This is a genomic window from Paenibacillus sp. Y412MC10 (assembly GCF_000024685.1).
Taxonomy (GTDB): Bacteria; Bacillota; Bacilli; order Paenibacillales; family Paenibacillaceae; genus Paenibacillus_AQ; species Paenibacillus_AQ lautus_A.
In genome coordinates this window covers 621,120-851,805 of the sequence record NC_013406.1, presented here as the reverse complement: position 1 = coordinate 851,805, position 230,686 = coordinate 621,120, and the positions used below count along the sequence as shown (strand labels likewise).

Annotated in this window: 211 protein-coding genes, 1 tRNA gene, 1 pseudogene and 2 riboswitches (2 of these 215 only partly in view); of the genes and pseudogenes, 78 read left to right on the top strand and 135 right to left on the bottom strand. The window is 52.4% G+C overall.

Annotated features, from left to right (window positions below):
- The 3 genes from GYMC10_RS03625 to GYMC10_RS03615 all read right to left on the bottom strand — a co-directional run.
- Positions 1–184, bottom strand: partial view of a hypothetical protein gene (locus GYMC10_RS03625; protein ID WP_009593441.1) — the 5' portion only. Its footprint begins 128 nt before the window's first position; the window shows 184 of its 312 coding nt (coding positions 1–184); it begins with the start codon at positions 182–184; its stop codon lies off the left edge, out of view.
- A gap of 223 nt (positions 185–407) precedes the next feature.
- Positions 408–1,319, bottom strand: a complete 912-nt coding sequence (locus tag GYMC10_RS03620; protein WP_012818904.1) for a TrmB family transcriptional regulator — start codon at positions 1,317–1,319, stop codon at positions 408–410.
- A 97-nt stretch (positions 1,320–1,416) separates the two neighbouring features.
- Positions 1,417–2,247 (bottom strand): zinc ribbon domain-containing protein, encoded by an 831-nt coding sequence (locus tag GYMC10_RS03615; RefSeq protein ID WP_012818903.1) that lies wholly within the window; start codon positions 2,245–2,247, stop codon positions 1,417–1,419.
- 376 nt (positions 2,248–2,623) lie between these two features.
- Here GYMC10_RS03615 and GYMC10_RS03610 point away from each other — a divergent pair, with 376 nt between their 5' ends.
- Positions 2,624–2,992: a hypothetical protein gene (locus GYMC10_RS03610; RefSeq protein ID WP_012818902.1), complete on the top strand. Its 369-nt coding sequence runs from the start codon at positions 2,624–2,626 to the stop codon at positions 2,990–2,992.
- Positions 2,993–3,163: 171 nt separating this feature from the next.
- Here GYMC10_RS03610 and GYMC10_RS03605 read toward each other — a convergent pair whose 3' ends face one another.
- The 3 genes from GYMC10_RS03605 to GYMC10_RS03595 form a co-directional block, all read right to left on the bottom strand.
- The gene (locus GYMC10_RS03605; protein WP_036664536.1) at positions 3,164–4,042 is read right to left on the bottom strand and encodes a D-alanyl-D-alanine carboxypeptidase family protein; all 879 of its coding nucleotides are present in this window, start codon (positions 4,040–4,042) and stop codon (positions 3,164–3,166) included.
- Positions 4,043–4,228: 186 nt separating this feature from the next.
- Positions 4,229–4,972: a hypothetical protein gene (locus GYMC10_RS03600; RefSeq protein WP_012818900.1), complete on the bottom strand. Its 744-nt coding sequence runs from the start codon at positions 4,970–4,972 to the stop codon at positions 4,229–4,231.
- Positions 4,973–5,051: 79 nt separating this feature from the next.
- The gene (locus tag GYMC10_RS03595) at positions 5,052–8,153 is read right to left on the bottom strand and encodes a DEAD/DEAH box helicase (protein WP_012818899.1); all 3,102 of its coding nucleotides are present in this window, start codon (positions 8,151–8,153) and stop codon (positions 5,052–5,054) included.
- 321 nt (positions 8,154–8,474) lie between these two features.
- Between GYMC10_RS03595 and GYMC10_RS03590 the strand changes: the two genes are divergently transcribed.
- A complete protein-coding gene (locus tag GYMC10_RS03590; protein ID WP_012818898.1) occupies positions 8,475–8,687 on the top strand; it encodes a PLDc N-terminal domain-containing protein in 213 nt (70 codons plus the stop codon).
- A gap of 91 nt (positions 8,688–8,778) precedes the next feature.
- On the opposite strand, the gene GYMC10_RS03585 is transcribed toward GYMC10_RS03590, so the two are convergent.
- From GYMC10_RS03585 to GYMC10_RS03575, 3 genes are all read right to left on the bottom strand, one after another.
- The gene (locus GYMC10_RS03585) at positions 8,779–10,068 is read right to left on the bottom strand and encodes an ABC transporter substrate-binding protein (RefSeq protein WP_012818897.1); all 1,290 of its coding nucleotides are present in this window, start codon (positions 10,066–10,068) and stop codon (positions 8,779–8,781) included.
- A gap of 139 nt (positions 10,069–10,207) precedes the next feature.
- On the bottom strand, positions 10,208–11,044 hold the full coding sequence (locus tag GYMC10_RS03580; protein WP_012818896.1) for a carbohydrate ABC transporter permease: 837 nt from the start codon (positions 11,042–11,044) through the stop codon (positions 10,208–10,210).
- The gene (locus tag GYMC10_RS03575; protein ID WP_009593034.1) at positions 11,044–11,925 is read right to left on the bottom strand and encodes a carbohydrate ABC transporter permease; all 882 of its coding nucleotides are present in this window, start codon (positions 11,923–11,925) and stop codon (positions 11,044–11,046) included. The genes GYMC10_RS03580 and GYMC10_RS03575 overlap by 1 nt, the downstream gene beginning before the upstream one ends.
- A 153-nt stretch (positions 11,926–12,078) precedes the next feature.
- Here GYMC10_RS03575 and GYMC10_RS03570 point away from each other — a divergent pair, with 153 nt between their 5' ends.
- The 3 genes from GYMC10_RS03570 (at position 12,079) to GYMC10_RS03560 (ending at position 16,343) form a co-directional block, all read left to right on the top strand.
- Positions 12,079–13,863, top strand: coding sequence for a histidine kinase (locus GYMC10_RS03570; protein WP_012818895.1), 1,785 nt, complete (start codon positions 12,079–12,081; stop codon positions 13,861–13,863).
- A 1-nt stretch (position 13,864) separates the two neighbouring features.
- Complete coding sequence (locus GYMC10_RS03565) at positions 13,865–15,481, top strand: response regulator (protein WP_012818894.1); 1,617 nt, start codon at positions 13,865–13,867, stop codon at positions 15,479–15,481.
- A gap of 97 nt (positions 15,482–15,578) precedes the next feature.
- Positions 15,579–16,343 (top strand): tryptophan-rich sensory protein, encoded by a 765-nt coding sequence (locus GYMC10_RS03560; RefSeq protein ID WP_012818893.1) that lies wholly within the window; start codon positions 15,579–15,581, stop codon positions 16,341–16,343.
- 106 nt (positions 16,344–16,449) lie between these two features.
- Here the strand turns inward: GYMC10_RS03560 and GYMC10_RS03555 are convergent, their stop codons facing one another.
- The 8 genes from GYMC10_RS03555 to GYMC10_RS03520 all read right to left on the bottom strand — a co-directional run bounded on the left by GYMC10_RS03555 (position 16,450) and on the right by GYMC10_RS03520 (position 22,317).
- Positions 16,450–16,830: a RidA family protein gene (locus tag GYMC10_RS03555; RefSeq protein ID WP_009593048.1), complete on the bottom strand. Its 381-nt coding sequence runs from the start codon at positions 16,828–16,830 to the stop codon at positions 16,450–16,452.
- A 68-nt stretch (positions 16,831–16,898) separates the two neighbouring features.
- Entirely contained in the window at positions 16,899–17,573 is a 675-nt protein-coding gene (locus GYMC10_RS03550; RefSeq protein WP_012818892.1) for an NAD(P)H-binding protein, read from the bottom strand.
- Between the two features lie 71 nt (positions 17,574–17,644).
- Entirely contained in the window at positions 17,645–18,931 is a 1,287-nt protein-coding gene (locus tag GYMC10_RS03545) for an MFS transporter (protein WP_012818891.1), read from the bottom strand.
- Positions 18,932–19,077: 146 nt separating this feature from the next.
- Positions 19,078–19,353: a hypothetical protein gene (locus tag GYMC10_RS03540; RefSeq protein WP_012818890.1), complete on the bottom strand. Its 276-nt coding sequence runs from the start codon at positions 19,351–19,353 to the stop codon at positions 19,078–19,080.
- Positions 19,354–19,385: 32 nt separating this feature from the next.
- The gene (locus tag GYMC10_RS03535) at positions 19,386–19,589 is read right to left on the bottom strand and encodes a CsbD family protein (protein ID WP_009593042.1); all 204 of its coding nucleotides are present in this window, start codon (positions 19,587–19,589) and stop codon (positions 19,386–19,388) included.
- 244 nt (positions 19,590–19,833) lie between these two features.
- Complete coding sequence (locus tag GYMC10_RS03530; RefSeq protein WP_012818889.1) at positions 19,834–20,049, bottom strand: twin-arginine translocase TatA/TatE family subunit; 216 nt, start codon at positions 20,047–20,049, stop codon at positions 19,834–19,836.
- A gap of 90 nt (positions 20,050–20,139) precedes the next feature.
- On the bottom strand, positions 20,140–20,691 hold the full coding sequence (locus tag GYMC10_RS03525) for a RidA family protein (RefSeq protein WP_012818888.1): 552 nt from the start codon (positions 20,689–20,691) through the stop codon (positions 20,140–20,142).
- Positions 20,692–20,712: 21 nt separating this feature from the next.
- Positions 20,713–22,317, bottom strand: a complete 1,605-nt coding sequence (locus GYMC10_RS03520; protein WP_012818887.1) for a flavin monoamine oxidase family protein — start codon at positions 22,315–22,317, stop codon at positions 20,713–20,715.
- Between the two features lie 283 nt (positions 22,318–22,600).
- On the opposite strand from GYMC10_RS03520, the gene GYMC10_RS03515 reads away from it, so the two are divergent.
- Together GYMC10_RS03515 and tatC are read left to right on the top strand one after the other, a co-directional pair.
- Positions 22,601–22,852, top strand: a complete 252-nt coding sequence (locus GYMC10_RS03515; protein WP_012818886.1) for a MerR family transcriptional regulator — start codon at positions 22,601–22,603, stop codon at positions 22,850–22,852.
- A 23-nt stretch (positions 22,853–22,875) separates the two neighbouring features.
- The gene (tatC, locus tag GYMC10_RS03510) at positions 22,876–23,646 is read left to right on the top strand and encodes a twin-arginine translocase subunit TatC (protein WP_012818885.1); all 771 of its coding nucleotides are present in this window, start codon (positions 22,876–22,878) and stop codon (positions 23,644–23,646) included.
- A 181-nt stretch (positions 23,647–23,827) separates the two neighbouring features.
- Here tatC and GYMC10_RS03505 read toward each other — a convergent pair whose 3' ends face one another.
- Together GYMC10_RS03505 and GYMC10_RS32155 are read right to left on the bottom strand one after the other, a co-directional pair.
- Positions 23,828–25,333: an HD-GYP domain-containing protein gene (locus tag GYMC10_RS03505; protein WP_012818883.1), complete on the bottom strand. Its 1,506-nt coding sequence runs from the start codon at positions 25,331–25,333 to the stop codon at positions 23,828–23,830.
- 329 nt (positions 25,334–25,662) lie between these two features.
- Positions 25,663–26,382 (bottom strand): hypothetical protein, encoded by a 720-nt coding sequence (locus tag GYMC10_RS32155; RefSeq protein ID WP_144374197.1) that lies wholly within the window; start codon positions 26,380–26,382, stop codon positions 25,663–25,665.
- Here GYMC10_RS32155 and GYMC10_RS03500 point away from each other — a divergent pair.
- Positions 26,381–33,253, top strand: coding sequence for a WIAG-tail domain (locus GYMC10_RS03500; protein WP_144374196.1), 6,873 nt, complete (start codon positions 26,381–26,383; stop codon positions 33,251–33,253). The genes GYMC10_RS32155 and GYMC10_RS03500 overlap by 2 nt on opposite strands.
- A 326-nt stretch (positions 33,254–33,579) precedes the next feature.
- Here the strand turns inward: GYMC10_RS03500 and GYMC10_RS03495 are convergent, their stop codons facing one another.
- Complete coding sequence (locus GYMC10_RS03495; protein ID WP_012818881.1) at positions 33,580–34,830, bottom strand: MFS transporter; 1,251 nt, start codon at positions 34,828–34,830, stop codon at positions 33,580–33,582.
- A 360-nt stretch (positions 34,831–35,190) separates the two neighbouring features.
- On the opposite strand from GYMC10_RS03495, the gene GYMC10_RS03490 reads away from it, so the two are divergent.
- A complete protein-coding gene (locus GYMC10_RS03490; protein ID WP_012818880.1) occupies positions 35,191–35,709 on the top strand; it encodes a sigma-70 family RNA polymerase sigma factor in 519 nt (172 codons plus the stop codon).
- The gene (locus tag GYMC10_RS03485; protein WP_012818879.1) at positions 35,706–36,554 is read left to right on the top strand and encodes a hypothetical protein; all 849 of its coding nucleotides are present in this window, start codon (positions 35,706–35,708) and stop codon (positions 36,552–36,554) included. Before GYMC10_RS03490 ends, GYMC10_RS03485 begins: the two co-directional genes overlap by 4 nt.
- A 117-nt stretch (positions 36,555–36,671) precedes the next feature.
- Here the strand turns inward: GYMC10_RS03485 and GYMC10_RS03480 are convergent, their stop codons facing one another.
- From GYMC10_RS03480 to GYMC10_RS03470, 3 genes are all read right to left on the bottom strand, one after another.
- Positions 36,672–37,733, bottom strand: coding sequence for an NAD(P)-dependent alcohol dehydrogenase (locus tag GYMC10_RS03480; protein ID WP_012818878.1), 1,062 nt, complete (start codon positions 37,731–37,733; stop codon positions 36,672–36,674).
- A gap of 39 nt (positions 37,734–37,772) precedes the next feature.
- On the bottom strand, positions 37,773–39,449 hold the full coding sequence (locus GYMC10_RS03475) for a glycoside hydrolase family 13 protein (RefSeq protein WP_012818877.1): 1,677 nt from the start codon (positions 39,447–39,449) through the stop codon (positions 37,773–37,775).
- A gap of 198 nt (positions 39,450–39,647) precedes the next feature.
- On the bottom strand, positions 39,648–41,900 hold the full coding sequence (locus GYMC10_RS03470; protein ID WP_012818876.1) for an ATP-binding cassette domain-containing protein: 2,253 nt from the start codon (positions 41,898–41,900) through the stop codon (positions 39,648–39,650).
- Positions 41,901–42,188: 288 nt separating this feature from the next.
- Between GYMC10_RS03470 and GYMC10_RS03465 the strand changes: the two genes are divergently transcribed.
- Positions 42,189–42,764 carry a 5' nucleotidase, NT5C type gene (locus tag GYMC10_RS03465; protein ID WP_012818875.1) on the top strand — a complete coding sequence of 192 codons (576 nt, stop codon included), beginning with the start codon at positions 42,189–42,191 and terminating at the stop codon, positions 42,762–42,764.
- Positions 42,761–42,991: a hypothetical protein gene (locus GYMC10_RS03460; RefSeq protein ID WP_009591802.1), complete on the top strand. Its 231-nt coding sequence runs from the start codon at positions 42,761–42,763 to the stop codon at positions 42,989–42,991. Before GYMC10_RS03465 ends, GYMC10_RS03460 begins: the two co-directional genes overlap by 4 nt.
- A 72-nt stretch (positions 42,992–43,063) precedes the next feature.
- Here GYMC10_RS03460 and GYMC10_RS32430 read toward each other — a convergent pair whose 3' ends face one another.
- From GYMC10_RS32430 to GYMC10_RS03435, 6 genes are all read right to left on the bottom strand, one after another.
- On the bottom strand, positions 43,064–43,219 hold the full coding sequence (locus tag GYMC10_RS32430) for a hypothetical protein (RefSeq protein ID WP_006208027.1): 156 nt from the start codon (positions 43,217–43,219) through the stop codon (positions 43,064–43,066).
- Between the two features lie 189 nt (positions 43,220–43,408).
- Complete coding sequence (locus tag GYMC10_RS03455) at positions 43,409–43,927, bottom strand: DinB family protein (protein ID WP_012818874.1); 519 nt, start codon at positions 43,925–43,927, stop codon at positions 43,409–43,411.
- Positions 43,928–44,044: 117 nt separating this feature from the next.
- Positions 44,045–44,320, bottom strand: a complete 276-nt coding sequence (locus tag GYMC10_RS03450; protein WP_119850149.1) for a phage holin family protein — start codon at positions 44,318–44,320, stop codon at positions 44,045–44,047.
- A gap of 207 nt (positions 44,321–44,527) precedes the next feature.
- Positions 44,528–45,085 carry a hypothetical protein gene (locus GYMC10_RS03445; protein ID WP_041622091.1) on the bottom strand — a complete coding sequence of 186 codons (558 nt, stop codon included), beginning with the start codon at positions 45,083–45,085 and terminating at the stop codon, positions 44,528–44,530.
- Positions 45,086–45,227: 142 nt separating this feature from the next.
- The gene (locus tag GYMC10_RS03440; RefSeq protein ID WP_012818871.1) at positions 45,228–47,030 is read right to left on the bottom strand and encodes an ABC transporter ATP-binding protein; all 1,803 of its coding nucleotides are present in this window, start codon (positions 47,028–47,030) and stop codon (positions 45,228–45,230) included.
- Positions 47,027–48,772 carry an ABC transporter ATP-binding protein gene (locus GYMC10_RS03435; protein WP_012818870.1) on the bottom strand — a complete coding sequence of 582 codons (1,746 nt, stop codon included), beginning with the start codon at positions 48,770–48,772 and terminating at the stop codon, positions 47,027–47,029. The genes GYMC10_RS03440 and GYMC10_RS03435 overlap by 4 nt, the downstream gene beginning before the upstream one ends.
- Before the next feature lie 342 nt (positions 48,773–49,114).
- Between GYMC10_RS03435 and GYMC10_RS03430 the strand changes: the two genes are divergently transcribed.
- Positions 49,115–49,447 carry a hypothetical protein gene (locus GYMC10_RS03430; RefSeq protein ID WP_009591801.1) on the top strand — a complete coding sequence of 111 codons (333 nt, stop codon included), beginning with the start codon at positions 49,115–49,117 and terminating at the stop codon, positions 49,445–49,447.
- A 255-nt stretch (positions 49,448–49,702) separates the two neighbouring features.
- Here the strand turns inward: GYMC10_RS03430 and GYMC10_RS03425 are convergent, their stop codons facing one another.
- The 3 genes from GYMC10_RS03425 to GYMC10_RS03415 form a co-directional block, all read right to left on the bottom strand.
- Positions 49,703–50,431, bottom strand: coding sequence for an N-acetylmuramoyl-L-alanine amidase (locus GYMC10_RS03425; protein WP_012818869.1), 729 nt, complete (start codon positions 50,429–50,431; stop codon positions 49,703–49,705).
- Between the two features lie 675 nt (positions 50,432–51,106).
- Positions 51,107–51,202 carry a hypothetical protein gene (locus GYMC10_RS32705; RefSeq protein ID WP_012818867.1) on the bottom strand — a complete coding sequence of 32 codons (96 nt, stop codon included), beginning with the start codon at positions 51,200–51,202 and terminating at the stop codon, positions 51,107–51,109.
- A 168-nt stretch (positions 51,203–51,370) separates the two neighbouring features.
- Entirely contained in the window at positions 51,371–52,333 is a 963-nt protein-coding gene (locus GYMC10_RS03415; protein ID WP_012818866.1) for an arsenic resistance protein, read from the bottom strand.
- A gap of 551 nt (positions 52,334–52,884) precedes the next feature.
- On the opposite strand from GYMC10_RS03415, the gene GYMC10_RS03410 reads away from it, so the two are divergent.
- Positions 52,885–53,430, top strand: a complete 546-nt coding sequence (locus tag GYMC10_RS03410; RefSeq protein ID WP_012818864.1) for a cupin domain-containing protein — start codon at positions 52,885–52,887, stop codon at positions 53,428–53,430.
- Between the two features lie 546 nt (positions 53,431–53,976).
- On the opposite strand, the gene GYMC10_RS32150 is transcribed toward GYMC10_RS03410, so the two are convergent.
- Entirely contained in the window at positions 53,977–54,201 is a 225-nt protein-coding gene (locus GYMC10_RS32150; protein ID WP_144374195.1) for a hypothetical protein, read from the bottom strand.
- 167 nt (positions 54,202–54,368) lie between these two features.
- On the opposite strand from GYMC10_RS32150, the gene GYMC10_RS03405 reads away from it, so the two are divergent.
- A complete protein-coding gene (locus GYMC10_RS03405) occupies positions 54,369–54,926 on the top strand; it encodes a dihydrofolate reductase family protein (RefSeq protein ID WP_012818863.1) in 558 nt (185 codons plus the stop codon).
- Between the two features lie 91 nt (positions 54,927–55,017).
- Here GYMC10_RS03405 and GYMC10_RS32425 read toward each other — a convergent pair whose 3' ends face one another.
- The 3 genes from GYMC10_RS32425 to GYMC10_RS32850 all read right to left on the bottom strand — a co-directional run bounded on the left by GYMC10_RS32425 (position 55,018) and on the right by GYMC10_RS32850 (position 56,193).
- Positions 55,018–55,194 (bottom strand): hypothetical protein, encoded by a 177-nt coding sequence (locus GYMC10_RS32425; RefSeq protein WP_012818862.1) that lies wholly within the window; start codon positions 55,192–55,194, stop codon positions 55,018–55,020.
- A 68-nt stretch (positions 55,195–55,262) separates the two neighbouring features.
- Positions 55,263–55,457, bottom strand: coding sequence for a DNA methyltransferase (locus GYMC10_RS32855; RefSeq protein WP_260871478.1), 195 nt, complete (start codon positions 55,455–55,457; stop codon positions 55,263–55,265).
- A gap of 319 nt (positions 55,458–55,776) precedes the next feature.
- Positions 55,777–56,193: a hypothetical protein gene (locus GYMC10_RS32850; RefSeq protein WP_260871466.1), complete on the bottom strand. Its 417-nt coding sequence runs from the start codon at positions 56,191–56,193 to the stop codon at positions 55,777–55,779.
- Between the two features lie 738 nt (positions 56,194–56,931).
- Between GYMC10_RS32850 and GYMC10_RS31730 the strand changes: the two genes are divergently transcribed.
- Entirely contained in the window at positions 56,932–57,411 is a 480-nt protein-coding gene (locus GYMC10_RS31730; RefSeq protein WP_012818861.1) for a peptidoglycan-binding domain-containing protein, read from the top strand.
- A gap of 13 nt (positions 57,412–57,424) precedes the next feature.
- Positions 57,425–58,072, top strand: a complete 648-nt coding sequence (locus GYMC10_RS03395) for a DUF4367 domain-containing protein (RefSeq protein ID WP_012818860.1) — start codon at positions 57,425–57,427, stop codon at positions 58,070–58,072.
- Positions 58,073–58,138: 66 nt separating this feature from the next.
- Here GYMC10_RS03395 and GYMC10_RS03390 read toward each other — a convergent pair whose 3' ends face one another.
- Positions 58,139–58,468, bottom strand: a complete 330-nt coding sequence (locus tag GYMC10_RS03390) for a YolD-like family protein (protein WP_012818859.1) — start codon at positions 58,466–58,468, stop codon at positions 58,139–58,141.
- Positions 58,465–59,736, bottom strand: a pseudogene (locus tag GYMC10_RS03385) (DNA polymerase IV). Before GYMC10_RS03385 ends, GYMC10_RS03390 begins: the two are co-directional and overlap by 4 nt.
- A gap of 154 nt (positions 59,737–59,890) precedes the next feature.
- On the opposite strand from GYMC10_RS03385, the gene GYMC10_RS03380 reads away from it, so the two are divergent.
- Positions 59,891–60,757: an ATP-dependent DNA ligase gene (locus GYMC10_RS03380; RefSeq protein WP_012818858.1), complete on the top strand. Its 867-nt coding sequence runs from the start codon at positions 59,891–59,893 to the stop codon at positions 60,755–60,757.
- Positions 60,758–60,803: 46 nt separating this feature from the next.
- On the opposite strand, the gene GYMC10_RS03375 is transcribed toward GYMC10_RS03380, so the two are convergent.
- The 5 genes from GYMC10_RS03375 to GYMC10_RS03360 form a co-directional block, all read right to left on the bottom strand.
- On the bottom strand, positions 60,804–62,051 hold the full coding sequence (locus GYMC10_RS03375) for an ATP-binding protein (protein ID WP_012818857.1): 1,248 nt from the start codon (positions 62,049–62,051) through the stop codon (positions 60,804–60,806).
- Between the two features lie 40 nt (positions 62,052–62,091).
- Positions 62,092–62,229 (bottom strand): hypothetical protein, encoded by a 138-nt coding sequence (locus GYMC10_RS32420; RefSeq protein WP_012818856.1) that lies wholly within the window; start codon positions 62,227–62,229, stop codon positions 62,092–62,094.
- A 490-nt stretch (positions 62,230–62,719) separates the two neighbouring features.
- Positions 62,720–63,343, bottom strand: a complete 624-nt coding sequence (locus GYMC10_RS03370) for a tyrosine-type recombinase/integrase (RefSeq protein WP_187293008.1) — start codon at positions 63,341–63,343, stop codon at positions 62,720–62,722.
- Between the two features lie 602 nt (positions 63,344–63,945).
- Positions 63,946–64,017, bottom strand: a tRNA-Thr gene (locus tag GYMC10_RS03365).
- A 108-nt stretch (positions 64,018–64,125) separates the two neighbouring features.
- Positions 64,126–64,431, bottom strand: coding sequence for an MTH1187 family thiamine-binding protein (locus GYMC10_RS03360; protein ID WP_012818855.1), 306 nt, complete (start codon positions 64,429–64,431; stop codon positions 64,126–64,128).
- Positions 64,432–64,793: 362 nt separating this feature from the next.
- Positions 64,794–65,027, top strand: a riboswitch (cobalamin riboswitch).
- 192 nt (positions 65,028–65,219) lie between these two features.
- Between GYMC10_RS03360 and GYMC10_RS03355 the strand changes: the two genes are divergently transcribed.
- Both GYMC10_RS03355 and GYMC10_RS03350 read left to right on the top strand, forming a co-directional pair.
- On the top strand, positions 65,220–67,553 hold the full coding sequence (locus GYMC10_RS03355) for a ribonucleoside-diphosphate reductase subunit alpha (RefSeq protein WP_012818853.1): 2,334 nt from the start codon (positions 65,220–65,222) through the stop codon (positions 67,551–67,553).
- 872 nt (positions 67,554–68,425) lie between these two features.
- The gene (locus GYMC10_RS03350) at positions 68,426–69,457 is read left to right on the top strand and encodes a ribonucleotide-diphosphate reductase subunit beta (protein ID WP_012818852.1); all 1,032 of its coding nucleotides are present in this window, start codon (positions 68,426–68,428) and stop codon (positions 69,455–69,457) included.
- Between the two features lie 99 nt (positions 69,458–69,556).
- Here the strand turns inward: GYMC10_RS03350 and GYMC10_RS03345 are convergent, their stop codons facing one another.
- The 9 genes from GYMC10_RS03345 to GYMC10_RS03310 all read right to left on the bottom strand — a co-directional run bounded on the left by GYMC10_RS03345 (position 69,557) and on the right by GYMC10_RS03310 (position 77,659).
- The gene (locus GYMC10_RS03345; RefSeq protein ID WP_012818851.1) at positions 69,557–70,498 is read right to left on the bottom strand and encodes a GNAT family N-acetyltransferase; all 942 of its coding nucleotides are present in this window, start codon (positions 70,496–70,498) and stop codon (positions 69,557–69,559) included.
- Between the two features lie 136 nt (positions 70,499–70,634).
- Positions 70,635–70,769: a hypothetical protein gene (locus GYMC10_RS32845; RefSeq protein ID WP_012818850.1), complete on the bottom strand. Its 135-nt coding sequence runs from the start codon at positions 70,767–70,769 to the stop codon at positions 70,635–70,637.
- 139 nt (positions 70,770–70,908) lie between these two features.
- Positions 70,909–71,706: a DUF817 domain-containing protein gene (locus tag GYMC10_RS03340; protein WP_012818849.1), complete on the bottom strand. Its 798-nt coding sequence runs from the start codon at positions 71,704–71,706 to the stop codon at positions 70,909–70,911.
- A 306-nt stretch (positions 71,707–72,012) separates the two neighbouring features.
- A complete protein-coding gene (locus tag GYMC10_RS03335; protein WP_012818848.1) occupies positions 72,013–73,431 on the bottom strand; it encodes an MDR family MFS transporter in 1,419 nt (472 codons plus the stop codon).
- 83 nt (positions 73,432–73,514) lie between these two features.
- Positions 73,515–73,934: a MarR family winged helix-turn-helix transcriptional regulator gene (locus GYMC10_RS03330; RefSeq protein WP_012818847.1), complete on the bottom strand. Its 420-nt coding sequence runs from the start codon at positions 73,932–73,934 to the stop codon at positions 73,515–73,517.
- 328 nt (positions 73,935–74,262) lie between these two features.
- Positions 74,263–75,006 carry an AAA family ATPase gene (locus GYMC10_RS03325; protein WP_012818846.1) on the bottom strand — a complete coding sequence of 248 codons (744 nt, stop codon included), beginning with the start codon at positions 75,004–75,006 and terminating at the stop codon, positions 74,263–74,265.
- Positions 75,007–75,289: 283 nt separating this feature from the next.
- On the bottom strand, positions 75,290–75,880 hold the full coding sequence (locus GYMC10_RS03320; protein WP_012818845.1) for an AAA family ATPase: 591 nt from the start codon (positions 75,878–75,880) through the stop codon (positions 75,290–75,292).
- Positions 75,881–75,941: 61 nt separating this feature from the next.
- Positions 75,942–76,487 (bottom strand): NADPH-dependent FMN reductase, encoded by a 546-nt coding sequence (gene ssuE / locus GYMC10_RS03315; RefSeq protein ID WP_012818844.1) that lies wholly within the window; start codon positions 76,485–76,487, stop codon positions 75,942–75,944.
- Between the two features lie 356 nt (positions 76,488–76,843).
- On the bottom strand, positions 76,844–77,659 hold the full coding sequence (locus GYMC10_RS03310; protein ID WP_012818843.1) for a VanW family protein: 816 nt from the start codon (positions 77,657–77,659) through the stop codon (positions 76,844–76,846).
- A gap of 211 nt (positions 77,660–77,870) precedes the next feature.
- Here GYMC10_RS03310 and GYMC10_RS03305 point away from each other — a divergent pair, with 211 nt between their 5' ends.
- Together GYMC10_RS03305 and GYMC10_RS03300 are read left to right on the top strand one after the other, a co-directional pair.
- Complete coding sequence (locus GYMC10_RS03305) at positions 77,871–78,779, top strand: SDR family oxidoreductase (RefSeq protein WP_012818842.1); 909 nt, start codon at positions 77,871–77,873, stop codon at positions 78,777–78,779.
- Between the two features lie 56 nt (positions 78,780–78,835).
- Positions 78,836–79,291, top strand: coding sequence for a hypothetical protein (locus GYMC10_RS03300; RefSeq protein WP_012818841.1), 456 nt, complete (start codon positions 78,836–78,838; stop codon positions 79,289–79,291).
- Between the two features lie 67 nt (positions 79,292–79,358).
- Here the strand turns inward: GYMC10_RS03300 and GYMC10_RS03295 are convergent, their stop codons facing one another.
- Both GYMC10_RS03295 and GYMC10_RS03290 read right to left on the bottom strand, forming a co-directional pair.
- The gene (locus GYMC10_RS03295) at positions 79,359–81,107 is read right to left on the bottom strand and encodes a bifunctional ADP-dependent NAD(P)H-hydrate dehydratase/NAD(P)H-hydrate epimerase (RefSeq protein WP_012818840.1); all 1,749 of its coding nucleotides are present in this window, start codon (positions 81,105–81,107) and stop codon (positions 79,359–79,361) included.
- A 69-nt stretch (positions 81,108–81,176) separates the two neighbouring features.
- Positions 81,177–81,809, bottom strand: coding sequence for an NAD(P)-dependent oxidoreductase (locus GYMC10_RS03290; RefSeq protein ID WP_012818839.1), 633 nt, complete (start codon positions 81,807–81,809; stop codon positions 81,177–81,179).
- 365 nt (positions 81,810–82,174) lie between these two features.
- Between GYMC10_RS03290 and GYMC10_RS03285 the strand changes: the two genes are divergently transcribed.
- Positions 82,175–83,068 (top strand): hypothetical protein, encoded by an 894-nt coding sequence (locus tag GYMC10_RS03285; RefSeq protein WP_012818838.1) that lies wholly within the window; start codon positions 82,175–82,177, stop codon positions 83,066–83,068.
- A 381-nt stretch (positions 83,069–83,449) separates the two neighbouring features.
- Here the strand turns inward: GYMC10_RS03285 and GYMC10_RS03280 are convergent, their stop codons facing one another.
- Together GYMC10_RS03280 and GYMC10_RS03275 are read right to left on the bottom strand one after the other, a co-directional pair.
- The gene (locus GYMC10_RS03280; protein ID WP_012818837.1) at positions 83,450–84,202 is read right to left on the bottom strand and encodes a MerR family transcriptional regulator; all 753 of its coding nucleotides are present in this window, start codon (positions 84,200–84,202) and stop codon (positions 83,450–83,452) included.
- A gap of 21 nt (positions 84,203–84,223) precedes the next feature.
- A complete protein-coding gene (locus GYMC10_RS03275; RefSeq protein ID WP_012818836.1) occupies positions 84,224–85,207 on the bottom strand; it encodes an alpha/beta fold hydrolase in 984 nt (327 codons plus the stop codon).
- 148 nt (positions 85,208–85,355) lie between these two features.
- Here GYMC10_RS03275 and GYMC10_RS03270 point away from each other — a divergent pair, with 148 nt between their 5' ends.
- The gene (locus tag GYMC10_RS03270) at positions 85,356–86,261 is read left to right on the top strand and encodes a hypothetical protein (protein ID WP_012818835.1); all 906 of its coding nucleotides are present in this window, start codon (positions 85,356–85,358) and stop codon (positions 86,259–86,261) included.
- A 237-nt stretch (positions 86,262–86,498) separates the two neighbouring features.
- On the opposite strand, the gene GYMC10_RS03265 is transcribed toward GYMC10_RS03270, so the two are convergent.
- The 4 genes from GYMC10_RS03265 to GYMC10_RS03250 form a co-directional block, all read right to left on the bottom strand.
- On the bottom strand, positions 86,499–86,720 hold the full coding sequence (locus GYMC10_RS03265) for a YezD family protein (RefSeq protein ID WP_009595967.1): 222 nt from the start codon (positions 86,718–86,720) through the stop codon (positions 86,499–86,501).
- 144 nt (positions 86,721–86,864) lie between these two features.
- Entirely contained in the window at positions 86,865–87,731 is an 867-nt protein-coding gene (gene cysW / locus GYMC10_RS03260; RefSeq protein WP_012818834.1) for a sulfate ABC transporter permease subunit CysW, read from the bottom strand.
- A 14-nt stretch (positions 87,732–87,745) separates the two neighbouring features.
- Positions 87,746–88,594, bottom strand: coding sequence for a sulfate ABC transporter permease subunit CysT (cysT, locus tag GYMC10_RS03255; protein ID WP_012818833.1), 849 nt, complete (start codon positions 88,592–88,594; stop codon positions 87,746–87,748).
- 38 nt (positions 88,595–88,632) lie between these two features.
- On the bottom strand, positions 88,633–89,709 hold the full coding sequence (locus GYMC10_RS03250) for a sulfate ABC transporter substrate-binding protein (protein WP_012818832.1): 1,077 nt from the start codon (positions 89,707–89,709) through the stop codon (positions 88,633–88,635).
- 360 nt (positions 89,710–90,069) lie between these two features.
- Here GYMC10_RS03250 and sleB point away from each other — a divergent pair, with 360 nt between their 5' ends.
- Positions 90,070–90,729, top strand: coding sequence for a spore cortex-lytic enzyme (gene sleB, locus GYMC10_RS03245; RefSeq protein WP_012818831.1), 660 nt, complete (start codon positions 90,070–90,072; stop codon positions 90,727–90,729).
- Between the two features lie 156 nt (positions 90,730–90,885).
- Here the strand turns inward: sleB and GYMC10_RS03240 are convergent, their stop codons facing one another.
- Entirely contained in the window at positions 90,886–91,959 is a 1,074-nt protein-coding gene (locus GYMC10_RS03240; RefSeq protein ID WP_012818830.1) for a lactonase family protein, read from the bottom strand.
- A gap of 237 nt (positions 91,960–92,196) precedes the next feature.
- Between GYMC10_RS03240 and GYMC10_RS03235 the strand changes: the two genes are divergently transcribed.
- The 4 genes from GYMC10_RS03235 to GYMC10_RS03220 all read left to right on the top strand — a co-directional run bounded on the left by GYMC10_RS03235 (position 92,197) and on the right by GYMC10_RS03220 (position 94,841).
- On the top strand, positions 92,197–93,357 hold the full coding sequence (locus GYMC10_RS03235) for a copper amine oxidase N-terminal domain-containing protein (protein WP_012818829.1): 1,161 nt from the start codon (positions 92,197–92,199) through the stop codon (positions 93,355–93,357).
- 162 nt (positions 93,358–93,519) lie between these two features.
- Positions 93,520–93,906: a hypothetical protein gene (locus tag GYMC10_RS03230; RefSeq protein WP_012818828.1), complete on the top strand. Its 387-nt coding sequence runs from the start codon at positions 93,520–93,522 to the stop codon at positions 93,904–93,906.
- A 137-nt stretch (positions 93,907–94,043) separates the two neighbouring features.
- Positions 94,044–94,454 carry a hypothetical protein gene (locus GYMC10_RS03225; protein ID WP_012818827.1) on the top strand — a complete coding sequence of 137 codons (411 nt, stop codon included), beginning with the start codon at positions 94,044–94,046 and terminating at the stop codon, positions 94,452–94,454.
- A 177-nt stretch (positions 94,455–94,631) separates the two neighbouring features.
- Positions 94,632–94,841 carry a hypothetical protein gene (locus tag GYMC10_RS03220; RefSeq protein ID WP_012818826.1) on the top strand — a complete coding sequence of 70 codons (210 nt, stop codon included), beginning with the start codon at positions 94,632–94,634 and terminating at the stop codon, positions 94,839–94,841.
- 2 nt (positions 94,842–94,843) lie between these two features.
- On the opposite strand, the gene GYMC10_RS03215 is transcribed toward GYMC10_RS03220, so the two are convergent.
- From GYMC10_RS03215 to GYMC10_RS03205, 3 genes are all read right to left on the bottom strand, one after another.
- Positions 94,844–96,241 (bottom strand): DUF4179 domain-containing protein, encoded by a 1,398-nt coding sequence (locus tag GYMC10_RS03215; protein WP_012818825.1) that lies wholly within the window; start codon positions 96,239–96,241, stop codon positions 94,844–94,846.
- A complete protein-coding gene (locus GYMC10_RS03210) occupies positions 96,234–96,764 on the bottom strand; it encodes a sigma-70 family RNA polymerase sigma factor (protein ID WP_012818824.1) in 531 nt (176 codons plus the stop codon). Before GYMC10_RS03210 ends, GYMC10_RS03215 begins: the two co-directional genes overlap by 8 nt.
- A 142-nt stretch (positions 96,765–96,906) precedes the next feature.
- Positions 96,907–97,098 (bottom strand): hypothetical protein, encoded by a 192-nt coding sequence (locus tag GYMC10_RS03205; protein ID WP_009595964.1) that lies wholly within the window; start codon positions 97,096–97,098, stop codon positions 96,907–96,909.
- Between the two features lie 227 nt (positions 97,099–97,325).
- Here GYMC10_RS03205 and GYMC10_RS03200 point away from each other — a divergent pair, with 227 nt between their 5' ends.
- From GYMC10_RS03200 to GYMC10_RS03190, 3 genes are all read left to right on the top strand, one after another.
- Positions 97,326–98,045, top strand: coding sequence for an MBL fold metallo-hydrolase (locus GYMC10_RS03200; protein ID WP_012818823.1), 720 nt, complete (start codon positions 97,326–97,328; stop codon positions 98,043–98,045).
- Complete coding sequence (locus GYMC10_RS03195; RefSeq protein ID WP_012818822.1) at positions 98,042–98,617, top strand: TetR/AcrR family transcriptional regulator; 576 nt, start codon at positions 98,042–98,044, stop codon at positions 98,615–98,617. Before GYMC10_RS03200 ends, GYMC10_RS03195 begins: the two co-directional genes overlap by 4 nt.
- A 109-nt stretch (positions 98,618–98,726) precedes the next feature.
- Positions 98,727–99,218 (top strand): cytochrome c biogenesis protein CcdC, encoded by a 492-nt coding sequence (locus GYMC10_RS03190; RefSeq protein WP_009595968.1) that lies wholly within the window; start codon positions 98,727–98,729, stop codon positions 99,216–99,218.
- 170 nt (positions 99,219–99,388) lie between these two features.
- Here the strand turns inward: GYMC10_RS03190 and GYMC10_RS03185 are convergent, their stop codons facing one another.
- Both GYMC10_RS03185 and GYMC10_RS03180 read right to left on the bottom strand, forming a co-directional pair.
- Positions 99,389–100,402: an NADP-dependent oxidoreductase gene (locus tag GYMC10_RS03185; protein ID WP_012818821.1), complete on the bottom strand. Its 1,014-nt coding sequence runs from the start codon at positions 100,400–100,402 to the stop codon at positions 99,389–99,391.
- Between the two features lie 96 nt (positions 100,403–100,498).
- Positions 100,499–100,759 carry a metal-sensitive transcriptional regulator gene (locus GYMC10_RS03180; protein WP_012818820.1) on the bottom strand — a complete coding sequence of 87 codons (261 nt, stop codon included), beginning with the start codon at positions 100,757–100,759 and terminating at the stop codon, positions 100,499–100,501.
- Between the two features lie 342 nt (positions 100,760–101,101).
- Between GYMC10_RS03180 and GYMC10_RS03175 the strand changes: the two genes are divergently transcribed.
- Positions 101,102–102,850, top strand: a complete 1,749-nt coding sequence (locus GYMC10_RS03175; protein ID WP_012818819.1) for an alpha-glycosidase — start codon at positions 101,102–101,104, stop codon at positions 102,848–102,850.
- 66 nt (positions 102,851–102,916) lie between these two features.
- Here GYMC10_RS03175 and GYMC10_RS03170 read toward each other — a convergent pair whose 3' ends face one another.
- From GYMC10_RS03170 to GYMC10_RS03160, 3 genes are all read right to left on the bottom strand, one after another.
- Complete coding sequence (locus GYMC10_RS03170) at positions 102,917–103,792, bottom strand: UbiA-like polyprenyltransferase (RefSeq protein WP_012818818.1); 876 nt, start codon at positions 103,790–103,792, stop codon at positions 102,917–102,919.
- Between the two features lie 20 nt (positions 103,793–103,812).
- The gene (locus GYMC10_RS03165; RefSeq protein WP_012818817.1) at positions 103,813–105,111 is read right to left on the bottom strand and encodes an aspartate aminotransferase family protein; all 1,299 of its coding nucleotides are present in this window, start codon (positions 105,109–105,111) and stop codon (positions 103,813–103,815) included.
- Positions 105,112–105,220: 109 nt separating this feature from the next.
- Entirely contained in the window at positions 105,221–107,200 is a 1,980-nt protein-coding gene (locus GYMC10_RS03160) for a peptidase U32 family protein (RefSeq protein WP_012818816.1), read from the bottom strand.
- A 220-nt stretch (positions 107,201–107,420) separates the two neighbouring features.
- Here GYMC10_RS03160 and GYMC10_RS03155 point away from each other — a divergent pair, with 220 nt between their 5' ends.
- The 5 genes from GYMC10_RS03155 (at position 107,421) to GYMC10_RS03135 (ending at position 112,094) form a co-directional block, all read left to right on the top strand.
- Positions 107,421–108,170 carry an alpha/beta fold hydrolase gene (locus GYMC10_RS03155; protein WP_012818815.1) on the top strand — a complete coding sequence of 250 codons (750 nt, stop codon included), beginning with the start codon at positions 107,421–107,423 and terminating at the stop codon, positions 108,168–108,170.
- Between the two features lie 7 nt (positions 108,171–108,177).
- Positions 108,178–108,762 carry a TetR/AcrR family transcriptional regulator gene (locus GYMC10_RS03150; RefSeq protein ID WP_012818814.1) on the top strand — a complete coding sequence of 195 codons (585 nt, stop codon included), beginning with the start codon at positions 108,178–108,180 and terminating at the stop codon, positions 108,760–108,762.
- Positions 108,763–109,040: 278 nt separating this feature from the next.
- Positions 109,041–109,988: an AraC family transcriptional regulator gene (locus GYMC10_RS03145; protein ID WP_012818813.1), complete on the top strand. Its 948-nt coding sequence runs from the start codon at positions 109,041–109,043 to the stop codon at positions 109,986–109,988.
- Positions 109,989–110,138: 150 nt separating this feature from the next.
- On the top strand, positions 110,139–111,221 hold the full coding sequence (locus tag GYMC10_RS03140; RefSeq protein ID WP_009591335.1) for a Gfo/Idh/MocA family protein: 1,083 nt from the start codon (positions 110,139–110,141) through the stop codon (positions 111,219–111,221).
- 33 nt (positions 111,222–111,254) lie between these two features.
- Positions 111,255–112,094 (top strand): Gfo/Idh/MocA family protein, encoded by an 840-nt coding sequence (locus GYMC10_RS03135; protein WP_012818812.1) that lies wholly within the window; start codon positions 111,255–111,257, stop codon positions 112,092–112,094.
- Between the two features lie 122 nt (positions 112,095–112,216).
- On the opposite strand, the gene GYMC10_RS03130 is transcribed toward GYMC10_RS03135, so the two are convergent.
- The 3 genes from GYMC10_RS03130 to GYMC10_RS03120 are packed head-to-tail and all read right to left on the bottom strand — an operon-like array spanning position 112,217 to position 114,586.
- Positions 112,217–112,951 carry an ABC transporter permease gene (locus tag GYMC10_RS03130; protein ID WP_012818811.1) on the bottom strand — a complete coding sequence of 245 codons (735 nt, stop codon included), beginning with the start codon at positions 112,949–112,951 and terminating at the stop codon, positions 112,217–112,219.
- A 1-nt stretch (position 112,952) separates the two neighbouring features.
- Positions 112,953–113,669 (bottom strand): ABC transporter permease, encoded by a 717-nt coding sequence (locus GYMC10_RS03125; RefSeq protein WP_012818810.1) that lies wholly within the window; start codon positions 113,667–113,669, stop codon positions 112,953–112,955.
- Entirely contained in the window at positions 113,666–114,586 is a 921-nt protein-coding gene (locus GYMC10_RS03120) for an ABC transporter ATP-binding protein (protein ID WP_410002336.1), read from the bottom strand. The genes GYMC10_RS03125 and GYMC10_RS03120 overlap by 4 nt, the downstream gene beginning before the upstream one ends.
- Positions 114,587–114,708: 122 nt before the next feature.
- Here GYMC10_RS03120 and GYMC10_RS32145 point away from each other — a divergent pair, with 122 nt between their 5' ends.
- Positions 114,709–114,867 carry a hypothetical protein gene (locus tag GYMC10_RS32145; protein ID WP_187293007.1) on the top strand — a complete coding sequence of 53 codons (159 nt, stop codon included), beginning with the start codon at positions 114,709–114,711 and terminating at the stop codon, positions 114,865–114,867.
- 535 nt (positions 114,868–115,402) lie between these two features.
- On the opposite strand, the gene GYMC10_RS03115 is transcribed toward GYMC10_RS32145, so the two are convergent.
- The 3 genes from GYMC10_RS03115 to GYMC10_RS03105 form a co-directional block, all read right to left on the bottom strand.
- Positions 115,403–116,791 carry a sensor histidine kinase gene (locus GYMC10_RS03115; RefSeq protein WP_012818808.1) on the bottom strand — a complete coding sequence of 463 codons (1,389 nt, stop codon included), beginning with the start codon at positions 116,789–116,791 and terminating at the stop codon, positions 115,403–115,405.
- Positions 116,788–117,462, bottom strand: coding sequence for a response regulator transcription factor (locus GYMC10_RS03110; protein WP_012818807.1), 675 nt, complete (start codon positions 117,460–117,462; stop codon positions 116,788–116,790). The genes GYMC10_RS03115 and GYMC10_RS03110 overlap by 4 nt, the downstream gene beginning before the upstream one ends.
- Before the next feature lie 380 nt (positions 117,463–117,842).
- Positions 117,843–119,540 (bottom strand): alpha-amylase family glycosyl hydrolase, encoded by a 1,698-nt coding sequence (locus GYMC10_RS03105; protein WP_012818806.1) that lies wholly within the window; start codon positions 119,538–119,540, stop codon positions 117,843–117,845.
- Between the two features lie 605 nt (positions 119,541–120,145).
- On the opposite strand from GYMC10_RS03105, the gene GYMC10_RS03100 reads away from it, so the two are divergent.
- From GYMC10_RS03100 to GYMC10_RS03090, 3 genes are all read left to right on the top strand, one after another.
- On the top strand, positions 120,146–121,180 hold the full coding sequence (locus tag GYMC10_RS03100; protein ID WP_009593335.1) for a LacI family DNA-binding transcriptional regulator: 1,035 nt from the start codon (positions 120,146–120,148) through the stop codon (positions 121,178–121,180).
- A gap of 120 nt (positions 121,181–121,300) precedes the next feature.
- A complete protein-coding gene (gene pgmB / locus GYMC10_RS03095; RefSeq protein WP_012818805.1) occupies positions 121,301–121,951 on the top strand; it encodes a beta-phosphoglucomutase in 651 nt (216 codons plus the stop codon).
- Between the two features lie 90 nt (positions 121,952–122,041).
- On the top strand, positions 122,042–124,345 hold the full coding sequence (locus GYMC10_RS03090) for a glycoside hydrolase family 65 protein (RefSeq protein ID WP_012818804.1): 2,304 nt from the start codon (positions 122,042–122,044) through the stop codon (positions 124,343–124,345).
- A gap of 232 nt (positions 124,346–124,577) precedes the next feature.
- Here the strand turns inward: GYMC10_RS03090 and GYMC10_RS03085 are convergent, their stop codons facing one another.
- Complete coding sequence (locus GYMC10_RS03085; protein ID WP_012818803.1) at positions 124,578–125,624, bottom strand: EAL domain-containing protein; 1,047 nt, start codon at positions 125,622–125,624, stop codon at positions 124,578–124,580.
- 205 nt (positions 125,625–125,829) lie between these two features.
- Complete coding sequence (locus GYMC10_RS03080; protein WP_012818802.1) at positions 125,830–127,365, bottom strand: GGDEF domain-containing protein; 1,536 nt, start codon at positions 127,363–127,365, stop codon at positions 125,830–125,832.
- 258 nt (positions 127,366–127,623) lie between these two features.
- Between GYMC10_RS03080 and GYMC10_RS03075 the strand changes: the two genes are divergently transcribed.
- The 6 genes from GYMC10_RS03075 to GYMC10_RS03050 all read left to right on the top strand — a co-directional run bounded on the left by GYMC10_RS03075 (position 127,624) and on the right by GYMC10_RS03050 (position 132,381).
- Positions 127,624–128,007 (top strand): VOC family protein, encoded by a 384-nt coding sequence (locus GYMC10_RS03075; RefSeq protein ID WP_012818801.1) that lies wholly within the window; start codon positions 127,624–127,626, stop codon positions 128,005–128,007.
- A gap of 174 nt (positions 128,008–128,181) precedes the next feature.
- A riboswitch (TPP riboswitch) is annotated at positions 128,182–128,291 on the top strand.
- Between the two features lie 121 nt (positions 128,292–128,412).
- Positions 128,413–129,444, top strand: coding sequence for an ABC transporter substrate-binding protein (locus tag GYMC10_RS03070; RefSeq protein ID WP_012818800.1), 1,032 nt, complete (start codon positions 128,413–128,415; stop codon positions 129,442–129,444).
- Between the two features lie 87 nt (positions 129,445–129,531).
- Positions 129,532–129,825 (top strand): MTH1187 family thiamine-binding protein, encoded by a 294-nt coding sequence (locus GYMC10_RS03065; protein ID WP_012818799.1) that lies wholly within the window; start codon positions 129,532–129,534, stop codon positions 129,823–129,825.
- Positions 129,822–130,589 (top strand): ABC transporter permease, encoded by a 768-nt coding sequence (locus GYMC10_RS03060; RefSeq protein WP_012818798.1) that lies wholly within the window; start codon positions 129,822–129,824, stop codon positions 130,587–130,589. The genes GYMC10_RS03065 and GYMC10_RS03060 overlap by 4 nt, the downstream gene beginning before the upstream one ends.
- Before the next feature lie 54 nt (positions 130,590–130,643).
- Positions 130,644–131,477, top strand: a complete 834-nt coding sequence (locus tag GYMC10_RS03055; RefSeq protein ID WP_012818797.1) for an ABC transporter ATP-binding protein — start codon at positions 130,644–130,646, stop codon at positions 131,475–131,477.
- An 88-nt stretch (positions 131,478–131,565) separates the two neighbouring features.
- Positions 131,566–132,381 carry a TatD family hydrolase gene (locus tag GYMC10_RS03050; RefSeq protein ID WP_012818796.1) on the top strand — a complete coding sequence of 272 codons (816 nt, stop codon included), beginning with the start codon at positions 131,566–131,568 and terminating at the stop codon, positions 132,379–132,381.
- Positions 132,382–132,415: 34 nt separating this feature from the next.
- Here GYMC10_RS03050 and GYMC10_RS03045 read toward each other — a convergent pair whose 3' ends face one another.
- From GYMC10_RS03045 to GYMC10_RS03030, 4 genes are all read right to left on the bottom strand, one after another.
- Positions 132,416–132,592 (bottom strand): aspartyl-phosphate phosphatase Spo0E family protein, encoded by a 177-nt coding sequence (locus GYMC10_RS03045; protein WP_009594144.1) that lies wholly within the window; start codon positions 132,590–132,592, stop codon positions 132,416–132,418.
- A 156-nt stretch (positions 132,593–132,748) separates the two neighbouring features.
- Positions 132,749–134,299 carry an extracellular solute-binding protein gene (locus tag GYMC10_RS03040; RefSeq protein WP_012818795.1) on the bottom strand — a complete coding sequence of 517 codons (1,551 nt, stop codon included), beginning with the start codon at positions 134,297–134,299 and terminating at the stop codon, positions 132,749–132,751.
- A 71-nt stretch (positions 134,300–134,370) separates the two neighbouring features.
- A complete protein-coding gene (locus tag GYMC10_RS03035) occupies positions 134,371–135,255 on the bottom strand; it encodes a carbohydrate ABC transporter permease (RefSeq protein ID WP_009594160.1) in 885 nt (294 codons plus the stop codon).
- Between the two features lie 30 nt (positions 135,256–135,285).
- Positions 135,286–136,266, bottom strand: a complete 981-nt coding sequence (locus GYMC10_RS03030; protein WP_036664971.1) for an ABC transporter permease — start codon at positions 136,264–136,266, stop codon at positions 135,286–135,288.
- Positions 136,267–136,626: 360 nt separating this feature from the next.
- Between GYMC10_RS03030 and GYMC10_RS03025 the strand changes: the two genes are divergently transcribed.
- The gene (locus tag GYMC10_RS03025) at positions 136,627–138,945 is read left to right on the top strand and encodes an AraC family transcriptional regulator (RefSeq protein ID WP_012818793.1); all 2,319 of its coding nucleotides are present in this window, start codon (positions 136,627–136,629) and stop codon (positions 138,943–138,945) included.
- Between the two features lie 1,542 nt (positions 138,946–140,487).
- Here the strand turns inward: GYMC10_RS03025 and nfsA are convergent.
- Entirely contained in the window at positions 140,488–141,228 is a 741-nt protein-coding gene (nfsA, locus tag GYMC10_RS03020) for an oxygen-insensitive NADPH nitroreductase (protein WP_012818792.1), read from the bottom strand.
- A 186-nt stretch (positions 141,229–141,414) separates the two neighbouring features.
- On the bottom strand, positions 141,415–141,618 hold the full coding sequence (locus GYMC10_RS03015; RefSeq protein ID WP_009594149.1) for a cation transporter: 204 nt from the start codon (positions 141,616–141,618) through the stop codon (positions 141,415–141,417).
- Between the two features lie 297 nt (positions 141,619–141,915).
- Here GYMC10_RS03015 and GYMC10_RS03010 point away from each other — a divergent pair, with 297 nt between their 5' ends.
- The 8 genes from GYMC10_RS03010 (at position 141,916) to GYMC10_RS02975 (ending at position 149,838) form a co-directional block, all read left to right on the top strand.
- On the top strand, positions 141,916–142,536 hold the full coding sequence (locus GYMC10_RS03010; RefSeq protein WP_012818791.1) for a DUF5317 domain-containing protein: 621 nt from the start codon (positions 141,916–141,918) through the stop codon (positions 142,534–142,536).
- A gap of 264 nt (positions 142,537–142,800) precedes the next feature.
- Complete coding sequence (locus tag GYMC10_RS03005) at positions 142,801–144,657, top strand: diguanylate cyclase (RefSeq protein WP_012818789.1); 1,857 nt, start codon at positions 142,801–142,803, stop codon at positions 144,655–144,657.
- A gap of 99 nt (positions 144,658–144,756) precedes the next feature.
- Entirely contained in the window at positions 144,757–144,987 is a 231-nt protein-coding gene (locus GYMC10_RS03000) for a hypothetical protein (RefSeq protein WP_009594140.1), read from the top strand.
- A 151-nt stretch (positions 144,988–145,138) separates the two neighbouring features.
- Positions 145,139–146,266 (top strand): ArnT family glycosyltransferase, encoded by a 1,128-nt coding sequence (locus tag GYMC10_RS02995; RefSeq protein WP_012818788.1) that lies wholly within the window; start codon positions 145,139–145,141, stop codon positions 146,264–146,266.
- Between the two features lie 168 nt (positions 146,267–146,434).
- Positions 146,435–147,061 carry a hypothetical protein gene (locus GYMC10_RS02990; protein WP_012818787.1) on the top strand — a complete coding sequence of 209 codons (627 nt, stop codon included), beginning with the start codon at positions 146,435–146,437 and terminating at the stop codon, positions 147,059–147,061.
- Positions 147,062–147,116: 55 nt separating this feature from the next.
- On the top strand, positions 147,117–147,878 hold the full coding sequence (locus tag GYMC10_RS02985; RefSeq protein WP_012818786.1) for a stalk domain-containing protein: 762 nt from the start codon (positions 147,117–147,119) through the stop codon (positions 147,876–147,878).
- 215 nt (positions 147,879–148,093) lie between these two features.
- Positions 148,094–148,594, top strand: coding sequence for a sigma-70 family RNA polymerase sigma factor (locus GYMC10_RS02980; protein WP_012818785.1), 501 nt, complete (start codon positions 148,094–148,096; stop codon positions 148,592–148,594).
- Complete coding sequence (locus GYMC10_RS02975; protein ID WP_012818784.1) at positions 148,591–149,838, top strand: anti-sigma factor; 1,248 nt, start codon at positions 148,591–148,593, stop codon at positions 149,836–149,838. The genes GYMC10_RS02980 and GYMC10_RS02975 overlap by 4 nt, the downstream gene beginning before the upstream one ends.
- A 206-nt stretch (positions 149,839–150,044) precedes the next feature.
- Here the strand turns inward: GYMC10_RS02975 and GYMC10_RS02970 are convergent, their stop codons facing one another.
- Complete coding sequence (locus tag GYMC10_RS02970; RefSeq protein ID WP_012818782.1) at positions 150,045–150,239, bottom strand: hypothetical protein; 195 nt, start codon at positions 150,237–150,239, stop codon at positions 150,045–150,047.
- A gap of 242 nt (positions 150,240–150,481) precedes the next feature.
- On the opposite strand from GYMC10_RS02970, the gene GYMC10_RS02965 reads away from it, so the two are divergent.
- Entirely contained in the window at positions 150,482–152,950 is a 2,469-nt protein-coding gene (locus tag GYMC10_RS02965) for a UvrD-helicase domain-containing protein (RefSeq protein WP_012818781.1), read from the top strand.
- Positions 152,951–153,108: 158 nt separating this feature from the next.
- Here GYMC10_RS02965 and GYMC10_RS02960 read toward each other — a convergent pair whose 3' ends face one another.
- Both GYMC10_RS02960 and GYMC10_RS02955 read right to left on the bottom strand, forming a co-directional pair.
- Complete coding sequence (locus tag GYMC10_RS02960; RefSeq protein ID WP_012818780.1) at positions 153,109–154,836, bottom strand: phospho-sugar mutase; 1,728 nt, start codon at positions 154,834–154,836, stop codon at positions 153,109–153,111.
- 42 nt (positions 154,837–154,878) lie between these two features.
- The gene (locus GYMC10_RS02955) at positions 154,879–155,910 is read right to left on the bottom strand and encodes a LacI family DNA-binding transcriptional regulator (protein WP_012818779.1); all 1,032 of its coding nucleotides are present in this window, start codon (positions 155,908–155,910) and stop codon (positions 154,879–154,881) included.
- 353 nt (positions 155,911–156,263) lie between these two features.
- On the opposite strand from GYMC10_RS02955, the gene GYMC10_RS02950 reads away from it, so the two are divergent.
- The 9 genes from GYMC10_RS02950 (at position 156,264) to GYMC10_RS02910 (ending at position 166,388) form a co-directional block, all read left to right on the top strand.
- Positions 156,264–157,583 carry an ABC transporter substrate-binding protein gene (locus GYMC10_RS02950; protein ID WP_012818778.1) on the top strand — a complete coding sequence of 440 codons (1,320 nt, stop codon included), beginning with the start codon at positions 156,264–156,266 and terminating at the stop codon, positions 157,581–157,583.
- A gap of 5 nt (positions 157,584–157,588) precedes the next feature.
- Positions 157,589–158,467 (top strand): carbohydrate ABC transporter permease, encoded by an 879-nt coding sequence (locus GYMC10_RS02945; RefSeq protein ID WP_235201867.1) that lies wholly within the window; start codon positions 157,589–157,591, stop codon positions 158,465–158,467.
- Positions 158,454–159,293, top strand: a complete 840-nt coding sequence (locus tag GYMC10_RS02940) for a carbohydrate ABC transporter permease (RefSeq protein WP_012818776.1) — start codon at positions 158,454–158,456, stop codon at positions 159,291–159,293. Before GYMC10_RS02945 ends, GYMC10_RS02940 begins: the two co-directional genes overlap by 14 nt.
- Positions 159,294–159,429: 136 nt before the next feature.
- Positions 159,430–161,070 carry a glycoside hydrolase family 13 protein gene (locus tag GYMC10_RS02935; RefSeq protein WP_012818775.1) on the top strand — a complete coding sequence of 547 codons (1,641 nt, stop codon included), beginning with the start codon at positions 159,430–159,432 and terminating at the stop codon, positions 161,068–161,070.
- Positions 161,071–161,083: 13 nt separating this feature from the next.
- Positions 161,084–162,055: an MTP-1 family protein gene (locus GYMC10_RS02930; RefSeq protein WP_049788663.1), complete on the top strand. Its 972-nt coding sequence runs from the start codon at positions 161,084–161,086 to the stop codon at positions 162,053–162,055.
- A gap of 47 nt (positions 162,056–162,102) precedes the next feature.
- The gene (locus GYMC10_RS02925; protein WP_012818773.1) at positions 162,103–163,164 is read left to right on the top strand and encodes a glycoside hydrolase family 130 protein; all 1,062 of its coding nucleotides are present in this window, start codon (positions 162,103–162,105) and stop codon (positions 163,162–163,164) included.
- A 315-nt stretch (positions 163,165–163,479) separates the two neighbouring features.
- Entirely contained in the window at positions 163,480–163,887 is a 408-nt protein-coding gene (locus GYMC10_RS02920) for a VOC family protein (protein WP_012818772.1), read from the top strand.
- A 391-nt stretch (positions 163,888–164,278) separates the two neighbouring features.
- The gene (locus GYMC10_RS02915; protein ID WP_012818771.1) at positions 164,279–165,805 is read left to right on the top strand and encodes an MDR family MFS transporter; all 1,527 of its coding nucleotides are present in this window, start codon (positions 164,279–164,281) and stop codon (positions 165,803–165,805) included.
- A gap of 4 nt (positions 165,806–165,809) precedes the next feature.
- Complete coding sequence (locus tag GYMC10_RS02910) at positions 165,810–166,388, top strand: PadR family transcriptional regulator (RefSeq protein WP_012818770.1); 579 nt, start codon at positions 165,810–165,812, stop codon at positions 166,386–166,388.
- Between the two features lie 99 nt (positions 166,389–166,487).
- Here GYMC10_RS02910 and GYMC10_RS02905 read toward each other — a convergent pair whose 3' ends face one another.
- Positions 166,488–167,318 carry an aldo/keto reductase gene (locus GYMC10_RS02905; protein WP_009594154.1) on the bottom strand — a complete coding sequence of 277 codons (831 nt, stop codon included), beginning with the start codon at positions 167,316–167,318 and terminating at the stop codon, positions 166,488–166,490.
- A 217-nt stretch (positions 167,319–167,535) separates the two neighbouring features.
- On the opposite strand from GYMC10_RS02905, the gene GYMC10_RS02900 reads away from it, so the two are divergent.
- The gene (locus tag GYMC10_RS02900; protein ID WP_012818769.1) at positions 167,536–167,727 is read left to right on the top strand and encodes a hypothetical protein; all 192 of its coding nucleotides are present in this window, start codon (positions 167,536–167,538) and stop codon (positions 167,725–167,727) included.
- 101 nt (positions 167,728–167,828) lie between these two features.
- On the opposite strand, the gene GYMC10_RS02895 is transcribed toward GYMC10_RS02900, so the two are convergent.
- A complete protein-coding gene (locus GYMC10_RS02895; RefSeq protein ID WP_012818768.1) occupies positions 167,829–168,200 on the bottom strand; it encodes a hypothetical protein in 372 nt (123 codons plus the stop codon).
- A gap of 99 nt (positions 168,201–168,299) precedes the next feature.
- Positions 168,300–168,884: a nitroreductase gene (locus GYMC10_RS02890; protein WP_012818767.1), complete on the bottom strand. Its 585-nt coding sequence runs from the start codon at positions 168,882–168,884 to the stop codon at positions 168,300–168,302.
- A 328-nt stretch (positions 168,885–169,212) separates the two neighbouring features.
- On the opposite strand from GYMC10_RS02890, the gene GYMC10_RS02885 reads away from it, so the two are divergent.
- A complete protein-coding gene (locus GYMC10_RS02885) occupies positions 169,213–171,213 on the top strand; it encodes a S9 family peptidase (protein ID WP_012818766.1) in 2,001 nt (666 codons plus the stop codon).
- A 76-nt stretch (positions 171,214–171,289) separates the two neighbouring features.
- Here GYMC10_RS02885 and GYMC10_RS02880 read toward each other — a convergent pair whose 3' ends face one another.
- The 14 genes from GYMC10_RS02880 to GYMC10_RS02815 form a co-directional block, all read right to left on the bottom strand.
- Positions 171,290–172,450: an N-acetylglucosamine-6-phosphate deacetylase gene (locus GYMC10_RS02880; protein ID WP_012818765.1), complete on the bottom strand. Its 1,161-nt coding sequence runs from the start codon at positions 172,448–172,450 to the stop codon at positions 171,290–171,292.
- A 13-nt stretch (positions 172,451–172,463) separates the two neighbouring features.
- Positions 172,464–173,201, bottom strand: coding sequence for a glucosamine-6-phosphate deaminase (locus GYMC10_RS02875; RefSeq protein ID WP_012818764.1), 738 nt, complete (start codon positions 173,199–173,201; stop codon positions 172,464–172,466).
- Positions 173,202–173,247: 46 nt separating this feature from the next.
- Positions 173,248–174,522 carry a Gfo/Idh/MocA family protein gene (locus GYMC10_RS02870; RefSeq protein WP_041621918.1) on the bottom strand — a complete coding sequence of 425 codons (1,275 nt, stop codon included), beginning with the start codon at positions 174,520–174,522 and terminating at the stop codon, positions 173,248–173,250.
- The gene (locus GYMC10_RS02865) at positions 174,515–176,635 is read right to left on the bottom strand and encodes an alpha/beta hydrolase family protein (RefSeq protein WP_012818762.1); all 2,121 of its coding nucleotides are present in this window, start codon (positions 176,633–176,635) and stop codon (positions 174,515–174,517) included. The genes GYMC10_RS02870 and GYMC10_RS02865 overlap by 8 nt, the downstream gene beginning before the upstream one ends.
- Complete coding sequence (locus GYMC10_RS02860) at positions 176,632–177,873, bottom strand: Gfo/Idh/MocA family protein (protein WP_012818761.1); 1,242 nt, start codon at positions 177,871–177,873, stop codon at positions 176,632–176,634. The genes GYMC10_RS02865 and GYMC10_RS02860 overlap by 4 nt, the downstream gene beginning before the upstream one ends.
- A 16-nt stretch (positions 177,874–177,889) precedes the next feature.
- The gene (locus GYMC10_RS02855) at positions 177,890–178,720 is read right to left on the bottom strand and encodes a carbohydrate ABC transporter permease (RefSeq protein ID WP_009591862.1); all 831 of its coding nucleotides are present in this window, start codon (positions 178,718–178,720) and stop codon (positions 177,890–177,892) included.
- The gene (locus GYMC10_RS02850) at positions 178,713–179,594 is read right to left on the bottom strand and encodes a carbohydrate ABC transporter permease (protein WP_012818760.1); all 882 of its coding nucleotides are present in this window, start codon (positions 179,592–179,594) and stop codon (positions 178,713–178,715) included. Before GYMC10_RS02850 ends, GYMC10_RS02855 begins: the two co-directional genes overlap by 8 nt.
- A gap of 81 nt (positions 179,595–179,675) precedes the next feature.
- Positions 179,676–180,989, bottom strand: a complete 1,314-nt coding sequence (locus GYMC10_RS02845) for an ABC transporter substrate-binding protein (RefSeq protein ID WP_012818759.1) — start codon at positions 180,987–180,989, stop codon at positions 179,676–179,678.
- Positions 180,990–181,321: 332 nt separating this feature from the next.
- Complete coding sequence (locus GYMC10_RS02840) at positions 181,322–182,359, bottom strand: LacI family DNA-binding transcriptional regulator (protein WP_012818758.1); 1,038 nt, start codon at positions 182,357–182,359, stop codon at positions 181,322–181,324.
- 319 nt (positions 182,360–182,678) lie between these two features.
- Entirely contained in the window at positions 182,679–183,899 is a 1,221-nt protein-coding gene (locus tag GYMC10_RS02835; RefSeq protein WP_012818757.1) for an asparaginase, read from the bottom strand.
- Between the two features lie 386 nt (positions 183,900–184,285).
- A complete protein-coding gene (locus tag GYMC10_RS02830) occupies positions 184,286–184,924 on the bottom strand; it encodes a hypothetical protein (RefSeq protein ID WP_012818756.1) in 639 nt (212 codons plus the stop codon).
- A gap of 6 nt (positions 184,925–184,930) precedes the next feature.
- Positions 184,931–185,746, bottom strand: coding sequence for a hypothetical protein (locus tag GYMC10_RS02825; protein ID WP_012818755.1), 816 nt, complete (start codon positions 185,744–185,746; stop codon positions 184,931–184,933).
- A complete protein-coding gene (locus GYMC10_RS02820; RefSeq protein ID WP_012818754.1) occupies positions 185,736–186,278 on the bottom strand; it encodes an RNA polymerase sigma factor in 543 nt (180 codons plus the stop codon). The genes GYMC10_RS02825 and GYMC10_RS02820 overlap by 11 nt, the downstream gene beginning before the upstream one ends.
- Positions 186,279–186,432: 154 nt before the next feature.
- On the bottom strand, positions 186,433–187,824 hold the full coding sequence (locus tag GYMC10_RS02815; RefSeq protein ID WP_012818753.1) for an MATE family efflux transporter: 1,392 nt from the start codon (positions 187,822–187,824) through the stop codon (positions 186,433–186,435).
- A gap of 156 nt (positions 187,825–187,980) precedes the next feature.
- On the opposite strand from GYMC10_RS02815, the gene GYMC10_RS02810 reads away from it, so the two are divergent.
- Both GYMC10_RS02810 and GYMC10_RS32410 read left to right on the top strand, forming a co-directional pair.
- Entirely contained in the window at positions 187,981–188,850 is an 870-nt protein-coding gene (locus GYMC10_RS02810; RefSeq protein WP_012818752.1) for an AraC family transcriptional regulator, read from the top strand.
- A gap of 187 nt (positions 188,851–189,037) precedes the next feature.
- Complete coding sequence (locus GYMC10_RS32410) at positions 189,038–189,190, top strand: hypothetical protein (RefSeq protein WP_009591875.1); 153 nt, start codon at positions 189,038–189,040, stop codon at positions 189,188–189,190.
- Between the two features lie 134 nt (positions 189,191–189,324).
- On the opposite strand, the gene GYMC10_RS02805 is transcribed toward GYMC10_RS32410, so the two are convergent.
- The 5 genes from GYMC10_RS02805 to GYMC10_RS02785 form a co-directional block, all read right to left on the bottom strand.
- Positions 189,325–189,876, bottom strand: a complete 552-nt coding sequence (locus GYMC10_RS02805) for a hypothetical protein (RefSeq protein ID WP_012818751.1) — start codon at positions 189,874–189,876, stop codon at positions 189,325–189,327.
- 115 nt (positions 189,877–189,991) lie between these two features.
- Positions 189,992–190,396, bottom strand: coding sequence for an ester cyclase (locus GYMC10_RS02800; RefSeq protein ID WP_012818750.1), 405 nt, complete (start codon positions 190,394–190,396; stop codon positions 189,992–189,994).
- A gap of 56 nt (positions 190,397–190,452) precedes the next feature.
- Positions 190,453–190,800: an ester cyclase gene (locus GYMC10_RS02795; protein WP_012818749.1), complete on the bottom strand. Its 348-nt coding sequence runs from the start codon at positions 190,798–190,800 to the stop codon at positions 190,453–190,455.
- Positions 190,801–190,850: 50 nt separating this feature from the next.
- Positions 190,851–192,047, bottom strand: coding sequence for an SGNH/GDSL hydrolase family protein (locus GYMC10_RS02790; RefSeq protein ID WP_012818748.1), 1,197 nt, complete (start codon positions 192,045–192,047; stop codon positions 190,851–190,853).
- 127 nt (positions 192,048–192,174) lie between these two features.
- On the bottom strand, positions 192,175–192,726 hold the full coding sequence (locus GYMC10_RS02785; RefSeq protein WP_012818747.1) for an NADPH-dependent FMN reductase: 552 nt from the start codon (positions 192,724–192,726) through the stop codon (positions 192,175–192,177).
- A gap of 264 nt (positions 192,727–192,990) precedes the next feature.
- Between GYMC10_RS02785 and GYMC10_RS02780 the strand changes: the two genes are divergently transcribed.
- Positions 192,991–193,758 carry an ArsR/SmtB family transcription factor gene (locus GYMC10_RS02780; RefSeq protein ID WP_012818746.1) on the top strand — a complete coding sequence of 256 codons (768 nt, stop codon included), beginning with the start codon at positions 192,991–192,993 and terminating at the stop codon, positions 193,756–193,758.
- A gap of 146 nt (positions 193,759–193,904) precedes the next feature.
- Here the strand turns inward: GYMC10_RS02780 and GYMC10_RS02775 are convergent, their stop codons facing one another.
- The 11 genes from GYMC10_RS02775 to GYMC10_RS02730 all read right to left on the bottom strand — a co-directional run bounded on the left by GYMC10_RS02775 (position 193,905) and on the right by GYMC10_RS02730 (position 206,354).
- Positions 193,905–195,488: a response regulator gene (locus tag GYMC10_RS02775; RefSeq protein WP_012818745.1), complete on the bottom strand. Its 1,584-nt coding sequence runs from the start codon at positions 195,486–195,488 to the stop codon at positions 193,905–193,907.
- Entirely contained in the window at positions 195,463–197,466 is a 2,004-nt protein-coding gene (locus tag GYMC10_RS02770; RefSeq protein ID WP_012818744.1) for a sensor histidine kinase, read from the bottom strand. The genes GYMC10_RS02775 and GYMC10_RS02770 overlap by 26 nt, the downstream gene beginning before the upstream one ends.
- Positions 197,467–197,571: 105 nt before the next feature.
- Complete coding sequence (locus tag GYMC10_RS02765) at positions 197,572–199,236, bottom strand: extracellular solute-binding protein (RefSeq protein ID WP_012818743.1); 1,665 nt, start codon at positions 199,234–199,236, stop codon at positions 197,572–197,574.
- 140 nt (positions 199,237–199,376) lie between these two features.
- Positions 199,377–200,258 (bottom strand): carbohydrate ABC transporter permease, encoded by an 882-nt coding sequence (locus GYMC10_RS02760; protein ID WP_012818742.1) that lies wholly within the window; start codon positions 200,256–200,258, stop codon positions 199,377–199,379.
- Between the two features lie 22 nt (positions 200,259–200,280).
- Positions 200,281–201,276 (bottom strand): ABC transporter permease, encoded by a 996-nt coding sequence (locus tag GYMC10_RS02755; RefSeq protein ID WP_012818741.1) that lies wholly within the window; start codon positions 201,274–201,276, stop codon positions 200,281–200,283.
- A 336-nt stretch (positions 201,277–201,612) separates the two neighbouring features.
- Positions 201,613–201,786, bottom strand: a complete 174-nt coding sequence (locus tag GYMC10_RS32405) for a hypothetical protein (protein ID WP_009591843.1) — start codon at positions 201,784–201,786, stop codon at positions 201,613–201,615.
- Between the two features lie 188 nt (positions 201,787–201,974).
- Positions 201,975–202,211, bottom strand: a complete 237-nt coding sequence (locus GYMC10_RS02750; RefSeq protein WP_012818739.1) for a cold-shock protein — start codon at positions 202,209–202,211, stop codon at positions 201,975–201,977.
- Between the two features lie 96 nt (positions 202,212–202,307).
- Positions 202,308–202,508 (bottom strand): cold-shock protein CspD, encoded by a 201-nt coding sequence (gene cspD / locus GYMC10_RS02745; protein WP_006207896.1) that lies wholly within the window; start codon positions 202,506–202,508, stop codon positions 202,308–202,310.
- A 305-nt stretch (positions 202,509–202,813) separates the two neighbouring features.
- A complete protein-coding gene (locus GYMC10_RS02740; RefSeq protein ID WP_012818738.1) occupies positions 202,814–203,278 on the bottom strand; it encodes a pyridoxamine 5'-phosphate oxidase family protein in 465 nt (154 codons plus the stop codon).
- Between the two features lie 28 nt (positions 203,279–203,306).
- Positions 203,307–204,947 (bottom strand): glycoside hydrolase family 5 protein, encoded by a 1,641-nt coding sequence (locus GYMC10_RS02735; RefSeq protein ID WP_012818737.1) that lies wholly within the window; start codon positions 204,945–204,947, stop codon positions 203,307–203,309.
- A gap of 225 nt (positions 204,948–205,172) precedes the next feature.
- Entirely contained in the window at positions 205,173–206,354 is a 1,182-nt protein-coding gene (locus GYMC10_RS02730; RefSeq protein WP_012818736.1) for an acyltransferase, read from the bottom strand.
- A gap of 147 nt (positions 206,355–206,501) precedes the next feature.
- Here GYMC10_RS02730 and GYMC10_RS02725 point away from each other — a divergent pair, with 147 nt between their 5' ends.
- The 6 genes from GYMC10_RS02725 (at position 206,502) to GYMC10_RS02700 (ending at position 211,026) form a co-directional block, all read left to right on the top strand.
- Positions 206,502–207,275: an amino acid ABC transporter ATP-binding protein gene (locus tag GYMC10_RS02725; RefSeq protein ID WP_049788662.1), complete on the top strand. Its 774-nt coding sequence runs from the start codon at positions 206,502–206,504 to the stop codon at positions 207,273–207,275.
- A 116-nt stretch (positions 207,276–207,391) separates the two neighbouring features.
- Entirely contained in the window at positions 207,392–208,201 is an 810-nt protein-coding gene (locus GYMC10_RS02720) for an ABC transporter substrate-binding protein (RefSeq protein ID WP_009595086.1), read from the top strand.
- 141 nt (positions 208,202–208,342) lie between these two features.
- Positions 208,343–208,996 carry an amino acid ABC transporter permease gene (locus GYMC10_RS02715; RefSeq protein ID WP_036664979.1) on the top strand — a complete coding sequence of 218 codons (654 nt, stop codon included), beginning with the start codon at positions 208,343–208,345 and terminating at the stop codon, positions 208,994–208,996.
- Positions 208,997–209,039: 43 nt separating this feature from the next.
- Entirely contained in the window at positions 209,040–209,690 is a 651-nt protein-coding gene (locus GYMC10_RS02710; RefSeq protein ID WP_009595092.1) for an amino acid ABC transporter permease, read from the top strand.
- Positions 209,691–209,957: 267 nt separating this feature from the next.
- Positions 209,958–210,455, top strand: coding sequence for a hypothetical protein (locus GYMC10_RS02705; RefSeq protein ID WP_012818734.1), 498 nt, complete (start codon positions 209,958–209,960; stop codon positions 210,453–210,455).
- 136 nt (positions 210,456–210,591) lie between these two features.
- Positions 210,592–211,026, top strand: coding sequence for a DUF6376 family protein (locus GYMC10_RS02700; protein ID WP_012818733.1), 435 nt, complete (start codon positions 210,592–210,594; stop codon positions 211,024–211,026).
- 88 nt (positions 211,027–211,114) lie between these two features.
- Here GYMC10_RS02700 and GYMC10_RS02695 read toward each other — a convergent pair whose 3' ends face one another.
- The 16 genes from GYMC10_RS02695 to GYMC10_RS02625 all read right to left on the bottom strand — a co-directional run.
- Entirely contained in the window at positions 211,115–212,323 is a 1,209-nt protein-coding gene (locus GYMC10_RS02695) for a hypothetical protein (protein WP_012818732.1), read from the bottom strand.
- A 62-nt stretch (positions 212,324–212,385) separates the two neighbouring features.
- Positions 212,386–213,012 carry a nitroreductase family protein gene (locus tag GYMC10_RS02690; RefSeq protein WP_012818731.1) on the bottom strand — a complete coding sequence of 209 codons (627 nt, stop codon included), beginning with the start codon at positions 213,010–213,012 and terminating at the stop codon, positions 212,386–212,388.
- 21 nt (positions 213,013–213,033) lie between these two features.
- Positions 213,034–213,438: a DoxX family protein gene (locus GYMC10_RS02685; RefSeq protein ID WP_012818730.1), complete on the bottom strand. Its 405-nt coding sequence runs from the start codon at positions 213,436–213,438 to the stop codon at positions 213,034–213,036.
- Between the two features lie 390 nt (positions 213,439–213,828).
- On the bottom strand, positions 213,829–213,963 hold the full coding sequence (locus GYMC10_RS31720; RefSeq protein WP_081746347.1) for a sugar ABC transporter permease: 135 nt from the start codon (positions 213,961–213,963) through the stop codon (positions 213,829–213,831).
- A 67-nt stretch (positions 213,964–214,030) separates the two neighbouring features.
- On the bottom strand, positions 214,031–216,436 hold the full coding sequence (locus tag GYMC10_RS02680) for a LamG-like jellyroll fold domain-containing protein (protein ID WP_012818728.1): 2,406 nt from the start codon (positions 216,434–216,436) through the stop codon (positions 214,031–214,033).
- A gap of 274 nt (positions 216,437–216,710) precedes the next feature.
- Positions 216,711–217,934 (bottom strand): glycosyl hydrolase family 8, encoded by a 1,224-nt coding sequence (locus GYMC10_RS02675; protein WP_012818727.1) that lies wholly within the window; start codon positions 217,932–217,934, stop codon positions 216,711–216,713.
- Between the two features lie 356 nt (positions 217,935–218,290).
- Positions 218,291–219,865: an FAD-dependent oxidoreductase gene (locus GYMC10_RS02670; protein WP_012818726.1), complete on the bottom strand. Its 1,575-nt coding sequence runs from the start codon at positions 219,863–219,865 to the stop codon at positions 218,291–218,293.
- A gap of 28 nt (positions 219,866–219,893) precedes the next feature.
- Positions 219,894–220,919, bottom strand: coding sequence for a zinc-dependent alcohol dehydrogenase (locus GYMC10_RS02665; protein ID WP_012818725.1), 1,026 nt, complete (start codon positions 220,917–220,919; stop codon positions 219,894–219,896).
- A 20-nt stretch (positions 220,920–220,939) separates the two neighbouring features.
- Positions 220,940–223,180: a helix-turn-helix domain-containing protein gene (locus GYMC10_RS02660; protein WP_012818724.1), complete on the bottom strand. Its 2,241-nt coding sequence runs from the start codon at positions 223,178–223,180 to the stop codon at positions 220,940–220,942.
- Positions 223,181–223,245: 65 nt separating this feature from the next.
- Positions 223,246–224,127: a carbohydrate ABC transporter permease gene (locus GYMC10_RS02655; RefSeq protein WP_009595681.1), complete on the bottom strand. Its 882-nt coding sequence runs from the start codon at positions 224,125–224,127 to the stop codon at positions 223,246–223,248.
- Positions 224,121–225,086, bottom strand: coding sequence for an ABC transporter permease (locus tag GYMC10_RS02650; RefSeq protein WP_009595687.1), 966 nt, complete (start codon positions 225,084–225,086; stop codon positions 224,121–224,123). The genes GYMC10_RS02655 and GYMC10_RS02650 overlap by 7 nt, the downstream gene beginning before the upstream one ends.
- Positions 225,087–225,165: 79 nt before the next feature.
- Positions 225,166–226,773, bottom strand: coding sequence for an extracellular solute-binding protein (locus tag GYMC10_RS02645; protein WP_012818723.1), 1,608 nt, complete (start codon positions 226,771–226,773; stop codon positions 225,166–225,168).
- 506 nt (positions 226,774–227,279) lie between these two features.
- Entirely contained in the window at positions 227,280–228,212 is a 933-nt protein-coding gene (gene sdaAA, locus GYMC10_RS02640; RefSeq protein WP_012818721.1) for an L-serine ammonia-lyase, iron-sulfur-dependent, subunit alpha, read from the bottom strand.
- The gene (gene sdaAB / locus GYMC10_RS02635) at positions 228,209–228,892 is read right to left on the bottom strand and encodes an L-serine ammonia-lyase, iron-sulfur-dependent subunit beta (protein ID WP_012818720.1); all 684 of its coding nucleotides are present in this window, start codon (positions 228,890–228,892) and stop codon (positions 228,209–228,211) included. The genes sdaAA and sdaAB overlap by 4 nt, the downstream gene beginning before the upstream one ends.
- Before the next feature lie 39 nt (positions 228,893–228,931).
- A complete protein-coding gene (locus GYMC10_RS02630) occupies positions 228,932–230,014 on the bottom strand; it encodes a dihydrodipicolinate synthase family protein (RefSeq protein WP_012818719.1) in 1,083 nt (360 codons plus the stop codon).
- Positions 230,014–230,686: the 3' portion of an NAD-dependent epimerase/dehydratase family protein gene (locus tag GYMC10_RS02625; RefSeq protein WP_012818718.1), read on the bottom strand. It continues 344 nt past the right edge of the window; the window shows 673 of its 1,017 coding nt (coding positions 345–1,017); the start codon falls outside the window, past its right edge; it ends in the stop codon at positions 230,014–230,016. The genes GYMC10_RS02630 and GYMC10_RS02625 overlap by 1 nt, the downstream gene beginning before the upstream one ends.

Here is a 230,686-nt window from a genome sequence, read left to right as displayed (position 1 = left end):
TCTCCGGTTTAAAGAGAAGTTCATCATGCGGGTCAGGCACCACCCGGTACTCCATTTCATGAAACATATCGAGCAGCTGCTCACCTGTAGGAGTCTCTCCCTTATCAACAAAAATCAATCCCCGCAGCTTCTTGGGGCCTTCTTTATGTCCGACTGTAAAATGAACGATGCATTCCATGCTCATCCATCTCCCTTCTTGGTTGTTATGTTATCCGTTCACACCCGTCTCATTCATGTTCTCCTGCCATCTCGGCCTTCATTCACGCGGGTTGCCGGTCTTAAGCAAATAAACGCCAAGATGAATCCCGGCGTTCCTAATCATTATGTCTATTCCATTCTACGATGAAACATGATGCTTAACTGTGACAAAAGTCACTTCCGGAAAGGCAATGATCTACAACGTGCCCCTAGGCCGTATTACGATTGGAGTCCCCGTTCACTTCTTCGGGATCGCCTTCATGACCCGCCAGCGGGCGGGTTATCGATGACGCAGCCAGGTCTTCCTGCTCTTCCTGCTCTTCAGTCTCCGGCTCCGCATTAAGATACTCGCTTTGAATCAGGCCAAAGTGTTCTCCGTAACGCGCTTCCAGCTGCTCGCCCATGTCCTGTTCCAACTGGAACAATACCATCTCCTGGGTAAAATGATGCAAGAGCAGCTCTGCCATGACCGGATGCTCCGTGATGACCGCTCCCGTATCATAGTCCCCGCCGCGCATCCCTAAGATGCACCATTGCCGATCGACGACAAACGAGAACTTCCGGCCACCGGCCCTTCGCTCCGCAAGGTCGCTCCACCCAGGCCACGCCAAAGTTCTTGAGAGTCCCTGATCCGGACCGTCGCAAGCCCACAGCACTTTCACTCCTCTTGCCTCCGCTTCCGCCAGCGGCTCACGGAGCAGCGACGCTTCCTCGCGCCAGACGTCAACGACGATCTCCCGTTTCGCCCGCTTCAGTTCCCGTACAAGCACATCAAGCACCGCCTGATCCCCCTCCATGCTAAGGAAGGGAGCGGCCGTGCCGCTGCTCCGCGGCAGGCTCTTCTCAACAAAAGCGAGGGATGCCTCCACGCGCCCGGATATCATCCGCGTCAATTCCTCCGGCTTGAGCGAACGGTAACGGACAGGTTCCCCGTCCATTCGCTCAAGCGCTCCCTGCCGCTCCAGACGCTGCATAGCCGCATAGACGTTGGAACGCGAAGCGCCCAAACGTTTAGCTACCTCATACCCGCCTGCAGGCCCATGCTCGGCAAGGTCCACCATAATCTTCGACTCAATTTCCGTAAATCCCAAATTGCGCAAATGATGCAGCAATTGTTCCATAATATTAGTCCTCCCATAGATGCTCGAACGCTTGCTCTATCATTCACACTGTCCTTTATTCATCGCGCAAGGGCATGATCGTCCGAATCCCTATCTCTTAAATCTGTTCAGCTCCGCAGCGCGGACACCATTTCGAGCCTTTCGGCAGGTCGACGCTGCAAATTTGGCATTTCACCATGTCGCGGGTCGCTTCATCGTCTCCGACGTAGTCTTGACTTTGATTATTTTCCTGCCAGAAACGAATGCGGCGGTCCAGCTCCAGCTGTCTCTCCCGCTCGCGCTCAAGCTCTTCCCAATGGCGGCGTTCCCTCTCCTGCTCCTCCTGCTCGAGGCGCAGCCGTTCAGGATCAACCTCCGGTTCAGACGACCGCTCGATGATCTCCTCGCGCTGGCGTTCCGGTTCAGGATCATAGAGGTCGGGCTCGTACGGATCCGGATTCGGACGATAATCATAGGTCTGGACATCGTCCTGTTCCTCCTGGATTTCTTCAGCCGCCGCATATTCGCGTTTATCGAACATGCTCTTGCGCTCGGGCTCCCGCGGCTCTTCCGGCGCTGACTCCTCAGGGTCAATCAAATTGGCAAGCTTGTTTCCGCAATACGGGCAGAAATTCGCGTCCAGCGCGACCACGCGTCCGCATTCGCAGACCCGTTCATTCTTGAGCACCGCGATGCGGTTCCGTATCGCTTCGATTTGCTCCTGCAATCCATCGCAGGTTTGCGCGAGCTCGACCATCTCCTTTTCCGCAATCGACATATCCTGCTGACGGTAGCCCTCATAGAATACTTTACCCATCTGCAGGTAATACGAGTTCTTCTGCTGTTCGATTTCGGAAATTTGGCTGTTGAGCTTATTCACTTCGACCACGTGCTGCGCCTTTTCCGTTGCGCGGTTAGCTCCATCCTTGAGTTTCTGTAAAATCTTCATTTATGAATCCTCCTCTTTCTCATATCCCGATTCACCGGCGGTCCGCCGGCACATTGTCATATCTCTTCATCAAGGTTATAAACGATTTATAGCCAGCCATAAACCGGCTGCCCCATGTTTCTTTGCAGTTCGCAGATTTGCTCATGTGTCATGATATGATCCTCATCGTCCAGTATACTGCCGTCATGGTGATTCTATCATACCAAATTCCTTGCCCCATGTGAAAAAGGAAGCCCCTTCCAACTTCGCTTCTGATTCATCCGGCCCCCGAACGTGTATATGATTAGAAAAATGCACAGTAAGGGGCGGCGGCCGGTTTAAACCCCGTATCCTATTCCGTGCAGCCTTGAGCTGCCGAAGTCTGGAGGGATTTATCATGACAAACGATAAAAAGACGTATTATGTTTCAGTCAATCACAACCTGATCCAGGATGTACCGAACGATACGAACGAATATGTCGTATATATGGATGATGAAGAGGTCTCGAAGCTGAGGGGGCTGCTCCATGAGGTCAGCAGCAGCGACCGGTATGCTTTTAAACGGACGTTCGTCCCATATAAATCGGCAGATCATGACGATGCCGCCGAGGAATACGATGAACGGACGATTAATCTTTACACCTTTCTCCATGAACATGGGGATGAACGCACCCGCAAAACCATCGAGGATATGAACATCATCGGCAAGCTGAACGATACCGGCTACGATGATCCCGGTTATGAAGACTCGCCGCTGAATAAGTAATCCGAATGCTTCAGTCCAAAAACAAAGGAATCCCGGAGCGAGCCGCTCCGGGATTCCTTTGTATAACTAGAACATCGCCCGGTCTTGCGCAGGTCCTGTTCTACTTTATAGATTCGCAAGCCGCGGTACAAGGATAAAAAGTCCCGTTTATCCTACGACTATTAGCACAGCTTACAGTTTAATGTTCGCTTCGTCGAAATACTCCTCCAGCGTCAGGCCGCTGTCGGCGATATCCGGTGCCAAATCCTTTCCTACGTAACGGATATGCCAAGGCTCGTATACATAGCCGGTAATATCCTCGGCCCCTTCCGGATAACGAATGATAAAGCCGAATTCCGGCGCGCGGCTCGCCAGCCACTGTCCTTCCTCCGTATGGCCGAACGTTTCCTCCAGCGCATTGCCCGCGCTAGGGCTGGATACGTCGATGGTCAGGCCGGTTTGATGCTCGCTCGTACCCGGCACAGCGCTTACGCGGTTAGCCTCGGCTTCCCCCTTGGTACGAACATTGTTCTCATATATGGTTTTTTGGCGGGCATAAGAACGGTATCCCGATACGGCCCGAAGCTCGATGCCGTCCGCTTTGGCCGCGTCGAACAATTCCTCGAGCGCGTCCGCCGCTTCTTGTCTCAGGTGCCGTTTCTCGTGCGGCTCATCAAAAGAAAACGGAACATCCGGCTCTACAAGATCGCTCGGCTCATAACCGTCCGGCAAGCTGCGCTGCTTGTTCACGACTACCGTCACGGCCTCCGCATTGGTCACGACCTGCTTGCCCCCGCTCTCCTGGATGGTGGCCTGGAGTGCATTCTCGCTGCGCTTTGCCATGACCGGATCCGCCGGCTGATTCTCAGCCCCCGTTTCCCCGTTCTCCGATCCGCCTTCAGGAAGCGTGCTGCCTTCCTGGCCCTCGGCCGGCGACTGCAATTCCTGCCCCTGTTCCTTGCCGGAGCCGGCATCGTCGGATTGGCATCCCGCCAGAATGGCCCCTGCTAACAGCAGGGATGACAGCATTACGCTTGTAAACCGGATTCCTCTTCCCGAAAATGCATTCATCTCTGCTACTTCCTTTCCCACAGTTTGTCCTGCCCCCATTGTACCTTATTCGGAATAAACAGGACAAACGAGCCGCTGACGAATCATGACGGATTTACACCGTTTACGTCAGGTATTCGGCAGCTTGCCTCGATTTACGGCGCTGCTCTTATCGAATTCCATACCATTCTGCAATGGATGTCCAAGCTATGGCGAAGGCGGCTCCAAGCTGCGGCGCTTCTGGTCCGCTTGCTTGGCCGCCCCGCGAGCGATCAGGGCAAGCGCTTTGGACGCGCCGCGAACGCCCGGCAGCAAGCCTGTCCAGTCGCCCGCCGGGCCGAGCTGATCCGCCGGAGGCGGCGGCGACAGCTGCACCGCCAGCTCGCTAAGCTGCGGGCCGGGCCGGTGCAAGCGGCCCTCGGCCGCCGCTTCGGCCACCCATTCGCCCGGAGAAGGACCGGACGGTCCCTTCTCCTTCGCGCGGGCGGCCGACTCCGCGGCGGAGCCGCCTGCCGGCGGCGGGGCTGCTTTGGCCCAGGCGTCGAAGACGCCGGCCAGCAGCGCTTCCCGCGGCAGCCCCAGCAGCGTCAGCAGCTGGAGCGGCTCTGCCGCCAGGCGCCGGGCTGCGGCAGCCAACAAGGCTGCGGCATGCCCGCAAGCCGCTCGGCCGCATGTGCAGCGCGCTTCGGCGGCAAGCTCTCCGCCCCGCAGGGGGGATGGCGCCAGTTCATCCAGCCAAGGGGCGCCCTGACCTGCAAGCAGGCGGTACAGCGCCTGCGGGTCTTCCTCCAGATAAGCCAGAACCGCCTCGCGGGCGGCAGGATCCCATTTCTCCACCTGCACGCTGACCTCATAAGTCTCCGAAGATTCGATGTCTCCGTCCGCTTTTCCCTTCAACCATCCCGGTTCGATCTCGAGTCTGAGCCCTTCGCCTAATCCCGCAGTTTCCATAGCCCGCACCTCCTTACATTCCATTCGCGTACCGGTACGCCTGGTAGGCATGATGCCATCCGCGGACCGGCATTTTCGGTTACATCCAATCCTGCTCCTGAAGCTCGATCAGCTGGCGGAGCTCGCCGTCCGACATCTCCGTCAGCCAGGTTTCGCCCGACCCGACCACCTGCTCGGACAACGCCTTCTTCTGTTCGATCAGCTCGTCGATCCTCTCCTCCAGCGTTCCCTGGGAAATCAGCTTGTGCACCTGAACGTTGCGGTTCTGCCCGATCCGGAATACGCGGTCCGTCGCCTGATTCTCGACCGCCGGGTTCCACCATCGGTCATAATGGAGCACATGGTTCGCACGGGTCAAATTCAGGCCTACGCCCCCGGCTTTCAACGACAGGACAAAGAACTCCGTCCCCTCGCCTGCCTGGAACGCCCGTACCATCTCATCCCGTTCGCGTTTTTGCACCCCTCCATGAAGGAAATACGGCTGTTTTCCGTATTTACGTCCAAGCATGCTCACCAACAGCTCGCCCATGCCCACATACTGGGTAAAGATCAGCGCCGATTCTCCCACATCCGCGATGCTGTCCAGAATTTCGAGCATGCGCTCCATCTTCCCGGAGGACTCGGGACGCACAGCGCGTCCATCGTCGCGTCGAAGCAGCTGCGGATGATCGCATATCTGCTTCAGCTTGGTGAGGGATGAAAGCACAAGCCCCTTGCGCGCCATGCCCGTCCGACTCTCGATCTGTCCCATCATCTCGTCGACGACGGCTTGATACATCGCGCCTTGAACCTCGGTCAGCGGACAATACGATTTCAGTTCCAGCTTCTCCGGCAGATCCTTGCGGATGTCCGGATCGCTCTTGAGTCTGCGCAGCATGAATGGAGAAACCAGCTTGTGAAGCTCCCGGAATCTCTCCTGCTGCCCTTCACCCGGCGCATAGCGCTGACGGAAGCTGTTAAACGATCCGAGATATCCCGGATTGAGAAAATGGAAGATCGACCACAGCTCCGCCAGACGGTTCTCCACCGGCGTCCCCGTCATCGCAATGCGGTGCGGCGCGGATAATTTCATGACGCTCTGCGCCTGCTTCGTACGATAATTTTTAATATACTGGGCTTCATCGAGCACCACGCTCGACCACTGGATCGCGGATAAGTCCCCGCCGTCTCTTCCGGCCAAGTGATACGTCGTCAGCACGATATCATGATCGGCCGCCTCCTGCAGGAAATCGTCTCCGCGCAGACGACGGACGCCGTGGTGCACATGCAAGGTCAGATCCGGCGCAAATCGCTGAATCTCCCGCTGCCAGTTACCCAGAAGCGAGGTCGGGCAAATGATCAGCACTGGGTCTCCCGCGGCTTCGGTATTGAGGCGCTCCAGCAGGCAAGTGATGACCTGCACCGTTTTTCCAAGCCCCATATCGTCTGCAAGGCAAACGCCAAATCCCAAATCGCGCATCACGCTTAGCCACTGATATCCCCGTTCCTGATACGGTCTCAACTCTCCGTGAAGCGAGGAAGGGATCGGGCGGGACGGCAGCTTGCGCACCGTTTCCCCGTCCAGCAGGGAGGACAGCAGGCCCGTTGTCTCCACTTCTTCGATGAAGAGCCCCTTCCACAGGCGCTCTCCATCCATTTCGGCGCTCAGGTTCATCCATTCGGCCAGCTCCATCTCGCCCTTCTCGTGGCGTTTCATGAAGCGCAGCACCTGATTGATCTCCTTCAAATCCACCTCAACCCATTCCCCGCGGAACTGGACGTAAGGCAGATTCTGTTCGGCCAAAAATTTCAATTCCTCGCGCGTCAGGGTATGGCCGCCCATCGCGGCGGATATTTGGAAGCTCACCAGATGCTCCATTCCGAGCACCGGCGTCGACTGTGCTTCGCCTGACGATCTTGCATCCGGCATCATTTTGAGGGATAAGCCGACGCGGCGGCGTCCTTCCCTGCTCCAGCGGGACGGCATTTGAACCGTAACGCCGCTCGCCGTTAATCTCGGAACCGATTCCTTCATGAACGTCGACAACCGCTCAAGCGGCAGGGTGACGCTCTCCGGAGCGCGCCCGTACAAGCCTTCCGACAGTTCGGGAGCCAGCGCCGCGGCTTCTCCCAGCCTCATGAGCAGCTGTAGCTGGGCCCCAGCATACATCCGTCCGCGCAGCAGCTGATCGGATTCCGGACTTCCCCATACGCTCCGGACCGGCATCAATAAGCCTTCATCCTCCTGGCTTCGTGCCCAGAAGGTTACCTTCCAGTCCTTCCGGCTCTCTTCCAGCGGCGGTTCGAGCCGCAGCCCAAGGGCAAGGGTTCCGTTCTCAGGAGGCTGATCCTCCCCGCCGGCGTAAGGGAACACGGTCCCCCCAACCCGTTCTACGGCTTCCTCAAGCTCGCCCACTTCCTCCACCGTTCCTTGAATGGGAATATCCCGACTGACCGTCAACAGACTGTTCCACCACAGCTCGGTAAGCGGGGATTGTCCCCGCCGGTAGTTCGCCAGATAGGCCTTCAGCTTGTCCTCCGATTCGCGGACGGCAGCCCTGGCTTGACTGTCGATCACGCCGCACAGGAAAGAATACAGCACGATCGCCCCCGCTTCCTCCCGCGTGGAAGGATCGGTTCCGGCAAGCGCTGCAGGCGTCCCGATGGCAATAGGAGGAATATTCGCCGCCAGCTGCAGAAAACGGGCCGTATCCTCGGTATTCAGCTGCGGTTTCCATACCGCTTTTATCGTGTGCATCGACGTTTTGCGCCTTCCGGCGGAAGGTACCTCCGCCGTCCCTGGTGCAAACTTCCCCTGCAATAACAGCTCCAATGCGAATCTGCTCGCTTGCACCCAATATTCCATTTCTTCGCCGATGGCCAAACCCTGAGCTTGGGTATGCTCGGGATCGAGCGAAACCAGCATGGAGAATGCGTCTCCCGGTGTCAGCGCAAGCCCTTCCATCGTCCGTCCGCCAAGCGTCTTCCGTTCCGGACGCCGCGCGCTTTTCGATCCGAGGACTTTGGCCGGATATCTGAGCTCGGCAAGCCGGAGGGAAGCGTTAGCGAAGGGACGGGTTCCATCCGGTTTGCGAAAGGTTCGGACCACTCTGCTCCATGCATCCACTCGGGGCTCCGAAACCTCACCGGAAAAACAAAAGAATACGTCACCTAACCATACGCCATAGAGCGGTTGATTCATCGTTGTCTCCCGTCTTTTCCTGCTTTATAGATATTATTACTATCTTATACGATAGCAACCTAATTTCAAAACGATACGGATTATGGCCAGTGCCAAAATAACGTCAACCTTTATCATACCATGTTTTTACTATTTCGTTATGATCTATGTATTGCATAGCGAATTCTTCTATTATATAGAGTAATGAAAAATCCTTGTTCTTATGCAGTCTCCCGTTGATTCTTGCCGCCCAAATTTTCGAAGCCTGCATTTTTTATGCGACCCTTCCGCTGATCCGGCGTATGTAGATCATACATTAAGAGTTCGGGAGGTCTTGCATTTATGGGTTTTATAGGCTTTGGTATTTTCGGGATTGCGGCTTTATTGCTGGGATTGTTCTTCTTTCTTCTTCACATTGCCGTCTGCGTATGGGGTTATAACGATGCCCGGCGGAAAGGGCGCAGTCCCGAGTTCGCGATTCTTGTTGTGCTGGGTTTATTGTTCTTCCCTGTGGTAGGTCTTATTATTTACCTGCTGATTCGCAATAATTATTAGCCTCCACAACAAAAAGACGGTGCAGGTTCGTCCTGCACCGTCTTTTTTGACGTCCATAATCATTCGGATGGCAATCGTGCCGACCTCGCGATTACTTCGCCTTTAAGCTGTCCCATGATTTCTGAATGCCTTCGAACAATTGGGTTTTGTCCACGTTGCCAGCCACATAACCCTGCATCTGGCTGCCGAATTCATTCATGCCGCCGTCCGGGAATTTGTTGAATTCCCAGCTGAGCGCTTTGTTCTCTTGGCTGTACTTCATGACATCGTTCCCCAGATCGCCAAGCGTCTCGCTGTTCGCCTCGATGCTGGTCAGTGCCGGGATGAATTTGAACTCTTCCGTAATGTAGCGTTTACCGGTCTCGGAAGTGACGAGCCAGTTCAGGAATTCCTTGGCTTCGTCCTTCACCTTCGATTTGTTGTTCACGACCCAGTTGTTCGGCACGCCGACCGGAAGCTTGTCGTTCTCTTCGGCGTTGTCATTGATCGGCATCGGCAGAAGGCCGATGTTCAAGTCCGGGTTGATGCCGTCGATCTGCACCTGCGTCCAGTTCCCGTTCTGGGTCATGGCCGCTTCACCGCTGGCAAAGGTCGTGATTTCCGTGTTGTAATCCGTCGTCAGCGGGTTCTTCTGGCCGTATTGGACGGTGAGGTCGAACAGTCTCATCCATTCATCGAACTTCGCGTTGCCAACCAGCTTCTCCGTGCCTTCATTCATTCCTTTGACGAATGCATCGGGATCTTCCTGATGGGCGAACGGAATGTTCAGCAAGTGGTTGGCCAAAATCCAGGTTTCCTGGTATCCGTTCACGAATGGCGTAATCCCAGCCGCTTGCAGCTTTTTGGCAGCTTCCTCAAGCTCCGTGAGTGTCTTAGGGAGTTCGGTGATTCCCGCTTGCTCAAACAAGTCTTTGTTATAAATGAATCCGTAACCTTCGATGGTCATCGGTTGTCCGTACAGTTTACCGTCTTTTGTCATGGGTTCTTTGGCAACGTCAACAACGTCCTTCACCCATGGCTGGTCCGAGAGATCCTCGACATTCTCAAACCATGTCTCCAGATCGCGGTATCCGCCGACGTTAAAAATGTCGGGCTCATCGCCGGAAGCGAATTTCGCCTTCAGCGCCGCACCGTAATCGGAGCCGCCGCCAACCGTTTGAATATCCAGCTTGATGCCGGGATGCTCTTTTTCGTACTCGGCCTTCAGTTTGTTCAAAGCCTCGGCGATTTCGACTTTAAATTGAAAAATCTTAATCGTTTTCGTTCCGCCCTCGGCACCGCCTTCAGCACCTTGGCCGTCCTCGTTGTTGCCGCCGCAGGCTGCAAGCAGCGTGGAGAAAGCCAAAACCATGACCAGGAGCAGCTTACCGTATTTCTTCATTGTAAAACCTCCCTTTTCTTCTATAACATCGTGTCCAGCATGCGTTGATAGCGTTTACTTTTTCAGTATAATCAACCTATTTTCGTTAGATCAGGTATTATATTGATCTTTGAGGGGGAAGGAATTGACCGTTTGGCGGTTATCCCTTCACCGCTCCTTGCGTAATTCCCTCAATGATGTACTTCTGCATGGCCAGGAAGAACAGAATGACCGGCATGATCCCCAGCACCAGCGCCGGGAGGGCCAAGTCCCACTGCTTGGTATACTGCCCAAAAAAGGCAAAAGTAGCAATTGGAATCGTCCGAAGCTCGGCAGACTGCAGAATCAGGGACGGCAGCAGGTAGTCATTCCATATCCACAAGGTGTTCAGGATGATCACCGTCACGAACATCGGCTTCATCAGCGGGAAAACCACCCGGAAGAATACGCCGTACCCGCTGGAGCCATCCACGGTCGCGGCTTCCTCGATCTCCATCGGGATCGATTTCACGAAGCCATGGAACAGGAATACGCTCAGCGGAACCCCGAAGCCCAGGTAACAGATAATCAGTCCGTACAAGCTGTTGTTAATGCCGAGCGTTGCCGTCACTTTCACGAGCGGAATCATGATCGATTGGAATGGAATGACCATCGCCGCCACAAACAGCGCAAACATGATCTGGTTAAAACGCGTGTTGCGGCGAACCATCTGGTAAGCGGTCATGGCGCTTAACATCGCCAGCAGCAAGTTGCTCGCCACCGTAACGACCAGCGAATTCCAGAACGCCTGCGGGAAGTTGGTAATGTCCCACGCCCGTGAATAGTTGCTCCATTCGAACGTAGTCGGAAGCCCCGCCGAATCGGTTAACAGCTCGCCGAAGGTTTTGACGGAGTTCACGAACAGGAAGTAGAACGGGACTAGGAAGAGCAATGCCACGATGACCATGATGATCTCGGTGGCCATGGTGTTCAGCCGGTATTTTCTTGTAGTCTCCATTAGGCTTCAACCTCCTTGCTCTTCGTGAATCGAACTTGCAGGCTTGTTATGATGGCAACCACGATGAAGAATATGACCGCCTTCGCCGTTCCGAGTCCGAGACGGTTATTCGTATAGGCCTCGTTGTAAATATTCATGGCCACCGACTCGGTCGAGCCGAACGGGCCGCCTTTGGTCAGGGATAGGTTCAGGTCGAACATTTTGAATGACCAGGAGATCGCCAGGAACAAACATACCGTAACCGCCGGCATGACAAGCGGGATGATAATGGACCGCAGTACCTGCCCCCTGCTCGCCCCGTCGATTTCGGCAGCCTCCAGAATATCCTTTGGCACATTGTTAAGCGAGGAGATATAGATGACCATCAGGTACCCCGCCGTCTGCCATACAAAAACGATTACAATTGCCCAAAAGGCAGTTCCCTTCGTGCCGAGCCAAGGCAGGTTAAAGAATCCGAGGTTCGTGGCATTGCCGATCGCCGCAAACCCTTTCACAAAGATAAACTGCCAGATGAAACCGAGCAGCAGGCCGCCGATGACGTTTGGCATGAAGAAGATCGTCCGCAGCACGTTTCGTGTCTTCAAAGGCTTCGTCAGAAAGTACGCCAGAATAAATCCTAGAAGATTCGTAAGGATGACGCCAAGCACCGTAAACCGGGTCGTAAACCAGAAAGCATCCCGGAATTTATCATCGTTGGTAAAGATGGTAACAAAATTATCAAAGCCGACAAAATCGATTTTGCTTGACACGCCATTCCAGTTCGTGAAGGAATAATAAAGACCCAGGAGGAACGGAATGATCATGATGAGGATGAAAAATATGGTGGAGGGCCCCACGAAAAGAAACTGCTGCAGCAGCGCCGAAGATTTTTTTCGATTCATCCCTTGATCTCCCCTTTTCGTTAAGTTGTTGTATGATGTACAGCTATTATGCGGTAACCTGTAAACAATAAACACGGAGAATCATGAACCGTTAGGTGTAAAATATTGACCATACGCGCTTATGCCCATTCGATAATTCCGAGGTGATCCTTCATGAAATATCGCAGCATCCAGACCCGGCTGATCACGTTCATGCTCGCCGTCACGACCATCCCGCTCCTGCTCTCGTTAATCATCACGTTTACGCATACGCGGGAGTCCGTGAAGGAGCAGACGGTGAACGAAAATGTGCGGCTGATCTATCAAGGAGCGACCAATCTGATGAACTATCTGCGCGGCATCGACCGCGCGTCGCTGTCCGTTTATTCGGATCCCCATTTTTTGCGCAACCTTGCCCTGGATCCCGATAACCACCGGGTCGTAGCCGAGCTGTATGCAACCTTGCAGGCCATCCAAACGGGCACGCAGGACGTTCACCAGATTTATCTGCACAATCAATTGACGGGACAATCCACCCAGATATCCAGCAATCTGCCAAGAAGGGAATTCCGGCAGGCTCCGTACCGCAAAATAGAAGAGTTCGGCGAAGGCAATACAGCCATCGAGCCCGTCCATCAGGTGCATAGTTACGGGTTCCCTCCGCGGCCCGCGGACATCCTGGATTTTGAGGTGATCACCTTCTACCGATCCATCACCAACGTGCCTGCGCCGGACCAATATGCCCTCATGGCCATTGACGTGAAACTCGACAGTATCTTGGCCATATGCGATCAGCTGTATGCTAAAGGGGAAGAGGCGCTATACTTGATTGATAGCAGCGGCAGCATCATATACGGTCCGGATCCGCAGCAGAGAGGTCAAGCACTGGACGATCCTGAGCTTATGGACGTCATCGCTCAAGCGGAAAGAGGATATTATGACGGCGAGGATGCGATGATTGTCTATGAGAAGCTCGATTTGCCTTACGCACCCTGGACGCTCGTCAAGCAAATTCCGCACCAAACGCTGTACAAACATTCGACGGAATTAACGAGCATTAACGCGATTATTGCGATTTTAGCGCTATTCATTGTCATATTCGGCACATTATGGATATCGATTCGAATCACAAAACCCATTAAACAGCTCACAACCTATATGAATCAGGTGAAAACCGGGCGGCTCGACGTGAATATTGACGTGACAAGCCCGGATGAGATCGGAATTCTGTCCCGACGCTTCCGAACGATGATGGATACCATCAACAACCTGATCCTGCGCGAGTACCGGTTGGAAATCGCCAATAAAACCAACCAACTGAAGGCGCTACAGGCCCAGATCGATCCGCATTTTCTATACAATACGCTCCAGTCCATCGGCACCTTGGCCCTGCAGCACAACGTGCCGAGGATCTATTCCCTGCTCTCTTCGCTGGCGAATATGATGCGCTACAATATGCGCAACAGCGAGGGCAAAGTGACGCTTCAGGATGAGATCAACCATGTGCGGCTGTACCTTGAGCTGCAGAAACAGCGGTTCCGCGATCAGCTGGAAATCATCTGGGATGTGGATCCGGAAAGCCTCACGACCCCGGTTCCGAAGATGATCCTGCAGCCGATCGTTGAGAATTATTTCAAGCATGGCATGAACACGCACGCCGGCGTCGGCCGCATCTCCATCTCCACCCGCATCGCGGAGGATGGCCGCTTGATCGTTGTCATTGAGAATAACGGGGCTTCCATCGAGGAGGCGGAGCTCGCCTCGATCCGCGGCAAACTTGAGACGGCCTTTCATCACCCTGACCGAAACGATGCCGGCGAAGATTCTATCGGGCTGTTGAACGTATACATGCGGTTGAACCTGTACTCCAACAATCATGCTGAATTAACCATAGAGAATGCAGAGCCCCACGGCGTCAAGGTTACGCTCGATATTAAACCACGGGAGAGTGAACACTAGAATGAGAGTATTGATCGTAGATGACGAACAGCACGTTCGGGAAGCTATAGGGCTTCTGGCAGACTGGGAACGGCATGGCATAACGGAGATCGACCAGGCCGCCGACGGCGAGGAAGCGGTAAGGCTAATCGAGGAGAAGAAACCGCAGATTGTCCTGACCGACATGCGGATGCCCCGCAAAAACGGACTTGAGCTGCTGACCTGGCTGCATGCCACGAAACCGGATATTAAAGTGCTTGTCATCAGCGGATACGATGATTTTGAATATGTGCGCCATACCATCCGTTCGGGAGGCATCGATTATATTCTCAAGCCCGTGGATCCGGACAGCTTGAACGAGGCGCTGGCCAAAGCGGTTGAAACCTGGCGGCTTGAGGAAGAGAAACGGCGGCATATGACCAATCAAAATATTGAAATGAATCAGATGACCCCATTCTATATGGACCGCCTGCTCTCGGATCTCGTGAACGGCTACGGCAGCAGGGAAAGCGTCGTCTCTCAATTGCGGAAACGGATGACGCTGCCCGAAACCGGCATGGCTTGCAACGTTGCCGTGCTCCGCGACGATCAATTTGACGAAGCTTTGCTGTCCAAATTCCGCAATAGGCGGCATCTGCTGTCCTTCACCCTCATCAACATTTGTAATGAGCTGTTGAAGGATCGCGGAATAGCCTTCCGGCATATCGACAAGCCCGGAGAAATCATCCTGCTCTGTTGGAATCCACGTCTTCCCTTTAACGACCTGCTGGATCGAATCAATGACGGGTTCTTCTCCACCCTTCGCAGGCGGAGCCATTTCGGCGCCGCCGAAGCGGGCGCTTTTCCCCAAGATCTGCCCAAGGCTTATTCGACTGCAGTCCAAGCGCTGTGCAGCCGTAATCTATTGACCGGCAAGTGCCACATCCATCGTGAGCGCGCCGTCGAAAGCGAGGGCTCGCGCACCTTGCGGCTCTCCTCCTACGAGGAGGAATTCAAGCTGGCCGCGCTCAGCGGGAGCAAGGAGCGCATCGAGGCGGCCACGGCAGAGTGGCTGCAGGAGGTTCGCGAGAGGGATCTTGTTTCTCCCGAGCATCTGATGAGGTGGAATTCGGAATGGGACTGGATCCAGTATCATTGGACGGAAAATGAAGTGAAAAGCACGCAGGAGCCCGTTGAGGACGCTGAAATTTCGCAGGACCTTCCCTCCGCCCTCCCTTACAGCGAGGATGGCATGATTTGCTGGGACCGCTGGCGCGAACAGATCAGCGGAAGGCTCTATGCGGCATCCCGGGTCCTTACCCAGATCCATTCGAAGGACAATCACATCATTCATGACATAGCCCAATATTTGGAGCAGCACTATCATGATGAGATTTCGCTGCAGCAGATCGCAGGCAAGTTCTTTCTTAGCAGGGAGTACATTTCCCGTAAATTCAAGCAGGAATTCGGCGTGACGTTATCGGATTTCCTCGGTCGGATTCGAATCGAGAAAGCCAAAACGCTGCTGCTCAATCCCCAAATTCGGATTGCCCAGATCGCGGAGATGGTCGGTTACCAGGACGAGAAATATTTTAGCAAAGTGTTCAAGAAGATGGAGGGTTTCACGCCGAACGAATATCGCAAGAAGCATATGAATTAAGGAAACTATACCCCCCCCTTTCTTTTGGCTGCTGGCTCGTTATCCATTCTTTTGGGTATATTCTATATAGTCCAGACTGATATCAGGAGGAGATTGTATGTACCGCACGAACCCGTACCGCTGGTGGAATCTGCTGTTCTTCCTCGGGGTTATCACCGTGAACGTGTTATCGGGCATGCTGCCGCTGGGCGGCAGAACGACCGGGGAGATATCGGATATGTATTATACGGCGATCACTCCCGCAGGGTATGCCTTTTCCATATGGTCCGTCATCTATGTGCTGCTGCTCTTTTTTGTCATCTACCAGCTGCGCCGCGACTCCGGAAACCGGGATTCCGTCAAATCCATCGGTCCATGGTTTATTCTCAGCTGCGTATTCAATATGGCATGGCTTGTACTATGGCACTATTTGTATATTGAATGGTCTGTCGTTGTGATGTTATTGCTGCTGCTGACCCTATGGGTTCTATATGTGCGCACGCATGCGATAGACTATCCGACGCCCGGCGAGAGATTCTGCCTGAAGCTGCCGTTCAGCCTATATATCGGCTGGGTGTGCCCTGCCTTTATCGTTAATGTCGGGATCGTGTTCCAAAAGAATGGCTGGAGCCTCTTCGGGCTGCGCGAGTCCGCTTTGGGTATCGCCCTGCTCTGCGTAGGCGCTTTACTCGCCATCCTGATCGGACTGCGATACCGGGACGGCATCGTGCCGCTGGTCTTCACCTGGGCTTACATCGCCATCGCCGCCGAGCATCGGGAGACCGACAGTATTTTAATGACCGCCTTCGTGCTCTCGATCATCTTGTTTGTATTTGCCGTATGGCTCTTCTTCACGCGCAATCGGAGACGATCCCGGTATTAAAGCGCGGATTCATCGGCTCGTTCTTCAGAATTTTCATCGAAAGGATTTAGAACAAGCAAAAGGAGCTTTGCCGACGCAGGCAAAGCTCCTTTTACGTTCATATCGTTTAATTCTTAACGGCTATAACCTCGATCTCTACCAATCCGTCCTTCGGCAGACGAGCAACCTCCACGGCACTGCGCGCAGGATACGGCTCGGAGAAGAAACTGCCGTACACTTCGTTCACCGCCGCGAAATCGTTCATATCCTTCAGGAATACCGTGGTTTTAACCACTTGATCCAGGCTTGTCCCGGCAGCTTCAAGGATTGCCTTGACATTGCTGAGCGAAAGCTTCGCTTGTTCCTGGACCCCTTCACCGAATTCTCCTGTTTCCGGATTCAATCCCAGCTGGCCTGAAGTATATACGAATCCGTTGATTTCTACAGCTTGGCTGTATGGTCCGATGGCTCCCGGGGCTTTGTCGGTCGATATGATATGTTTACTCATGATATATCACCCTTTCTATGTATTCCTATATGTGTACATTGTAATCCGCCGCGGGTTCTCTGGCAAATTTAATCAGCGGCCTCGCCTAGAACATGCATCACTTCATTGGTGTATACATGATGGCCTTTCATATCCGTTAGACCGATGTTCACCATGGACCTGGCGACCTTCTGCGCCGGAATGGCCCGGTATGGGGCAAGCTTCGGACCCCTGAATGCAAAGTCGAGGGAAGTCATTAGAAGCGAAGCCGCCCGCTCCCCAAACCGCCGTTCGGGCCTATCCCCCAGCAATAACGACGGTCTGAACAGATGCAGTCCTCGGAAACCGATTCCGGCCAATCGTTCTTCAACCTCTCCCTTGGTGCGAAGATAGAAATTACGAACCTTCGGATTGGCGCCTACGGAGCTGACCGCCATAAATTGCCTCACTCCGTTCTGCTTGGCCAGCTCTGCCGTCTTGATGACATAGTCCACATCCACTTTACGGAACTGCTGCTGGGACCCCGCTTTCCTGATTGTGGTCCCCAGACAGCAATACACGCTATGGACGCCGGAAAAAGCGTCGCCGTATCGTTCCAGCTGATCCCACTCCACCAGGATGGGCAGCAGCTTGGGATGCGTGATCTCCGGGAGTCTTCGCACCAGCACGCGCACCTCATCAAGCTCCCCGCGGCTCAGCAGCTCGTCGGTCACCGAACGCCCCACAAGCCCCGTGGCCCCGACTACGAGTGCAACCATTCCCAACGAAACCCCTCCTTTTCGTTCATCATATGAAATATCCATGACATGAAAGACATCGGCTGCCTGCCGTTCTTCTAAGCGGTACGAAGCACTCTCCGTCCCACCGTCAAAGCAATCAACACCATCAACACGCCCACCGCTGTTTGAAAACCATATCGGGAGACCCAGTCGGGCGCATGTGCAATCCCTTTGAATATGAGACCGCCCAGCATGGGTCCGAGAAAAGAGGCAAACCCCGTGATGGAGGAGTATACGGCAATGAACATCGGCCGTTCGCTTTTCGGCGTATCTCCGATCATGAAGTTAAAGGCAAGCTGGTTAAAGCCGCCTACGCCGGCACCAAGCAGCATATGCGATAACAGCAGCACCGGGATCACGGGCAGGACGGACAGCAAGCCCCATGTCAAGCACGACCCCGCAATCAGCGGCAATGTCCAATAGAGCAAGGTTCTGTTGCTGAAACGCGCATTCAAATTCCCCCATACGTAGAAGCCGATCATCATGATCACGGTCTGCGCAACGGTCATGATGGATACGATCGAATACGAAATATGCAGAACGTCCAGCATGGCGTACGAGTAGAGCGGAACAATCAACGTCTGCAGAAAGAGCCAGCCAGCCAGAAACAGTGTAGATTTGATAAACGTGGTATCCGACAGCGGCTTGCGGATCATCGCCCTAAACTGACGCTCGCTCGAATGCTCGAAGGGAGGATCAGGATACAAGAAGAACATGGATAAGTTCGCAGCGATGGCAATCCAAGAAATCATAAACAGAATCAGGAAGCCCCCGCCGCCGGGGTAACGGTCCAGGATGATCCCGCCAACAAACAGGGTCAGGGCTCCGAGCGCATTCAGGATGGTATTGCGTATGCCGAAATAACGTCCCCGCACTTTGGCCGGCACCATGTCGCTAATCAGCGAGGTCCACAGCATGCCGGATACGGTATTGGCAATAAAGGCGCCCATATAAAGGATCATAAACACCGGAACCCACCATCGTTCCGGAAAAATAAACGGGATCAGGCCCGTAGCCCCCCACAACATGCGGTGCATAAAGGTAAACACAATCATTGCTTTCTTGCGGTACTGCAAGCGCTGGATCAGGTACGCAACCAGAATCTGAAGCACGTTGAACAGCGTGGTGACGGCCAGAACAAAACCAACCTCACTGGATTCCGCGCCTAAGTACAATAAGTATCCTGTCAAGAAGGGACCGCCCAGCAGCGTCTGCAAAATGATCGCCGGAACCCCTTCCCATGTGGCCGTCATCAAATGTTTGCGTTGATGCGAAACCTGTTTGCGCGGCTTGTGAATAACCTGGACAGCCTTGATGTTGATACACTCCTTCGATGTCTTCAAATGGGCTGATCAAACTTCCTTTTGACCTCATTCTACACCGCATCGGACCCAAGTCAATATGACTTTTGAAATATAAAACTCACATGAATTTCTCATTGCATATTACCTGGACAGACAGGCTTAAAAAGTCAAAAAAAGAGCGCAAATCAGGCTCGATTTGCACTCTTTCTCCATGCGGTTATGAAACTGGCCAGCGGTTTCCATTCCCTGCCGAGCCAGCCGGAGGACTCGGAAGATTCTTCCGCCATGAAGCCCGCGGCGGGCGCTGCCGCCTGCTGACTGTCCGTGACAGGGAGAATCTCCTCGTTCGTCATCTCATAGTATCCCAAATGATAGGTGCTGACCATGTCTCCGTGTAAGGTAAACACCTTGCCGTCACGAATATCGATCACCTTGCCGGTCACAACACGGGATTCCAACATGATTCGTACTGCCTCCCTTATCGTCTTGTGGACTAGTCGCGGTATCTTGCACTCCAATCCGTATATTCGCGCTCCGCCGCGTCCTTCGTATGCCCGTAGCGTTCCTGCAGCTTGCCAACCAATTTATCTTTCTCGCCGTCGATCACATCAAGATCGTCATCCGTCAATTTGCCCCATTGCTTCTTCGCTTCACCCTTCATCTGCTTCCATTTCCCTTTAAATACGTTGCTATCCATAAATATCAGCTCCTCTTAGCGTAATGGATGATGAATTGTATCATTGCCTGTACTTGTGTATACCCGTCAGGAGTTTCTCTGAATCCTGGCAAACGATGACAACGGGGCGTTCCGCTCTCGAACCATACCTCAAAGTGCCGCATGCAAAAAGCTGCCGCCATGGACTTCAATCATCCGTGGCAGCAGCTTGGATTGTACAGTGATATCCATTTTCATAGCATAAGGCAGAAATTAAACTTCCCTATCAGCCTTTCAGTTTGATGACGGCTCCCTCCCTTTCCCTCTCCTTATCCTTCTCCTCCTCTTTATCCTCGCCAACCAGCTCTCTGGCGGAGGCTTTGAATTCGGACAATGTGCGGCCCACCGCCCGGCCAAGCTCAGGCAGTTTGGAAGGGCCGAACAGAATGAGCACGACTATCAAGATCATCATCAATCCGACAAAGCCGACATTTTGGAACATAGAACCCAACTCCTTTAATATGTGATGGTGACCGTCCATTTTGAAAGCCAGCGGCTATTGGGTCCGCCCGCTTCTCGAAACAAGAACAACTTACTTCTTCTTATCCTTATTCGGGTACACGGCTACGGCCTCAATCTCGATCAACCAATCGGCATTGACAAGACCGGCGACTCCCACGGTGGAACGCGCAGGCTTAATCGGATTCTCCTTCGTATTAAAGAATTGGGCGTATGCGTCAAACCAGCCGGTATAATCAAAGGTGCCGTTCTTTGCTGCATCCGGGGTCAGGTATACTCTCAAATAGACGACATCCTTCATCGTCAATCCCTGCTCCTTCAGCTGCTTCTCGATTTCCTTCAGGATGCCGATCCCCTGGGTTTTCGTATCGCCATAGCGTTCATAAACCGTTTTGCCGTCTTTGTTCAACATTGGCGGAACCGTCCCGCTCGTATAGAGATAAGAGGAACCCTCCGGCACGACTACCCCGCTGGAGATCGAGGATGTAGGACTACCGTAAAATTTAGGGGCCGGCAAAGCTTTGGCCGGCTTCTTATGGGCAGAAGCACCATCGGCATATGCGGTTACGCTTACGGCACCGAACAGCATGGCGAGTGCCAGGAACGTCTTCAGTTTATTTTTCATGGTTTATGGCTCCCTTCTCGATTATGCTTTCATAACGCGTTGATGAATATCGGTTACGACCTCGCGGGCGGACTCGATGGCGCCTGCCTGCCAGGCCGTAATGTAGCTGATATGCTCCCCTGCCAGGTAAATGCGGTTATCCGGCTTGCAGAGGGTCGGGTAGTAGGTTTTCCTATCATTGGCGGAATAGGATACCCAGCCACCCTCCTGGTATTTGGTCTTCTTCCAGTCGATCGAGAAGGAGGCCTCGAACTCCTTCGGATACTGCGGATGGATCTTGGCCCCCTGCGTCAATGCCAGTTTCTCGCGCTCGGCATACGACATGCCGCCGAGTTTATCGGCGATGCCCCCGTACGCATAATAGCCGAGCAGGATCCCCTTCTTCCCGAAATAGTCTGTCGGCGGATAGTAGATTTGCGTAATATCCATATTCGTCAAGCTGCTGCCGCCGTACAGATACTCGTCTTCTTCCCAGAAACGGCGCTTGAACTGCAAACCGATTTTACCTGCGGAGGCGTAGCCCACGCTGCCGATGGCTTTGGACATCTCCGGCGAGAAGTCGGCCGGGATCTTCTTCAATACCGTCAGCGGTATGGTACAGATGCAGTAATCGCCGCGGACTTCCTGGTCTCTGCCGGAATGGCCGTCCGCATACACAATCCGCACGCCGGAGGAGGACTGGCGAATTTCCTTCACCTCGGCCCGGTACTTGATCCGGCTGCCTACCCGTTTCTCGAATGCCTTGACGATGGCGTCCATGCCGCCTATGGGGTGAAACATCATCATCTGCTGGTCGTAACCGTATTCGTTGCTGAAATATTTGCCGAAACCGGAATTGATGATAGCCTTTAAATCGAACGGATCGCGGAGCACGCCGGCATCCAGGCGGCTTCCCGGTTCATCCTTATACCCGCCGCGCTCGGATCCCTTGTAGAACAGGTCCGGATTCAGATCTCCTTCGGCCTTCAGATAATCCACCAGCTTCAGCTTCTCTTCCGCCGTCAGCGGCAGATCCAGCGCATTTTGATTCACGGCTTTGGCCAGCATCTCGGCCACGTAACCGCGTACGTCGGCTTTGGCTGCACGCTTGGGGACACGCTGTCCGGACAAAGCCCCCACGTTCTCGTTATAGTAATAGCCGCTCTCGTTCACGTTGTTGAAGGGCTCGATGGCTACGCCAAACTTCTTGCAATAATCCAGCGTGACGTGAAACTGCGGAATCCGCATCGGGCCTGCATTGAAATACAGTCCGTTATCAAAACGGGAAGTCTGACGGCCGGATCCGATCTCCGACACGGAGGTTCCTTTGCGGATCGTCCAGTTACGCCCGCCGGCAAAGCTTTTTGCCTCCAATATCGTGCAGTCGTAACCTGCCAGACCAAGCTCATACGCTGCCGTCAGGCCCGCGATCCCTGCGCCGAGAATAACAATCTTCTTGCCGCCCCGGCCGCTGAGATGCAGATCATTCTTTCCGGGTGGAGTATATTCCGCGGCTTTCAACGTTTCCGGCGTAAGGAGCCCCATCGTACCCATCAAGCTGAAGACGGCGACAGATCCGCCCACCTTGCCAACGGTCGTCAGAAATTGTCTCCGGGTCATCTCTTTTGGTTGTTCTTTTGTAGCCACCCTCGTTCACTCCTTCGCTAGTTTGGGATTGGATTGGATTCATGAGCCGATCTTAGCAGAGAAAACAAAGTTTGACTTAAACCTTGTTAGAATTCCTCACACATTTTTTTATTTTTTGAAAAATGATTGCTTTTTCACTTTCTTTTTCATAAAATCATGTCATAAATCCTTCCAAAAAGGAATGAACCCACCCAAATTATTACCGTTTTATCTTCTTTGGTTTTAATCCCAAGCCATTAACAAAAGCTCAGGGTTAACAATACTTACATAGGAGGTAAAGAGCATGGAGAGTAAGGTGATGAGTATTGGGGTTGTTTGCGAACTGACCGGATTGACGGAAAGGCAAATCCGGTATTACGAGGAACGCAAGCTCATATTTCCGGAGCGAACGAAGGGAGGAAACCGCAGATATTCCTTTGAGGATGTGAAGAGCATTCAGGAAATCCATCAAAAAATGCAGGAGGGATTTAATACGTTTGAACTGAAGGAATTGAATAAATCGAAAAAACAGCGCTGCACGCCGATCTTCCGATGATGACCAAAGGAGTGACGAAGTCTATGGAGTTCAAGAATACCATGACGCTGCTCGAGCACATCGCCGAACTTAGAAAGCGAATCCTTCTGGTAGCCGCCGTCTTTCTCCTAAGCATGGCGGCAGGCCTGTTCGCCGCACCCCATGTGTTATCCATGTTAAAGCATCATTCGCCGGCCTTTCAGGTAACCTGGAACGTATTCTCGCCCTGGGACGGTCTCCGCATCTATATGAGCATCAGCATCGTATTGTCTCTGCTTCCTACCTTGCCGTTCGCCCTGCATCAAATCTGGCTGTTTGTCAATCAGGGACTGAACGGCCGCGAGCAGAAAGCAGCCCTTCGGTTTATCCCCTTCTCTGCGTTATGTTTTCTCATAGGGGTCGCGTTTGCGTACTTTGTCGTTTTTCCGATGAGCCTCGCTTTTACGACGGGGATCAACAGTCAGATGGACCTCGTCGAGACGTACGGCGTCGCCCAGTACTTCGGTTTCATGTTCAATATCATCATCCCGCTGTCTCTTGCCTTCGAGCTGCCTGTCATCGTCCTGTTTCTGACGCGAATAGGAATATTAAGCCCGGCTATCCTGCATACCATGAGGCGCTACGCCTACGTCGTTTTGGTTATCGTTGCGGCGCTGATCTCGCCGCCTGACCTCGTATCGCACCTAATGGTTGCCGTCCCGCTCATCGGTCTATATGAAATCAGCACATGGCTGGCAGGCTGGATGCATCGCAAGGGGAAGCATGCAGAGCATGAAGAAGGTACGGAAATCGATACGGCTCACCAGATGATCTGATATCCTTGTTTTTTTCCTGTCGGCTCCTGTAAGGAATCAGCATGATAAACGTGCTGGACTGCAGCATTTGGCAGCATGTAGAGGACATACCCACAAAAAAGAGGCCGTATACCTGCACAGGTACGGCCTCTTACTTGCTCATCAAAGAATCCGCGCAGCTGGTTCCTTGACTGGTCCCCCGCTAACGAATCGTAATGACCTTCTTCTCCGCTTTCATGTACTTCACGAACATGCCCGCATAATCGGGATCCCACTGGGTTCCCCTACCGGCTTCCAATATGCTCAACGCATCCGCGGATTTCATGCCGCTGCGGTACGGACGGTCCGACGTCATGGCATCATAGGCATCGGCCACGGCAATAATCCGGCCGAACAGCGGAATTTCCTTTCCCTTCAGCCCGTCAGGGTACCCGCCTCCGTCATAGCGCTCATGGTGAGAGCGCACCCCCTCCAAGTAAGGAGCCATGGCATCGGCGGGCTCGATCTGCAGCAGAATGTTCTCCCCTTGCGCCGGATGGGCCTTTACTTGATCGAACTCCTCTGCCGTCAGCTTCCCTTCCTTTAGTAAAATGTTGTCCCTGACCCCGATCTTGCCGATATCATGCAGCAATGCCGTCTTATGCAAAAGATCAACCTGCTCTTCGCTTAGTCCGGCCAGACGGCCGATCAACACCGAATATTCCGCTACCCGAAGCGAATGGCCGGCCGTGTAAGGATCTCTGGCATCCAGCGCCGCCGCCAGGGCGGCAAAATAACTGTCCAGCAGCTTGCGGTTCCGTTCCTCGCGCACCTGCAGCCCGCGGACCATCATATTAAAACCCGCGATCAAATTGGAAAATTCATCGGAGTAGAGATTGGAGGTCTGAATCAGACGGCCCTCCTTGATCTCATTCATCGCCCGGTACAGCTGACGGATGGGGCGCTGCAAATCCTGGGTCAAGAGCCAGGCGCCGATATAAGCAAATCCGACCCCAAGCAGCAATATAAATCCGGCCCAGCCCCAATACTGCTGAGCTACAATCTGACTAAGCCCCTCCAACCGGATCTGCACAGCCAAACTGAACAGAAATAGCGGAAAGGTGCCGATCAGCATCGTACTCAGCAGAAATTTCGTCCGAATCGCCATGAACACATGGCCCTCAAGAGAGAAATCCACGCCATAACGCGACAGCGCCTGCCGCCGAACTTCCTTGATCAAAGGGCGAATGGCGGCTATGGTCAGGAAAAATTCGATCATGGCATGACAGCTGGCCAGCAGGACCGCCCCCAGGCAAGCCAGCCATATGTAGAACGGCGGGAAATTCAGCTTCCCCTGCTCCATCATCCAAACGGTAAGCAGAATGGCCGGAAGCGATAAACCGAGCAGATGCGGTCCGAATATGCGATATACCGCCAAACGCGGCATACGGTGAATGCTCAAATACGCTTTTTCCAACGTTTCCAAATCCGTATGGCCTTCATTAAATCCCGCGTGAATCGGCCGTAAATGGCGAAGAAAGACCGTCAGCTCCGATGCGACCATTACCATGAACGAAATGGCCAATATGAGCATTAGACGCACGCCTTCAGAGGTGGGAATCTCGAGGGTCGTTACCATTAATACGCCACCCACAACAAGCACAGCTGCAATGGACCCGATCATATAGTTCCGGATTAGCTGCTTAAGAAAAGACTTATACAGTTGCATGGAACGCCTACTTTCATTAACGGATAATAAATATCGGCAAGGCATATGCAATCCGAACGTATTCGACATGATGCTACAAGTTTAAGAGCTCGGCAGCAGAATTCGCAAGAAAAAACTGTTAATATGAATATCGTAGGATTTCAGGAAAAAATCAAGCGTTTTTGCATCTCATTCTAATATTCGTTTGAATATCTTTGCTTATTACATGCAGCTGTGCTATAATTAGTAATTGTTACACGAAGTTTAACCCCGTAAGTTCCTCGAAAAATGGTTATTTACATCTCTGTTGAAGTGCAAATTCCTATTTTATGACCCTAAAAGTATGAGTTTTATGGAACGGTTTTCTGATTCACACTGGAGCGGTCATCGGAGCCGCAAGGACGAAAGAGAGGCAGGGCTTTTGTCGTTTTAGAAGCAAAGATTCTTGAAGAAACTTCAAATACGGAACCGACTGTGCAGCCGTAAAGGCGCCAGGGGTTAAATTTTATAAGCGCTATTAAGCGCACAATGAAGGACTCGGCCTTTGCCGGGTCCTTTTTCCATGGATGCGCCGCCATTTCGATTCTTCGAATCCCAAAAGACCAGTGACAGCCGCCTAAACGGCTGCATATGATACCGGAGACGATCAGTATTCGGAAGGAGCGTGCAGTTTTGAAGAAAAAGAAAAAAAACTCGTCAACATCTTCTAACCAACCCTTCAGAGTCGACCCTAGTACCAGGGAACTCGACCTGTTGGGGCGCGGTAATGGACGCAGTCCTGAAAAAGAAAAAGAAACAGAAACAGAACAAGAAAAAGAAGCCCGCATTCTTTCAACATTACCTCTCGCGGATCCGGAAGAGGATCTCATCGGCATTTTCGAATTAAGGCAGCAAGAAAGAGAAGAAGTCATCAAACCCGTAATATCAGACGAAGCTATTTCTGTGTCAACAGAGGCTACTGCATTTTCTGATGCCGTGACGGTAAATTCCGACTCCGCCGCGGCAGCAACTGACTCCACAACATTATCTTCTACGGATTCCGTGACACTGTCTTCTGCAGATTCTTCCATGACACTGTCTTCTGACCATTTGACGCTATCTTCCGATCCTCTGCCTAACACGGAAATCGAGCCGGAGCAGTTGATTCTTGAAAAGGAAATGCCAGAAATTAAGGGAGCATTTATATTTACAGAGGACATAGGTGAATATGCCATAACCGAGAACCGGATCGCCTCCAAGTCGGTTACGGCTTCCAAGCTTGCTCGTGGAGCGGTCGGTCCCGAAGCGCTGCAAGACTATAGCGTTTCCAGCCTTCATCTTGCAGACGAAGCCGTGACCTCAAGCAAAATTGCTCCATTGTCAGTCACGGGCGAGCATCTCATGGATGGAATTTTATCGACGCGCAAATTCAGGGACGGCTCGGTCAACGCAAGCAAAATCAAGGATGGCAGCATAACCACCCAAAAGCTGGCGGACCATGCCGTTGAAGGGAAGAAAATAGCCGACGGAGCTATTACAGCAAGGCACCTCGAGCAGCTGCTCGTATCGACGGAGCTGCTGGACGACCAATCTGTCATTGGAGAAAAAATCGCATCAAGCGCCGTAGAAACCCGGCATATATCCAATGAGGCGATTCACACTTCCAAGCTTGCCGACAATGCCGTCACGTCATCCAAAATTCGCGATGGCGCCATCACCGGAAACAAAATAGCGGATAGCGCCGTAGACGGCTCCCATATACAGCAGAAATCCATTAACAGCGACCATCTCGTCAGCAGGGCCGTGACATCGGAGCATATTGCCAAGGGAAGCATCGGCCCCGACCAAATTGCTGTTAGAGGCATTGGCGCCGACCATATTCAGAATGGATCGCTGGGCGCCCGCCATCTGGAAGACGGTGCAATAGGGCCTGATCAAATTCAGCCTGGTTCCATCGGTCCCGAACAGATCGACGTCAGCGCCGTGTCCACCCGGCACTTGAGCGATTCCAGTATAACGAGCTCCAAACTTGCCGATCAGTCAGTCCATACAGCCAAACTGGTCGAGCAGGCTGTTACGGCCTCAAAAATTGCTGATCAGAGTGTTCTCCCGAGTAAGATTGCCAATGAAGCTGTACAAACCCGTCATTTGGCTAAAGGGGCCGTAGAATCATCCCAAATCGCTTCGGAGGCTGTTCAAGCCCGGCATCTCTCTCAAGATGCAGTGAAAGCAAAACATATCGCAATCGGCAGCATCTTGCCACAGCACTTTGCTCCTGAAAGCGTGCTCGGTGCGGCAATCCATTCCAGAACGATTGGAGAGCAGCACATGGCGGACCGTTCCATCGCGAGACAGCATCTTCAGCGAGAATCGGTTGGGGAAGAACAGCTTGCACCCGAAAGTGTAACGGGCAGCAAGCTGGCGTTGGGCTCGGTTGGCGGCAGCATCATTAGGCAGAGTGGCGTGACTTCCAGCAATATCGCAAGCCAATCCATTCTGCAGCAGCATCTGGCTGCGGACAGCGTCGGAGCACATGCCATACAAGACGGGGCGATCCAATCATCGCATTTGACCAACGGCTCGGTTGCCAGCTGCCATTTACAGACCGAGAGCGTAGGGACAGAAGCGCTTGGACGCGGAGCGGTAACAAGCGACAAAATTGCCGAAGGCAGCGTAATCGAATCTTCTATCGGTGAAGGCGTTATTGCACCTCGGCATCTGGCAGACCATGCTGTAACGTCCCTGAAACTGTCACCGGAAAGCGTGTCGACCGACAAGCTGGCGGATCTTTCCGTTACGTCGTCCAAACTTGCCGAAGGCAGCATCACTGGTGACAAAATAGCATCCCAAGCCATTCGTTCCACCCACCTGTCAACCCATTCCGTCGCCAAGGAAGCCATTCAGAATGGAGCCGTTACCTCAGACAAAATTGCCCAGCAGTCGGTTGAGGGAGTGCATCTTGGACTGGAATCCATCTTGGGCAAACATATCACCCAGGAAGCAATCCACGGCTACCATTTGAAAAAGAAATCCATCACGCTAAACCATTTGGCTGACGAGAGCCGATCGCCCGATATGCTGTTTGCCGACGGAAGCATTCCAGGAGCGAAGCTTGAATCGCAATCGATTACGGAAGACCACCTTACCCCTTCATCTGTGTCGGGGACCGTATTGAAAACAAACGCCGTTAGCGGAGAAAAAATCAAACCGCTCTCCATCTCGGCAGTGCATCTGCAAGAAGCGAGCGTCCTTTCGGACCATCTTGGTTTGGAAGTGGTCAAATCACAGCATATTGAGGATATCGCTGTAACCGATCGGCATATTGCGTCAGGCTCGATCAGCGCAAAGCATATCCAGAACGAAAGCATTGAATCGTCGCACATCGAGAACGGTGCCGTTCTTTCCGAGCATATTGCCGGAGAATCGATCCATGGAAACCATCTCAGTGAAGGGGCTGTGGCATCCAAGCATATAGAATTATTCTCTATTCAAAGTCACCATCTCGCCCCTTACTCCGTCAACATGGCCCATCTGGCGGATCAGTCTGTCGGCCATGTCCACTTGCAACCGGATAGTGTGGGAGTCGATCAGCTGCAGCCAGGGTCCGTCAAATCAAGACAATTGGCAGAAGGTGCCGTGCTTCCCCATCATTTGCAGACGCACAGCATCAACACGAAGCATATTGAAGCCGGTGCGATTACAACGGAGCTTATTCAGGATCACGGGGTTACGGGAGCAAAAATTGCCCATGGAACGATCACCGGCTCAAACATTGCGGCAGGTTCTCTGAACGGCTCGAAAATAGCCGAGGGCTCTATTGAAAGCCGGCATCTCGGTCCGGACGCCTTTGATAACTTCAACCTGGCTAACGGCTCCGTTACGGGGAGCCAAATCGCCAAGGAAACCATCACGGGGGCGAACATTGCGGCTGGTGCTTTGAACGGGTCCCAGATTGCCAAGGGCTCTATCGAGAGCAAGCACCTCGCACCGGACGCTTTTGATAACTTCACTTTAGCCGAAAACTCCGTAACAGGAAGTCAAATTGCTGGGGGAACCATCACCGGCGCGAACATCGCCGAAGGCTCCTTAGACGGATCGCAGATTGCCGAAGGCTCCATCGAGAGCAAGCACCTCGCACCGGATGCTTTCGACAACTTCACCTTAGGAAAGGGTTCTGTTACGGGAAGTCAAATTGCTGAAGGTACCATCACGGGCGCGAACGTCGCCGATGGGTCCCTGAAAGGTTCGAAGATCGCCGAAGGCTCCATTGAAAGCCGCCACCTCGGTCCGGACGCTTTTGATAACTTCACCCTGGCCGGCGGATCTGTATCCGGAAGGCAAATCGCTAAGGGGACCATCACTGGCGCGAACGTAGCCGACGGCTCCTTGAACGGGGCGCAGATTGCCGAGGGCTCCATCGAAAGCAAGCACCTTGCACCGAATGCTTTTGACAACTTCACCTTAGACGAGGGCTCTGTTACGGGAAATCAAATCGCTGAGGGAACCATCACCGGCTCGAACGTCGCCGACGGTTCCTTGAACGGGGCACAGATTGCCGAGGGCTCCATCGAAAGCAAGCACCTTGCACCGAATGCTTTTGACAACTTCACCTTAGACGAGGGCTCTGTTACGGGAAATCAAATCGCTGAGGGAACCATCACCGGCGCGAACGTAGCCGACGGCTCCTTGAACGGGGCGCAGATTGCCGAGGGCTCCATCGAAAGCAAGCACCTTGGACCCGACGCTTTTGCTAACTTCACCCTGGCCGGCGGATCTGTATCCGGAAGACAAATCGCTAAGGGAACCATCACTGGCGCGAACGTAGCCGACGGCTCACTGAACGGGGAGCAGATTGGCGAGGGCTCCATCGAAAGCAAACACCTTGCACCGAATGCTTTTGACAACTTCACCTTAGACGAGGGCTCTGTTACGGGAAATCAAATCGCTGAGGGAACCATCACCGGCGCGAACGTGGCCGAGGGATCTTTGAACGGTTCCCTGATCGCCGAGGGATCCATTGAGAGTAAACACCTTGGACCGGATGCTTTTGATAACTTCATTCTGGCCGAGGGCTCTGTTTCAGGAGGCCAAATCGCTGAGGGGACCATCACCGGCGCGAACGTGGCCGAGGGATCTTTGAACGGTTCCCTGATCGCCGAAGGATCCATTGAGAGTAAACACCTCGCACCGGATGCTTTTGATAACTTTACTCTGGCTGACGGCTCTGTTATAGGAAGACAGATCGCTGAAGGGACTATCACCGGCGCGAATGTGGCCGAGGGGTCCTTGAACGGCTCACAAATCGCCGAGGGATCCATCGAGAGTAAACACCTTGGACCGGATGCTTTTGATAACTTCACCTTGGCCGATGGTTCAGTAACAGGAAGCCAAATTGCTGAAGGTACTATCACCGGCGCGAACGTGGCCGACGGGTCCTTGAACGGCTCCCAGATCGCCGAAGGTTCCATCGAGAGCCGGCACCTTGGACCGGATGCTTTTGATAACTTCACCCTGGCTGACGGCTCTGTTACAGGAAGCCAGATCGCTGAAGGTACCATCACCGGCGCGAACGTGGCCGAGGGATCCTTGAACGGTTCCCTGATCGCCGAGGGATCCATTGAGAGCAAACACCTTGCACCGGATGCCTTTGATAACTTCACCCTGGCCGATGGTTCAATAACAGGAAACCAAATCGCTGAGGGGACCATCACTGGCACGAATGTGGCCGACGGGTCTTTGAATGGTTCCCAAATTGCTGAAGGCTCCATCGAGAGTAAACACCTCGCACCGGATGCCTTTGATAACTTCACCCTGGCCGATGGTTCAGTAACAGGAAGCCAGATCGCTGAAGGTACTATCACTGGCGCGAACGTGGCCGAGGGATCTTTGAACGGTTCCCTGATCGCCGAGGAATCCATTGAGAGCAAACACCTTGCACCGGATGCCTTTGATAACTTCACCCTGGCTGACAGCTCTGTTACCGGAAATCAAATCGCTGAAGGTACTATCACCGGCACGAACGTGGCCGAGGGATCCATTGAGAGCAAACACCTCGCACCCGATGCCTTTGATAACTTCACCTTGGCTGACGGCTCTGTTACCGGAAGCCAAATCGCTGAAGGTACTATCACCGGCACGAACGTGGCCGAGGGATCCTTGAACGGTTCCCTGATCGCCGAGGGATCCATTGAGAGCAAACACCTCGCACCCGATGCCTTTGATAACTTCACCTTGGCTGACGGCTCTGTTACCGGAAGCCAAATCGCTGAAGGGACTATCACTGGCGCGAACGTGGCCGACAGGTCCTTGAACGGCTCACAAATCGCCGAAGGATCCATCGAGAGTAAACACCTTGGACCGGATGCTTTTGATAACTTCACCTTGGCTGACGGCTCTGTTACCGGAAGCCAAATTGCTGAAGGCACTATCACTGGCGCGAACGTAGCCGACGGGTCCTTGAACGGCTCCCAGATCGCGGAAGGTTCCATCGAGAGCCGGCACCTTGGACCGGATGCTTTTGATAACTTCACCTTGGCCGAGGGGGCTGTTACCGGAAGCCAAATTGCTGAAGGTACTATCACTGGCGCGAACGTGGCCGAGGGATCCTTGAACGGCTCCCTGATCGCCGAAGGTTCCATCGAGAGCCGGCACCTTGGACCGGATGCTTTTGATAACTTCACCTTGGCCGAGGGGTCCATTGAGAGCAAACACCTCGCACCCAATGCCTTTGACAACTTCACCCTGGCCGATGGTTCAGTAACAGGATGCCAAATTGCTGAAGGTACTATCACCGGCGCGAACGTAGCCGACGGGTCCTTGAACGGCTCACAAATCGCCGAGGGCTCCATCGAGAGTAAACACCTTGGCCCGAATGCTTTTGATAACTTCACTTTGGCCGATGGTTCAGTAACAGGAAGCCAAATTGCTGAAGGGACCATCACTGGCGCGAACGTCGCCGAGGGATCCATAGAGAGTAAACACCTTGGACCGGATGCTTTTGATAACCTCACCCTGGCTGACGGCTCTGTTACAGGAAGCCAGATCGCTGAAGGGACCATCACTGGCGCGAACGTGGCCGAGGGCTCCTTGAACGGTTCCTTGATCGCCGAGGGATCCATAGAGAGTAAACACCTCGCACCGGATGCCTTTGATAACTTCACCCTGGCTGACGGCTCTGTTACAGGAAGCCAGATCGCTGAAGGGACCATCACTGGCGCGAACGTGGCCGAGGGCTCCTTGAACGGTTCCTTGATCGCCGAGGGGTCTATTGAGAGCAAACATCTCGCTCCGGGTGCCTTTGATAACTTTACCCTGGCTGACGGTTCTGTTACAGGAAGCCAAATCGCTGAAGGGACTATCACTGGCGCGAACTTGGCCGAGGGATCTTTGAACGGTTCCCTGATCGCCGAAGGTTCCATTGAGAGTAAACACCTTGGACCGGATGCTTTTGATAACTTCACCTTGGCCGAGGGGGCTGTTACCGGAAACCAAATCGCTGACGGGACCATCGAGAGAAGACATCTTAGACCGGACGCTTTTGATACCTTTACACTCGCTGACGGCAGCATTGACGGCGACAAATTAGGCAAGTCGGCTGTCGCTAGCGTTCATATTTCCGACGGGGCTGTTACCGGCCAGCAATTGGCTGAATCAGCAGTCACTGCACAGCATCTGGCCTTCACGCCGGTGCGCAGCTCAAGCGGGAAGCCGAAACTTCAGCAATTTGGAATGACCCCCTTTGTATTGACAGGGGCCGGCACTCAGACCGAGGTAACCGTCCTATTCGATGAACCTTATGCCGGCATTAACTATGTTATCGTGGGGATGAGCAACAATCCTGGTTTCCAGATCTCACTGAAATCCCAGCGCGAGGATGCAGCAGTTCTGGAAGTGATCCGCCAGCCGAATTGCAGCCTTTCCTACGGCTTCGTGTCCTGGATTGCCCTTGGCCCTTCACTGTAACCAGAATATCAAGCCCAAAAACGGCTCTCCTATAGCGATAGGAGAGCCGCTTACACGTTATTCATGCCATCGTCATTCTAATGAATCGTATGCTCTACCAGCCTATGTTTCCGAAGGAAAAGGGCGTGGATTGTTTCAAATACGGCTTACGAAATTAAAGCCTTGCATAAGGATATGGATGAAACGCCTGTTCATAACGCGAGTCCCCGTAGTATTCAAAAATAAAAAAGACGAGCTTAACGCTCGCCTTTTTTATTTTCGAAATTGTCTGCATGTATGAAACTTGCAGTCATCAAGTCCGGCGGGAGGATGAACCTATATGCCAATTATACCGCGCGTCCTCCTCCTTGTGCTGCGCTTTCCCCTGCCCCCGGCCACCTCGTTCGTATGATTGCAGCGTAACAGCCCGAGATGAACAACACCGCAGCTGCAATGATATACGTAGTCCGGACGCCGTATTCGTCGGTGATGAACCCGAACAGCAGCGTGGATAGGCCAAATACCAGCGAAACCATCGCGCTTTGAGCCGCGTACACCTTCGGCAACAGATGAACGGATACGCTCCGCTGCAGAGTGGTCTGCAGCGAGACGGATTTCAGCTGTTCAAAAACGCCGAAGCCTGCCGAGAACATAAGGGCCAGCCAAGGCACCGAGGTCAATCCAAAACCGAGCGTCATCAGACTGATGCCGAAGGAAGAGCAGATGACGAACTTGCGAATATTGCGGTCGATCAGCCCCCCGCCTCTCATTCCAAACAGTCCGCCCAGCATGAGTCCCAGGAAAAAGCTTGCGTTGATATATCCCCACCACGCCTCCTCCCTGTGCAGCGCATCAGCCACGTACACGTAGATGATCGCTGCGATCCAGATCACGCCTGCCATCGTCTCCAATACATAAATCACATGAATCGCCCGAAGGGAAGGCTGCTTCCAAATGAGTGCCCAGCCTTCTTGAATGGAGCGCCCTTTCGAAACGCGCGTCTTCTCTTTCGGTTCCGGGGCGGCTTCATGCCGATCCTCTATAAGTTTCATGAAGACTGCCGCTGCCAGGGACAGCGCAAAGGTCAGTCCTATCACGCTGCTTCCGCCCAAGACTGCGACCAGCAGTCCCCCAACCGCCCAGCCTCCCAGTTGGATCATCTGATCCACGATGGCAACAAAGCTGTTTGCTTTCGTTAACTCGGCGGCATCCACCAGACGCGGCAGCATGGCATGGCTGGCAGGTGCAGCCCAGCCATCGAGCAAGGAGATGAGAAATACGAATCCGAGAATCACATAGACCGTCGCCTCCTGCTCTCCCAGTGCATAGCAGGTTACCATCAACAGGAACAGCACGACCGTTTTTCCGATCTGAGACGAAACAAGCAGCGACTTGAGGCTGTATTTGTCCATTAAAACGGGCGCAAAGCTCCCGCTTATAAACCGTGTCGTCGTCGTAATGAAAGGGATCATGGCCATCAACATGGCGGATCCCGTAATCCCATGGATCATAGCCATCAGGCCGACAATGTAAATTAAATCGCCGCTATTGGCGAGCGCCTGGCCTATCCAGAGATATCGAAAGGATTTCCGTTTCATCTTTCTACCCCAATTCTGTATTTAGTTGTGCGGGTTGGGTAGAAAAACCTACATGTTCTGGCCTCCGTTCACTTCATATGACTCATATAGTAACATCCTTCATGTCTTCTGTTAAGCTGCTCGGTATTTTTCAATCCCTCCTCATTTCAGCCTTGGATTCGCACATACGGCGTAATCGGCCTGGTATATCCCTCCATTCGTCTATTTTTTATCCCGGGCTAAAACTATTTGGCCCTCTCCACGGTCTAATGATCAGTCAAGCGCACTCAAGTACTTGAGTTGATCCCATCAATCCGGCCAATGAATGAACAGATCAACGAATTCGTGCCATGACATGTATACTAGTGCTAGTAGTTAGGAGTGAGTGAACTGAGAGCGAAAGAATCGAAGCAACAACAGTTCAGTGAACATATCGAGAAATGCAAGAACAAGTTATACCGGGTGGCCTATTGCTATGTCAAAAACGAGCAGGAGGCACTGGACATCGTCTCGGAAGCGACCTATAAGGGATACCTCGCTTATGAGCGGATGAACGCGCCGCAGTATTTTGATTCTTGGATGACCCGGATCGTCATTAACACTGCCATCGACCATCTCGGTCGCAAGAAGCGGTTTACCTATATGGAAGACCAGGCTCAGGACTACGCGGCTGCAGAGCATGCGGTCCCGCTGGAGGAGAAAATGGATCTGTACGATGCGCTGGACAAACTGCCGCCGGAGGAGAAAACCTACATGATTTTGAAGTTTTTTGAGGACCTGCGCTTTAGGGAAATGGCGGATGTGCTGTCATTGTCCGAGAACACCGTCAAAACCAGGTTTTATCGCATTATCGGAAAATTGAAATCTTATTTAATCGAGGGAGAGGTCGATAGCCTATGACAGGAAAAGAACGCTACGAACACATTGAAATTCCCGCTCAGTTAACAGGCGTCATAGATGCTGCGCAGAAAAAGGCGGCCATCCGTAAACGATCCAAACGCATGATGAGGTATTCTTCCGTTGTTGCAGCGGCCGCTGCCCTGCTCTTCGTGGTCAATATCCCAACGGTAGCCAATGCCTTATCCAAAGTACCCGTGGTGGGCAGCATCGTTCAGGTGCTGCAATTCGGGGGCGGCGGCGAGCGGACCGACGGCGTTACCGTAGGAACGGAAGCTTCCGAGGATGTATTCAAGATTCATTTTGATCAGGAAGGCGAGTCCGTTTCCAGCGTGCCTGCCTATACCGTCGACCATAGAGATGCCCCGAACCGCCTTATTTTCACGTTTAACGGGGTTCGATATTTTGACTATGATACCATCAAGAAAGACATGCTGGCGCTTCCGCTGGTGAAGGATGTTTATGAAAATGTGATTCTGGACGATTCGGCCATGCGTTTTGTCGTTGAGCTGAAGGACGGCGTGAAGCATTCCGTATCGGAATATAAAGATCCCGGCTATTTGGAGCTGAGGCTTACTTCCACCGGCGAGCCGGTAACTCCGCGCGAAGTCTTCTATATCCGCAGTGAGACGATGCCGCAAGGGGAATCCCTTGCCATTCTTGAAGAGATTTACTTGGAAGACGACGTGACCTTCATTAAGGCGGCCGGCGGGGACTTTATCGCGGTCATCGGCGGATTCGATACCCGCGAGGCTGCCGAGCAGAAGCTCGGCGAAATTTCGTCGCGCGAGACCTACGGCGATGATCTTCGCATCGACAGCTGGATGAGCAATGAGCGCCCGGACTAACCGGTTGAAAAAAGCACCGCTCCGACAAGTGTTGGAGCGGTGCTTTTTGATATCATATTATTCAGGTTCGATTGTACCGCCAGCTCCGGAAGCAGCTCTTCCTGCCGCGAAGAAACGTTATGCGTTTTGATGAGGATAGATCATGACTTTGACGCTGGTGTCCTTTTGCGTGCGGGCAAGCTCCACGGCTTCCTCGATCTGATCCAAAGAATACTGGTGGGTGATGATGTCCCGTATGCGGCTGCCCTTGTTCTGCAGCATCTGAATAGCGGCCGGATACGTATTCGCATAGCGGAACACACCGTATACATCCAGCTCGGCGTCAACCAAAGCGCCGATATCCACCGGAATGGCATCCTTTGCAGGCAAGCCTACAAACACGATGCGGCCCCCGCGGTTCACATAACCGATGGAATCCGCGATGGCCCCGGCATTGCCCGATGTTTCGATGATGAGATCGATTCCCTTGCCGCCCGTAAGTTCGACCAATCGCTGGGGCACGGATTCGTCCATGGGATTGATCACGCCGGAGGCTCCCATCTGAAGGGCCAGATTGCGCCGGTAATCCACGACGTCGCTGCCGAATACCTGTGAAGCTCCGGACATTTTGGCTGCCTCCATGGCAAGCAGGCCGATCGGGCCCAAACCGAGCACCAGCACCCGGTCCTCCGGCCGGATACGCCCGCGGCGTACGGCATGAAGGCCAACGGACAGCGGCTCAAGCAATGCGCCCTCCTCGAAGGACATTTCATCCGGCAGCCGGAACAGGAAGTCGCTGCGAACCGCAACGTATTCGGCCCAGGCACCGTCAACCGGAGGAGTCGCCATGAACACCACGTCCGGGCACAGGTTGTAGCGTCCGCTTTTGCAATAGGCGCATTGCCCGCACGTAACGCCCGGCTCCACGGCCACGCGGTCACCGACGGAGACATTCGTCACCTTCTCCCCCGTTTTCACAACGACTCCAGCCAGCTCATGTCCCAGAATCAACGGCTCTTTCACCTCATACCTTCCGATCCGTCCATGCTCATAATAATGCACGTCCGAACCGCAGATGCCGATGCAATACACCTGAATCAAGGCTTCATCTGGCTTCGGCTCCGGAATGGGCACCTGCTTCACCCCAATGGATAAAGGACGATCAAGAACGGCGGCAGACATCAAATTAGGCTGCGACAAGCTGCATTCACCTCTCATTTCAAGAAATCGCTTACCCACTTAGTTTACACGATAAACTATCGCTTCATAAGGGTTTAAGGTGAATTGGCCGAAACTCCGGTCCGACCGCTCGTAATTGGTGAGCACCACTTCCGGATGACGGCCGCTCCATTCCGCTGGAAACTGAAACTCCGGCGTCCTGCCGTAAAAGTTCAATACGATCAGATATACCTCGTTCCCTAATGATCTGGAATAAGCGAAGATCTCCGGATGCTCCTCCAGCACGGCTTCGTATTTTCCGTAGATCAGCACCTCGGTGGACTTGCGCAGACGGATCAAGGCCTTATAGTAATTAAGAATGGAATCCGGATCGGCCAGCTGATGCTCCACGTTGATCTCATGATAATTCGGATTGGACCGAATCCACGGCACGACGGATGAGAAACCGCCATAAAGCGTGCCATCCCACTGCATCGGCGTTCTTGCATTGTCCCGGGCCCGGTACGCGATTCTGCGCATCGTCTCGGACACGTCTTTTCCGTCCAACAGCCGCTCGCGGTAATAATTGTAGATCTCCACGTCCCGATAATCGCTCAGCTCCGGAAACTCGACATTCGTCATCCCGATTTCCTGCCCCTGGTAAATGAACGGCGTCCCTTGCATCAGCATAAAAAAAGTAGCCAGCATCTTGGCCGATTCCTTATGATAGTGGACCGGATCGCCAAAACGGGATACGGAGCGCGGCTGATCATGGTTCTCCATATAGAGAGCGTTCCAGCCTGTCCCTTCCAGGCCCGTCTGCCATTTATGCATGATCTGCTTCAATTCGGCCAAGTCCCAGACGGCGTAATCCCAGCGCCCTTCGAGTCCGAAATCGAGATTGACGTGCTCAAATTGAAAAATCATGTTCAGCGCCCCGTTCTCCTCCCCGATCCAGCGGTCTGCTTCGGCGATCGGAATGCCGCTGGCTTCGCCCACCGTCATAATGTCATAATCGGCGAACGCTTCGCGTTTGAATTGCTGTAGAAATTCATGAATTCCCGCGATATTCCGGTGACCGGGATTTGAATCGACATATCGAAGGTTGTTTGGATTCGGCATGTCGGGCAAACCCGGCAGCTTCTTAATATGGGTGATCGCGTCCACGCGAAAGCCGTCGATCCCTTTATCCAGCCACCAGCGGATCATCCGCACCAGCTCTTCCCGGACCGCCGGATTCTCCATATTTAGATCAGGCTGCTTTTTCGAATAGAGATGGAGATAATATTGACCCGTTAGTTCGTCGTATTCCCAAGCGGAACCGGTGAACACCGATTCCCAATTGTTCGGCTCGGCCCCGTCCCTCGGATCCCGCCAGATGTAATAATCCCGCTTCGGATTCGTTCGGGAGGAGCGGGCTTCCATAAACCACGGATGTTCATCCGAGGTATGATTAAGCACCAGATCCATGATAAGGCGCATGCCGCGCTTATGGATTTCGGCCAGCAGCCGGTCGAAGTCGGCCATCGAGCCGAATTCCGTCATAATATCCTGATAATCGCTGATATCATAGCCGTTGTCGTTATTGGAGGATCGATAGATAGGGCATACCCATATGACGTCAATCCCGAGATCCTTCAAATAATCCAGACGGGATATCACCCCTTGCAGATCCCCGATGCCGTCTTCATTCGAATCCATGAAACTGCGCGGATAGATCTCATACGCAACGGCTTCTTTCCACCATGCTTTCCGCATTGCCTGATCCCCCGTTTACAATCAAAATGCTGCCCATCGCGGTATACGGACATTAGTCGTTTATACATTCTTATTAACCGACTCCTGCCTAAGCCGCAGTCTGTGGCAGCATACAGTATTGCCGTTTAAACGATCATATAAGCCTGATAACCATAGAATGGCCATGCCGCGGGGATATGCGGCACAGCCATTCTAAGTCTATCCTCTCACGTATTTACCGGTCAGGGAGTGTTCCGCCGCGATCAGTTCGGCGGGCGTTCCTTCGAATATGACCCTCCCTCCCCTGCTGCCGCCTTCGGGCCCGAGATCGATGATCCAGTCCGCCTGACGAATCACGTCCAGATTGTGCTCGATCACGATCACCGAGCTGCCGTTATCGACGAGCCGATTCATCATGTCCAGCAGATGCCCGACATCCGACATATGCAGCCCCGTCGTCGGCTCGTCCATGACGTAAATCTGACCCTGCTTGTGCAGCTCGCTGGCCAGCTTGATGCGCTGGCTTTCGCCCCCGGACAGGGTGCTCAGCGGCTGTCCGAGGGTCAGATAGTGCAGGCCCACGTCATGCAATGCTTCCAGCCGCCGCTTGATTTCTTTTTTCTCGAAAAAATCCAGCGCCTGCAGTACCGTCATGTCCAGCACCTCGGTGATCATTTTTCCCTGGAGCTTGTACTGGAGCACATCATCCTTAAAACGTCTGCCGTCACAGGTATCGCACGGCGACTTAATGCCTTCCATGAAAGCCAGGTCCGTATAGATGAAACCGAGCCCGTGGCAGTCGGGGCAGGCCCCTTTGGAATTGAAGCTGAACAGGGACGGACTCTGGCCGTTCGCCTTGGCGAACATGCTCCGGATGTCATCCATGATCCCCGTGTAGGTGGCAGGGTTGGAACGGATCGAGGCGCTGACGGCGGACTGGTCGATGACAACAGCCTCGGGATGCTGGGACAGGAAGGCATGGTGAATGAGCGAGCTCTTTCCTGATCCCGCTACGCCCGTGACCACGGTCAATACGCCTACCGGGATATCCACCGTCACATTGTTCAGGTTATGATGATTCGCATTGGCAATGCGCATATGCCCTGTAGGTACGCGAAACTGTTCCTTCATCGGCATCCACCGCTTCATATACCGCCCGGTTAAGGTGGAAGCTTGGTCGCACAGCTGCTCGACCGTCCCTTCGAAGACAATTTCCCCTCCCCGGGTACCGGCATTCGGCCCCACATCCACCACATGGTCGGCAATTTCAATCACGTCACGGTCATGCTCCACGACCAGCACGGTGTTGCCCTTGTCGCGAAGCTTCCTCAGCATGCCGTTCAGACGGTGAACATCCCGCGGATGCAAGCCCACGCTCGGCTCATCAAAAACATACATCATGTCCGTCAGGCTGCTGCCCAGATGCCGGACCATCTTGACCCGCTGCGACTCGCCTCCGGAGAGCGTGGTCGTCTCCCGGTTCAGCGTCAGGTAATCCAGTCCCATATCCATCAAATGCTGCAGCCGCTCCGCTAAGCTGGCTACCATGCTTGCAGCGATCGGCTCCTTGATATCCAGGATGAACGCTCTTAGGTCCCCGATCTCCATGGCCGCACACTCGGCGATGTTGAATCCGTTGATCCTGCAGCTTAACGCAGCTTGGCTGAGCCGTGTCCCCTCGCATAACGGGCATGTGCCGTGCGTAATGAAATTTTTCACGTGATTGAAGGTTCGTTCGGACAATTCGCTGCTGTCTCGCTGAATATACAGCCGGTTAAATTTCAGCACGAGGCCTTCGAAGTCGGACTGCACCGGTCCGCCTTTGGACGGGAAGGTCACTTTCCCCTCCTTGCCGTACAGGAAGAGATTCCATTCCGCTTCGGAATAATCGGCCAGCTTCTTGTCGTTATCAAAGAAACCGGACATGGTGTAGTTCTTCATATACCAGCTGTCCACCGAGAAAATCGGAAACCGGACCGCTCCCTCATTCAAGGATTTGGTCGTATCCAGCAGCTTCGTCAGATCCAGCTCCACCTTCTTCCCGATTCCCTGGCATTCCGGACACATGCCCTGCGGATCGTTAAAAGAAAACGCATTGGAGTAACCCACGAATGGCTGCCCCACCCTCGAAAACAGCAGTCGAAGAACGGCGTACAGATCGGTGATCGTGCCGAGCGTGGAACGCGAGTTCCCTCCCAGCCGCTTCTGGTCGATGACGATGGCGGTCGACAAATTCTCGAGCGAGTCCACGTCCGGGCGGCTATGCCGGGGAAGCCGGTTCCGGACAAAAGCGGTGAACGTCTCGTTCAGCAATCGCTGGGCCTCGGAACTGATGGTATCAAACACGATGGACGATTTGCCCGAGCCGGATACGCCGGTAAAGACGGTGATTTTTCGTTTTGGAATTTGGAGCGAAACATTCTTTAGATTATTCTCCCTGGCACCGCGAATGCGGATATATTCTTGCGGCATGGCCGTTCCTCCTTTGTGCCCTGTAGTGCTCCTATTATAAAAGGGCATTCATGACATGTACTGTCATAATGAAGGAAAGCTGCTGTGATTCCGGTCGAACCCGCGTCGGGAAAATATCAGAAGGGTTGCTGGCCTATTAATGTTATACTTAGTTTATAATGAGTCAGGGGAAAGAAATGCAACATCCTTCCATTTTTGATTTTGGTTTGCCAATATGCATCCTGTCCATTACAATTTACGGAACATCATCTTTCGAAGATTTCATGATTACAGGAGAGTAATGACGATATGAGCAAAAAAATAGTCGCCATCGATATGGATGATACGATCTGCCATCTGATTCCCAAAGCCATCCATTATCACAATTTGCAGTACAAGGATCCCCAGCTTACGCTCGATCAGATTACCGATTACAACCTGCACCAAATCTGGCATCCTGAATGCTCGGAAGAATTTTTCTTCGGAAAGCCCGGCTTGTATGAAGAGCTCGAGCTATTTGACGAATATACGATTGACGAGGTTCACAGAATGACACATGATTATGATGTCATTGTCGTTACCGCAGCCCGCCCATCCTCGGTGCCCGAGAAATGGAGATGGCTGCAGAGGCATATGCCTTTTATTCCGTTCGAGAATTTTTTCGTGGCCAAGCGCAAGGATTTGGTAGAGTTTGACCTTCTGATTGACGATGGTCCCCATAATGCGATTGCTGCGAGAAAAGCCGGAAAACAGACCATCCTGATTCCGCGCCCATGGAATGCGCATATTCAGCATGAATTTATTCTGAAGGATTCCTGGAAGGGAATGAACGAGTTAGTAGACCGCATGTTATCCGATTCTAATCATCAAGGGGAAATGAAATGAATATAGACCGCAATAGCCGGTACCTATCGCAAGACATCCATTTTTTCGCTGCCGCGCTGTCGGAAACGCTGGTTTCCGTGTGGGAGGAAGACCCCGCAAGCGTATACGTGGAGATCGAGCGAGGTTACATTGAATGCTACACGCCGGATGTCGTCCGCATCCGCAACGAAGAAACAGGTTATTTGACGCACTACAGCCGTGATACCGCGATGTTTCAGCGGATGTAAAATACGATAAGAGCCGCTTCCCTTGCCGGGAGGCGGCTCTTTTTATTGCCCGATTTACCTTTTTTGCCAAGTTCACCTTTTAGCTGACAAGACAAGAAACAAGGTTGCGAGCGGGCCTAACAACAGCGACAGCAGAAACCAGTTTAAGCCCGTTCTGTTCTTTCCTTGGGCCAGCCCGGCATTGATCAGCGCCAGCGTTCCCCATCCCACGTAAAATTCGTTATTCATCGTATCCCCTCCGAACGCATACTATCTGGCTTAATACGTATGGCGGAATGAATCGTTGCAGGATATGCGCAAAAAGAGCAAGGAATGCTCCCTGCCCTGCGTGGTTATAAAAATTACGGCACATTCGCTTAAAATGCCGCGATGCGGGCTCCGGGAAGAAGCCGAAGCTTACCAGCGTCGGGACGATGCTCACGCTTGCTCCAATTCCCTTAACAGCTGAAATATCTGTCCCCTGTGATGGGACTCATGCTCAATCAGATGATAGATGACCCATTCGGGCGTCACATCGTACGGCTCCAGTTGTCTGGGTCTTCTCCAGTCCGAAAGGTCCATTCCTCGGAAATGGGCAAGCAATTCATGACGTACCCTCTGCATGCGGTGAAGATGTTCATCCAGTGACTGATCCGGCACTTCAGAAAGATGGTTATCCTCGGTACGGTGATCCCAGGGAAAACAAGCCTTTATTTTCGGGTCCCAATCGGATTCAAGCACCTCGACGTACAGCCAGTCCGCTTCGATTAAGGCAATATGGTATAGCAGTGAACCGATGGATTGCCGGCCGGCCGCCTTATGATTCAAATGCTCATATCGGATCCCGGCCAGCCGTTTCAATATCGTCCGCCGCACCTCCTCGAGTCCCCATATCCAGCGGCCGATCTCCGGCTCAAACCCAGGCAGCGCCTCAACGTTCAACGTTTTCCTTTGCATGTCTTTCACGCTCCCTCTCATGATCTCATGAACTTTAGGATAACAGGCGGGAGACGCAGGCTACAAGGTAACGTTCGGTTTAGACCAAAATGATCCTGGGGCCCATTGCAGCCGTTCTTACTTCTTTCTGGTCGCAATCGCCTCTGCCGTTTGTTTAACGGCCTGATGCCCGAATACGGCGAACGCCCCCGCAAGGATGCCTTGGATGATATTCTCCACGCTCCAGCCGATCAAACCGGTTGTCAACAGGATGGATACGACCATAACCACATATACGATGCTCCAATTCGGAACCTTAGGCGTTTGCTTCAGCACGTATCCGATCACCCAACAAGCGGCAACGACCATGAACAGCCGCGGATCGATCAGTTGAAAAATGACGCTCCATTCCATGAAAAACCCACCCTTTCCATTCATTTTCTACATCCTATTCCTAGAGCCTATCGATCGGCTTGTACTTATATCCTTATTCCCGCAGGCAAAATAATAGAATCTGCCGATGGAATTCATGATAGGTTCATGGACGGGCAGACGAAGCGCCAATCGCGTATTCCCGGGTGGAGGGAATACGTGAAGGTATTCTTTGAAGTAGCGTTGAAGCTAGAGGTCATTGCTTGCCGCTTCAATGATCCCGCAGATCCAGTCGGTCAACCGCCGATCCTTCTCTTCCTGACTGCAGTCCATTGGGAAGGCAAGGTAGTGCTGATGCTCGGGAATCCGGGGTATCCCCTTCTTCATGACGGCATCCGCCCTGGTATCGTTTTGGTATTCTATAAAACGAAGATCCCTTCCGTCCAATGTCTGATAGGCATAACAGCTGTACTCGATTTCGTCGATGACGGTCCAGTGATGCCCCTGCTTCCTGGGATTGCACAACACATGCGTGCCCTTCAGCTTGTTCAGTGAGTACAGAAAGCCTTGCAGCTGGGCCTCTGTTATGTGGTAGTCATCCAAGTAATACCGCTGCGAGACTCTGTCCGCATTCGTGTCGATGATCTGATAGTTTAGAATAAACGCAGCCCCTTTGCGCAGCACCGGATCGAAGTAATCCTTCTGTATCCGGCCCTTATGGCGGGACAGTCGATCTGAAACCAGATCATCCATATTGCTATGGTCCAGGTTATGGCCGAAAGTGATCAAGAACTTGCGATTCTTCATGCGGAACTCTCCCTTATATGACCGATATAATTCCAGTATATTCCACCCATCATTATACAAAACAAGGCAGCCTCCTCACCAACGGAAGCTGCCTTGCTCTTAAACCTGTTCAAATATCCCCAATTCCAAACCACATTGAATGTTATACCTTGCTAACCTCGGCTTCATCCGCTACCGCGGCCTCGGTCTCGGTCGTGGACTGACCCTGCCATAACAGCTGCATCTCTTCGCTCGTGGCGAGCAGCTCCGCCAAGCTTCCCTCCGCTTCGATCCGTCCATCCTTCATGACGATGATATGATCGGCCTTGGACAGAGCCGCCCTGCGGTGCGATACTGCAATGCAGGTGACGTCACGCTCCTTGAACATTCCCTCCCATACCAGCTGCTCCGTCTCCACGTCCAGCGCGCTGGACAGATCGTCGAAGATGTACAGATCCGCGCCGGTCATCAGCATGCGCGCCGTGGCCGCGCGCTGGATCTGTCCCCCCGACAGCATGACGCCTCTCGGGCCGACAAACGTCTCCAACCCTTGATCCAGATTCTCGATGTCCTTCTCCATGACGGCCAGCCGGACGGCCCGTTCCAGCGCTTCCTCGGCCCGCTCTTTCTTCCCTTGCACGATGTTCTCTCTCAAAGGATCGCTGAACAGCCTTGGAACCTGCGGGGTATAAGCCGCCCGAGGGGGCATCAGGAAGGTAGCCGGATCGACTTCTTCCCCGTTCCAGCGAATCGTGCCCGCCTGCTTGGGCAGCAGCCCCAGCAGGGTCCGGACAAGCGTCGACTTCCCGGCCCCGATTCGGCCGGTCACCACCAGAAACTTGCCGCGCTCCAGGCGGAGGTTGATATTCGATATCCCATTCTCCGAATTCGGATAATGATAGGATAAATTCTTTACCTCCAGCTCTTTGAGCTTCTCCCCCGGCTCCCTGCGAATGAGAGGCAGTTCCGGAGGATCTTCGTTCAGATACGTTTCCCTCGCTTCAATAATCCGGTCCTCCTCGCCGGGGCGGAACAGCGAGCGCATACGGTCAAAGGAAACCTTCAGCCGTTTGTGCTGAAACACCATATATCCGAACAAGGAAATACTGAACCCGATATTGGCCAGGTACGTCGTAAACAACGCGAAATCCCCGACGGTGAAATGCCCGGCCTGCATCTCGGTTGCGCACATCAACAGGATCAGTCCCGTACAAATGCTCAGCACATGCTGGTTCAGGGACCGCATCCATTGTTTGAACAGATTATCCTTCAGCGCTGCCTGCCGGCGGTCCTCGTTCAGCTTCGTGAAGCGTTCATGGACATGATCTTCGGCCTGCCCGAGCTTCAAGGCTTGAACCGCGCCGAAGGTTTCGGCAATGAAGCTGGTGATGCGCCCCGTAGCTTCCCGGTTCTTCAGGCCGTAACGCCGTGCGCGGTTGCCGGATAAATTGTTCAGGAGCGTGACCACCACGAGCGGCAGCACGGCCACCAGCATGATTTTCCAGTTAATGCTTGCCATGATGACAACGGATACGAGCGCAAAAACAAGACGTCCCCAAAAATCCACCCAGGACTCCACGTATTCCACAACTTCATCCACGTCATCGCGGAAGCGGCTCATCGCCTCCCCTGGAGAAGCCGGCAAATTCCGTCCCGGCCAGCGCATGATCCCCGCCAGCATGTTAGTGCGCAAGATAGCCTGGATATGATAAATATACGTTACCCATTGATAGAAGGCTGCAAAGAACGTCCCCACCCGCGCGACCCTTACAACGGCAATAAAAATCAAAGGAACGGCCAGCCATACATAATCCGTGGAATTCGATGTGGCCCGGTCGAAAAACCACTGCATTCCGAGCCCGATCAATAACGGCAGCGAATGAAAGATGCACCACAATAAACCGTTGATTAAAAATAATGAGGGCCTAAATCGAAACAGCCGCCCTATAAAACCCGTGATGGTCACGCCAGCTCCTCCTCTCTGCCTGTGCTCAGCAGTCTCGCATAATGCGATGCCGGATCTAACGCAAGTGCTTCCCGTGCGCCGAATTCCAGAATCCGTCCGTCACCCAGCACCAAGATTTTATCCACCTGCTCCAGGGTAGCCAGCCGATGCGCGATGATGATGCCCGTACAACTGCTCATCAGCTGATCGACGGCTGCCTGCAGCATGGTCTCCGTTGCGGCGTCCAAGCGTGAAGAGGGTTCATCCAGAATCACCAGGCTCGGCTGCGTCAAAAATACCCGGGTTAACGCAAACAGCTGCGCTTCCCCGGCGGACAACGAGGCCCCGCCTGTGGTCAGATGCGTATCCAGACCTTCCGGCTGCGCATCGATCCACTGCCGAAGCCCGAGACGCTCCGTCGTTTCCAGGATGAATTCGTCCGACACGCCGTGATCGAACAGCGTCAGGTTGTCGCGCAGCGAGCCGTCGAACAGCTGCACATCCTGCGTAACCATCCCCACCCGGCGGTAAAGCGCGGGCAGCTTCAGCTTCGTGATATCCGTGCCTCCGACGCGGATGACCCCGCTGTCGATGTTATACAGCCGAAGCAGAATGCGGCTGAGACTCGACTTCCCGCTGCCGGTACGTCCGATGATCCCCAGGCGTTCACCCGGCTTCACTTCGAAGTTAATGTCCTTTAATACCGGTTTATCCGCGTTGTAACTGAAGTTGACGCCCTCAAACTCCAAACCGAGCGCGCCTTCGGGCAGCTCTTCCTGCTCCCCGTCCACGATCTCGCTCTTGTTGGACAGCAGCTCTCTGGAACGCAGCATGCCGGATTTCGCTTTCTGGAACTCCTGCACTTGGTCGCCCAGCATCTCGATCGGATCGTTTAACATCTGCGTATATTGATAGATCAGGAACAGGGTTCCCAGCGTAATTTCATCGATCAAATAATAGCGTACCCCCAGTAACAGGACTGCGGTAACCGCTAGGGCAAACAGGATCACCGTGGTGTTCCAGGGTACGACGCGGAGCATCCAGGCTTTTCTCCCCTTCAGGAACACGCTGCGCATCAAGCGGTGAAACCGGTTCATGACGTACGGCACGTTGCCGTTCGCCTGAACATCCTCGATGCCGGCGATGCGTTCCTCAATCAATCCGAACAGCGAAGCGCTGGCTTCCCGTTCGTTCTTGGAGGAATTGACGCCCATATTCCGGATGAACACCATGAACAGAATGGACAGCAGCGTGAACACCGTCATAACGATCGCGATGGGCAAATTGACCGTAAACATAAATCCCAATATGCCGGCAAGCAGCACGAAGCTGCCGATCACCTGCACGATGAACATCGCAAAGAAATTCGAGATATTCGTCACGTCTCCGTCAATCCGCTCAATCATCTCGCCGGGCGTTTTCACATTATGAAACCGCATATCCAGCCGTAAGCAATGCTTCAAAAGATCGCCGCGGAGCCGGTTCGTCGCGCGCCATGAAATATCATTCCCCAGATAACTGACAGCTACGGTAATCAGCTGGTTCAACACAGCCACGACCAGGAATAATCCCGCAAGCTGGATCAGCGTGGCTATCACGCCTCCGCCGGCTGCCGTGTCGATAAAGCGTTTGACAATCTGCGGATTCAGCAGCTGCAAGCCGGTCGACGTCAGCAGCATGGCCAGCAGCAGGATCAGCCGTCCTTTTACCGGCTTCAAATACCGCAGCAGCCATGACATGGATACCTTTTCTTTTTTGGGCACAGTGCCCACCCCCATATGCAAGCAAGTATGTACGGACCGTCATTCCCCAAACACAGGCATGCCCGGCAGTAAATCATTACCAGTCTACATGAAAACCCCGATCATTCCTAGGTAAAGAATAATTATAATGTGATGATCGTTTATTCTTAAGTGCATAAAGAATAAACCGCACAACTGCACGGCCTCTCTGCGATTATATACAATTGAAGGAGCCGCTTCCGTCTTTTCTTTCTATATAAATCTAGCGAGTCAATACCCGCTTCAAAAAAAAGCGAATCCGATAATTCAGCATACTCGTATATGTATAATAGAGTGACGTGCAACTTTTTGGAGGTGGGCATAATGAATACTGGGATCAGTGGATTAGACGGACTGGATGAAGAGAAGCTATCAGAAATTCGCGAAAATGCCGCAAGGCTCTCGGACATGAAACAAGAGGTGCCCGTGGAAGAACTGTTCTCGGAATCATTCATTCAAAGACATACGAAGTTTTCTTCCATCGATCACTTGCTGAAGGCCGCTGGATACGAGGGAAGCACCGATGAAGATTTTGACGAATTCATACAAGGTCGCACGATTAACCCGTTTATCGTTGAGCATACCCCATTTCGCAGCTGGCAGGATTTTCAGGAATTAGCCGTATCCGCTTATATTACGAAATGGCTGGGATTGTAAATATTCCATCAGTACCGTACCCCGGGTCTTTCCTCTAATAAGGGAAGACAACCAAAGAAGCCCCTCTAACCGATGTTAGAGGGGCTTCTGATATATTTTTTTAAAAGGGGTGCTTTTATCTTATGCCCGAAATATTAAGGGGAGCTTAAATTACGATTAAAGAGACATAAATTGTTCAACATGAACGCATCCTTGTGCATCTGCATCAAGGTACGGCGAGGAAGGCACTTCATCTAAAAGTCACCGGACTTGAGTCTATTCGGTCGTCACCGTAGCCGTCTTGGTCTTGTTATCCCATTCCACCTTGGCGCCTAATGCCTCACCGATGGCCCGGAGCGGTACATAGGTCACGCCATTCTCCAGCTTGCCATCTTCGATCTGCTTACCGTTTACAATGACATTGACCTTATCGCTCACCGCAGCAGCCCCCTCTTTCTTCTGAAGTCCCAGGTATTTGGCAATGCCGTTGACATGGCCTCTCGCCAGAGCGTCCAGCACGTCCGGCCGTTTCAGCTTGGCTGCATCCGCTGCCACATCGATAAACAGGTTCTCGGTCAACACCGCAGGCATTTTAGATTCACGGACCATATGCAGGTTAGCCGCCTTCTGTCCTCGATCGCTTACTCCGTAGGATGTAATCGCGCTCATGACCTCCGAATGAATAACACTCTGGAGTTTTACCGAACCAGGGCTTGGGGAGGTATATCGATATGACTCGAAGCCCCCTGCACCGCCGCCTGCGTTACAGTGGATGCTTACCAGGATATCGGCACCGGCGGCGTTTGCCTTATTGGTCCGTTCCGCCAATTCCAGAAACACATCGGAAGATCGGGAGAGGTTTACCTGAACGCCGTCGTATTCGGCTTCCAATCGTTTTTTCACGGCTAGGGACAGCGCTAATACGATATCCTTTTCCTGCAGCCCGTTTCCGGTGGCTCCGGCATCCTTTCCGCCATGTCCTGCGTCAATCCAAACCTTTTTCACGATCATTCACCGCCTTTGTAGGTTGTTGAATAGCCTGGTGGCTAAATACAGCGAAGTGGGCCGCGTCCCTTCCTTCCGCTCATGCTTCCACGTTTACTAGGCAAGGCAACTATAGATCCTACTGCAAGGACGAGTATAATATATAAGATACTCCAATGGGGTACGGTCGGTGTTTGCTGGAGCCTATATCGAATGGCCCGGTTACGGTTTTGAGCTGACCTCTTGTGCCCCAGGCCCAAGCTTCATTTCATCCGGAATCCCTGATATTATGCATACAATGGAACTTTCCCGGAGATTGCCTTCATGTTTGGCAAGGCGGTGATTTCATCCGTGTTACTTCTATTCTAACCGATCGGAGACGGGTTATATGTCTGGATTTGTACTTATCGTGTTCGCTGCAGCTTTTATCATTCGTGGTGTCATGAGGATACGCAAACCCACATGGGGGTCCTTATATAAAATGTGGAACATAAAGTATGGGTCGGAGCCTGATTCCGACTACATTCGCTATATAAAATCCAGCGGGATTCTTCTGGTGGTTCTGGGATCGATCGTACTCGTATTCGGGATCCTGATGGTTATATTTTGAGCCCCATTACCGATCATCCCTTTAGGATTTAAAAAGCCCTGCCGACATGAGTCGGCAGGGCTTTTTGTTACGCGAAAGAAACGAAATTATACCCAGAAAGAAGCAGTAATGATGACCAACAAGATGAAGAGAACAAGAATCGCTCCGACAGAGTTATACCCGCCGTATCCAACTTCGCCCATGAGATTCCCTCCTTTGCTTACGATACGATATAACGTATTCAATAATTCATGAAGTGTCAGGGCGCACGTACTGCTCATAGACAAAAAAATAACCCAACCAGCCTCTGTCGGCGACCGAAGTGTCATTCAGCGACGATATTTCCTGTTCAGTCAGGCGGTAACTTATTTTCAATCCCGGTAAATCAAATTTGGCACGATACGTATATAAACAAGCTCGGCAATTAGCTCTATCACGGTTTGAGTGACGATTACCGCTGCTGCAATCGTAGCCATTTCCTCAGGCAGGGTAAGTGCTAAAGGAAGCACGACTAATGAATTCCGTGTCCCTGCACTAAATATAAGCGCTCTCCCATCCTTGGGTCCGATTCGAAAAAACGCCGAAGTCGCCCGTGAAATAAACGGCGTCATGATATGGAATAGAACATAAATGGGAACAACCGCTATGATAACGCTAAGGTCTTCATACACCCTCCCGATTTGTGAAGCAATGACTACAAAAAGAACAAACGCCATAAAGGGTACTGGGAGCCATGCGGTTAATTGCAACGATTTTGAACCCTTAGCACTTTTCTTGGCCCAGAACTGTGCAGCCAAAGCAAGAAGCAACGGGACGATAATCAAGAAGATAAATGCCTCGACAAATGGGCCCACCTTGACCATTTCTGCTGCTTCCGAGCCAAGGAAAAGCCACAAGTAAAACGGAAGCATAATCATTTGTACTACAAAAAGGATCGGTGTGGACGCAAGAATCAATCGCTCATTCCCTTTTCCTAACTGTGTAAAAACAATAACATAATCAATGCATGGCGTCAGAAGCACAAGGCAAACACCAAGTAAAACGGGAGCCGGTTGAGGAAATACCGAGGTTAGAATATAGACGAGAACCGGTGTTAGAACAAAATTCACAAGCAATAAAGCCCCCATAAAACGCCCGTTGGTTAAAGCCTCCCTCAGCTTAAGAAATGGAATTTGACAAAACATGCTGAAAAGAAGAATCGCAATCATGAATGATATGGCAGGCTCAACAAACATGCCTATGGCGGGGCTTAATAAGCCCATTACTGCACCTGATATCAAGGCTGCTGCATAAACGCCTATTTGATTCTTCTCTACACTCTCCAGTCTAAGCATCTGCCCACGCTCCGCTTTTTTATCCGAATTATATCACGGGACCAGCACGGTACGGCTAAATACCGCTTTGGGGGCAGCGCTGCTCTCAGTCATTGCATATACCCTATTTAGCTCTTGGAGAATATACACACCCATCTCTGAAAGGGTTCCTTACGTTGATTATTCTTCTTATAGCGGCATCTTTGCGTTCAATTTCGTACCAAACTTTTTTATTTTTATCATATTAGGTCTGATACTATCACCTATGATTGATAGCGCCATTTATAAGAGGTTTAATCTGAAAGGGATTAAAGGCGTCCTAACCATAATATTGGCTTATTTGTTGTTAGGCGTTGTTAGTGGCGATTCATCCATTTTGTTTTCAGCTATATTTCTGTTTCCATTTCAGGCGCAAGGTAACTTAAAATCTGAAAGCGGCAGTCCAAGACGATATCCATGTCTTAGCTTACCGCTTGTCTTAAGTTATAGGCCCTAGCCCATTTTCGAATCGTTTAATTAGGCAGCAGCATAGGATAATCGGAAAATGATGAAACGATAAAAGGAGAATGAACATGTACCGCGATCTATGTTACCCTTATCAAGTGTTTGATCCAAGATATCCATACTGGAACGATTACAACCGGCTTCATAACTTGAATCCTCATTATTTCAGTTGGTATGATGCCCGTTGGAATCGTGATGATGAAGATATTCAAATAACGGATTATGGGCGAGGACCACTTGTACTGAATATTGATCAAGCTGCGAAACAAAACAATACGTACCGAACCGCCTTATGGACTGGGAAGCACTTACAAGTGACCCTAATGAGCATTCATGTTGGAGATGACATTGGATTAGAGGTTCACCCCACAACCGACCAATTCATACACATTGAACAAGGTCAAGGGCTTGTTCAAATGGGCGATAGCAAACATAATTTAGATTTTCAACAAATGGCCTATAATGGCTATGCCATCATGATACCTGCTGGAAAATGGCACAATGTAACCAATATGGGCAGCGTACCGCTAAAAATATACGTGATATATGCCCCTCCAGAGCATCCATTTGGCACGGTCCACGAAACAAAAGCAGAGGCCATGTCTGCTGATTAGAATTTGTTATTCTTAGGATTTTGCAAATTTATATGCCGTTAGAAAACTGAAGCCCGTCAGCTTAATGCTGGCGGGCTAAAGTGTTATACTAAAAATATATAACGAGACAAAAAAACATAAACAACACGAAATGATGGATAAGAACAGTTTGCTATCTTCACTTTCCCCTCTTTTCACTCCTACAATGTGCATTAGGTATCCGGCACTTACAGACAGAGTTACAAACCCTAAATATAACGTTTTGTGAGAACTGAACCAAACGCATATAACAAAAATAAAAGCTATCCACGTGATTATATATCTCAAAGCTTTAAAAGGTTTATCTCCCAAAATATCACCTCAAAGAAAAAGTTGCATTCACCTTCTCCAGTAGACACTTTAATCTCACGTCTGGACATGCCGATCAGTACGACAATACCTGTTAACTCTATATTCTTTATACTCATCAAACAGCCTTAAGGTAACGGCACAGTGCTCATGAAAAGACTTAGCTATAGCTTGTTAGATTAACTTACAGATAGCTACTTGCAAATTATTTTGTGTATTTTACTTCTTAAGGGATCTATAAATACCAATGATCAATGCAATTAATGAAAGCCCAGAAGCTAGAAAATATAAAAAGGCATTTCCTCCATCAGGTATCGGTAGATTCTCACCTACTGGTCCAGTCTCCGGAATAGGCGGATTGAGACTTAAATAACCTGCCCTTAAGCATAAAATCATAATCAAAAATGACAAAATACAACCAATAACAATTTTTAGTTTGTTCATGAAACCTCCCAAATATTTCATTTATTTTTTCGCTCTTTAAGAGCATCGTACTTACTAGAGAGGAAGAACAAGGCCATTTTAACGAGGTTGGGCAGATTATGACATAAGGTGACGTATTTGAGGTCTATACTGGATGTAGATTAACGTAACGAAAGGAGCAATACATCATGACACGAAGAATAATTTTAGATTTAGCGGTTACTTTGGATGGTTTTATTGAAGGGAAACATGGTGAAGTTGATTGGTGCATTATGGACTCTGAGATGGGGTTTAATCATTTTTTAAATCAAATCGACACCATTCTATATGGAAGAAAAAGCTATGATTTATGGGGACAATTCACTCCGGAAATTGGACATACGGATTCTGAAAAAGAATTTTGGGAATTGGTTCACAGCAAAGAAAAGTATGTATTTTCCAGGACGCAAAAGGGGACTGATCATAAAGCAATATTCATAAATGATCGCATTCTTGAAGAAGTAAATAAATTAAAGAATCAGCCTGGTAAAGACATCTGGCTGTACGGAGGGGCAAGTCTTATTACGACTTTTATCAACTTGGGACTTGTTGATGAATATCGATTATCCGTTCACCCTGTCGTTTTGGGAGAAGGAAAACCGCTGTTTGTGGATATAAAACAGAGGTTGAATTTAAAAATGGTGAATACAAGAACGTTCTCCTCAGGCGTTGTGCAACTAATTTATCATTTTGATGGGAACGAATAATATTGTGCATTCGCCAACACGTACAAATAACGGCCCGGTTCCCGAATGACGGAAAGCCGCGCTTAAAGAAAAGACCGCCCCTTGGCGGTCTTTATCCTGCGTTCACAAATTGAATAATCCCAATAAGAACTAACAATAGATAAACAACAATTATAATTACAAAACCTAAGTTCAAACCCTTCGAACCACCATGTGGTCTCTTCCCAACTTTCCTCTCCACTGAATCAAGTCGATCTTTTAGTTCTTGAATTTCTTTCTCTAGATCCATTCTAGCCTCCTTAAAGAGTTCTTCAACCCATATATATCCATTCAATAAACACGAACTATATCCTCTTTCTATACTAAACGAGAAATGAGGGCTGGCTCTATGCCGGTAGCTTCCTTGTACCGATTTTTAATGACGTCGCAGAACTTCGGATCAATCTCGATGGTACGGCAGGGCCGGTCTAGTTGGTCACAAGTCGTCAATGTAGACCCGCTTCCGCCGTAAAAATCCGCCACTGTGTTACCTGGATGACTGCTGTTCTTGATCGGTATGGCCAGTAACTCCAGCGGCTTTTGTGTCGGATGACATACTTGCCGACATCACCACAGGACACTTCCCAGACCGTGGATGGTTCAGGTCCTTCCAAAGGCAGGCCAGCACGCCATTGGTCTGCCGGCAGTCACCATACCAAGCAGGAGCCTTTCCTTTTATATGAGCGTAGAATACCGGCTCATGTTGCCAGCGGTACTGCGACCAACCGAATGAAGCCGCGTTCTTCGCCCATAGGCATTGACTCCGAATGACAAATCCTACTGCATTCATGGCGTCCTCGAACTGGGGCTGGTAAGAAGATGGATGAAAGACTTATATCGCGGCCGTCGGCGCCATATGCTCGGCATACCTCTCAAATACGGAATGCAAAAAGCCCGCAAATTCCTTTGCGGGCATGTCGTCGTTCATTATTGTCTCCTGGCCCGTCAGCGCCAGGCGGGAAGAGTCACTTTCAACGGCCACGTGATATTGTGGGTCCGTAACCACAAGTGCTGCCAGTTCACCATCCATCAAGCAGCTTACATCCTCAATGCTGGTTGAATCACCACACATCAATCGGTGAGAGCCGAGCTGCCAAATATCTCCCCGTTGCGTCTCTGGCTCCCGGATGTCATCAAGCGCCCCTTGAACGTCGAAATCAACCTCCACAACCGGCTCCTCAATCACCGTAACAGGTATGGTACCGAAATCGGCCATCAGGTTACTGAGCTCTTCCGCGTCAATTCCCACGTGCTACCCAACTTGCAAGGAGCTGTTCTGAATACAATTGGTAATTCGATCTTAGGGAATCAAATCGAGCACAAAAACCCCACTTTACTCGACTAAAGGTTAGAAGAATGTTAGAAGTGTAGGTTATTAAACAAAAATGGCCCGGTTCCCGAATGACGGAAAGCCGCGCCGTTATTGACTTTATAAAGATGCTGGTGAAGGGAATTGAACCCCGACCTACGCATTACGAGTGCGTTGTATGCTGTTTCCCTTGGGGACCCTTAAGTTCCTAAACCCACAATTAATAAGGCTTTCTCCATGTAATGGGACTGCCGGGTTCCGACATTGGGTAGAAGAATTGGTAGAAGTTCTGGTAGAAAACTAAAGCCCGTCAGCTAAATGCTGGCGGGTAATTTTATATTTGAGTCTAGACCAACCCGTCCTTCAACAAGAACTTTGTTGGTTTTTGAATCTATTATTCTCTATGTATCTTTTTTGTATTAATTTTATATAAATCCCAAATAATTACCAACCTTTTAGTTTTATCGGTGTTTATATAAATGAGAAACAAAATACTTAACTAAAGGAGGAATCTTTCAATCAAGACAATTATCTCAGAGTGTTAGGGAAAGAGTAGTCGCATCGACTCAATTCTTTGTCGAATAATAGGACAATTTATCACAAAAGTTAATTAGTGTTATAAATTACATTAACATATATATTATGGTAAATATCCCATATTCAAGGAGGTTGGTTGAGTTGAAGAAAAAAATGAAGTCTATTTTATCCCTTGCCCTTGCATCTGTAGCACTTGTTGGTAGCCTTGGAATCTCCGGTCAAGCACATGCAGATAACGATTTCCGCGGTTGGCCAACATTAAGACAGGGGTCAAGCGGCGGTTATGTACGTGCTTTGCAATCAAATTTATGGGCATCGGGATATCAAAGTACTGTAGGGTCAATCGATGGTAGTTTTGGTGCTGGAGTAACTTCAGCAGTAAAAGCTTTTCAAAGTAGAGAGGGTTTGACTTCTGATGGGGTGGTAGGATCAGGAAGTTGGAACGCAATGAATAAATATGTTACCACTGTTGTGACTGATTACGAGTTTTATTTTTGGGGACCTCATAGTACAACCTATTATGTAAGCTATGTTCATCCTGGTGGTAATACTTCAACTTTAAATTACTACCTGCAGTATAAAAGCAATTCTAGTACCGTAAACTCTGGAAGAGTTTATTAAAGGAGGATTTCTTATGAAAAAACAATTAGCTATTACGGCCTTAGCGAGCGCACTGGTTCTTGGCGGTGGCGGTTTTGCTTACTATTCATATGCTTCTGGAGCGGAGCAAGAAGTACAAAAAGATGCTGTTGAAGCGTCCTCACCGTTGGAGCAAACCACTAACAGCTCAGTTGGGGATGATTCTGTATCTACAGGTCAAGAAACAATTGAAACTAAACCAGAAACAACTGTTGGTCCTGGGATACCGCATGAAGGGTTGGTTGATATTACAGAAATACCAGCAGAGGATATACACATTCCGCTTTCAGGCGATATAGCATCACTCCAATCTACAGGGTTGACTCAAGAGAATGTCCAAGCATTTCAGAAGGAGTACGGACTTCATATTATGTCCTTACTCAGATCTGCAAATGGAGACGAAATACTCGTAAACCAAACTGATGCAACAAAGGATATCCCATATGTCATTGAGAGCTTAAAAGATGATTACTCCCTTGAAACAGTTGAAACAACCGAAGTTAATGGCATATCAACGCTTTATGTCGACGGGGAAGCTAGAAAAGTTGTGCATCTGATTACGAATGACCACCTGTTCAGTATAATTTCCAACACTGCCACAATTGATGAACTGATGGATATCGCAAAACAAATTCATGAATAAGCACATTAAAAAAAGCAGCTCTTAATCGGGCTGCTTTTTAATGACTTCATTTATCATAGTGAATTATCATCCAATAGATATAATTTCATCGATCTTAATCCATTGCCACTCACCTTCAGACATAGACAATTTGATCTCTCGTCTGAAGGTATGGATCAGTACGACAATACCTGTTAACTCTGTATCTTCATACTCATCAAACAGCCTAACGGTAACGGCACGGTGCTCATAAAAAGACTCGGCCAACGCTTGTTCAATCAATTCCATTTCCTGCGGATCCAGCGTTGGCCGATCTTTCCTACCCTCTTCCAACTGCCGGCGGATGATCGTTTCTCTATGTTCAGGAAGCATCATCCGACTTGACTCCCATAATCCGTTGCCGTCTAATTTTGTCATTTATAATGTCCTCCGATCTTAGCCGATCGATCAAGTGCCTGCCCAGCTGCCGTCATAGATACAGCTCGAATCACGATTGAATTCCCGTATTTCTGTTTCAATGCATCGGTTGTTCGTTCGAGCGCCATCAGTCTCTCCCGACCAGTATCAAACAGCGACATCTGATATTCATTGTCCGGAGTGAGCTGCGTCACACTAATGCCCACCCGCCGAATCGGTAGTCCATCCCAATGCTCTTCTAGCAGCTTGCAGGCCCAACGATATACTTGCATTGTGATATTAGAAGGGTCCTCCATCTTCATCTGCCTGGAGAAACCGGTGGGGCGATCGAAGTCGGCTCCCATACACCCGACCTATACCACATGGCCCGCGAACCCTAATGCCCGACAACGCTGGCAGACCAGTTCCGTAAGCTCCAGCAGCACGACCTTAATCTCTTCAATGGTGCCGTAATCCCGCGGCAACGTCATCATGTGGCCGACGGATTTAGGGGCGACCTGATGTGTCCCCGGCCGCACGGGGCTATCGTCGATGCCGTTTGCAATCCGCCAGTATAACTCGGCTTGGATGTCTGAGTTTTTTCCAAACTTGCGCCGCATCATCTGCTTGAGCTTTCCAAGAGGAGTCTGAGCTATACTACCGATCGTTGGCAACCCCATTACGGTGAAGTGCCGCGTCATCCGACGTCCTACCATATACATGTCGCTTACAGGAAGCTTCCATAAGGTTTCAGGTAGCATCTCTTTTGTGAGAGTGTATATGCCGGATGGGTTTTTCTTGGCGTAATTGTCACAAGCAGTCTTCGCAAGTATCTTGTTCTCCCCAATCCCGAAGCGAATATAGACCCCTGTCGCCGCCTTGACATGTGTTTGGATCAAGTGAGCCAACTCCTCAGGAGTGTCAGCATGGAGATGCATAGCCCCAGTTACGTCCAAAAACTGCTCATCAATGCTGAACGTTTCGACAAGGTCGGTATACTGCTTGTAAATGTCCGTGATGAGCATCGCCACATCAATATACCTTTGCATGCGTGGCCGTATCACTACGAGCTCAGGGCACTTTGCATAAGCTTCACCTAGTCTATCCTCCGTCTTTACCCCTTTGGCTTTGGCTATTGGGCATGCAGCCAGAACAACGCCTGTGCGCCTTTCTGGATCACCAGCAACCACCAAGGGGCGGTTTCTATATTCCGGGTGCTCGGCTTTTTCCACACTGGCATAGAAAGATTGGCAGTCCACCAACATAACCACTCGCTGCCGTGACTTCAATCCATACCCCTCCTTCAATAAAACAGGAACATTTGTTTGTATTATATGCGAACATTAGTTCTTTTATCGATGTAAATTAAACCCTACTTAAATGACATAACTTATAGCCTGATCGCCATAACCTTGAACGGTATAATTATTTCGAGGTGTTTATATGTTTATTGATCCGATGTTACTCGCAACAGCGCCAGTTCCATTCTCAGACTCGCGCTTCATATTTGAACCTAAAATCGATGGCCATCGCTTGATTTTTTCGCAGCAGAATGGCGTTGTTCGCCTATACACACGCCATAACAACGACTGTACTCACCAATATCCTGAGATAGCCAACGCTTTGTTTCCGCATGACATCGTATTAGACGGCGAAATCGCGTGCGTTGATTCCGCGACCGGCAACCCGGATTTTGAAACAGTCATGACACGATTCCAGGCGAAGAAGACTGATAAGATTGCTGCACTTTCCGTTTCAAAACCTGTCACTTTCGTTATCTTTGACGTGCTGCAAAATAATGGAGTGGATCTCCGGCGACTGCCGTTGTTGAAGCGTAAAGAAATACTCTCATCGATACCGTTACCGTCCAACAACTTCGGCATTATTCCATTTATAGAAGGTGCTGGCGAAGCGTTGTTTACTCAGATAGAGGAACGTGAGATGGAGCGCATTGTCGGTAAGCGGAAGGAAAGCATTTATGAGACGGGAAGACGATCGGACAACTGGCGCAAAATTATTAACTGGTTGTATGCCGATGTGTTTATTATCGGCTACCGGAAAGAGGAATTTGGATGGCTGGCGGCCGTGCCAACGCTTGATAACGCAAAAATGCGCCCAGCCGGTATTATCGAGCTAGGCGCAAATCCTACACATAAGAAGGCGTTTTATAACGTTGTGAAGCCGTTGGTTACCGGTGAGGATCGCAATTTCGTCTACGTTGAGCCGCGGATTCGTGCCCGTGTGAAGATGCGGAACTGGACGCGGTCGGGAATGTTGCGGACTCCTGTGTTCGAGAGGTTTATTATTTAAGACTTCCCAAGAGGGATTACGCAACTAAACCCCGATTTCCAACTATCTAAAACAAAGTCATTTGAGTAACATTTTCTGCCAGATGTTCTTCTTTTATGCTAATAATACCAAAGTTCCTTATATACTCTTTTAGAAGGGGATCGACGAAGGTGTACACTCCTTTATCTACCCTCGAAATTGTCTCCCTATCTATAAGGTTGGAGATATTCGTACTAAACTGATTTTGATCGTAACCAATGTAACTAGAAATAAACTCTAACGGAACATAAGATCCCTCGTAGGCGGCCATAGCCTGGAGTATCAGTTGATATTTTCCATATCCTGCCCTTTTTAACAGCGATTCAAGTTTGTTACGTCTAACGTCGGTGACTACTCTTTTCTTGGCGCTCTCGTAATCTTCAAGTGTAAGGTGATTATCCTCACTGACAGAGAGCATTTCGCTGCCCAATATGTGGACAGGCTCTGGGAATCCCACTGATAGCTTATAAACTGATTCAGATAGCGCAGGTTCGTAAGTAAAACCACATTTTTCGAACCCTTTTTGTAAAATCGAGGTTGTTTCTTCCTTTGATAGTCTAGGAATAGGGATGTCTCTTAACGTTCTAAAGATTGAGGCGTGATCCTCTTCTAGTTTTTGAACCGCGCCGGTAATACCTGCACAAAAGAAAGCAACCTTTTTCAAACCTTCTCTATTAAGCTTCTCAGTACACAACTTAAAGAATGACCCAATACCTGAATCAGGCTTTACTCTATCAAGCTCATCGACAAACAAGAGAATGCCTTGCTTCTTACCTTCCAAAACAGGTTTGTAGCTTTTCTTAATTAGATCACAAAAATCGTTAACTAGATCAGTTACAGATTTTTTAGATTCTTCTTTAGAGGAGTTTACTTTGAAACCGTATATGTCCAGTTCAAGATTGAATTTTCCAAAAAATTTGCTCATATTTGTTTCAAGGTCTCTCAATAGACCAGAAACAATATTCTGCGGAGTTTGATCAACATTCGCATCATGCCAAGCGACAATAAAATCGAATTTATCATAACCCAGGTCAATGTTTAATCGGTCAGCCAGTCTATTATCTCCGGTGGCAAGCAACTTCGCCTGGAGTAATAGGGAACTTTTTCCCATGCCTCGATCACCTGTAATGATTGTGTGTTTTGGGTTATCGTTTGCGGTTTGAAATAGCGAGTCGACGACTTCATCTACTTGATAATCACGACCAGAAAACCGTTCTGGGTCGTCAACTGGTCTGTTCGGAAAGAAAGGGTCAATAAACCTTCTTTTAACTGACATTACTAATACACCTCTTAACTCGCATATTTAAACGTACAACTCACGCGAAGATAACGCTATTCTCCGTTACTTCCTCTATCTTTCCGCTGCCGATGAGCTTGTCCGCAATAAACACTACGATGGGTGTCCGATCGAGCATCGCGGTATAAAAATGTATATCGACAGGCAGCGGTTTCATAAATCGTCCCATGACCGAAATTTTACCATATTACGACATGGTTGTCCGCAAGAAAAAGACCGCTAAACCATAAAGGCCGCGGTCCCTGATTAGGTTCCCCTCTTTATTTAAGTGAATGCAATGAAAAATAGTTGTAACGTTACTTTAACAGGTGTAAAATATAATTGACGATATCGGAATATCGTTATATTGTTAGTCGCGAGGTAAGGGTAATAAAGGATATCTCTAAATTGAGTAGCTCATCTCTTGGCGGAGGTTTATGAGCTACTCTTTATTTTTTCGTTAAAGCGATTAAATCAATAATTACACCGAATAACACTACTACAAAGGTCATTGCGGTAAATATAAGGATTAAAAGATTCTTATCCAAGCGATCACCTCTGGGCCGCTTACCTCGCATAAAACATTCTACCATGTTCGTTGAATGATTGGGATGCTTAAAATAGCTTGATTAAATATATTTTCTTTTAAAGGCAATCCCGTCCGTAGATCAACGTCCTCTCTTTCTCATGCGAGGTACCCCTAACCGTGATATCTGAGAATATTGCGTATGACTATCTCGCATTGCCTCTTCGTTAACTTTAACGTAGCCCTGTGTCGTCTTAATATCAGCGTGTGCCACAATACGTTGAAGCGTAAATAAGTCTCCTCCATTTAGTAGGTAATTCGTTATAAAGTAATCGCGAAATCTATGCGGAGACACTTGCGTCTTAGAAGTATCAATGCCGGCTTCAATCGCATACTGACGTAGCCTCTTACGAAATTGATCCGCCTTCAACCGATCCCCATAATTTGAAACGAAGACATATTGCGTATCGAAGTAATCCTGCGTTTCTTCCATTAAACGAATAACCTCGCGCAATACGGAAGCAGATACCGGGACAATACGCGGCTTACGATTCTTATTTAGCTGTCCGGGAAGACGTATGCATCGGGTCTTAATATCGATGAATGTGTCTTCAATTTGAAGCGCCTCGTTAATTCGTAACCCCGAGTCCGCAAGAAGAATCATCAGCACATAATCTCTATAGCCTGCAAAAGTGGTCGTATCTGCAGCCGCAATAATTGCCGAGAGTTGTTCGTCCGTGATTATGTTCTTTTCAGGTATATCCATACGCGGTGCTTTAATCTTCTCAGCCGCATTAGTCTGCGTCAGTCCCTCCGTACCCCAAAACTTACACATCGTCTGTAATGCGCGAAGTCTGGAAGCTACGGTCGCCGACGAAAGCTTCTTTCCGTCCTTCTTACAGCACTCTACGGCTTCGTAACGCTTATGTTCATGCGACATGTATTTTATGTATTCACGGAGAGTAACGACCGTGATTTGACCGATCAGTTCTATCTCCGGATGTGCTCGCGTGAGCCATTCTCGAAAGTAACGCCAGTAACTTTTATAATCTGCAAGCGTTCGTTTACGTAAGCCCTCCGTCTGTTTTGCGCTATAAAACAGGTGGAATCCGATGTCTTACGGAGTTGCTCCGATATCTTGGACGCGGCCCTTCCGTTTATTTATAACGGCTTTCTTACCTTTACGTGGATCTATGCTCATAACAAAAAAGCCCCCCTACAATGTACTGTAGGAGACTCCGATTATACCGCATTTCAGCGCCTACGCTCGTCCATTACAACGAGAAGAATGCGTCGACCTGGCGATGCCTATCCGTTACATTCAACGAACGTCCAAACGTTGATATGGCGGGAAATATTAACGTAAGATGCTGGTGAAGGGAATTGAACCCCCGACCTACGCATTACGAGTGCGTTGCTCTACCCCTGAGCTACACCAGCACATGTGGTCCGATGATATTCCTCTCGAAACAACAAAAATTATTATAATACTTCGGCAGCAAAATGCAAGTCCTAATCTAACGGGAATATCCACCGAAATTGGCGGCATTACCCGCCTAACTTCTCCTGCACGGATCGGATCTTCTGTTTGCTCGAGGAGACCTGGTCCCTGCGGTCGTCAATTTTAACGGAAGTCGATACGCGCTTTGCCCCGGACAAAAAAGGCGCTTCATGCAAAGCCTCAATCGCCCGCCAGATCATGTTAAGCTCCCCCTCGATGATCGTGCTCATCGATGTCAGCTCATAGGAAATCCCGTCCTGCTGTTTCAATATTCGCTGCATCTCGGCGACATAAGCGCTTAAACTCGTGGTTGCGGTTCCGATCGGAATCACCGTTACCTCTGCTATTGCCATCTGAACAACCTCCCTCGTCATATCTCAATCACGTGATACTCTTCCATTTTCCAATTCCGGATACGGATATCATACCAATTTCGGTCCGCCATATCAAAGCCCTCAATTTTAGCTTCACACAAGATATAGTGTATCCTGTCCCCCTCATCCATATGGCTATATCCTATTTTGTCAAAACGAGAATATACGCGGTATCTGTGCAGAAAAGGTCGCATTTGGTCACAATCCAGGAAATCTTATCGCCTTTTGACAGTTTCTTAACTGGCACAATGACCGCTCGTTTGCTATAATTCTTTTTGCGTTCAATTTTAAGAATATGGTTTACAAACACAATATATTGGGTTAAATTAGATTAACAACAACCAAATATAGTGTATATAGGTGCCGGATCAACCCATAAGGCAGTCCGGCTTAATAGGGAAGCATGGTGTAAATCCATCACGGTCCCGCCACTGTAAGGGCTCTTAGGCTGTTCATCATTTTTTCAGCTTTCCTCATACGGCATAGCCACCGAACAATCGGATCAAGGTTTTCGGAAGGCACCGCCGGGAGGCAGAAGCCCGAGTCAGAGACCTGCCTATATGCAGCAGACACCAACCTACGGGGCTTTAGGTAAGTGTTCGTTAAACTTGCGTCTGTACATAACATCATGCCCGTTCAAGGGCTTATGTCAAACGTCATTTCCGATCACAGCGCACGGACATTTTCAAGCCTGCCCGCGGGTTTTAGAAAATGTTTTTTTGATGTCCTTTTTCATATTTCCCCCGAAGAAAGCGAGGAATTTATTCATGCCCCAGCTCGTAGTTAAACCGAACAACCGTCAGCTCGCCTTTGATGAAATTCGCCTCTCCGTCTATGCCGACCGGACTCTGAAAGGATTGGACATGCTCGATAAGGAGCGTCTGCTTCGCGGCGTCAATGCCAAATTGCGCGGTGAGCAAGTTACCGGCGAAGAAATCAGCAGCGCCTTCACGATGTCCGCCCTTGAGCTTGTAACCAAAGAGGAGCCGAATTGGAAGTTTGCGGCTGCGCGTTCGTTTCTGACCTCTTTATATAAAAAAGCGGCTACCAACCGCCGATACAAAGCATACCCGGAAGAACCATACGGTGCCTTCTACCCGCTCATTACGGAGCTTGTACAGAAAGGCATCTATCGCGAGGACCTTCTGACCAGCTACACCAAAGAACAAATCGAAGAACTCGGCGAATGCATCGATCCAAGCCGCGATCTGCTGTTTGATTACATCGGTCTGTTGACGCTGGCTGAGCGTTACCTGGCAAACGACTTTGACGGTCGCGTCATGGAACTTCCGCAAGAACGCTACATGGTCATCGCGATGTTCCTCATGCATAACGAGCCTGCCGACAAGCGTCTTGACCTTGTCAAGGAAGCCTACTGGGCCATGAGTAACCTGTACATGACGGCGGCTACGCCGACCATGTCCAATGCAGGTAAAAAAGTAGCCGGCCAGCTGTCCAGCTGCTTCATCGATACCGTGGACGACTCCCTGGAAGGAATCTTCGATTCCAATACGGACATCGCCCGTCTCAGCAAAATGGGCGGCGGCATCGGGGTATACCTCGGTAAAGTCCGTGCACGCGGCTCTGACATCCGTGGTCACAAGAATACCAGTTCCGGCGTCATCCCTTGGATTCGCCAGCTGAACAACACCGCTGTTAGCGTTGACCAATTGGGAACTCGTAAAGGTGCCATCGCGGTTTATCTGGATGTGTTCCACAAAGACATCCTGTCCTTCCTGGATCTGAAGCTGAACAACGGCGACGAGCGCATGAGAGCGCATGACGTGTTCCATGGCGTATGTCTGCCCGACCTGTTCATGGAGGCTGTCGAAGCTCGTGAAGAGTGGAGCCTGTTCTGTCCGCATGAAGTGAAGAAAATCATGGGCTGGAAAGACGAGAACGGCCGTCCGCTAGGTCTGGAGGACTTCTATGACCATACTCAAGGCGAAGGCGAATTCCGCCAAAAATACGCGGAAGCCGTAGCGAACCCGCTGCTGCCGCGCATTACCGTACAAGCCATCGACATTATGAAGCGCATCATGAAGTCCCAGCTTGAAACCGGTACGCCGTACATGTTCTACCGCGACACGGTCAACCGTGCGAACCCGAACTCGGCTCATGGCATGATCTACTCTTCCAACCTGTGCACGGAGATCATGCAGAACCAATCTCCGACGGTCGTTGAGCAAGAGGAGCTGGTTACGAAAGACGGCCAAACCCGGATCGTGATTTCCAAAATCCCTGGCGATTTCGTTGTCTGCAACCTGAACTCCATCCACTTGGCTCGTGCCGTACCTGCCGGTGTGCTGGAGCGTCTCGTTCCGATCCAGGTTCGCATGCTGGATAACGTCATCGACATTAACAATATTGAAGTTCTGCAAGCTCAATACACCAACAGCCAATATCGCGCGGTCGGTCTCGGCACCTTCGGTCTGCACCACTTGCTGGCGCTGGAAGGCATCCGCTGGGAATCCGACGAAGCCGTTGCCTATAATGACAATCTGTACGAACACATCAACTACCTGCTCGTCAAATCCAGCATGGAGCTGGCCAAGGAAAAAGGCCACTATCCGAAATTCAAAGGCTCCGACTGGGAGAGCGGCGAGTACTTCACGTTCCGCGGTTATACCGACGGCGAGCATGAAGGCAAGTTCGTGACCACCGAACAGTGGCGTGAATTGCAGCAGGAAGTGCAAGCGAACGGCGTCCGTAACGCATGGCTGTTTGCCATCGCGCCGAACGGCTCCACTTCGATCATCGCGGGTTCCACGGCGAGCATCGATCCATTGTACGAACTTCTGTCTTATGAAGAAAAAACCACTTATAAAGTGGCGAACCCTGCTCCGGATCTGTCCGAGAAAACGATCTGGTACTATAAAACGGCTTTCTTGATCGACCAGCATTGGTCCATCAAAATGGCTGCCGCCCGTCAGCGTCACGTTGACCAAGCGCAAAGCTTTAACCTGTACGTCCGCCCTGATATCCGGGCTTCGGAATTCCTGGAGCTGCATCTGCATGCCTGGAAAGCCGGTATCAAATCCACGTACTATGTACGCAGCCGTGCGTTAACGATTGAAGAGTGTGAGTCGTGCGCAAGCTAAGAGTTTAGATTAACCTTTTTCGAACCCACCCAAACCCTCCCTTCCAAGGGAGGGCCCCAAGGGCTCTGCCCTCTGGACACCCGCAAGGGGTTGAAAGTGTGAATGGGGCACTTCTACGTTACTTTGCTGGCTAGGAGCGCTTTCTCCCTGCGGGAACGCTGGAATGCGGTGCGGAGACGAATGAGCTGCTTCGTACGTTTGTTGAGTTACTGTCTGCTGGGATCGCTCTCCCCTTGGGAATCGCTACTCATGCGGTGCAGGGACCATGAGTTACTTCGTGCGTTTTATTGAGTTACTGCCTGCTGGGATCGCTCTCCCCTTGGGATTCGCTTCTCATGCGGTGCAGGGACCATGAGTTACTTCGTGCGTTTTGTTGAGTTACTGCCTGCTGGGATCGCTCTCCCCTTGGGAATCGCTTCTCATGCGGTGCGGGGACCATTGAGTTACTTCGTGCGTTTTGTTGAGTTACTGTCTGCTGGGATCGCTCTCCCTTTGGGAATCGCTTCTCATGCGGTGCGGGGACCATTGAGTTACTTCGTGCGATTTGTTGAGTTACTGTCTGCTGGGATCGCTCTCCCCTTGGGAATCGCTTCTCATGCGGTGCGACAAGCATCGAGCGGCTGCATGCGGGGGTTCACGCATTGCAGGCGGGAATAAGCTTTCTAATAAAAGACTACAAAGGGTAAGGGTATCCAATCGGAAGAGTTTACGTCCGCCTTTGGGAGCCCTTTGCAACCTTTACAATACATTCAGGCAAAGGGCGGACAACAAGCGGCTGGAGATGGATACCCGTCCCGTGAATATGCTGGACATATCCCTCAGGCTTCGCCTATGCGTCGCCCTACTATGAAATACAAGGAGAGAAAATCGGCATGCAAATGCAAAAGATATTTAACACCGAAGCACCCAACCGCTCCACTCGCGTCATTGAAGGTGAATGCTCCGGGATCCTGAACTGGAACGACATTCGGATGCCTCATATGTATAAATTGTATAAGGTTCTGCTGCTGAACCACTGGATCGCGGATGAAATCCCGATGTCCAAGGATGCGCAGCAGTTCCCGCGCCTGGACCCTGAAGAGCAGCGCACCTTCAAAATCAACATCTCCCTGCTGGCTGTGCTCGATTCCATGCAGACGATGTTTGTCAGCGATGTGAAGCGTTACTTCACCGACTCGTCGCTCGAAGCCATCTCGGCCATCATCGGTCAGCAAGAGGTGGTTCACAACCAATCCTATTCCTACGTGCTTTCCTCCATCGTGTCGGAGCAGGAGCAGAAGGAAATCTTCGAATACTGGAAGCATGATCCGGTACTTCTGGAGCGCAACCAGTTCATCTCGAACATTTACCAGAATTTCCGCGACAATCCGTCGCCGCAATCCTTCTTCGAAGCCATGGTCGCCGACCTGATCCTGGAAGGGATTTTCTTCTACAGCACGTTTGCCTTCTTCTACAACCTGGCCCGTGACCAGAAGATGATGGCAACCAGCCAGATGATCTCCTATATTCAGCGTGACGAGAACCAGCACTGCTACTTCTTCGCCGAAGTGTTCAAGCAGCTGCTCAAGGATTTCCCTGAGCTGAACACTAAAGAGAACATCGACTACCTGTACCGCACCATTGACCGTGCCGTCGAGCTCGAAACCAACTGGGCCCACTACACGCTCAGCAATGTGCGCGGCATCGATCTGAACGAGTTGAGCGATTACATCAAGTACATCGCGAACCGTCGCATCACCATGATGGGTCTGGAAAAAGCTTACGAAGGCGTAGACGTCAACTGCATGCCATGGATCAAGCCTTTCTCCGACGAAGCCCTCAACGCAACAAAAACCGACTTCTTCGAAGCCAAATCCCGTAACTACGGCAAAGTGGGCGACGACAACGGCTTTGACGATCTATAAGTTTCCTTCATATACACAAAACCTCCGAGGTCCCCTAAACAGGGATCCCGGAGGTTTTTTATGCCTTTGACGGCTGAATCCGTTCCTCTACATCAAGCGTTACCCCCTCGCGGCCCAGACCTCAATCTCCACCTGAAGGGACGGCATCGCCAGTGCCGGCACGTAGGCCATCGTCATGGACGGCGCCTTTCCCCCGTGGAATTTCTCCCATTCCCGGTGGAAATGATCCCAGTCGACCTCCTGAACCGCCCAAATATTGATTTTGACGATATGATCCGCCGACATGGCTTCCGCGGCCAATACCCGCTGAATATTGGCCAAGGTGTTCTCTACTTGCTCCTTCATATCGGCCGGCAGCTTCCCCTCCCTGTCGGTCCCCACCTGGCCGGAGAATACCAACAGCTCAGCTCCTCTCGCAACCTTGGTTACATGGGTATACGGACCGATCGGCGGGGCGATGACGGACGGATTGTACCGCTGAATCGGGGACGGGACCTCCTCATCGGCTTCATTCAACATAGCCAGTGTCTGATGGTCCTCCCACTTCCCGTTAATCTTCACGTTTTTCCTGGCGATGCCTTCTTTATGGAAGCCGGATTTCAGGAGCACTCGGATCGAGCCTAAATTATGCGGCATCACGCCCGCTTCAATCCGGTGAAACTTCAATTCCTGAAAGGCAAACCTCACCACCATTTGAACGGCCTCGGTCATGTACCCCTTTCCGTTATGGTCCCGGTCCAGAAAATAACCGATCCAGCAGCTCTGCAAATTCCCCCGCACCACTTCCGTCAGCATGATCTCGCCGATGATCGTTTCGGTATCCCGCAGTCCAATCATATAGAGATACGCCTGATCCGCCTTGCTGGATTCCCGGGCCTTTCGAATCCGTTCGAGTTGTCCCTCAAGGGTATAGAATTCGTCGTCCCTTAAGCCCGTGAACCGTTGGAAAAAATCCCGGTTATCCACCTCGAGCTTCCATAGCGCTTCCGCATCCGATTCCTCTACCGACTTGACATAGATCTGTTTTCCTTGCATGAACATGGTCTACCTCTCCTTTGCTCGTATCATTAGAAACACAAAAAAAACACCACAGCGCACCTGTGGTGTACATGCCGATCTATGCAACCACAAGCCAGCGACCTGTGGTGTTTTTAATTCCACTGCTCCCTCATTTCAGTCAATAGCATGAAGGATCCTTGATCGCCGAATATCCGATTTTGGACAGACTTCTCCCGTCATCGGACCGATCAAAGAAAACAGCGGTGGAGTATCCCATGCCTTTGGACAACGACGCCAATGATCTTTTTTTCATGTGAATACTCCTCCCTGCCAAGATTTCAACCATCTATGTTCATAACAAGTATCTTGCCTTATGGCTCGCTAATTCCATCGTCTCGATTACCCATAGGATACATGAATCTGCATGAAGGATCAAATCCGCTAAGCTACATTCACATGACCGTTCCCTTCGGATTGCCTTTGGACGGGCCTCTCCCCTGCTTGATATGCTTCAGCTGGGCCACAATGATGACGCTGATGACCACCAGCAGGAACCACGAGCTGATTTTTCCGATATGCACCAGACTCCATGTCCGTTCCTGTCCCGGATAGGTCCAGGCCCCGAGAAACGTGGAGATATTCTCAGCGATCCAAATAAAAAAACCAATCAACAGGAACGACAGCACCAGCGGCATGCGCAAGGTTTTTCCGTCAACGTCGAAATACACCATGGTTCTGCCAAACACCACGAACAACAATGCGGTCAGGAGCCAGCGCGCATCCCATACGTAGTGATGGGTAAAGAAATTGGCGTAGATCGCCGCGCTGATCAGCACGGTCAGCACAGGCAGCGGCCAGCCGGTGATGCGCAAATTCATTCGCCGCCAAGCCTGGCAGATATAACTGGCTACGCTCGCATACATAAAGCCGCTGTACAGCGGAACGCCGCCGATTTTGCTCCAGCCCTCCTCCGGGTAAGACCATGAGCCCATATGCACTTTATACAGCTCCAGCATCAATCCGATGACGTGAAAGACACAGATAACCTTCAGTTCATCCCATGTCTCCAACTTGCTCACCAGCATCCCGATTTGCGCCAAGACGCAGATGAGAAGAATGAGATCATACCGCGGCAAACCCGGAATCTCAACCACCTTGGTCAGTCCCAGCGCGCCGAAGATAATCACCGGAAATAGGCAGGACAAAGCCTGCTGATAACCGAAAACCCACAGCTTCCGTATAAATTCCATAAGCTCCTCCTAGCCCCTACAATCGTATACTTCACCCTACCACAGACCGCGAATTGAATAAAAGAACAGCTTTGTCATATTTCATCCAAGCCATGGAGCGGATAAACAAAATAAGAGAGCAGCCCCTAATGCTGCTCTCTCATCGGTTAACGGCCTATCCGACGATCCTTAAGGTTATACATGCGTCATGCATGCTCTTAGGTTCAACCCTGTTCAATCGCTAGATTATATTCGGGTTCCCGGCATCTTGCGCCGGTCTCAACAGCCTGAAGGCTCATCCTCTTCATACAGCCGGGGCATGCCCGGTCAGAGAGCGACATGGCGAGTCGATTTTTTCTTTTTGACCCGTAACAAAAATGTAAGAGGTATGGCTACCACCGCCACCATCGTGCCGATCATGAACACGTCATCAATGCCCATGGTTGTTGCCGCACGCGGAGTCACAGTTCCGGCGCCCATGTAATAGGATGTTCTGGTTACCACCAGCGCACTGAAAATGCCGATGGATAACGAAGCCAGTCCCTGGCGCGCCCAGTTCGTAATGGACGATGCATGGCCTGAGTACTCGCTGGACACCGCGCTCATCGCGGCGTTCGTTAACGGCATGTTGCACAGCGCTATGCCGAGGCAGCGAACCAGCTGCAGCATGGAAATGTACAGAACCGACGTATTCGTGCCGATCCCGCTGAAAGCCAGCGTAGCGGCCACAATGATAAGGACACCCGTGATGACCAGCCGGAACGGACCGATCCGGTCATAAAATTTGCCGATAATCGGCGATGCCGCCGCCATGACGATCGCGCCCGGCAGCATGATCAATCCGGTATCCATCGGGGACAGCTTCAGCACGGTCTGCAAATAGAGCGGCACTAGCAAGGTTCCCGTATAGAGGGAGATCGTCACGATACAGTTCAAGATCAAGCTGTACCGGAATCGGGGAAATTTGAAGACCTTCAGCTGCAATAGCGGGGACGAAATACGCAGCTCCCACTTAATGAAGAACAGCAGCAGCAGAATTCCGGCGACGAGCAAGGAGATCGTCTTCCAGGATCCCCAGCCCCAATCGTTGCCATGGCTGAAGGAGAGCAGCAAACAGGAGCTGCCCGCCACCACCGTCAAGAAGCCGAGGAGATCGAAAGTCTTCTTCCCGGTCAGTCGATAAAAAGGAATGAATTTGCTTACGATGACGATCGATATCAGGCCGATAGGGACATTCAGGATGAAGATCGATTTCCACCCGAAGTATTGCACCAGCCATCCGCCCAGGGTCGGCCCGATCACCGGCGCCAGCATGGAAGCCAGGCTCCACAGGCCCATGGCATAGGCCTGCCGCTCGCGCGGAAACACCTGGTAGATGATCGTCATCGTAATCGGGATGATCATCCCGCCGAAAACGCCTTGCGTGATCCGGAATGCGATCAATGTTTCGATGTTCCAGGCGACAACGCATAGCAGCGACGAGAGGGTAAACCCCGTCAATGCAAGTACGAATAGCCTTTTATAACTTAACTGGTCCCCCATGTAGCCTACGATGGGGGCCACGATCCCCGTTGCCAGCAAATACCCGGCCATCAGCCATTGGGTTGTGCTCAGCGTGGCATGAAACTGTTCCATCACCACCGGAAAGGCTACGTTGATAGTGGTAATGCTCAGCACCGCGAGAAAATTGCCGAAAAACACGGCGCTCATAATTAGCCAAAATGAAGATTTTTCGTCTGTGTTCACAAGAAGCCTCCTAAACAAAGTAACCCCGCCCGGATCTGATGAACAGAACTGGAGGCAGGATTACTTAAACATAATATTATCATTTACTCCGTTGGAAATAACTTTCGGCCAAGCAATCGCAGCAAAATATACAGGTTATCCGCCTCGTCCTCATCCAGCTGCTTGAAGGATTCCATAACGGCATAGTCCCCCTCGCTGCGCGCGTCGAGTACCAGCTGCCGCCCTTCTGCCGTAAAATTGACATAGTGGCTGCGTCCGTCTTTCGGATTCGGCGTTCGAATCACCAATCCCCGCTGTTCCAATGCATCGACCAAATAGGTAATCGTTGCAGCTTTAAGCTCCATGTGCTCAGCCAACCGGTTGGGGAGCCACGGTCCCTCCTGCTCGATCAAACTTAGGATTTTATACTGATTCATCGTCAAATCGTTCTTTCTCAAATGACTCAAGAAAGACACGACACGATGCCTCGTCATTTTATCCGATAACTCACGATACATGTCCATGAGTCTCTCCACGCTTGCTTCTCTTCCGTTCTCCAGAGTTTTTCACCTCGTTTCCTATTTTAGTTCAATCATTCTAACTTGTAAACACCATTTTCATGATTTTCATTCTAATTCATCCCAATTATAGAGGTGTAACGGAATAATTACTTAAATCGTTCAAAGTTTATTTCGAGAAATTGAACCATTCTAATTCTTAAAATCAGAAGCATCTAAGGAGAAAAATCTCTCATTCATTCCTTAGCAAAAAACGTTCAGTACAATAATAGGTAGGACAAATGCAAAAAGGACTCGCAAGATCTAGCGATCCGCGAGCCCTTATCCTTCCCGTTTATTCCTCATCATCTGCAAACAATTCATGCAGCATCGCTTCCCGGCGATTCACGAATTCCTTCGTGATCATGTAATGATCCGTTTCCTCCAGGCTCGTCTCTTCCACGCCTTCGGATGTCAGCTTGTAGATGATCGAATCCGGATAAGCCATGACAATCGGCGAATGCGTGGAAATAATAAACTGCGAGTCTTCATGAACCAGGTCATGGATGCGTCTCAGCAGCGCCATTTGGCGAAATGGCGACAAGGCCGCTTCCGGCTCGTCCATGATGTACAACCCGTTGCCGCCGAAGCGGTGCAGAAACGTCGCAAAGAAGGATTCCCCATGGGATTGATGATGCAGCGACTTTCCGCCATAAGACTGCCAAAGCCCCAGCGAATCGACCTCGGAGGCCACATTATAATAGCTTTCCGCCCTGAAAAAGAAGCCGTCCCGCGGCTTCCGGACTCCTCGAACCGTACGGATATATTGATACAGCACAGAATGCGTCTCCGCCGTAGAAAAAGAGAAATTGATGGTGCCTCCTTCCGGATTAAACCCGAGGGCCGCGGCAATCGCCTCCAGCAGCGTGGATTTGCCCATGCCATTCTCGCCTACGATATAAGTAACCTTGGGATGAAAATGAAGACCGTCCATAGCTGCTACGGCCGGCAAATTAAAAGGATATTCATGAAATGTCGGAACACGATCCCTCATCAACGCAACGCTGCGAAGATAGGCAAGCATAGCCGTGTGATCCAAGCGCTTTCCCTCCTTGATATACGGAACCCTATAGTTATAGTCTACTATATAACATTCCAGCTTCGGTTCCAATTCAGGATCATCGCCCGATGCAGGCTGCATTCTACGACGCATTCCTGAAGGAATGAACCCGGGAAGCCCTGCTGCTCTGTCGATAACAGGTAGGAAGCTCCTTCACGCAGTGGATGCCCTGATATTCAAAAAAATGCGCCATCACAGGGCATGCCGGCACCTGGAATGACGCACTTTTTTCATCCGATATTGAATCAGTTGGTACGATATGCTATTCGCTTACGATAAATTCATAGAGCTCCTCGACCTTCTCTTCCGTCAGATCGCCGCTGTTATCAAACACCTTGATGGACGTTTGCGGAATATCCCAGTTCACTTCCGGAACGAAATCGACGCGCTTCTTGAAGTCGTCCCAATGATCCAGCTTCCACTGATCCCGCTCGGTCTGTCTGTCAATGATCCGTTCCTTCTGCAAATCCATGTCCTTGAGCGCAACCACGATGACCTTCACGTCAACGTCGTTCTTCGTTAATCCCGCGGATGCGATGACCTCTTCAATCCATTCGCGGTTCTTGAGCTCCGCCGTGAACGGCGAGATCATAAAGACATTTTGCCCGGCACCCAGGTTCTCGATGCAAATATCCTTGGTCGTATCATATTCCAGATCGCGCAGATTCTCTTTATAGAAGGAAGAATCGCGGTCGTTCGGATCCAGTCCGTTGCTCTCCAGGAACTTCTCGACAAACCGTCCCCCCACCGTATCACGGTCGAGGAATGCAGCCGGTATGCGGACTGCAAGCTTCTTCGCTACGGTTGTCTTGCCTGTGCCGGCCACGCCGACAAAAAACACTAGCTTTTGCAAAATGGTATCCCTCCATATGATCTATATCGCTAGAACACCCCTGCCGTCACTCACGCTATCCCTATGCGCGTTCTGTCCGGTAACGGGTTTCTTCAATCAATTCCTCCATCGCGGAGGCCAAACGCTCCTGAAGCACTTCCGCTACGTCAAACCCGCCATCCTCGGTACGCGCCACCTGGGCATCCACGGCGTACACGCCGCCCAGAATATGCCGGGCCCCGATCGAGGACAGCACGGGCTTGAGCGAATAATCAATCGCCAGCAAATGCGCGAGACTGCCGCCAATGAACATCGGAAGCACGATTTTGCCAGCCAAGCCTTTTTGCGGAATCAGGTCCAAAAACGTCTTAAGCACGCCGGTAAACGAAGCTTTATAAACCGGACTTGCCACAATCACGGCATCGGCCTCAGCCACAAGCCCGTTGGCTTTGACGATATGTTCGCTCTCAAACTTCGTATGAATCAAATCCTCAGGGGGCAGCCCGGCCACGTCGATCCGGCTCACCTCGAAATTGGCCGCAGCTAGTGCCTGCTCCGCAAAATCCATAACCGCATTCAATCGGGATCCGGCTGTAGGGCTCCCATTAATAATAACAGCTTTCGCCATAATCATTCACCTCAGCTTATCTTATAATGTCACCATTTCATGCATGCTTCAGATCGCTATGTAGGGTCCTCTCGATATAGAGTCAGACCGCCATAGCCTGTATCTCAGAAAAAAAAGACTTTACAGGATACGGCAAAGTCTTCCGGTCAGCAGTCGCTCTAACATCCGACGTCAATCAGCATAAATCAGAGCAAACTTGTCAGAATTAGTATCATCGTATCAATGTGTCCGCGCTTTTGTCAATGCGGCAGACGCGTCAAACCGACGTTTCCTTATTGCTCGCATCATATAACCGATCACGAACCAGGTCCCCCAAGCGAATAAGGTTTAAGATCGACACCAAGTCCCTCCCTTGATCAGGACGTCCCGCTTCCTTGTTCGGCAAGCAGCGGCGAGTACATCATGAGCGCATGGTTCTCGGTAATCCACTCATCCCGAATCCGTTCGCCTTCCCTGTTGAACACTTTGCGGCCAATGACGTTATGCCTCGCATATCCTCCCCAAACTTCCTGGGTAATGCGATGGTCCCGCTCATATACTTCATAGCGATGCAGCGGAGCGGCGCTGGATCGCCATTCCCCGATCAAATCCTCCTCTGATACATATACCGACAGCTGGTATGTATCGTTCGTCGGATTATAAATCTGAAGGTCCAAATAATTATAGGCGCACGTAGCGCCGCTCCCGAACGGCTGGGTCCGGTTCGCATCCGGAAATACGTCATAGCTGTGCCGATGCCGTTCTTTCACTTCCAGAGGGGTGTGCAGCGTCATCCAGTATATGAGGTTGGACAGCTGGCACAGCCCTCCACCCACGCCGGCCTTAAAGCCTCCATAGAACAGGACCATGCCGTCGACATACCCTTTCCTGCGGGTCGGGCGTCCAATGCTCCTCCAATAGGACAGCGTCTCTCCCGGACGAACCAGCAATCCATCCAGATGGCGCACGGCCAGACGCAGGTTGATCACCTTATGATGCTGATACCACATATCAACGTCCTTGAGCTGGCGTTTCAGCGGGGTTTGGTGTGTGAACACCGAATATCGCAGCGGCTCAGGACTTTGCGTACGGGCGATGCCGCCTCCCTTCTTCATCCATTCCCAATAACGCCGGTACGTAAAATACTGCTTGCCTGCCCACAGGCGGAATTTTGAACGCTTGACGGGTTTCATCCGTGACCGTTCCCCCTTGGCCGTATTGATGTAATTGGAAATATTTTACCACAATAGCTCAAAGGACATCGTTAAAAATCCGTAACCCGCGCGTTTGCGCACGACCTTTCACCTATTCTGTTCACAACCGGCACCCTGGACTGGGCGAATGCATAGAGATAAAGCATCGACGTTCCATGAATAACATCCCGTATACCAAAGGAGGAATGAAATGAATCCCCAACAGCCCATTCCATACGTAGGCTCCAAAACCGAATGCAAAGAGCAGCCCATCGCTTTCCCTCCCCAGCATCAAAACTGCCAGCCGGGCCTTGAAAGCCTGATGTCGCCGCGTCCGATCAGCGAAGATCCCGCCTACCGGGGCAGCGGTAAACTGGATGGCAAAATCGCCATTGTGACCGGGGGGGACAGCGGTATCGGCAAAGCGGCCGCCATTGCCTTCGCCAAGGAAGGTGCCGATCTGGTCATCCCATACTTATATGAGACTTCGGATGCGGAAGTGACGAAGCAGCGGATTGAATCGCTCGGCAGACGATGCCTCTTAATGAAGATCGATCTGCGCTACAAAAAAAACTGCGAAGCCGTGGTTAACGAGACGATCGCCTGCTTCGGCAGAGTGGATGTTCTCGTGAACAACCATGCCGTCCAGTATGTGCAGCGCAGCATTCTGGACATTACGGAAGAACAGCTGCATCACACCTATCAGACGAATATCTTTCCGTTCTTCTTCATGATCCAGGCTGCGCTGCCCCATATGAAAGCAGGGGCGTCGATCATCAACACGGCCTCCATTACGGCCTATGACGGTTTAAAGGAGCTCATCGACTATTCCTCAACCAAAGGCGCCATCGTTTCCCTTACCCGATCCCTGGCCCTTTCGCTGGTCGATCAGGGCATCCGCGTCAACTCCGTCGCGCCAGGCTCGGTCTGGACGCCGCTCATCCCTTCCAGCTTCTCCGCCGATGAGGTTGCCGTATTCGGAACGAATTCGCCGATGAAGCGAGCCGCACAGCCTTATGAGCTGGCACCCGCTTATGTTTACCTGGCATCGTCCATCACTTCTTCTTTTGTCACGGGTCAGGCTATTCACGTCAACGGAGGGCAGATGGTAACCAGCTAGCATGGATGCCGCAAGCATCCGAGGATTCCACGAATAACGTGCAGAGGATGTGTACAATGAACACCGGAATTCCCAAACGGTCCGCCCGGATGGACATGGGGTTTTATGCATTAAACAAGCTGGCCAGCGCCGGTATCGTCGTGCTGCTGCTGAGTCTGCTGGATTGGGCGTGGCCGTCCGGCGCGGATCAGGCCTCGGAGTGGTTAGGCCTTTACATGCCGCAAGAACACTGGGTGTACGGTTACGCGCTGACGGCCTCTCTCGCGGCCGATGCCATACTCGCGTTCCTGCCTTCGCTGCATAAGGGGAAACAGGCTGCCGTGTATGGAGCGGTCGGTTTTCTGTTCTTCGCCTTGTTCACGGGCGGTCATCCGGAGCAGCTCTGGCTCCGTGCCGCTGCCGGAACCCTGACGCTGCTTCTGTTCTTGTGGGGAAAGCATGAATTCTCCAGCAATTCGCTGGCCACCCCGTTCTTTGCCCTGGCCGTTCCCCTGCTGTGCTGGTTGATCTGATTCAAGAGCCCGTAGCCTCTTTCCTATGGAAAAAGGGCCCTCTGATGAGGGCCCTTGGCTCTTTGTTTCAAAGCGCTTCGATGACATCCCCGGCGATGACCGAGGCGGGATGCCCCCGATGCCGAGCGGCCCGCTCGCCGGCACGGCCGTGCAGCCACACGCCAAGCGCGGCTGCAGACGGACCGGCATGCCCTTGCGCCAGCAGGCCGGCAATGATGCCGGTCAGCACGTCTCCGGTGCCTCCGGTCGCCATGCCGGAGGTGCCGGTCGTATTGATGTAGGTTTGTCCGTCCGGCGAAGCCACGACGGTATGCGCCCCCTTGAGCACGAGGGTAACCCCGTGCCCGGTCGCGAACCCTGCAGCGGCACCGATCCGGTCCCGCTGCAGCTCGGCAGTAGGAATGCCCAGCAGCCGGGACATCTCCCCGGGATGCGGGGTCAGCACCGTGGCCGCGGCACGCGGCTTCCAGGCGCTGAGATCGCCAGCCGCAGACAGCATATTCAGCGCGTCGGCATCCACCACCAGCGGCCCTTCCCATTCTTCCCACAGCCGGCGGAGCCACCTGGCGTCTCCTTCAAAGCGGCCAAGCCCCGGACCTACGGCCAGCACATCGCGGGACTTGGCGAGGGCCAGGACCTGCTCCGCGGAGGCCTCATTCCAGTAGCCGCCGCTCTCCTCCTCTGTCGCAGGGGCGAGCATCACCTCGGGCGCGGCTCCGCTCAGCGGCAGCACCAGACTGGCAGGGAGCGCCCAGGTTACCAGGCCGCAGCCCGCGCGGAGCGCCGCTCGGGAAGCGAGCAGGCCTGCACCGCTCATCGTGCGGCTGCCCCCCACGGTCAGGACGTGGCCGTAGGTGCCCTTATGTCCGTCCGGCGCGCGGCGGCGCGACACATCGGCGCCCAGCTCCGTCCGAAGGACATGCGGGGTAAGCAGATGCGTGCTGACGCCCTGCTCCCGGCAAAGCGATGCCGGAATGCCGATGGAGCGGACCACCACCCGGCCCGCGGCCCCGGCGCCGGGGTACTGCACCAAGCCTCGCTTCAGGAAGGCGAGGCATACCGTCACCGCGGCCGAAATGCACGGCTCGTGCCGCGCGCCGGTATCGGCGTCCAGTCCGCTCGGAATATCGGCGGACACAATCGGCAGGCCGCTGTCGTTCGCGGCCTGGATCAGCGCGGCGTAAGCGCCGCGGGGCGCGCCCGTCGCGCCCGTCCCGAGCAGCGCGTCCACGATGCCGGTGTACGCGCCGTAGTCCACGGCGGCACGGCCGTGGACCAGAGCCGGGATGCCGAGCGCTGCCGCGGCATCCCGCTGCACCGCCGCCTCGCCGGCCAGCGCGGACGGCTCGGCGGCGTAGAGCAGCGTGACGCTTATGCCGGCGTCACGCAAATGCCGTGCGGCGACCACGCCGTCGCCGCCGTTATTGCCTTTGCCCACCAGAATGAGCCAGCGTTCCTGCGCCGCCAGCGCGGTGGGCAATCGCGCGTCTCCGTCGATGACAGGCGACGGGCGGCTCATCTCGATAACCCGCTCATTTCCGGTGAAAGGGCCCTCTGCCGCTGCCGAATAACCCAATAAGGAAGTCGGCCGGTCGCACCTCTCATCCTCCGGCAAGTAGGCTTGCTCGCTTCCGCATGTCCGAGCGGCCGCCGTGGACGGTAACTGGCTCGCGCCATGACGCTCCAGGCATAATTTCAGGACTTCCTCGGCAATCGCTTTACCCGCATTTTCCATAAGCGCGATGGCCGGAATGCCGATGCGGCGAATCGTGTAGTTATCGAGTGCCCTCATCTGTTCGGACGTCACAACATACATCCAAGCTCTCCCCTTTGCTTCGATATATCCTACCCAAACGCTCTGACGACTTCGCTTGATGCCTGTCGATTAATAAGCAACGGTAAAACGGGACTGAATGAACTGCGGATCGTCCAGTTCATCAATCACGGCTACCGCAAAATCTTCAACCGAGATCCGGCTGCTTCCGCTCTCATCCGTCACCAGGCGGTCCATGCCGATCCGGAATTGTCCGGTACGTTTCCCCGGCTCGATGATGGCCGCCGGACTGATGTACGTCCATTCCAGATCGCTTTCCTTATAAAGATCGTAAGCATCCGCATGCGCACGGGCAAGCGGTCTGATCTCTTCCGGAAATTCCGGGGTTTCCATAAGCGGTACCCCGCTGTCGGCGATCAGGCTGCCTGCGCCGCCAACGATCAACAGGCGGGTTACGCCGCCGCGTCTCGTTCCCTCCACAATGGTCCGCGCGGCTGCTACAAGCTCCTCTTCTTGTCCGAACTTCGGACCGAAAGCGCTGATCACGGCATCGTGTCCCTGAACAGCCTCTTCCAATGACGAAGGATCCATCACATCCGCTTTGACTTTCTGTAATCGCTCATGCTCCGCTTCAAGGCGATCCGGATTACGCAGCACCGCCGTTACCTCGTGTCCCCGGCGCAGCGCTTCTTCCGTAATGCGTTTCCCGATCGTCCCGCTTGCTCCAATCAATGCTACCTTCATGTTCATCGCTCCTTCGTTTAAAAATTATACTACATCACCCAGGATGGGGAAGGGTTCTCTTATATCTTAAGTAGTAGTATGAACACCCGGTGCCGCGTATAGCCATACTTGGCCGATCGCACCTCCTATTTACTTATCCCCTTGCAGACCTCTTCAAACTCCACTTATTCATTTTTCCTCAAAACATTAGATCTTTAGACCTATGAAACAAGATATTGTTTTCACCGATAGAATACATAAGTGCACATTTATGAAAATATATATTTGGCGTAATGACTTCTAACGCAATACTAATGGTATACGCTTGTCGAAGATTGTCCTAATGCTTATGTTTAAATCGTAATGAAAAGGAGAACATCCATCCTATGAAAAAACAATATGTCCGCTTGCTGGCTCTCTGTCTCGCTGGCGGCCTGCTGCTGCTAAGCAGTTTGTCGCTTCATCCTGATGCCGCGGAAGCGAAACCCAGCCAGAAGGCAACCTGGTTCTGGGATACCCCGCAAATCAAAGACTCCGCCGATGACATTCTGAGCTTTGCCGGCAGCCAGGGAGTGAACGTGCTCTACCTGCAGATGAACCGCGACGTCCGTCCCGAGTATTACCGCAGCTTTATCCGCCAGGCAGGAGTGCAAGGGATCGAGGTTCACGTCCTCGGCGGGGCGCCGAACTGGGCGCTGGAATCGGAACGTCACCGGCTGGAGACGTTTATTCAATGGACCGCCGAATATCAAGCGTCCGCTGCCCCGAATGAGCGCTTCACCGGCATCCATGTCGATATCGAGCCGCATGTGTTGGCCGAATGGAAAACGAACCAGTCCTCGGTCGTTAAGCAGTGGCAAGCGAGCGTCCGTTATCTGGTCGATGAAGCGCACAAGCTGAATCTGCCGATCGGCTCCGACATGACCTTCTGGCTGCATACCTACCAGCTGCCGGATCAGTCGATGTCGATCAGCCGCTGGATGATCAAGCAGTTCGACCAGATCGTCATTATGGCCTATCGCGATCAAGCGGATAACATATACAACCTCGCCGCAACCGAGCTAAAGGAAGCCGACGAACTCGGCAAGGAGGCCCTGATTGCCGTGGAGACCAAGTCCAGCAATGAGGGGGCTTACATTACCTTTTTCGAGGAAGGCACGTCCTATATGGAGGAACAGCTGAGCAAGGTATGCACCAAGGCGGAAAAGCACCCTTCCTTCTCCGGGTTCGGCATTCACGACTACAGGTACTGGAAGGAACTTTATGACTCCGATCGATAACGTTGCGATCCTTACATTATGGCATTAAAAAAAGATGGCGTTTCAAGAGGGTGTGTCCTCTGGCGCCATCTTTTATGTTTAATGAAGGAACTTATCCTATCCTTTGGGTAAAAGGCCTGATCGCTTTCAAACCGTCAACATGAGAAGCAGTACATAACCGACCGTCATTTTCGCGCGTTGAAGCGGCGCTTTTTTTACCTGCACTTCCATCACCCCGGCCCCTCCCTCTCTTCGATGTCTTATTCATATACTATATGCGGCTCGGCCCCTTATGTTACCTCGAGGAAACATTGTTTACCAAGAGAAAAACCGATCCGTCATGTGAACAGTAGCATACGATCAAGCTTCCTGCACTGGAAGCGAACCCGGGCAGCATGCGGCTCATTTACGATCAGCATAGTGCTCTATGACGTCCTGCAAATATTGTTCTGCTTCCATTACAAGCTGACGCTCTCCAGCGTTCCATTGATCCCGATTGTTATCGACCGCTAAAAAAGCAGCATGAATCCGTTCGTCGCCATGGGTTACACGTTGAACCATCTGTTGCCATTCTTGGGCTAAGGCCCCGGCTAAACGGGACTCGATGGGGACGTTTGAGGCCTTATAAGCTGCAGCTTGCAGCGATATTTTTCTGAACGTATTGTAAAAATCCAATACCGCCTGCTCAGAGTCAAATACTTTTTGAAACAGCCGCGCGTCTTCCTCCGAAAATTCGTATTCTTTCCAAGCCGACATATCGACCTCATTCAACGAACGCATAAGAAGGGCTAACAGCTCCCAGGGTACGTTGTACCCTTCTTTCATCATTTCCTTTGCCACATGCAATCCGTCAAGCTTGGCTTGGATGCTCTCTTTCTGTGAATAAAGGACCGATGCCTGGTAATCTAGAATGTTCTCGATATCCTGCTCCTCGGTGCCCACAATCAATTGTTCTTTTATCTTTTTTAAAGAGAAACCGATGGCTCTATAGAACATAATCTGCTCAAGTACATACAGCTGTTTATCATAATATACTCTATGCCCCAGCTCATCTCGCTCCGCTTTAAGAATCCCTTCATTATCGTAGTACTGAATGGTTCGCGGTGTTATTCCCGACAATTGGCTGATTTCTTTTACGGAATATTTTTTTCCCATGAACCCATCCCTTCCTGTCCCTTACTCGATTTTCGCTAAAAAGGCTTCTATCGTTTCCAGTAACTCTTCAGGGTATTCCCCGTTAATCGCATGCGAGGCCTCTTCAAATAAAACCATCTCGCTATTAGGGTCTTTCAAGGCATCCATCCCCGTTTGATACGACTTTTCAGCATGGTGCATCGTCGATTGTCCAGCTAAAATACCGAGCACCGGTATCGTCAGCTCAGCTAATTGTTCCGGCTGGATGGCTTCCGGCATGGGCAGCTTGCTCTTGAATGTCCGCATACCGGTTTCGATTAATTTGGCGGTCGGATCGCTGTCATCGACTTCAGCCCCGCCGGATATATAGCTGAGCATTTTCTCCCGGATCGGTTTGGGCACCATGGGCACAGTCGCCGGAATGGAGGCCAGTATCATTTTCAATGGGATGGGGCCGAACACATAGACAGGGTCCAGCAATAAGAGCGAGTGAATCTTCTCTGGATGCTTGAGCGCCAGATTCGCCGCACTCCACCCGCCGAACGACAGCCCTAATAGGTGGATCTCTGGTTCCGGCAGCTGATCCAATACTTGCCCTAACCATGCTGCTTGGTCCGCAGCGGTTTCAATCCGTCTGGTTTCCGTGCTTAAACCCGGTTCTCCTATCAAATCAACGGTGTATACAGGCCGGTGTTCTAAAAAGCCGCTAAGATTGGCCTCCCACATGGGTGTAGCAGATCCCTTTCCGGGAAGCAGCAACAAAGGCGTTTTGTGCGGTGTATCGCTCCCCTGGAACTTGTAGAGCTGCACCACGCCAAAATCGGTATGAACCTTGATCGACTCCACCGGTTCTGGCAAGTGGCTCATCGCCTCCTCATAAGCCGCCGCATATTCCTTCTGCCCATCCTCTGTAACAAAACCGCTTAACGACCCGTCATCTCTGAATAGAAAGCCTACTACCGTCAGTATAGCTAGTATCGCAATGAGAATGCTACCCAAGATAATCCATCCTTTTCTTCGTTTCACTTCAATCCCCTCCTAAGGCGACTATAAGCTATGACGTAACGTTATACGCAACCCCCATGCGCTCTATAGCTGCCTGTTACCGAATCGGCTTGAAATCCCTTCCTTCTTGTGCAATAGTGAAAGGTAGAATATTGAAGGAGGGATCCGCTTGTCCCTTACGGAATGGATGGTTGATATCTTTGGCTCGCTGGACGGGCTCGTGGCCGCGCTTCTTGCCACTGCGGTATTTGTGGGCCTGTACATATACAGTGCGTCCCGGCTGCTCGGTGCACGCAAGGATTCGCTCGCTCGCATTCGTCAGACCTTGACGGTCTACGCCAGGCTGGCAGGGCTTCTCGGCACGCTTATCCATCGACCGACCCGGACGGCCGTCCCCGAGGATCTGCTGATCCGGCTGCTGCAGGAATGCAAATCCGCTGACCTGCTGACGCGTGAGCTCCACGAACAAATGGATATCTTTCTAAGCGATCGCGATGAATCTCGATTGACGACGCTTCACAAGCTGCTGGACCGGGAGATCAACAGACTCATGAAGGAGCGCGACGAGCTGGTTGGACGGCTGGAGAAGCCCGGCTGGGGGATGGGCTTGTGGCTGCTTCTAAAACCTGCCGTACCTGCCCTTTCACTGGGTGCCGCACTCCTATGGACGGCGCTCCTTGCGGAGGAACTCAGGCAAACCTCGGCCTGGTCAAGCCCCGAGGTTTGGTGTTTATGGCTCTCCAATATCATTGCCACGATCTCTTTCTACCGTTTATTGATGGATTCGAGAAGAAAAACGCATGGCATGATTTATACCGTGCTGCACCTGCTGATTGTGGCTTCGGCCTTATTTAATCTGATCGGCAGCGAAGCCTCGCCTTACGTTCTGGCCACCCAATGCTTGCTCTATCTGGCGGGTTTCCGGGTAACGGCCACCCGTAAGCGGCGTGAGCGGCCCTACGCCGGCCATCCGGAGCTGATGGAGCAGTTCCTTCATCCTGCTGGGGATCACGATCCTCTAAGCGAAACAACAGGCGCAGGCGAGCCGGAGAGCAGCCCGCTCCGGTCGCGATAAGATGCCTGATACATGAATATGATTGAAAAACAGCCCGGCCGATTCAACGGCCGGGCTGTTTGTATTATTCGTATACTCTATCTCTAATAGAAAAGAACTCCCGCATGATTCCCGAAGCGCGTTCCCCTAGTCTACTTGGTCAACACCCCTGGTGTCTTTTCCATTTCGACTGGACAGGCTGCACTTCACGTTATCTGGCGGAAGTTCTTTTTAAGGTACCTGATAGCTTTTGCTTGGTCATCTTGTATTCGTTCTTCGCTGTTGGCCGGATGCCCGGGACGATCCTGACGTCTTGACCGCTCCGGAGGCCGTATTCTCGAAACGCTTGCGCTCCGTTCGTTCCATCTGAACGATTTGACCCTCATGCACTACGATTTGCAGCGAACCGAATTCCATGTCGTTCAGCAGGCTTGCTATGCGCTCGAGCCACATTTCATCCACTTTTAATGGTTTAGCCATGGATACGCCTCCTCACCGGGCAAAGCCCTCATTTATTCACTCATCTTCATCAGCCGAAGACACATTCACAATCTAACGATCATTATTCATTCTTTTCCAACCTATATAGTATGAATTAACCTTAGCATGGGTTGGAAACGACTGTCAATGGGCATTTTTTCGCGTAAACCAATTTTTAAGCAGCAGCGTAATCACGGCTAACAACAGCAATAAGGAGGCCACCGCGAACGATGCCGAAAACTGATACTCATTGTACAAAATCTCGACATGAAGGGGCAGCGTATTGGTCTCTCCGCGGATATGGCCGGATACGACGGACACGGCCCCAAACTCGCCCATGGCCCTGGCATTGCACAGAATGATGCCGTACAGCAGTCCCCATTTGATATTGGGCAGGGTGACCCGCCAGAAGATTTGCCAGCCCTTGGCGCCGAGCGTTACAGCCGCCTCCTCTTCCTTCGTCCCTTGGTCCTCCATCAGCGGAATCAGCTCCTTGGCCACAAAAGGAAACGTAACGAATAACGTAGCCAGAACGATGCCGGGCACGGCAAATATGATCTTGATATCATGGCTTTCGAGCCAAGGGCCGAACCAACCCTGACGGCCGAAAATAAGCACGAAGATGAGGCCTCCGATAACTGGCGATACCGCGAACGGTAAATCCAGCAGCGTAATCAGCAGATTTTTGCCTTTAAAGCGGAACTTCGTTATGGTCCAAGCCGCGATGACGCCGAATATCGAATTCAGCGGTACCGCAATCGCCGCCACCAGTAAGGTCAACCGCAGCGCGGACAAGGCATCGGGATCGGACAAGGCCGCAATATAAACCTCCCATCCCTTCTTTAGCGCTTCGGACAGCACCGTAACGAGCGGCAGCACAATAAGCCACAGAAGCACAAGGCCAGCCAAACTAATGAAGGTCCATTTCACCCAGGTTTTCTCCGCTGCAGCCGGAGAGGGCGATGTGCCTCGTTTCCCTGCCGGGACGGCAGCGGGTACGGTTCCAGCCATATAGTTCCCCCTCCCTAGCGCGCGGTTTTCCGCGTCCAGTGTTGTAATAGATTGATTCCGAGCAGCAGCGCGAAAGAAATGAGCAGCAGAATCAAGGCAACCGCCGTAGCGCCGGCATAATCAAACTGCTCCAGCTTCGTCATGATCAACAGCGGCGCAATCTCCGTCTTCATCGGCATATTTCCCGATATGAAGACGACGGAGCCGTATTCTCCGATCCCCCGGGCAAAAGCGAGCGCAAACCCGGTCAGCAGCGGCGGAATCAGAGTCGGCAGAATGATGGTGCGGAACGTGCGCCACCGGCCTGCCCCTAGCGTGGCTGCCGCCTCTTCCGTGTCCCGCTCCGCGTCCTCCAGCACCGGCTGTACCGTCCGCACGACGAACGGAATGCCGATGAACATTAGGGCCAGCGTGATGCCCAAGGAAGAGAACGCCGCCTTAATGCCAAGCGGCTCCAGCAGCGATCCGATCCAGCCATTCGCGGAATAGATCGCGGTTAATGCTACCCCCGCCACGGCCGTTGGCAGGGCGAAGGGCAGGTCGATCAGGGCATCCCACCATTTTTTGCCCGGAAAATCATACCGCACCAGCACCCAGGCCAGCAGCAGCCCCAGTATCGTATCCGCCAATGCGGCCAGCGCCGCCGTCGTCAGACTAACCCGGTAGGATGCCAGAACCCTCGGATCGGTTGCAACCGACCAGAACTTCTCCCAGGTCAATCCGGTTTGATTAAGAAGCAGCGCCGACAGCGGCACGAGCACAACTAAACTCATATAAAGGACAGTCAGTCCCATGCCGACTCCAAAACCCGGGAGCACCCTGCGATGATTTCTGCCTTGCTTCCGTACGGGGAGTACCGTCATATCCACTCATCCTTTCCTGCCTTCGGCGGTTATGCCGATCAGCTGCCTGGCACGTAAATCTGATTAAAGATGCCGCCGTCATTAAAATGCTTGGTTTGCGTCTCTTCCCATGTTCCAAACACGTCCTTGAGCGTAAACAATTCAATGGCCGGGAATTTCTCCTTGTATTTGTCGGCTACGCTGGCAAGCGTCGGACGGTAGTAGTTCTCCGCCGCAATCGTCTGCCCCTCTTCGCTGTACAGGTATTCCAGATAGGCTTCGGCCACCTCCCGGGTGCCGCGCTTGTCAACGTTCTTATCCACGACGGCAACCGGCGGTTCTGCCAAAATGCTGACGGACGGGTTCACGATTTCGAATTTATCCGGTCCCAGCTCGTTAATCGAGAGATAGGCTTCATTCTCCCAAGCCAGCAGCACGTCCCCGATTCCGCGTTCCACAAAGGTGGTTGTCGCTCCCCGTGCGCCGCTGTCCAGCACCGGCACATGGGTGAACAGCTCTTTCACGAATTCCTGTGCTTTCGCTTCGTCGTTGTTGTTAACCTTGAGTGCATAACCCCATGCCGCCAGATAGTTCCACCGTGCACCGCCGGAGGTCTGCGGGTTCGGCGTGATGACCTCCACGCCCTCCTTAATCAGATCCGGCCAATCCTGGATGCCTTTCGGGTTTCCTTTGCGGACGAGGAAAACGATGGTCGAGGTGTAAGGCGCGCTGTTATGCTCAAACTTGCTCTCCCAGCCTTCATTGATCAATCCGGCCTGATGGATCGCATCGATATCGTATCCGAGGGCCAGTGTCACCACATCCGCCTCCAAACCGTCGATAACCGAACGGCTTTGCTTGCCCGAACCTCCGTGCGATTGCTTAAACGTCACCTTCTGGCCTTGTTCCTTCTCCCAATGCGCCGCGAATGCCTTGTTGTACTGATCGTATAACTCCCGGGTCGGATCGTAAGAAACATTAAGCAGTTCCACGCTCGGCTTGCTTGAACCCGAAGCAGGCGTTGCTTCGCCGGCGGTTGCGGCCGTTTCTGTTTTCTGTGAGCCGCAAGCCGTCAGCGCCGCCGTCAGCATGACTGTTAATCCGATGAGAACCCCTTGCTTCAACACCTTTTTCATATGGATCACTCCCCCTATTCTTCTCTACTAAACAGGCCCCATGGCAAAAAAAGACGGAGGAAGGCTCGTCGGAACAGAGTCAAGCCGGTTTGCAACCGTGCCTGCCCTTGTTCTTCGAGCGTTCCTCCGTCGATACGGTGAGAACAATATATTATAATTCCTACCCGTTTAGTATGTTATGTTGCTATTGTAATAAGTCCCCCTTCTGCTGTCAAACCTTTTTTTCAAAAAATTTCAAGTTTAGGACCATTCGGACCATAGAACCATTTTTGGTACAACAAACGCAGTCACGGCGCGGATTTCCATTTACTGATGGTTGTATGAACCCGTTTCCAACCTTATAATTCTACCCCAAAGGAGTTGATCACGATAAGAAAGACAATACGGAAAATCCTATCTGCTTTTTTCCTTAGTGTTCTTCTGATCCTGCCGACATTCGCCCAAACGACGGAGGCCGCTCCGCTGTTAAAGCCCGGCAGTGAAAACGGGGATGTCTGGGACCTTCAATATCGCCTGAAAACGCTGGACTTCTACACGCAGCCGCTGGATGGCAAATATGGCGCAAACACGAAAGCAGCCGTAAGCCGTTTTCAAAAAGAATACGGCGTGCCAGCCGATGGAATTACCGGTGCGCAAACCTGGAGACAGCTGAAAAAATATACGTTGAATCAATCCGAAATGGACGTCATGGCCAAAGTCATTTACAGCGAAGCCCGCGGTGAGCCGTACAAAGGGCAGGTTGCGGTCGGGGCCGTTGTCATGAACCGCATTCAATCCAGCGAATTTCCGAATGACATTCGGGGCGTCGTCTTTCAAAAAGGGGCTTTTACGGCCGTGGATGACGGACAATACTGGCTGACGCCGAACCGTTCCGCCTATCTTGCCGCATTGGATGCCGTTCGCGGCTGGGATCCGACTTACGAATCCCTGTATTATTTCAATCCTAAAACCGCGACCAGCGACTGGATCTGGTCCAGGCCGCAAGTGCTGCAGATCGGCAATCATATTTTTGCTCATTAAGGATTCATTCAGTTAATCTTTCATTAGCTGAAACACACGAAGACAGAATTTTCGACGCCTTGTTCCTTGTCCGTCGCTGCGGGCAAGGAGAGACGCATAAAAGAAGCAGCTTGATTCCCTTCCCGGGTCTTCAAGCTGCTTCTTCTTTCATATAAGTTAACGTTTGTTTGCTTTTGCCTTCTCCACGGGACAAATGCACACCGGGCGCGTGACTTCCAACGTATAGCCCGTAGAGACCAGATTCCCCGTATCCGGGTCGATCCGGAAGCTTGCGATCAATCCGTTATCCTGATTCGCCGTAAGCAGGAAGCCATCCGGCAGTATATTGAAGTGGCGCGGCGTTTTGCCGCCGGAAGACACCCAGTTGACGGCACGGAGCGTACCGGCTTCCTGGTCGATTACATATTGGACGATGCTGTCATGTCCCCGATTTGAGGCATACAGGTAACGGCCGCAAGGAGATACCAGCAGATGGGCCGATGTATTGCTATCCATCACGACGTCCTCCGGCAAGGTCGAGATATGCTGCAATATTTTCAGATCCCCGAACGTTGCGTCGTTCGCGTATGCCGTTACCGTGCTGTTCAGCTCGTTCGTGCCGTATACCCACTTGCCAGACGGATGAAAAGCCACATGCCTCGGGCCGGAGCCTGGCGGCAGGCTGATCTCGCGGTGGGTCACCAGCTTTCCGTCTTCCAGCCGGTACACAATCACGTCATCCATCCCCAGGTCACTGACCAGGATATACTTGTTGACCGGGTCTTGGAATATCGAATGGGGATGCGCCTCCGATTGTCGGTCATCGCGAAGGCCGCGTCCGCTGTGCTTGATCTTGGAGGCCAGCTCGCCGACCCGTCCGTCCTGCTCCAATGCCAGCACCGAAATCTGTCCATCGCCGTACCCTGTCGTAAGCAGATGCTTCCCGTCCGTTGTGCGGGATACATGACACGCGCCGGACGAGCCGGTAGACTGAACATTCAGCAGCGTCAATTCGCCGGTGACCAGATTGGCCGAATAAGCCGACACATCGCTTTCGCCCTTCTCGCTCGCTGCATACAATACGGAAATCGAGTCATCGAAATCCAGATAGGTCGGGTTCTCGATGCCTGCCGTGCCGCCTAACAGGCGCAGCTCGCCGGTAGCCCGATCCATCGCCCCCCAATGAATGCGATTCTCTTCTTCCGAACCATAGGTTCCTATGTAAAATATCAGTTCCTGTCCTGCTGTCATGTGATCCACTCCTTTGTCTGATGAATGATCCGGTGGCCCGGCCTGATTCTTACTATGTATTACCCATCGGAGCCCCATGCCTACCGCCTTTTTTCAAGTCGTTCCGGCAAGCCGTCACCGCGCTGTCTCTACCAATTACTGCACGCAAAGAAATGTATTGCTACCATTGGTTTTATCATGTACGATTACCACAATTACCTCTCTATTCTATCATTCGTTGAAGGAGATGACAGCACATTGAAGAAAAAAATCAGCCTACTGGCTATCGCTTTCTTGTTCTTGTTCGCAAGCGCGGCCCAAGCCGCTCCGGCAAAGGATCAAGGGAAAATCCGGGTCTATCTCGATAACCAGGAAATTCAATTTGCGGCGGCGCCGATCATGAAGAACGGAGTCACTTTCGTTCAATTCCGCCCTTTGTTCCAAGCCCTGGATTATAAGGTCCATTGGAACGGCGCGAACAAGCAGGTGACGGGTACATATCTCGATCAGAAGCTGCAGATGACGATCGGGCAGAAGACCGCCTATGTCAATGGCGCAAAAACCACGCTGCAGATCGCTCCTTTCACTCAAGGCGGTAACACGCTGGTTCCCCTTCGTTTTGTGGCTGAAGCCACTGGACTCCCGGTAAAGTGGGATTCCAAGGCGCGTACCGTCAAGATTGACCGCGAGGGTGCGACCGCCAAAGCCGAAGACGAGGTGAAGAAGCTTTACCATATCATTGAAGAGGCTGGAAGCGCCAAGAAACTGGACGAAGTTATGAGCGTATTCCACCCCGAATCTCCCGTTCTTGCGGAGGTTAAGCAAAACTATCAGGATCAATTCAAGAACGACAAACATGTATCCGCGGACGTATGGGATGTAGCGGTAGCCGGAACGTCGATCCACGCCTACACCAGTGTGAGCCTAGACCGCATCGGCGGGCCGTTTGCATGGGATGTTACGCTCCATTACGAGAATCTCCTGAAGAAGGATGCATCGGGCGCATGGAAAATCTATGATTTGAACCTGTACGAGACGGAATATTTCCTCGGAGACAAACTGCTTGAAGCTCGTCCCGTAGTGCCGGAAGCGGAGCTGAAAGCCATCCTGGAGTCTATCGACATTCAGTACAAGGGCTTCAATGAGGAGAATGGCCCGCTGCTCATGTCCGTCATTCACCCGGACTCGGTCTTCCACGAGATGTTCCAAACCAGCATTGAGGAAGGCATCTTCGATGAGGTGAATTTCAACCTCAAATCAGAGGAGCTCCGGACGGTCTTCTTCCAAGGTGAAGACGCCGTCGTTTATGCCGAAGAAAGCGATGATGCGGACGGCGAAACGATTTATTCGACGTCGCTCTATTGGCTCAAGAAAACCGAAGGCAAATGGCTGATCTATGACGTGCTGGAGCTTGAATAGATTGCGGATATCATGAAAGCTTACGAAATAACCGTGAATTCCCGGCAAGGGAAATTCGCGGTTTCTTTTTTTGCATCTTCTTTAATTAAATCCTCCTCCGTCTAGGTCTACTTCGCCCCAGGTGACATATATCATAATAGTAATCCATAAAGGAGGGGTTTTATGGGGATTAAATTAATCAAAATCGCTGCTGTTTACTTTGTGCTCGGGGTGCTGCTCGGCATGTACATGTCGATCACCCACAGCTACGATTACGCCTCGGTTCACGCACACGTCAATCTTCTGGGCTGGGCGTCCCTGGCTCTTGCAGGCGTTATTTATGTTCTGTTCCCGGCTGCCGGGGAGTCCACTGCCGGCAAAGTGCATTTCTGGCTGCACAATATCGGTCTTCCCGTCATGATGATCGGTCTTGCCCTGCTGATGAGCGGCATCGAATCAGTAGAGCCGGTCATTGCCGTGGGAGGCGTTCTGGTAACGCTGGGCGTTCTCGCTTTCCTCTATAATGTGTTCACCCATGTGAAGAGCTCGCAGAGTAGAAGGAAACGCTGACTTTTTTCCTTAAAGAATCGCCTATTGAGGACGATTCTTTTTCATGTTTCAAACTGCTCCTTAAGGGAAGATGGGTCACAGTTACCGACTATTGGGTAAAAGTAGATACCTTTCTCTTTGAAGGAGGCAACATAGACATGGAAACGAACTCGGCAATTCAAGTCCAATTCCACTGCCGCCAGTGTCAAACGGAAATCGGGGTTACGTTCACATCCGAACAGTTCACCACGGTTCACTGCCCGCAGTGCGATTACAGCTATTCACTCATGCGACCGACCATCGGGGAAGAGATATTGCTTGATTGGGAGAAAGAAGCCGTATTCCAAAAAGTCCGCGCAGACCAAACCGAGCATGACAAAATGGAGCTAATGCTCCTCGTCATTAAGGTCGTCGAGCTGCTGACCTGGCGGGATGAAGGCAACGGCCATATCCGTGCCATCGAAACGCTTCGCCAATGGCTGATCCTCAACGGCGTGCCCAAAGCTCTGATCGAGCTGCTGGATGCTAAAGGACCGGCAGGAAGCTCCCCTACCGAGCGCAGGGAATAGCGGCATCGACCCATGATCCAGGATTTATATAAAAGAGAAAAAGGAACCGTCCTCCGGCCTTCATGGTCGGGGACGGTTCCTTTTTCGTGTCCTAAATTTCGGACCATCCTATTTTTCATGTAACGGAACTTACTGCTTAATCCATTCGTAGTAACTCTTAAGAGAGGGGCTGATCAAATGTTCGATTTCATTTCTGTGCTGCTCATGGGTCTGGCACTCATCGGGATCGGCCTATATGCCATCCGCAACCCGTACTCTTGGTGGTTCAGAAGAACGAGAGATGACACGGAGCCCAGCGATCTGAGAATATGGTACTTAAAACTTATTGGCAAAGTAACAATTGCATTCGGCGCATTGGTCATTCTGATGAGCTTTCAGCATCTCTAATCTCATCGAATCGGCACCTCGAATGCCTGCTCCATGACGCCAGGATAGCTGCTTAACGTAAACGTGAGCGGCTGCGGGTAATCTCCGGGTTTAAGGTGGATATACTGCGTGATGAGGCTTATTCCAGTATCCGTAGAAGATCGGGACGAGGAACTGAGTCCCCCTGCGTCCTCGTTGATCGTATGCTTCTTCCCTTCCCCGTCCACGAACTCCGGCTCAATCGATACGCTGCCCATATGCCGGTCAGCCCGCTCCTCGTATTCCACTGTCAGCGTATGTCCCGTGTATGCTCCGAACCGAAGATCGCCGTCCGGTGCACGGAGAATCTCCTTCTTATCCGTATCGATCACCAGTTTCATCTCGGAGGGGTCCACCGCTTGGAATCCGCTCGCTTTCAGCGTGATCGACTCCGGATTCTCCAGTATATTGCTGTCGAAGAAATACGTCATGTCCCCTCCCCCCGCACCGGGCAAAAATGCGGAATCGCTGTTCAATCGGATCTGCTCGCCGTTCACCACAGTTTCCAAATACACGTCCCATAAACCGGATACCTTCATCGTATTGGTCGAAGGGATGTTCGCTTTCAAGACGATGCCGGCAGGGGATAACACGGCTTCCTTCAAATAGAACCTTTGACTCTCAATCTGCAGCATTTTGTTGAGCGGAATCGTGCGGGTAAACTTCTGGACGGTCTCCATATCAACGGATACGTCGATATCCAGAACCTGCTCGCCCTCTGCCGAGGATTGATGCACCGTATTCGTTGTATAGGGGGCGATGCTAAAAGATAACGTCATTTCTTCAGGCACGGATTGGTTCTCGCCCATATGAATGTCCGATCGGGAACGGAACGTTTGCCCGGGCTTAATCTGGCTTCCACCCGACGACCCGATGCTGTATGGCAGCGACTGGCTGGAGCCCTTACGCTTCATCTCGACCCGCTTTAGGTCTGCGTGATACCCCGCATCGTTTTGGATCGTATAAAACACCTCCATCTGCTGGGAGCCTACAAGGATCCCGTTCAGCGTTACCGTATAATCCCCCCGGGTCACCGATTGATTCACCGGCTGGATCATGCCGTGTTGGTTAGCCGTATTCAGCGTAATATCTTCTCCAAGATCAAACCCGGTCAATGGCGGGTACGGCCCTTGCGCGGCCATTTGCTCCTTCGGCTCCACGATGCCTCCATCCCCGCCCCATACCACGAACAGCAGTGCGGCAGCTACGGTTGCGATCACGGCAGAAAAGCCAGCCATCCGCGTCCGGCTCCGCTGCATGCGCCGTCCTCTCCGCATTCCGCTTCGAACAGCCGCATCCAATGCTTCATCGGACACAACCGCCGTGTAGATCTCCGCATCCCTATTCATCTCGTTCAGCATCCGCTCTTCCTTCTCATACATGGAATACGGCACCTCCTGGCTCGATTTTTTGCCGAAGCAGCTTTAATCCTTGATGCAGCCGGGTTTTGACCGTTCCCTCCGGTACATCGAGAATATGCGCGATATCGCTGATCGTCATGTCCTGGTAATATTTCAAGATCAGCACATGGCGATATTTGGGCTTCATGCGGCTCAGCGCGCGCTCCAGATCCAGCTTGCTGTCGCTGACCATTTCCGCAGCCGTCTCCCGGCTGCGCACTTCTTCTACGGGAAGCATGCGCTTTTTCCGTTTCTGTTCATCCACGCAGCAGTTAATCAATATCCGAATGAGCCAAGGGACGAACGCCTCCGGATGCTTCAGCTTCCGGCATTTCATCCACGCCCGGCATACCGTCTCCTGCAATGCCTCCAAAGCGTCGCTCTCGTTATGCAGATAACTGTACGCAATTCCGTATAGGCGCCTCCGATGCTCCGTGACGAGTGCATAGAACGCTTCCTCGTCTCCCCTGCATGCCGCAGCCGCCAGCTCTTTAGTTTCCAACATCCGATATACCTTCCCCTCGTTCGACCTGCCTCGCTGTTTACTTCACTCTATATAAAGACTGCGAAGCCAATCAAACGGTTTTTTTATTTTTATGCACAAAAAAAGCCCGCCCGGGCAAGGCAGACTTGTATGTCAGTCCCAATTAACTTCGTCTTCTGCGTCCTTTAAAGAAATAATGGTATCCCAGATAACCGATGCCGCATAACAGCAGCATCAGAGCGGAGATCCAGATGACAGGAAGCAGATATGGCGTGTGCTGGCTGGCTACGTATAACAGAACTGCGGAGAAGGCATACATCACCATCAGAAGTACGATGCGTTTGAACATATCCATATCGTCCGCTCCTCACCCTTATCTAAACAACCTACATTTTTTTCCGTATATCTATCTTTATGGTAACGCAAACCGACGAAAATTGCACTCAAAATTTGGTAAATATATAAAAATTTTAGTGGTTCAAAGGCTCTATTCATGAAAATGTTAAAATCAGGCTTGCTAAAACTAATATCATTAGTTATTATGCTAATAACATTAGTTTTAGGCGAAAGGGGTACGGCTTTATGTTAAGAACGACGATTGAACAGGTGACTCAAATTTCTTTTCTTCCTCGCCTTTTTCCGATCAATGTTTACCTTGTAGAAGAAAGCGACGGGTTTTCCCTCATCGATGCGGGGATGTCATTTTCCCAAAAGGGAATCCTGCAGGCTGCGGCCGATATCGGAAAACCCATTAAACGGATCGTGTTGACCCATGCCCACGGCGACCATGTCGGTGCGCTCGACGGGTTAAAGAAGGAGCTTCCGAATGCCTCGGTCTGCATCTCGAGGCGCGATGCGCTGCTGCTGAAAGGAAATGCCGAGCTCCAGCCCGGAGAGCCGCAAACGCCGATACGCGGGGATATCCCGAAGAACATTACCACCGTTCCGGACGTTCTTCTGGAGGACGGGGACTCCATTGGTTCCCTCAAGGCCATCGCGACTCCAGGCCACACGCCGGGGCATATGGCGTTTCTCGATGAGCGCAGCGGCATCCTGATCGCCGGCGATGCTTGGCAGACGCGTGGCGGATTGGCCGTATCGGGCGTCATCAAACCGTGGTTTCCGTTCCCCGCCATGGCGACCTGGAGCAAGGAGCAGGCCTTGGAAAGCGCCGGAATGCTTGCCTCGCTCAAGCCCGCCGTTCTGGCTGTCGGCCATGGACGGATGCTGAGAAACCCGGCGGGGGCCATGCAGGAGGCCGTTGCGCAAGCCGAATCCACGTTTAGGAGGAATGCACGATGAGTCCAAGACCCGGCATTGATCGGCTTCAACTGCTTCAAACCGCTGCCGAATTAGCGGATCGGGAGGGACTTCACGCGGTGACCCTGGCTGCGCTTGCAGCCAAGCTGGGCGTTCGCTCCCCTTCCCTGTATAACCACGTAGACGGGCTTTCCGGTCTGCATGCCGCCCTGATGCGGCATGGCCTCCAGACGCTCCATGACCAACTGCTGAAGGCTGCCGCCGGCCGGTCGGGCGAAGATGCCCTGCGCCTTGTATGCCTTACTTATGTCGACTTTGCTCGAACACACCCCGGATTGTACGAAGCCGCCTTGCAGCCGGTCCGTCCCGAAGAGCAGGAAACGCAGCGAGTAGGGAATCAGATTGTCGAGCTGCTGCTTCAAATCCTGGCCCCTTACCAGCTCAGCGAGGCGGAAGCGTTGCATGCCGTACGGACCCTTCGCAGCCTATGCCACGGCTTCTCTTCCCTGGAACGCGCGGGCCAATTCGCCATGGATCTGAGTGTTGACGACAGCCTGGATTTCATGATCCGGAGTTTCGTCACCGGGCTCCATCTACAAGACGGACGGCGCTAGAAGGGCCGTACCTCCTGCGCCTGCCTGATTTTGCCTGGCATCAGAATGTGCTATAATCATAAGGCAGCACATTGTGATGTCATTTTATTTATGGAAAGAGGTCTGAATTGTGGTTAATTTCGATTCCCCAATTCTTCAGATAGGCTCTACGATCGCGATGCTGGTTATGGCGCTGGCCGTTATTTTCATTCGAATGAAAGCGAGCAACCGTCCCGTAACCGTCAAGAAGATTATCATCCCTCCCGTAGCGATGAGCACCGGATTCCTGATGTTCGTTGAGCCGCAGGTACGCATCCCCTTATGGTGGGCGGGAATCGCCTTTTTGGTAGGCTGGTTCATCTTCTCGTACCCACTGATCCGCAGCACCAAATTCGAGAAGGTCGACGGCCAGATCTTCATGCAGAGATCGAAAAGCTTCGTGTATATTCTGCTTGGCCTGCTGGCCGTCAGGCTCCTGCTCCATGGATATATTGAACAGCATATTTCCATCCCGCAGACCGCGGCGCTGTTTTTCATGCTCGCTTACGGCATGATTGTCCATTGGCGCATTTCGATGTACCGCCAGTATCAGCAGTTCATGACGCCGGAGGCGGCGATATAGCGGTCATGTTCCAACGTAAACCAGTCATGAAACTTAGTTAAGCGCAAAAAGAAGAGTGCCGATGATCACGCCATCCGGGAGGCAATTGCCCTTCCGGCCGCAAAGCTCCCTCAGAGGAGACTTGCGAAGTCGTGAAATCGACACTCTTTTATTTTTTGTATGTCAAAGGATCAGCTTTGTTCTTCGCTTACCTTCACCAGCTGTTTCCCGAGATTTTCTCCGGAGAACAGCCCCAGAAACGCCTCAATCGTCTTGTCGAAGCCGTCGGCGATATTCTCGGTGTACTGAATCTTGCCATCCCTTAGCCATTCGGCCAGCTCCTGCAGTGCCTCATTGTACCTGCTGGCGTAATCGCCGACCAGAAAGCCCTTCATCAGTGCCGTATTGGTCAGCAGCAGGCTCTGGATTCTTGGGCCCGTATCCGGCTTCTCCAGGTTATAGAGCGCGATTTGGCCGCAAATCGGGATCCGCGCATTTTTGTTGATCAGGCGCAGAACCGCATCCGACACCTCGCCGCCGACATTGTCAAAATAGACGTCAACCCCGCCCGGACAAGCTTCCGCCAAAGCCGAAGCCACATCTTCGGTCCGGTAATTGATCGCAACGTCAAAGCCGAGCTTCCCGGTCAGGTATCCGGTCTTTTCGTCAGAACCGGCAATACCGACCACCCGGGCTCCCTTGATCTTGGCAATCTGCCCGACAATCATGCCAACGGCGCCAGCGGCGCCCGATACAACCACTGTCTCCCCTTCCTTCGGCTGACCGATATCCAGGAGTCCGAAATAAGCCGTCAAACCGGTCATCCCCAACACGCCCAGCGCGGTCGAGACGGGTGCCAGATCCGGGTTGACCTTGCGCAGCGTCCCGGTGCGTACGGCGGCAAAGCGCTGCCAGCCCCAGGTGCCTGCAACAAAATCGCCCTCCCGATAGGTCGGATCCGTCGATTCCATGACCTGCCCTACTGCGCCTCCGGCGATAACCTGCCCTACCTCATATGGCTTGGCATAACTCTTGGCATCGCTCATTCTGCCCCTCATATACGGGTCTACCGATAAATACACGGTCCGTACAAGGACTTCTCCGGCTTGAGGTACGGGCAAAGGCTGCTCCTCAAACGTAAAATCCGACTCCTCCGGCATGCCTTGCGGCCGCTTGGCTAGTAAAATTCGTTCATTCACGGACATCTGAGTACCCTCCTTTTAGTAAAGCCGTCATCTTATCTTTACCCATTTTGTCCGTTTACCAATTTCCTAGCCTTTGCCGCGCCCGTCCTTCATCCCCTACCTGCTCTTTACGAGCAAATTAACGGCATCCTGCACAAGCTTCTCCGTATCCTCGCCGTTCGCTTCGGCCTTGCGCACGCAGTCCACCAGATTGGAGCTTACGACAACGCCAATGGTACGGTCGATTGCCGTACGCGAAGCGGATAATTGCGTGATGACCTCCCTGCAGTCCTTGTTTTCCTCCATCATCTTCAAAATGCCGCGAAGCTGTCCTTCAATCCGCTTGATCCGGTTTTTCATCTGATCGTCGTATTGCATATATGTTGTCCTCCTCATTGCGTATCTGCTTGTCAGGCTTGCCCTTATCCCTTTATTATACAACAAACGCCGCCTCTTTCCTCTTGACTGCCCCTCCCGGCAAGATCTCGCTGAGAACCTGGTCGTTCCGGCTTCGATGCAGCATGGAGATCTGCCGCTTGTACTTAGGGCTTGAATACGCTCAGAGCGCGTGGTATATTTTTAATCAGCTAATGAACTCATAAGCAACCCGATTCAAACCTCATAATTTAAAGGCAATGTTATCTTACAAAGGTACAACCTCGGCTATTCATAGTCCTGGCTGTGCCTTTTTTTATTTTACTATTTAAGGAGGAATTATCGATGTTTCTGGAAGCCATCTATCACCGCCCGCGCAAAAACTGGTCCTACGCTTATAACGGCACGACCATCCATCTCAGAATCCGCACCAAAAAGGACGACCTTACCGAAGTGTACGCCCTTGCAGGCGACAAGTACCTGTGGGATCAAACGATGGAGTACATTCCGATGACCAAGCTGTCCTCGGATGAAATGTTCGACTATTGGGAGTGTGAGGCAACTCCTCCATACCGCCGCTTGAAATACGGCTTCCTGCTGCAGCAGGGCGACGAGAAGCGCTGGATGACCGAATATGATTTCCTGACGGAGCCGCCGGCCAATCCGGACCGCCTGTTCGAATACCCGTTCATCAATCCGGATGACGTTTTTCATCCGCCGGCATGGGTCAAAGACGCGATTTTCTATCAAATTTTCCCGGAACGCTTCGCGAACGGGGACACGAGCAATGACCCGGAAGGCGCCTTGCCTTGGGGCAGCGCCGAACCGACGCCGAAGAACTTCTTTGGCGGTGACCTGCAAGGGGTTATCGACCATCTCGACCATTTAAGCGAGCTCGGCGTCAATGCGATTTATTTCACGCCGCTGTTCACGGCAACGACAAACCATAAATACGATACCGAAGACTATATGGAAATCGATCCGCAGTTCGGCGACAAGGACACGCTGAAGAAGCTCGTTGATCTGTGCCACGCGCGCGGAATCCGCGTTCTGCTGGATGCGGTCTTCAATCATTCCGGCAGAACGTTTGCCCCGTTCGTCGACGTGCAGAAGAACGGTTTGAACTCCAAATACAAGGATTGGTTCTACGTCCGCTCCTTGCCGCTGGAAGTGGTGGACGGCATTCCGACTTACGATACGTTTGCGTTCGAGCCGCTGATGCCGAAGCTGAATACGGAGAATCCGGAAGTCCGGGCTTATCTGCTCAAGGCGGCGGAGTACTGGATCAAGGAAACGGGCATCGACGGCTGGCGCCTGGATGTAGCCAACGAGGTGGGACACAGCTTCTGGCGCGAATTCCGCCAAGTCGTAAAAAAAGCCAACCCGGATGCTTACATCCTTGGCGAAGTGTGGCATGAATCCTCCATCTGGCTGGAAGGCGACCAGTTCGACGCCGTCATGAACTACCCGTTCACGAATGCCGTACTGGATTTCTTCATCAACCGTACCGCCGATGCCGAGAAGTTCTCCTTCATGCTCGGCAAGCAGCTTGCTGGCTATCCAAGACAGGCCAGCGAAGTGATGTTCAACCTGCTGGACAGCCATGACACCGCAAGACTGTTAACGCAGGCGAACGGCGACAAACGCCTGATGAAGCTGGCCGCCATGTTCCAGTTCACGTACTTCGGCACGCCTTGCATCTATTACGGCGACGAAATCGGCATGGACGGCGGGCACGATCCGGGCTGCCGCAAATGCATGGAGTGGGACGAGTCGAAACACGACAAAGACCTCTTCCATTTCTACCAAACGCTCATTAAGCTCCGCAAAGAGCATTCCGCTCTCCGCACGGGAACCTTCAAATTTTTGAAGGCCGAGAAGAACGGGGGCAAAATCGCTTACCTGCGCGAGGACGACAATGAAACGATCCTCATTGCCGTCAACAACGACAAGGCGGGCAACACGATGACCCTCCCTGTGCTGGACCGCCAGTGGACGAACCTGTGGAACGGCGAAGGCCTCAGCGCGAAGCAAGGCCAGCTGACCGTGAAGCTGCCTGCTTACGGCTTTGCGATCTTGAAAGCCGGGCAATAAACACGAAACTCCCTTTGAATGCCATCGAGCCCGAGTATGCGGGCCGGCAGTCGAAGGGAGTCTTTTTTATCCGAGCAAAAACTGATCCGCCAAAGTAAACAGCAGAATCGTCAGACTAATCACCTGATTCAGATTGTAGGAGGCAAGCTGCATCCGTCTGCGGCTGGAAGGCTTGATCATGCGATGCTCCACGGCCAGCAGCAGCACCGAGATGGCAATTCCCGTCAAGTAGAGCCAGCCCAAACCTTGGATAAAGTAAAGGGAAAGCAGCAGCATGACCATAATCCCGTGCAGCATTCTGGAAATGAGCAGTCCGCCTTCGAATCCAAACGCGCGGGGAATGCTCCATAAGCCGGTGCTGCGATCGAATTCGATATCCTGCGTGGCGTAGATGATATCAAATCCCGCAATCCACAGCATCACGACCGTGCCGATGATAAACGGAATGAAGGCCAACTCCCCCGTTACGGCAAACCATGCCCCGATCGGAGCCGAAGCGATCGTAAAGCCCAGGTACAGATGGCACAGCCAGGTGAAGCGCTTGGTGTACGAGTACGTGCAGATCAGCACAATCGCTGCCGGTGATAGCCCCAAGCAGAGCGGATTCAGCATGCCGGCCGCGAGAATAAAGACGGCAAAGTTAACGACCACAAATACGTACACCTCGCGAGGCAACAGAAGCTTTCTTGGCATATGGCGGTCCGCCGTTCTCGGGTTGGCCGCGTCGAACTTCAAATCGACGACGCGATTGAAGGCATTGGCCCCGTTGCGGGCGGCCACCAGCGCAATCAACGACCACAGCATGACATGCCATGACGGCACGCCGCCGGCGGCCCAGACCATGGATATGATCGCAAAGGGCAGCGAGAACAGCGTGTGGGAGAACATCACCAGTTCTCCGAACATTTTGGTCTTATGAACGACTTTATACATCATCTGCATCCGGATCCAACCTCATACGTTTATGTTTGGGATAACCCTGCCAGCACCTTATCCAAGGCACGGAGCATCGCTTCGATCTCTTCCTCCGGGATGATCATGGCGGGCTGAAAGGCCAGCACGTTTCGGCCCACCCCATTTTTGCCGATAATAAAGCCTTCATCCTTCATGCGCTCCAGAATAATATCCGTCCATGCTGCGCTCTCCTCGTCGGTCGCACCCCGGATTTCGGCTCCGGCCATAAACCCTTTGCCTCGGACATCAGCGATAAGCTCGTACCGGCCCTGCAGCTCCCTCAAGCCTTCGATGAGCCGCCCGCCAACGCGCAGAGAACGTTCGACCAAGCCTTCCTGCTCGATGTAATCCAATACGGCAAGCGCCGTCGCCGATGACACCGGATTGCCGCCAAAGGTCGAAGCCGAAGGCCGATTCAGACTGGCGGCGATCTCATCCGTCGTGCAGAACGCGCCGATCGGCACGCCATTGCCCAAGGCCTTCGCCATGGTGAGAATATCGGGCACGATGCCGTAATGCTCGATCGCGAACATGCGTCCGGTGCGGCCGCAGCCTGTCTGGATTTCGTCGGCAATCAGGAGAATGCCGTGCTCCTCCAGCATCGCCTTCAGCTCGCGGAAATACCAATCCGGCGGCGCGATCATTCCCCCGTTGCCTTGGATCGGCTCTACGATCATGGCAGCAAAGCTGTCTCCCTTCGTAGCGAGCACGCTCGCCAAGGCGTCCAGGGAGCGGCGGGCAGCGGCATCCTGATCCATGCCAGGATCATAAGGTCGTGGAATAAACGCAGCCACGTCTTCATCCAGGAAATCGTCGGCACGCCACATCGGGATGCCGGTCACGTTCATGGTCAGGAAGGTGCGCCCATGAAGGCCGTATTCCAGCGCCAGGAAGCTGCGGCGTTTCGTGTGCAGACGCGCGGCGAGCAGCGCGCCTTCATTCGCCTCGGAGCCGCTGTTCACAAAGAACGTTCGCTTTAAGTTGCCGGGCAAAACGCCGTTCGCCAACCGCTCCGCCAGGTCCACCATCGGCTGGGTAAGGTAAATGGTTGACGTATGCTGCAGCGTCTGCAGCTGTTCGATCGTTCTCGCCGTAATGGCTTCATTGCAATGGCCGCAGGCAACGACCGACACGCCCGTGAAGAAGTCGACATAAGCTTTGCCGTCATGGCCGTAAAGCGTATGCATCTTGCCGCCGACGATCTGGGGCGGTTCGCTGTAGAAATGCGCCGTGCAAGGATAGCCGTACCGCCGGCGCTTGGCAGCGACGGCTTCCGGACCGATATGGTTATGGCCATCATGTTTCATGGATGCTCCCCCTCTTTCGATTATTTCCGTTTTTCCATGTTCCGTGATAGAGACTGAGGAAAACGGTGCCTCGCATCGGATCATCTTCCTGCCCCGTCTCTAAGGGATCTCATGCTTCCGTCAGCTCAAGTTCCAGGGAATGGCCGAACTGGAGCGAACCGAGCGTGAACCCGGCGTATACCGGTGCCATGCTTTGATACAGCCTGCCGCATGCATCCAGGTTCGACGCAGCTTGACGATATAACCGCACCAGGCTGCGAAGCTGCTCGGTCGTATACGTTTTTCCTTCGATGCGGAAATGATGGACGCCGGCTTCATACAGCTCCTTCAGGATCGGCATGTAGCACAGCTCCTTCGCCAGCGCCAAGTGGTTGCGCCCTGCGGCGTCCCGGTAAACGGGGTTCTCCCCTTTATCCGTAAGCAGCACGAGATGGCGGTTATCCACGAAACGGTTGTCCTCTTCCGCTATGGGCTCGAACTCTGCGGCATTGGCGTATAAATCATGCTCCAGATACATGACGATTGGCGAGCCGTGAACGATGATCTCAAGGGGAATCTCCGGATGGCGCAGCAATTTCGTCAAATCATGGAGCTGAAGCTCAAGGGACGGATTGATTCGGGATATGCCAAAATGGTCCTGATAAAACGAAGCCGCCATATGGTTGTAGATGTTCAGGCTGAAATCGGCGATCAGCGGCAGCCCGATGGATTGAAACTTGTGCATGGCACCGATGTTGGTTGCAAGCAGGCCGTCCAGACCATAATGGTTAAACTCCATGCCTGCGCTGAGAAACTGATGGTACTGCTCCATCTGAAGCTCATTCATCATGCGGGGCATGCCAAGGACGATCTCCGCGTCCCCTTTATCCGCCGTCAAGGCTTCGATGTCTTTGCGGCTAAACGGACGATCCGGCTGGAATACGTCCCCCGTCAGGTAAATGACGCCTGCTCCTTCTTCTAATGCCGCACGGGCCTGCTCTACCGTGTTGACATGCACCGTAATTTGCGGAATCGACGTGTCCGGCCGTTCCCGCTTCGCATGGCGAAGCGATTCCTTCACCTGGAGCACCCGTTCCTCCTTCGTCTCGCGCTCGGCGGTAGGCGTACTGAACACCTTCCCCGTACTGTAAAACTTGCCTGTTCCCTCGTAGCGGCGATTAATGAAGCCCAGTCCCGGCTTGCCGAAGGCATAAGCCGTCGTGAAATCGCGCTTGCGATGTTTATGCAGCATGTCCGCCCCCGCCTCGCGATTGTAGCCCAGCGGATCCGCAATATAACGATCGATGGCGTCTCCGTACGAATTCACGACCATCAGCAAAAACTCGGTGTCTCTCATGCGTCCTTCAATTTTGAAGCTGGTGATGCCGGACTTGATCAGCTCAGGAATGCTCTCGTACATGTACATATCCTTCGCCGCGAGCGGATACTCGGTCGGATAGAGATAGCCGTCCTTCTTCACCCGGTAATCCCAGCGGCAAGGCTTCATGCAGCGTCCGCGGTTGGAGCTGTTGCCGAACAGCATCGAGCTGTACAGGCAGTTGGCCCCGTGAACCGTGCACATGTCGCCGTGCACAAAATATTCGAACTCCATCCCGCTCCTGGCCTGCAGCACCTCTGCCGTTTTCAGGTCCATTTCGCGGGAAGCCACGATGCGGGAAACGCCCAATGCTTTGAGCGCTTCGATCATTTCCAGGTTGTGCACGTTCATCATGACCGAGGAGTGAACCGGAATATTCGTGTAATTCATCTCTTGGATCAGGGGAAACACGGCCAGGTCCTGCGCGATAATGGCATCCGGGCCGATCTCGTTCAGAAAGGCGAAGTAGCGCTTCGCTTCCTCCAAGTCCTCTTCATTCATCAGGTTGTTCACTGTAATGTAGGCACGTTTCCCGCGGTCATGCGCCAATTGGACGGCATCGCCGACCTCCTCATAACTTAAGTTGTATCCCTTGCGCATCATGCGCATGTTCAGCGATGGCCCCCCGAAATATACGGCATCGCAGTTTGCGTCAATGACGGTCTTGAAAATCTCGAATGTTCCGGCTGGAGCCAACAGTTCCACTTCTTTACCGTTAAAATAACGAGCCACAGTCCGTTCCCCCTACTCCCAAAAATATATTTTTTTCGATTGTAACATAATTCACAAATAAGATTAGTGAATTAATTCACAGTGATATTCACAGTAGGATGCCAGCTTTGAAAGGCAAATCAAGATACGAGTCGATTTTATATTGACCAAACGTTCATTCAATAATAAAATATGTTCATCAAGCGCTGCACATCATTGAAAATCGAATGGAGGTATTCTATTGGATCTGCACTATGAAGTTCATGGCAACGGTAAGCCGATCGTCCTTGTTCACAGCGGTGGAGCCGATCTGCGGGACTGGAGTTATCTTGTCCCTCTTTTAGCGGAGCATTTTTGCGTCATTGCCTTTGACGGTCGCGGAGCCGGACGCTCTCCCTCTCCCGCTCAGCCGCCGAATTATGTTGAAGATTTGTTATCTCTTCTTGATCATCTGGATATTTCGCAAGCTGCGATTGTCGGTCATTCTATGGGCGGCCGGATTGCCACGGAGTTCGCGATCCATTATCCTGAAAGGGTATCGGAACTGATTGTCATAGCGCCCGCCCTGTCCGGTTTCCCTTATTCTGAGGAAATGCAAACCTACATGCTCGGGGTAAGCACCGCTGCCCCTGATATCGAGAAAATGATCGAGCTGTGCATTGAGCCGCCTTCCTATGAAATTACAAGGAACCGCGCCGAGCGGGAGCTGATGGTCCAAATGCTTCGCCACCATTTCGAGCGGACGTTTACCTGGTCCACCTTTGACTCGGTTTGGCCGGAGCCGCCGGCGATGGAACGATTACAGGATATCTCGGCCAGAACGCTGTTCATCATAGGAGATCATGAACTGACCGATAACCAGCAGGTAGGAGAACAATTTCGAAGGGTTCCGAGGATTCGATTTGCCACCATCGCGGGAGCGGATCACATGGTCACGCTAACGCATCCGGAGGAGTTATCCCTTCATATCACCCCATTCGTAAAGGAATGAAGATTTCATGCCACGCTCACCCAGCGAGAACGAACGCATACGCCAGATGGCAAAAGAGAAAATTTTGGAAACCGCCATGGATTTGTTTATCCATCAGGGGTACCATGCCACTTCCATTAGCGATGTAGCCAAGAAAGCCGGCACATCCAAAGGGCTGCTCTATAATTATTTTTCAGGCAAGGAAGGACTGCTTGCCGCTATGGTCGAGGAGCGAATCGCAAGCGTTGCCGAAGTTATGGAGAATTCCGCTTCACTCCAAGCACCTGCGGATCAGCTGAAATATATTTTGGAGCAAGCCATCGACAACGTCTATCAGCAGCCGGAAGTATTCCGTTTTTACTTGCATCTTCAAACACAGCCCGAAGCGGATCAAGAGCTGTTTCCCTACAGCAAGCGTCTTGTGGAAGAGGCTGCACGGCAATTTGAGATTCAATGCCGCATATTCGAAAGTCTCGGAGTAACCGAGCCGCGCAAGCGCTCCTTGTACTTTTCTTCTACCCTTCAGGGCATCATGCTGATGATATCCACCTATCCCCTGCACTTCCCCATTGAAGAAGTGAAGGAGCAGATGCTGAAGGAGTTTTGCCCGTAACGCCAAAAGAGCCGAGGTTAATCCTGTGTTTCAGGATACCTCGGCTCTTTGCGCTACACGTTCTCCATGCATACTGATGGATATTTATAATGCTCCACTTTCTTCGTACTGTCTAGCGTTCCTCTTGCCGTCCTCTTACCCCGGCACTCCTCATCACTTTGATCATGGACAGAATGCCCATAAACAGCTCACTTTTTTCAACTTTTTCTCTTCCTTCATGTCCTTAATCAGTTATGCTATGAATAACAGGATCGAAACGTACGAGGAGGAAAGAAACGATGGCTATTCACTGGCTGGAACCGGATATCGCCGAATGCACCCGAAGAGGAATCGCCTACTTTACGTCGGAGCTGGAGATGGCGAATGGCCTGCCCTGCAAAATGTACCGCATTACCGAAAAGTTCGGGAGTTTATCCGATCATATGCATGACTATCTTCAAATCTGGTATGTCAGCAAAGGCGAATTCATCCATACGCTCTATGGCCAAAAATACCGGATGGTCCAGGGCAATATATTCGTGCTCCCTCCTTACAGCGTCCATCGAGTGGAGATGGTCCCCGGGAAAGAACTGGAGGTGCTCGGGTGCGAATTCATGCCGGCCTTCATTAACGAACGATTGGAGGGAATGCCGGACGAGCCGCAGCTGTTCGACCTTTCCTTCATCAAGCCTTTTGTCACGACCGAAGACCGCGTCCCGCTCAAAATCACCTTGACCGGCGGCAGCGACCTAGTCGTTAAGGAACTCCTGACCGAAATGCTGAACGAGTTCGGAGGCCGGGGCCCCTTCTTCGATATTCTGCTGAAGGCCAATCTGCTGAAGCTGCTGGCGATCGTGAACCGCGAGCATGCCGAGCAAAGCAAGCATATATCGGTAACCGCGGGCAGCGCCCCGTATCGGGAGCCCATATTGGAATCCGTTCAATATATCCACGACCACTTCGATCAGCCCCTGTGGCTGGAGGATCTCTGCGCGCGGACGATGATGTCCCGGACGAGCTTTTGCCGACGTTTCAAGGAAGTGACAGGCTGGACCTTCAGCCAGTACTTGGCCAACTACCGGATACGAATGGCGATGCGGCTGCTGACGGAGCCCGAGCTGACGGTAACCGACGTGTGCTTCAAGGTCGGGTTTAACGAGCTTCCATACTTCTGCCGCATTTTCAAGAAATACACGGGCACGACCCCCGCTTACTATAAGAAGAACGCTTTTAAAACCGTGGACTAGCGCCTCGGTACGATAATCCAATAAATAAACACGATAGTGAAATCGAAGCGATCGCTCACATGCTATACTCGGGGCAAGCAATAACGAAGAATCAAGCGACAGGCTCATGTCATCACTGCATCATCAATCCACGATTTTGGAGGAGAACCGATGAACAAAATTACAATTGCCGTGATTGGCTGCGGCACGATTGCGAACAGTGCCCATATCCCCGCCTACATGGCCAACGAAGATGCCGAGATCAAATATTTCTGCGATATCTTGAAGGACCGGGCCGATGCCGCCGTCGCCAAATACGAATGCGGCCAAGCCATCGAAGATTACAACCAAATCCTGAACGACCCTGAGGTCGACGCGGTATCGATCTGTACGCCGAATGACGTTCATGCTTCCATCGCCATCGATTGCTTGCGGGCAGGTAAGCATGTATTATGCGAAAAACCGGCAGCCCGCACCTACGCGGAAGCGCTGGAAATGCAGAAGGTTCAGCACGAAACGGGCAAAACGCTCAATATCGGGGTGGTCAACCGTTACAATGAAAGCGTAAACAGAATCAGAAAAATGATTCAAAACGGCGATCTTGGCGAGCTGTATCACGTTTATGCCAGCTTCCGTTCCCACCGCTCGATCCCGGGTCTCGGCGGCGCCTTCACGACCAAAGCCATTGCCGGCGGCGGCGCGCTGATCGATTGGGGCGTTCACTTCCTCGATGTCGTGATGTACTGTACGGGCGATCCGAAGCCGAAGACCGTCTCCGGTCAGGCTTATTGCAAGCTGGGCAAAGACATGGAGAATTACACCTTCCTCAAAATGTGGGCAGGTCCGCCGAAATATGACGGCACGTATGACGTCGACGATTTTGTCACGGCCCTTGTCCGCACGGAAGGCCCGACCATTTCCCTGAACGGCGCATGGGCGCAAAATATCGGCGCCGAAGAAATGTTCATCGACTTCCTCGGCGACAAAGGCGGCATCCGGCTGAAATACGGCGCGGACTTCACCTTCTACACCACGGAGGACGGCGCATTGATCGAAACCACGCCGAAATTCAATCTCGGCAGCATGTTCCAGAATGAGATCGACGGGTTCATCCGCTGCATTCAAACCGGGGAGAAACAGCCTTCGCATATCGATACGGTCATCCTCTCCTCCCAGATCATCCAGGCGATTTACGACTCGTCCGACCAAGGCGCGGAGGTTTCGCTGCAGCCCGTTGCCCAGAACAGCCTATAACCTATAGTTCGAACGCCAGGGAGGCCCTTTATCATGAAAAAAATCGGATTCATCGACCTGCATTTGGACCAGTTCCACGCGAACAAATATCCCGGGTGGATTGAGCAGGCATCGGAACATGCCATGAAGGTCATGTACGCCTACGGCAAGAGAGACAAAGAGAACGGGCTCACGAACGCCGCCTGGAGCAAGGAGTTTGGAATTGAGCTGCTGCCCACGATCGAAGAGGTGGTGGAGCGCAGCGATTACCTGATCGTGCTGTCCCCGGACAATCCGGAATTCCATGAGGAGCTGTCCCAGCTGCCGCTGCAATCCGGCAAGCCGACCTATATCGATAAAACGTTCGCGCCTGACCGCGAAACGGCCATCCGCCTGTTCGACCTGGCGGCAAAGCACGGAACGCCGATGTATTCGACGTCCGCCCTGCGTTTTGCCAGCGAATACCGTGAGCTGGACCGAAGCGATATTCAAACGATCAGCAGTTGGGGACCGGGCGCCTTCGCCAATTATTCGATCCATCAAATCGAGCCGATCGTCAGCCTGATGGGGACCAGCCCGAAGCGGGTGATGTATATCGGAACGCCTGACTCCCCTGCCCTGCTGATCGATTTCGGGAACGGACAGCAAGCCACCGTGAATCATCTCGGGGATAATTGTCCGTTTACCTTGGGGATAAAAAATGGCGACGGGGGCTTCAAGCAGGTCACCGCGAATTCGAATTTCTTCGCCTTGTTCATCGAGAATCTGGTGAATTTCTTCGAAACGGGCGAGCCTGCCGTCAACCCGGCAGAAACGGTCGCCGTCATCACGATAATCGAGTATGGATTGAAGGCGGCTGACACCCCTTATGTGTGGGTGGATTTGCCTCAATAGCAAAACCAAGGGTTCGTTACACATAGAAATATATAAAAAGAGCTGCTCCAACAGGCCGTAAGGGCCTGAGGGCAGCTCTTTTTCATAAAACCAAGCCAGCTTTGAAATCCAATTCTGAAGAGTTACACTTCTTTCCGCTGAAAATAGACGAATCCCGCGAGAAAGAATAGTAGAAACCCTCCTACCACGACGGTCATGAGGCTTTCGAACGGCAGGTTGAATGCGCCGAAATCGGCTTGACCCGCCGGCATCATCGCCAGAAACGGCTGCGTCCACGGATAGTAAGGGGCATACGTCTGCGAGTTGGCTACCAGCATGTTCGGTATGGTGAAAACGACGTTCAATGCCAGCGGAGCGGCAAAGCTGCTCCAGGCCGTTGAGACTCCAAGCTGCAGCGCGGCAAGCGGCAAGCAGGCAACCCAACCGCCAAGCAGGCAGCGCAGCAGCATTTCCCACGGAATCGGAGCATCCACCTTGTGGATCAAACCGGCTCCCAGTACGGCGCCCATGAACAGTAACTGGACGACGGCCAGCAGCATGGCTACCACCGAGAACTTCGCAAAATAGACGGCGCCGCGTGAAACCGGCAGGACGAGCAGCTGCTTCCATCCCCCGCCCGAATGCTCATACCGGCATACCATGGCACTGAATATCCCCGTCAGAATCGGGAGCAGCAGCATGGCATGCAGAACGATCATAATGCTGATCAGATATTCCCATGGCGCCAGCTCCTCAGGCTTTCCGTTTAATATGCCGAGCAGCATGACGAGGATCGCGCACAGGAAGATTTGCGGCCACAGCTTCGATTTCGACAGCTTAAGCCACTCTGCGGATACCGCTCTTAGATAGGATGCCATCTTAGTCCACATCCTTTCGGTTAAAATGAATCAGGCCAGCGCATGCGATCACCGCGCCCAGCAGCAAACCCGCTCCGATGACGCGTGCTTCTCCCGGCCCCATGTAAGCCAGCAGCGGCCATTTTAGCGGCATCCAATCAGGAAACTGCAGGGCGAACATCGACACGACCGAGGCGGTAATCCCGATCCCGACCGCGATCCCCTGGTTCTTAAGCGTCAAAGACATCCACAGTTGAAAGGCCAGCATGGGAAGCGCCGCGAATAACTGCACAAACCCAATGCGCAGCAGATCGACATACGGCATTTGATCTGCCCCCATCCCCAGTACGATGCCGAGGACGGCGGTACTGATCGACAGAAGGAGACAGGATACGCAGAGAATCAGGAAAGCCTGCACGAACTTGGCACTGAATACCGCCGTTCTGGAGATAGGCAGTGCCAGCAGCTGCTTCCACGAGCTCAGCTGATGCTCCACGTTGGCCATCAGCGAGCAGACCAGCGTGATCCCGAGGAACAGGGCAATCGGCACAAAGAAGAGCACGTTCTCCAGCAGTCCGCCCCAAGGATCCGCCGCGTAGGATTTCATCAGGTAATCGTATCGAAGTCCGAAGTTCAGCCCTTGCATCGCTGCCAGCCCGACGGGACCGAGCGCAGCGAGAAACCAGATGCCCTTGCCTCGGATTTTCAGCCAATCGGCGGAAAGCGCACGGAACATCATACCCGGCTTCCCTCCCCTACGATCTGCATGAAGATATCCTCCAGCGACCTCCGCTGCTCTTCCACCCGGTATACCGCATGCTGGTTCTCTACCAGGCGCTTCACGAGTTGCGCGATTTTGGCATCCTGCATGCTCTCCAGCTCCAGCATCTGGTTCCGCAGGACGCCTTCGCAGCCTAAGTCTAGGGCTAGTCCAAGCGCTGCCTCAGGCTCGGATACCGATAAGCGGAAACCGCTAGACGCCGTGGATACCAGATTGTCGATCGTATCCTGGAACACCATTCTTCCTTCGCGAATAATGCCGACTTTGTCCGCCATCTGCTCGACCTCGCCCAGCAGGTGACTGGATACCAACACGGTAATGCCGTATTGGCGCGGCATATTCTTGATCAGCTCCCGGATTTCATGTATCCCGGACGGATCCAGGCCGTTGGTCGGCTCATCCAGAATGAGCAGCTCCGGATTGTTCAGCAGGGCGGCCGCGATGCCAAGACGCTGCTTCATCCCTAGCGAGTATCCCTTGACCGGGCGCTTGGCCTCCTTCGTCAAGGAGACCATCTCCAGCACTTCCGCGATGCGGGATTTCGGGCCGCCGGTAATCCGGCGGATCGCTTCCAGATTCTCTACGGCCGTCAAGTGGCCGTAATAGGATGGGTATTCCACAAGCGATCCGGTCCGGCGCAAAATGTCCATTTTTTCGCTCTTTAAATCCTTGCCGAACAAATGAATCGCGCCACGCGTCGGTTGAATGAGTCCGAGCAGCATGCGAATGGTCGTCGTTTTCCCGGCACCGTTCGGGCCGAGGAAGCCGTAAATGTCGCCGCGGGCGATCTCCAGATTCAAATCCACGACCGCTGCGCGCTTTTTGTATATTTTATATAAGCCTTTTGTTTGAATGACGAGTTCCGTCACGTTCATCACCTCAGGTATACATCCTACATGTCCAAGGTTAAATGCCGGTCGGCCCCAAGTTTAAATTTTCTTTAAAAAAGCTGGCAGCCTATCCAAACGGTTATTTCGTGAAAAGAGCTAAGAGTCACTTGGTACAGCTAAGGCCGCTCCGCTGCCGGATCGTTCTTCCGATCGCTGTTAAATCCAGGAAACCGGAATTTGCCCAGGGGTGGTTTCCCGGATTTAAAGGCGAACGCTTCGCTTCTCCAGCAACGATTCCGTTCCCTCCGCTGGTGCATTTTCATTAGTTCAAGAGGTTTCCTCCCATAAGCTAATACGCATGAAAAAGCCTGCGTTTGCATTTGCTTCTGTCGGCTGGTAAAGCTAAAGAAATCGCATCGATTGCAGCCTATCCACCGTTTTAGCAAGTGTCCGAATATGATATAATATCTTTGCCGAAACGCTTATTGCGTCCGTACAGGGGGGCTACCTGACGCTGATGATGGCATGCCGATCACTCTTCTCTCACATGAATCGACTAAGCATTATGATTGGAGTGTGGTTAACGATGAATATGAATGTTCTTGTTCAATTGGATTTCAGAATGAATCTCTCTCTTAGTCTAACAGCTGTAGCCTGCCTTGCTTATGAACCCAGTTCACTGACGAGCTCGTGAAACTCGAGCGAAAAGCAATGGTACGAAGACGCCTGACAGGGCGTCTTTTTCTGTTATTGGCAGCTAAAAAAAAGAGGAACCGATAATCGAGCCGGCTCCTCTTTTTATATATTCGACCTAGCCCTCACCATCCGGATAAAATGCTTGATAGCCCGGCGCTTGATTGCTCAACGCTTCCAGATGCGGATCCTCGTTCCCTCCTCCGAGCTTCCCACATGGCTTTCCAGCCCCATCTCCCTGGTCAGGTGGTCCACGATGGCCAGGCCGATGCCCGTGCCTTTGTTGCCGGAATCGCTTGCGATCCCCGGCCCATGGTCCGAAATGACAAGGACGCCCTCAAGTCCTTCCCTCTCCTCGGTATGAATGCCGATGTACTGCCCGGATCGGGCGTGGCGAGCGACATTTTGGAACAGATTATCGAGGAGCCTCCGGAACCACAGCACGTCTACGTTCCAGTGGAGCGGCTCGTCTCGCACCTGGATGTCAGGCTCGATTCCCGCCTTCTCCCATACCGGATACCAGGCAGCGGCGCTTTCCTTGACGATTCGCAGCACGTCTGCAGATTCCATGTTCAGCTGCACTCTGCCGCTGGTGAGCAAGTTGTAGGACAGCAGGTTGTCGATCAGGCCGCCCAAATCCGCGATTTTCGATTCGATGAGCGACAGCGATTCTTTTCCCTTCGGGCTCAGCGGCTCCCGTTCCATGGAGAAAATATGGCTTCGAATCACCGTCAGCGGGGTTCTGAGATCATGGGACAGATTGGCGATCAGGGATTTGCGCAGCTCTTCTTCCTCGCGCTGGCGGCGCTGTCCCTCTTCCAACTGGATAACCATATCGTTATAACCCTCTTCCAGCTGTCCAATCTCGTCATACTTGGTTAACGTAACCGGCTGCGGTATGCCCGTCGACGCATGAGACGACGTCATGGCCGAACGAAGCCGCAGCAGCCGCTTGCGTATGCGCACGAAGAACAGCCAGGAGACCAGAATGAACAGGCCGGACATCGAAGCCGTGAACAGCCCGTACAGCGCCGTTTCGCTCGCAATGGGCTGCTGGACATTAAGATATTTTCTCGGCAGCTGCATGACCATGAAGCCTTCTCCCGATCCCTCTCCCCCGATAAAAGCCACGGAGGTGAACGGATCGCTATCCAGGGAGTTTTTCATAAATTGCACGGTATAGGGCGCGCTCCATACCTCGGGCAGGTTAGGCTGTACCGGCAGCTGCAGCCTGGTCTTATTGCCGCCATCCACCCAGAACATGGAGATCTCCGGATACTCCTGCCGTATCGAATTCAGCTTCTGCTCAATGGCCTCCGGCGAAGCTCCGCTTAATCCGGCAGCTTCCTCGTGCCACATTCTCTCTAACGCGGTACCGCTGGTATATTTCCCAGCAGGGGCCGGCGGCCGATCCGAGAAAGTATCGTTCACGAACCAGTAAAAAATCGACGCTAACGGAAACATGATCGGCATGAAGATCATAGCCATCAAAATCAGCAGCAAATACCGATTGGTCAGCGAATTGCGGAACCTTCCCTTCTTCCTTTTCCATCTCATGCTCTCACCCGGTAGCCAAGCCCGCGAACGGTCTCAATAATCTCCGGGTTGGCGGGGTCCCGCTCGAGCTTCTCCCGGAGATACCGGATGTGGACCATCAGCGTTTTGTCCCCTTCGATATATGATTCTCCCCAGACCGACTCGTATATTTGCTCCTTGGTCATGACACGCCCCTGGTGCTGGAGCAGATACATAAAGATTTGATGCTGTTTGCCGGTCAGCAGCGTCTCCTCGCCGGTATCCTCGTTCACGATCCGATTCTCGTCTTCATATACCGATAAGTGCTTCACTCGGATGGGCTCCGCGGATTTCACGACAGACCGCCGCAGAAGCACCTCGAGACGGGCAGCCAGCTCGTCCGGATGGAAAGGCTTTGTCAGGTAATCGTCGGCGAACTCAAGCCCCTGCAGCTTATCGTCAATAGAGGTTCGAGCCGACAGCATCAGGATGGGCAGTCCGGGATAGGCCTTTTTGAGACGCTGCCCGACCGTAAAGCCGTCCAGCCCCGGAAGCATGACGTCCAGAACAACGACCGCACACGGAGCCGCTTCCTGTACGGCCTGTTCTCCGCTCAGCAGCCACCGTACCTCGTATCCCTTGTCCCTGAGGAATTCGCTGACCCATCCGCCGATCTCCCGATCATCCTCAATATATAGAATGCATGCGCTCATGGTAAAACTTCCTTTCCGTACGAACCTTCGTATCTCCCCATGAGGGGTTATTCTATAGCCTTTAAGTCAAAAAAAGGCCCTTGCAAGCTTTTATGTATGCCGTAAATTCATCTTTTGTCATTGTAACATGGGATCCCCGATGTTCATGCATCCGATTTGCTAACCTGCCGTGCTCCCTCGGGAATATCCTGTTCTCCGGCAAACCGGCGGAGCTTCTGGAGAGCCCGCATTCCGTGACGGCCAATTATTTGCGGCAGTTTCGTGCTTAGTCCTCAGAGTAGCCTTAGGGCTATAACGGATGTCAAACAAGACCCCGAGCATGCCTCCTTCCAGGGGCTCGGGGTCTTGTTGGGTTTTGCTGTATAAGGCAGGATCGCAGCCTATTCCAAAATAACGGTCGTATATGGCGGCAGCGTCAAGCTGCTGCCATTCAATGCCGCGCTGTCGTCGGTGGTTCTCGCCAATGACCGGAAATCCGCAGATCCGTTCTTTGATGCCAGGTCCACGGTCTGCTCCGTGCCTGACAGGTTATGAACCACTAGGGCCCTGCTCTCCTTTGTCCGGCGGATATAGGCCATCACTTCCTGGTTCCCTGACGCATAAGATTCAATCGTGCCGCTGTTCAGGACAGGCATCTCATTCCGCCACCGGATCAGCGTGCGATAGCGGGACAGCAGGGAATTCTCGTCCCCGGTCTGCTGCTCAACGCCTTGGACCTGATCGCCGCGGTTATGCGTAAGCGGCTCCCAGGTCGTCTGTCCCTTATCGCTGCCCGTATTGGACCAGATCATCGGCTCCCGGATTTGCTCGTCCGGCTTCGCTCCCTTCATCCCGATCTCTTCGCCGTAATAGATAAACGGATGGCCCGGCATCGTCAGCAGAATGCCGGCAGCCATCTTAGCGTGATTCACGTCATCCTTCAGCTGGGACATGACACGGTTCATGTCATGATTCGTCAGGAAGGCAGCATCCGTAAACTTGCCGTCCGATACCTGGCTGAACAAGCCATATGTCCGTTCCAGGGTAAAGGCCAGGTTGTTATCCTTCTCGTTCATGGCGGCACCGACGATGCTCTCGCCCAAGCTGAAGTTGAATCCGGAATCAAATGCATTCTCCAAATACGGCGCGATGACCGCAGCGGAATTATCCCAAATCTCCCCGACGATATAAGCCTCCGGGTTCACTTCATTCATGCTGGCGCGGAATTCCTGCCACCAAGCCGTATTCTTGGCCGTGGTCGCCTCGCCCTTATCGGACATCAGATCCTCATAAATATGCTTGGCTGCATCGATCCGGAAGCCGTCGACGCCCAGCTCCAGCCAGAACTTCCCGATATCCTTCATCTCCTCGCGGACCTTCGGATTATCGAAGTTCAGATCCGGCATCCCGCCCCAGAACGTGCCCATGTAATGCTCCCCGTTCATCTCATGCCAAGGGGAGCCGCTTCCCGCCGCGCTGGATCCGGAAGGCGTTTTCCCTTGATCCTCGGCCCAGATGTACCAATCCCGGGTGCCCGAGGCCTTGTCTTTCGCAGCCTGCTGAAACCAAGCATGCTCCGTGCTTGTGTGATTGACCACCAGATCCATAATGATCTTGATTCCGCGCTTATCCGCTTCGGCAAGCAGCGTCTTAAAGTCATCCAGCGTCCCGTAATCCGGGTGAATGGAACGGTAGTCGGTCACATCATAGCCGTGATAGCTCGGCGAAGGATGGATCGGCATCAGCCAAATCCCCGTCACGCCAAGATCCTCCGAGGTTTCCGGATTTCCGTCATTCAAATAATTCAGCTTCTCGATGACCCCTTGCAAGTCACCGATCCCATCCCCATCGGAATCATAGAAAGAACGCACGAAAATTTCATAATAGACGTCGGAAGGCTGCTCATCCACCTCCGTTTTTCCTTCTGGCGCAGGCGCTTTCGTATCCGGTTGTTTCGATTCCGAAGCCGCCGGCGGCTTCGCCTCCTCTTGAGGCGCAACCGCGGTGCCGCTGCAGCCTGCAAGCAGGCTTCCCGTAAGCGCAAAGGCCGTAAGCCATAACGGCAGAGCCCTGCGTCTTCCCCATGTATTTCGTATCACGCTGTTTCCCCCTGTTCGCTCACGCAGCTGATATTCATCGAGTCATTCCGCTTATGTAATCTAAAGTATTTTCATGTATAACCAGAAAGCGCAAACGTTTGAATTAAAAAGCACTAGAAACTTCCAATAAAACGGTTACATAATAAGGTCTGGCTTTAATTCCATCTTCATCGGTTGATAACGGCCTGTTTTTGATCCCACTCTATCATAACCCACACTTTCGTTTTGTTAAATCGTTTGCACAATGCCATTTTAAGTTGTTTTCCGGTTTTTTCTGGCCATAATACCGGCCTTTCTTCCGTTTTCTAATCCTTGCTTCTTTTTTGATGCATTTGTGAAATAATTGCGTTGGACTGACTTGGATACGTATTTACAAGCCTATCGATTAACGTTAATATAGCAGTGTGAAACCGTTTAACATACCGGATCAATATGCCTTTAGATCAATAGGTATCCACGTATACACAGGGCCTGACAGACCCACAATTTAATAAAGAGGAACGGTCGGCGAACAGCGGAAAGTTACTCTTGTGAAATAAGGGAGACTCCAGTAGTCGCTTTCTTATTTTCAAAAAAACGCAAACGGTTCCACTGGAGGTCCTATTATGTCAGTAACGATAAAAGATGTCGCAAAACGAGCGGGCGTATCCCCCTCCACCGTCTCTCGGGTGCTTTCCAACCATCCAAGAATCAGCCGCGAAACCTCGCGCAAGGTGAAAGAGATCATGGAGGAAATGGGCTACCATCCCAATATTATGGCCAAGAGCCTTGTTTCCAAAACGACAGAAAGCATATGCGTCATTCTGCCGAAACCCGCGGAGGAATTGTTCCTCAACTTATTCTTCATGGAGCTGATCCGCGGTATCGTCACCCAAGCGAACCGTTCCGGATACGATGTCGTTCTCAGTTCGGGCGGCAACGAGAAAGAGGAAGTCGAAGCCGTATCCCGCCTTCTTAACGGCCGCCGCGTCGATGGCGCCATCTTGCTTTACTCCAGGCAGGACGACCAGGTCGTTGATTTTCTGAAATCCAACAACTACCCGTTCGTGCTGGTCGGCCGGAGCGAGAAATATCCTGACCTGTTATCGGTCGATACCGATAATGTGCAAGCAGCCTATGATGCAACCAAGCATTTGATCTCGCTTGGGCATCAGCGGATCGGTTTTGTCAGCGGGCCGCCTAACCTGATCGTATCCCAGGACCGGATGAAGGGCTACGGGAAGGCACTTGCCGATGCAGGCCTTGAAATGAGAAAAGAATGGATTGTGGAAGGCGAGTTCCTGCAGGAGAGCGGCTATCGCGCCATGTCCTTTTTCATGAACCTGCCCGAGCGGCCGACGGCCCTTGTCATTGTCGACGACATTGTCTCTTTCGGCGTGGTTCGCGGACTGCACGAGCTGGGGTATAAAGTTCCCCAGGACGTATCGATCATCAGTTTCAACAACATCTCATTGACCGAACTATCGACACCGCCGCTGAGCAGCGTTGACATCGGCATCTATAACCTGGGTTATACCGCTTCGCAGGCATTGATCCAGACCATTCGCAACGATGACAACACGATCCTGCCGCACCGCTATATCATTCCGCATCGATTGATGATCCGCGAATCCTCGATGTTTTCGCCGCCGAAATCTTGAGTGCCGACGAATATGCGGAGCATAGCAAGAAGTACTTCAAAATAAAGAAGCATCCTGGTGCTTCCTTTATTTTTGCAGCTTGGTTCAAACGTTTGCACTAATTCCTTAAGGAGGATGATCATGTCAACCCTATCCGCTTGTTTATTCGATCTAGATGGCGTGCTCGTGGATACCGCCAAGTATCACTACATTGCCTGGAAGCGTCTTGCCGGAGAGCTTGGCTTTGAATTCACGGAGCAGGACAACGAACGCCTGAAGGGAGTAAGCCGCATGGCTTCCCTCGATATTCTGCTTGAGGTTGGCGGAGTATCGCTGGATGAAGACGCGAAGCTGGCGCTGGCCGAGAAGAAGAATGCTTGGTATGTCGAGTATATTTCCAATATGGACGAATCCGAGATTTTGCCTGGAGCCCTCGAATTTATCCAAGCTTTGAAGGACCGCGGCATCAAGGTTGCGCTGGGCTCCGCCAGCAAGAACGCGATGCTGATCCTGAACAATACCGGCCTGACGCCTTACTTCGACGCCATCATCGATGGAACGAAGACCAGCCAAGCGAAGCCGGATCCCGAGGTATTTACGCTGGGAGCTCGCGAGCTTGGCGCCGACCCTGACGCTTGCGTCGTATTCGAGGATGCCGAGGCCGGAATCGAAGCCGCCATCCGCGCGGGAATGCGCAGCGTCGGCATCGGCTCGCCCGAAACCTTGGGGCGCGCCAACCTCGTCCTTCCTTCCCTGGAAGAGTTAACGGTGGACCGACTGCTGGAGTTATAAGCGTGTGAGCACATGCGTTTACAGCATTCAGCAGCATCATCCCATACAGATATGCAACCATTTTTCCTAAACCTAAAGGAGCCGATGATTGTGAAACAATATTTAAAGCTTGATGAATGGTCAATTATTGAAGAGGGCTTTGATCCTCACACGCATGAAATCTCAGAGAGTATCTTCAGTATCGGTAACGGATTCATGGGCCAACGCGCCAACTTTGAGGAGTCCTACAGCGGTTCCTCCCTGCAGGGCAGTTACATGGCCGGGGTGTATTATCCGGATAAAACCCGCGTAGGCTGGTGGAAGAACGGTTATCCTGAATACTTCGCCAAAGTGCTGAACAGCACCAACTGGATCGGCATCGGCATTGAAATCGACGGCACGCCGCTGGATTTGGCCAAATGCACGGTGAAGGATTTTGTGCGCGAGCTGAATATGAAGGAAGGCTTCCTCTCCCGCCGCTTCACCGTTGTCATGGAAGACGGCAAGGAGCTCCAGATCGAGGCGGTTCGCTTTGTCAGCATTGTACGCCACGAGATCGGTGCCATCCGATATGCCGTAACGCCGCTTAATTTCGCTGGAGAACTTACGGTTACGCCTTATCTCGATGGCGATGTGAAGAACAAAGACTCCAACTATGACGAGAAGTTCTGGCTGGAGGTATTCAAGGAAGCCGCGCAAGGCTCGGCCGCATTGACCGTAAAAACCAAAAAGCTCGATTTCCATGTTACCTCCGTTATGTCTTATTACCTTGTTAAGAACGGGGCGAAGCTGGATCTTCAAGCCGAGCTGATCGAGAAGGAGAAATATGCCGCGAACCGCGTAAGCGTCCCCGTATCCGAAGGCGAAGCCGTTACCGTCTATAAATACGTGGCCAACGTCACTTCCCGCAATCATGGATTCGGCGAGTTGGTGGATGCTGCGCGTGCCGTGCTGGAACCGGCGGTGGAGACCGGATTTGAACAGCTGCTGAAGGAGCAGGCAGATGCCTGGGGCGACAAATGGAAGGAAAGCGATATCGTCATCGAAGGCGATGTGGCGGCCCAGCAAGCGATCCGCTTTAACATTTTTCAGCTGAACCAAACCTACAGCGGCGAAGACGACCGCCTGAACATCGGGCCTAAGGGCTTTACCGGGGAAAAATACGGCGGCAGCACCTACTGGGATACCGAGGCTTATTGCCTGCCGTTCTATCTGAGCACCGCCGATGCCAGCATCTCGCGCAACCTGCTGATCTATCGTTATAAGCACCTGGAAAAGGCGAAGGAAAATGCCAGAAAGCTCGGCTTCACCAAAGGGGCGCTCTATCCTATGGTGACGATGAACGGCGAGGAATGCCATAACGAGTGGGAGATTACGTTTGAAGAAATCCACCGTAACGGCGCGATTGCCTATGCCATCTATAACTATGTCAATTATACCGGCGACTTCTCTTACCTCGGCCAATACGGTCTGGAAGTGCTCGTGGAAATCTCCCGTTTCTGGGAGGAGCGCGTGAATTACGTGCCGGCGAAGGACCAGTATATGATGCTGGGCGTTACCGGCCCGAACGAGTACGAGAACAACGTCAACAACAACTGGTATACCAACCGCATTGCCAGCTGGACGATGGAATACACGCTCGACGTGCTGGAGTATTTGAAAGAGAATGAGAATTCCCGCTATGCCGAGCTTACGGCGAAGCTTGCCCTGCAGGATGCCGAAACGGCCAAATGGCAGGATATCATCAGCAAAATGTACTACCCGGTAGACGAGGAACTCGGCGTCTTCCTGCAGCAGGACGGTTTCCTTAACAAGGAGCTGGTTCCGGTGAAGGAATTGGACCCTGCCCACCTGCCGCTGAACCAGAACTGGTCCTGGGACCGCATTCTGCGTTCGGTGTACATTAAGCAGGCCGACGTGCTGCAAGGATTGTTCTTCCTTGGCGACCGGTACGATCTGGCTACAAAAAAACGCAACTTCGACTTCTATGAACCGTTCACGGTACACGAGTCCTCCCTCTCGCCATGCGTACACTCCATTCTCGCGTGCGAGCTCGGGTACCAGGAAAAGGCGTACGAGATGTACCTTCGTACAGCCCGCCTGGATCTGGACAACTACAACAACGATACCGAGGACGGCTGTCATACGACCAGCATGGCAGGAACCTGGATGTCGGTTGTGCATGGCTTCGGCGGCCTGCGCGTGAAGGACGGCGTATTGCATCTGAACCCGTTCATTCCGGGGCATTGGTCCTCCTTCTCCTTCAAGGTGATGTTCCGCGGATCCCGCCTGAAGGTTAACGTCAAAGGCCATGAAACCCTCATCGTAAACGAAACGGATACGCCCGCTGTCCTGAACGTGAACGGCAAGGAATACGCCATCAGCGGATTTGGAGAGGTAACGGCTGCAAGATAAAAGGCACTGGAGCTTCAATGCGCCGGCCCATACAAAAACAAGAGCCCTGGAAAATCTTCCAGGGCTCTTGTTTTTACAGAAAACGGGCTCCTCTACATCATGGCTCATTCTTGAAGAACCCGTCTTCGTCCATGTCAGGCATCATCTGCAGGTTCGGTTTCAGCCATAAGCCGGGATCAGATAAATGCCATCGCTTTGCGCCTCCGTGCGGGGGAAATGCCGATTATGTATGTTATGAATAGATCAGTTGAGTATGAGGATCACGCGGAGGGCGCTCGGCTGGCTTCCCAAACAAATACCCCTGCGAAAGCTCGATCCCGATATCTCGGCAAAAATGAAACTCCTCCCGTCTCTCGATGCCTTCTGCAAGCACCATGGCCCCGAAATCATGAGCCATGTTCGTGATCATTTCGAGCTGCTTCTGCTGGGCGGGATTTCGATCGCAATGGTCGATAAGACTCCGGTCGATCTTCACATAATCCGGCTTAAGCTTAATCATCTGCTCCAATGTGGAATAACCTGCGCCGACGTCATCCATGGCTACCGAGATGCCGTGGCTTCGATATACCTCGAATATCGACTGCAAATGCTTCACATCGTCGATTCTCTCGGTTTCCACCACCTCGAATACGAAATCCCTCGGATCCAGATGGAGCCTGTCGATCGTATTGAAGGTGTGGCTCAGACACATCTGCGCATCGTATATCGAGGACGGCAGGAAATTCACGAACCGCTTCACGCCGATCGGAAGCCACTCGGCACTGGTCTCAATCGCACTGGTTCGTGCCGCCTGGTCCAGGAATGAATGCAGTCCGGTTTTTCGGGCTGTCTCAAACAGCTCGTACGGCTGGAACCGGAGTCCCCACTCTACCGGTCGAAGGAGAAATTCATAGGCCACGATCTGCTCGTTTGGATCCACGATGGGCTGCATGTAGCTCGTAAACTGCTTATGTAAAATGACATTCACCATATCATAATGCTCCATCTGCAGTTCGAACTTCTGCATAGGGATCCACGAATGCCGGATTTGCGGAGCTCCTCCACGGGTAACACAGAAGGACAGCTCTTGACGAATCTTCAGCGGAAGGGGTTGCAGACACTCGATGATGGAGATCAGGTCCGCTCGTACCTTGTAGTTCACAGCACAACCCTCATTGTTCTCTTGTACCGCGTAGCCGTTCACTGCCAGCAATTGAATAAGCTCACCACTTGCAGGCTTCATATGAATGGTCCCCTGGTCCTCAATCGGTTCAAAGGTGCTGCAATTGTCGCAAATCATGTTCGTCCTCCTTGGCAAGCTAGCTCTCACTATGCTTCTTATCGGCATTTTGAATATGATTTCTTTGCATTTTATGGATTTTATATCGAAGTTATGACCTATTTTGCGAGAAATGCGCAAGATTCGTGCAATGATTGCGCTAAATTCTACAATAATCGACTTATATTGCTCTTAACAACACATTGTCGATACCAGAGTCTTTTGTCTATTCGACTTTTTGATCCAACAGCTGCAGCAGCATCGTTCGTTCCACATCGAAATGCCAGCGGGCGTTTCGCTCTTTCGCCGCATACATCGCTGCATCCGCGCGACCGATCAGCTCTTGGTCGTTCCTGGCATGATCCGGATAGACCGCGATGCCGATGCTCGGCGTGGTTCGGACCTCATGCCCTTCCAGCTCATACGGCTCGCTCAGCATCGTCCAGATCTCTTCCGCCATCCAGATCAGTTCCTGATCCTCGCCGGCCGGATGAATCACTACCGTAAATTCGTCCCCTCCTAAACGGGAAACCAGAACGCCTTTGGATTCAAGGGTTTGAAGACGGGTCGCGACCTTACGAATCAGCAAATCGCCGGCACGATGGCCGTAGCGGTCATTCACTCGTTTAAAACGGTTCATATCCATATATAGCAGCCCTACGCGGGAACCCGCACGGTCCGCCTCCTGCAGCGAGCTCGACAGCCTCGCGTTAAAGTAGCGGCGGTTATAGAGTCCCGTAAGATCGTCGCGATGCGCCAAGGTCTCGCTCTGCATCAAGCTTTGATGCAGCCGGTCAAACAAGCGGTCATTCTCGAACTGGATCAGGATCTGCCTGATCAGAATCAGGATGACGCAGAGGGATAAGCCGGTAAAAAGCCCGTTCCATCCTCCGAACCGCTGCACCATAAGGGCAAACATCCCGCCAAGCACGCTGTAAGGAAGCAGATATCTTACGATCAGATTTCCGAACGAACGGGGCTCCCTCTCATCCAACGATTGATTTCGGGCATCGGGAGCTGACCGCCCTCCTGCCAAACCAATGATGAATACCGATAACGTATACAGTGGGTACAGGTATGAACGAACTTCAACACCCTTATAATCGACGAGATACATATGCAGAACATCGGCGGCAATGTACATGCTCCCGCCAAGGCATATCAGGAAGACTGCCCGTTTCCTTAGCTGCCCTGTGTTAAAATACAACACCAGGGTGAAGAAAATAAGCACCGTTGCGCACAGCGGGTACAGCATGTCAACCCACAGCTTTCCCCACAAGGCTTCATTCGCCAAACCGTTAAGCTCGGGCTTGATGAAATATTCCCAGCCTACCGTCATGACCGTTATGCCAACGATCACGATATCCAGCATAAACCGCACTCCCCGAAACGAACCTTGTACGTGCCGGAACAAATAAATGAGGGAACCTGCAAACAGGATGATTTCGAATCCCCAGAATAATTGAGTCAAAATTGTCCGGGAAGCGCTCTCTTTCCCCAGCCAAAAATAACAAGCATCGATGATTCGAGCCGAGGCATCCGCCATCAGCCCGGCACTTACGATAAGCCAAAACCTTCGAAGATGCGGCTCGTAATGCCGACTGATCCGTAGTAAATAGACGGAAGCGGCAGCGGAAGCCATAATGACTAGAACACGCTGAAGCAATAAAGCATCAGGCATCCACAGAACGGTCATTATCTGAATGAATGCATATATGATGGCGAGTCGAATCCACAGATGATCTGCTGGAGTTGGACTCATAAGCATTCCTCCTCGGCCAAAAGGCAAGCTTTCTTCAATGCTTGTTTGTTAGGTCTTTTGAATTAATAGTTATAGTTCTCATGATACTTTTTACCCACCTAAAAGTAAAGATGAGGAAATGAAAGAAAGACCATCGATTCTACTCTATTAAACCATCGCCCTCCAAAAGCTTTCCGTCCTCAAGACCCACTTGACGTATAGGAATTATATGATAATATTTCAGTCATATCTCATATGAATCGGAAAGGGTGTTTAGCCTTGTCACAGAAACGATTGGATCATGTCGGCATTGTCGTCCGGGACCTTGAAGCCACGATTGCTTTTTACACAACCGTCGTCGGACTTGAACTGAAAGATCGCCTTACCCATACCAATGGCGTCATCCAGCTGGCATTCCTCGGATTTAACGGCAGCGACGAAACGGAAGTCGAGCTTATCCAGGGTTACAGCGACACGCTTCCCGCAGAAGGCACCGTCCATCATTTCGCCGTCAGCACCGATAACATCGAAGCGGAATATGTGCGCGTACAGGGACTGGCCGTACCTCATCTTGACGAAGAAATCGTAACGCTTCCGAACGGGTACCGCTATTTCTTCGTCCACGGTCCCGAAGGAGAATGGATTGAGTTCTTCCAGCGCTAACCGCTGGCGAACAGGTTCCTTTCAAAATGCTTCATCCCGTGAATGGTTAACGGGGTTCATTCTTCCAACCGCACAAGCCATGTCCAATACGAAGACCTGCCTCGTTCGCATCCCTTCCGAACTAGACAGGTCTTTGCGTTAGGACTATAATAACGGATGTAACGTCCGAAACTTCATAAATCCCGGGGGAGCTGGAATTTGGCCGGCTGAGAGTGTATCCGATGATACTGACCCTTACACCTGATCTGGGTAATGCCAGCGTAGGAAGTCCATGTTTGCGGCAGCTATGATTTGCCGTGGTATACACTTACGCCGTCATGCGTCCTGATATCATTCAGGGCGCTTTTTTTGTGGAGTTAACGAGGTCATAGAAAGAGAAAGAGAATTCAAAGGAGAGAAGACACGATGAAGAAGGGAAAATGGATGGCACTGCTTCTCGCTTGCGCCCTGCTGATGGTTGCGGCGGGATGCGGTACAGGCGGACAGAACGAAAATACAGGTACCGAAGGCGCAGACGGCCAGGCAGCCGAAAAGCTCCGCGACGTACAGCTGATGCTCGATTGGTCGGCCAACACAAACCACACCGGACTGTATGCAGCCAAGGAGCTCGGGTATTATGAGGAAGAAGGGCTTAACGTCCAGATCGTCCAGCCGGGGGCGGGCGGAACGGATACGCTGGTCGCATCCGGCAAGGTGCCGTTTGGCATCAGCTACCAGGAAGGCGTCACGCTTGCCAGAACCCAAGGCCTGCCGCTTGTCTCCATTGCGGCGATTATTCAGCATAATACATCCGGCTTTGCCGCCCCCAAGGACAAGGGGATCGTCAAGGCTGGCGATTTTGAAGGGAAATCCTACGGCGGCTGGGGCTCGCCTGTTGAGGAAGCCGTCATGAAATCCATCATGGAGATCGACGGTGCCGATGTCAGCAAAGTAAATATGGTTAACATGGGCGATGCCGATTATTTTACGGCCGTCAAACGCGATATTGATTTTGCCTGGATCTTCTATGCCTGGACCGGTATCGAAGCCGAGCTCCGGAACGAGCCGCTTGACATGATCTATGTGAAGGACTACTCCGAGCAGCTTGACTATTACACGCCGGTGATCGTAACGAACGAGAAGCTGATCCAGGAGGACCCGGAGCTTGTCAAAGCATTCATGCGGGCGACCTCAAAAGGATACGACTATGCGATTCAACATCCTGAGGATGCGGCTGCCCTGCTGACGAAGGCCGTTCCCGAACTGGATGCCGAGCTGGTTCTTGCCAGCCAGAAATGGCTGAGTCCCCGCTATCAGGATGATGCTGCCCGCTGGGGCGAGCAGAAAGCCGAAGTATGGTCGGGGTATGCAGACTGGATGTTTGAACGCAAGCTGCTCGAGAAGGAGCTTGATGCGGACAGCGCCTTCACCAATGAATTTTTACCGGAGAAACCATAGGATGCATTTAATTAGGAAGAGAGACGCCTGTCCGGCAGGCTGGCTCTCTTCCATTACAATATAGCTTGCATGAAAGGATGAGTTTAGATGGCAAACACCCTCTTGAGCATACAAGTGATACCCAGAACGCCGGATGGAGGCGACAGCATTCCTTATGTGGATGAAGCGATTCGGGTCATTCAAGAGTCGGGCGTGAAATACGAGGTCCATGCGCTCGAAACCACCTTGGAAGGAGAGCTTTCCGAGCTGCTGATGATCGTTGAGCGCATGCATGAGGCGCTGGTGAAAGCGGGAAGTCCCAGCGTCATATCCCAGGTCAAAATCGTGCACCATCCGGGCGGCATCAGCATGGATAAGCTGACTGAGAAATACCGTCCATGAGAAAAGGCTGGTGGAGCTCCGTTTGGCCGCCCGCTGCGGCGGTCCTTTTCTTTTTGACGGTATGGCAGGCCGCGGTATCGGTATTCGATATAGAGCCGTATATTTTGCCAGCGCCGACGGCCATCGGGCATGAAGCCGCCACCGGCGCCACCGGCGCCTCCGGCCTTTTTCAGCATACGCTGGCCACGCTGCAATTAACCCTGGTCGGATTTATGATCGGTACGGCGATCGGCCTTGTCATCTCGTTGGCCCTGCATCTGGTGCCTTTTCTCAAAACCGCCCTTTATCCGCTTCTTATTCTTAGCCAGAACGTGCCGACGATCGCTCTCGCCCCGCTCCTCATGATTTGGTTCGGCTTCGGCATGCTGCCCAAGGTTATCGTGATTACCCTGGTCTGCTTCTTCCCCGTAGCCGTTGCCGCCCTGGACGGACTGGCGCGTACCGACCGCACCATGATGAATTACATGCAGATGGCGGGAGCCACTTCATGGCAGATCTTCACCAAGCTGGAGCTGCCGCATGCGCTCCCCTCCATCTTCTCAGGGATCCGCATCGCGGCCACCTATTCGGTCATGGGGGCCGTGATCGGGGAATGGATCGGCTCGGACCGGGGCATCGGCTACTATATGATGCTGCAAAAATCCGGCTACCGCACGGACCGGGTGTTTGTTGCCATTCTGATCATCGTCCTGCTCAGCCTGCTGATGGTGCTGCTGATCACCCTGCTGGAGAAGCGCCTGATCCGCTGGAATCGAAAAGGTTAAAACCACGGTGAACAGACATTTTCCAACCTATATAAAAGGAGGCTGTTTAGCGACATGACACATCAAGTATCCCTGCCGGATCATGACGGGCAGCGCCAGTCATCTACCGCGGTCCCGCCAGCGCCTGCCCTTGAGGTTCGCAGCCTTCATATCACCTTCCGCGAACGGCGCAGCGAAGTGCACGTGCTGGATGGCCTTTCGCTTCAGGTGCAGCCCGGGGAATTCGTCTCCTTGATCGGTCCTTCAGGCAGCGGAAAGAGCACGCTCTTCCATATCATCGGGGGGTTAACGGCTCCGGATGCAGGCTCCGTACTCATGGACGGTCAAGACGTGACCGGAGAGAAAGGCCGCATCGCCTATATGCCTCAACAGCCGGCCCTCTTCCCTTGGCGTACGGTGGAGGACAACGTGCTCCTTCCCGAGGAGCTGAGAGGCACCTCGAAAACCACCGCCAGGGAAAATGCCCGCAGCTGGATGGAACGGGCCGGACTTGCCGGCTTCGAGAAGGCGTATCCGCATACCCTTTCAGGGGGGATGCAGCAGCGGGCCGCCTTTCTGCGCGCGCTGATGAGTCCGCAGGAAGTTATGTGCCTGGACGAACCGTTCAGCGCGCTCGACGCGCTGACACGCAGCGATATGCAGCGCTGGCTGCTCGATATCTGGGAGGATACGCGCCGTTCGGTGCTGATGATTACCCATCATATCGAGGAAGCGCTGCTGCTCTCGGACAGCATCTATATCCTGTCGGCGCGGCCCGGCACGATCCTGAAACGGGTGGAGGTCCCTTTTCCCCGTCCGCGCAGGGAAGACACCCTGAACGACCCGTCCTTTATCGCGCTAAAAACCGAAATCTCCGCCATCATGCGCGAAGAACAGCACAAGCGTTGAGCCGCATAGGCAGGATACAATTGCCTAAGCTCCAGTATCCATCATTCAAGAGCGCTCCTTGGAGGCGAACAAGCGAGGTGATATAACGATGAAATCATTCACGCAGACGGAAACGAATCTCCCTCTGCTGGACACCCATATTCATCTGGATTCTTATGCCTTCTCCGATCAGCAAACGATTCTTGCGGATATCCGCAAAAGCGAAGTTAAGACCATCATCTCCGTTTCCATGAACCTGGCTTCCAGCAAGCGAAACCTGGAGCTGGCCAGGGAGTACGGACCGTTGGTGCGGCCGGCATTTGGTTATCATCCGGAACAGCCCGTCCCTTCCCCTGAAGAAACCAAGGAGCTGCTGGATTGGATGGCTAATCATGTCGACGACATGATTGCCGTCGGAGAGGTCGGCCTGCCCTATTATGCCAGACTGGAAGCCGAAACGGAGGGCCGGCCGTGGGATAACCGCCCTTACGAATGCCTGCTTGAGCAATTTATAGCATTTGCGAAGCGGCATCATAAACCGGTTATACTGCACGCTGTATATGAAGATGCGGATACCGCATGTGATTTGCTCGACAAATATGGCGTCACCCGCGCCCATTTCCATTGGTTCAAGGGCTCCCGTGACACCTTGCAGCGGATGGCCGATAAAGGCTGTTATATCTCCTTCACGCCCGACATTCTTTATGAGGATGAAATTCGCGATATTGCCCGTATGTATCCGGAGCATCTTGTCATGACCGAAACCGACGGCCCTTGGCCGTTCGATGGCCCGTTCACCGGACAGATGACCCATCCCAAGATGACGGCTTCCGCAGCGGCGGCATGGGCCGAGCTTCGCGGGCTGACCGTTTCCGAGGCTCGCAGGATTTTTTACGAGAATGCGGTTAGACTTTACGATCTATAAAAAAAAGAATTCCCGTTCCATTCAAGCCGGTTGTTTACGCAATCGGTTTGTTTTCTTTAAGGAACCGGTTATATTGGTTAATCAGTTCATCGAGCACGATCGATTGCCTGAGGACTTTAGGATGGTTAAAATCACGATACCGCTGCTTCATTTTATGAAGCTTGTTTCTTTCCTGCTCGATATCAAACCTAATGCCTTCCTTCGTTTTCATGACTTTTTGTCCTCCCCTCATGTAATATTTTATGCTTTAATGTAAAATTATAGGATGTTTGATGTTAGACATCAGGGGCCTAAAATTGAAAGGGACAGGTCCAAGAAACAAAAAAACCACAATGCGAGCTCACTCGCATTGTGGTTTGGATTTCGGTTATTTCACAAATTTCTCCTGATACGCCTTCGAGATCTCCTCTGTAATCTCCTTCATCTTCGGATCGCTTTTAATCGTTTCGATCAATTTATCGTACGATTCAACCGGTTCCTTGCCGGTGATGACCATGACCCGCATATCCTCTACTTTCTTGGAAATCTCGGGATAGTATTTGTTATAGGCTTCGGAGTAGAGCTCGCCTGAAGGATTCGGCACCTTAACCGTCTTGCGCTCCGTAACGATCTCTACGTTTCGTTCATACACCTCGTCCGGCATCCCTACCGCATTGATAGCCATATCGTCGCTGACGAGGTGAATCATATTGTTCAGATTTCCATCTCCCGTCTTATCGGTGACGGCTTGCGGCGTTGCGACCTTCTTTCCGTTCTCCAGATTGTAATGGACGCCTTCGATTCCGTAGGTCAGCATCTCGTTTCCTTCTTGGCTGTAGCCATAGTCGAAGAACTCGAGGATCTTCTTGACTTTGGCCTCAGGCACTTTCTTCGGAATGAGGTACACGCCATAGTACGGGGAGCCTGAAGGCGTATACTTCACCCCGTTAGCATTCTCCAAGTAAGCAAGCGGCATCAAATCCGCCTTGGGATCAACGTCCTTCACGGCTTTGCCGGTTACCCAGGCATGGTTCATGGACATGCCCCCAACCCCTGCCTTGGCGCTGCGCATCGTATCCATCACCTGGGAGAACTTCATGATGGCAAAGTCTTTGGGGAACAGGCCCTCGTCATAAGCCTGCTTGATCCACAGCATGGCCTCCCTTGACGCGTCCGACGTAATAATCGGAGACAGGGTGTTATCCGGCTGGAGCTTCCAGGCCCCTTGCGTTTCATTAAAGATATTATAAATATACGCGAGCGCGCTCGGATTAGCGGCATATGGGATCTCATCCGCCTGTCCGTTACCATTCGGATCCTGTTCCTTGAAAGCTTTTAACACATTATGGAACTCATCCAGCGTTTTTGGCGTTTCCAGCTGAAGGGCATCCAGCCAATCCTTGCGGATCATCGGGAACACCCCGCCCCCATAGCTTGGGTAGTAACGCGGAATCACGATGTTCTTGCCGTCCACCTTGGTGATTTCCCACATTTCCTTCAGCTCTTCGCGATTTAAATTGGGGTAGTCTTTGAGAAAAGGGGTCAGATCCCAGAAGACTCCCTGCTTCAGCATCTTCTGCAGCTGCGGGTTCTGCATCGTTTCCACGAAAGTAACCTCCGGAAGGTCGCCGGACGCAAGCATGACATTGATTTTCTCTTCGGCCGTGGATGGGGACAGCCACGTAATATTCAGCTTGGTATTGGTGCGTTTCTCCAGCTCTTTCCAAAGCGGATTCGTGTTGTCTATGAATTCGGTGGCATAATTCAAGGTCTGTATCGTGATGCTTGTAGGTTCACTGCTGTCTGTCCCGCCCTCGCTGCCGCTCGAGGGACTCCCGCCGCGGCTGCCGCATGCGCTAAGCAAGAGCGAACTTGCTAAGAGCAGCACCCCCGACATTTTCAAAAACGACTTGCTCGGCTTTGCATCCATTTTTTTCATCATTAGACCTCCCTGTTTATGATACCTCTTCCCTGACTGACCATGTTGGAAAAAGAAAACCGTATATCGGATCATTCCTTGACGGAGCCCACCATCGCCCCTTTGGCGAAGTGCTTCTGCAGGAATGGATACACTAACATGATTGGAACGGTAGCAATGACGACCGCTGCCATTTTCAACGTTTCCGTCGGAACCGGACGGTTCACCTGGAAGGCAAATCCCCCGCCGCTTCCCGATCCCATTGTCGTGGGATCCACCAGCATATTTTGGAGCAGCACTTGCAGCGGCCACATCTTCTGGTCATTAATAAACATCAGCGCGTTGAAGTACGTATTCCAATAGCCGACTGCGAAGAACAATCCGAAAGCCACCAGCGCCGGCAGCGACAAGGGCAGAATGATTCGCCAGAACACGCCGATATCATTAGAGCCGTCGATCATCGCGGCTTCCTCCAGACTGTCCGGAATGCTATCGAAGAATCCCTTCATGAGCAGCACATACCACGCGCTCGTCAAGCTCGGCAGGATCAGCGACCAGACGCTGTCGATGAGCCCCACATTTCGGACGACCAGATACAGCGGAACCAGCCCCGGCGTGAAGAGAAAGGTGATTAACACCATAATCATGATCGCCTTGCGAAACCGAAGCCGTTTTCGGGACACCGCGTAAGCCATCCCCCCGGTAACGAGCAGACTGAGCATCGTGCCGACCGTGGCCAGGAACACGCTTATGGAAATCGAGGTGACAAACAACCCGTTGGACAGTAAATGCTTGTAAGCATCCAGCGTCCAATCCCGCGGCCATAAGATCAAGCTTCGTTGATAATACTCCACCGGATCGGTAAATGACAGAATAACGGTATAGTAAATCGGAAATATCGTTGCCAAACCGATGATCAGCAGCAGGCCGTTGTTTACGAAGCCGAAGAGCCCGGTTTTCCATCCTTTCTCATGCATGCTTTACTCCTCCTTGTCTTCGCCCGTCCTCTAGTACAGGCTTTCTTGACCGTATCGCCTCGCCAATCGGTTGGCCGAGACCACCAGGATGACGCCGACGATCGATTTGAACAACCCGATGGCCGTACTGTAGCTGAATTCTCCCTGCCTTATCCCCACCCGGTATACATAGGTATCGAACACTTCGGCTACATTGGTGACGGGCGCATTCATCATCAGATAGATCTGTTCGAATCCGGTATCCATGATCGTTCCCAGGCGGAGGATCAACAGAATCAGGATCACGTTGCGCATCGCGGGCAGGGTAATATGCCATATCCGTCTCATACGGCCTGCGCCATCCATGACGGCTGCCTCGTATAATTGCGGATCCACTCCGGCGATGGCCGCGAGGAAGATGATGGTCCCCCATCCGACCTCCTTCCAGATGGATTGTGCCGTCAGCATGCCCCAGAAATAGTTCGGATTGGAGAGAATATCGACCGTTCCCCAATCCATGGTGACGAGCCACTTATTGAACAAGCCCTCCGATTGCGAGAACATCAGGTAGGTCAGCCCATAGATCAATACCCACGATAGAAAATGGGGGATATACACCAGGGACTGAATGGTCCGTTTATAGAAGGAGCTTCGTACTTCATTCAGCATCAAGGCTAAAATAATCGGCGCCGGGAAAAAGAAAATCAAGCTCAGGAAGCTAATCGCCAGCGTATTGCGCAGCAGCATCCAGAAGTCGTCGTTGGAGAAAAACCGGGCGAAATGCTCGAAGCCTACCCAAGGGCTTCCGAACACTCCGAAGTACGGCGAGTACTCCTGGAAAGCAATGACGAGATTCGTAATCGGAATATATTTGAAAATGATAAAAAAGATAAGACCCGGCAACGCCAGCATGTATAAATACTTGTCGCGAGCTACATCCGACCGGATCCGCCCCCACTTCGTTTTGGATTTCGCGGGAATAGGGGCGCTCCCGCTTCCTTTTGCCGACTGAACGGTTTCTTGTGCTTTCATCGATACTCCCTCACTTTCAGCCTTGTCGTCTCGTTCAAACCTACCGTTCGCGGAACGTATCCCTAATGTAAACGGTTGCAGAATTGCCTGCAATTCCACTTTTTTTCCGTCGCGGCCCCTTCCCCTTTCCCTTCGGTGCACCATACGGAAAAATGCCTGCCTGCCAAAGCGTTTCGCATCATCCATTTCCTCGAATTGCACTTTTTTTCCTTGGTGCCGGAATGCCATGTTCATCGGCATCAATAGGAAAATGTGATCTTTTCAACTAATCCCCTCTTTCGCTATGATAGTATTTAATGATTTTCCCGGCTTTCTTCGATCAGGCCTTGGATTTGTCTATGCCAACAGGGGGTTAGTGTTATGAGGCAACAGAATCCTGAATCCGGTTTCAAAGGTGTTATGTATTGGAGAAGCATCGCGCTCGCCGTGTTGATGACATGCCTCCCCATATCGGCCATTACGGCCGTTTACCTATACGTGGGGAACCAGCATATGATCAACCAATATCAGCAGCGGAACGAGGAAGCCCTGGTGGACGCGGCGAGGCAAGTGGACGAGCAGTTCACCCAGCTGGTCCACTATGCGCTCAATATGGTGGTGAAGCCCCATTTCAAGCCTTCCTTGTCCGATATGGACTTTGTGTCGAATATCGAGGAGACGAACGAGCTGTTTAATACGCTGAACCTGGTGGAAAATGCCGATCCCCTTGTGGATCAGGTCTATCTCTACATCAAAAAGCAAAATAAAATCATGGAGCCCGATCTCGGGCTGCGGACATTGGATCAGGAACAGGATGCGTTAGGCTTCGGCCGGCTCATGGAGGGAGATTCGGACATGTTCTGGGTACATGACCTGGAGCGGCCTTTCAATAAGGGGAGATCTTCCCACGCGCTCGTCATGCGGCTTCCCTTCAACGGTCATACGCCCTACGGGGCGATCGTCATCTACATCGATCCGTCGAAGCTGCACGTGATTCGCAACAGCGAGAATCTATCGTTCCTGCTCGACGATCAAGGCCATATCATCGGGGAATCAGGCATGAGCCGCAGCATGCCGAAGGCGATGAGCGCGATCCAGGAACAGCTGAAGCTTCCGGAGAATGCCAAGCGTACGAATCGTCTGCGGATGAAGGTTCCGGTCGATCAGGATGTGTGGCTGGTGAATACCGTCCAATTTGAAAAAATGCAGCGGAATTGGACCTATGTATCCGGCACGCCGCAGTCCACGATCATCGCTCCGACGAAGCCGTATACCCATATCATCCTGATCTGCTTTGCTTTTGCGCTCGCGGCATCCCTGGGCGCAAGCTGGTTTGCCTCCAAGAGAATGTATCACCCAATCCGCAAGATGCTTCATATGATTGGCGGCGATCAGGCCAAACAGACATCGCGGTACAATGAGCTCGAATATATTGAACACGAGTGGAAGCAGTACCGGTTCTCGCATGACACGCTTCAAAATCAATGGAAGCGATCCTTGCCCGCGATCAGGGAGGCTTATATCAATCAATTCTTGAGCGGGCAAGCCGCCCACCTGACGGAGTCCGAGTACGTGCTTAAGCTGCAAGAGATGGAGCTTGACATCACGAATAAACAATTCTCGGCGATCGTTCTCCAGCAGCATACCCACGGGGAGGATCGGACGCCGCTAACGGAGAACGATCAGCATCTTCTCACCTATGCCGCTTTGAACGTGATTCAAGAGCTGGCAGAGGACGTTAGCGCCTATATGCACCCTATCAATTTCTTCGACGGCTCCTTTGGCGTCGTCCTGATCGTCCCGGCCTTTCCTAAAGCCGACGAACAGACACGCATGATGAGGCTGCTGTGCGATCAGATCCTGCGGGCCCTGCGCGATACGCTGCGGATGTCGGCAACCATCGTGCTGGGCGGGCCAAGCTCGACCTGGACCGATGTTCCCCATATTCTGGAACAGGCCAAGCGGGCGCTGCATTACCGATCCTTCGATGCCGGCAGTCAGCTGCTGGAAGCGGACACGGTGCTGTCCCAGAAAAACGACTGGATCGACTTTCCGCTGGAATTGGAGCAGGATTTCATACACACCCTGAACCTCGGGCTGCAGGGGGACGCGCTGCGATCCCTGAGCCGCTTCGTCACGGCGCTTCAAGCCGGGGGCGGCTCGGAGTGGCATGTCCACCATGGGCTCATGCGTTTAATCACGAGCGTTCACCGCTCCATGCTGCAGGCCGGCTTAAATCCTTACCAGGTGTACGATTTCTCCAACCTGCAGGAGCAGCTGTCCCTGCTTCGCGACCCGAAGGCCTGCGTGGACTGGTTCCAGAAAGAAATCATAGAGCCCTATCTCGATCAGCAGACGAAGAACTTCAACAGCTCCATGAAATCGCTGGTCGAAAACGTGCTGGAGCAAATCGAGCAGAACGGGATGCAGGACTTGTCCCTGGATGCCATGGCCATGGAGGCCGGCGTCAGCGTATCCCAACTGAGCAAAGCGTTTAAACAGATGACGGGCACGAATTATATGGACTATCTGACGACCGTGCGCATGAACCGCTGCAAAGAATTGCTGCTGACCACGGATCTTCGCATTCATGAAATCGCGGAGGCTGCAGGATATCAGCCTCCCTACTTCAATCGCATGTTCAAGAAGCTGGAAGGGATCACCCCAGGTCAATACCGCCAGCAGGGAATCGGCAAATGAATCGGCATGTCATCCTGATCAATTAATCTCGTATAAAAGGAGCCCTCTGAAAAAGGGGCTGTCCCTTGGTCCGTACTTCATGACCTTTTGGGACAGCCCCTATTATGTGTTATGACTTACGTTCAAGCGTCGTCCATTGCGGCACGCTTCCTGTTTGTTATTGACGCTCAGGCGTTGTACATTGCGCCACGCTTCCCGTGTTGTGACTTACGTTCAGGCGTTGTACATTGCGCCACGCTTAGCGTGTTGTGACTTACGTTCAATCGTCGCCCTATTGCTGCACACTTCCTGTGTTGTGACTTACGTTCAGGCTTAGCGCCGACCAGCCATCCAAGCATGCCCCGAACCACGCATCGTGTGCACAGGGAGCAGGGAGCACGATGTACAAAATAGCTGCACATTAGCGGACTCAGCGGACCTTATTTTGTTCAAAAGCGCCATTTTTCGAATATTGGCGGACATGAGGTCCGCTATTCACCGAATTAGGCTCTCATTTTTCGGATTATACGCTGCTTAACGGATCATGTGTCCGATAGATCCGGTAAACACGAGCCCATAATGAAAATAACGGATCTGAGATCCGATAGATACTGCTGCTGCCGTCCGTAACTCGTTCCGGCTTGCAGCTTCTGAAGCTACGGCAAACTTATCGGAGCACTGCGTCGCCAACGCCACCGATCCCACGCAGCCAGGCTTGGCTTTCCCAACCAAGCGTAGTTCCTAGAGCCGGACCGTACAAGCATGCCCCGGACCACGCATCGTCGGCACAGGGAACAGTGCGCACGCTGTACAAAATAACTGCACATTAGTGGACTCAGCGGACCTTATTTTGATCAAAAGCGCCATTTTTCGAATATTGGCGGACATGAGGTCCGCTATTCTCCGAATTAGGCTCTCATTTTTCGGATTATACGCTGCTTAACGGAACGTGTGTCCGATAGATCCGGTAAACACGAGCCTATAGCGAAAATAACGGATCTGAGGTCCGATACTGCCATGCCGGATGTGAGGTCCGATAGATACTGCTGCTGCCGTCCGTAACTCGTTCCGGCTTGCAGCTTCTGAAGCTAAGGCAAACTTTCAGAGCACTGCGTCTCCTACTCCTCCGATCCCACGCCCAGCCGGGCTTGGCTTTATCGGCCAAGTGTAGTTCCTAGAGCTGGAGCCATACAGCATGCACCGGGCCACGCACCGTGCGCACAGCGAGCACTGCGTACGATGTACAAAATAGCTGCACATTAGCGGACTCAGCGGACCTTATTTTGATCAAAAGCGCCATTTTTCGAATATTGGCGGACATGAGGTCCGCTATTCTCCGAGTTAGGCTCTCATTTTTCGGATTATACGCTGCTTAACGGATCATGTGTCCGATAGATCCGGTAAACACGAGCCTATAGCGAAAATAACGGATCTGAGGTCCGATACTGCCATGCCGGATGTGAGGTCCGAAAGATACTGGTGCTGCACCGTGCGCCACGAGAGCAGCCGTCCCAGCCCTCTCTATTGATTTACGAGTGCACCGTACCGGCTCTCTCTACATAACTAACGCCCCATAAACCCCTTCCCCTTCAGGAAGTCCTTCATGTGCAGCCTGACCGGCTCCGCCAGTCGCTTGGCCATAAGCTCCGACCAGGGAGCGCTGTTCTTGCCATGGGTGCGTTTGGACAAATAATCGGAAGAGATTCGGTCGTAGCTCTTCACTTCTTCCAGGGCCGCCGGATCGTAGCTGTCACGGTGCAGGACAGCCTTCACCGGAAGCCGGGGACGCAGCCCCGGCTCCTGATCCGGGTACCCGAGGCACATGCCGAATACCGGATAGACCAAATCCGGGAGCTCCAATGCCTCGGAGAACTCGGCAATGGAGTTGCGGACTCCGCCGATATACACAATACCAAGACCGAGCGATTCCGCCGCGATCGCGGCATTCTGCGCAGCCAAAGCGGCATCCACCGTGGCCACGATGAAATTCTCGGTCGAATCTTCGTACGTCTCTTGATCCGCCACATGCGCCTCTGCGCTTTTTTTCAAACGATACAGGTCCGCGCACCATACCAGAAATACCGGGCATTCCACGATATACGCCTGATTGCCCGCCAAAGCGGCCAACCGCTGCTTTTTCTCTGGTGAGGTCACGGCAATCACGCTGTATGCCTGGACGTTGCTTGAGGTCGATGCCATCTGGCCTGCTGCCACGACAGCCCTCAGCTGTTCCTCGGACACGGGCCGATCCGAATATTTACGAATCGATCGATGGTTCATCAGCAGTGAAATCGTGTCATTCATCGGGTATCCACTCCTTAGGCTCTTAAGAATCGCTCCATTTATTATGAAACTTCGGCTTGGGCAGTGCAAGCTTGGGTTGCCTGCGACCGCAGCGCAAAAAAGCCGGCATGCTGTCGATCGCCTTCAGCAGCCGGCTCTTATTTCAGCCAAACTTCGCGGCTAGGGAATATGGCAGGAAATCTGTCGTTAAGACACGATATCGTAGCCCTGCTCTTCAATCGCTTCCTTCAATGCGTCAAGGCTGACTTTGGTTTCGTCGTATTCGACGGCCACCGTATTGGATGCAAGATCGACTTTGCCAGAAGCTCCCGCACTCTTCAGCGCGCCTTCCACCGAGTTTACGCAATGATTGCAGGACATGCCTTCCACCGTCAATGTCACTTGTTTCATGCTGTCGCCCTCCTATCGTAAAATGTCGTACATTATCACTTTACTATACCCCCCGTAGGTATGTAAAGTTGGCGAATTTGCTCCTTTCTGCAACAGAAACACGAAAAAAGTAGGAAGATTTATCCTTTTAATCTGTTATAATGTACATGAATCATAAGATTTATACAGGATGGGACAAGCTTTTTACTCCCCTCCGAAATTTTTCCATAAATTTTGATTATTGTTGCAGGAATTACCAATTCGCTGTCGAACTATCTTATTACAGAGATAACGAACTATGAAAGTAGGAACTCTATCATGGTATTTGACGGCATTATACTAGGGTTAATTGTCGGACTGATACGCGGCGGTTTCCGTCACGGACTGCAGCAATTCAGCAAGATCCGCCTGAAGGGCGGCCTCATCTTCCCAATTCTCCTGATCGTACAGCTGCTCATATTCCGTTTTCAAGCGAATTCCGACTGGCTGGCATCCGCAAGCAGCTACGTGTTTATGTTCATCTACGTCGCCGGCATGATCTTCCTTTGGATGAACCGGGACCAGAAGGGCTTTGGCAGCATCTTGGCCGGCGTCTTTCTCAATTTCCTCGTCATGGCGGTTAACGGCGGCAGAATGCCCGTATCGATGAGCGCCGCTTCCGTTCTGGATCCTTATTACGTGGACATGCTGAGCAACAGCACCGTTATCACCAAGCATTATCTGATGGACGCTTCTACCCGCCTTCCGTTCCTGGGTGACATTATACCGTTATCCCCGCCGTATCCAAGAACACAGGTGATCAGTATCGGAGATATCATCATGAACGTCGGCATCTTTCTCTACATTTTCAACCTGATGACCGTGGGGAAGAATACCGCCAACGTGCAAACATTAGGACCGAAATCCGATACCAATGAACGTGTGGAACCACAAAATTGATCATACATCATACCACCTGGAAAGGAGGGAGAACTGTGAAGAAAACTGATAAAATCAAGTATTCCCGCATCGTATTGAATGCCATCATCGTTGCTTCTGTTGTTGTCGCTCTGACTTCCGGTTACAGATTCGGATAATCGACTTCCATAAGAAACAGGCTGGAAAATTCAGCCTGTTTTTTTACATCTTTTTCGTTGTTTTGCATCGCAATATACCTTAAAATGTGGAGAATACACCATTGATTTTATTGAGGAGAAATCATTTATGTCCATATTTAAGCGTCCTAGGTTCTCTCAAGGCTTTGCGGGACAGCTGTATTTTGTTTTTCTTTCTCTTCTGGGCTGTTCCACCTTCCTGCTGGTGCATCAAGGGGAAATCTTCCATTATACTCCTTCCCAGTGGGTATGGGTCTATGCGATGTTAGGCGCCGCCCTCATCTTAAACTACTTCACCTTCCAGCTGCCGCCAGAGGGTAATTTACAGTCCATGGATTCCTCTGTTTACCTGGCATGCATCTTTATCTATGGAGCACCGTTTGCGCTGTCCGTCATCCTGTTCGTCTCCCTTGCCATGGCGCTTTACGACAGAAAAATCCCCTTCTGGAAGCATTTTGTTAATTTCTCCGTGTATACCGTGATGATCGTGGGATCCTCCTTCATTTTCAAAATGGCGGGCGGACAAGCAGGTCCTATTCACAATGATCAATTTGGTGCGTATGTTGCAGCATTGGTTGTTTATTTTGTTATCAACGTATTTCTTGTCGGCTTCTACTATTACCTGTTGTACAAGGGATCGTTATATGATATTTTGAAAACCTTCATGAAAGATACACTGCTTGTTTACCTCAGCACGCTCATTCTATCGCTGGTTCTCTCCATACTCATCGTACATAACGGCGTTTTCGGGCTGACCCTGTTTATAGGTCTCAGCGTGATGCTGTCCTATTCCTTCAAGCAGCTCTTCACGATGTATAAACAGGTACAAGAAAAAGCCATCAAGGATCAACGAACCGGATTATACAATCACAGCTATTTCGAAAATTTGCTGGAAGACGAAATCAAGAAGGCCAAAACCAATGAAACGCCGTTGTCGCTGGCCATGATCGATATCGATGATTTCAAAAAATACAATGATCAATTCGGACACCTGAAAGGCGACATGCTGCTCGGATTTCTCGGCAATTACCTCAAGGTGGAATCCGAAACGGCCGAGGTGGTGGCCTCCCGCTTCGGCGGCGAGGAATTCACGATCCTGATGCCGGGTTATGATGACCATAAGGCACGTTCCTTCATTAACAGGCTCCGCAAAAAGCTGAACGATACCTATTTCGACGGCGTCGAGATTTTTCCGTCCGGCTGTCTCTCCTTCTCTGCCGGCGTTGCCTCGTACCGGATCGATATTCATGACAAGTCGCAGCTTGTCGAGCTTGCCGACCAAGCGCTGTATTATGCCAAGAAACAGGGCAAAAACAACGTGCATGTATATGGAAGTGGCGCCGAAAAGGAATCCGAGATCGACTTTGCGGAGGACGTCCGCGACATCGAGCAGCAGCTGAAGCTGTTCCTGTATAAAGACGTGGATACGTTCAAGCACTCCAAACGGGTCTTCCGCTACGCCATGGACATCAGCGAAGTGCTTGGGCTTGACAGCGTGGAGCGCCGCAATTTTGTGCTCGGGGCACTCATTCACGATATCGGCAAGCTGGAGATTCCTTGGGGAATCTTGAATAAACGGGACAAGCTGACAGCCGGCGAATGGGAAACCGTCAAACGGCATGTCAGCTGGGGCAAGCGCATCGCGGAAACGAACGAAAAGTTCAAGGAACTGGTTCCTTACATCGAACTTCATCATGAACGGTATGACGGCGGCGGCTATCCTCACGGCTTCAGGGGCAGCCAAATCCCCAAGCTGTGCCGGATGCTGACCATTATCGATTCCTTCGACGCGATGACGACCGAACGCCCTTACCAGAAAACGAAAACCTTCGAGGAAGGGATTGAAGAGCTGCTCCGCTGCTCGGGCACGCAGTTCGATCCGGAGCTCGTTGAGCTGTTTATCCGTTATTTAAGGCTCAAAGCCGAAGCGCAGCAGCAGCCTGCAGCCGGCCTGGAGACCTCTTAAAGACCACCTCCCCTCTGCCTTTCTCATCTCTTGGGATGTTTGATACTTCCTCAAATAAGGTATAAAGGTAGTATCACAACGTTAAATGAGGTGAGATCGGTGGCTGACAAGAAAAAGGATCTTCCGCTTCACAATGGTCCCGGCAACATGGATCACCCTGAACAATATCCGACGGAACAAGAAAGCCTGTTCGACAAATTTGAGAGCGAGCAGCATGTGGACCCGATTCCGATGGAAGACGCCAGGCTGGAGCGCCAGGAAGAAAAGCAGCGGGATGGGACGTCGAAGAAGCGTTCATCCAGCGACGATAAGTATCACAGCGGCTTTTAAAAATGGGATTGGCCTTATCACTGCAGCGTAACTTGAACTTATGGGCTCCGTTTTGGCGGAGCCTTTTGATTTCCCCGTTTTTTCTTTAATATAGAAGGGTATGTATTCTGATCTAAACCCTAGAGATTATATAAAGAGTGGAGTGGACCCTTTGTTTTCCATATGGACTTTAAACCGTGTGCAGCGAAGGATGCTGCTGGTACTGATAGCGACGGTTCTGGTGTTGTCATGTCTGCTGGTGCTGACCGGTCTTCATGAACGTTCACCCAGCATAAGCAGCGTGATCGAAGAACGGTATATCCAAAGTGCGGCCATGATCAGCCACCCCGGTGGAGACCTGGAAGAGCATGCCTCCAGTGTCATGCCCGGTGTGCCGCTTATGATTGCCGGACTTTCCGCTATATTCGGAAGCATGGAGGCTGCCCTGATCGGCTATCAGCTGCTCCAATGCTTGTTTCATGCATTTTCCGTCTACTTGGTGTTTGTGCTGTCCCGCTACATGTTCAATACGCGGATCGCTTTTCTCTCTTGCATGATCTATGCGCTATTCTGGCCGGCTTATGGCGCCGTCCGCCTGATCCTGCCGGATACGACCATGCAAACTTTGATGCTTCTTCTTGTCTGCGCCGTCATCGGAGCGCTTGAATTGAAGCAGGCGGGATGGTACGCGGCTGCCGGCGCGCTTACGGCACTTATGGCCTGCTACAACCTCCAGGCGCTGCTGTATCCTGTATTGTTCATTGCCTTCTGGATCAAATACCGCAGTCCGGTCAAGATCGTAACCGGGGGGATCCTTCTCATTAGCGCGGGATACCTGCTCATCTTGTCTCCATGGTGGCTGAACATCCCGCTGTTCAATAAATTGAGGTATATGTCCGGTCCGTGGAATCTCGCCGCGCTGTGGCTGGAATCCAGATACATCGAGGGCAATCCATTGGTTCATCTGTTCCGAAGCATATTTGCGGGCCGCACCTCCAAATATGCGGCTGCCATCGGAAACGAGGAAGCAAGAAAAATCGTGCAATCCGCATTGGATGCAGTCCGTCTGGTCATGCTGTTTGCCGGGGTCGCCGGCATCATCTGGTCCGTCTGGAAATACCGTCTGAAGCGGCAGCTGCCGGTGCTCCTGACGCTGCTGTATTTCATTGCCGCCGAATGGCTCGTTCCGAGCCTGGACGGCACCGGATTTCCCTATGCGGTCTTCCTGCTGCTCTACGCGGCATTTCTCGCGGACAAAGCGATCATTTACGCGCATAGAACTCGCCTGCTTCGCAAATAAGCATCGCTCCCGAAGCCGGTCCGATCACGGTGGCCGCCTGCGCCTGAAAGCACTTTGATGTTGTGCTTTCAGGCGTTTTTTTCATATTTTTGTAGAACCTTTCAGGTTGGTAAAACGTCTATATTAGTATCGAAGCTTCCATACATTCATGCCAGGAGGAATGACTGCATGAAATTAAACCGTAAATTCATCGCCATCCTTAGCATCGCCATAGCAAGCGTCCTGACGATAAGCACCATCCTGTACTTTACCGATGCTTCCGATCGCTCAGGCGGGAAGCACCGCATGAACGACAGCCTGAACGGTCAGGCGCTGATTCAAGTCGGCGCCACCTACATCACGCGTACACATTTAACCGCCTACAAGGATAACCTCACAAAGAGTGACACCCCCCTACCTGATGACTCCGCGCTCCTTAAAGACATGGCAGCAAAGGAATTGATGCTTCAGCTGGCTGATGAAGAGGGCGTTGCGGCAAGTCTGGAGGATGGGGCTCAGAGGGCAAGGCAGCTTCGGGAAACGCTCGAGAGCCAGCCGCGACAAGTGCAAGAGCAGCACATGCGCATGCTGGATGCGATGGGCATCAGCGAAGATCAGTACTGGGAAGACTACTCCCCGCCGGAATATCGGGACATGCTATCGATCGAACGATTCATGAATAAACGGACAACGGAAATGAAGACAAACCAGCCTGACGTCATAACCAGCACGAAGCAGCTGAAGGAAGATCTGCTGAAAAAGGCTGTCGATGAGCAGAGAATCGTCGTATTGGATCCGGATATTCAATGGAGATAACGCCGCATTGGTATATAATGGAGTAAAAGTCCATATGTGATCATGGGAGGATATTATGAAAAAACGCTTCTCTTCTGTTCCTGCTTTTGCACTCGGCGCGATCGTCGGCGTGGCGCTGACAGCCGGTACGGCCGTTGGTGCCGCCGTTTATCTGAAGGCATTTCCATCCCAATCCAAAATTGTGGTCAACGGATCGGAAGCCCGGCTGTCGGATTCACCGGTAGTCATACAGAACAAGCTGTATGTCCCCGTGCGGGACTTCTCGGAAGCGCTTGGATATCGGGTCGGCTCTGTCGGTCCCGAGGGAATCGGAATTATTCCCCAATCCTCGAGTGGAGAGGCGATCCCGGTCGGCCCGACTGCGCCTTCCGAGTCCGAAGGAGCACCTGCTCACGAGCGTCATTTGGTGAAAAACCTCGGCCAGCTGATCGAAGTCAACGGCGAATTGAATATGCAAAAGATTTATATCGTTATCGCTGCCGGTGAAGCGAGGCTGTATTCGCAAGATGAAACCACCGGCAACGGGCTGCTGCATTATTTGATTCTAGACGGCGATTCTTCCCTATACGACCCATTTGTACAGATGGACGGACAAGCCGGAGAGCTTGATTACAACCTGCCGAATTTCGAAGGTCAGACGCCGCTTCATCTGGCGGTCATCCACAAGAATGACTTCTACATCGACAAGCTGCTGAACCAGCACAAGGCAGATGCCTCCCTTCAAGACGCTTCCGGAAAGACGGCGCTGGACTATGCCGAAAAAGACAGCAAGCAGTATAAATTGCTTACGGCCTACATCAACAAGAACAGCCAGTGATGTCCGAATGCTGCAGAGGCGCGTGAGCCCCACCGTTTACGGCAGCCTCCTTCTCTATGCAGCCCTTCATATGCTATCGGAAGCCCGCTCACTTGGCGGGCTTTTGCTTTTGCCTTTGCTTTTGCGATTTACGGGTTAAAGCCCCGTGTCATTTTTTCACAGCCTAGCTGTAACTTTATGCCCTGGTTATACGTGTGTTACATAGAGGGGAGGACATGAAACTGAACAGTCTGGGATCGATTTATCAATATTACGTGAAAGACGTGTATCGTTACTTGTACTCCCTCTCTTACGATCACCATACGGCCGAGGACCTGGTGCAGGAAACCTTTTACCGGGCTTATTTGTATCTCGAGGATTGGAAGGAAGAACGAATCAAGCCATGGCTGTTTCGGGTTGCCCATAACGCTTACGTGGACTATCAGCGCAAGGCGAGCCGCAGCATCGTCCGGGACGCGGAATTTTTCGATCAGATGATAGACCGGAATACGCCCGAGAACATCCTGCTCCAGCAAGAAGTCCACAGAGAACTCGGACGGATGCTGGCCGATATTCCGGAGAGGCAGCGGCAAGCGGTGCTCCTGGTCGATTTTCATCAATTCACCTACCAGGAGGCGGCGGATATTATGGGCATCACCTTATCCCATATCAAGATCACGTTATTTCGGGCCAGGCAGCGGCTGCGGGACATGAAACGAAAGGACGGGAATTTATGAGCGAAGAATTCAGGCAGCGGCTGAAGGACTATGCGGAGGGCAAGCTGAGCGACGAGGAAAAAAACGAAATCGAACGGGAAATGGAGAAGCTGGAGGAATACCAGGCTTACGTGAACGAGATCATGGATAACGAGCGTTCGAGCGATGCCGGCACCCCGCATGCCGCTGACGGCCAGACCGGCCTCTCGCCCAAGAAAGAAAAGCGAATCGTTCGCCGGGGCAAATGGCGGGCCCGAATCTCCAATACGTTGACGGTGATATCGGCGTTTCTGGCGATATTCGTCATCAGCTCGATCATAACGGCGCTGTTTTATGGGGTCGGCGATCCCAGCCGCAACGATAAATATCGGGATGCCATCGCTTCCGCCATCTCGATCTCGAAGCCTAATATCGACGTACGTTTAAATAGCCAGGTCAGAGCCTTCTTCCGGCAGGAAGTGTACGGAGATATAGACAAACAGGTAGGGAGTGAACGCGTGACCGTCGGCGAATACACCGTCAACTTCCTGTTCGGGCTGCCGTCCGTCGATGTGGATTGGAATAATGGCAGCTCGGGTTCATCGCAGATTTTCTACCGGCCGGATAGCTCTGCGGCGACTTCTTCCGCGAATCAAGAAGAACCCAACGAACAGTCAAATGAACAGAACGTTAGCACCTCCTCTGCAAAGAGCGGCGATTGGTCCAGGCTTGAAAAGCTTCCCGAAGGCACCGTGGCCGAGGCTTATGTATCGTTTAACCGTTTCTTCACGACCGACGAGCTGCTGAAACAATTCGAAGACCGGAATATGGAGGCCGTCTGGTTTGCCGTCGATACCGGGCCGGATAACCGATTCGGCGGCGGGGACGGCGTAATCTCCCATCCTGTCGGCTTTCCTTCTTATCCCGTCTGGCATCATGACGATTTGACAGTGACCTCTTATCAGGAGCAAAAAACGGGATGGTTTAGCAAAACCACATTTAGCGGCGGACATTACCCTTCTGTAGACACCTACGGGGACGGGGAGCTGCGGAATGAGCACTTCATCAAATCGCTGCGGCTTCTGCAGGAGTATGACCTGATTGCCGAGCGGGTGGCTCCCTTCATTGACGTGGACGCTTCCGTAGCTTACGTGGAACAGAACGGCGTTCGCCTCTATGGCGCCGTCATTACCGGCCCTGTCAAAGAGCTGCTGACCTTGCGCGAGGTATCCTGGGTCCACGATCTGCGGGTCGGGGAAGTGCGGCTGTGGAATTGGATCGAGTGATGGTCTTATGGCGAGTGCCATATACTGCAACTGGCTGGCTAACATGAAATGAGGCCGCCGGCCCTCTGAGCATGCCCCGGCCACGCTCCGTGCGTCCAGAGATCGATGCGCACGATATGCACAATGACATAGGGCAGCAAAAAATCCCGGACTTCTTCCTTCATGGCAATTCCGGGATTTTTCGTTAGTCATATAAAAGATTCAGGTCATGAATGATCCCTGCTGCCTGCGCTTGCCTCGTGGGACCATAACTCCATTTGCTGCTTCTTCTCCCGCTCTTCCCGGATCCGGCGGTCCCTCTCCATCGCATCAGCAATATAATCGCGCGGTTTCAGCTTGCTGTTGATGTTCAGCAAAATGCCGATCATGATGAGCTGCAGCAAAGCAATAACAACCAGCATGACATCCCTCCTTCTACATGGATTATGGATACTCTTGAACATTCCTACTTAATATAACACCTTCTCCCTCTATCAAGTTGGGAGTGAAGCTTATGGTCATAACCCTCATGAACGATGATACATGCCATGAATCATAAGAGCTTCGCCCATGCGCTTACCCATATCCTCCACTTTGCCAGACTTCCGAGAATCCGTTAAACTGGTAAGACGATAAACGAAATACGAAATGATTGGTGAATTTCATGACATCCATACCCTTTTATAAACGCCCGTACGGCGGTGAGCGTCAGGATATTCCGTTTGCGAAGCTGGCTTCTTTCGAGAACAGCCGGGACCTGATCCGCGATGACGCGCCGGATGCGGCTTTTTTTCGCGGCTTGGAATCCCAGGGACTGCTGCTGAACCGCGCCCAGATTCAGGCCGTACGACATACGCAAGGACCGCTGCTTACGCTTGCCGGCGCAGGCTCCGGCAAAACCTCCGTGCTGGTCAGCCGGACAGGCTACCTCATTGCCGCCAAGAGCGTCGAGCCGTCTTCCATCCTGCTTGTCACCTTCTCCTCCAAGGCGGCGGCCGAGATGAAGGAGCGCATCATGGCGCTTCCCGGCTTGAGGTCCAGCGAAACCGCCAAGGTAACGGCAAGAACCTTCCATTCCTTCTTCCTGTACTTGCTGCGAACCCGCGGCTACAAGCAGGAAATCCTGAGCAACGCCAGGCATCAGCAATTTATCATGAAGCGCATCCTGCGGGAAATGGGCTTGCAGGATAGCTACGAAGCCGAGACGCTGCTATCGCTGTGGTCCGCCCACCGGATGAGTATGACCGGACTTGACGAGCTGCCTGTCAAAACGCCTGCCGAGGTTGAACAGCGGCAGATTTTTGCCCGGTATGAAGCATGGAAGGAAGAGCATGGCCAGATGGATTTCGACGACATTCTGGTCTTGTCCTATCGTCTGCTGTCCCATGATTCCGGACTGCTCGCCTCCCTTCAGAGCCGGTACCGTTATGTCATGGTCGACGAGTTTCAGGATACGGGACTGCTGCCTTATGAGCTGCTCAAAAAAATCGTCGCCCCGCACCGCAATTTAATGGTTGTGGGTGACGATGACCAGACCATATATGGCTTCAACGGGGCGCGCAACGAATTCATCCTGGAATTCGACCAGACGTTTCCCGGGGCCAAGGTCGTGACGCTCGATATCAATTACCGCTCCCTCTCCTCGATCGTCGGGCTGGGGAACGAAATTATCCGCGTCAATGAACGGCGGCGCCCCAAGCAGCTGCGGTCGACCCGCAAGAGCAGCAGCGTGCCGCTCTACCTTCGACCCGGTGATCCCGATCAAGAAGCGGAGCTGCTGCTGACCCATATCACCGAGCAGGTCCGGGAGCACGGGAAGCAGTACCGCGACCATGCCATTCTCTATCGCACCGCAAACAACAGCCGGGCGATCTTCGAGCAGCTCGTGATGCGGGAAATTCCGTTCATTCATTATGAGAACGGGGATCTGTTCTACGAGCAGTGGATCGTCAAGCCGCTCATGGATCATCTGCGGCTGTCGCTGGACCGGCGCAATTTCACGGCGATGGAGGGCATGCTTCATACGCTGTACATCAACCGCGACAAGGGCATGGCTTTCATCCGGCAGCAGGATGCTCCGCGGCCCAAGAAAGGGCCTCTTTCGCACCTTCTTTCCTTCCCCGGGCTGAAGGATTTCCAGATCGAGAATATAAGGGAACGCTCCAAACTCATCAAGGGCCTGAAGGCGATGGAGCCCCTTCAGGCCGTGCAGGAAATGAGGCGGCAATTCTACGATAAATTCCTGGAGGCCGACGAGCGGCAGGAGATCACCCTCCATAAGGAATTCATTCAAGAGGGGCTGGATGAACTGGAGGCTTCCGCCAAGCGCTTTGGCGATATCGCTGAATTCGTCGGATTTGTCGACCGGCTGATCATTATCCATAAGGAAATGGCAGCCATGAAACGGGATGAGCATGCCGATGCCGTCCGCTTAATGACCATCCATAAATCCAAGGGGCTGGAATTTCCCTCGGTGTGCCTGATCGGAGCGAGCGAGGGCATTCTGCCGCATACGTCCGCTTTGGACGCCGAGCGCAGGGACGATCAGCGCCCGCTGTCGGACAAAGAGGATAAGGCCTTGGATGCGCTGGAAGAGGAACGCAGATTGGCTTATGTTGCCATCACCAGAGCACGGGATGAACTGGTGATCAGTTCCCCGGGCTTTTATCGCGGACGGAAAGCGGAGGTTTCCCGCTTCTTCCGGGACGTGTTCCTCACGGATGAACAGAGCAAACAGGGCAACAGCATACCGAACAAGGGCGCAGGGTCAACGACCCGCACAGCCTTTACGGCCAAACGTACGATCCGCATAGAAACCTCGGCCAAGCCTTCATCGCCTTCCGCTTCTGCCAGACGAAGGACCGGGAGCGACGTTAACCAGACGAGCCAACTTTTCGGTTCAGGTTCACGGTCAGGGTCGAGTTCTGCTCCCGAGCCGCAGTCTCCGGCTGCTCCCGCTGCGACGGAGATCGTCGACGTATGGCTGTGCACCAGCCCTAATTGCAAGGGCTGGCAGCGAGTCAACGCACGTATCCCTGCTAAGACGAGGGATCGGGAGAGCAAGGCCTGTCCATTATGCCAGGCACCCATGAAACAGGGTCGTAAAGAAGTTCCGGTGCATCACAGGCGCTAGCGAGAGCGGTTTCTGGAATCATGAATTCAAACGATTATCGCAGCTTTTGCCATTCTTACGCCATACAATATCGGCCTGCCTTCCAAAGGCTGGCCGATATCCAAAAAAGACTGAACCCTTCCGTTCCGAAGCGAACGATCGGGTTCAGTCCTTTTTTTCTATTTCTGGTGCTGTTCGATATAAGCATCAATTCGAGCCATTACATCTTGCGTAAGCGCAGCGATCTTAGCCTGCGCCTCTTCATACGTGCTGCCCTGAACAGCAAAATACAACTTGATCTTCGGCTCCGTGCCGGACGGACGAAGGCAGAACCAGCTACCGTCGGCAAGATGGAATTTCAACACATTCTCTTGTGGCAGACCATATAGTCCCAGGCTGAAATCCTCGGTTTCGCTGAGTTCAATCCCCGCCGCTTCGCTTGGTGCCGCTTCACGCCAAGCGCTCATGATACCTGCAATCAGCTGTACGCCTTGAATGCCCTTAAGCGTTCTCGTCTCCAGCTTCTCGGCAAAATAGCCATAGGTTCGGTACAACTCTTGGAGCACTTCATATAAAGTCTTACCTTGCGTTTTATAGTAAGCACCCGCCTCGGCTATGAGCATGGCTGCAACGACAGCGTCCTTATCACGGGCATAGCTGCCGGCAAGATAACCGTAACTTTCCTCATAACCAAAAATAAATTCAAACGCTCCGGTCTTCTCGAACTGCGTCATTTTCTCCCCGATGTATTTAAACCCGGTCAGCGTGTTGAACACGGTCATACCGTATGCATCCGCAATGGCAGCTCCCATATCGCTGGTCACAATCGTCTTGATGATCGCGCCGTTCTCCGGAAGGGTACCTTTGTTCTTCATGGATTCCAGCAAGTAGTGCACCATGATGGCACCGGACTGGTTGCCGCTAAGGATGAAATACTGTCCTTGATCATCCTGAATGACGGCCCCCATGCGGTCCGCATCCGGGTCGGTTCCGAGAATGAGGTCAGCCGCGCTCGCCTTGGCTTGGGAGATGGCAATCTCAAATGCGGCATGTTCTTCGGGATTAGGCGATTGCACGGTTGAGAAATTGGCATCCGGTTGTTCTTGTTCCGGCACGACATCCACATGCTGAAAACCTAGATGCTTCAGTACCGCACGTACAGGAACGTTACCGGTTCCATGCAGCGGCGTAAATACGATTCGGTAATTGCTGCTGGCTTCAGGTATGATTCCGTGATTTTGGCTTACGCCTGCAACGGCGAGGGTATAAGCATCATCGATCTCTTGGCCGAGCCATACGAGCAGGCCGCTCCCTTCCGCCTCTGCCCGGTCCAGCTTACGGATTTCTTCAAAAGAAGCGACATGCCCGATCTCCTTAATCACTCTGGCTGCCGTATCGGGCGTAATCTGTCCCCCATCCGAACCGTACACCTTATATCCGTTATATTCCGGCGGATTATGGCTTGCGGTAATCACGATTCCCGCCTCTGCGTTCAGATGCCGCACGGCATACGACAATTCGGGCGTCGGACGAAGAGTTTCAAATACATAAGCCTTAACGCCATTCCCTGCGAGCACAAGTGCCGCTTCAAGCGCAAGTTCGGGAGAGAATTGCCTGGAATCGTACGCAATCGCCGCCGATGGCGATTCGTACTCCTGTTTTAACACAGCAGCAAGCCCTTGGGTTGCTTTCCCCACGGTATAGATATTGATCCTGTTGCTGCCCGCACCGATCACTCCCCGCAGTCCGCCGGTTCCGAATTCCAGTTCCTTATAGAAACGGTCTGCGATTTCGCTCTCGTTATGTGCAATAGCGCGAAGCTCATCCTTGGACGCTTCGTCAATCACCCGGCTGTTCAGCCATCGTTTATATGCCTGTACAGCTTGTTCTTGTGCTTGAATGGTCATGTTGTAAATAAGCCTCCATCCCGAAATCATCGATTCGTTATGTTAATTGCGCGGGGCCGATGTGGAATCACGTTCAATGAGTGTTGTCGGCAGCAGCAGCTCCATATGCGGCGCATCCGGCTGCTTCATCCGCCAAAACAGTTGCCGGATCGCCGTTTGACCGAATAGTCTCAGGTCCACTCCCATGGTGGTTGTCTTGGGCGTAGCCAATCTGGAAAGCTGTCCGTTATCAAAGCTGACAATGGAAATATCGCCCGGAATCGAATAGCCCATATTATAAATGGTCGAATTCACGATAAACCCGAGACCGTCATTCACGCAGAACCAGGCAGTCGGCTGTTCGTCCAGCCCCTGCAGCCGCTTCTCCATAAATTCCTGATCTTCCAGCGCATCGCTAAGAATCCATTTCGGGTGCAGCTCCATGCCGAGTTCATGATGGGCAAGCTTGAAACCTTCCAGACGTTCATAATAGCTTGGGGAGAAGGACGTATTGCCAACAAAGCCAATGCGTGCATGTCCCAGCTCATAGAGATACTTAACGACATGATAGGCGCTGAACCGGTTGTTCGTAAGAATGGCATCGGCTTGCACATCAGGATGGTGATGATCGATGAGCACGGTAGGAATACCGGTATCGATCAAGGTGTTCATATATTCGGTACTAAGATGCGAAAGGATCAAGATCCCGTCGACTTCCCTTCCCTCGATAAAAGGGGGCAGCGTCTGATCCTTCATCATCTGCTGGGAAATGGATTGGATCAGCAGCTTCTTCCCTCTCTTCTGCACTTCATTTTCTATAGTAAGGTAGATTTCCCCGAAAAAGCCCCGCATAGAGAAGGCAAAATCCGTTGCTACTAGAGCAATACTGCCTGTAGATTCTTCCTCGTCCTCTTGATCCGAGGATCGTTTGCGATTTCCGGTATAGACGTAGCCGAGCTCATCAGCCGTTTGCATGATGAGCTTGCGCGTCTCCTCGCTGACACCGCCTTTACCTGATAATGCTTGCGAAACCGAATTCTTGGAGATTTGCAAGTAGTCTGCGATATCCTGCATCGTAACTTTTGGCTTGGTCAAGGATAACGTTCCTTTCTCTTTATAGTAAGAATAGTTGTATAGGACGAATGGATTCTCATCATACTATACCGAAAACAATCAGAGATTTGAAAGCTCACGCTCGAACATTACAAACATTATTTTAACGTTACAAAATAATTATGTAAAGCACTATATTTATGTGATTTACCTCACAGGAATTAATTGTTTGTCGTATTTTGGGGGTTAAAGCGTTGACAAACCTATGTGTAATGAACAATAATGTGAATATAACGCTTTCAGTAATTTGTAATTATATTTTTGTAACGTTACAAAATTAGCAATGTCAACTTCCTTTATTGGAAGACCTATTGCATTTAGGAGGAAGGGTCAATATGAAAAAATCAAGAATTTCTTTGCTTCTAGCAATCTCATTGGTAGGTGGAACGGTACTCGCTGCTTGTGGTAACGGCGGCAGCAACGGCGGTCAAAGTGCAGACGGCGTTACCACCGTCGAATTCTGGGCGGCACCGAACCCTCCGCAGCAAGCATTTTGGCAAGAGATGGCCAAAGAGTACGAAACCGTGAATCCGGACGTAAAAGTTAACGTTAGTGCAATTAAAGAATCACCAAGCTCTGAGGCAAGTATTCAGGCTGCCATCGCAGGAGGGAATGCACCGACGGTCGCGGAGAATATCAACCGTGGATTCGCCGCACAGCTGTCCAACAGTAAAGCGCTTGTAGCTCTTGATGAACTGCCGCAATTTAAGGAAATGGTCGAGTCCCGTAACATGACCGAAACGATCGCTCCTTGGGAATTCGCGGACGGCCACCAATATGTATTGCCGATCTACTCTAACCCGATGCTGATCGGATGGCGAACGGATTTCCTGAAAGAGATCGGATATAATGAGCCGCCTCAAACGTACAGTGAAGTTCTGGAAGCCACAACGAAGCTGAAAGTGAAATATCCGGATAAATATATGTGGGCTAAAGGCGCCGACCTTGCAGACCCTACGGCCTGGAAACGCTGGTTCGATTTCTTCTTGCTCTACAACGCAGCTTCCGACGGCAACAAATTTATCGAAGGCCAAAGCCTTGTTGCGGATGATAAAGCTGGCGTGGAAATGCTGACTTTCGTTGATGACCTTCGTAAAGCTGGCGGTGTATTGGCGCAGAATGCAACCGATCCTTTCGAAACCGGTGCGGGGGTATTCACCGATATCGGTCCTTGGACATTCGATATGTGGGCAACGAAGTATCCTGAACTTAAATATGGAGAAAACTTCACCCTGACCCTGCCTCCGGTACCGGATCATATGGATCCGGCAGATGCAAAAACCTACGCGGATGCAAAAGGTCTGGTTATCTTCTCCGCCGCTCCCGAAGCATCGCAGCAAGCCGCCGCTGAATTTCTGAAATGGGTTTATTCCAACGACGAAAATGACGTGAAATGGTTCAAGCAAACCAACCTGCCTCCGGCGCGCGATGATCTGAACGAAGTGGAAGGCTTCAAGCAGATCCTCGCCGAGAAACCGGAACTGGCTCCTTATGCGGAAGCGGTGTCCAAAGGCGTTCCAGCCATGGATAATCCGAAGTTCAATGAGCTTCAAACCTTGATCGGACAAGAAGCATTTAATAAGGTCATCCGCGGGGAGATCGATCCGCAAACCGGTTGGAATAACATGAAGAAAGCGATTGAAGGTGAACTTTAATCATGATTAATAAGCAAAACAATAAGTTGGGCTGGCTTTTTGCCAGTCCCTACATTATTTTCGGATTGGTATTTTTCCTGGGGCCGCTCCTTTGGTCCTTGTACCTTTCTTTTACGAATTGGGACCTGATTGCCCCCGAATTTGATTTTGTAGGGCTGGATAATTTCCGAAAAGCCATGGCCGCACCCGGGGTGCAATCCGCGTTCTGGGTTACCTACAAGTTCATGATGCTGTTTGTTCCATTGGTAACCGCGATGTCGCTCGCCGTCGCCGTTGTTATACAGGGACTGCCCAAGTTCAAAAGCGTGTACCTGATCGGCTTCTTTCTGCCGTATCTGTCCTCTGGTGTTGTTGCATCCCTGATTGTACAGGGCTTTCTGTCCTACAACAGTCCGGTCAATGAATTCTTGAGAGGCACATTCGGGATCAATATCGACTGGCTCGGCTCACCGTTCTCGGCGCTGTTTATCGTCGGTCTGATTTTGGCCTGGAAGTTCACGGGTTATTATGCCTTGATCCTGACCTCGGGGCTTGAAAGCATTGATAAGGAAGTTTATGAAGCAGCTGCCATTGATGGGGTAACCGACAGGCAGCGATTCTGGAAAATCACGCTGCCGCTCTTGTACCCTGCCCTGTATACAACGCTCATTCTCTCGTTCGGCGTAACCTTCGGTATCTTCACGGAAGTTTACCAGCTGACAGGCGGCGGGCCGAACTTTGCAACCAATACATGGCAGATGGAAATCTTTAATCAAGCCTTTACGAATTTGCAAGCCGGATACGCGTCTGCGATTGCCATTATGGCATCCATCGTAACGTTCATCTCCATCTTCGTGATTCGTAAACTGCTGGAAAGCTGGGGGAAACGAAATGGTTGGGTCTAAGAAAAATAGTAAACGTCGTCTCGCGGGCCGCTATGTACTGGCAACCCTTCTGCTTCTCGTCATGGTGTACCCCTACTTGTACATGGTGCTCAACTCTTTTGCCGATTGGGCGCAGGTGGACAGGCAGCTCGTTCCAAGCAAATTCTCGTTAAAATCCTATGAATGGCTTCTTACCGGAGGCGAGGTTGGCATTGCCCGGCCATGGATGAACGCCTTCTTCAACAGCGTCATCGTCTCGGTAGCCTCCACCTTCCTTATGATGCTGTTCGGAATCATGGTGGCCTATGCGCTGTCCAAATTGAAATTCCGGGGACGCGACACCGTGAATAACTTCGTGTTGTTCCATATGTTCTTCCCGGCGATCATTCTGCTGATTCCGAACTTTCTCATTATTCAGAAGGTAGGACTTTACGATACGTACTGGGCTATGATCATTCCGAAGGCCGTCAGTTTATGGGCGATCTTCATGTACACCAACTTTTTCAAAGCCGTACCGGATGCTTTTATCGAAGCAGCGAAGCTGGATGGGGCATCGGATTTCAAGATTTTGTACAAAATCATGCTGCCTATGTCCAAATCCATCACTGCGGTGATCTTCCTCTTCTTGCTGATGGAGCGTTGGACCGAGCTTCTATGGGACATGATCGTTGTCCGCAGCGACGACATGCTGACGCTCAACGTACTCTTGTCCCAGATGTTCGGGCCATACGGCAGTTACCCGGGTCCGCTCTATGCGGCATCCGTCCTGCTTACCGTGCCGATTATTATCATGTTCGCGATCTTCGGCAAAAAGTTCAAGGAAGGCATGCAGTTCAGTCTCAAATAAAACGCTGGTGGCTTCAAATGACGCATCAGAACGTTGCAGGAAGCTCGAATATGAGGGTCTGTACTTTACAACCTGCCTATCCGGGCTTCTCTTAAATAAAGGGATGAAAACAGCTTTCATCCGGGAGTGGAAACGTATGGACAGAAACCAAAAAAAGTGGTGGCAAAAAACCGTCTTTTATGAAATTTACATGCCAAGCTTCTGTGACGGCAATGGGGATGGCGTCGGAGATTTTAAGGGGATCACCTCCAAGCTGGATTACCTGAAGGAACTCGGAATCGGCGGAATTTGGCTGACTCCCTTCTATCAATCGCCCAAGATCGATAACGGCTACGATATTTCGGATTATTATGCCGTCGATCCGGAATACGGAACGATGGAAGATTTCGATGGTTTCATTCATGAAGCCCATCGGCGGGGTATCCGGGTCATTGTGGATCTCGTGCTGAACCATACCTCATCAGCCCATGCCTGGTTCCAGGAGTCCAAATCCTCCACCCTTTCTCCGAAGCGCGATTGGTATATCTGGAAGTCTCCCGTTAATCAAGAGACACCGAATAACTGGGAGTCCTTCTTTGGAGGCAGCGCCTGGGAATGGGATGAAGGCACGGGGCAGTATTATTACCATGCCTTTGCCAAGGAACAGGTGGATCTGAATTGGGCCAACCCGGAAGTCCGGCAAGCCATGAAGGATGTTATGGGATTTTGGCTGGATAAAGGGATCGACGGCTTCCGGCTGGACGTCATCAATTTCCTTAAGGTCTCCGGTGATTTTCAGGATAATCCGTTAGATGATAACGGCGAACAGATCCACCGGTACGATCAGAACCAGGACGGGATTGTGGAGGCGATCGGCGACATTTGCCGTCATGTGCATGAACGCGAAGGCATTTTTATGGTAGGTGAAGTCGGTTCCGAGGATATGGACATCCTGCTCCGCTACAGCGGCAGCGGCCTTCTCGATGTGGTTTTCAATTTCAACCTGGGAAGTCAGGAGCAATTTCGCCCGGAGGATTTATATAGGGAGATTCAACGCATGGAAGACCAGCATGCATCCGATCAGCTCCCCACCTTGTTCTTCAGCAGCCATGATATGCAGCGCCACATCTCGAGATTTGGCGAAGGCGATGCGCAGTTCGAGGAGCAGCGAGCCAAACTGATGGCAGCCCTCATGTTAACGGCGAAGGGCGTTCCGTTCATCTATTATGGCGACGAGATCGGGATGAGGAACCATATCGCGCACCGGATCGAGGACATGAGGGATATCCAGGGCCTCGGCCACTACGAAGCCGCAATTCAGAATGGAAGAACGGAAGAGGAGGCTATGGACTTGGCCCGGGCCAAGAGCCGCGACTACTCCCGATCCCCCATGCAATGGAACGGTGATCGTTACGGCGGCTTCTCGGATCAAACACCTTGGATCGGGATGGGGCCCGGGCACGAACAGATCCATGCGCAAGCGCAACGGGAGCAGCCGGATTCCATGTATTCTTTTTATAAAAAGCTGCTTTCGCTTCGTGTCCAGCATGCCGCCCTCTCTTCCGGCGATTACGTAAAGCTGGAGCAATTGGAGGGATCGGCAATCGCTTATACCAAACGATCCGGCTGCGAGGAAGCCGTCATTGTCCTTCAATTCGGTTATCAGCCGCTTCGGCTGGACCTGTCCGATTGGTCAGACCAGAGGCTGGAGCTGGCTGCTGCAAGCGGCGAGATGGTATCCCTCGGCGGATCGGTAATCGAAGTCCCACCGCACACGGCTGCGGTATGGGTATCCTAAGACGCAATTATTTATGGTTTATATAAGGAGGCATCATACGGTGGCATTAAACAAATCCTCTGTAAAAACTTGCGCAACCCTGCTGCAAGAATATCAATGCAAAAAATCCACGGTCCAGAACCCGGTCAAGCTTTCGTTTTCGGGTGTAGGCGACAAAGACGTATATAATATCACGGCTCCCTTCAGGATTGACGGAGTCACCGTCATTGCAGGCCGGGTGGAGTCGCGAGACAGCGAGCATTCCGAAATCCGCTTCTTCGTGGAGCAGGACGGCACCTGGGTACCGAAAGAAGGCGCCCCTGTCTTTACGCTTCAGGATCCGTTCTTTACCTTCATTCATGGCGAACTGGTTCTGGGTGGCGTTGAAATCTTCCCTCACCCCACGATGGAGAATGCGCTGATGTGGAGAACCGTATTCCGGAAAGGCCAAACGCTGAACGAGCTCTCCCTTTTCTTCACGGGTCCCGACGCGATGAAGGATTTGCGTCTCACGGAGCTGGCAGGCGGCGAAATCGGCGTATTTACTCGTCCTCAAGGCGAAAAAGGCGGCCGAGGTAAAATCGGGTTTACCAAGGTGAGCTCGCTGGAAGACGTGACGGTAGAGCTCGTTAACGATGCCCCCCTTCTGGGTGACCAATTCATCGATTCGGAATGGGGCGGGGCCAACGAGCTGCACTTGTTGAGCAATGGGCTTGTCGGCGTGCTTGGCCATGTTGCCAGCTTCGACGAAGCCGGGGATCGCCACTATTATCCGATGGCGTTTGCGCTAGATCCGCAGACGGGCGAGTTTAGCGATATGGAATTGATTGCCGTACGCGCCGAATTCCTGCCGGGTGAAACCAAGCGTCCGGATCTCGCTGACGTCGTGTTTAGCGGAGGCCTCGTTCGCCATGCTGACGGTACCGCCGATCTCTATGCCGGCATCAGCGATGCGGAAGCGCATCGTATAACCATTCAGGATCCGTTCCTCAAATTCGAACAGTAAGAAGCAGTTTCCAAATAAATAAGAACATTGGATAGGGGTAAACAACCATGAATATTTACAGATATGAGGAGAACCCTCTGATTACACCGGCCGACGTGAAGCCGTATCATGACGGCTTCGAAGTGATTGGCGCCTTCAACGCAGGCGTTGCCGAATATAACGGCGAAGTGCTGCTGCTGCTTCGGGTCGCGGAGCGCCCGATCAGCGCCGATCCGATGATTGTCAAAGCGCCTGTATTCGATGCAGATACACAGAAGCTGGACATTTTGGAATTCCGTACCGACGATGCTCGTTATGATTTCTCCGACCCGCGTGTCATTCGTAATGTGAATCACAGCGCTACCTTCGAATATTTGACTTCCTTATCCTATATTCGAGTGGCACGCAGCACGGACGGTCATAGCTTTACCATCGACGACAAGCCGCTGGTATATCCCGCGCAGTCGCTGGAAGCGTTCGGAATCGAAGACCCGCGCGTTACGCAGATCGGCGATACGTATTATATCTACTTCTCCGCCGTATCTTCGGTAGGCGTTGGCGAATCCATGGTTTCGACGCGAGATTTTGTGAACTTCACGCATCACGGGATGATTTTCGGACCGGACAACAAGGACGTGCTGATCTTTCCTGAGAAAATAGGCGGCAAATACTATGCGCTGCACCGTCCAACGACCAAGAGCACGGGCAACCCGGAAATGTGGATCGCCGAATCCGATAATCTCGTATACTGGGGCAACCATAAACATCTCGCAGGCCTGCGCGATGGCATGTGGGACAGCGGCCGCATGGGCGGCGGGGCCGTACCATTCCGCACGGATAAAGGCTGGCTGGAGCTGTATCATGGCGCAACGTTGGATCACCGCTACTGCATGGGTGCCCTGCTGCTGGATCTGAACGATCCATCCAAAGTCATCGCCCGCTCCAATCAACCGATCATGGAGCCCGAGGCCGATTATGAGAAGAACGGATTCTTCGGAGACGTTGTCTTCTCCTGCGGCGCATTGGTCGATGGCGATGTCGTGAGGATGTATTATGGAGTAGCCGATACCTCCATGGCTTGCGCCGAATTGAGCGTAAAAGAAATTCTGGACAGCCTGACCTATGTATAAGATCTCTGTGTTTGATAACGGCCGATGCATTTGAAATGATCGTTGATGAGCAGAAGATATGCCAAATGGATCCTCGTGTCGCCATGTCACGAGGATCCTCCCCCCAAAACCCGAGGCCTGGTTATTGCAGGCCTCGGGTTTTTTGGCATCCGCATGACAGGCTTCCGCTGCATGCCTGAGTGGCTCAGCCAGGATCCCGGTTTTATTTCCCCGATGCCGCAAATATATATGGAAGCGTATACAAAATAAGTTACAATGAACTTAGGAAATCATCTTATCTCATGCTTCGAATACATACCGAGGAGGAATGCCGTCATGATTAAAGGAATTGCCCATCTGGCGTTCGATGTTGCCGATATGGAGAAATCCCTGCATTTTTACTGTGATGTGCTTGGTTTTACCCGTGCTTTTGATATTCCCAATGATCAGGGCGAACCGTGGATCGAGTACATTAAGGTGCGTGATGGACAGTTTATCGAGCTGTTTTACGGCGGACAAAATAAACCGGCCCGTGTAGAGCGGCCCGTCGGATTCTCCCATCTCTGCCTTGAGGTTGAAGACATCGAGCGCATCGCGGAGCACCTTCGCAAGCAGGGCGTGAAGCTGGACGTCCAGCCGGTTCAAGGAAAAGACTTCAACTGGCAGTGCTGGGCCAGGGACCCGGACGGCAACCGGATCGAATTCATGCAGCTGGATCCGAAATCGCCCCAGATGAACTGTTAGACGCTGCCATCGCCAGCCGAATCTCTGTCATACCTTACCCGTGGCCCCTGTGGAAACAAGCATCCGCTTGATCGCCGTTTTATTATCCTGTGCGCCGTACCACACGAAACATGCAGAGCTGAAAAAACATCCGAACCATGCGGCCGCTTCCCGAAACGAATCTGCCGACAAGGGTCTTGATTGCAACGACATTCCGGCGGCTATCACCCGATAATCTCAAGGTCATCCCGTATACAGGGTTGACCTTGTTTTTTCTTGTGCAAAATGTAGAGACAGGCCGTGCATTCAACATCTTGCCAACTTCTGTTAATCCGGCTACAATATAACCACCGAATTATTCAAATTTGAATAATATGTACATAGTTGAATAAGGAAAAGGAGTATCCTTAACATGAATGCACAACAAAGCAACATCAAATTGGTCGTCGCTGGTCTGCTGCTCGGCATCTTCATGGCCGCCATCGATAACACGATTGTAGCGACCGCGTTATCGACGATTATCCGCGATCTTCAGGGCTTCGACCAAGTCGTCTGGGTAACCTCGATCTACATGGTTGCCGTTATGGCCGGCACGCCGATATTCGGAAAGCTGTCCGATATGTACGGACGGAAGCGGTTCTTTATATTCGGACTGGTTGTCTTCCTGATTGGTTCTGCCCTCTGCGGGATGGCGAACAATATGACAGAGCTTATTATTTACCGGGCGATTCAAGGAATCGGCGGCGGTGCTCTTATGCCGATTGCGTTTACCATCGTGTTTGACCTGTTCCCGCCGGAGAAGCGCGGCAAGATGACGGGTCTTCTCGGCGCCGTATTCGGCACCTCCAGCATCATGGGACCTCTGCTGGGTGCTTTTATCACCGACAGCATCGGCTGGGAATGGATATTCTATGTCAACGTTCCGATCGGAATCGTGTCCTTTATCTTCATTATGACGTCTTACAAGGAATCGCGTTCCCATGCCAAACAGAAGATCGATTGGACCGGGGCAGCGACGCTTGTCGGCGCCATCATCTGTCTGATGTTCGGTCTGGAGCTGGGCGGGCAAACCTATGCATGGGATTCTCCGCAAATTCTGGGCTTGTTCGGGGGATTCATTGCTTTGTTTATCGTGTTTCTGTTCGCAGAGACCCGAGCAGCCGAACCCATTATTTCGTTCCAAATGTTCCGTAAACGCCTGTTTGCTTCAAGCAATATCGTTGCCTTGTTCTATGGAGCAACGTTTATCGTGGCAACCATCTACATCCCGATCTTTGTGAGCGGAGTGTACGGTGGATCGGCAACCAATTCGGGCCTCATTCTGATGCCGATGATGCTCGGCAGCGTATTCGGGAGCCAAGGCGGCGGTATGCTGACGACCCGGACTTCGTTTAGAAACATCATGATCCTGTCCGTCTTGTGCTTTATCACAGGCATTTTCTGCCTAAGCACGATAAGCCCGGATACGCCGCGCTACCTGTTAACGCTCTTCATGGTCCTGACCGGCTTTGGCGTCGGGTTCTCGTTCTCCACGCTCAGCATGGCCTCCATCCATAACTTTGATGCCAGACAGCGCGGCGCGGCAACATCGACGAACTCCTTCCTTCGTTCCTTTGGCATGACGGTGGGGATTACAATCTTCGGGATCATCCAGCGCAACGGCCTGAACAATCGGCTCGCGGAAGCCGGAGGAAACGCGCCGGCCGGTGCCGAGTTAAACGCGCCGGCCGGTGCCGAGTTAAACGCGGATGCCGTCCTTTCGCCTGAAGTGATGGGGCAGCTCCCGCCGAACGTGCGCGAACAGATCACGGCTTCATTGGCCGATTCCATCGCGAACACGTTCATGTGGGCGCTTGTGCCGGCGGTGCTGGCTCTCGTGTTCGTCCTTATGATGGGCAACGAACGGGTGACCGTTCCCGCCAAAGCCAAGGGAGCCTGATGGCATGTCCATGAAGCTGGCCATCCTGGGCTTGCTGCTGGAAGGAGACCATCATCCGTACGAGATCCGGATCAAGATGAAGGACCGGGGCATGGATCAATATACCAAGCTCCAGATGGGCTCCCTCTATTACGCGGTAGACCGGCTCGCCGAGGAAGGATACATCGAGGCCGTGGAAACCATCCAAAGCGACAGCCGTCCGGATAAAACCATCTACAGGATCACGGAATCCGGACGCAAGCTTTTTGAACAGCTGCTGCTCAAGAAATTCAGGGACATCGAGCCCGTGCACCACCCGCTGTATATGGCGCTGCCCTTCTCTCGCCACGCAGACCCCGCCGTTCTGGCCCCCATCCTGCAGACCCGTATCCGGGAAGCCGAACACCGGGTGAACCAGGCGTACCAACTATACGTGGAGCACCAGCATATCGTCCCCCGCAGCACGCAGCACCTGATGATCGGGATGTATGAGCACGCCAAGACGGACCTGAACTGGTTAAGAAGGCTGCACGAGGACCTGGTGCAAGGGAAGCTCGGCACGATTGGCGAGCCGTTGTTTCCGGAGGACGACCGGAACAGGTAATTCCGGGGGATTCTATCGCCCACTTCCTTGAATACGCAAAAAAAGCGAGCACTTCCCTCACTCAGGGTTGGTGCTCGCTTTTTTATATGAAAACGAAATTTAGAACAGGAACTCATCCGGGTTGGAGCCGAAACGTTTGTTTTGGTTCAAGCCGTCAATGGCCGCCATATCTTCTGCGGAAAGCTCGAAATCGAAGATGCCGGCGTTTTCACGGATCCGATGATCTTTAATCGATTTCGGAATGACGATGACGCCGTTCTGAATGTCCCAGCGCAGAATGACTTGCGCCGTGGTTTTTCCGTATTTCTCCGCGATCTGAGCCAGCGCCGGTTGATCGAGGTTGCCCTGCATCAAAGGGCTCCACGCTTCCAGAACGATATGATTCTCGCGTGCATAGCCCAGCAATTCCTTCTGGGAAAGCAGCGGATGCAATTCCACTTGGTTGACGACAGGTACCACGCCGGTATCCTCAATGATATGCTGCAGGTGGCGGATTTGGAAATTGCTGACGCCGATGGAACGAACGAGGCCTTCTTTTTGCAAATGAATCAATGCCTTCCACGTCTCGAGGTATTTATCTTTACCCGGCCAGTGCACGAGATATAAATCAACGATATCCAGCCCCAGCTTCTTGCGGCTCGTCTCAAAAGCTTGCAGCGTCTTCTCATAACCCTGGTCATCGTTCCATACCTTGGTGGTGATGAACAGCTCGTCCCGCGAAACGCCGGATTCGCGAATGGCTTGCCCTACGCCCTCTTCATTGCCGTAGATGGCAGCGGTATCGATGCTGCGGTACCCTGCAGCGATTGCTGATTTTACGGACTGAATAACCTCTTCGCCTTCTTTGGTCTTCCATACGCCAAGGCCCAACCACGGCATTTTTACGCCGTCATTCAAAGTAGGTCCATCGGTAAAAGTTTGATTGGCCATTCTGAAATCCCTCCTGTTTATGTAATGCAGCGGATATTTGGCCGCTTTCTCCAGTATATCAAAATCCCAGTATCCCGCTCAACGTTACAGCCCTTGCGAGGGCTGCGGACATTTTTTAACTCCATTTAAACGGGGTTTAAACTTCGTCGGATACAATGGGAACAGATACAGGAAAAACAGGCTTTGCGGCCGTTTAATCAGGAGGAATTAATACCCCATGGAAAAACTCATGCTTATCGTTGCCTTAACCGCGCTTGCCATTACATTCGTTCTCTTCGTCGGAAATATCGTGAATAACGGACTGTCCGCCGCCTTCAAACTGAACAGCCGCGCCAAGAGGCTTGCCGTCGTGCTGATCATCGTCTACGCCGTTTCGATCAGCGGATTCGCGCTTCTCCACCATAACTAATCCCATCATTCATCGCCAAAAAGGGCCGTCCTATGGGCAGCATGCTGCTATAGGCTCGGCCCTTTATTAATCGTTACGGCATTTGCATGTAACCTACCGTTTTAAACCTTGCGTCTAAAAATACCGAAGGTCAGCAGCCCGCATGCCGCCAGAAACAGATACGGCCCAGCGGCCGCTCCTCTGATCGTCTCTCCAAAAAAATCAATGGTCTTGGACGACACATACATCATGGTCAGGAAAATAGCGACCAGCGCAAAGGCGTAGGCAATCAGCTTGTTCATCTTCTTCTCGCGAACCACTTTCAAAAACGGATAGATGAAACATACGATGAACAACACGCCGCCCTGCATAAAGCCGTTCTCCGCAGCCACGCCGATATCCAGCCATTTAAAAAAGAAAGAGGCTATCGCCAAACAGGTTGCGATAAAAATAAATTTGCTCCCCAGATCCCACTGTTTAAACCGAAATTTCATCCATGTACACTCCCCTAGTGTCAATCCCCCGGATGCCCAGCACCCTTCGATAAACTTAGGGTCCATTATACCGGATTTTTGCGGCCGGGGATAGATCAACTACAGGTCTGCAGCACTATTCAGCCATACCGTCTTGTTCGCGGCCGGTTGACGTTTCCCCTGCTTCGGCTCCATGTCCGGATACCCGATGTACAGGAAACCCAGCATTTTATCGTCAGGCTTCAATCCGAACGCTTGGTTCATCAGCGCATGGAAACACGGCTCGCCGGTTCTCCACACGGCGCCAAGACCCAGCTCATGAATTTGCAGCAGCATGTTCTGGATGCCGGCGAATACCGCTCCGTACTCTTCCAGCTCAATCACCTTCGGATCCGTCGACGGCTCAACCGCCACACCGATGACGACCGGAGCGCGGTACGCCTTCGTACGTCCCGATTCGCGCGCTGCGTTCACGGCCTCTTCGCTCGTATCGTCGCCGCCGGCCACCTGAATATCACCCAGGGCATTGCCAAGCACGTCGCGGCCTTCCCCTTGCATGACAAAGAATTTCCACGGCTCCGTCAGCTTGTGGTTCGGCGCCCAGGTTCCTGCTTCGACGATCTGTTCGATCAACTCCTGCGGTACGGCGTCAGGCTTGACCTTGCCAAGGCTGCGGCGCGTGCGGATAGCTTCACTTACGTTCATATTTGATTTCCTCCCGAGCTCTATATAGTTGGTCTTATTTGCATACTCCTAATTGAGAGTCTATCTCAATTATAACAAAAAGAGAAGGGGACACCTATCGAGATTCTCGGGTACGGTTCATGTCATAAATTGACCAGTTGAAGAATAACAAGCTCTTCTCTGTCTCCAAATCCTCGATTACAGCCTAGAATTATTGTAAATCCTCCTCTGTTTTACTAGCATTTGGATCGAAACGTTCACATCCTTCTCCTCTATTTTATCTAGATTTCCATGCCATTATCTGGGATAATGGGGTTTAACTCACACAAGAAGATTAGGAGGATGATTCATGACTGATAAGCGACTTATAACGCCCGAGGATTTGTACCGGATGCACTGGGTGAATGACCCTGTCGTATCCCCCGCAAGCGGGGCCATAGCCTATGTACATAAGTCCGTCAGCGAAAAGCACGACGGTTACCGTTCCCATATCCGCCTGCTTCCCGCAGGGGGTGATCAGGATATTCCCTTCACTTCCGGCGAAGCCGATGCAGTACCCGCTTGGTCCCCCGACGGGTCTGAGCTTGCCTTCTTGCGCAAAAAGGGCGATAAGCCACAGGTATGGATCATGCCTGCCAACGGAGGGGAAGCCCGCCCCGCTACCGACCTGAAGCACGGCGTCAGCGCATTTAAATGGTCGCCGGACAGCTCGCGTCTGCTGGTTCGGAGCGAAGCCGAAGCGGCTGAATCTACCGAAAGCGAAGAGAAAGACAAAGACGACAAGCACAAGCTGCCGGAAGAAAAAATCATTAACCGCATTAAATATAAAGCCGATGGCCCCGGATTATGGAATGACCGCCGACATCATCTATTTATCGTGAATCCGGCTACGGAAGAATGCAAACCAATCACCGAAGGCGATTTTGACGTATATGCCTTTGCCTGGTCACCCGACGGCGGCAGCATCGCATACAGCAGCACCCTAGCCACGGAGCATTTCCCGGACCCGGATCTTCGCTTGACGAACGATGTGTTTGTCATGGACCTGTCCAGCGGATCGGTAACCGAAATCACGGACGGAACCCTCTCGATCGGTTCCATTGCGTTCACCCCGGACGGGCAGCATGTACTCATGCTTGCCAGCGATCTCAGCTGCGGGTTTGCCACGCTGACCAAAATCCACCTGGTTCCGCTCTCGGGCGGAGAAGCCCGCGTCCTCTTCACGGACATGGACGTTCAGCTCGGGCACGCCGCTGTCAGCGACATGAGAGCTGGGGCGGGAACGCCTCTCCTGTTCAGCAAGGACGGCCGATCGGTTTACGTGCAGCTCAGCCAGGATGGGGGCGTCCATATTGGACGTTTTGCCTTGGACGGCTCCACCTTCGAGCTGGTGGTGGCAGGTGAACGCGAGGTGTACCAATTCGCACTGACACCGGAAGAGAACGTGGTATTTGCCGCTGCCGACCCGCTGCAGCCAGGCGATCTGTTCAGCTTCACTACAGGCAGCAACGAGGAACGCCGTCTGACGAACTGCAATGAGGAGCTGTGGAACGAGCTTACGTTAAGCACGCCGGAGTCCTTTACGTTCCGTACGTCGGACGGCTGGCCGATCCAAGGCTGGATCATGAAGCCTGCCGGCTTCGCGGAAGGCTCCAAGGTCCCGGCCGTACTGGAGATTCATGGCGGTCCGCAAGCCATGTACGGACACACGTTCATGCATGAGTTCCAGCTGCTGGCGGCAGCCGGCTATGCCGTTTTCTATACCAACCCGCGTGGCGGCCATGGATACGGTCAAGTCCACGTCAATACCGTCAGAGGCGATTACGGCGGGCGGGATTACCAGGATCTGATGGAAGCCGTGGATTATGTTGTGAATACCTACACTTATATCGACGCTTCCCGTCTAGGCGTGACCGGCGGCAGTTACGGCGGCTTCATGACCAACTGGATCGTCGGTCATACCGACCGATTCCAAGCTGCGGTAACCCAGCGCTCGATATCGAACTGGATTTCCTTCTACGGCGTCAGCGATATCGGCTATACCTTTACCCAGGATCAAATCTGGGGCAATCCTTGGGACGATCTCGACAAGCTGTGGAAGCACTCCCCGCTCGCTTACGTGAAGAATGTCAGCACGCCGCTACTTATCCTTCACAGCGAACAGGACCTCCGCTGCCCGATCGAGCAGGGAGAACAGCTGTTTATCGCCTTGAAGCGACTGGGCCGTGAAACCCAGCTGATTCGCTTCCCCGGCGCGGACCATAACCTGTCCCGCAGCGGCAACCCGCACCTGCGGGTCCGGCGCCTCAGCCACATCGTGCGCTGGTTCGTGGAGCATATCGAAAAATAACATCAAAAGAAAAACCATCCCCGTGCGAGCTGGCGCAATGAACGCTCGACAGGGATGGTTTTTTTGTGTTGGTTCATCAAACAGGACCGTACACCCTCTCGCCCGCTACAACAGTCTCCCGGACCACCATGCCCGATCCGTCCGTATCGCAGTCGAACAGCGTCAGGTTCGCCGGGCTCCCGAGCGCAAGCTCGCCCAACTGCGGCATATCCAGCACCATAGCCGGGCGGACCGTGACCGCGCTTACTGCTTCCGCCAACGTCATATCCGTATAGCGAATCGCATTCGCAATGCCAACCTCCAGCGAAGAAGCGGATCCGGCCAGTATTGCCGGATTCGCTACCGTATGCAGGCGCCCGTCCGCCGTCAGCTCGACTTCGCCTCCGATGAGGCTGCCGTACCTTCCGGGAGCCATGCCGCCGAACATGACGGCATCGCTGACAAGCACCGCTTTGTTCCGTTTTGCCCGCAGCATCGCTTTCAGCACAGGGGGCGCCAGATGGTGGCCGTCCGGTATAAAGGTGGCCCATAAGCGGTCGTCCGCCAGCTGGTGCCAGATATAGTTGGGGTGGCGCGGCAAAACGGGCTGCGAGCCGTTCCCCAGATGCGTCGAAACCGTCGCCCCTGCCTGCACTGCCCGATCGATCTGCTCGCCGGTTGCCATCGTATGCCCGATCGCGACGATAACACCTGCCTTGACTACCTTCTCTATAAATGGAACCGAGCCTTCGCGCTCCGGCGCGAGTGTCACCATCCGGATAAGCCCGTCAGCCGCATCCTGAAGCCGTTGAAACTCATCCCAATCCGGATTCCGGATATACTCCCTCGGATGCGCCCCGCGACTGCCGTCTTCATCGGATAGATAGGGGCCTTCCATATGAATGCCGACTATCGAGGCGCTCCCGAACTGCTTGGACCCGGCATACTTGGATAATGCCTGAAATGCTTGACGCATCCGGTCGTAGCTGCCCGTGATGACCGTTGGCAAGTAGGCGGCGACCCCGCACCGATGCAGCGCCCGCGTCACACCTTCAATGTCGCTTTGCGACGTCACGGTTCCATTCAAATCGTATCCGCCGAAGCCGTTGACCTGCACATCGATCCAGCCGCTGCTGATCCAGGGCAGCAACGCCGTCTTATCCCCCTGACCTAACCGTCGTATAGCCGCGATCCGTCCGTCTGACGACTCTACCTCAACCGGCTCGCCGGTGTGCGGGAGCTTTCCACGCCACATCATAGGTGCCCCCTGCCTAAGCCCATTGATATATCGGCGCTGCCGATGCTTTATCCAGATACAGCATCCAGCTGGAATGCGTCTTCAGGATGGTAGCCGGCACCCGGTTATCGACCCCGCCTTGAATCGTATTTTGAATGGCTGCCGCTTTCGCCTGATGAGGCACGACCGATACGATATGGCGGCTCTTCAAAATCTGCTTGACCGTCATCGTAATCGCCTGTTTGGGCACTTCCTCATTCGATGCAAACCAGCCTTCCCTTACCTGCTGGCTCTTGCAGGTATTGCTGAGATTCACGATCGTATAAGGCGAATCGTTATCAAAATCGGCCGGCGGATCATTAAAGGCAATATGCGCATTCTCCCCGATCCCGATCAGGGCCAAATCCACGGGCGCTTTGACGATTTCCTCGTTCAGCCGCTTCACCGTTTCCTCGGGATCGCCCTCCCCGTTGATGAGCCAAGCTTGACCGACGCTCACATATTTCAGGAAGCGCTCCTTCAAGTACTTGCGAAAGCTCGCCGGATGGGATTCCGGCAGCGCAATGTATTCGTCCAAATGGAACATTTCGATTCGTTCCCATTCCAGATTCAGCTTCACGAAATGCGACAAAAACTCAAACTGCGACGCGCCCGTCGACAGGACGATTCGCGCTTTTCCTTTATCCGCCATTGTATCGCGAAGAATCGCCTCGCAAGCGCGGGCCGCCTCCAAGCCTGCCTGATCCGCATGTTCCAAGATGTTCAACTGCATAATGATAATTCCTCCTTGTTGTACAACATTGTAGAAATGTAAGCCATTAGGCCAGAACGCCGCTATTCATAAATTCCTCCAGCCTCACCATGCGTTTTTCTACGCGGGAACGCTCGGCGGCAAACGCCATCAGATGACTCTGGATCGATGCTTGGGCAGAGGTTGTGCTGTTATGCTGTCCCTTGGATTGAACCGACTTCACAAAATCGGCGATCAAACGCATATCCCCGCCGCCATGGCCTACATGGCCTTCCGGATCGACGAGCTGGATCACTTCCTGCTTGCCGCTGCCGAAACGGCGGATCTCGATCTCATTAGTCTCCATCGTGGCCCGTATTTCGCCTTCGGTGCCCATTAGCTTGATGGTACGGTTGCATTTCTCCGTGAACGCGCTCATCGTGAACACCGCCGTAATGTCATGCTCGAACTCCATGCTGACGACCTGATGATCCACGACGTCGTTATCACAATGGTACACGCACCGGCCAAAAGGACCCTCCAGCATCGCTTGGTAACGCGCTTCGTAACTCGGGTCGTTGCTCGCAGCCTCGCCTTTCCAGCCTGCATTCTCGATCAAATACGTATTCGGCGCATAGTACTGGCATTCATGCGATACCGGGCATCCATCCAGGCAGCGCTTCGGCGCGCCGGGCGGAGCCGACTCCGGACGGAAATGCGACAGGTGGCCATAGGAGGCCACGCTTAGACATCGGCCTCCCGCCAGCCATTGCATGATGTCCAAGTCATGGCAGGATTTGGCCAAAATCATCGGGCTGGATGACTCGCTGTTATTGAAATATCCCCGCACATACGAGTGGGCCTGGTGCCAATAGCCGACGTTCTCGTTGTGCTGGATCGACATCAGGCGGCCGATTCGTCCTTCATCGAGCAGCCGTTTAAGCTCTTGGAAAAAAGGCGCATACCGGAGAACATGGCAAATCGTTAACGTACGGTCGAAGGCTTCCGCCTGCCGGCCCATATCGATGCATTCCTGCCACTCCGGGGACATCGGCTTTTCCAGCAGCACATGATACCCGGCTGCCAACGCCTTCATGGTCGGCTCATAGTGGTCCCGGTCCCTCGTGCAGATGAAGACCGCATCCGATTGACGGGGTCCGGCAAACAGCTCATCCCAGCTTGCAAAGCATTGCTCATCCGCTATCCCGAACTTCGCTTGGCAGCGGCTGCGCCGCACCTCATCCGGATCGGCAACGGCAACAATCTGCATCTCCTCCGGTCGCTGGAGCGCATATCCGCTGTAAATCATGCCGCGAAGGCCAGCTCCGACCAGCGTGACCGTTAGTGGTTTTGGTTTACTCATGTCCTTCCACATCCTTTCCCTCTAGTTGCCCGCGATATTCTACCCGTGGTTCGTTCAGCTCGGAGGGATCAAGCATCTTGAAAATGCCGGGAAACACGACGCTCATCGCTTCCTCCTCCTCAAGCTGCCGAGCCCTGACCAGATCGGCTGCGCTGCTCACAGGATGAATGGCCGTAATCGTGCCGATTCTATGGTCAACCTCCGCGGCAAGCTGCACATACAACCCTTCCCGACCCACCGTATAGAACGGGATCGCTCCCGCCTGCCACTCATCAAAGTGTGAGATAACCTCCATGCACCGGATGACATCGTACGTGCGCAGCGCAGCCAAACTGTCCCCGAGCCAGATCAAATCATCGGCAAGCTTATGCAGCACCCCAAAATAAGAACGCGCGGGCTTACCATAGATCGGATAGGGCTCATGAGGACCGGCCCCGGACGTGTTCAGCACCAGCACGGCGCGGCCGGATCGGCAGGTTTCCTGAATCCAGGCCCAATGCGCTTTCAGCTGGCGGGTCCCTCCCCGCCAAACGGCAACGGTCAGCGGCCGCCTTCGTTCGGCTGTATCCTCGGCCAGTCGGAATACATAACCGCTGTTCATGATGCCCTCCTGCGACCACCACAAGCGATAATCGACCTCAAGGCCCTCCACTGCGCCCAGCCCAATGATGCGCGGGTTCAATTCGCAAGGCTTCCGGGAGGCGTAAATCTTCTCCTGCAGCCACTGCCTTGCTTGATCCTGTCTTTGCTGCGTCGGCAGCAGCGAACGGGCTGCTGCCAGCTGGTCGCAGCGATCGGCATTGAAGTCCCGGATCGTCCTTCCGTCCGCCTTATCCCGGTACACCTGACCGCTGGGACTGCACCACAGTTGTTCCGGAGGCAGCGCCTCGATCTTCATGGCATCGTTGGGAACAGCCTTCACCTCGAGATGCCGGACGAAAAATGCCGCCGCCGCCGCGGCCAGCCGATCCGTATAGCGGTGCGTCGAAGCGTCGGTCACAAGCTGCAGGTCGCCCGGGTGACCGAGCAGATCCCAGAAGCGCCTGCAGCGATCAACGGTGCGCCGCGTGCCTTCAATAGGGAAGAAATCGTATTCCGCCGCCAACACGATCAGCGGCTTCGGCGCAAAAGCGATGAGCAGATCCTCATGGTCGTAACCCAGCCCGGACAGGCCCGGCCATACCTGCTCGGCATCATGCACGCCGCCGGCATGCATGTACAGCTGCCGGTTCATGATGAAGGTGGCGGGAGCCGCCGCCGCTATGCGTTCATCGCAGACCATCATCATGGCCGTCTGCGTTCCGCCGCCGGAATTTCCCGTTACGCCGATCCGCGACGGATCGACCTCGGGCCGTTCGCACAAGTAGTCTATGGCACGCATGGCATCGTGAACGAAATATCGGGCTACGCTGTCGCCGAGCATATGGCACTGAACGCCGTACTGCTGATGCTCCTTCGTTCCCCATAGGACGCTCCCTTCCCGATGCTCGAAATCATGAAGGCTAAGGCGCTCGCCCTGCCCGATCGGATCGATGGCCAGCACGATGATGCCCGCCCGGACGAAGTGCTGGATGACGCGCTGATAATTGGCATCATGCTTCGCCCCCAGCTCGTGCCCGCTCAGAAACAGGACGGCCGCGGAGCGTTCTTCCCGGTGATCGGGCAGATACAGATTCGACGTGACGGCATACCCCGGAAGGGACTCGAACATCACCTTCTCTATATTAAAGCCGGTTCCGCGAATACTTCCCGTTGTGCGTCCGTTAAGAAGGGTATCGGTTCTACCATTTGACATGTTGCCGGCGTTCCCCGTGGACCAGCGCGAACGTTCCTTAAGCGGAGACCTGTCAGGCGATGTTTCCTCTCCGAATGCCGCCCCTTCCTCCCGTCCCGGGTTCGCGAATGCATCGGGAAGACCGCCGATGGACCTCAGGAAGGCCGCCCTTATGGCCTCCTGCCGCTCTCTTGCCGCCTCGGCCGTGACGATGGAATCGCGGATAGCATCCCCGGCGGCAAATGCGGCATCGGAACGCTCGAACACATGCGCTTTCAACTGATCCCGCGTGTCGTATAGCGTGCAAACATACTGCTCCAGTTCCTGAACGCTGTTCATCTCGATGAACTCCTGTTGACGAGCGTAGGCGAAACGTCCGGAAGCTTCATCGCCCGGCCTTCGGCAATGGAGCGATTGGCCGTGGCGCCGATCAGAAGGGATTCGGCTCCTACCGAGCTGTCGGCTTGTTGACCTAGCGGATCTTCGATCCCGCCTTCGAACAGCGCCTTGCGCAGCTTCGCATCCCCGCCGCCGTGACCGGCGGCCGATGTATTGACCTCGACCAGCTCTTCCGTGCCATCGGCTCTGAAAATATGAATCCGGCTCGCTTCCCCTTGCTTCATATCCGCGTTGCTGTATACATTCGAGACCTCAATCCGGCCTTTGCTGCCGTTGATCGCGGCGCGCCAGCCCTCATACGGGCTATAGGCGACGAGGGAATAGGTCAGCATCGCATCATTGTCGTACCGGACATTGACCGACATCGTGTCATAAATGTCGATCCGGCCGTCAAACAGGCAGCGGTCCCGCAAATAGCCGTCGGCTTCTTCCGCCTGGCGATAGTATTTTTCAAGAAACGGATCCTTTTCGATATCCATATAGAACTCGCACTCGTCTTTCCGGTGGCAAGTCAGGCATCGTTCTCCATGGTCCTGCCGGTCGTCCCCGTACACCCGTCTCGTCCCAAACGCATGAACTTCCGCGGGACGGCTGTTCATCCACCAGTTCACGATGTCGAAGTGATGCGTGGACTTGTGAACCAGCAGCCCGCCGCTGTTCTTCATCTCGGCGTGCCATCTGCGGAAATAGTCCGCGCCATGCCGGCGGTCCAGAAACCACTCCAGATCAATATGGTAAACATCTCCGATGGCTCCTTGCAGCAGCAGTTCCTTCACGGTCGCAAAATAAGGCGCAAACCGAAGGTTGAACGTGACCGTCACCTTCTTGCCGCTCTCCGACTCCGCCTGCAGAATCTCCCGGCACTTGTCTTCGTCAATCGTCATCGGCTTCTCGCTAATGACGTCGCAGCCTGCCCTCAAGGCTTGCACGATATAGGTATGATGCGTGTAATCCGTACTCGCCACGATCACGACATCCGGCTTCGCGGCGGCGATCATTCCGTCAAAATCATCGTAGACGGGGATCCCCCCGCACTCCTCGCTCAGAAAGCGCGCCCGCACCGGATTGGCATCATACACGCCTTCAAAAGCAAGGAAGCCTCTCCAGTCGGTAACCATCGGCTTAGCAAACATATACAGCGCTCTCGATCCAGCGCCGACCAGCACGTACTTCTTCATGTCGTAAGTTCCTCCTTCAGCCTTTCATCCCTGTCGAAGCGATGCCTTGAACAAATTGCTTCTGCGCGAACAGATAGACGATGACGACCGGCAGCGTCGTAATAACGGCCCCCGCCATCAGCAGCGCTTGATTGACGTTCTCCGATTTCAGGTAGAGCAAGCCGAGCGGCAATGTGTACAATTCCTTGTCTTGCAGGTAAATCAGCGGGCCCAGCGTGTTGTTCCACGCGCCCATGAAGGTGAATACGCCCAGCGCGGCCAGCGCCGGCTTGCACAGCGGCAAATAAATTTTGAAGAATATGCCCGGCGGGCTGCAGCCGTCGATCGTAGCCGATTCATACAGCTCTTTGGGCAAGGATTTAATGAACTGATGCATTAAGAAAATACCGAACGCCCCGCCCAGGAAGCTGGGCACGATCAAAGGGTAATACGAATTCAACGCCCCGAATTCCTTCCAGATGAAATAGGTCGGGATCATGGTCACTTGCGACGGAATCATTAGGGTAGCCAGCATGATCATATAGATGAGTCCCCGCAGCCGAAAGGTAAACATCGCCAGCCCGAAGGCCACGAAAGCGCTGGAGACCAAGGATCCCACCATCTCGATCGAAACGATGAAAAAGCTGTTCAAGGTATATCGACCGAAGTCGACTTTATTCCATATCGTCACATAGTTATCCCAATTCAGCGGATTCGGGATGAGCTGCGGCGGCATCTGCGAGATGGCGCCAACCGTCTTCAGCGACGTGGACAGCATCCATATGAACGGGAACACCATGAAAACCGCACCGGCGATCAGCAGCAGGTACATCAGCACCTTAAGCAAGGGGTGAGTCGTCTTAGTCATAGTGCACCCACTTTTTCTCGAAATACTTCTGAAACAACGTGAAGCTCAGGATGATGACAAACAGCAGCCAGGCCGTTGCCGATGCCGGTCCCATTTTGAAGAGCAGGAACGCGTCCCGGTACACCAGCAGATTCGGCACCATATTTCTCTCCGGTATGCCCGTGGTGATGGAGCCGAACAGACCGAGGAACACGTCGAATGCCTGGAATGCCGAGATGGTAGACAAAATCATGACGAGATACACCATCGGCGTTACCATCGGGAATACCACCTTCGTCAGCTGCTTCCAGCCATTGGCGCCATCGATCTGCGAGGCTTCCAGCACCTCTTTCGGAACGTTCTGCATGCCGGCCAGAATCATGATCATGGATTGGCCCACGCCCTTCCATACCTGAACGATCGCGATGCTGGAGATGACCATCAGCCAATGGCTGCTGTCAATCCATTTGACGGGGGCAAGGCCGACAGACTCCAACACCCAGTTAATCACGCCGTATTGATAGTTGAACATCCACACCCAGACCACGCCGCCGGCGATCCACGGAGTCACGACGGGCAGGAAATAGAACAGCCGGAACAAGCCCTTGGCCCGGATGGCCTGATTCAGCATGAATGCGATCACGAACGCCATTATCGTCTGAATCGGCACGAAGATGAGCGCAAACACAAACACGTTCCGAATGGACACCCAGAACTCGTGCTTGTTCAGGACGCGCACCCAGTTGTCCAGTCCGATCCACCGCGGGGGGTTAAACAAATCCCACTCCGTGAAGGAAATATACGTGGAGAAGAGGATCGGAAATAAGAGAAAAACCACGACATTGATGACAAACGGCAATGTGAAGATATAACCCCAGTATCCTTGTTTCTGCATGACACACCTGCCTTTCGTTAACGAAGCAAGGGATGCGATCCGACACGTCGCCAAGACTACATCGCCCTGATCCCATGAAAGTTATTTACCGGAGTCCAGCACATCCTGAACCTTGGCATGAATATCCTTCACGCCGTCTTCCACCGAAACGTTGCCCACCATGATTTCATTGACCACCTGCTGCACCAGAATGCGCCATTCGCTCCAGGTAGCATTCTCATCCAGGGTAACGCCGCCTTCGTTAATGCCGTCCGTGAAAGCCGCTTTGTTCAGCGGTTTGGTTGTGCTGTCCTTCAATTGATCCAGCGCCGACTTTTTAACGGGCAGCGTGGATCCCGTCTTGACGACGATATCCTGCACTTCATCGCCGAGATAATATTTCAGGAACTCCCAGGCGGCATCCTTCGATTCCTGCTTGGCTCTGGAGGAGACCAGCCACGTGTTGGCTACCATCGGAACATAGCGCTTGCCGTCAACCCCTTTCGGAATTTTGACGACATCCCAGTTCGTGTCGGCAAAGCTCTCGTTCATATTCACCTGCAGGCTGTATTGAAGGAAATACATCGCGGCCTTGCCGCTCGCGAATACTTCGAGCTCGCCGCCGTTCGCTTTCAGGTAATCGATATCGGCAAAATAGCCTTGATCCAAACCGTCATACAGCTGCTGTAATCCGGCCGCGGTTTTGGGATCGTCAAACCGCGATTTCGTCAGGGTGTCGTCCAAGGCCGAGCCGCCTGCCTGCTTGATCCAAGGAAACCAGCCGTTGGTGATGGAAAAGGAACCGATGAATCCGAATTGGCTCGTGTTGTCTCCATCCTTGACCGTCAGCTTCTTGGAGGCCTCAATCAGGTCGTCATAGGTCCAGTCGTCGGTTGGTACAGGTACGCCCGCCTTCTCGAAGACATCCTGGTTATACGCGAGCGCAATCGGGTTAATGCCGTGAGGCACGCCCCAGATCTTGCCTTCAGGCGTTTTGGCGGAGAACAGGCCGTCGATGTATTCGTCCGCTTTCAGGTCGGCTTCAATGTAGGAGGACAAGTCCTCTGCCACGCCTCGTTCCCCGTAGCTAAGTATGGTGGCGTTCTCTTGGAACCAGACGTCCGGCATCGTGTTGCCTGCAATCTGCGTGGCGATCTTGGACGTAAAGTCCCCCCAAGGCGCTTCTTGGATTTCAACGTTGATGTGGGGGTGGGACGCAATAAAACCGTCGATAATTTCTTTACTCGTCACCTCATAGCTGCCAGGGAGCCCAATCTTGAGCGTCACCTTCTCTTTGCTGCCTTCCGCTTCCCCCGGCGAGACCTCCCCATCGGTTGACCCGCCGGATGAGGAGCAAGCGGTGAACATCATCATAAACGCCAGCATCAAAGAGATTACCTTTACCTTTTTAGACATTGAAAACCCTCCTTTTTGAGTTGCAAATAGAGATTGCGTGTTTTCTGCTCCAGCTCATTCCAATGGTATTGATTCTATAGTAATCGATTTCTGTAAAGAGTATAGCATGGAAGCCCTTTCTTGAATAGAGTTTTCTATGCTCCCATCGATTATTTTTATAATATAAGTCTGACTTTGAGCGTTGTATAAGGTATTCCAAGGTTTAACAGGGATTGTTTTCCACATGCTGAATCAAGAAACGAATAGAAAAAAGTTAGTAATCGATATCTTTTATAACAACTAATAAAGCCCGAGCGTTGTTGTTATGCCCGGGCTTTAAACCATCCTTGTATTCACTTGTTCTCCCGGATATCCCGGACCGATTTTCGCTCCAGCAATTTAGGCTGCAGCATCACATCGAACATCGGGCTATCCTCGCCCTGCATCATATCCAGCAGCATTTTGCAGGCCATCTTCCCCATCTCGTAATCGGGCTGCTTAATGGTTGTGAGCGGCGGATGAATCATCTGTCCCACGTCAATGCCGTCAAAGCCCATCACCGAAATCTGCTCCGGCACCTGAATGTCGCGCTGCGACAATTCGTTGATCACCCCAAAGGCCATCATGTCGTTGCACGCAAATATCGCCGTCGGCTGCGGCGAATGTTCCAGCAGTCTCTGCGTGAGCTGCTTGCCCGTATCGAATTCGGTGACCGCATTATACACTTCCTCGGTCGGGGACTCGACCACCAGCGGCTTGAGACCCGCGTCCTTCATCGCCGACATATAGCCCTGATGAATGCTTCGGCGGCTTGGGCGATCCAGCTTGGAAGTGACGTAACCGATGCGCGCATGCCCCTTCTCCTGCAGATGCTTGGTTGCGATGTAACCGGCCTTGTGGTAGTCGAACTCGATCTGGTTAATGTTGTCCTCATCGATCTTCTGATCGATGGCGATGACGTTCAGGCCAAGTTTCATCAACTGGGTCAACTGGCTCTTATCCTTGGAGATCGAGGAGATGATCAGGCCTTTGACCTGCTTCTCCATGATCGTCCTTAAATATTCGTCTTCCAGGGCCGGATCTTGCAGGGAGTTGCATACGATAACCGTAAAGCTATTCTGCCGAGCCACCTCTTCGATCCCGAAAATGACGGAAGAATAAAACGGGTTCACAATAGAAGGAATGATGACTCCGATCGTATTGCTGCTATTCTTCTTCAGCTGTTTGCCGAGCATATTCGGAATATAATTGGACTCCTTCGCGATTTGCTGGATGCGCTCTTTAAGCTCCTTGCTGACAGGATAACTGCTGTTGCTTAACACGCGCGAAACCGTTGCCGAAGAAACATTCGCCATCTTTGCTATATCATGTATTGTGGTCGGCTTCTTCATAGGATCCCTCACTTATAGTAATCGTTTACTATTGTAAAGTATACAAATAGCTGACATAGAAAGCAATAAACCGATGAAAATATCCTAAACGTTCATGCCCCCGTTATATCCTTAGATCCCGCATTTCTCGGCTAAATCCCATTGCCCGAAACGTTATGTTCAGCCGCTGAATGTGACGAATCCCGCTATCGATTTGCCTTACGTGCTTGCGAACAAAAAAAGAGACCGCCGGGTCATCCCCGGCGGCAAATATATTGGTGGAAGGAATTTCATCGTTCAGTAGGAATAAGGAGCAGCTAAAAAATGACTGAGTCTGAGATTACACTTCAGGCGTTCCGTAGGTTGCGAACCAACCCTTGATCGTATCGAAATCATCCGTAAAGGACAGGGAGAGCAGCAGCAGAACGCGGGCTTGTTGAGGACTCAGGTTGTCGCCTGAAATGATGCCCTCTCCGCCGCCGTATACGCTGCCAGAGCCTGTACGGGTCGTAGTTACGAAGACCACCCCCTTTTCGATGGCTTCTTTGCGGGCGGCACTCATCTCTCTCGAGATGCCGCCTGCGCCGGTACCGGAGGTGACGATGCCTTTAGCTCCGTCTGCCACAAAGCCTTTGATCGCCCCGCCGCCGGCCTCCTGATAAGAAACCGCAATTTCGACCTTCGCCAGATCCCCTTTCGTGATTTTGCTCAGATCAAACACTGGTTTACCCTGGCCTTCGTCTTTCATTGCACGGAGGGGAGCCCGGTAGATACGGATATTCTCGTCATCGATATATCCGACCGCGCCCAGCATAGGCGTTTCGAACGTGTCGGTGCGGTAGTCATTGGTCTTGGTTACGCCGCGTGCCAGATGAATCGTGTCATTCAGCATCAGCACCGTGCCGAAGGATTCCGTGCGGCCGCTCCCGGCAAGTTTGATGGCGTTGTACAAGTTCGCTTGGGCATCGGAACCGATCACCGTCCAAGGTCTCATGGAACCGGTGATAACGACGGGTTTATCGCTTTGCACCGTCAGATCGAGGAAGTACGCAATCTCTTCCATCGTATCCGTCCCTGTTGTCACGACGACGCTATCGTACACCTCCAGCGCCTTGTCGACGGTCCGGGAAAGATCGTATAAATCGGCCATGGTATAGGCGCTCGACCCGGAGTTGCCGAACTGAAGCGTGCTGATATCCGCAATCTTGTCCGTATTCGGAAGCTCGCCTACCATATCTTCAATCTTCAGCGTTCCTGCCCGATAGGATTGAAAGCTGGTAGCATCCGTCGATTGGCCCGCCAAAGTGCCGCCAGTCGCAACCACCAGCACGTTCGGCTTCGCCGATTGTTTAGAGGCCTCCGACAGGGGAGGAACCGTCGTATTCCTTCCTGGCGCCGCAGGGGTTTGCACGGGTGAAACCGCACTAACCGTCCCTTTCACTTCCGTTACCGTTGCAGCATGTGCCGCATACGTCCCAACAGGCGATAAAGTAATCACAAAAGCGGTAAATGCAGCGGTACTCCAAACTGCTAACGGGCGTTTCGACTTCGGTTTCATCATGGCACTCTCCTCTGATGTGTATGTGATATTATCTAACATAAATCTATGTATTCGTTAGAGTTATTCTATTTAATGTTATTTAATATAACAAATATTACATGCAGTAGAGAAAACGTTAACAATGATAGTTTATGAATGATAACCCCTCTTTTCTTGCCATTTTTAATAGATTTAAATAAATATAATCCAGAAATAAAAAGAGCACATCATGAGAATAAAATCAATTAATGTTATATAAATTAACATATGAAGCCATCTGCAAACGATTCTATCCGAACTATAAACAATAACAAGGGATAGTCCATCACCTTCCGGTCGGACTATCCCTTGCACTTGTTATCATTCATTGCGCTTGCTGGCGATTATCTTGTATAAACGCCTTCTGCTTAATCCGCCTGTCCCGGTTCCTCCACAGCCCCTGCTTCGGTGACACGGTACACCATAATTTCACCATCCACCACGTGATAGATGGAATAAGAGTCCACCAAGTTGTTCTCGTTAAAGCTAATCATGAGCTGCGCCTTCATGCTTCCGCTATCGAGGCCCTGAACATCTACCGAAACGGCGGTTTCGGGGTAATGGTAGCCTTCCTTGCCTGGATGATCATACTGCCACGAAGTGAATCCCCCGCCTTTAGCCGTCGTCTTCGCCTCCCCAAGCTGTTGCCGGACTTCTTCCATCGTCTTGCTTATCAGTGACAGCTCTTTCAGGGAAGAAACAACATCTTCTCCCTGCTCTTTCGAGGTTGAAGCGTCTGCTTGAGAGGTTGCATTTTCCGCGGAAGGGGCCGGAACAGACGGCGACGGATCGGCTACCTTCGCTACCGATTGATCTTCTGAAGCCTCGTCACTCTCTCCGGCAGGAGTTGCCTCTTTCTTCTCTTCCGGCTGCGGCTGCTTGGTTAATTCAAGCCCTTGCACGGATGTGTTCACCGGCTCGTTCTCCACCAGGGGAGTTTCGTTGCTGCAGCCTCCGATCACCAGCACGGCCACCACTGCAACCCATATCATGCTAATCTTGTTCATTGCTCACTACTCCTTCGTTGTCTCTCCATTATGATTGGAGGTAATATGGAATTCCTTCATCATGTTATGGAAGCGTGCACCGAAGCCTTCGGAGGCCTCCAGGAAATACTGCTGCTTCACGACAAAGCTGCCGCCCTGCCCGTTATCGAACACATAATACCGTATGACCGGATCATCCCACTCTTTGCCGCCGGTGCCGCCTACCGCACGCACCTCCCAGCCTTGAATCGGTTCATCCACGAGGTTCGCCTCGACCTTCGGATACGTTTGCAGCTCTTTCTGAAGCTGCTCCGCTGCGCTCTTTGGATCAATGCCCTCCTGCGAAATTTCCATGAACACCTCCGGATAGCGGTCATCTGTTGGCTTCTCCTTCAATTCAATGCGGTCCACGCCCGATTCATGAACCATCTTAAACCGGCTCTCATCCATATAAATCACGTAATCCGCTCCCTCATGCATCTGATCCACGCTTGTTTCCGGCATGCCCTCCAGCTCCTGTTCAACCGTCTTCTGAGGAGCGAACCATTCCTTCACCTGATCAATGAACGCTTGGACAGGCGCCGTCTGAAAGCTGACGGTCAGCACGATGGCTGCCGCAGCGGCGGTGCCCGCAATCCATCCGGCCGCTCTTCGTCCCGAACGGCGGCGTCCTTTCGACTCCCGCGGCGCAAAGGAAGTCTCCGACTCTGCAGGCTGCTGGGCTTGCTCGCTATGAATCCGCTCCTTGATCGCCATCCAAATCTCGTCTTTATGTCGCATCGCGTCATCCGTCCCCTTTTTCAGGCCGTCTGCAATCTCTTGATCCCATGGATCACGTCCCATGCTGATTCCCTCCCCTATTCTGCAGCATCCATTCCTTTAATTTCTTTCTCGCTTTGAACAGCCTGGACTTCACCGTGTTGACGTTCAGCTCCATCATGTCCGCGATATCCTTCTCGGCTACATCATTCAAATATTTCAAAATAACGGGAATCCGGTGCGGATCATCCAGCCGCTGCACCAGCTCATATACCTCGCCGTGCCGGTCAAATTCATAGGTGTCGCTCTCGGAGGGAAGATCCCTCTCCTCGGAAATTTCCGAAGGCACCATCTTCGCATGTTTCTTCAAATACCGGTTGCACTCGTTATAGAGAATCCGGTTGAACCACGGCTCAAAGGGCCTGCTCAAATCATAGGACCCCAGATTGCGGTAAACCCGGATAAACGTTTCCTGGACCACGTCGGCGGCGCCTGCCGAACTTCCGGTGACTGCGGCTGCCGTTCGAATCGCCCGATCCGCATATAACCGATACAGCTGTTCAAACAGTTCATCGCTGTACTCCGTCTTTAATCGTTGTATAAGGTCGTGTACCAAACCGTGCTTGCCTCCTTTCACTTGGCCAATCACTTACAATACCCCGGCATGCAGGCAAAAAGTTTTCGAGTACGTTATTTTTTTAGTATGTAAAAAAAAGGATACCCCGATGCCGCACGGCCGAAGTATCCTTTTTCTATATTATAACCAATCATTAAGCTTGCGCCGGGATCGGTTCCATTGAGTGTGCCTGATGGCTCACCGGTTCGACTTGCTCTGCCTTGCGGAGGTGCTTCTGCCCCCGCCAGCGGAAGAAAGACAACACGCCGCGCAAATACTCGTCGGCAATCATGCAGGAGTAGATGCCGATAAGACCCCATCCCATGTGTATGCCAAGCACATAGGACAGCCCGGTGGCGACAAGCCACATCGAGCCAAGGGAAATGTACATGGTGAACCTGGTATCTCCGACGGCATTGAGCGAGTTGCCGAGCGCCATGTTGAGCATTTTGCCGGGCTGGAGAATCAGGTTCATCCCAAGAAGCGATGCCCCGATCGCAACGATCGTCTTATCGTCCGTAAACAGCCCCAGTAGCTGTTTTCCGAAAACATACAGGATGAATGCATTGACGACCACGTAAATTGCCCCGATACCCAGTGCGCGGTACGCGCTTCGGTATGCCTCCCGGATCCGGCCTGCGCCGAACAGATGCGCGATCTGGATCTGGGCCGCCATCGCGATCGACGAGCCTAGCAGGAAGCAGAAGGACTCCAGCGTATTCATGTACGTACGGGCTGCCAGCTCGGCGGCACCCAGCGTTGCAATGAAGGAGTAGATGATCAGCTGCGTAAAAACCCAGCAGGACATATTGATGCCGAGCGGCCATCCGATCTTCAGGATTTCGCCGAACAGCGGGCGGTCGAACACCCGGAATTCCTTCCATTTGATTCGGTATTCAAAGGAACGAAGGAACATGTACAGCAGCAAGAGAACGGCAAGCAATCGGCTGACCACCGTCGAAACCGCAACGCCGGTAAGCCCCCACTGCGGGAAGCCGAAAGCCCCGAATATAAACCCATAGTTCATAATGACGTGGATGATATTCATCCCGATGGCCACGTACATCGGCCCGCGCGTGTTGCCGGTATTGCGGATGACCGTGCTCATCGTAGCCATCATGGCAATCAATATCATTCCGCCGCCGACAATGGAGATATACGTTCCCGCAAGCGGAAGCAGACGCTCCGGCAGCTGCAGCACCGAGGCGATAGCCTCCGGCATTGCAAACAATATCAAGCTGCACGCCAAGCCGATGATGGTGGTGGCGCTTACCGCCATGATGCCGATCGTTCGGGCATCCCCCGTCCGATGCGACCCGATCTTCTGGGCAATGAGAATGCCGGCACCGCTGGCGACCGTCATGAACAGCGTCGTCATCGCCTGAAACAGCTGATTGGAGAAGCCGACCACGGCCACCGCATCGTCGGAAATCCGGCTCACCATCAATGTATCCACCGCTCCCAGCAGAAACTGCAGGAACAGCTCGATAAATATGGGCCATGCGAGAACCCATAATGTAAATTTGTTTGTGTTTTTATCCAACATTCCAACCTCCACCCATGATGTAAGGGTTAAACACAATTCATGATGAAACGGTCTTTAACCTTTTCAAATTATAGATGGTATACTGGAGTTATAATATCATTTTCCGAACGAAAACTTTCAAAATTCAAACCTCGCGAACCACGAAAGGGCTTTCTTATGACGATCCTGAATTTTACCGTTCCGCCGCTGCCGGAATACATCAATAGCGGGCTTACCCGGGCTCCGATTCACAGTGGACACCCCAACCGCAAAAACATCGGCATCTTTGATCTGCTCGTCGTTAGGAAGGGACAGCTGTATGTCACCGAGAACGGAAGTCCTTATGAGATCAAACCCGGCATGTTCCTGATCCTGCGTCCCGATACACATCATTTCGGCACGAGGGGATGCACCGAGGAGACCGATTATTACTGGCTCCATTTCCAGACCTCCGGGGATTGGCACCCGGACGAGGCTTGCCAAGCGCCTAGAAGAGAGGAAGTTCCGGAGCTGAAGGCGATGACACCGAACTATTTTTCCGTTAACATTCCCCAGTTCGGCACCCTGCCTCAGCCGGAAAAGGCCATGGAGCTCCTGGCTACCCTGTCTTCGCTGGTTCAGTACGGTCACCAGGCCAAAATCCTGTGGCGGCAGCAGGTGGTGTTCCAAGAGCTCATCGAGTTGCTGGCCGCCGCACTGGATACGCCACTCTCCTCGCCCTCCTCCGCTTGTGCCGAACGGGCCGCAGCTTATCTGCGGAAGCATTATCGCGAGGAGTTCAAGGTACAGGAGCTCGGCGACCGCATTAACTTCCACCCTGTCTATATCGCACGCTGCATGCAGAAGGAATTCGGCTGCTCGCCGGTTGAATATTTGCAGCGCTATCGGATCGAACAGGCCAAGATGCTGCTGATGCAGACGGATTTCAGCATCAGCCGGGTCGCGGAAGAGGTCGGTTTCAATCATGCGGCCTACTTCACCTCCTGTTTCACGAAGCAGGAAGGGATCTCGCCGCGCAAATACAGGCAGCGGTTCTTCATGAATTAATTCATTTTTACGCGAAATCCAAGAAAGTGGCTTGCAACCTGGGCGGGAAGCCTTTATAATGAGAATTAACCACATGATAATGATTATCATTACCGGACAAGTGAGAATGTGTTGAGAATGTATTTACACTCAGGTTTACACGCTTTTCGCTTGAAGAGTTTATATACAAAGGAGAGCCGATTGACTTATGAAAACGACTTCCCGCCGCTGTTCTCTGCAAATGGATGATTACTTGGACCTGCTGAACCTCGCGATCCAGCTTGGAGACGTGAAGTGGCAGAAAGAAATCACCCGCAAAATGGAAATGACGCTGTCCACATTAGAGACCGCAGCTCAATAAATAACACAGGGATTACATAATCCTGCATATAGGAAAGACACCCCATCGCTATTCCGAGGCATGTCCTTGGAAAGCCGATCAGGTGTCTTTTTTCCGTCTACTATCGTTTCTTCTCCGGGTTCCGGCACTCTAAACTACTTCATCGCAAAACCATCCAAATCATGCTTCAACCGGTTGTTAAGCGCTACCAATTCGTCGTAATCGGAGATGTCCAGATTGACTTCTCCCCCCTCAACCGAATCCGAATCGTAATACACCTTGTACATCAGGGAAATCAATGCTTCCGAATCCTTCATGATGATCGCGTATTTCTTGACGTCTTCCTCCGAGAACTCCCCGTTCTCCGCATAGCTTTCCCGTATGCTGTCGGACAGAGTCAGGAACTTTCCCGCGATGGGGTTAAGCAGCTGCGAACGGACGGCTTCATCCGCTGTCTTGGAATACGCTTCGATGGCCGCCAGCTTCAGCCGCACTTCCGCAAGGCGCGCTTCATGAAGGGGCATGGATTTCAGAGCCAGAATGTCGGTGTAATGGCTCCATATTTGAAATAAAGATGTGCCCAAAATGCTTTGCAAGGTCATTTTCGTTCCCTGTTCGATTTTCTTCTGATGTTCAATCAGAAACACGGTGCAGGCCAGCACCAATGCTACCATCCATACCCAGATCCATTTCGCTGAATTCGTCATAACGCACCTCCGACTCCTCTATTTTACCATATAAGGGATAAAATGAGATGGAATATATCATAGTCTGAGGGCAAAATAAACGACCCAGTCAATAAGACTGGATCGTGCCGAGTCTTTAGCCGCCTCGAATTTGGCGCCACATCGTCACCATGTCGATCCAACCGCGATGTTCGGTTATTTTACCATCGGTTACCCGATATTGACGGTACAGTGTCACATCAATGGTATTGCCTGTTGGAGAGTTTCCAAAAAACATGCCGGTATGCGTGCCTTTTACCCCCATTCTTACTAATACCTTATCCCCTTGGGCGATCATCTGTTCCACGGTATAGTGTTTATCTGGAAATGCCCCCAGTATGGTTAAGGCAAATTGTTTCAGGCCTTCTTTGGATTGATAAGAATGCTCTTGATAACCGGGCGATAAAAATTGATCCGTGCTGTCCATATCACTCTGATTCCAGAAACTCTCGATAAACGCGGATACCGTTTCCATATTGTTCTGTTCTATTGTTTTCATCATAAAACATCTCCTTTGTTCGTTGGGTTTTCCGATTGCTTTACCGTTAACATCCGCAGCTACTTTGCCTGGATTTGGGGCAGCAGCGTCCCTGTATCGAACCAACCACTGTGATTCGTAATTTCGCCATCTACGATATGAAATTCCCGGAACTGGGTAATCTGAACGGATTTGCCCGTCGGCGGATTTCCTGCAAAGCTGGCATTATGCGTTCCTGTAATAACAATTCTTGCTATGACCTTCTCCCCTTGGGCTAAGGTATCAGCTAGCATATAGTGTTGATCCTCGAAGGCTTCTGCGATCTGTTCGGCAAAAAACTGATCCGTCTGATAAATATCCCCTTTATTCCACAACTCCTCGATCTTTGCGGTCACCATTTCGATATTGTTCTGCTCTATGGTCTTCATGAAAAACATCTCCTTTGTTGGTTATTTGCATTAGGAAAGCAGGCTGATTCCTATCTCTCAAATAGAGACAATGGGATACTATCAGCTAATGCCTTATATCCTGCATCGCTAAGATGCAGATGATCGCCAAAATCATAGGCGGGAAGCAGTTCGTTTGGAGCTTCGGGATTAGCTAAGGCCTTGTCAAAGTCAATCATTCCATCGAATACATGTTGAGTACGAATCCACTGGTTCACTTCTTGGCGAACTCGTTCCCTTTCCTCCGAGTAATAATTTGCATTGCCGAACGGGGTGAGGGTGCCTATACATATGCGTACTCCTTTGGTATGCGCTTCGACAGCCACCTTCTTCATGCCCGCGATGATTTGATTCGCGGTCGCATTCCCAAGGCCGATATCGTTGATACCTTCAAAAAAAATCACGTCTGTAATTCCAGGGTGAGAGAAAACGTCGCGATCTAAACGCGAAAGCACATTTTCTCCGGCTACGGGCAGACCAACGTCTGGACCGCTCTTTAGAATCTGATTCCCGACGATGCCGGAATTAAGGACTGAAATTTCCCGGTCTGTCTTTTCCCGGACAAGACGATCATAAAACAAGTCTGGCCACCGGTGGTTAGAGCCTGCGGTAGACGTACTCCCCTCTGTAATCGAGTCGCCTAGAGCAACAATCACTCGTGAATTTCTTCCCTGGGATAATACCTCCATACCGGATACCCAACAGCAGGAGTGGGTCTTTTGCTTGAAAAATTCTGCACTGTTATCCGAAGCGTGATCCCCATCGGCGATATAGCTGATTTGGGGTGGGGAAAAATGCCAAGTAGATGTTTTAGTTGATTGAGGAACATATATGCTTATGGCTACATCCACAGCTCCACTCACGTTAAGATCCACGGGATCAGTATAGATTTCTCGTCCGGCAGGAATGATGATGATTGATATCCGTTCGAATGTGACATGTCTATCGCTTCCTGGAATCGTATACCCATCTTTATTGGAAAGCGCTAAGTTTACGCTGCCGAATACTACCTGTTCGGAACCATACAGATTGGATAACTTCAATCGTATGGTAGAGCCGGCGGTATGGGGGTGTACGATCATGCGAATCGTCTGGTTATCCAATGTATCGAAGGCGGCGAATCTTGCATCGTAGTAAGTCTGGCTTGCAAACCAGGAACCCAACCAACGTTCGCCTGCCTCTACAGTTGTTCCTGCCGTCTTCTTTATACCTGGCTGAATTGCTTTCACATGTATTCTCCTTTCCACCTAATACGTAACTAAATGGTCACGTATTAGGCGCATCGTTATACAGTCATCCGTAAAATGCACAGTTACCCATAGGATGGATCGCAGTTTAGAAATCCGTGAAGTCCTGTTACCGTAATGACATGACGCCAACAGAAAGCGACCGGGTCAGAACGAGAAACTTCTCTACAGCAGCATCAACCCTCTCCCTCAGCCCAGCATCTAATGGAACACCCTCCGCATCAAAGCCTTGCGATCCCGCTCCGATAGAAATCCACTCCGGGCTGTTAACCCCATGCAAGTTGCGCATAATACTCTGAAGATGGGTCAGCGAGCTCACCCCGACCGGTCCGCCTGCAGAGCTCACGGAAAGCACCGGTTTCCCCGATATATGACTTACATTCATGTAATCCAGGGCATTTTTGAGCACCCCTGAAATCGAACCATGATATTCCGGTGTCGCGAAGATCAATCCGTCCGCACCTTTGACTATATCCAATACATACTGGACATTCGGGCTCAGTTCCTCGTTGTCAGGCGAATAAAGCGGTAATTCCAATTCATTCAATTCGATACATGCGGCTGAAATTTGATGACCTTGCAGCAGCCTCCCGATATAGCGAAGCAATAACGTACTTGTAGCTCCTTGACGATTACTGCCCGCGATCATAACAATTTTCATATGTTTCCTCATCCTCCCTGTACTTTTTAACCACTATGGATTCTTAATCATCCAGACCTATGCTGTTTACTATGCTCTTTACTATGCTGCTTCGTCACTTTCATACCTCCCCATTCGTCCATTCAAAATGCCGTAAGCTGACAAACGATTCGTTGTATGATAATATGTGACTATACTGTCACGTTTATAATACGTTACCATTAGGTCACGTGTCAATAGCCATTTGAATTTTCTTAGCATGCTGTTAAGAAGGAGATGTCACGATTGGAAAATGAAATATTTAAAGCACTGGCGGATCCCAGCCGGCGAACTCTCTTGGATCTGCTGTATAAATCAGATGGGCAAAGTTTAAGCGAGCTGTGCGTTCCCCTTGCGATGACCCGATTCGGCGTCATGAAGCATCTTCATATACTGGAGGAAGCCGGCCTTGTCACAACGAGAAAGGTAGGCCGGGAGAAGCTGCATTATCTGAATTCCGTGCCGATCCGTCAAATATACGACCGGTGGGTCAGCAAATACGCTGAGCCCTGGGCGCTGGAATTAACATCCCTTAAAAATGAATTGGAGCGTGAACCGGATATGGAACAGAAACCCCGTCATGTAAACCAGATTGCTATTAAAGCAGCACCCGAGCAAGTATGGCGCGCCATAACCGATCCAGCCAAGACATCAAAGTTCTGGTACAACTGCTCGATCCAATCCAACTGGGAAATCGGTTCGCCATTCAACCTAAAGAACCCCGAGGGCAAGGTTCAAGCAGAGGGGACCATAATAAGTATAGATCCGCCGCATAAGCTGGTTCTGAGTTGGAGGATGTTAATAACCGATGATACTGCCGGCGAAAAGCCCTCGCGCATTACGTGGGAAATCGATCCCCATGCCGAGCTTAACGGCGTAACCCTGGTAACGGTTATCCATGATGAGTTTGATCAGGCGCTGCATACGGCTAACACGCTGAAGTTAGGCTTGCCGATCGTACTGTCGGGATTGAAGACCTTACTTGAAACGGGCTCAACGCTCACTAGTCAATAGTGGCGTCAACCGTGAAAAGGGGATCGGATGTAAAATAACAGTCCCCGGTTCATATAAGAGGGAGAACCCTGCCGCTTGACGGACAAGGTTCTCCCTTCATAGACAATACCATTTTGGCGACTGGTCCTCCCAGCGTTTTTTTGAAATCATTCCTGCTGCAAGCCTGCATCCGTCTGCACCTTGATCCGGTATTCATGCGGCGAGATGCCTTCCAGCTCTTTGAAGACGCGCGAGAATTGCTTGGTGTTCTCAAACCCGACCGCTTTGCCGATGTCGGCAAGTTTCATGTCACCGTCCTGAAGCAGGTCCTTGGCTTTCGTTATTCGCAGCTTTTTGAGATAAACCACGAAATTTTCGCCCGTATGTGCCTTAAACGCTTCGCTGAAATACGAATAATTCAACGATACATAATTGCTGACCATTGCCATGTTCAGCGGCCTGTGATAATTCTCCTCCATGTAGCTGACCGCTGCCTTGATCTCGGAATGCTCGCTGTGGGCGGAACGGATCCCTTTCACATATTCGTTCACGTGCAGCAGCAGATGCTCCAGATTCCTGAAATACGTATGGAAATGACGGTAATTGTCCATCGTCCCAACCTTGCGGTACAGCTTCAACACTTCCACCATGGAGTCTCCGTACACGCGGAACACTTCGTCCAGCACCCGTTCATTAATCCGTTTGCTGACAAACTCCAAATAATCGATGGCCACATGGGGCATGTCATCGATATGGAAAATGTCCAGCAGCAGCGCCTTGATCTCCCGTTCCCGTTCCGTGCCGAGCATGTTGCCGAGCTTGCGGATATTCTCTTCCGGCACCGGGTACGTGTTCAGCTCCCCTTGAATGTCATCATGGCTCATCAGTTTGACGTTGGGGTGAATGAACGTATAACTCAAAGCGGTCAGCGCCTGGTTGTAACAGCTCCGAATATCCTCGAACCGGAAGCCTTTCCGGCTAATTCCGACGAAGAGCCCGTCCATCTCCCGCTCGGTAAACTGCCGTGCCAGCTTCTCGAATTGTCCGTCCGGACTGCCGATGAGCACGACCCTCCCCTTACCGTCCAGGAAACACGCATTGATCCGCCCTTCCACCGAAGCCGTCATGTTATCAATCAGCTGCTTCAGCTCATCTTTGTTCATGGAGTTGCCGTCTTCGTATTTGTATTTCATCACCGCTACCCGAAATGGCTTTACGAAGGAATCAAATCCGATTTCAGCCGCGGCAGCCTCCGGCTCCCCATTCACACCTTGGGGCCGCTCCAGGAGTTCCTTCAGCCGATGGGTCTGCAGCTGTTGAAGATATGCGTCACTGGCCGCCATGCGGTCATGCAAGTCCGCTTGCCGGATCAAAACTTCTTCTGTCTTTCGGAGGGCAGCGAACAGTTCGTCCCGTCGAATCGGCTTAAGAAGGTACTCTTTCACCTGGTACCGGATCGCCGCCTTCGCATATTCAAAATCGTCATACCCGCTAAGAATCAGAAAGACGGGTTTAACGCCCAGCGGACCCTCCCGTTCGGCCAGTGCCTCGATCAGGCGTATTCCGTCCATGACCGGCATCCGGATGTCCGTAATGACGATATCGGCCGGTTGTTCGTTGTAGGCTTCCAGCGCTTCCTGCCCTTGGGCAGCCAAACGGATCTCGTATTGATCCGGGAACTCCCGTTCAATCATCGTTTTCAGGCCATACCGGATATTCTTCTCATCATCCACGATCATCAGACTTCTCATGTCCACTGCCTCCTCCTGTTAACAGCACTTTAGGGAATGTCATGGTCACCTGCGTAAACTTCCCCTTTTCGCTCTTCAATTCGATTCCATATTCATTCCCATAGAACAACCGGATTCGCTGGTGCACGTTTCGAAGCCCGATTCCACCGGCCTGCACGCCGCCGCGCCCATAATCTCCCGAAGGGAGCTCCTCGTCGTCCGCCGTTCGCAGAATCTCGCCCAGCCTGCCCAGCCGATAAGGCTCGATCCCGATTCCATTGTCCGTGACGTTAATCGTAATCTGGTCCTCTTCCCATGCGATGACATCGATCTTGATCTGCTTCTCCTGATCCGGGAACTCCGGCCAGGCATGCTTGACGGCATTTTCCACGATGGGCTGCAGCGACATTTTCAATACCTCGAGCTCCATGAATTCGGATGGAATGTTGAGTTCAAGTCGGATCGGCTCGTCGAACCGGATATTCATTACATCGATATAGTTGCGGATATGGCGAATCTCATCCCTCAGCTTGACGTACTCTCCCGACCATTTGAAGTTATAACGCATCATTCCGCCTAGGGAGGTCAGCGCGTCCGAAATCGTCCGCTGTCCCTCGATTTCGGCCAGCATTTTAATATTTTCGAGCGTGTTGTACAGGAAATGGGAATCGATCTGGCTGTGCAGCGTGCGCAGCTCCGCCTCCTTGGTCACCGCCTGCTTGCGAACCCCTTGGGCAATCAGTTCATTGATGGTGCGGATCAATTTGTTAAAATGATGCGCCAGTTCGCCCACCTCGCCGCCGCCCCGGATCGCAATGGCCGCGGTAACCTCTCCCTTGCGGACTCTCTTCATCGTTTCCGTTAAACGACGCAGGCTCTTCAGGATAATGGAATTTAAGTAATACGTAATAATCGACAACAGAATGATCAGCACGACGTTCGCGGCTATAATCTGTCCCTGGGCCTTGGATACGTTATTCAGCGCCCCTTCCAGGGAAACGACATTCAGCACGTGGGCATGAAGCCGCTCCATCGGCGTCGCAATCAGCAGGAACGAGGAACCGTCCAGGCTGAACCTGGCATGCATGGTCTCCTCGGAGTCGCCCGTCTGCAGCTTCAGCTTAGCGAATTGAAGCTCCACCTCGTCCCGGAGTCCCTCGTGACTGGTCATGAACGATTGGCTTCGATCCATGAACAGCTTCCCTTCCTGATCCACGATGACCATCTGCGAGCTGTTATCCACGATACCGGCAAAGGTCTTCGGAGCAAAATACTTGAGCAGCATATCCACCTGAATCACGCCGCTGTAATTCCCGTTATGGACTTGGCGGATCAAGGACACCTTCGGCTGCTCTTCGGACACGTCGGCGGCGTAGCGCTGCAGAATATCGGGATCGCGGTGGTTGAATACCCACATCTCCCCGCCATCCAACTCCTTGACCTTGGGAAACCACGGCTCGCTTGCGATCCGTTTCTCATGGAAAATGATCGGCCACATCTCCGTCACGTACGAGTTGTTGGTGTATAACCGAAGATGCGTAATATTCGGATTGTTCGTTTGGATCCGTTGTATATCCTTGAAGGGCCCCCATGCCAAATCGATCAGCCATGCCGGCTCGGGCTCTTCATTGATCCGAAGATAATCCTTGATCCCGTCGTCCGAAATCGCCAGCTGTGCGGCCATTTCGATCGCCTCGATCTGGTTCAGCATGTTCATCTTCTCGATCTCCAGCAGGAACGAGTTCTGGTTAAGCGCATCGCTGATATAGGTATCCCGAATCTGCTTGAAAAAATAATTCGACACGATCATGCTCGGAATCAGCAAAATCAAAATATAGGCAGCAACCAAACGGCTCTGCATCGACCTGCGGCCAATCCAATAGGTAAACGATTGTATAAGCGATGCCATTCGTTTCATCATGACTGTCACATCCCGTTTCATGAAATAACCGTAACCGAGTCCTGGATGGAAAGGCAGCAACAGCCGATCGGATACCATCCTATATTAGCTCGTGATGCGACAAAAGGCACCCTATTTCGACAAAATCGATCATAGGGTACCTTGCGCCTGCATTCTGTTTTTTTCGCGCTCTAGAGAAAATCCTTACTTCAAGAATTCCTCAAGCTTCTTGACGTTCTCTTCGTATTCTTTCTGTCTGTATTCCTGAACCTTCGCGAATCCGAGCGATTCGCGTTTCGCTTGGTAATCGTTCCAGATTTGATCGAATTCGGCATCCGTTTTGGCAAAGATCAGCTTCGGCAGAATTTTGCCCCACTCGCTCATGACCTTGTCGTTAATGATGCCTTCCTCAGAGCCGGCATCCGGATCCAGCTGATCGAATTGCGAGAAGCTCTGGGTCTTGCCGCGGGTCCAGTCTTCCATTTGCTTAAACGGCTCGACTGCAGCAGGCATCCAAGGCTGCGTAACGTTATTATCCATCATCATCCAGAAGGTGTGGGATGCTCCGTACTTTTTGTCGAATGCGCCGCGGTCGCTGTTCAGCAGCTCTGCAACCTCAGGCAGGAATTGGTCTTTGCCGTCAATCGTATCCCATGTCACGCCTTTTTCGCCCAAGTAGGTATCACGCTGGCCTTCTTCGGAGATCAGGTAATCCAGGAAGCGAATGGCACGCGCTTTGTCTTTTACGTTCTTGGAGATCAAGGTTACCGTCCAGCCGGAGATCGAAGGACCCGACAAGGTCGGCTGATCCAGGTTGGAGTTAGCCGGTCCGTCCACTGCGATGTAGACGGAGTTCGGATCGTTTGCATACAGCGCGTTCTGCTGGTTCGCCATATCGCTGCGTTGGTACAGCATCGCGAAATAGCGACCCTGTGCGATTTTTTCTTCCATCTGCGGGCGTTTATCCACGAAAATATCCTTGGACATCAGACCTTTTTCATTCGCCATCCGAAACGTCTTCAACCATCTTACATATTCCGGATCGGTGCTGCGGTCATACAGCTTTCCGTCTTTATCCTGCGGAATGGCGAGGAAGTTCTGCAGGTAGCCCTCAAGGGAGCTGTTGCCTTTTTCATGGAAATCATGCAATCCAAACGGAATGAGCGGCTGTCCGTTCACGTCCGGGAACATTTTCTTGGCGTCCTCAAGCGCTTTCAGGAAACCTTCCGGCGTGCGCATATCCGGGCTTCCGAGTGCCTCATACATGTCTTTGCGGACCAGGAACGTTTGGTTGGAGGTAATGTTATCGCCAAACTTCTCATAGTCCTTCGGTGAAGAGGAGGCATTCGGATAACCGTAAATATTGCCGTCATCCTTGGTGTACCACGACACCTTCGCAGGGTCGGTTACTTTATAGAAATACGGATCGTATTGGTCGGCCAGTTCGTTCAGCGGCAGAACGAGGTCGCCTTCGATCATTTTTTTGACAGCGTCTTCATACCATCCCAGCGTAATAAAATCAGGCAGTGTGCCGGAAGCGATCATCGTATTCATCTTCTCGGCTTCGTTCCCTGCCGGCACGATGAAGTTGACGTTAACCCCCGTCTTCTTCGTTACGTATTGCGACGTAATGTCCTCGCCCCATTTGTTCGGGAACCAGGCGAAGTTGATGTACCAATCAAACGTAATCGGGGAGGTATCGACTTCCCATCCCGGCTGGTCCTGAGTCAGTTTTACTTCCTCTGCCGGTTTGTCTTCCTCTTTTTCCGACGCGCTATTATCACCGCCGGACGAGCATGCTGTTGTAAAGGCCATGACCAGTGCGAACATCAACAACAGAAGGCTCTTTGGCTTAAGCATCTTGCTCATGTGTTTACCCCTTTTCTTATTTAAAAATATGATTATATAGAACTCCCGCCATATTAGGCAAGAGAAGCTACCGGTAAGATTTCGCCTCCCCCGGTTCTCTCCGGGAGATGGGAAGGAAACATCTACGAACATCCTGTGAATTAACCTTTAATGGAGCCAATCATCATCCCTTTGACGAAGTACCGCTGCAGAAACGGATAGACGAAGACAATCGGCGCCGTCGTTACGACCATGGTCGCCATTTTGATCGATTGGGAGGTGACCGTCTTGGCAACGCCGCCCGGAACCTGTGCCATCATCTGATTGGAGCTGGATTGTGCGACGACTTTATACAGATACGTCTGGATCGGCTGCAGATCCGTATTGTTGATATAAATGACGCCGGTGAAATAGTCATTCCACTGGAACACCCCATGAAACAAGGCAATCGTCGCGATAACCGGCATGGATACCGGCAGCACAACCCGGAGGAAGATGGACCAGTCATTAGCCCCGTCAATCTTCGCCGCCTCCTCCAGACCGTCCGGAATTTCCCTGAAGAAGGTCATGAAAATGATGAGGTCGAAGAAACTGAACATGAACGGAATAATGTACACCAGGAAGCTGTCGAGCATATTCAAATCCTTGATCAACAGATAAGTCGGAATTAGTCCGCCGGTGAAAAACATCGTCACCGTTCCGAGCAAAATATAGAATTTGCCGCCGATCAGACCCTTCCGCGAGAATGCATAAGCCACCATGGCGGTGAAGAGGACATGGATGAACACACCAATGACGGTTTTGGCTACGGTAATGCCCATCGCCGTCATGATGCCGGAGCTCTGGAACACCGCGCTGAAATTCTCGAGGCTGAACATCCGCGGCCACCAGTAGATTCCTCCGCGCATGGCGTCCTGCCCGTCATTGAAGGCATTTACCAGCACGTACCAGATCGGGTAGATCGTCAGGAAGCATACGATCAGCATGCCGAAGTTGTTGAATATATCAAAGAAGGCTTCGCCTTTGGTTCTGCGTTTAAGCATGGTATATCATTCTCCCTTCTCGTTAGAACAGCGAGGTGTCGTTCAGTTTTTTGGTCACCCTGTTCGCAATCAACAGCAGGATGATCGCAATGACGGACTTGAACAATGCGACGGCTTGCGCGTAGGAATAACGTCCGTTCTGCATCCCGGTGTGGTACACAAAAATATCGATGACGTTGCTCGCGCTTTCGTTCAGCGAATTCCGGAGCACCAAAATCTGATCGAAGTTGGAGTTCAGCACACCGCCGACCGCAAGGATGAAGAGGATGGATATGGTCGACTTGATGCTTGGCAGCGTGATATACCACATTTTCTGAAACCGGCCGGCGCCGTCAATCGTGGAGGCCTCGTACATTTCCGGCGAAATGCTGGCAATGGCCGCCAGATAGATGATTGCAGACCACCCGAGCTCCTTCCAGATATCCGAAGTGATAATGATTCCCCAGAAGTATTTCGGCTCGGCCAAATACGTGATCGGCTCATCGATAATATGCAGGGCCAGCAAGATATTGTTGATGATCCCGATATCCGCAAGCCAGGTCATCAGAATGCCGCCCAGGATGACCCATGACAAGAAGTGAGGCAGATAAGAGATCGTCTGGATCGTTCGCTTGTAGCGAACCGACCGGATCTCGTTCAGGAAGAGCGCAAAGATAATCGGAAGCGGAAATCCGATGAACAGCTTCAGCAAGCTGATCCCGAGCGTGTTCCGCATGACGTTGGTAAAGTCCTCGTCCGAGAAAAATTCCTTAAAATGCGCAAGCCCTACCCAGGGAGCTTCGCCGATGGATTTGACGATGTTGAATTCTTTGAATGCAATGATGACACCGTACATGGGAATGTAGTTGAAGATGATCATCCACACAACGCCGAGCAGCGCCATAATTTGAAGATGTCGTTGGCCGTAGAGCTTTCTGAGCCACCTTTTTCTGTCAAGCTTCCTCTTATCCTGCACAGAAGGCTCCATCGAGGGACCGACACCGGTTTCGGAAACGTCGGCATGAAGTTGATTTTGCATGGTTATGACCTCCAAGTTGATCCTATCATTTTGAAAACCCTTACATTCTCTATATTTCTATTGTAAATCGTACATGGTCTGCATGTAAGGTTTCAGATTTCGTATCAAGGGGCTCATTTTTCGGGTAAACAACGGCAAGAACGAAAATTGCGCCCCCCAAACGAAATATCGTTCCCATTCCTGACCGGGACACAAAAAAAAGGCATGAACAGCAGCCGCCTCAGTAGCTGCCATTCATGCCTTCTCTCTTGGATGATTTACTGCCCCAAGCCGATTCTCTGATCGGCAAGGCTTCCATGTCATCCTTGTTCTAACGTATATCAAACGGTTTCCCCGTTATTCCTCTTTGTCTTCCTCGCGCTGTTCCTGTTTGCTTTCGTGTTCCTGCTGGTATTTCTCACGCATCAGCTTCTGCATGATGAATTTCTCCTGATCGTTCAAGCCGCCTTGGTTCTCCTGAATGATCATGTTGTCGATGTTACGCTTCAGTACCTCGGTTTGCGTGTTCAATACATTTCACTCCTTTGAATTTTGCGTCCCTTATGCTGCGAAATCATTCTGACCCAGAATGTAAGGGTACACGTATTACTAACCATTCTCCTTCCAATGAAACAGAAATAGACGGATTTACCATAAAATCCGAAGGTAGCTTCAAGAAGAATTAGTGTTTGCCCAGCGCTTTCTCTAGGTATTAGCTGCTATTTGCGCTCGATCTGAATCCCCTTAGCAAGAGATTTCTGTTGTTTATTGGTATTAACTAGCTGCGGCAGGCTTCTCGTTTCCTTGACCATAGGGGAATGACACAAATGGCATACCGGTTCCGTGTCGAACGCAAAATCGTCCCGCATCCACCCTTTGCAGTCTTCCTTCGTGCATGCCCACACTTCCGTTATTTCCTCAGGAATACTCTCCATCGAGTTTTTACGCGAATACATGAACGCTCCTCCTTATTCTCGTCTTAGAAAATAGAAACGCCGTATAAAAGAAAACTGCCCTTAATGTCGCACATTAAGGGCAGTCTTCAATTGTAATTACAATTTAACAACGTTCTCAGCTTGTGGTCCACGGTTTCCTTCAACGATGTTGAATTCAACGCGTTGGCCTTCGTCAAGCGTTTTGAAGCCGTCGCCTTGGATCGCGCTGAAGTGAACGAATACATCGTTACCGCCTTCAACTTCGATGAAACCAAAGCCCTTTTCAGCATTAAACCATTTAACAGTTCCTGTTTGCATGGGGGAATCCTCCTTGATATATATTTACATGACCTTTTTTCTTCGCAGACGGAATAAAAAAATTCACATATTGCACAAGGTTACCAGAAATGACAACCCTCTACAATATGTGAATTCAGGTCGATTTCGATATTCATATCTTAACACATTTGAACGACGATAGCAAATACCTAAGCAAAAGATTCTGCGGAAAAATTAAAGTTGTCTTCTTCGGCATCATTCCGATTAAGCACGAGCAGGCATATATAACTCCCGTCATATCCCGGGAGTTATATATGGAGCAGGAATTATACGAACAACCCTCGTTACTTCCGCAATTCCTCAAGCGTTTCCTTCCACCGTTCCAACGCTTGATCCGGCTCGTGAAGCTGAAACCTGATAGCCGACGTAATATCCGCATACTTCGCGATATCCTCGCGAACGGCGACGACCTCGGCATCGAAACGCTGCCGCGGATGCCGGGCATCGGGCAGATCGGGAAGCGCCTGGAGGCGCAGCCGAACATAATGAGCCGCTCCATCATGAATGGCTACCAAGGTAGCCTGTCCGGACCGAAGGAGATTGCCCGTCGTAACCGTCCCCTGCCATAATGCAATCCGAAGCCGGTTCCGGTCCAAGGCCAGAACCTCCCCTACGCTGAGCATGGCCGTATTCGGCCATCCATCTTCCGTTACGCTCAATAGCAGCATCGCTTCGTATTGCTTCGACTCCAGATCGGAGCCGTCCAGCCATCGGCACAATCCTTCTGATATTGCCGCCTGTTCCGTCACAGCACCATCTCTCCTTCACCTTATCCATTTAACGCGCTTCGGTAAATTCCAGCCAATCCAGCTCGATGCGGCCCTTATTCACCATGAACACCAGATCCACGGGGCCTTCCTCAATCGGCATCCCCCCGGCCAGCCTATGAACGTGCCACTGTCCTTCGCCCGTGCCCGACAAGGAAATGGCTTCAGGCTCCCGATCCCCGACCTGCAGCATAATATCCACCGCACCCTCCGGAATCAGGGCCCGAACATCCAGATGAAAGATGCCTGCGCCAGCGCAAAGCGCATCATAAGCAAGCCAATCGCCCTCCCGGAGCTGCACGCATACCAGGTTATCCTCTGCCCACGGCTTGCCGCCTTCCGAAGCGTAGCTCGGCTTCTCCGCCTTGCCCGTCATCATCCGCATCGGAACGCCGTCAGAAATGCGGAAGCCGATATTCTGGCTGGCCTTCTTCTCGACATGATACGAAACGCCCTCGCCCCGATACCCGTAAAACTCCGCCGGAATCTGAATGGGCAGCCGACGCAGCAGCGACCGGGCTACGTTCGGGTAGGCATCGCAGGCTTCCAGCGGAAGACGGTCCAGGTATTCGCCAAGAATCGCTTCCGCTTCGGCTGGAGACGGCTTCTCACCGCCTTCCAGGTAACCCGTCAGCTTATCCCAGCCTTCCGGCATGCGGATCGAGAACGGCGAATTCCGGGTGTTCATCTTCTTCCAGGTCCAGAAGTTCCAGGATATGTTATGGTCCTCGAACATCCGGAAGGCCCCCGTATACCACTGCGGGTTGTTCTCCCCGCCTTCGCCCATGAAGATCGGCACATTCCACTCCTCGCGCAGATCGATATACTTCTGAATGCTCTCCGTGTCGGGATTGTTCCAATATTTATGGAACTGCAGCATCAGGTTATCATCGAATTTATCGTCAAATATGCTCCAGTCCGTAGACCAGTGCACGCCTTCCAGAATGATCATATGACGCTTGTCCACTTCGCGTATGGCCGCGGTGATTTCCTTATACAGCGGCATCACCCGGTCATTGTACTCGCTGAACCAGTCGGGCAGCGGTTCGTTAAGCAGGTCGTAACCGGCAACGATCCACTCGTCTTTATATCGTTCCGCCAGCATACGCCACAGCGCCACGGTCCGCTCCGCGTTCAGCCGATCCGTGAACAGCTCCGGCAAATCCCGCTCGGAATCGTCGATATTGGCGCCGGTCTGCCCGCCGGGCGCGCCATGCAAATCCAGAATAACATACAGCGAATACGTCCTGCACCAATCGATCACCCGATCGATGAGCCTCAGATGGCCTTCATGATAGGCAAACGGCGGATGCTGCCCTTCCTCCATGATAAACCTGGCATTGATCGGCACCCGGATGGAATTGAAGCCTTCCGCGGCGATCTGCCGGATATCGGCTTCCGAGATATACCGATCATAATAGGTCTTCCAGAACGCGGCCGCCTTCTCCTCGCCGATCAGCTCCCTGATCATGCCTTCGATGCGCCGCGGGCGGTCTCCCTGGTCCGGCATCTTCCACATGTAGCCTTCCGGCAGCAGCCAGCTACCAAGCCCGACCCCCTGCAGCAGAATTTCCTGCCCGTCCCCGTTCACCACGCGTTTGCCGTCCGCCTTAACAAAACCGCTTACCAAAGGATTTCCGCTATCATTCATATTGGCATTCCCTCGCTTCCATGTCTGTAACGAATGTAATTGACCTGTACCTATCAACGACGATATTCCACCCATAGGCCAAACATCAAACAAAATATAACATGTCATGCAGGGCAATAAGCCTCATTCCGAAAATCAGGGAATCATCCTGAAATATCGGCCGCCGGCCAACCGAAAAAGGCGCTCTCCTCCTATCGAGGATAACGCCTTTCCCATATTCCAAAATTAGGATGATACCTCCGTCACTGGCTTGACTGGAACCGAAGGAATGGATGCTTTTGCCTTCCGCAAGCTGCCCGGCAGCTTACCGAAGAAGATCCAGGTCCAGCCTCCCAGGCGGCTAATGCCGTAGACCGCTATATACGAAACCGCCACCGCGCTGACAAGCCCGCCGGCATACCACGCGAGCAGCAGCCAGGAGTTCTCCGTCCGCGGAGGAAAGTCCCGGTAAAAGAGCAGCACCAGCGGATGCACCAGATAAACGCCGAAGGAATATACCCCGAGCCGTCTGAACCCGTTCAACCACCAAGCGCTCTTATTCCCGAACAGCAGCGCGACCTGGAGCATAACCAGGGCGGTGGTTAACGTATGCACATTCCAAAAGGCATCGTAGAGCAACGGGTGATATTCCGTCCCCAGCAGCCGCTGATTGTATCGAAGGCCGATATGCACCAGCGCGGCGCCCAGCCATACCGCCCAGAGCAAGATCCAGCCCAGCTTGCGCAGCGCCGGTCTTGCTGCCTGCTGCGCTGATGTCAGCCAGTTCTTAACCCGGTCATAGTAGATCCCTATCCATGCCCCGAGAAAATAATACGACAGAAACGACAGCGACCAGCTGTTCCGGTTCGTTACGTCCCACCAGGCATCATTGCCGATGTAGAACAACCACTGCAGTACAATGCCGACCAGCACGCAGACCGCCGCGAAGCCGCGGAATCGCTTGAGCAGCATCAATACGAGCGGGAACAGCACGTAGAACTGAATGTTAATGAAAATGAAATACAAGTGCGTGTAGGATTTTCCCGTCGCCAGCTTGGGCCAGAAGCTCTCCAGCATCGCCGCCAGATCGGACTCGCCCCCGCGATGATACCAGGCCACCGTAAAGAACAAAACCGAGAACAGCACATACGGCACCAGGATATACATCAGCCGGTTTTTGAAGAAGCGCCCAAGGTCACGGCCCTTGAACGGGCGGTGATAATAGTTATAGAACAGCACGAAGCTGCTCAGAAATATGAAGGTGGTCGTTCCAACCTTCGAAAATATGTTCAGGAAGTTATACAAGCCAAAAAAATCGTCCCCGCGCATCTGAACTGTGGCGAACGACGTCGCATGCACCATCAGCACACCCATCATCGCAAAGCCCCGAACCAGGTCGATTTCGGTTAATTTTGCACGTTTCTCCATGTTGCCTCCTTCATAAGATTACGCCCCCTATTATATCTCACTCCCCACCGCTTGGATACTAAATTTTCCTAAAAGTGGCATGGAACAAGCTCCCTTTGCCATACCAGTGTAAAAAGGGCCTGGCACCCAAACAGGACAATAGCTTACATGCATGCAGGCGTCCAATTCGAAGTGAATAGGAGGGGATTTCTACTGATTGAATTTAGCCGCGTCAACAAATTTTTCGGAACCTTCCATGTTCTGAAAGAAATCGACCTGACCATTTCCCAGGGGGAAGTCGTTGTCATCGTTGGACCTTCCGGCTCCGGCAAGAGCACGCTCCTGCGCTGCATCAATCGGCTTGAAAGCATTACGGATGGCGAGCTCGTCGTGAATGGCGTCAAGCTGCATGACAGAAAGATCGACATCAATACATTCAGGCGGAATATCGGGATGGTCTTCCAGCACTTTAACCTGTATCCGCACAAAAAGGTGATCGACAACATCATTCTCGCGCCCATGAAGGTGCTGGGAATGTCGAAAGCGGAGGCGACGGAAAAAGCGATGACGTACCTGCAGCGGGTCGGGATCGCCGACAAAGCGAACAGTTACCCTTCCCAGCTCTCGGGCGGGCAGCAGCAGCGGGTCGCGATTGCCCGCGGATTGACGATGAATCCGAAGATCATGCTGTTTGACGAACCAACGTCCGCGCTTGACCCGGAGATGATCGGCGAGGTGCTCGATGTCATGCGCTCGCTCGCCCACCAAGGCATGACCATGGCCGTCGTTACGCATGAGATGGGCTTCGCGCGCGAAGCCGCGGACCGGATCGTCTTTATGGACGAAGGCCGGATCATCGAGGACGCCCCGGCTGCCGAGTTCTTCAATCAGCCGAAGGAAGAAAGAGCGCGGGCGTTTCTGAGCCGCCTGCTGCATCACTAGCCGGTGAAGAAATCGGATATGGCATGTACGGACGAAGATGAAACTTCACCAATGCTGCTCCTTCGGGGCCAAACGCATGAAGAGAAAATAACTTTTTTAAGGGGGAAGCGAAAGATATGAAGAGAAGATTTACGGGGACCTTCAGGTGGAGCGCGGCCCTGCTGGCGCTCGTCATCATGCTGATCGCATCCGGATGCGGGGGGTCCGGCAGCACGGACACCCTGGAGGCGATCAAAAAACGGGGCAAGCTGGTGGCCGGCGTGAAATATGATACGAAGCTGTTCGGACTGCAGGACCCGGCCACTGGCAATGTAGAGGGCTTCGATATCGACATCGCCAAAGCGCTCGCCAAAAAAATTCTCGGCGACGAGACCAAGGTCGAGCTGAAGGAGGTCACCTCCAAGACCCGGATCGACATGCTGAAGAACGGGGACATCGACATCATTATTGCCACGATGACCATTACGGAGGAACGTAAAGAACAGGTGGATTTCAGCGATGTCTATTTTGAGGCCGGCCAATCCCTGCTGGTGAAGAAGGGCAGCCCGATCACGGGTCTGGAAAGCCTGAACAAGGATACGAAGGTGCTCACGGTAAAAGGCTCCACGTCCGCGCAAAATATCCGCGAGAAAGCGCCCGACGCGGTCATTCTCGAATTCGAGAATTATCAGGATGCCTTCACCGCGCTCAAAGCCGGACAGGGGGATGCCCTGACCACCGACAATTCCATCCTGCTCGGCATGCAGCAGCAGGACCCGAGCTTCGAGCTGGTCGGCGGCAACTTTACCGATGAGCCGTACGGCATGGCGATCAAGAAAGGAAACCCGGAATTCGTGAAGACCGTCAACGAGCTGTTGAAGGAGCTGAAAGACAGCGGCGAATACGACAAACTGTATGAGCAATGGATGGGCGTAAAGCCGGAATAACCGCCGCAAGACTTGGCCGGGCCGGGCCGAAGGAGGCGTGCCCCTAACCGGGAGCCATCCCGCTCTCCTCCCAGAATGGCCCGGCCTTCATTCGACCGGCCGAACGATCATCATCCCCATTGGAGGTGAAGCCTTGTGACCTTGTGGGATTTCAACATTCTGGTCGAGCATTGGGATCAATTCATGGCCGGCCTGGGCCAGACCATTCTCGCCAGCCTGCTGGGACTGATCGGCAGCTTGGTGCTGGGCACCTTCATCGCCATTATGCGGATTGCTCCATTCCGCGTCTTGAAGGCGATCGGCACCATTTATGTCGAGTTTATCCGCAATATCCCGCTCCTCGTGGTTGTCTTTTTCTTTTTCCTGGGCCTGCCCGCCCTCGGCATACCGGTCGACCCGTTCACCTCGGGCACGCTCGGGCTGATGGTGTATACGGCTGCCTTCATCGCCGAAGCCATTCGGGCAGGCATTCAGGCGGTACCGTCAGGGCAGTCGGAAGCGGCTCGCTCCTCCGGGCTGAGTTATATCCAGAATATGCGCTACATCATTCTTCCGCAGGCGGTCAAAATCGTACTGCCGGCCATCGGCAACCAATTGATCAACCTGGTCAAAAACTCCTCGGTCCTGGGCGTTATCGCCGGACTCGACCTGATGTATTATGCCGATCTCATTAACCTGAGCACCTTCAAAGGCATACCCGTCTATACGTTTGTGGCCCTGTTCTACCTGCTCCTGACCGTTCCGCTCAGTCTCGCGGTCCACTATATGGAGCGCCGATTCGCGAGAAGCAATTGATGTTACGTTCGAAGTTTGCCTAATATACAGGAGGTGGCATGAGATGGATTTTATCGGTGCATACTCCTGGCCAAACCTGCGATATCTCCTTCAAGGCTTTTGGATCACGGTGCAGGTTGCCGGCTTATCCATTATATTCAGCTTCATCATCGGAACCGTGCTCGGGACCGTGAGGTATACGAAGACCCCCTTCCTGTCGAGGACCACGGCTTTTTTGGTGGATATTATCCGCAATCTGCCGCTGCTGCTGATCATATTCTTCATCGGCATGGTGCTGCCCCAGACCGGGATTCGAATCCCGACCTTCTGGGCGGCTGTTGTCGGACTGAGCATTTTTGAAGGGGCCATGATCGCCGAGATCGTACGCAGCGGCCTCGTATCGGTGGATAAAGGCCAAATCGAAGCGGCCCGGGCCTCGGGCCTCTCTTATATGCAGACACTGCGGCACGTCATTCTTCCGCTGGCGCTGCGCCGGATGTCCCCGCCCATGGTGAGCCAGTTCATCTCGCTCATTAAAGACACGTCGCTCGCCGTGATCATTTCGCTGCCTGAGCTGATGCGCAACGTGCAAATCCTAAGCGGTTCCAGCTATTCCTATGTCATCCCGGCCCTTGTCTTCGCATCCTTGCTGTACTTTACGCTGAATTATCTGCTGTCCATCATCGCCAAGCGGCTGGAAGCAAGGCAGATATAGCCCCTGCTCTAAGCGTTCTCAACTTTCTATATGGGCTGCCACCATCATGTTACAAAATGGGTGCCCTGCCACCATAAGCGTGTACGTCCAATCTGCTCCGCAGCCATTTATGGCTTGCGGGGTATTTGCCGTTTTTTTAAGCAGCCAGCCCCCTGCGCATCCTATACCAGGCTCTACCGCCCCCCAGCCATTCTTTGGCTAGCACCTGCAACAATGGCGATACTCTCCTCGTCTAAATACATAATCATCCCGAAAGGAGACGCCGATATGAAAAAAGCCTTTCTCGCCATGATGGCTCTTTCCCTTACGCTTGGACTATGGCTTGGCACAGATCACTCCACGGCATCCGCCTTGTCATGTGCGGAGCCTCGCAAGGTTACCGAGGAGTTAAAAACCTCGGATGCGGTATTCAGGGGCACGTTGGCCTCATCCCACCCTAAAGCCGATATATCCAAAAGCAAATATGTATTCCAGGTTTCCGAGTGGTGGAAGGGAGAATCGGATGCCCCTACCGTCACCCTATATTCCAATGGCTGGGAATCCTTTGAAACAGGCAAGGAATATATCGTGTTCGCCGACAAAAGCGGGCAAAAGCTCAAACCCCATCTATGCGGGAATACGGGTCCTTCCTCATCCGTTGACGTAACTTCCCTGGGAGAAGGCATCCAGCCCGAGAAGGCCGCTCCATCAGCCGAAAGCCCAAGGCATGGCGGCATCCTGGCAGGTTTGATTGAACTCATTCGTTTCCTGCAGGGGAAATATTAATCCTGCCGGCAACCGGCGTTCTGTTCGAAGCTGCCTGAAAGTACCTGCCCGCTCATGCGAAAAAAATACAACCATTCTCCATGTCATCCGTATACAACGTAAAAGAACTGCGTTATAAACGACAGGAGGAGGAGAAATGATCAAACGATTATTGCTGATTTCACTTGTACTGGGAGTTCTCTCCGGATGTTCCTTGGTGGACAGCGTGAACAATTCCTTGGATTATACGAAGGAAGCAACAACCTTTATCAATGAAGCTTCCCAATTTGCCGAGTCCATCCCGGAGCTCGCCCAGCAGGCAGCCACTAATACGGATGCCAAGGAAACGCTGACCGAGCAACTCGAAGCGATGAAAACCCGGATCTCGGAGTTTAACGGTATCGAGGCCCCTGCCTTTGCGCAGACGATCCATGAACAGCTGGTCGGATTAAACGACACGCTGCTGACCGACATCAACGGTTACATGGATCAAATCCAGAACGGAGTGACCGACTTCCAGAATTCCAACATCGTTCAAACCGTCAATAAAATTAACGAAACGATGGATATGCTCCAGAATCTCCAGCCATAATCATGCAATCCCTTGCCGACAGCATAGCAGCCCTGCTCTTCAGGAGCAGGGCTGCTATGTTTGCTTTGTTATGTATGTGTTTCGTTCCTCACTTAAAGAAGGATTCCAGATTGGCGGTAAGCGTCTGCTTTACGACATATCGCGTCCCGTCTTCGCTTGGGGCCATAATCCAGGATGTCCCTTGGTAACCTCCTTCATCCCGAGGGTCCCAGGCCACAATGAACTGCCAACCGTCGCCAAAGCGTTCATCGTATTCTTGGCTATAACCGTCTGCGATATTCTCGCGCGAAACCGATTCGATGGGCGTATGCTGAACACTTTCAAAAGATTTCATCCATTCCGTAAATTCCACCATGTCCCGGTCATACTGACCTGAGAAATATCCCTCGACCCCGCCCGACATCGCGTGAAAGGTTTCTGCATCCTCCGCCTGCGCTGCCTGATACAGCAAGGAAACGGTCTGCACCGGGTTCCATACGGGCTGCTTCGCTTTCGCGGCAAAGAATGCCCTGTCTTCAGCGGTATGCTGGATTTCTACCGCGATAAGCTCTTCCATCGTCGCTTCCCTTCCAAGCTCGTAAGCCCCCGGATAAACCGTGGATTGCTCCACCACTTTAAGCCCATCCGCGAACGCCGTCACAAACCACAGATTCTGATCGCCCTGGCTGAGCTCCTCCAGTACGATTTCGGCCTGGCTCCCGTACGTAAGGGATAACAACCGGCTGCTTACCTCATCCAGCCCTTCTTTATCAAACAGCTTGAAGCGTTCCGCTCTCACTTCACGTTTGCCCGCCTCTTCGAACAGCACCTTCAGCATGGCGGGGGACATTCGGACGCTCGGAATGTCGGCATGACGGAAATACGAAGCGGAATCGTTAGCCTGAAGCGCTTCGTACATGTCGAGAACCGCTTCGACGGGATCGCGATTAGGCTCTCCCTCCGGCTGCTCAGCCTCTTGCTTGACCTGGCGATGGTCCGGATCTTCCTGCGGGAATGCCGTACGCAAACTCTCCTTAGCCGCCGACGGCATTTCCGCTGGTTTCGCGGCTTCCCCTGCACCCGGTGCGGCGACAGTCGATGGCGTTGTCTGTACGGCTATCGGCGCCTCCTTCGCGCAAGCTGTCAGCATCATCATGATGACGGCCAGAACCATGAGCTGTCCATTCCGCCGATATGGCTGCTTCCCCCTTTTCATTTCGTTCACCCCCGTTATATAACGAAAAACCGGCATAACACCGACACCGACCTCTTTATATTCATCATCGTCATTATGGAGTGGAATGTTTATCATGGACATAAAAAAAGCTCCCGCCAGGTTTAAAAACCTGTTCGAGAGCTTCTGTTCCTCTCTTGCATCCCTTAAAATCGGTTATAGCTCACAAATTCCAGTACCGGCTTGCGGTAGCCGCGGGGACGCGGTTTGCGCGCATCCTCCTTGCCGATCGCGATCAGCATGGCGGGCACATAAGCGTCCGGAATGTTCAGTTCCTTCTGCAGGGCATCGGGATCAAATCCGATCATCGGGCAGGTATCCCATCCCTTGTCCTTGGCCACCATCATCAATAACATCGCGGATAGGCTGGCATTCCGAATGGCTTCATCCCTCATAAAGCTTTCTCCGCCCGCTTCATAAAAGTTCGTGACCGATTCAACCGTCATGTCATATTCAAGCTTGTCGATCACGCCCAAATTCAGAAAGCCCTCGTTCATTCTTCCGATATCCTCGTAGGCCTGCTTATTCCCCAGCACCACGATGACGGCCGACGCGGTGAGTATCTTATGCTGCTTGTTGGCGGCTTCGTAAACTGTGTGCTTGATATCGGGATCCTTAACCACCACATAGTGCGTATGCTGTAAATTAAAAGCCGAAGGAGCATATTTAACCTCATTAAAGATATCGTTTAAATCCTGATCCGGGATTTCAATCCCTTCCATAAACAGATTAGCCGATCTCCGGCTCTTAATTAATGTCGTCAAATCACTCATATCTGCGCGCCCCCATCATGATTAGTTAAAGATTACCGCATCCAGCGAATATGCGCCTGCACTCGTGAGTGCCAATGCAACGGCTACTGCGATCAACAGCAAATTATACTCGTAACCATTCGCTGTGGACCAATACCCGTTCCGGCCATGCACCTTCACGATGGCGCCCAGCATCGTCAGCGTGATCAGCGCTGCACCGAGCACCGTGAGAAATCCGGCTGCCAGCAGCAGCCCCCCAACCAGCTCCATCAGACCTGACAACACCGCGATCGCGACGCCGGGTTTAATGCCCACCGATTCCATCCAGCCGCCGGTCCCTTTCGGCCCGTAACCGCCAAACCAACCAAACAGTTTCTGCGCGCCGTGCGCCATGAACGATAACCCAACCACCAAACGAAGTATCAACAATCCAATATCTATAGCCATTTTGTACGCCTCCATATTCATGTTCATTATTTATAGAAATTCATCGACCCAGTTCATTAATATCTTAGTATAAAGATATATAGGTGTAGAATGATTAACCTGCTTTACTTCGCTAACGTTTATGCACTTTCACTTACTCCTTTCAATTGACTAACTTTTATATAGTCACTTAACTTAATATCAAGATATATGATGTGGGCTCTCCTGTCAACCGTTATTTTTAAAAAATAAGCGCTAAAAAAACATCCTTGCCATTTTTCCGGCAAGGATGCTTCGTATGTCTATTATCTCACTGTCACATAGCGGAATGCCTTATAACAGCAAAAGAGGGCATCCCCTGCCAAAGAATCTTTGGGGACCCCTTCTTTCGTTCCATCAAGCACAGGTGAATTATTCCTTCACCGCGCCGATCGAGATGCCGCTCGTGAAGTATTTCTGGAACATGATGAAGATGATGAGCATCGGTATGGCCGCCACCGTAGCCCCGGCCATTTTGTAGGCAAAGTTCGGATTGAGATCCTGCATCAGGGTGGCTCCCCCGACCATCAGCGTCTTCACAGCTGCCGCGATGGAGCCTCATGACGACGGCCGATTACTCGGCCAGCTTCTTGATTTCACTGTCGGTCAGCGCCTTGCTGTACATCCGCACCTCATCCAAGCTTCCGTTAAAGTAAGGATCGGCAGCGAACCGGCTTTTCCCTAAATAAGCTTCCGTTGTCAGCAGCCCGCTTGGGTTCAGCTTCATGTGATCGCCAGAGGCAACCATCTGTCCGTTCACGTATAATTTGCCCGTATCCCCCTGAAGGGTCACGGCTACATGCGTCCACGCATTCACCGGAAGCGGGGCACTGCCAAGGAGGCTCTGGTCTCCGCCGTTGCCGTGAATCGTAAACTGAAGGACACCGGCGTGTTGGGATGGCGTCAGGAACATATGCCTGGCGAGCCCGCTGCCGGCATCCAGCACCCGCTGCCACGGTGCTCCTCCCTTCCAATACACCCAGGCCGCAAAGGTAAAGTCCTCTGTATCGGTGACCCGATTCGGCAGTTCAATATAGCCGTCCGAGCCATTAAAGTCCATTCCGCCTCCCTGCCGGCTCTTCTCATTCCACCGGACTCCGCCAAGGATCTTTCCATGAAATCCGTTATCCGAGACGTCGAACGCCGTGCCTTCTTTATTCTCGCTGAACGGATAGCCCAGCAGAAGCGGCCCTGCGGACTGCTGCAGTACGGTTACGTCAAACGCTTTGGCAGCCTTTGCTTTACCGCTCGTAATCTGAGCGGTCAGCGTAACCCTCGCGTCCCCCGCCCCGGCAGCAGGACGATTCAGCTTTCCCTCCGCCGATATGACTTCGGGATGAGAGGAGGTCCAGCGAATGACGGCACCTCCGGAAGCCTCGGACGGCAAAGCCAAATCGTAGAAAACTTGGCTCACGTCCCCGAGGGAAAGGTCTCTCTTCACGGCATCCACGAGTTCCCTGTCGCTGCGATCAAGCTGACGCGCGCCCCACACCGCGGTACCGTCCGCCGAAAGGGCCGTGAAGGTCATCGTCTGCCGCTTCGCTTCGGGGTCCCATTGCGGAGTCATTACGCCCTTATAACTCTCTCCATTCAGCGTAAGCGTCACATCCCGCTTTCCGCTGATCTTCCATGCGCCCTCTGCTGCACCTGTTACTTTACCGTTCTTATGAAGCTCGATCGGCACCGATTCTTTGACGACGGACGAAATATCTTTCCCGTGTTGGATCAGCTTATAGTCTCCGGCCGCATCTTTCGGCGTGATTTTCTTAGCCTCCTTGGCCTCCTCGCCTGCATAACGGTATGGAGCCGATACCGGCCAGCCGTCCTGATTCATATACAACTCATGCACCCGGATCTCATGCTCTTCCCCGCGCTGCGGGAAGCGGCTGTGAAAAATAAGGAATGTTCGTTTGCTCCGCTCATCGTAATAGACGGAGTTATGGCCAGGCGACACGGCCCCGGTGCCGATCCCCGTTCCCGGATCGCCGACCAGGCGCTTGAACAGGTAGTTCCCCATCAGCTTCACGCCATACGGCTCAATCGAACGGTCGTCAAAAAGCGGAAGGGAAGGATCAGCCTTCACCTCTCTCATATCGTTGCCCTCCGCATCGTAGAAAGGACCATCCGGATTTTTGGATCGGACCACCCGCATATTGTAGCCGCCAACCGCATCCAACCCCCCGTACGACAGGTATAGGTAGTAATAGTCCGTGGCCGGGTGATAAACCATGTAAGGCCCTTCGATCCGGCTGTGATTGCCTCCCAGCAGCTTCTTCCCGTATCCTTGCCCAGGCAGCGGTTTTCCGGTCTTGGGATCCATCTCCATAATGAAAATGCCGCCGGAATAGGAGCCGTATACCATCCACAGCTTGCCGTTCTTATCGAAGAACACATCCGGATCGACGACATTCGGGTGCTTTGTTGCATCATAGATGGTTCCATCCTCACTGATCTCGTCCCACATGCCGGATTTCAGAATGATGCCGGTGTCCTTATACGGGCCTTCGATCTGATCGGCAACGGCGATCCCCATGGCGGATCGCGGGGAATCCCCTTTGCAGGCGTTATAGTACATATAGAATTTACCGTCTGCCAGCTGAATCACGTCGGCCGCCCACAATGTGTCGCTTTGCGCCCATTCCAGCGTTTCTCTCAATTCCTCCGTTACGTTCGGAATCAGCGGATTGCCGGTCGCGACCCCGGACGCGACCATGTCCCAGCTCATCAAGTCCTTCGATTTGGCCGCGGCCAGATGGGAACCGAACACATAGTAGGTATCCCCTGTTTTGATCACGGACGGATCGTGCACGGAAGCCTCCCGGAATACCGGTGCCTTCTCCCCCTTCTTCAGCGGAGCCGCTTCGGCGTACACGTCAGGAACGCCAGCCGCAGGTCCTTGGCCTGCCGTACTTAAGCCTCCTGCCATTAACATTGCGGCAATTCCTGCGGCAGCCGTCTTACGCAGCATGTTCTTGTTCATACGATTCTCCCTCGCCTCGATTTTTTGTAAACCCTTTCATAAATAAAAAAACAAGATGTCCATTATGGCGATACCTCTGGCTGTTTAATTTAGAATAATATAAAACATTTTATATTTGATAAGATATTAACACTGAGCCTTATGAAATATCAATGCTAATTTTTAATATTTTTCTCCATAAATCAATTAATGGTAGGAAATACCCAAAAAAACCTGATCCAATACGGATCAGGTTTTTGTTTTATATTTATATAAAGTTAAAGGGCATTATGCGTTAATATGTCCACCAATTTCCCGACATGACCATCATCGAGAACAGCTTGATGCTCTCCTCATAATATCCCTCTGCAGATGCGTTCGCCGTATAATTCCATACCGAATTCAGCCAGCTCTGGTGACTGGACGAAGTCATCGCGCTTACGCCGAATGGTGCATAGAACGCTCCGCTGTTATAAGTCACCAGCGCGGTCCCGTTCAGATTATACCCTGCCTTGATATTGGCAGGATTGCTGTTTGCAGCCGACTTAATGAACGTGTTCATTTTATTCAATTGATTCAGCGCGCGCGTATCGCCGGTCATCAGATAGTCGGTCGTAATCCGCCATGGAGTCCGGGCCGAGTTGTAGTAATATTTTCCGTCGTTCGCCCCCTCCAGGAATCCCGCTGCCGCTGGCTGATAATTGCCGCCCGACATGACAACGAAATCCGGAAGCAAACCGGTATTGGAGCTGTAACCGTTATAGATGGAGTTGATGATCGTATAGGTTTTGTTAATGACGTTATCCCAACGGGCATCGCCGGTAGCCGCACGGAACGCCTTCATATGGTTCAGCATGAAATCCGATGGCCGCGTGGCGGTATTGTAGTTGCCGCTGGTAGCCCAATCGCCCAAACGCAGCGTCCATTGCGACTGATTGACGTCATTGCTCATGATGGCATTGATGATATCCTTCGCGGCCTGCAGGTAATTGATCGATCCGCTGCTTCCCCACTGCTTGTCCGCAAGCAGGAGTGCGTAAGCAATATCCATATCGCCGTCCGTTGCCGAGTTGGCCCCCTCTATATTCTGGAAGCTGCTGTTCTGTTTCCACGCCATCAGATATGGATTGTTATCACTCGGATGCGCCTTGTAATAGCGATATAACCCATCGAAATACGACTGCGCATTACTGTCGTATCCCGCCATCAGAACGGTGAAAATCATTCCGTAACCGTGAGCCTCGGATACCGTCTCGCCCGCGGAATTGTATTTGACGTAATATTGCCCGGTTGCAGCCGGCTTCAGAAAAGACCCTTTCCAGCTGTTCCATTTGCTCTTGACCGCATTGTCCATCGCGGTCTGCGTTACGTTGTTCGGCTTAATCGAACCGCTCGTATAGGACGTATGCTGGGGGAAGGGCTTGTTGGCCGCCAGGGACAACCCGGCCGGCAAGATCAGCAGAACAGCGCAGACCAACGCCGCCGACTTACGGATAATCGAATTTCGGAATACTTTCATCAACGTTTCGCTCCTTTGGTTTTCGAATTGGAAAGCCATGACCGCTACAGCCTGGTAAACCGGTTTCGGTATAAACCACCACCCTTCCCATGATCGATGGAAACGAGGAGACTGCCCGTATGTAAAGTACCACGAAGTTAGCTGATGTCCGATATGCAACTGCCTCCATATACAAAAAGGTAGGATCCATATCTACTACAAGTATAATAGAATTGTATATTATTGTAAATTAATAGTTTGCCGGTCATGATTCGTCTACCAGCATGAATAGCCGTCTTTCCGCAAGCAGTATCCCACTGCCCGGAAAGACGGCTATCGTTATTTCGGTAGGCATTCCCCTTATCTCTGACAAGACGTCAAACGACATGAATGGATGGCCATGACCGTTCGATCCCCTGTTCCGTCAGTCGCCGCTGAAAAGCTTCCAAGTGGTCCGGGGTATTCCGTACTTCCCGCGGCTTCAGTCCATGCTCTATGCAGTAAGCGGCTAAAAAACCGGCTGCCTCGCCGATGTTCCATTCCACAGGATGCAGACGATAACACCCATTCGTGATATGCGTCGTGCCGATATTCTTGCAGGCTGCCAGCACATTGGCTACCCGTACCGGAATCAGGCTCCCCATCGGAATTTGGAAGGGCAGGCTCGAAATATCGATATACGTCCGCAATCCCGTGCTAGGATGCAGATCGATCCGGTAGCAGCCGATGCCAACGGAATCGTGGAACGTCTCCGCCCGCCCGTCCGGACGGCATTCGGCGGCAATATGCTGCTCCTTCACGGTAAATTCGGCGCGGATCCGGCGGGATTCACGGATATAAGGGGCTTTTGCCAAGCCATCTTTCGTTCCCATCACGTCCGGCCGAAGCCGGAGTCCGGGATACCCCTTTCCTCCATCGGGCCGCGGGGCTTCCGTCTGCATCCAATAGAGCAGGGACAAACTCAGCTGCCTGGATTCCTCCAGATGCCGTTCCCGCTCTTCCGGGCCGACATCGATAATGGAGCCGAGCCAATAATCGTTCTGCGGCCAGTTCACGACCGTGACGCTGCTGTCAAACAACCCGCCTTCGAAATGCTCCGGATTCAGGATCTGCCGGTATTTCCACAGGGAAAACGATCGGCCATCCGGAAATAAGCTGTAGGTGACCGGCTCCAGCGTATGCGGTACTAGCCCCGTCCAACTCAGCATGGCATCGGGCCAGAAATCTGCCCGGTAGCTCTTCCAGAAATCGTACCGATCCGGCTTCGGGATGGTATGATCCTTGCCCTCCCGGTAATCCATCGCGAAGCACCAAGTGAAAGCCTGCATGTCCGCCCGGTCCGCCGGACCGGATAAAGCATGCGGTTCACCGGTCTCTTCCGCCGACTCGGAACCCGTCACGTATTCGATGCCGGCCAGCGGAAGCAAATCCCCCTCCTCGGTAGCATCGAGGAAAAATGCGCCGGTCAGCTTGACGATGTCGCCGGATCTGCTGTCCCGCAACCGGACGGATGTTACCTGATCCCCGCCGGACTCCGCTTCCATCAGCGCATGCTCCGTAAGGATCGTTAACCTTCCGCTGTGCACGTAAGGTGCCAGCATCCCCTGCAGCACGGCCAGCGCCGCTCTCGGCTCATGGGCAATGCCGCTGACCAGTGCGCTGCCTGGATTCAGGTAACGCTCTTGCCGCGATTCGGCCCGGAGCGGAAATAACTCCTTATAATAATCGCGGATCCGATTCCGGAATTCACGGTAGCTGGCTGTGCAGCCAAACTGCTCGATCCAGGGATGCTCGTCGGGCGGTACGCCCTGACTTGTAATCTGGCCGCCGAGCCAATCGCTCTCTTCGGTCATAACCACGCGTTTTCCCGCCTTCGCCGCCGCAAGCGCAGCGGCACAGCCGCCGAGTCCTCCGCCCAGAATGATGATATCCGCCTCTATATGATTCTCCATATGCACCGCACCTCGATATCGCTGTATTCTATTCGGCTTTGGCACCAACCGTCTCATGATCGTATTTAAATATCGTTCCGAGCGTCGTTGACCCGGGGCCGTACCGCTCATAAGCCTTGCCCGCCTCATCTACGGGAACCACATGCGAGATCAGCGGTTTGATCGAGATTCTCCCTTCGGCCAGCAAACGAATATATTCCGCAATGTTGCGCCCTTCCGTCCAGCGCACAAAGCCGATCGGATAATCCGTATTGTTGAGTTCATAGCTTGCGTCGTACCGGCCCGGACCGCCGGCCCGTGATATGAGCACCTGCGCTTCCTTGCCAAACATCAGCCCTCTGGAGTAGGTTGTAGACAAATCGCCGACGATGACGATTTTCCCCTTATCCCGAATCCATCCCATGGACGCGTTGATAAGCTCTTCACCGGGACCGCTTGCGCACAGGATGACGCTGTCGGCTCCATGTCCGCCCGTCATCCGCCCGACCTGCTCCTCAAGCTGCTCCCGGTTATCATAAGCATAGGCAATATGCTGCCTCATCCCCTGCACCCGCTCCGGGTTCAGGTCAAATCCCGCAACGGGGCAAGCCGCCGCATGCGCGATCTGGGCAATGATCTGTCCCAGGATGCCCAGCCCGACCACCACGGCCGATTCGCCGAAGCGCAGATCCGCAACCCGCAGGGCATGGATCGCAATCGCTCCCAGCCCCGCAAAAGCGGCTTCCTGCGGATCCACCCCGTCCGGGACGATGGCCGTCAGGTTCGAAGGCACGGTAAGCCACTGGGCATGGCGCACGTATGGTGCTCCATAACAGGCCACCCGTTGACCGACGGCAAGCCCCTTCACGCCTTCACCCAAGTCTTCGACGATCCCCACCGCGCTGTAACCCATAATGACTTTTTGATCCGAAGCCTTTCGTATAAAGATCATTTCCGTACCCGGACTGACCGCCGAGTATTCGGTGCGAATCCGCACATGACCTGCCGGCAATTCCGCCGGCCTCTCGATATGATCAACGATCACGTTTCCATGAATCGTGGCAACAGCCTTCATATGGACCCTCCTGCTCCACCTTATTTTCCTGATGCTTTCCGATATTCGCTCGGCGAGACGCCGCTGTATTTCTTAAAGGTCGTCGTAAATGTGGAAGAGTTCGAGTACCCCGTTTTCTCTCCGATTTCGGCAATGCTGAGGTCCGTGTTCCGCAGATATTCACGCGCATGCGATAATCGGACTTTGTTCAAGTACTCCACATAATTGACGCCGAATGTTTTCTTGAAATAATTGGAGAAGTATTTCGAGCTGGTGTCCAGCACTTCGGCCATATGGTCCAAATAGAGGTTCTCCATGTAATGCAGTTCGATGTATTGGGAGATGAATGCGGGATTCAGCTTGCTTCGCGGATCGTGGTTCCGCGTATTGGCCACCACGCGCATTACTTCCATCAGCGCCTTCTGAATCTCTTCATAGGTGAAGGCTTGATCGACCTTGCGGATGAAATCACTCTCCAGCCGGAACAGCTCGTTGCGGTCAACGGACGGCGAATCCGCCTGCTTCATGACGAGGAAGAACATGCTCTTCGCAATATGCACCATCTGATGGTGATGGATGCGAAGATCCGCATTCTGCTGGAAAATATCGCTCACGATCTGCAGTCCCTCATCCACCTTGCCGCTTAGCATGCAATTGCTCAGCTTCTCGATCTTCTGAAGCGGATAATAAATATCCGGGACGTACCGAATCTGCTCCGCATCGACCATGTCCGTGTCCGCATTCACATTCCGGTACAACCGCCCATCCTTAATATTCCGGTATGCTTCGGAGCAATTGCTGATTTTGGATTCGTACGTGCGGCTAACGCAGCCCCACACCGTGAACGTATCATGATAATCCTCGTTGCACCGCCTAATATACTCCTCGAATTTCCTGACCAGCTGCTTGCGCTCGGACGGCTGATCCAGACCGATTAACGCTAGGAATTTCAGCTCTTCGACATGATAAACCACCACATGTCCATAGCGCTCCTCCAGGCCGCCCCGGATCTGAGACGTCAGCTCTTCCAGGACAAAATCCGACTTGGTTGCCCCCTTGCCTGCAGGCTGCAAATACACGGCCGCCATCATGAAATGCCGGCACTGGAAGAAATGCGTGTAGTGCTTCTGCATCTGCATTTCCTGCTCGCGCGAATGGTGATGGCCGTCCAGCGTTTGCAGGAACACGCTTCGGCGGATATCCTCATCCACCAGATCCATCTGCTTCTTGAGGGATTCGTTCTCCCGCTGCACCTTGACGATGCCGCTCTGGATTTTCACGAAATCATTCCCTCGAAGAGAACTGCCCCCGAGCAGCTGCACGATGTTCTTCACCGGCCGGTACAGATAAATGCTGAGCAGCACCGACAGAATGACGTTTAACGCAATCGCCCCGTACATAATCCACGTATTGGCATCGGTGACAGAATCGATATTTTGAAACTTGTACGGCATTTTATTGATATATATAAATCCGTTATAGTCCGATTTGTAGAAATTGTACTCAAAATCGTCATGCGTGAGGGAGGCTTCCTGCGACGGGTTAAAGTACACGTCGTTCAGAATGCCCACCAGATCCAGATCCTTCTCGGTGCTCAAGATGACGTTCCGGTTCGCATCCAGCACGATAAGCGAGGCCCCGGGAATCATGGAATTCAAATCGACCCCCTTAAGCAGCCGGTTCACGTTAATCAGGATCATCAGGTTTTTGTTCGACATTCTGACCTTGTTGCCGTCTACGGCAATCATCAGGTTCCGGCCGTACCCGCTGCTCTGATCCGCATAAACCTCCGCTGGAAAAACCGTAAGCTCGTGCTCCGATCGGGTAAACGTCTTCCAGAACATCGAGTTGAACTTCTGGGATTTATACCGCCTGTCAAACAATGCGTCCAGATTGCTGGTTCCGCGTGTCGTAATGGCCAAATCGTGATTGTCGAACGAAATGACCACATCTTCCACGATATCCACGTTGGATACGATGCTGGTGACGCTGTCCTGCAGAGTGATGACTTTCTCCATGTCAAGTTTGCCGTTATCCAACTGCATCCGGTCCGAAGGAAGCGCATGAATGTTAAAAATCAAATTGTTAATGGAGGAGAAACTGGTATCAAACGACTGAATAATGTTTCTGATCACCATCCGGTTGTTCTCGCTCACCTTGTCGTAAATTCCGGTAATGGAATTCTTGTACACGATGTAATTGAATATGAACATGATGCCGATGACCAGTTGCAGAGCGAAGAAAATCTGGAGCAAGCCTCTGTTGGCGATCAATCGATTCATACGGATTCACCTCTCTTGGATGTCATCCCTTCATATTCAACATGATAGCCCCCGGCACCTTCCCATCACCCCTTTTCGGAACCGAGCATGACCCCTTTGGCAAAATACTTCTGGGCAAACGGATAGATCAGCAGCACCGGAATCATCGACAACACGATCGTTGCATTCTTCATGGCCTGCGGAGCAAGCGCCGACGCATCCACCAGGCTCGGATTGCTTCCGTTCTCGCTGAAAATCAGCATATCCCGAAGCACGACCTGAAGCGGGTACATATTCGCGTCGTTCAGGTAAATCAGCGGGATAAAGAAGCTGTTCCAATGGCCCATGAAATAAAACAATCCGATCGAGGCCAGTGCCGGTTTGGACAGCGGAAGCACAATCTGGAACAGGATGCGGTACTCGGAAGCGCCGTCGACGACGGCTGCCTCGCGCAGGGATTCCGACATGTTCTCGTAGAAGCTTTTGAGGATCAACAGCTCAAAGGTCCAGATCGCATTCGGAAGCACGAGTGCCCATACGCTGTCCAGCAGGCCAAGCTCGGATACGATCAGGTAGTTCGGAATGATCCCCGGGTTCAGGAACATGGTCATGATGATTGCCAACAGGAAAAACTTGCGCCCGAAGAAATTTTTGCGAGCGAGCGGATAAGCCGCTACCGCCGTAAGCAGCAGGTTAATGGCCGTACCGAGCGCTGTATAAAAAATCGTGTTCAGATAGGCGCGCGGCACCCGGTCGTCGTTCAGCACCTGGGCATAGGCGTCGAGATTAAAACCCTTGGGAAACAAGGTGATATTCCCTTGCACCACTTCGGAGGTCGCGCTGAGGGAAACGGCGGTGATATAGACGACGGGGTACACGGTAATAATGGCAAGGCATGTCAGAATCAGCGTGTTGATAATGCCGAATAACGAGATGTTTCGAAGGCTGAATCGTTTGTTGTTTACCATAGTCCGCTACCTCCCAGCCGCTTGCTGAAGTAGTTGGAGGACAGCAGCAATATCATGGCGACAACGGCTTCGAACAAGCCCACGGCCGCGCCATAGCTATAGTTGCTCTCCAGAAGGCCTTTCCGGTAGACATAAGTCGAGAATACGTCCGCCACCTCGTAAGTCATCGGATTGTAAAGCAGCAATACCTTTTCGTATCCGATCCGAAGCATCGACCCGGTCTTCAAGACAAACATGATAATAATCGTTGGCAGAATGGCGGGAATCGTGATTTTAAAAATCATGTGGCGCCTTTTGGCACCATCCACCTTGGCCGCTTCGTAAAGCGACGGGCTGATCCCTGCAATCGCAGCCATATAGATGATGGCTTCATAACCGACGGTTGCCCAGATATCCGATGAAACATAGATGGTTCTAAACCAGCTCGGCTCAATGAGAAAATACGTCTTCTCGAAACCTAACGCCGCGATCAGCTGATTAATGATCCCCTGATTGGGCGACAGGAAGTCGATAATCATGCTGCTTATAATGACCACCGACAGGAACGAAGGCAGATAGCTGAGCGTTTGAACCGACTTTTTGAACCATTTCACTCTGACCTCGTTAAGGAGAATCGCCAGAATGATGGGAAAAGGAAAGCCGAAAATCAGATTGTATACGCCAAGAAGGAGCGTATTCTTGAACAGCAGCCAGAAATCCGGACTGCCGAAAAATTTCTCGAAATGCTTGAGCCCTACCCATTCGCTCTCCATAATGCCGGTAAATACGCTGTAGTCCTTGAAGGCAATGATCAAGCCGTACAGGGGCCCGTATCGGAAAATAACGTAAAACAACAGGCACGGGATAAACAGAATCAACAGCTGTCTGTCCCGCTTCATATGCTGAAAGGCCGAAACCATTCTTCTCCCAAACCCGCCGCGGGGTTTGGCGAGATTTGTCTCTGTCCCTGCACTTGACATGGTGTTCCCTCCTTAAGATGATGAGCAGCACCCGAGCGTCGTACCCGGATGCCGCCATCACTCTTATTTCTTCTGCGAATTATTTCGTGGCTTCATCCAATCTCTTCTGGGCTGCGTTGAAAATATCGACGATCTGCTTGGCTCCCTGCTTCTCAGCCTGCGCCTGCCATTGCTGCCACTGCGCATCGCCGTAGTTTTTGTTGAGAATGTATTTCGCGTTAAATTCATCCGCCAATTTCTTCAGGGAGGTTTGGATTTCCGCAATCTTTGCGGTTTCGTCATCCGTAAAGTTCACGACCGGATCCAGCGGCTCGAATTTATTGCCGTTCAGGAGCTTATCCTGAGCCTCCTGCTCCTTCTCCGTATAGTTGAAGTACACGCTGCGCTTGTCGGAATTGACATACAATCCTTGCAGCCACAGGCCATAGCGGTCCTCCAGCACGCTAATATCCACCAGCGGCACGTCGGTCAGCTCCGGATAGACGGCTTTATCGCCTTCCATCTTGAACGTCTCGCCTTCCACGCCCATCGTCACCAGCGTGGCGCCGGACGGGCTCGTCAGGTAATCGAGCAGCTTCAGGGAAGCTTCCTTGTTGTCGTTGTTGGCTACCGCGATGCTGAAGCCGTTCGTGATGCTCTCGATCGTCTTGCCGTTGCCGGTCGGTCCGACCGGATTGCCGTATCGCAGGTCATAGTTCGGATTTTGGTCCTTGACCTGGTTGTAGAACAGGTCCAAACGTCCGATCCAGTCATAGGTGACAAAGGATTTATTGCCTGACGTCATTTTCGCCGTCCAGGAATCGTCGGTGTCCGTCATGAATTCCGGATCGAGGAGTCCCTCGTTGTACAGCTTCTTCATGAAATCGAGCATTTCTTTGTGCTCAGGCTGTATGGTAGCGTACTTCCATACCTTGGCCGTCTCGTCGTAATACGTCGGATAGTTGGCTCCGCCGATCCCCCAGCCGAAGGCCCAATCGCGGAAAATGTTCTCTTTCGTTTTCGAGGCGTAAGGATAGGAATCCGGATAGGCTTCCTTCAACTTTTTGAGTGCCTGATAGAATTCGTCGGTATTCGTCCATTCCTTGATGCCCAGCTCATCGAAGATGTCTTTGCGGTACAGGAAGCCGTGGTTCACGTCACGGTTGATGTTTGCAACCGGCCAGGTATAGATGTTGCCGGATTCGTCTCCGTAGGACGGAATGACCCAAGGATTCTCGTCCACATACATTCGTTTGAAGTTCGGCAGCATGTCGACATATTCGTTAATGGCAACGACCGCTTTCTGCTTGCCGATCTTCTTCAGCTCCGGAGGCGTCAATCCGTGGATGATGTCCGGGAGCTTGCCGGATGCAACGGTTACTTTCAGCTTGTCTTGAAACGTAGCCGAAGAATAGGGTTGGAAATTCACTTTGATACCGGTACGCTTCTCGATCTCCTTGGCAAGCAAGGAATCGTTCAGGTTGGTCTTCTCGCTGACGACCATCCAATTGATCGTTGTCGGTTTATCGACCAGCGGAAGCGCGAGACCGCCAGTATCCCCATATTGATCCGGATCTGCCGGTGCCGTTGGAGGTGCTGTTTCTCCGTCTGTTTCGGGAGCTGCCTCTTTATTTCCCCCGCTGCATGCGGCCAAGATTGAAATGATTAATGTGAACACGAGTGCCATACGAAACCATTTTTTTGTCATTTGCGTTCCTCCTCTAAATCGATCATTTGAATGCGGCTGACTGAATCTGTGCGATCGCTACGCTACCCCCGTCATTTCTCCTCATCTGTGTGTCTGCTTACTCATCCGTTCTACGTTTATAAATCAAGATGCTTCCTATCATGCCTCCTTGTTGACGAAGATCCCGGCCTGTCGCAGGAATATTCTAAAATGATCGGGCATCCGCTGCCGAGGGTCCGGCACGGAATTTTCTACCCATCCACATCATAAAAACGCTTCCACGATTCGTAAAGAAGCGTATTTCTGCGAGATGGCGTTTTTTCTTATTCAAGCGGGCGAAATGCCGAAAACCCGCATAACATCAGGCTTTTTGAGCATGTGGAAAATGCTAAAGCGGTAGAAATAGATAAAAAAATAGAGGGATTTCATCACGAAATCCCTCACGGAAGATGTTAAATTTCTTCTCTTCCCCATCGTATATTCTTGAATCAGAACGTCATCGGCGATCTATCAAAACGGGTGTGAATTCAATCACTCGTTTCTTCTTTTTTCGCTTTGGCACCCTGCTCCCTCAATTTTTTCCCTTCCTTACCGTATAGATCCTTCAGGATTTTCTTGCCGGTCGGCGTCTGCGCAAGTCCGCCCTTCGCTGTTTCCCTGTGCTTGGACGGCATAGCCGTGCCAACCTCCAGCATCACGTCGATCACTTCGTCGGATGGAATGACGCTGCGCACGCCGGCAAGCGCCATATCCGATGCCGCCAGCGCCGTCACGGCGCCGAAGCCGTTGCGCACGATGCAAGGAATCTCGACAAGCCCGCCCACCGGGTCGCAGATAAGTCCCAAGGAATTCTTGAGCGCAAGCCCGACGGCGTGAACGGCCTGCTCCGGCGTGCCGCCCCGCAGCTCCGTCAAAGCGCCTGCCGCCATACCGATAGCTGAGCCGACTTCAGCTTGGCAGCCGCCCTCCGCACCGGAAATAAACGAGTTATTGGCAATGACGTAGCCGATTGCGCCTGCGCTGAACAGCCCCATCACCAAATGCTCGTCTTCCCAGCCGAAGCGTTCCTGCGTGCTGACGAACACCCCGGGAATAATGCCGCATGAGCCCGCCGTCGGCGTCGCTACGATGCGCCCCATGGAGGCATTTACCTCGGACACGGACAGGGCGTAGGCCAGCGCCGTGCAAGCGTCGGTACCAAGCGCGGGTACCCCGCTGCTCATATATTGATGGACGCGCACGGCATCGCCGCCGGTCAGGCCGCTTTTGGAAGGGACGGGTTCATGGATTCCTCGGTGCACCGCTTCCTTCATGATGCCGTAGTAATCGGCCATTAGCTTGAACGTCTCGTCCCGGCTTTTCCCCGTTTCCTTGATCTGTTCATTCAGCATCAGCTGGCCGATCGTCACCTGATCCTCCCGGCAGCATGCAATGATCTGCTCCAGCGTAGAAAACTTCATGACTGCGCCTCCTCTACTGTCAAATCCGCGATGACGACCCGATGCACGCTCGGCAGTCCTTCGATATGCTTCATCAATTCGGCCGGAACCGCTTCGTCCGACTCCACCACCGTCATGGCATCGCCGCCCCTTCCCTTGCGGTCCACGTCCATATAGGCAATGTTGACGCCGCCGGCCTCCAGGAGCCGGGTGATATGCGCGACCATGCCCGGCGTATCGTCATGAAAGACCAGCAGCACCGGATAATTCATCGTAAACTTGACGTCGAAACCGTTCACGCGCAGCATTTCCACGCTGCCTCCGCCAATGGAGGCGCCCGCAATGACATCGGTATGATCGCCGCCCTTCAGCCTCAGCTCCACGGTATTCGGGTGAAAGGCCACATTCTGTGCCGTCTTGAAGGTAAGTTTAATGCCTGCCGCTTCGGCAAGCTCGATCGAATTCCGGATGCGCATATCGTCCGTGGCAAAATCAAGCAGCCCGCCGACGACAGCCAGATCGGTGCCGTGGCCGCGGTAGGTTTCGGCAAAAGATCCATAGAACACAATTTCCGCCTGATCGGGGAATGCTCCAAATATGCGCCGCGCGGCTCTTCCGATCCGCACGGCCCCAGCGGTATGGGAGCTGGAAGGCCCCACCATGCTGGGCCCAATAATAGAAAACACATCTTTAAACCGCATGCGCGATTCCCCACTTTCGACTATTCTGCCCTCATTGTATCAGTCTGCCAGCCAACTTTCCAAGTGCTCCCGAATAAAATCGTCATCGTTTAAATGGGGATAATCCCGGTAGACCCGATCAATCTCTTCCGATTGTCCGGGAGACAGCGTTTCATGCGGATTCAGGCACCATGTGCCTTGCAGCAGTCCCTGTCTGCGGAGCACCTCATGAATGCCCGGGATGCAGCCCGCAAACTGATGCGCGGGATCGAAGAAGGCCGCGTTGGAGTCGGTAATCTCGACGTTGCGCGTCAGCCATTCCTTCGCGAACTGCTCCTGCTTGCGCGCCTCTTTGATTTCCTCCAGCAGCTCCACCGCTTTCCTGGTCCAGACCGCCCAGTGACCGAGCAGACCGCCGACGATAGGCTTGGCGACCGGCGTTCCGTCCACCTGGAATCGATAGGTCGTCAGCAAATCGTTGACGATGTTATCGTCATTCCCCGTATAGAGCGCAATATCGTCTCTGCGGCTCGAATAACAGACGGCACGAACGACGTCAATCGTCTGGTAGCGGTTGAAGGGGGCCATCTTGATCGCTACGATATTCGGAATTTCTGCGAAGGCACGCCAGAATTCGAAGGAGAAGATGTTGCCGCCAACCGATGGCTGAAGATAGAACCCGATCACCGGCATTCTCTGCGCGATCTCTTCCGTGCGCTTCAGAATATCCTCTTCGCTCCAGCCGCTTAACCCGCCCATGCTGAGCAGGACGGCATCATAGCCGAGCCTGCGGGCGATCTCCGTTTCCTCCACGGCTTGCTCCGTGGGGCCGCACACGCCGGCCACCATCAAGAAGGGGCGGTCAAGTTCCGCCCTGCGGACCTCTTCCGCCGCGAGCCGCAGCACCGGTTCATACAAGTCAATGCCTTTATCGCGGATCTCGAATTGGGTAGAGTGAACGCCGACCGCCACACCGCCCGCACCGGATGCGGCGTAATAGCGGGTCAATGCCCGCTGGCGGCGTTCGTCCAGCTTCCGGTTCTCGTCCAAAGCCAGCGGATGCGCCGGTATGACGAGCCCTTCGTGAAGAGCTTTCAGCTTCTCGGGGGCCAACCTCTGCATTGCAGGAATCTGTCCGCTCATTAGAATTTCCCCTTTCTCTCTTGGAAGTGCGTCGGCTTGTTCCAGCTCTCGCCGCCGGATTGCACCCATGCTGCCGTCCAATCCAGCATCTGCAGCAGAGACACCTTCGGATAACCGAAGAGCTGGTGGGATTTCGAGGCGTTGTTCAGGAGTGCGGTCTCGGATTCCGTACCTGTAAAGGTCACTTCCTTGCCCATCCGTGCCGCCAACTCCTGTGCCGCCCAGCGGATCGACATCGTCTCCGGTCCGGTAATGTTGATGATTTCGGGAGGCGAGCTGCAATGCAGGAGCGAACGGAGCGCCATCTCGTTGGCATCCCCTTGCCATATGATATTCGCATGCCCCATCGCCAGGTGAATCGGCCGGTCCTCATGGATCGATCTGGCGAGCTCATGCAGAACGCCGTACCGCATATCGATGGCGTAATTCAGACGGTAGATCGCCATCGGCGTACCGTTCTGGTGGGAGAAATATTCAAAGACGCGCTCTCTGCCGAGACAGGATTGCGCATATTCCCCGACCGGCTCCGGCGCAACGGATTCGTTGACTCCGCCGCTGCCCACCGGCGAGAACGGATACACATTCCCCGATGAGAACACCACCATGCGGGATTGCTTGAATTTCTCGGCCACCCGGCCCGGCAAATACGAGTTCATCGCCCAAGTAAAATAT

Coding starts and splice junctions, on each gene's coding strand:
- GYMC10_RS02775 (WP_012818745.1), bottom strand. CDS start 195,488: ATGAGAAGTCTGATGATCGTGGATGATGAGAAGAATATCCGGTATGGC.
- GYMC10_RS02700 (WP_012818733.1), top strand. CDS start 210,592: ATGATCAAACGATTATTGCTGATTTCACTTGTACTGGGAGTTCTCTCC.
- GYMC10_RS03535 (WP_009593042.1), bottom strand. CDS start 19,589: ATGGATAGCAACGTATTTAAAGGGAAATGGAAGCAGATGAAGGGTGAA.
- GYMC10_RS03185 (WP_012818821.1), bottom strand. CDS start 100,402: ATGTCCGTGAATGAACGAATTTTACTAGCCAAGCGGCCGCAAGGCATG.
- GYMC10_RS03055 (WP_012818797.1), top strand. CDS start 130,644: ATGACACATCAAGTATCCCTGCCGGATCATGACGGGCAGCGCCAGTCA.
- GYMC10_RS32420 (WP_012818856.1), bottom strand. CDS start 62,229: ATGAAACCGCTGCCTGTCGATATACATTTTTATACCGCGATGCTCGAT.
- GYMC10_RS03195 (WP_012818822.1), top strand. CDS start 98,042: ATGAGTCCAAGACCCGGCATTGATCGGCTTCAACTGCTTCAAACCGCT.
- GYMC10_RS03585 (WP_012818897.1), bottom strand. CDS start 10,068: ATGAAGAAATACGGTAAGCTGCTCCTGGTCATGGTTTTGGCTTTCTCC.
- GYMC10_RS03515 (WP_012818886.1), top strand. CDS start 22,601: ATGGAGAGTAAGGTGATGAGTATTGGGGTTGTTTGCGAACTGACCGGA.
- ssuE (WP_012818844.1), bottom strand. CDS start 76,487: ATGGCGAAAGCTGTTATTATTAATGGGAGCCCTACAGCCGGATCCCGA.
- GYMC10_RS02885 (WP_012818766.1), top strand. CDS start 169,213: ATGACTGATAAGCGACTTATAACGCCCGAGGATTTGTACCGGATGCAC.
- GYMC10_RS03050 (WP_012818796.1), top strand. CDS start 131,566: ATGAAATCATTCACGCAGACGGAAACGAATCTCCCTCTGCTGGACACC.
- GYMC10_RS02845 (WP_012818759.1), bottom strand. CDS start 180,989: ATGTCTAAAAAGGTAAAGGTAATCTCTTTGATGCTGGCGTTTATGATG.
- GYMC10_RS02850 (WP_012818760.1), bottom strand. CDS start 179,594: ATGCAGAAACAAGGATACTGGGGTTATATCTTCACATTGCCGTTTGTC.
- GYMC10_RS02950 (WP_012818778.1), top strand. CDS start 156,264: ATGAAAAAATCAAGAATTTCTTTGCTTCTAGCAATCTCATTGGTAGGT.
- GYMC10_RS03225 (WP_012818827.1), top strand. CDS start 94,044: ATGGAAACGAACTCGGCAATTCAAGTCCAATTCCACTGCCGCCAGTGT.
- GYMC10_RS03240 (WP_012818830.1), bottom strand. CDS start 91,959: ATGACAGCAGGACAGGAACTGATATTTTACATAGGAACCTATGGTTCG.
- GYMC10_RS03080 (WP_012818802.1), bottom strand. CDS start 127,365: ATGAGTCCAACTCCAGCAGATCATCTGTGGATTCGACTCGCCATCATA.
- GYMC10_RS02660 (WP_012818724.1), bottom strand. CDS start 223,180: ATGAATCGATTGATCGCCAACAGAGGCTTGCTCCAGATTTTCTTCGCT.
- GYMC10_RS03570 (WP_012818895.1), top strand. CDS start 12,079: ATGAAATATCGCAGCATCCAGACCCGGCTGATCACGTTCATGCTCGCC.
- GYMC10_RS02690 (WP_012818731.1), bottom strand. CDS start 213,012: ATGAGTGATTTGACGACATTAATTAAGAGCCGGAGATCGGCTAATCTG.
- GYMC10_RS03220 (WP_012818826.1), top strand. CDS start 94,632: ATGTTCGATTTCATTTCTGTGCTGCTCATGGGTCTGGCACTCATCGGG.
- GYMC10_RS03390 (WP_012818859.1), bottom strand. CDS start 58,468: ATGACAAAATTAGACGGCAACGGATTATGGGAGTCAAGTCGGATGATG.
- GYMC10_RS02650 (WP_009595687.1), bottom strand. CDS start 225,086: ATGTCAAGTGCAGGGACAGAGACAAATCTCGCCAAACCCCGCGGCGGG.
- GYMC10_RS03135 (WP_012818812.1), top strand. CDS start 111,255: ATGAAAAAAATCGGATTCATCGACCTGCATTTGGACCAGTTCCACGCG.
- GYMC10_RS02970 (WP_012818782.1), bottom strand. CDS start 150,239: ATGCTGGTTGTTATTGCTTTGCTGCAGCTCATCATGATCGGCATTTTG.
- GYMC10_RS03555 (WP_009593048.1), bottom strand. CDS start 16,830: ATGAGTAAACATATCATATCGACCGACAAAGCCCCGGGAGCCATCGGA.
- GYMC10_RS03205 (WP_009595964.1), bottom strand. CDS start 97,098: ATGGATATGTTCAAACGCATCGTACTTCTGATGGTGATGTATGCCTTC.
- GYMC10_RS03360 (WP_012818855.1), bottom strand. CDS start 64,431: ATGGCAATAGCAGAGGTAACGGTGATTCCGATCGGAACCGCAACCACG.
- GYMC10_RS03130 (WP_012818811.1), bottom strand. CDS start 112,951: ATGGCATCCTATCTAAGAGCGGTATCCGCAGAGTGGCTTAAGCTGTCG.
- GYMC10_RS02860 (WP_012818761.1), bottom strand. CDS start 177,873: ATGAAGAAGTACGTGCTGGTCGGCGCTGGATCGAGAGCGCTGTATATG.
- cysT (WP_012818833.1), bottom strand. CDS start 88,594: ATGACGGTACTCCCCGTACGGAAGCAAGGCAGAAATCATCGCAGGGTG.
- GYMC10_RS03065 (WP_012818799.1), top strand. CDS start 129,532: ATGGCAAACACCCTCTTGAGCATACAAGTGATACCCAGAACGCCGGAT.
- GYMC10_RS03540 (WP_012818890.1), bottom strand. CDS start 19,353: ATGTTGGAATCCCGTGTTGTGACCGGCAAGGTGATCGATATTCGTGAC.
- GYMC10_RS03300 (WP_012818841.1), top strand. CDS start 78,836: ATGAACACCGGAATTCCCAAACGGTCCGCCCGGATGGACATGGGGTTT.
- GYMC10_RS03530 (WP_012818889.1), bottom strand. CDS start 20,049: ATGTTCCAAAATGTCGGCTTTGTCGGATTGATGATGATCTTGATAGTC.
- GYMC10_RS03595 (WP_012818899.1), bottom strand. CDS start 8,153: ATGAATCAACCGCTCTATGGCGTATGGTTAGGTGACGTATTCTTTTGT.
- GYMC10_RS03085 (WP_012818803.1), bottom strand. CDS start 125,624: ATGATTTGCGACAATTGCAGCACCTTTGAACCGATTGAGGACCAGGGG.
- GYMC10_RS02795 (WP_012818749.1), bottom strand. CDS start 190,800: ATGAAGACCATAGAGCAGAACAATATCGAAATGGTGACCGCAAAGATC.
- GYMC10_RS03340 (WP_012818849.1), bottom strand. CDS start 71,706: ATGGAATTTATACGGAAGCTGTGGGTTTTCGGTTATCAGCAGGCTTTG.
- GYMC10_RS02680 (WP_012818728.1), bottom strand. CDS start 216,436: ATGAACAAGAACATGCTGCGTAAGACGGCTGCCGCAGGAATTGCCGCA.
- GYMC10_RS02830 (WP_012818756.1), bottom strand. CDS start 184,924: ATGAACAAGATTAGCATGATATGGGTTGCAGTGGTGGCCGTGCTGGTG.
- GYMC10_RS03030 (WP_036664971.1), bottom strand. CDS start 136,266: ATGAAAGCACAAGAAACCGTTCAGTCGGCAAAAGGAAGCGGGAGCGCC.
- GYMC10_RS02825 (WP_012818755.1), bottom strand. CDS start 185,746: ATGGGACGTGATCCATGGGATCAAGAGATTGCAGACGGCCTGAAAAAG.
- GYMC10_RS03395 (WP_012818860.1), top strand. CDS start 57,425: ATGAAAAAACAATTAGCTATTACGGCCTTAGCGAGCGCACTGGTTCTT.
- GYMC10_RS03010 (WP_012818791.1), top strand. CDS start 141,916: ATGGTATTTGACGGCATTATACTAGGGTTAATTGTCGGACTGATACGC.
- GYMC10_RS03250 (WP_012818832.1), bottom strand. CDS start 89,709: ATGAAAAAGGTGTTGAAGCAAGGGGTTCTCATCGGATTAACAGTCATG.
- GYMC10_RS02985 (WP_012818786.1), top strand. CDS start 147,117: ATGAAAAAACGCTTCTCTTCTGTTCCTGCTTTTGCACTCGGCGCGATC.
- GYMC10_RS03455 (WP_012818874.1), bottom strand. CDS start 43,927: ATGCAAAGGAAAACGTTGAACGTTGAGGCGCTGCCTGGGTTTGAGCCG.
- GYMC10_RS02630 (WP_012818719.1), bottom strand. CDS start 230,014: ATGAGCGGACAGATTCCTGCAATGCAGAGGTTGGCCCCCGAGAAGCTG.
- GYMC10_RS02710 (WP_009595092.1), top strand. CDS start 209,040: ATGGATTTTATCGGTGCATACTCCTGGCCAAACCTGCGATATCTCCTT.
- GYMC10_RS03500 (WP_144374196.1), top strand. CDS start 26,381: ATGACACTGTCTTCTGACCATTTGACGCTATCTTCCGATCCTCTGCCT.
- GYMC10_RS02930 (WP_049788663.1), top strand. CDS start 161,084: ATGGTTTATATAAGGAGGCATCATACGGTGGCATTAAACAAATCCTCT.
- GYMC10_RS03565 (WP_012818894.1), top strand. CDS start 13,865: ATGAGAGTATTGATCGTAGATGACGAACAGCACGTTCGGGAAGCTATA.
- GYMC10_RS03310 (WP_012818843.1), bottom strand. CDS start 77,659: ATGAAACCCGTCAAGCGTTCAAAATTCCGCCTGTGGGCAGGCAAGCAG.
- GYMC10_RS03355 (WP_012818853.1), top strand. CDS start 65,220: ATGCCCCAGCTCGTAGTTAAACCGAACAACCGTCAGCTCGCCTTTGAT.
- GYMC10_RS03445 (WP_041622091.1), bottom strand. CDS start 45,085: ATGAAGAATCGCAAGTTCTTGATCACTTTCGGCCATAACCTGGACCAT.
- GYMC10_RS03180 (WP_012818820.1), bottom strand. CDS start 100,759: ATGCAATACGACGATCAGATGAAAAACCGGATCAAGCGGATTGAAGGA.
- GYMC10_RS02800 (WP_012818750.1), bottom strand. CDS start 190,396: ATGATGAAAACAATAGAACAGAACAATATGGAAACGGTATCCGCGTTT.
- GYMC10_RS03410 (WP_012818864.1), top strand. CDS start 52,885: ATGTACCGCGATCTATGTTACCCTTATCAAGTGTTTGATCCAAGATAT.
- GYMC10_RS03070 (WP_012818800.1), top strand. CDS start 128,413: ATGAAGAAGGGAAAATGGATGGCACTGCTTCTCGCTTGCGCCCTGCTG.
- GYMC10_RS03165 (WP_012818817.1), bottom strand. CDS start 105,111: ATGAAACATGATGGCCATAACCATATCGGTCCGGAAGCCGTCGCTGCC.
- GYMC10_RS03475 (WP_012818877.1), bottom strand. CDS start 39,449: ATGCGGAAAGCATGGTGGAAAGAAGCCGTTGCGTATGAGATCTATCCG.
- GYMC10_RS03415 (WP_012818866.1), bottom strand. CDS start 52,333: ATGCTTAGACTGGAGAGTGTAGAGAAGAATCAAATAGGCGTTTATGCA.
- GYMC10_RS03580 (WP_012818896.1), bottom strand. CDS start 11,044: ATGGAGACTACAAGAAAATACCGGCTGAACACCATGGCCACCGAGATC.
- GYMC10_RS02730 (WP_012818736.1), bottom strand. CDS start 206,354: ATGGAGAAACGTGCAAAATTAACCGAAATCGACCTGGTTCGGGGCTTT.
- GYMC10_RS03380 (WP_012818858.1), top strand. CDS start 59,891: ATGTTTATTGATCCGATGTTACTCGCAACAGCGCCAGTTCCATTCTCA.
- GYMC10_RS02975 (WP_012818784.1), top strand. CDS start 148,591: ATGAGCGAAGAATTCAGGCAGCGGCTGAAGGACTATGCGGAGGGCAAG.
- GYMC10_RS03265 (WP_009595967.1), bottom strand. CDS start 86,720: ATGGCTAAACCATTAAAAGTGGATGAAATGTGGCTCGAGCGCATAGCA.
- GYMC10_RS03405 (WP_012818863.1), top strand. CDS start 54,369: ATGACACGAAGAATAATTTTAGATTTAGCGGTTACTTTGGATGGTTTT.
- GYMC10_RS02895 (WP_012818768.1), bottom strand. CDS start 168,200: ATGAAATTTCGGTTTAAACAGTGGGATCTGGGGAGCAAATTTATTTTT.
- GYMC10_RS02965 (WP_012818781.1), top strand. CDS start 150,482: ATGACATCCATACCCTTTTATAAACGCCCGTACGGCGGTGAGCGTCAG.
- GYMC10_RS02645 (WP_012818723.1), bottom strand. CDS start 226,773: ATGACAAAAAAATGGTTTCGTATGGCACTCGTGTTCACATTAATCATT.
- GYMC10_RS03470 (WP_012818876.1), bottom strand. CDS start 41,900: ATGCCGCAAGAATATATCCGCATTCGCGGTGCCAGGGAGAATAATCTA.
- GYMC10_RS02805 (WP_012818751.1), bottom strand. CDS start 189,876: ATGACGAATTCAGCGAAATGGATCTGGGTATGGATGGTAGCATTGGTG.
- GYMC10_RS02685 (WP_012818730.1), bottom strand. CDS start 213,438: ATGGCTATAGATATTGGATTGTTGATACTTCGTTTGGTGGTTGGGTTA.
- GYMC10_RS02890 (WP_012818767.1), bottom strand. CDS start 168,884: ATGAACGTAAGTGAAGCTATCCGCACGCGCCGCAGCCTTGGCAAGGTC.
- GYMC10_RS03450 (WP_119850149.1), bottom strand. CDS start 44,320: ATGGAATGGAGCGTCATTTTTCAACTGATCGATCCGCGGCTGTTCATG.
- GYMC10_RS02910 (WP_012818770.1), top strand. CDS start 165,810: ATGTCCATGAAGCTGGCCATCCTGGGCTTGCTGCTGGAAGGAGACCAT.
- GYMC10_RS02760 (WP_012818742.1), bottom strand. CDS start 200,258: ATGCTTAAACGCAGAACCAAAGGCGAAGCCTTCTTTGATATATTCAAC.
- GYMC10_RS02735 (WP_012818737.1), bottom strand. CDS start 204,947: ATGAATGATAGCGGAAATCCTTTGGTAAGCGGTTTTGTTAAGGCGGAC.
- GYMC10_RS32410 (WP_009591875.1), top strand. CDS start 189,038: ATGAAAACGACTTCCCGCCGCTGTTCTCTGCAAATGGATGATTACTTG.
- GYMC10_RS03485 (WP_012818879.1), top strand. CDS start 35,706: ATGACAGGAAAAGAACGCTACGAACACATTGAAATTCCCGCTCAGTTA.
- GYMC10_RS02905 (WP_009594154.1), bottom strand. CDS start 167,318: ATGGCCAATCAAACTTTTACCGATGGACCTACTTTGAATGACGGCGTA.
- GYMC10_RS02670 (WP_012818726.1), bottom strand. CDS start 219,865: ATGGAGAATCATATAGAGGCGGATATCATCATTCTGGGCGGAGGACTC.
- GYMC10_RS02725 (WP_049788662.1), top strand. CDS start 206,502: ATGCATGCAGGCGTCCAATTCGAAGTGAATAGGAGGGGATTTCTACTG.
- GYMC10_RS03005 (WP_012818789.1), top strand. CDS start 142,801: ATGTCCATATTTAAGCGTCCTAGGTTCTCTCAAGGCTTTGCGGGACAG.
- GYMC10_RS32150 (WP_144374195.1), bottom strand. CDS start 54,201: ATGAACAAACTAAAAATTGTTATTGGTTGTATTTTGTCATTTTTGATT.
- GYMC10_RS03285 (WP_012818838.1), top strand. CDS start 82,175: ATGAAAAAACAATATGTCCGCTTGCTGGCTCTCTGTCTCGCTGGCGGC.
- GYMC10_RS02915 (WP_012818771.1), top strand. CDS start 164,279: ATGAATGCACAACAAAGCAACATCAAATTGGTCGTCGCTGGTCTGCTG.
- GYMC10_RS02665 (WP_012818725.1), bottom strand. CDS start 220,919: ATGAAGGCTGTTGCCACGATTCATGGAAACGTGATCGTTGATCATATC.
- GYMC10_RS03350 (WP_012818852.1), top strand. CDS start 68,426: ATGCAAATGCAAAAGATATTTAACACCGAAGCACCCAACCGCTCCACT.
- GYMC10_RS02675 (WP_012818727.1), bottom strand. CDS start 217,934: ATGAAAGTATTCCGAAATTCGATTATCCGTAAGTCGGCGGCGTTGGTC.
- cspD (WP_006207896.1), bottom strand. CDS start 202,508: ATGCAAACAGGAACTGTTAAATGGTTTAATGCTGAAAAGGGCTTTGGT.
- GYMC10_RS03015 (WP_009594149.1), bottom strand. CDS start 141,618: ATGAAACAAGTGACATTGACGGTGGAAGGCATGTCCTGCAATCATTGC.
- nfsA (WP_012818792.1), bottom strand. CDS start 141,228: ATGAATGACACGATTTCACTGCTGATGAACCATCGATCGATTCGTAAA.
- GYMC10_RS02815 (WP_012818753.1), bottom strand. CDS start 187,824: ATGTTGGATAAAAACACAAACAAATTTACATTATGGGTTCTCGCATGG.
- GYMC10_RS02855 (WP_009591862.1), bottom strand. CDS start 178,720: ATGACTAAGACGACTCACCCCTTGCTTAAGGTGCTGATGTACCTGCTG.
- GYMC10_RS03305 (WP_012818842.1), top strand. CDS start 77,871: ATGAATCCCCAACAGCCCATTCCATACGTAGGCTCCAAAACCGAATGC.
- GYMC10_RS02980 (WP_012818785.1), top strand. CDS start 148,094: ATGAAACTGAACAGTCTGGGATCGATTTATCAATATTACGTGAAAGAC.
- GYMC10_RS02940 (WP_012818776.1), top strand. CDS start 158,454: ATGGTTGGGTCTAAGAAAAATAGTAAACGTCGTCTCGCGGGCCGCTAT.
- GYMC10_RS02695 (WP_012818732.1), bottom strand. CDS start 212,323: ATGTCCATGATAAACATTCCACTCCATAATGACGATGATGAATATAAA.
- GYMC10_RS03230 (WP_012818828.1), top strand. CDS start 93,520: ATGGGGATTAAATTAATCAAAATCGCTGCTGTTTACTTTGTGCTCGGG.
- GYMC10_RS03375 (WP_012818857.1), bottom strand. CDS start 62,051: ATGTCAGTTAAAAGAAGGTTTATTGACCCTTTCTTTCCGAACAGACCA.
- GYMC10_RS03025 (WP_012818793.1), top strand. CDS start 136,627: ATGAGGCAACAGAATCCTGAATCCGGTTTCAAAGGTGTTATGTATTGG.
- GYMC10_RS03615 (WP_012818903.1), bottom strand. CDS start 2,247: ATGAAGATTTTACAGAAACTCAAGGATGGAGCTAACCGCGCAACGGAA.
- GYMC10_RS02720 (WP_009595086.1), top strand. CDS start 207,392: ATGAAGAGAAGATTTACGGGGACCTTCAGGTGGAGCGCGGCCCTGCTG.
- GYMC10_RS02870 (WP_041621918.1), bottom strand. CDS start 174,522: ATGAGTAAACCAAAACCACTAACGGTCACGCTGGTCGGAGCTGGCCTT.
- pgmB (WP_012818805.1), top strand. CDS start 121,301: ATGTCAACCCTATCCGCTTGTTTATTCGATCTAGATGGCGTGCTCGTG.
- GYMC10_RS03525 (WP_012818888.1), bottom strand. CDS start 20,691: ATGAAAAATAAACTGAAGACGTTCCTGGCACTCGCCATGCTGTTCGGT.
- GYMC10_RS03045 (WP_009594144.1), bottom strand. CDS start 132,592: ATGAAAACGAAGGAAGGCATTAGGTTTGATATCGAGCAGGAAAGAAAC.
- GYMC10_RS02920 (WP_012818772.1), top strand. CDS start 163,480: ATGATTAAAGGAATTGCCCATCTGGCGTTCGATGTTGCCGATATGGAG.
- GYMC10_RS03215 (WP_012818825.1), bottom strand. CDS start 96,241: ATGTATGAGAAGGAAGAGCGGATGCTGAACGAGATGAATAGGGATGCG.
- GYMC10_RS02785 (WP_012818747.1), bottom strand. CDS start 192,726: ATGAAAATTGTTATGATCGCGGGCAGTAATCGTCAAGGAGCTACAAGT.
- GYMC10_RS03465 (WP_012818875.1), top strand. CDS start 42,189: ATGAGCAAAAAAATAGTCGCCATCGATATGGATGATACGATCTGCCAT.
- GYMC10_RS02880 (WP_012818765.1), bottom strand. CDS start 172,450: ATGATGTGGCGTGGAAAGCTCCCGCACACCGGCGAGCCGGTTGAGGTA.
- GYMC10_RS03620 (WP_012818904.1), bottom strand. CDS start 1,319: ATGGAACAATTGCTGCATCATTTGCGCAATTTGGGATTTACGGAAATT.
- GYMC10_RS03575 (WP_009593034.1), bottom strand. CDS start 11,925: ATGAATCGAAAAAAATCTTCGGCGCTGCTGCAGCAGTTTCTTTTCGTG.
- GYMC10_RS03040 (WP_012818795.1), bottom strand. CDS start 134,299: ATGAAAAAAATGGATGCAAAGCCGAGCAAGTCGTTTTTGAAAATGTCG.
- GYMC10_RS03115 (WP_012818808.1), bottom strand. CDS start 116,791: ATGAGATGGAAAAGGAAGAAGGGAAGGTTCCGCAATTCGCTGACCAAT.
- GYMC10_RS03610 (WP_012818902.1), top strand. CDS start 2,624: ATGACAAACGATAAAAAGACGTATTATGTTTCAGTCAATCACAACCTG.
- GYMC10_RS03200 (WP_012818823.1), top strand. CDS start 97,326: ATGTTAAGAACGACGATTGAACAGGTGACTCAAATTTCTTTTCTTCCT.
- GYMC10_RS03505 (WP_012818883.1), bottom strand. CDS start 25,333: ATGCAACTGTATAAGTCTTTTCTTAAGCAGCTAATCCGGAACTATATG.
- GYMC10_RS03290 (WP_012818839.1), bottom strand. CDS start 81,809: ATGAAGGTAGCATTGATTGGAGCAAGCGGGACGATCGGGAAACGCATT.
- cysW (WP_012818834.1), bottom strand. CDS start 87,731: ATGGCTGGAACCGTACCCGCTGCCGTCCCGGCAGGGAAACGAGGCACA.
- GYMC10_RS03345 (WP_012818851.1), bottom strand. CDS start 70,498: ATGTTCATGCAAGGAAAACAGATCTATGTCAAGTCGGTAGAGGAATCG.
- GYMC10_RS02770 (WP_012818744.1), bottom strand. CDS start 197,466: ATGGTATCCGATCGGCTGTTGCTGCCTTTCCATCCAGGACTCGGTTAC.
- GYMC10_RS02755 (WP_012818741.1), bottom strand. CDS start 201,276: ATGCAAAATCAACTTCATGCCGACGTTTCCGAAACCGGTGTCGGTCCC.
- GYMC10_RS03120 (WP_410002336.1), bottom strand. CDS start 114,586: ATGAACGTGACGGAACTCGTCATTCAAACAAAAGGCTTATATAAAATA.
- GYMC10_RS32425 (WP_012818862.1), bottom strand. CDS start 55,194: ATGGATCTAGAGAAAGAAATTCAAGAACTAAAAGATCGACTTGATTCA.
- GYMC10_RS31720 (WP_081746347.1), bottom strand. CDS start 213,963: ATGCAGGATCTCAATCCGAACTTTGCCTACAAAATGGCCGGGGCTACG.
- GYMC10_RS03140 (WP_009591335.1), top strand. CDS start 110,139: ATGAACAAAATTACAATTGCCGTGATTGGCTGCGGCACGATTGCGAAC.
- GYMC10_RS02875 (WP_012818764.1), bottom strand. CDS start 173,201: ATGCAGTTGAACATCTTGGAACATGCGGATCAGGCAGGCTTGGAGGCG.
- GYMC10_RS32155 (WP_144374197.1), bottom strand. CDS start 26,382: ATGGAAGAATCTGCAGAAGACAGTGTCACGGAATCCGTAGAAGATAAT.
- GYMC10_RS02750 (WP_012818739.1), bottom strand. CDS start 202,211: ATGTATTCGCGTAAAAACTCGATGGAGAGTATTCCTGAGGAAATAACG.
- GYMC10_RS02935 (WP_012818775.1), top strand. CDS start 159,430: ATGGACAGAAACCAAAAAAAGTGGTGGCAAAAAACCGTCTTTTATGAA.
- GYMC10_RS03110 (WP_012818807.1), bottom strand. CDS start 117,462: ATGAGCGCATGCATTCTATATATTGAGGATGATCGGGAGATCGGCGGA.
- GYMC10_RS32705 (WP_012818867.1), bottom strand. CDS start 51,202: ATGGGCGAAGTTGGATACGGCGGGTATAACTCTGTCGGAGCGATTCTT.
- GYMC10_RS03125 (WP_012818810.1), bottom strand. CDS start 113,669: ATGATGTTCCGTGCGCTTTCCGCCGATTGGCTGAAAATCCGAGGCAAG.
- GYMC10_RS03605 (WP_036664536.1), bottom strand. CDS start 4,042: ATGAATGCATTTTCGGGAAGAGGAATCCGGTTTACAAGCGTAATGCTG.
- GYMC10_RS02960 (WP_012818780.1), bottom strand. CDS start 154,836: ATGACCATTCAAGCACAAGAACAAGCTGTACAGGCATATAAACGATGG.
- GYMC10_RS02705 (WP_012818734.1), top strand. CDS start 209,958: ATGAAAAAAGCCTTTCTCGCCATGATGGCTCTTTCCCTTACGCTTGGA.
- sdaAA (WP_012818721.1), bottom strand. CDS start 228,212: ATGAAGTTTTCTACGCTGGAGCAGATCATTGCATGCTGCCGGGAGGAT.
- sdaAB (WP_012818720.1), bottom strand. CDS start 228,892: ATGCGGTTTAAAGATGTGTTTTCTATTATTGGGCCCAGCATGGTGGGG.
- GYMC10_RS03560 (WP_012818893.1), top strand. CDS start 15,579: ATGTACCGCACGAACCCGTACCGCTGGTGGAATCTGCTGTTCTTCCTC.
- GYMC10_RS03295 (WP_012818840.1), bottom strand. CDS start 81,107: ATGTATGTTGTGACGTCCGAACAGATGAGGGCACTCGATAACTACACG.
- GYMC10_RS02765 (WP_012818743.1), bottom strand. CDS start 199,236: ATGAGCAAGATGCTTAAGCCAAAGAGCCTTCTGTTGTTGATGTTCGCA.
- GYMC10_RS32845 (WP_012818850.1), bottom strand. CDS start 70,769: ATGAAAAAAAGATCATTGGCGTCGTTGTCCAAAGGCATGGGATACTCC.
- GYMC10_RS02925 (WP_012818773.1), top strand. CDS start 162,103: ATGAATATTTACAGATATGAGGAGAACCCTCTGATTACACCGGCCGAC.
- GYMC10_RS03600 (WP_012818900.1), bottom strand. CDS start 4,972: ATGGAAACTGCGGGATTAGGCGAAGGGCTCAGACTCGAGATCGAACCG.
- GYMC10_RS02655 (WP_009595681.1), bottom strand. CDS start 224,127: ATGGTAAACAACAAACGATTCAGCCTTCGAAACATCTCGTTATTCGGC.
- GYMC10_RS03280 (WP_012818837.1), bottom strand. CDS start 84,202: ATGGGAAAAAAATATTCCGTAAAAGAAATCAGCCAATTGTCGGGAATA.
- GYMC10_RS03370 (WP_187293008.1), bottom strand. CDS start 63,343: ATGGATATACCTGAAAAGAACATAATCACGGACGAACAACTCTCGGCA.
- GYMC10_RS02900 (WP_012818769.1), top strand. CDS start 167,536: ATGGAAAAACTCATGCTTATCGTTGCCTTAACCGCGCTTGCCATTACA.
- GYMC10_RS32430 (WP_006208027.1), bottom strand. CDS start 43,219: ATGAATAACGAATTTTACGTGGGATGGGGAACGCTGGCGCTGATCAAT.
- GYMC10_RS02840 (WP_012818758.1), bottom strand. CDS start 182,359: ATGAAGAAGCCGACCACAATACATGATATAGCAAAGATGGCGAATGTT.
- GYMC10_RS03590 (WP_012818898.1), top strand. CDS start 8,475: ATGGGTTTTATAGGCTTTGGTATTTTCGGGATTGCGGCTTTATTGCTG.
- GYMC10_RS02865 (WP_012818762.1), bottom strand. CDS start 176,635: ATGAACAGCGTTCAGGAACTGGAGCAGTATGTTTGCACGCTATACGAC.
- GYMC10_RS03330 (WP_012818847.1), bottom strand. CDS start 73,934: ATGGACATGTATCGTGAGTTATCGGATAAAATGACGAGGCATCGTGTC.
- GYMC10_RS02990 (WP_012818787.1), top strand. CDS start 146,435: ATGAAATTAAACCGTAAATTCATCGCCATCCTTAGCATCGCCATAGCA.
- GYMC10_RS03060 (WP_012818798.1), top strand. CDS start 129,822: ATGAGAAAAGGCTGGTGGAGCTCCGTTTGGCCGCCCGCTGCGGCGGTC.
- GYMC10_RS03150 (WP_012818814.1), top strand. CDS start 108,178: ATGCCACGCTCACCCAGCGAGAACGAACGCATACGCCAGATGGCAAAA.
- GYMC10_RS03170 (WP_012818818.1), bottom strand. CDS start 103,792: ATGCAGATGATGTATAAAGTCGTTCATAAGACCAAAATGTTCGGAGAA.
- GYMC10_RS03210 (WP_012818824.1), bottom strand. CDS start 96,764: ATGTTGGAAACTAAAGAGCTGGCGGCTGCGGCATGCAGGGGAGACGAG.
- GYMC10_RS03175 (WP_012818819.1), top strand. CDS start 101,102: ATGTTTCTGGAAGCCATCTATCACCGCCCGCGCAAAAACTGGTCCTAC.
- GYMC10_RS03430 (WP_009591801.1), top strand. CDS start 49,115: ATGAATACTGGGATCAGTGGATTAGACGGACTGGATGAAGAGAAGCTA.
- GYMC10_RS03035 (WP_009594160.1), bottom strand. CDS start 135,255: ATGCATGAGAAAGGATGGAAAACCGGGCTCTTCGGCTTCGTAAACAAC.
- GYMC10_RS03495 (WP_012818881.1), bottom strand. CDS start 34,830: ATGAAACGGAAATCCTTTCGATATCTCTGGATAGGCCAGGCGCTCGCC.
- GYMC10_RS02810 (WP_012818752.1), top strand. CDS start 187,981: ATGACGATCCTGAATTTTACCGTTCCGCCGCTGCCGGAATACATCAAT.
- tatC (WP_012818885.1), top strand. CDS start 22,876: ATGGAGTTCAAGAATACCATGACGCTGCTCGAGCACATCGCCGAACTT.
- GYMC10_RS02835 (WP_012818757.1), bottom strand. CDS start 183,899: ATGATGAAACCGAAGTCGAAACGCCCGTTAGCAGTTTGGAGTACCGCT.
- GYMC10_RS03460 (WP_009591802.1), top strand. CDS start 42,761: ATGAATATAGACCGCAATAGCCGGTACCTATCGCAAGACATCCATTTT.
- GYMC10_RS03100 (WP_009593335.1), top strand. CDS start 120,146: ATGTCAGTAACGATAAAAGATGTCGCAAAACGAGCGGGCGTATCCCCC.
- GYMC10_RS03145 (WP_012818813.1), top strand. CDS start 109,041: ATGGCTATTCACTGGCTGGAACCGGATATCGCCGAATGCACCCGAAGA.